Annotated in this window: 194 protein-coding genes and 3 tRNA genes (2 of these 197 running past the window's edge); 94 read left to right on the top strand and 103 right to left on the bottom strand. The window is 57.3% G+C overall.

What is annotated here, in order from left to right; all coding sequences use genetic code 11:
- The 6 genes in view from basC to WKI41_RS02510 are tightly spaced (at most 41 nt apart) and all read right to left on the bottom strand, a layout consistent with a single transcriptional unit that may run on beyond the window.
- A protein-coding gene (basC, locus tag WKI41_RS02535) for a putative histamine N-monooxygenase (RefSeq protein ID WP_340191951.1) crosses the window boundary here: on the bottom strand, positions 1 to 856 show its 5' portion. 509 nt of this gene lie to the left of the window's left edge; only the first 856 of its 1,365 coding nucleotides appear in the window; the start codon lies at positions 854 to 856; its stop codon lies off the left edge, out of view.
- A 2-nt stretch (positions 857 to 858) separates the two neighbouring features.
- Positions 859 to 1,449: a GNAT family N-acetyltransferase gene (locus tag WKI41_RS02530; RefSeq protein WP_340191950.1), complete on the bottom strand. Its 591-nt coding sequence runs from the start codon at positions 1,447 to 1,449 to the stop codon at positions 859 to 861.
- A complete protein-coding gene (locus WKI41_RS02525) occupies positions 1,442 to 3,196 on the bottom strand; it encodes an IucA/IucC family protein (RefSeq protein WP_340191949.1) in 1,755 nt (584 codons plus the stop codon). The genes WKI41_RS02530 and WKI41_RS02525 overlap by 8 nt, the downstream gene beginning before the upstream one ends.
- Complete coding sequence (locus WKI41_RS02520; protein WP_340191948.1) at positions 3,183 to 4,655, bottom strand: pyridoxal phosphate-dependent decarboxylase family protein; 1,473 nt, start codon at positions 4,653 to 4,655, stop codon at positions 3,183 to 3,185. Before WKI41_RS02520 ends, WKI41_RS02525 begins: the two co-directional genes overlap by 14 nt.
- A gap of 8 nt (positions 4,656 to 4,663) precedes the next feature.
- Entirely contained in the window at positions 4,664 to 6,019 is a 1,356-nt protein-coding gene (locus WKI41_RS02515; RefSeq protein WP_340191947.1) for a diaminobutyrate--2-oxoglutarate transaminase, read from the bottom strand.
- A 41-nt stretch (positions 6,020 to 6,060) separates the two neighbouring features.
- Positions 6,061 to 7,323 carry a RhtX/FptX family siderophore transporter gene (locus WKI41_RS02510; RefSeq protein WP_340191946.1) on the bottom strand — a complete coding sequence of 421 codons (1,263 nt, stop codon included), beginning with the start codon at positions 7,321 to 7,323 and terminating at the stop codon, positions 6,061 to 6,063.
- A 607-nt stretch (positions 7,324 to 7,930) separates the two neighbouring features.
- Between WKI41_RS02510 and WKI41_RS02505 the strand changes: the two genes are divergently transcribed.
- Both WKI41_RS02505 and WKI41_RS02500 read left to right on the top strand, forming a co-directional pair.
- Positions 7,931 to 8,812 carry a (2Fe-2S)-binding protein gene (locus tag WKI41_RS02505; protein WP_340191945.1) on the top strand — a complete coding sequence of 294 codons (882 nt, stop codon included), beginning with the start codon at positions 7,931 to 7,933 and terminating at the stop codon, positions 8,810 to 8,812.
- Between the two features lie 199 nt (positions 8,813 to 9,011).
- Positions 9,012 to 9,215, top strand: coding sequence for a cold-shock protein (locus tag WKI41_RS02500; protein ID WP_340191944.1), 204 nt, complete (start codon positions 9,012 to 9,014; stop codon positions 9,213 to 9,215).
- A gap of 181 nt (positions 9,216 to 9,396) precedes the next feature.
- Here the strand turns inward: WKI41_RS02500 and WKI41_RS02495 are convergent, their stop codons facing one another.
- The 6 genes from WKI41_RS02495 to WKI41_RS02470 all read right to left on the bottom strand — a co-directional run bounded on the left by WKI41_RS02495 (position 9,397) and on the right by WKI41_RS02470 (position 16,640).
- Entirely contained in the window at positions 9,397 to 10,368 is a 972-nt protein-coding gene (locus WKI41_RS02495; protein ID WP_340191943.1) for a YihY/virulence factor BrkB family protein, read from the bottom strand.
- Between the two features lie 370 nt (positions 10,369 to 10,738).
- Positions 10,739 to 11,995, bottom strand: a complete 1,257-nt coding sequence (locus WKI41_RS02490; RefSeq protein WP_340191942.1) for an arsenic transporter — start codon at positions 11,993 to 11,995, stop codon at positions 10,739 to 10,741.
- 544 nt (positions 11,996 to 12,539) lie between these two features.
- Complete coding sequence (locus WKI41_RS02485; protein WP_340191941.1) at positions 12,540 to 12,890, bottom strand: response regulator; 351 nt, start codon at positions 12,888 to 12,890, stop codon at positions 12,540 to 12,542.
- Positions 12,891 to 13,143: 253 nt separating this feature from the next.
- Positions 13,144 to 13,584 (bottom strand): DUF4142 domain-containing protein, encoded by a 441-nt coding sequence (locus tag WKI41_RS02480; RefSeq protein ID WP_340191940.1) that lies wholly within the window; start codon positions 13,582 to 13,584, stop codon positions 13,144 to 13,146.
- Between the two features lie 128 nt (positions 13,585 to 13,712).
- Entirely contained in the window at positions 13,713 to 14,807 is a 1,095-nt protein-coding gene (locus tag WKI41_RS02475; protein WP_340191939.1) for an alpha/beta hydrolase fold domain-containing protein, read from the bottom strand.
- 39 nt (positions 14,808 to 14,846) lie between these two features.
- Entirely contained in the window at positions 14,847 to 16,640 is a 1,794-nt protein-coding gene (locus tag WKI41_RS02470) for a YbhB/YbcL family Raf kinase inhibitor-like protein (protein WP_340191938.1), read from the bottom strand.
- Between the two features lie 428 nt (positions 16,641 to 17,068).
- Between WKI41_RS02470 and WKI41_RS02465 the strand changes: the two genes are divergently transcribed.
- Positions 17,069 to 17,968: a helix-turn-helix domain-containing protein gene (locus tag WKI41_RS02465; protein ID WP_340191937.1), complete on the top strand. Its 900-nt coding sequence runs from the start codon at positions 17,069 to 17,071 to the stop codon at positions 17,966 to 17,968.
- A 58-nt stretch (positions 17,969 to 18,026) separates the two neighbouring features.
- Here WKI41_RS02465 and WKI41_RS02460 read toward each other — a convergent pair whose 3' ends face one another.
- Positions 18,027 to 20,153: a TonB-dependent siderophore receptor gene (locus WKI41_RS02460; protein ID WP_340191936.1), complete on the bottom strand. Its 2,127-nt coding sequence runs from the start codon at positions 20,151 to 20,153 to the stop codon at positions 18,027 to 18,029.
- Between the two features lie 277 nt (positions 20,154 to 20,430).
- Here WKI41_RS02460 and WKI41_RS02455 point away from each other — a divergent pair, with 277 nt between their 5' ends.
- The 14 genes from WKI41_RS02455 to WKI41_RS02390 all read left to right on the top strand — a co-directional run bounded on the left by WKI41_RS02455 (position 20,431) and on the right by WKI41_RS02390 (position 37,180).
- Entirely contained in the window at positions 20,431 to 21,426 is a 996-nt protein-coding gene (locus tag WKI41_RS02455) for an iron-siderophore ABC transporter substrate-binding protein (protein WP_340191935.1), read from the top strand.
- Positions 21,423 to 22,466 (top strand): FecCD family ABC transporter permease, encoded by a 1,044-nt coding sequence (locus WKI41_RS02450; protein WP_425340968.1) that lies wholly within the window; start codon positions 21,423 to 21,425, stop codon positions 22,464 to 22,466. Before WKI41_RS02455 ends, WKI41_RS02450 begins: the two co-directional genes overlap by 4 nt.
- 89 nt (positions 22,467 to 22,555) lie before the next feature.
- Positions 22,556 to 23,512: a FecCD family ABC transporter permease gene (locus WKI41_RS02445; RefSeq protein WP_425340967.1), complete on the top strand. Its 957-nt coding sequence runs from the start codon at positions 22,556 to 22,558 to the stop codon at positions 23,510 to 23,512.
- Complete coding sequence (locus WKI41_RS02440) at positions 23,509 to 24,339, top strand: ABC transporter ATP-binding protein (RefSeq protein WP_340191934.1); 831 nt, start codon at positions 23,509 to 23,511, stop codon at positions 24,337 to 24,339. The genes WKI41_RS02445 and WKI41_RS02440 overlap by 4 nt, the downstream gene beginning before the upstream one ends.
- Positions 24,336 to 25,397 carry a DUF2218 domain-containing protein gene (locus tag WKI41_RS02435; RefSeq protein ID WP_340191933.1) on the top strand — a complete coding sequence of 354 codons (1,062 nt, stop codon included), beginning with the start codon at positions 24,336 to 24,338 and terminating at the stop codon, positions 25,395 to 25,397. Before WKI41_RS02440 ends, WKI41_RS02435 begins: the two co-directional genes overlap by 4 nt.
- 56 nt (positions 25,398 to 25,453) lie before the next feature.
- Entirely contained in the window at positions 25,454 to 26,131 is a 678-nt protein-coding gene (locus WKI41_RS02430) for a response regulator transcription factor (protein WP_340191932.1), read from the top strand.
- The gene (locus WKI41_RS02425) at positions 26,118 to 27,509 is read left to right on the top strand and encodes a sensor histidine kinase (RefSeq protein WP_340191931.1); all 1,392 of its coding nucleotides are present in this window, start codon (positions 26,118 to 26,120) and stop codon (positions 27,507 to 27,509) included. The genes WKI41_RS02430 and WKI41_RS02425 overlap by 14 nt, the downstream gene beginning before the upstream one ends.
- Positions 27,510 to 27,792: 283 nt before the next feature.
- On the top strand, positions 27,793 to 28,782 hold the full coding sequence (locus WKI41_RS02420; RefSeq protein ID WP_425340966.1) for an AAA family ATPase: 990 nt from the start codon (positions 27,793 to 27,795) through the stop codon (positions 28,780 to 28,782).
- A gap of 17 nt (positions 28,783 to 28,799) precedes the next feature.
- On the top strand, positions 28,800 to 29,720 hold the full coding sequence (locus WKI41_RS02415) for a DUF58 domain-containing protein (protein ID WP_340191930.1): 921 nt from the start codon (positions 28,800 to 28,802) through the stop codon (positions 29,718 to 29,720).
- Positions 29,717 to 30,181, top strand: coding sequence for a DUF4381 domain-containing protein (locus WKI41_RS02410; protein WP_340191929.1), 465 nt, complete (start codon positions 29,717 to 29,719; stop codon positions 30,179 to 30,181). The genes WKI41_RS02415 and WKI41_RS02410 overlap by 4 nt, the downstream gene beginning before the upstream one ends.
- Positions 30,178 to 31,209: a vWA domain-containing protein gene (locus WKI41_RS02405; RefSeq protein ID WP_340191928.1), complete on the top strand. Its 1,032-nt coding sequence runs from the start codon at positions 30,178 to 30,180 to the stop codon at positions 31,207 to 31,209. The genes WKI41_RS02410 and WKI41_RS02405 overlap by 4 nt, the downstream gene beginning before the upstream one ends.
- 1 nt (position 31,210) lies before the next feature.
- A complete protein-coding gene (locus WKI41_RS02400) occupies positions 31,211 to 33,706 on the top strand; it encodes a VWA domain-containing protein (RefSeq protein WP_340191927.1) in 2,496 nt (831 codons plus the stop codon).
- Positions 33,707 to 33,720: 14 nt separating this feature from the next.
- Positions 33,721 to 35,484: a BatD family protein gene (locus WKI41_RS02395; RefSeq protein ID WP_340191926.1), complete on the top strand. Its 1,764-nt coding sequence runs from the start codon at positions 33,721 to 33,723 to the stop codon at positions 35,482 to 35,484.
- Between the two features lie 226 nt (positions 35,485 to 35,710).
- The gene (locus WKI41_RS02390; protein ID WP_340191925.1) at positions 35,711 to 37,180 is read left to right on the top strand and encodes a sensor domain-containing diguanylate cyclase; all 1,470 of its coding nucleotides are present in this window, start codon (positions 35,711 to 35,713) and stop codon (positions 37,178 to 37,180) included.
- A 201-nt stretch (positions 37,181 to 37,381) separates the two neighbouring features.
- Here the strand turns inward: WKI41_RS02390 and WKI41_RS02385 are convergent, their stop codons facing one another.
- The 6 genes from WKI41_RS02385 to WKI41_RS02360 form a co-directional block, all read right to left on the bottom strand.
- Positions 37,382 to 38,788: an HD-GYP domain-containing protein gene (locus tag WKI41_RS02385; RefSeq protein ID WP_340191924.1), complete on the bottom strand. Its 1,407-nt coding sequence runs from the start codon at positions 38,786 to 38,788 to the stop codon at positions 37,382 to 37,384.
- A gap of 255 nt (positions 38,789 to 39,043) precedes the next feature.
- Positions 39,044 to 39,319 carry a helix-turn-helix domain-containing protein gene (locus WKI41_RS02380; protein ID WP_340191923.1) on the bottom strand — a complete coding sequence of 92 codons (276 nt, stop codon included), beginning with the start codon at positions 39,317 to 39,319 and terminating at the stop codon, positions 39,044 to 39,046.
- Positions 39,320 to 39,480: 161 nt separating this feature from the next.
- Positions 39,481 to 40,380 carry a glycine betaine ABC transporter substrate-binding protein gene (locus tag WKI41_RS02375; protein WP_340192297.1) on the bottom strand — a complete coding sequence of 300 codons (900 nt, stop codon included), beginning with the start codon at positions 40,378 to 40,380 and terminating at the stop codon, positions 39,481 to 39,483.
- Between the two features lie 66 nt (positions 40,381 to 40,446).
- The gene (locus tag WKI41_RS02370) at positions 40,447 to 41,331 is read right to left on the bottom strand and encodes an ABC transporter permease (RefSeq protein WP_425340965.1); all 885 of its coding nucleotides are present in this window, start codon (positions 41,329 to 41,331) and stop codon (positions 40,447 to 40,449) included.
- A gap of 43 nt (positions 41,332 to 41,374) precedes the next feature.
- Positions 41,375 to 42,607, bottom strand: coding sequence for a glycine betaine/L-proline ABC transporter ATP-binding protein ProV (gene proV / locus WKI41_RS02365; RefSeq protein ID WP_340191921.1), 1,233 nt, complete (start codon positions 42,605 to 42,607; stop codon positions 41,375 to 41,377).
- Positions 42,608 to 43,102: 495 nt separating this feature from the next.
- A complete protein-coding gene (locus WKI41_RS02360) occupies positions 43,103 to 43,918 on the bottom strand; it encodes an ATP-binding cassette domain-containing protein (protein ID WP_340191920.1) in 816 nt (271 codons plus the stop codon).
- A 183-nt stretch (positions 43,919 to 44,101) separates the two neighbouring features.
- On the opposite strand from WKI41_RS02360, the gene WKI41_RS02355 reads away from it, so the two are divergent.
- The 7 genes from WKI41_RS02355 to WKI41_RS02325 all read left to right on the top strand — a co-directional run bounded on the left by WKI41_RS02355 (position 44,102) and on the right by WKI41_RS02325 (position 52,918).
- A complete protein-coding gene (locus WKI41_RS02355; RefSeq protein WP_340191919.1) occupies positions 44,102 to 44,983 on the top strand; it encodes an AraC family transcriptional regulator in 882 nt (293 codons plus the stop codon).
- A gap of 10 nt (positions 44,984 to 44,993) precedes the next feature.
- A complete protein-coding gene (locus tag WKI41_RS02350) occupies positions 44,994 to 45,167 on the top strand; it encodes a hypothetical protein (RefSeq protein ID WP_340191918.1) in 174 nt (57 codons plus the stop codon).
- Between the two features lie 29 nt (positions 45,168 to 45,196).
- Positions 45,197 to 47,341: a TonB-dependent siderophore receptor gene (locus WKI41_RS02345; RefSeq protein WP_340191917.1), complete on the top strand. Its 2,145-nt coding sequence runs from the start codon at positions 45,197 to 45,199 to the stop codon at positions 47,339 to 47,341.
- Between the two features lie 121 nt (positions 47,342 to 47,462).
- Positions 47,463 to 48,341: an ABC transporter substrate-binding protein gene (locus WKI41_RS02340; RefSeq protein ID WP_340191916.1), complete on the top strand. Its 879-nt coding sequence runs from the start codon at positions 47,463 to 47,465 to the stop codon at positions 48,339 to 48,341.
- Complete coding sequence (gene fhuB / locus WKI41_RS02335) at positions 48,325 to 50,325, top strand: Fe(3+)-hydroxamate ABC transporter permease FhuB (RefSeq protein WP_340191915.1); 2,001 nt, start codon at positions 48,325 to 48,327, stop codon at positions 50,323 to 50,325. The genes WKI41_RS02340 and fhuB overlap by 17 nt, the downstream gene beginning before the upstream one ends.
- A 200-nt stretch (positions 50,326 to 50,525) precedes the next feature.
- Positions 50,526 to 51,020 (top strand): molybdopterin-dependent oxidoreductase, encoded by a 495-nt coding sequence (locus WKI41_RS02330; protein WP_340191914.1) that lies wholly within the window; start codon positions 50,526 to 50,528, stop codon positions 51,018 to 51,020.
- A gap of 362 nt (positions 51,021 to 51,382) precedes the next feature.
- Positions 51,383 to 52,918, top strand: coding sequence for a putative bifunctional diguanylate cyclase/phosphodiesterase (locus tag WKI41_RS02325; RefSeq protein ID WP_340191913.1), 1,536 nt, complete (start codon positions 51,383 to 51,385; stop codon positions 52,916 to 52,918).
- Positions 52,919 to 52,960: 42 nt separating this feature from the next.
- Here the strand turns inward: WKI41_RS02325 and WKI41_RS02320 are convergent, their stop codons facing one another.
- Complete coding sequence (locus tag WKI41_RS02320; protein ID WP_340191912.1) at positions 52,961 to 53,599, bottom strand: TetR/AcrR family transcriptional regulator; 639 nt, start codon at positions 53,597 to 53,599, stop codon at positions 52,961 to 52,963.
- Between the two features lie 142 nt (positions 53,600 to 53,741).
- On the opposite strand from WKI41_RS02320, the gene WKI41_RS02315 reads away from it, so the two are divergent.
- On the top strand, positions 53,742 to 55,778 hold the full coding sequence (locus tag WKI41_RS02315; protein WP_340191911.1) for an FAD-dependent oxidoreductase: 2,037 nt from the start codon (positions 53,742 to 53,744) through the stop codon (positions 55,776 to 55,778).
- Between the two features lie 467 nt (positions 55,779 to 56,245).
- Entirely contained in the window at positions 56,246 to 59,263 is a 3,018-nt protein-coding gene (locus WKI41_RS02310) for a DEAD/DEAH box helicase (RefSeq protein WP_340191910.1), read from the top strand.
- A gap of 119 nt (positions 59,264 to 59,382) precedes the next feature.
- Here WKI41_RS02310 and WKI41_RS02305 read toward each other — a convergent pair whose 3' ends face one another.
- The gene (locus WKI41_RS02305; RefSeq protein ID WP_340191909.1) at positions 59,383 to 60,408 is read right to left on the bottom strand and encodes a hydroxyacid dehydrogenase; all 1,026 of its coding nucleotides are present in this window, start codon (positions 60,406 to 60,408) and stop codon (positions 59,383 to 59,385) included.
- Between the two features lie 173 nt (positions 60,409 to 60,581).
- Positions 60,582 to 61,370, bottom strand: coding sequence for a DUF4394 domain-containing protein (locus WKI41_RS02300; RefSeq protein WP_340191908.1), 789 nt, complete (start codon positions 61,368 to 61,370; stop codon positions 60,582 to 60,584).
- A 205-nt stretch (positions 61,371 to 61,575) separates the two neighbouring features.
- Here WKI41_RS02300 and WKI41_RS02295 point away from each other — a divergent pair, with 205 nt between their 5' ends.
- The 4 genes from WKI41_RS02295 to WKI41_RS02280 all read left to right on the top strand — a co-directional run bounded on the left by WKI41_RS02295 (position 61,576) and on the right by WKI41_RS02280 (position 64,882).
- Positions 61,576 to 62,121 (top strand): sigma-70 family RNA polymerase sigma factor, encoded by a 546-nt coding sequence (locus WKI41_RS02295; RefSeq protein WP_340192296.1) that lies wholly within the window; start codon positions 61,576 to 61,578, stop codon positions 62,119 to 62,121.
- Complete coding sequence (locus WKI41_RS02290) at positions 62,118 to 62,816, top strand: anti-sigma factor (protein ID WP_340191907.1); 699 nt, start codon at positions 62,118 to 62,120, stop codon at positions 62,814 to 62,816. The genes WKI41_RS02295 and WKI41_RS02290 overlap by 4 nt, the downstream gene beginning before the upstream one ends.
- Before the next feature lie 205 nt (positions 62,817 to 63,021).
- Positions 63,022 to 63,927 carry a LysR family transcriptional regulator gene (locus tag WKI41_RS02285; RefSeq protein ID WP_340191906.1) on the top strand — a complete coding sequence of 302 codons (906 nt, stop codon included), beginning with the start codon at positions 63,022 to 63,024 and terminating at the stop codon, positions 63,925 to 63,927.
- Positions 63,928 to 64,126: 199 nt separating this feature from the next.
- Complete coding sequence (locus WKI41_RS02280; protein ID WP_340191905.1) at positions 64,127 to 64,882, top strand: SDR family NAD(P)-dependent oxidoreductase; 756 nt, start codon at positions 64,127 to 64,129, stop codon at positions 64,880 to 64,882.
- Positions 64,883 to 65,034: 152 nt separating this feature from the next.
- Here the strand turns inward: WKI41_RS02280 and WKI41_RS02275 are convergent, their stop codons facing one another.
- Positions 65,035 to 65,928 carry an NAD-dependent epimerase/dehydratase family protein gene (locus tag WKI41_RS02275; protein WP_340191904.1) on the bottom strand — a complete coding sequence of 298 codons (894 nt, stop codon included), beginning with the start codon at positions 65,926 to 65,928 and terminating at the stop codon, positions 65,035 to 65,037.
- Positions 65,929 to 66,105: 177 nt separating this feature from the next.
- Positions 66,106 to 67,017 carry a LysR family transcriptional regulator gene (locus WKI41_RS02270; RefSeq protein ID WP_340191903.1) on the bottom strand — a complete coding sequence of 304 codons (912 nt, stop codon included), beginning with the start codon at positions 67,015 to 67,017 and terminating at the stop codon, positions 66,106 to 66,108.
- Between the two features lie 139 nt (positions 67,018 to 67,156).
- Here WKI41_RS02270 and WKI41_RS02265 point away from each other — a divergent pair, with 139 nt between their 5' ends.
- The 7 genes from WKI41_RS02265 to WKI41_RS02235 all read left to right on the top strand — a co-directional run bounded on the left by WKI41_RS02265 (position 67,157) and on the right by WKI41_RS02235 (position 76,974).
- Positions 67,157 to 67,954: an alpha/beta hydrolase fold domain-containing protein gene (locus WKI41_RS02265; RefSeq protein WP_340191902.1), complete on the top strand. Its 798-nt coding sequence runs from the start codon at positions 67,157 to 67,159 to the stop codon at positions 67,952 to 67,954.
- Between the two features lie 50 nt (positions 67,955 to 68,004).
- Positions 68,005 to 69,195 (top strand): efflux RND transporter periplasmic adaptor subunit, encoded by a 1,191-nt coding sequence (locus tag WKI41_RS02260; protein ID WP_340191901.1) that lies wholly within the window; start codon positions 68,005 to 68,007, stop codon positions 69,193 to 69,195.
- A 120-nt stretch (positions 69,196 to 69,315) separates the two neighbouring features.
- Positions 69,316 to 72,507, top strand: coding sequence for a multidrug efflux RND transporter permease subunit (locus tag WKI41_RS02255; protein WP_340191900.1), 3,192 nt, complete (start codon positions 69,316 to 69,318; stop codon positions 72,505 to 72,507).
- A 300-nt stretch (positions 72,508 to 72,807) separates the two neighbouring features.
- Positions 72,808 to 74,106: a sn-glycerol-3-phosphate ABC transporter substrate-binding protein UgpB gene (gene ugpB / locus WKI41_RS02250; protein WP_425340983.1), complete on the top strand. Its 1,299-nt coding sequence runs from the start codon at positions 72,808 to 72,810 to the stop codon at positions 74,104 to 74,106.
- A gap of 79 nt (positions 74,107 to 74,185) precedes the next feature.
- Complete coding sequence (gene ugpA, locus WKI41_RS02245; RefSeq protein ID WP_340191898.1) at positions 74,186 to 75,067, top strand: sn-glycerol-3-phosphate ABC transporter permease UgpA; 882 nt, start codon at positions 74,186 to 74,188, stop codon at positions 75,065 to 75,067.
- Between the two features lie 9 nt (positions 75,068 to 75,076).
- Positions 75,077 to 75,925, top strand: coding sequence for a sn-glycerol-3-phosphate ABC transporter permease UgpE (gene ugpE / locus WKI41_RS02240; RefSeq protein WP_306927732.1), 849 nt, complete (start codon positions 75,077 to 75,079; stop codon positions 75,923 to 75,925).
- Positions 75,925 to 76,974, top strand: a complete 1,050-nt coding sequence (locus WKI41_RS02235; RefSeq protein WP_340191897.1) for a sn-glycerol-3-phosphate ABC transporter ATP-binding protein UgpC — start codon at positions 75,925 to 75,927, stop codon at positions 76,972 to 76,974. The genes ugpE and WKI41_RS02235 overlap by 1 nt, the downstream gene beginning before the upstream one ends.
- 64 nt (positions 76,975 to 77,038) lie before the next feature.
- On the opposite strand, the gene WKI41_RS02230 is transcribed toward WKI41_RS02235, so the two are convergent.
- Positions 77,039 to 78,022, bottom strand: a complete 984-nt coding sequence (locus WKI41_RS02230) for an asparaginase (RefSeq protein WP_340191896.1) — start codon at positions 78,020 to 78,022, stop codon at positions 77,039 to 77,041.
- Positions 78,023 to 78,198: 176 nt separating this feature from the next.
- Here WKI41_RS02230 and WKI41_RS02225 point away from each other — a divergent pair, with 176 nt between their 5' ends.
- From WKI41_RS02225 to WKI41_RS02210, 4 genes are read left to right on the top strand one after another with little or no spacing between them, the layout of a single operon-like run.
- Positions 78,199 to 78,909, top strand: coding sequence for a FadR/GntR family transcriptional regulator (locus WKI41_RS02225; RefSeq protein ID WP_340191895.1), 711 nt, complete (start codon positions 78,199 to 78,201; stop codon positions 78,907 to 78,909).
- Between the two features lie 41 nt (positions 78,910 to 78,950).
- Positions 78,951 to 79,850, top strand: a complete 900-nt coding sequence (locus tag WKI41_RS02220) for a polysaccharide deacetylase family protein (protein ID WP_340191894.1) — start codon at positions 78,951 to 78,953, stop codon at positions 79,848 to 79,850.
- Positions 79,851 to 79,862: 12 nt separating this feature from the next.
- Positions 79,863 to 80,162 (top strand): hypothetical protein, encoded by a 300-nt coding sequence (locus WKI41_RS02215; protein WP_340191893.1) that lies wholly within the window; start codon positions 79,863 to 79,865, stop codon positions 80,160 to 80,162.
- Complete coding sequence (locus WKI41_RS02210; RefSeq protein WP_340191892.1) at positions 80,162 to 81,223, top strand: CobW family GTP-binding protein; 1,062 nt, start codon at positions 80,162 to 80,164, stop codon at positions 81,221 to 81,223. The genes WKI41_RS02215 and WKI41_RS02210 overlap by 1 nt, the downstream gene beginning before the upstream one ends.
- Positions 81,224 to 81,288: 65 nt before the next feature.
- On the opposite strand, the gene WKI41_RS02205 is transcribed toward WKI41_RS02210, so the two are convergent.
- From WKI41_RS02205 to WKI41_RS02175, 7 genes are all read right to left on the bottom strand, one after another.
- A complete protein-coding gene (locus WKI41_RS02205; RefSeq protein ID WP_340191891.1) occupies positions 81,289 to 82,014 on the bottom strand; it encodes an SDR family oxidoreductase in 726 nt (241 codons plus the stop codon).
- 57 nt (positions 82,015 to 82,071) lie between these two features.
- Complete coding sequence (locus WKI41_RS02200) at positions 82,072 to 83,682, bottom strand: FGGY family pentulose kinase (protein WP_340191890.1); 1,611 nt, start codon at positions 83,680 to 83,682, stop codon at positions 82,072 to 82,074.
- An 80-nt stretch (positions 83,683 to 83,762) separates the two neighbouring features.
- Positions 83,763 to 84,494, bottom strand: coding sequence for an SDR family oxidoreductase (locus WKI41_RS02195; protein ID WP_340191889.1), 732 nt, complete (start codon positions 84,492 to 84,494; stop codon positions 83,763 to 83,765).
- Positions 84,495 to 84,531: 37 nt separating this feature from the next.
- On the bottom strand, positions 84,532 to 85,509 hold the full coding sequence (locus tag WKI41_RS02190; protein WP_340191888.1) for an ABC transporter permease: 978 nt from the start codon (positions 85,507 to 85,509) through the stop codon (positions 84,532 to 84,534).
- Positions 85,499 to 87,001: a sugar ABC transporter ATP-binding protein gene (locus WKI41_RS02185; RefSeq protein ID WP_340191887.1), complete on the bottom strand. Its 1,503-nt coding sequence runs from the start codon at positions 86,999 to 87,001 to the stop codon at positions 85,499 to 85,501. Before WKI41_RS02185 ends, WKI41_RS02190 begins: the two co-directional genes overlap by 11 nt.
- Before the next feature lie 128 nt (positions 87,002 to 87,129).
- Positions 87,130 to 88,041, bottom strand: coding sequence for an ABC transporter substrate-binding protein (locus tag WKI41_RS02180; RefSeq protein ID WP_082479273.1), 912 nt, complete (start codon positions 88,039 to 88,041; stop codon positions 87,130 to 87,132).
- A 93-nt stretch (positions 88,042 to 88,134) separates the two neighbouring features.
- Positions 88,135 to 89,019 carry an AraC family transcriptional regulator gene (locus WKI41_RS02175; protein WP_340192295.1) on the bottom strand — a complete coding sequence of 295 codons (885 nt, stop codon included), beginning with the start codon at positions 89,017 to 89,019 and terminating at the stop codon, positions 88,135 to 88,137.
- 551 nt (positions 89,020 to 89,570) lie between these two features.
- On the opposite strand from WKI41_RS02175, the gene ggt reads away from it, so the two are divergent.
- Positions 89,571 to 91,328 (top strand): gamma-glutamyltransferase, encoded by a 1,758-nt coding sequence (ggt, locus tag WKI41_RS02170; RefSeq protein ID WP_340191886.1) that lies wholly within the window; start codon positions 89,571 to 89,573, stop codon positions 91,326 to 91,328.
- Positions 91,329 to 91,467: 139 nt separating this feature from the next.
- Here the strand turns inward: ggt and WKI41_RS02165 are convergent, their stop codons facing one another.
- From WKI41_RS02165 to WKI41_RS02145, 5 genes are all read right to left on the bottom strand, one after another.
- Positions 91,468 to 93,471 carry a CocE/NonD family hydrolase gene (locus tag WKI41_RS02165; protein ID WP_340191885.1) on the bottom strand — a complete coding sequence of 668 codons (2,004 nt, stop codon included), beginning with the start codon at positions 93,469 to 93,471 and terminating at the stop codon, positions 91,468 to 91,470.
- A gap of 88 nt (positions 93,472 to 93,559) precedes the next feature.
- The gene (locus tag WKI41_RS02160; RefSeq protein WP_340191884.1) at positions 93,560 to 95,173 is read right to left on the bottom strand and encodes a nickel ABC transporter ATP-binding protein NikE; all 1,614 of its coding nucleotides are present in this window, start codon (positions 95,171 to 95,173) and stop codon (positions 93,560 to 93,562) included.
- On the bottom strand, positions 95,170 to 95,994 hold the full coding sequence (locus WKI41_RS02155; protein WP_340191883.1) for an ABC transporter permease: 825 nt from the start codon (positions 95,992 to 95,994) through the stop codon (positions 95,170 to 95,172). Before WKI41_RS02155 ends, WKI41_RS02160 begins: the two co-directional genes overlap by 4 nt.
- Positions 95,991 to 96,938 (bottom strand): ABC transporter permease, encoded by a 948-nt coding sequence (locus tag WKI41_RS02150; RefSeq protein ID WP_340191882.1) that lies wholly within the window; start codon positions 96,936 to 96,938, stop codon positions 95,991 to 95,993. The genes WKI41_RS02155 and WKI41_RS02150 overlap by 4 nt, the downstream gene beginning before the upstream one ends.
- Positions 96,938 to 98,500, bottom strand: a complete 1,563-nt coding sequence (locus WKI41_RS02145) for an ABC transporter substrate-binding protein (protein ID WP_340191881.1) — start codon at positions 98,498 to 98,500, stop codon at positions 96,938 to 96,940. Before WKI41_RS02145 ends, WKI41_RS02150 begins: the two co-directional genes overlap by 1 nt.
- Positions 98,501 to 98,735: 235 nt before the next feature.
- Here WKI41_RS02145 and WKI41_RS02140 point away from each other — a divergent pair, with 235 nt between their 5' ends.
- Positions 98,736 to 99,002 carry a CBU_0592 family membrane protein gene (locus WKI41_RS02140; RefSeq protein WP_062424346.1) on the top strand — a complete coding sequence of 89 codons (267 nt, stop codon included), beginning with the start codon at positions 98,736 to 98,738 and terminating at the stop codon, positions 99,000 to 99,002.
- Between the two features lie 6 nt (positions 99,003 to 99,008).
- On the opposite strand, the gene WKI41_RS02135 is transcribed toward WKI41_RS02140, so the two are convergent.
- Together WKI41_RS02135 and WKI41_RS02130 are read right to left on the bottom strand one after the other, a co-directional pair.
- On the bottom strand, positions 99,009 to 99,899 hold the full coding sequence (locus WKI41_RS02135; RefSeq protein ID WP_340191880.1) for a LysR substrate-binding domain-containing protein: 891 nt from the start codon (positions 99,897 to 99,899) through the stop codon (positions 99,009 to 99,011).
- Positions 99,900 to 100,023: 124 nt separating this feature from the next.
- A complete protein-coding gene (locus WKI41_RS02130; RefSeq protein WP_062441378.1) occupies positions 100,024 to 100,317 on the bottom strand; it encodes a hypothetical protein in 294 nt (97 codons plus the stop codon).
- A 150-nt stretch (positions 100,318 to 100,467) separates the two neighbouring features.
- On the opposite strand from WKI41_RS02130, the gene dinB reads away from it, so the two are divergent.
- The 9 genes from dinB (at position 100,468) to WKI41_RS02085 (ending at position 110,871) form a co-directional block, all read left to right on the top strand.
- The gene (gene dinB / locus WKI41_RS02125) at positions 100,468 to 101,565 is read left to right on the top strand and encodes a DNA polymerase IV (protein WP_340191879.1); all 1,098 of its coding nucleotides are present in this window, start codon (positions 100,468 to 100,470) and stop codon (positions 101,563 to 101,565) included.
- A 51-nt stretch (positions 101,566 to 101,616) separates the two neighbouring features.
- The gene (locus WKI41_RS02120; protein ID WP_340191878.1) at positions 101,617 to 102,345 is read left to right on the top strand and encodes a DNA polymerase III subunit epsilon; all 729 of its coding nucleotides are present in this window, start codon (positions 101,617 to 101,619) and stop codon (positions 102,343 to 102,345) included.
- Complete coding sequence (locus WKI41_RS02115) at positions 102,342 to 102,695, top strand: hypothetical protein (protein WP_340191877.1); 354 nt, start codon at positions 102,342 to 102,344, stop codon at positions 102,693 to 102,695. The genes WKI41_RS02120 and WKI41_RS02115 overlap by 4 nt, the downstream gene beginning before the upstream one ends.
- Before the next feature lie 214 nt (positions 102,696 to 102,909).
- Positions 102,910 to 103,542 carry a hypothetical protein gene (locus WKI41_RS02110; protein ID WP_340191876.1) on the top strand — a complete coding sequence of 211 codons (633 nt, stop codon included), beginning with the start codon at positions 102,910 to 102,912 and terminating at the stop codon, positions 103,540 to 103,542.
- A gap of 352 nt (positions 103,543 to 103,894) precedes the next feature.
- Positions 103,895 to 105,709: a dipeptide ABC transporter ATP-binding protein gene (locus WKI41_RS02105; protein WP_340191875.1), complete on the top strand. Its 1,815-nt coding sequence runs from the start codon at positions 103,895 to 103,897 to the stop codon at positions 105,707 to 105,709.
- Positions 105,710 to 105,744: 35 nt separating this feature from the next.
- Entirely contained in the window at positions 105,745 to 107,280 is a 1,536-nt protein-coding gene (locus WKI41_RS02100) for an ABC transporter substrate-binding protein (protein ID WP_340191874.1), read from the top strand.
- A gap of 74 nt (positions 107,281 to 107,354) precedes the next feature.
- A complete protein-coding gene (locus tag WKI41_RS02095; protein WP_340191873.1) occupies positions 107,355 to 108,278 on the top strand; it encodes an ABC transporter permease in 924 nt (307 codons plus the stop codon).
- A gap of 6 nt (positions 108,279 to 108,284) precedes the next feature.
- Positions 108,285 to 109,133 (top strand): ABC transporter permease, encoded by an 849-nt coding sequence (locus tag WKI41_RS02090; protein ID WP_340191872.1) that lies wholly within the window; start codon positions 108,285 to 108,287, stop codon positions 109,131 to 109,133.
- Positions 109,134 to 109,137: 4 nt separating this feature from the next.
- Positions 109,138 to 110,871 carry a M14 family metallopeptidase gene (locus WKI41_RS02085; RefSeq protein WP_340191871.1) on the top strand — a complete coding sequence of 578 codons (1,734 nt, stop codon included), beginning with the start codon at positions 109,138 to 109,140 and terminating at the stop codon, positions 110,869 to 110,871.
- A gap of 21 nt (positions 110,872 to 110,892) precedes the next feature.
- Here WKI41_RS02085 and WKI41_RS02080 read toward each other — a convergent pair whose 3' ends face one another.
- Positions 110,893 to 112,518 carry a sulfatase gene (locus tag WKI41_RS02080; protein ID WP_340191870.1) on the bottom strand — a complete coding sequence of 542 codons (1,626 nt, stop codon included), beginning with the start codon at positions 112,516 to 112,518 and terminating at the stop codon, positions 110,893 to 110,895.
- 70 nt (positions 112,519 to 112,588) lie between these two features.
- On the opposite strand from WKI41_RS02080, the gene WKI41_RS02075 reads away from it, so the two are divergent.
- Positions 112,589 to 113,506 (top strand): flippase-like domain-containing protein, encoded by a 918-nt coding sequence (locus WKI41_RS02075; RefSeq protein WP_340191869.1) that lies wholly within the window; start codon positions 112,589 to 112,591, stop codon positions 113,504 to 113,506.
- Positions 113,507 to 113,514: 8 nt separating this feature from the next.
- Here WKI41_RS02075 and WKI41_RS02070 read toward each other — a convergent pair whose 3' ends face one another.
- Genes WKI41_RS02070 through ribA form a run of 3 tightly spaced genes read right to left on the bottom strand, consistent with a single transcriptional unit; the run spans position 113,515 to position 116,162 of the window.
- Complete coding sequence (locus WKI41_RS02070; protein ID WP_340191868.1) at positions 113,515 to 114,270, bottom strand: FkbM family methyltransferase; 756 nt, start codon at positions 114,268 to 114,270, stop codon at positions 113,515 to 113,517.
- Positions 114,267 to 115,031: a CDP-alcohol phosphatidyltransferase family protein gene (locus tag WKI41_RS02065; protein ID WP_340191867.1), complete on the bottom strand. Its 765-nt coding sequence runs from the start codon at positions 115,029 to 115,031 to the stop codon at positions 114,267 to 114,269. The genes WKI41_RS02070 and WKI41_RS02065 overlap by 4 nt, the downstream gene beginning before the upstream one ends.
- Positions 115,032 to 115,055: 24 nt before the next feature.
- On the bottom strand, positions 115,056 to 116,162 hold the full coding sequence (gene ribA / locus WKI41_RS02060; protein WP_340191866.1) for a GTP cyclohydrolase II RibA: 1,107 nt from the start codon (positions 116,160 to 116,162) through the stop codon (positions 115,056 to 115,058).
- Positions 116,163 to 116,529: 367 nt separating this feature from the next.
- Between ribA and WKI41_RS02055 the strand changes: the two genes are divergently transcribed.
- The 4 genes from WKI41_RS02055 to WKI41_RS02040 are packed head-to-tail and all read left to right on the top strand — an operon-like array spanning position 116,530 to position 119,564.
- Positions 116,530 to 117,318, top strand: coding sequence for a zinc-binding alcohol dehydrogenase (locus WKI41_RS02055; RefSeq protein ID WP_340191865.1), 789 nt, complete (start codon positions 116,530 to 116,532; stop codon positions 117,316 to 117,318).
- 13 nt (positions 117,319 to 117,331) lie between these two features.
- Positions 117,332 to 117,730 carry a 6-pyruvoyl trahydropterin synthase family protein gene (locus tag WKI41_RS02050; protein WP_340191864.1) on the top strand — a complete coding sequence of 133 codons (399 nt, stop codon included), beginning with the start codon at positions 117,332 to 117,334 and terminating at the stop codon, positions 117,728 to 117,730.
- Positions 117,727 to 118,773, top strand: a complete 1,047-nt coding sequence (locus WKI41_RS02045) for a glycosyltransferase family 4 protein (protein ID WP_340191863.1) — start codon at positions 117,727 to 117,729, stop codon at positions 118,771 to 118,773. The genes WKI41_RS02050 and WKI41_RS02045 overlap by 4 nt, the downstream gene beginning before the upstream one ends.
- A complete protein-coding gene (locus WKI41_RS02040; RefSeq protein ID WP_340191862.1) occupies positions 118,770 to 119,564 on the top strand; it encodes a class I SAM-dependent methyltransferase in 795 nt (264 codons plus the stop codon). The genes WKI41_RS02045 and WKI41_RS02040 overlap by 4 nt, the downstream gene beginning before the upstream one ends.
- Here the strand turns inward: WKI41_RS02040 and WKI41_RS02035 are convergent.
- The 13 genes from WKI41_RS02035 to WKI41_RS01975 form a co-directional block, all read right to left on the bottom strand.
- On the bottom strand, positions 119,493 to 120,326 hold the full coding sequence (locus WKI41_RS02035; RefSeq protein WP_340191861.1) for a RibD family protein: 834 nt from the start codon (positions 120,324 to 120,326) through the stop codon (positions 119,493 to 119,495). The two genes, WKI41_RS02040 and WKI41_RS02035, sit on opposite strands and share 72 nt — an antisense overlap.
- A gap of 10 nt (positions 120,327 to 120,336) precedes the next feature.
- On the bottom strand, positions 120,337 to 120,870 hold the full coding sequence (locus WKI41_RS02030; protein ID WP_340191860.1) for a cytochrome b: 534 nt from the start codon (positions 120,868 to 120,870) through the stop codon (positions 120,337 to 120,339).
- 181 nt (positions 120,871 to 121,051) lie between these two features.
- Entirely contained in the window at positions 121,052 to 122,878 is a 1,827-nt protein-coding gene (locus WKI41_RS02025; RefSeq protein WP_340191859.1) for a dipeptide ABC transporter ATP-binding protein, read from the bottom strand.
- A 3-nt stretch (positions 122,879 to 122,881) separates the two neighbouring features.
- Positions 122,882 to 124,666: a gamma-glutamyltransferase family protein gene (locus tag WKI41_RS02020; protein WP_340191858.1), complete on the bottom strand. Its 1,785-nt coding sequence runs from the start codon at positions 124,664 to 124,666 to the stop codon at positions 122,882 to 122,884.
- A gap of 21 nt (positions 124,667 to 124,687) precedes the next feature.
- Positions 124,688 to 125,554, bottom strand: coding sequence for an ABC transporter permease (locus tag WKI41_RS02015; protein ID WP_425340982.1), 867 nt, complete (start codon positions 125,552 to 125,554; stop codon positions 124,688 to 124,690).
- Between the two features lie 2 nt (positions 125,555 to 125,556).
- Positions 125,557 to 126,504, bottom strand: coding sequence for an ABC transporter permease (locus tag WKI41_RS02010; RefSeq protein WP_340191856.1), 948 nt, complete (start codon positions 126,502 to 126,504; stop codon positions 125,557 to 125,559).
- An 81-nt stretch (positions 126,505 to 126,585) separates the two neighbouring features.
- Positions 126,586 to 128,097: an ABC transporter substrate-binding protein gene (locus WKI41_RS02005; protein ID WP_340191855.1), complete on the bottom strand. Its 1,512-nt coding sequence runs from the start codon at positions 128,095 to 128,097 to the stop codon at positions 126,586 to 126,588.
- A 64-nt stretch (positions 128,098 to 128,161) separates the two neighbouring features.
- A complete protein-coding gene (locus WKI41_RS02000; protein ID WP_340191854.1) occupies positions 128,162 to 128,899 on the bottom strand; it encodes a FadR/GntR family transcriptional regulator in 738 nt (245 codons plus the stop codon).
- Between the two features lie 203 nt (positions 128,900 to 129,102).
- Positions 129,103 to 129,912 carry an inositol monophosphatase family protein gene (locus tag WKI41_RS01995; RefSeq protein WP_340191853.1) on the bottom strand — a complete coding sequence of 270 codons (810 nt, stop codon included), beginning with the start codon at positions 129,910 to 129,912 and terminating at the stop codon, positions 129,103 to 129,105.
- A 29-nt stretch (positions 129,913 to 129,941) separates the two neighbouring features.
- On the bottom strand, positions 129,942 to 131,003 hold the full coding sequence (locus WKI41_RS01990) for an ABC transporter ATP-binding protein (RefSeq protein WP_340191852.1): 1,062 nt from the start codon (positions 131,001 to 131,003) through the stop codon (positions 129,942 to 129,944).
- The gene (locus tag WKI41_RS01985; protein ID WP_340191851.1) at positions 131,000 to 133,231 is read right to left on the bottom strand and encodes an ABC transporter permease; all 2,232 of its coding nucleotides are present in this window, start codon (positions 133,229 to 133,231) and stop codon (positions 131,000 to 131,002) included. Before WKI41_RS01985 ends, WKI41_RS01990 begins: the two co-directional genes overlap by 4 nt.
- A 90-nt stretch (positions 133,232 to 133,321) precedes the next feature.
- Positions 133,322 to 134,347 (bottom strand): ABC transporter substrate-binding protein, encoded by a 1,026-nt coding sequence (locus WKI41_RS01980; protein ID WP_340191850.1) that lies wholly within the window; start codon positions 134,345 to 134,347, stop codon positions 133,322 to 133,324.
- Between the two features lie 99 nt (positions 134,348 to 134,446).
- Entirely contained in the window at positions 134,447 to 135,505 is a 1,059-nt protein-coding gene (locus WKI41_RS01975; RefSeq protein ID WP_425340981.1) for an ABC transporter substrate-binding protein, read from the bottom strand.
- 185 nt (positions 135,506 to 135,690) lie between these two features.
- On the opposite strand from WKI41_RS01975, the gene WKI41_RS01970 reads away from it, so the two are divergent.
- From WKI41_RS01970 to WKI41_RS01960, 3 genes are all read left to right on the top strand, one after another.
- Positions 135,691 to 136,437 (top strand): response regulator transcription factor, encoded by a 747-nt coding sequence (locus tag WKI41_RS01970; protein WP_340191848.1) that lies wholly within the window; start codon positions 135,691 to 135,693, stop codon positions 136,435 to 136,437.
- Complete coding sequence (locus WKI41_RS01965) at positions 136,434 to 138,563, top strand: sensor histidine kinase (protein WP_340191847.1); 2,130 nt, start codon at positions 136,434 to 136,436, stop codon at positions 138,561 to 138,563. The genes WKI41_RS01970 and WKI41_RS01965 overlap by 4 nt, the downstream gene beginning before the upstream one ends.
- A gap of 132 nt (positions 138,564 to 138,695) precedes the next feature.
- Positions 138,696 to 140,699: a hypothetical protein gene (locus tag WKI41_RS01960; RefSeq protein WP_340191846.1), complete on the top strand. Its 2,004-nt coding sequence runs from the start codon at positions 138,696 to 138,698 to the stop codon at positions 140,697 to 140,699.
- A 129-nt stretch (positions 140,700 to 140,828) separates the two neighbouring features.
- Here WKI41_RS01960 and WKI41_RS01955 read toward each other — a convergent pair whose 3' ends face one another.
- From WKI41_RS01955 to WKI41_RS01945, 3 genes are all read right to left on the bottom strand, one after another.
- Positions 140,829 to 142,121: a diguanylate cyclase gene (locus tag WKI41_RS01955; RefSeq protein ID WP_340191845.1), complete on the bottom strand. Its 1,293-nt coding sequence runs from the start codon at positions 142,119 to 142,121 to the stop codon at positions 140,829 to 140,831.
- 161 nt (positions 142,122 to 142,282) lie between these two features.
- Entirely contained in the window at positions 142,283 to 143,440 is a 1,158-nt protein-coding gene (locus tag WKI41_RS01950; protein WP_340191844.1) for a CobW family GTP-binding protein, read from the bottom strand.
- 111 nt (positions 143,441 to 143,551) lie between these two features.
- Positions 143,552 to 144,586, bottom strand: coding sequence for a D-alanyl-D-alanine carboxypeptidase family protein (locus WKI41_RS01945; RefSeq protein ID WP_425340980.1), 1,035 nt, complete (start codon positions 144,584 to 144,586; stop codon positions 143,552 to 143,554).
- A 245-nt stretch (positions 144,587 to 144,831) separates the two neighbouring features.
- Between WKI41_RS01945 and WKI41_RS01940 the strand changes: the two genes are divergently transcribed.
- Positions 144,832 to 146,001, top strand: coding sequence for an amidohydrolase (locus tag WKI41_RS01940; protein WP_340191842.1), 1,170 nt, complete (start codon positions 144,832 to 144,834; stop codon positions 145,999 to 146,001).
- 502 nt (positions 146,002 to 146,503) lie between these two features.
- Here the strand turns inward: WKI41_RS01940 and WKI41_RS01935 are convergent.
- The 3 genes from WKI41_RS01935 to WKI41_RS01925 all read right to left on the bottom strand — a co-directional run bounded on the left by WKI41_RS01935 (position 146,504) and on the right by WKI41_RS01925 (position 147,735).
- Positions 146,504 to 146,580 (bottom strand) — tRNA-Arg (locus tag WKI41_RS01935).
- Between the two features lie 31 nt (positions 146,581 to 146,611).
- Entirely contained in the window at positions 146,612 to 146,917 is a 306-nt protein-coding gene (locus WKI41_RS01930; protein ID WP_062424309.1) for an ETC complex I subunit, read from the bottom strand.
- Positions 146,918 to 147,658: 741 nt separating this feature from the next.
- Positions 147,659 to 147,735: transfer RNA gene (locus WKI41_RS01925), tRNA-Pro, on the bottom strand.
- 264 nt (positions 147,736 to 147,999) lie between these two features.
- Between WKI41_RS01925 and WKI41_RS01920 the strand changes: the two genes are divergently transcribed.
- The 5 genes from WKI41_RS01920 (at position 148,000) to WKI41_RS01900 (ending at position 152,799) form a co-directional block, all read left to right on the top strand.
- Entirely contained in the window at positions 148,000 to 149,298 is a 1,299-nt protein-coding gene (locus tag WKI41_RS01920; RefSeq protein ID WP_340191841.1) for an efflux RND transporter periplasmic adaptor subunit, read from the top strand.
- Between the two features lie 14 nt (positions 149,299 to 149,312).
- Entirely contained in the window at positions 149,313 to 150,035 is a 723-nt protein-coding gene (locus WKI41_RS01915) for an ABC transporter ATP-binding protein (RefSeq protein WP_340191840.1), read from the top strand.
- A complete protein-coding gene (locus tag WKI41_RS01910) occupies positions 150,025 to 151,233 on the top strand; it encodes an ABC transporter permease (RefSeq protein WP_340191839.1) in 1,209 nt (402 codons plus the stop codon). Before WKI41_RS01915 ends, WKI41_RS01910 begins: the two co-directional genes overlap by 11 nt.
- A 73-nt stretch (positions 151,234 to 151,306) precedes the next feature.
- Positions 151,307 to 151,789: a transcription elongation factor GreA gene (gene greA, locus WKI41_RS01905; RefSeq protein ID WP_340191838.1), complete on the top strand. Its 483-nt coding sequence runs from the start codon at positions 151,307 to 151,309 to the stop codon at positions 151,787 to 151,789.
- A gap of 74 nt (positions 151,790 to 151,863) precedes the next feature.
- Positions 151,864 to 152,799 carry an MYG1 family protein gene (locus tag WKI41_RS01900; RefSeq protein WP_340191837.1) on the top strand — a complete coding sequence of 312 codons (936 nt, stop codon included), beginning with the start codon at positions 151,864 to 151,866 and terminating at the stop codon, positions 152,797 to 152,799.
- Positions 152,800 to 152,865: 66 nt separating this feature from the next.
- Here WKI41_RS01900 and sufA read toward each other — a convergent pair whose 3' ends face one another.
- From sufA to WKI41_RS01865, 7 genes are all read right to left on the bottom strand, one after another.
- On the bottom strand, positions 152,866 to 153,255 hold the full coding sequence (gene sufA, locus WKI41_RS01895) for a Fe-S cluster assembly scaffold SufA (RefSeq protein ID WP_340191836.1): 390 nt from the start codon (positions 153,253 to 153,255) through the stop codon (positions 152,866 to 152,868).
- Positions 153,256 to 153,365: 110 nt separating this feature from the next.
- A complete protein-coding gene (locus WKI41_RS01890) occupies positions 153,366 to 153,773 on the bottom strand; it encodes an SUF system Fe-S cluster assembly protein (protein WP_340191835.1) in 408 nt (135 codons plus the stop codon).
- Between the two features lie 23 nt (positions 153,774 to 153,796).
- Positions 153,797 to 155,050, bottom strand: coding sequence for a SufS family cysteine desulfurase (locus WKI41_RS01885; RefSeq protein ID WP_340191834.1), 1,254 nt, complete (start codon positions 155,048 to 155,050; stop codon positions 153,797 to 153,799).
- Positions 155,043 to 156,314, bottom strand: coding sequence for a Fe-S cluster assembly protein SufD (sufD, locus tag WKI41_RS01880; RefSeq protein WP_340191833.1), 1,272 nt, complete (start codon positions 156,312 to 156,314; stop codon positions 155,043 to 155,045). Before sufD ends, WKI41_RS01885 begins: the two co-directional genes overlap by 8 nt.
- A gap of 24 nt (positions 156,315 to 156,338) precedes the next feature.
- Positions 156,339 to 157,094, bottom strand: a complete 756-nt coding sequence (sufC, locus tag WKI41_RS01875; protein ID WP_340191832.1) for a Fe-S cluster assembly ATPase SufC — start codon at positions 157,092 to 157,094, stop codon at positions 156,339 to 156,341.
- A 178-nt stretch (positions 157,095 to 157,272) separates the two neighbouring features.
- Positions 157,273 to 158,742, bottom strand: coding sequence for a Fe-S cluster assembly protein SufB (sufB, locus tag WKI41_RS01870; protein ID WP_340191831.1), 1,470 nt, complete (start codon positions 158,740 to 158,742; stop codon positions 157,273 to 157,275).
- Positions 158,743 to 158,943: 201 nt separating this feature from the next.
- A complete protein-coding gene (locus tag WKI41_RS01865; RefSeq protein WP_340191830.1) occupies positions 158,944 to 160,113 on the bottom strand; it encodes a cysteine desulfurase family protein in 1,170 nt (389 codons plus the stop codon).
- 211 nt (positions 160,114 to 160,324) lie between these two features.
- On the opposite strand from WKI41_RS01865, the gene WKI41_RS01860 reads away from it, so the two are divergent.
- Positions 160,325 to 161,002, top strand: a complete 678-nt coding sequence (locus tag WKI41_RS01860; RefSeq protein WP_062441481.1) for an alpha/beta hydrolase — start codon at positions 160,325 to 160,327, stop codon at positions 161,000 to 161,002.
- Between the two features lie 181 nt (positions 161,003 to 161,183).
- Complete coding sequence (tyrS, locus tag WKI41_RS01855; RefSeq protein ID WP_340191829.1) at positions 161,184 to 162,437, top strand: tyrosine--tRNA ligase; 1,254 nt, start codon at positions 161,184 to 161,186, stop codon at positions 162,435 to 162,437.
- A gap of 86 nt (positions 162,438 to 162,523) precedes the next feature.
- Here the strand turns inward: tyrS and WKI41_RS01850 are convergent, their stop codons facing one another.
- From WKI41_RS01850 to WKI41_RS01830, 5 genes are all read right to left on the bottom strand, one after another.
- The gene (locus WKI41_RS01850) at positions 162,524 to 163,066 is read right to left on the bottom strand and encodes a lipocalin family protein (protein WP_425340964.1); all 543 of its coding nucleotides are present in this window, start codon (positions 163,064 to 163,066) and stop codon (positions 162,524 to 162,526) included.
- Between the two features lie 75 nt (positions 163,067 to 163,141).
- Positions 163,142 to 163,585 carry a VOC family protein gene (locus WKI41_RS01845; protein WP_340191828.1) on the bottom strand — a complete coding sequence of 148 codons (444 nt, stop codon included), beginning with the start codon at positions 163,583 to 163,585 and terminating at the stop codon, positions 163,142 to 163,144.
- A 68-nt stretch (positions 163,586 to 163,653) separates the two neighbouring features.
- A complete protein-coding gene (locus WKI41_RS01840; RefSeq protein ID WP_340191827.1) occupies positions 163,654 to 164,235 on the bottom strand; it encodes a hypothetical protein in 582 nt (193 codons plus the stop codon).
- A gap of 90 nt (positions 164,236 to 164,325) precedes the next feature.
- A tRNA-Glu gene (locus WKI41_RS01835) sits at positions 164,326 to 164,400 on the bottom strand.
- A 224-nt stretch (positions 164,401 to 164,624) separates the two neighbouring features.
- On the bottom strand, positions 164,625 to 164,918 hold the full coding sequence (locus WKI41_RS01830; protein WP_340191826.1) for a DUF1127 domain-containing protein: 294 nt from the start codon (positions 164,916 to 164,918) through the stop codon (positions 164,625 to 164,627).
- A gap of 93 nt (positions 164,919 to 165,011) precedes the next feature.
- Between WKI41_RS01830 and WKI41_RS01825 the strand changes: the two genes are divergently transcribed.
- From WKI41_RS01825 to WKI41_RS01815, 3 genes are all read left to right on the top strand, one after another.
- Entirely contained in the window at positions 165,012 to 166,424 is a 1,413-nt protein-coding gene (locus WKI41_RS01825) for a PLP-dependent aminotransferase family protein (RefSeq protein ID WP_340191825.1), read from the top strand.
- A 114-nt stretch (positions 166,425 to 166,538) separates the two neighbouring features.
- On the top strand, positions 166,539 to 168,773 hold the full coding sequence (purL, locus tag WKI41_RS01820) for a phosphoribosylformylglycinamidine synthase subunit PurL (protein ID WP_340191824.1): 2,235 nt from the start codon (positions 166,539 to 166,541) through the stop codon (positions 168,771 to 168,773).
- 19 nt (positions 168,774 to 168,792) lie between these two features.
- Positions 168,793 to 169,026 (top strand): BolA family protein, encoded by a 234-nt coding sequence (locus tag WKI41_RS01815; protein WP_003516012.1) that lies wholly within the window; start codon positions 168,793 to 168,795, stop codon positions 169,024 to 169,026.
- Between the two features lie 71 nt (positions 169,027 to 169,097).
- Here the strand turns inward: WKI41_RS01815 and WKI41_RS01810 are convergent, their stop codons facing one another.
- Positions 169,098 to 170,252, bottom strand: coding sequence for a hypothetical protein (locus WKI41_RS01810; RefSeq protein WP_340191823.1), 1,155 nt, complete (start codon positions 170,250 to 170,252; stop codon positions 169,098 to 169,100).
- 156 nt (positions 170,253 to 170,408) lie between these two features.
- Between WKI41_RS01810 and WKI41_RS01805 the strand changes: the two genes are divergently transcribed.
- On the top strand, positions 170,409 to 170,672 hold the full coding sequence (locus WKI41_RS01805) for a hypothetical protein (protein WP_340191822.1): 264 nt from the start codon (positions 170,409 to 170,411) through the stop codon (positions 170,670 to 170,672).
- A gap of 15 nt (positions 170,673 to 170,687) precedes the next feature.
- On the opposite strand, the gene WKI41_RS01800 is transcribed toward WKI41_RS01805, so the two are convergent.
- On the bottom strand, positions 170,688 to 171,404 hold the full coding sequence (locus WKI41_RS01800) for a polysaccharide deacetylase family protein (RefSeq protein WP_340191821.1): 717 nt from the start codon (positions 171,402 to 171,404) through the stop codon (positions 170,688 to 170,690).
- A 187-nt stretch (positions 171,405 to 171,591) separates the two neighbouring features.
- Here WKI41_RS01800 and grxD point away from each other — a divergent pair, with 187 nt between their 5' ends.
- Together grxD and WKI41_RS01790 are read left to right on the top strand one after the other, a co-directional pair.
- Entirely contained in the window at positions 171,592 to 171,927 is a 336-nt protein-coding gene (grxD, locus tag WKI41_RS01795; protein ID WP_340191820.1) for a Grx4 family monothiol glutaredoxin, read from the top strand.
- Positions 171,928 to 172,064: 137 nt separating this feature from the next.
- Entirely contained in the window at positions 172,065 to 173,273 is a 1,209-nt protein-coding gene (locus tag WKI41_RS01790) for a Bcr/CflA family efflux MFS transporter (RefSeq protein WP_340192294.1), read from the top strand.
- Between the two features lie 72 nt (positions 173,274 to 173,345).
- Here the strand turns inward: WKI41_RS01790 and WKI41_RS01785 are convergent, their stop codons facing one another.
- The 5 genes from WKI41_RS01785 to WKI41_RS01765 all read right to left on the bottom strand — a co-directional run bounded on the left by WKI41_RS01785 (position 173,346) and on the right by WKI41_RS01765 (position 178,872).
- Positions 173,346 to 174,170: an inositol monophosphatase family protein gene (locus WKI41_RS01785; RefSeq protein WP_340191819.1), complete on the bottom strand. Its 825-nt coding sequence runs from the start codon at positions 174,168 to 174,170 to the stop codon at positions 173,346 to 173,348.
- A 24-nt stretch (positions 174,171 to 174,194) separates the two neighbouring features.
- A complete protein-coding gene (locus tag WKI41_RS01780; protein WP_340191818.1) occupies positions 174,195 to 175,022 on the bottom strand; it encodes an inositol monophosphatase family protein in 828 nt (275 codons plus the stop codon).
- Positions 175,023 to 175,066: 44 nt separating this feature from the next.
- A complete protein-coding gene (gene ttcA, locus WKI41_RS01775) occupies positions 175,067 to 175,945 on the bottom strand; it encodes a tRNA 2-thiocytidine(32) synthetase TtcA (RefSeq protein WP_340192293.1) in 879 nt (292 codons plus the stop codon).
- 68 nt (positions 175,946 to 176,013) lie between these two features.
- On the bottom strand, positions 176,014 to 176,943 hold the full coding sequence (locus WKI41_RS01770; protein WP_340191817.1) for a glutaminase: 930 nt from the start codon (positions 176,941 to 176,943) through the stop codon (positions 176,014 to 176,016).
- Positions 176,944 to 177,003: 60 nt separating this feature from the next.
- Positions 177,004 to 178,872, bottom strand: coding sequence for a L,D-transpeptidase family protein (locus WKI41_RS01765; protein ID WP_425340979.1), 1,869 nt, complete (start codon positions 178,870 to 178,872; stop codon positions 177,004 to 177,006).
- A 440-nt stretch (positions 178,873 to 179,312) separates the two neighbouring features.
- On the opposite strand from WKI41_RS01765, the gene fumC reads away from it, so the two are divergent.
- Both fumC and WKI41_RS01755 read left to right on the top strand, forming a co-directional pair.
- On the top strand, positions 179,313 to 180,704 hold the full coding sequence (fumC, locus tag WKI41_RS01760; RefSeq protein WP_340191815.1) for a class II fumarate hydratase: 1,392 nt from the start codon (positions 179,313 to 179,315) through the stop codon (positions 180,702 to 180,704).
- A gap of 265 nt (positions 180,705 to 180,969) precedes the next feature.
- A complete protein-coding gene (locus WKI41_RS01755) occupies positions 180,970 to 182,040 on the top strand; it encodes a GGDEF domain-containing protein (RefSeq protein ID WP_340191814.1) in 1,071 nt (356 codons plus the stop codon).
- A 45-nt stretch (positions 182,041 to 182,085) separates the two neighbouring features.
- Here the strand turns inward: WKI41_RS01755 and WKI41_RS01750 are convergent, their stop codons facing one another.
- Genes WKI41_RS01750 through WKI41_RS01740 form a run of 3 tightly spaced genes read right to left on the bottom strand, consistent with a single transcriptional unit; the run spans position 182,086 to position 184,953 of the window.
- Positions 182,086 to 182,694, bottom strand: a complete 609-nt coding sequence (locus WKI41_RS01750; RefSeq protein WP_340191813.1) for a pyridoxamine 5'-phosphate oxidase family protein — start codon at positions 182,692 to 182,694, stop codon at positions 182,086 to 182,088.
- Positions 182,695 to 182,731: 37 nt separating this feature from the next.
- Positions 182,732 to 184,549 carry a monovalent cation:proton antiporter-2 (CPA2) family protein gene (locus WKI41_RS01745; protein WP_340191812.1) on the bottom strand — a complete coding sequence of 606 codons (1,818 nt, stop codon included), beginning with the start codon at positions 184,547 to 184,549 and terminating at the stop codon, positions 182,732 to 182,734.
- A 35-nt stretch (positions 184,550 to 184,584) separates the two neighbouring features.
- Positions 184,585 to 184,953 carry a gamma-butyrobetaine hydroxylase-like domain-containing protein gene (locus tag WKI41_RS01740; protein ID WP_340191811.1) on the bottom strand — a complete coding sequence of 123 codons (369 nt, stop codon included), beginning with the start codon at positions 184,951 to 184,953 and terminating at the stop codon, positions 184,585 to 184,587.
- Between the two features lie 190 nt (positions 184,954 to 185,143).
- Between WKI41_RS01740 and moaA the strand changes: the two genes are divergently transcribed.
- The 5 genes from moaA (at position 185,144) to mobB (ending at position 189,551) form a co-directional block, all read left to right on the top strand.
- The gene (moaA, locus tag WKI41_RS01735) at positions 185,144 to 186,133 is read left to right on the top strand and encodes a GTP 3',8-cyclase MoaA (RefSeq protein WP_340192292.1); all 990 of its coding nucleotides are present in this window, start codon (positions 185,144 to 185,146) and stop codon (positions 186,131 to 186,133) included.
- A gap of 145 nt (positions 186,134 to 186,278) precedes the next feature.
- A complete protein-coding gene (locus WKI41_RS01730) occupies positions 186,279 to 187,181 on the top strand; it encodes a DMT family transporter (RefSeq protein WP_340191810.1) in 903 nt (300 codons plus the stop codon).
- Complete coding sequence (locus WKI41_RS01725; protein WP_340191809.1) at positions 187,178 to 188,404, top strand: Bcr/CflA family efflux MFS transporter; 1,227 nt, start codon at positions 187,178 to 187,180, stop codon at positions 188,402 to 188,404. The genes WKI41_RS01730 and WKI41_RS01725 overlap by 4 nt, the downstream gene beginning before the upstream one ends.
- Positions 188,401 to 189,033: a molybdenum cofactor guanylyltransferase MobA gene (gene mobA, locus WKI41_RS01720; RefSeq protein ID WP_340191808.1), complete on the top strand. Its 633-nt coding sequence runs from the start codon at positions 188,401 to 188,403 to the stop codon at positions 189,031 to 189,033. The genes WKI41_RS01725 and mobA overlap by 4 nt, the downstream gene beginning before the upstream one ends.
- Positions 189,030 to 189,551, top strand: a complete 522-nt coding sequence (gene mobB / locus WKI41_RS01715) for a molybdopterin-guanine dinucleotide biosynthesis protein B (protein WP_340191807.1) — start codon at positions 189,030 to 189,032, stop codon at positions 189,549 to 189,551. Before mobA ends, mobB begins: the two co-directional genes overlap by 4 nt.
- A 52-nt stretch (positions 189,552 to 189,603) precedes the next feature.
- On the opposite strand, the gene WKI41_RS01710 is transcribed toward mobB, so the two are convergent.
- Positions 189,604 to 191,160, bottom strand: a complete 1,557-nt coding sequence (locus WKI41_RS01710; RefSeq protein WP_340191806.1) for a peptidoglycan DD-metalloendopeptidase family protein — start codon at positions 191,158 to 191,160, stop codon at positions 189,604 to 189,606.
- A gap of 346 nt (positions 191,161 to 191,506) precedes the next feature.
- Here WKI41_RS01710 and WKI41_RS01705 point away from each other — a divergent pair, with 346 nt between their 5' ends.
- The 7 genes from WKI41_RS01705 (at position 191,507) to WKI41_RS01675 (ending at position 200,487) form a co-directional block, all read left to right on the top strand.
- A complete protein-coding gene (locus WKI41_RS01705; protein WP_340191805.1) occupies positions 191,507 to 192,442 on the top strand; it encodes a LysR family transcriptional regulator in 936 nt (311 codons plus the stop codon).
- 127 nt (positions 192,443 to 192,569) lie between these two features.
- Complete coding sequence (locus WKI41_RS01700; RefSeq protein WP_340191804.1) at positions 192,570 to 193,049, top strand: formate dehydrogenase subunit gamma; 480 nt, start codon at positions 192,570 to 192,572, stop codon at positions 193,047 to 193,049.
- Positions 193,046 to 194,602: a formate dehydrogenase beta subunit gene (locus WKI41_RS01695; protein ID WP_340191803.1), complete on the top strand. Its 1,557-nt coding sequence runs from the start codon at positions 193,046 to 193,048 to the stop codon at positions 194,600 to 194,602. The genes WKI41_RS01700 and WKI41_RS01695 overlap by 4 nt, the downstream gene beginning before the upstream one ends.
- A 4-nt stretch (positions 194,603 to 194,606) precedes the next feature.
- Positions 194,607 to 197,489, top strand: a complete 2,883-nt coding sequence (gene fdhF, locus WKI41_RS01690; RefSeq protein ID WP_340191802.1) for a formate dehydrogenase subunit alpha — start codon at positions 194,607 to 194,609, stop codon at positions 197,487 to 197,489.
- A 9-nt stretch (positions 197,490 to 197,498) separates the two neighbouring features.
- On the top strand, positions 197,499 to 198,323 hold the full coding sequence (gene fdhD, locus WKI41_RS01685) for a formate dehydrogenase accessory sulfurtransferase FdhD (RefSeq protein ID WP_340191801.1): 825 nt from the start codon (positions 197,499 to 197,501) through the stop codon (positions 198,321 to 198,323).
- The gene (locus WKI41_RS01680; RefSeq protein WP_340191800.1) at positions 198,313 to 198,648 is read left to right on the top strand and encodes a formate dehydrogenase subunit delta; all 336 of its coding nucleotides are present in this window, start codon (positions 198,313 to 198,315) and stop codon (positions 198,646 to 198,648) included. Before fdhD ends, WKI41_RS01680 begins: the two co-directional genes overlap by 11 nt.
- 186 nt (positions 198,649 to 198,834) lie before the next feature.
- The gene (locus WKI41_RS01675; protein WP_340191799.1) at positions 198,835 to 200,487 is read left to right on the top strand and encodes an OFA family MFS transporter; all 1,653 of its coding nucleotides are present in this window, start codon (positions 198,835 to 198,837) and stop codon (positions 200,485 to 200,487) included.
- 76 nt (positions 200,488 to 200,563) lie between these two features.
- On the opposite strand, the gene WKI41_RS01670 is transcribed toward WKI41_RS01675, so the two are convergent.
- From WKI41_RS01670 to WKI41_RS01615, 12 genes are all read right to left on the bottom strand, one after another.
- A complete protein-coding gene (locus tag WKI41_RS01670) occupies positions 200,564 to 201,217 on the bottom strand; it encodes a protein-L-isoaspartate(D-aspartate) O-methyltransferase (RefSeq protein ID WP_340191798.1) in 654 nt (217 codons plus the stop codon).
- Positions 201,214 to 201,990 (bottom strand): 5'/3'-nucleotidase SurE, encoded by a 777-nt coding sequence (gene surE / locus WKI41_RS01665; protein ID WP_340191797.1) that lies wholly within the window; start codon positions 201,988 to 201,990, stop codon positions 201,214 to 201,216. The genes WKI41_RS01670 and surE overlap by 4 nt, the downstream gene beginning before the upstream one ends.
- A 139-nt stretch (positions 201,991 to 202,129) precedes the next feature.
- Positions 202,130 to 203,413: a serine--tRNA ligase gene (gene serS, locus WKI41_RS01660; RefSeq protein WP_340191796.1), complete on the bottom strand. Its 1,284-nt coding sequence runs from the start codon at positions 203,411 to 203,413 to the stop codon at positions 202,130 to 202,132.
- 95 nt (positions 203,414 to 203,508) lie between these two features.
- Entirely contained in the window at positions 203,509 to 204,321 is an 813-nt protein-coding gene (gene tatC, locus WKI41_RS01655; RefSeq protein ID WP_340191795.1) for a twin-arginine translocase subunit TatC, read from the bottom strand.
- Positions 204,318 to 205,142 carry a Sec-independent protein translocase protein TatB gene (gene tatB / locus WKI41_RS01650; RefSeq protein ID WP_340191794.1) on the bottom strand — a complete coding sequence of 275 codons (825 nt, stop codon included), beginning with the start codon at positions 205,140 to 205,142 and terminating at the stop codon, positions 204,318 to 204,320. The genes tatC and tatB overlap by 4 nt, the downstream gene beginning before the upstream one ends.
- Before the next feature lie 87 nt (positions 205,143 to 205,229).
- On the bottom strand, positions 205,230 to 205,442 hold the full coding sequence (locus tag WKI41_RS01645; protein WP_340191793.1) for a twin-arginine translocase TatA/TatE family subunit: 213 nt from the start codon (positions 205,440 to 205,442) through the stop codon (positions 205,230 to 205,232).
- Positions 205,443 to 205,601: 159 nt separating this feature from the next.
- On the bottom strand, positions 205,602 to 206,288 hold the full coding sequence (gene scpB / locus WKI41_RS01640; protein ID WP_340192291.1) for an SMC-Scp complex subunit ScpB: 687 nt from the start codon (positions 206,286 to 206,288) through the stop codon (positions 205,602 to 205,604).
- 34 nt (positions 206,289 to 206,322) lie between these two features.
- Complete coding sequence (locus WKI41_RS01635) at positions 206,323 to 207,168, bottom strand: segregation and condensation protein A (RefSeq protein ID WP_340191792.1); 846 nt, start codon at positions 207,166 to 207,168, stop codon at positions 206,323 to 206,325.
- 47 nt (positions 207,169 to 207,215) lie between these two features.
- On the bottom strand, positions 207,216 to 208,232 hold the full coding sequence (nagZ, locus tag WKI41_RS01630; protein WP_340191791.1) for a beta-N-acetylhexosaminidase: 1,017 nt from the start codon (positions 208,230 to 208,232) through the stop codon (positions 207,216 to 207,218).
- A 99-nt stretch (positions 208,233 to 208,331) separates the two neighbouring features.
- Positions 208,332 to 211,448 carry an SPOR domain-containing protein gene (locus WKI41_RS01625; protein ID WP_340191790.1) on the bottom strand — a complete coding sequence of 1,039 codons (3,117 nt, stop codon included), beginning with the start codon at positions 211,446 to 211,448 and terminating at the stop codon, positions 208,332 to 208,334.
- A 68-nt stretch (positions 211,449 to 211,516) separates the two neighbouring features.
- Entirely contained in the window at positions 211,517 to 213,274 is a 1,758-nt protein-coding gene (gene argS / locus WKI41_RS01620) for an arginine--tRNA ligase (protein WP_340191789.1), read from the bottom strand.
- A gap of 63 nt (positions 213,275 to 213,337) precedes the next feature.
- Positions 213,338 to 214,555, bottom strand: a complete 1,218-nt coding sequence (locus tag WKI41_RS01615) for a deoxyguanosinetriphosphate triphosphohydrolase (protein ID WP_340191788.1) — start codon at positions 214,553 to 214,555, stop codon at positions 213,338 to 213,340.
- Between the two features lie 176 nt (positions 214,556 to 214,731).
- On the opposite strand from WKI41_RS01615, the gene erpA reads away from it, so the two are divergent.
- Positions 214,732 to 215,061, top strand: coding sequence for an iron-sulfur cluster insertion protein ErpA (gene erpA / locus WKI41_RS01610; protein ID WP_340191787.1), 330 nt, complete (start codon positions 214,732 to 214,734; stop codon positions 215,059 to 215,061).
- Between the two features lie 81 nt (positions 215,062 to 215,142).
- A complete protein-coding gene (xth, locus tag WKI41_RS01605) occupies positions 215,143 to 215,937 on the top strand; it encodes an exodeoxyribonuclease III (RefSeq protein ID WP_340191786.1) in 795 nt (264 codons plus the stop codon).
- Positions 215,938 to 216,024: 87 nt separating this feature from the next.
- On the opposite strand, the gene WKI41_RS01600 is transcribed toward xth, so the two are convergent.
- The 6 genes from WKI41_RS01600 to WKI41_RS01575 form a co-directional block, all read right to left on the bottom strand.
- A complete protein-coding gene (locus WKI41_RS01600; protein ID WP_340191785.1) occupies positions 216,025 to 218,007 on the bottom strand; it encodes a methyl-accepting chemotaxis protein in 1,983 nt (660 codons plus the stop codon).
- A gap of 199 nt (positions 218,008 to 218,206) precedes the next feature.
- Positions 218,207 to 219,001, bottom strand: coding sequence for an exopolysaccharide production regulator ExoR (exoR, locus tag WKI41_RS01595; protein ID WP_340191784.1), 795 nt, complete (start codon positions 218,999 to 219,001; stop codon positions 218,207 to 218,209).
- Complete coding sequence (locus WKI41_RS01590) at positions 218,995 to 219,459, bottom strand: hypothetical protein (protein WP_340191783.1); 465 nt, start codon at positions 219,457 to 219,459, stop codon at positions 218,995 to 218,997. Before WKI41_RS01590 ends, exoR begins: the two co-directional genes overlap by 7 nt.
- Before the next feature lie 59 nt (positions 219,460 to 219,518).
- Positions 219,519 to 220,673, bottom strand: a complete 1,155-nt coding sequence (locus WKI41_RS01585) for an OmpP1/FadL family transporter (protein WP_340191782.1) — start codon at positions 220,671 to 220,673, stop codon at positions 219,519 to 219,521.
- Positions 220,674 to 221,077: 404 nt separating this feature from the next.
- The gene (locus tag WKI41_RS01580) at positions 221,078 to 224,005 is read right to left on the bottom strand and encodes a valine--tRNA ligase (protein WP_340191781.1); all 2,928 of its coding nucleotides are present in this window, start codon (positions 224,003 to 224,005) and stop codon (positions 221,078 to 221,080) included.
- A 106-nt stretch (positions 224,006 to 224,111) separates the two neighbouring features.
- Complete coding sequence (locus WKI41_RS01575; protein ID WP_340191780.1) at positions 224,112 to 227,513, bottom strand: DUF3971 domain-containing protein; 3,402 nt, start codon at positions 227,511 to 227,513, stop codon at positions 224,112 to 224,114.
- 175 nt (positions 227,514 to 227,688) lie between these two features.
- On the opposite strand from WKI41_RS01575, the gene bcp reads away from it, so the two are divergent.
- The 4 genes from bcp to WKI41_RS01555 form a co-directional block, all read left to right on the top strand.
- Complete coding sequence (gene bcp, locus WKI41_RS01570; RefSeq protein WP_340191779.1) at positions 227,689 to 228,156, top strand: thioredoxin-dependent thiol peroxidase; 468 nt, start codon at positions 227,689 to 227,691, stop codon at positions 228,154 to 228,156.
- Between the two features lie 24 nt (positions 228,157 to 228,180).
- A complete protein-coding gene (locus WKI41_RS01565) occupies positions 228,181 to 229,002 on the top strand; it encodes a ferritin-like domain-containing protein (RefSeq protein WP_340191778.1) in 822 nt (273 codons plus the stop codon).
- A 72-nt stretch (positions 229,003 to 229,074) separates the two neighbouring features.
- On the top strand, positions 229,075 to 230,337 hold the full coding sequence (locus WKI41_RS01560) for a peptidoglycan DD-metalloendopeptidase family protein (protein WP_340191777.1): 1,263 nt from the start codon (positions 229,075 to 229,077) through the stop codon (positions 230,335 to 230,337).
- 189 nt (positions 230,338 to 230,526) lie between these two features.
- Positions 230,527 to 230,686: the start of a DEAD/DEAH box helicase gene (locus tag WKI41_RS01555; protein WP_340191776.1), read on the top strand. It continues 1,343 nt past the right edge of the window; 160 of the gene's 1,503 nt are visible here — the first part of the coding sequence; it begins with the start codon at positions 230,527 to 230,529; its stop codon lies off the right edge, out of view.

Here is a 230,686-nt window from a genome sequence, read left to right as displayed (position 1 = left end):
AGAGTAGATCGAAGATGTCCCCGATCGTCGAAAAGCTGATACCCTTGTAGAGCAATCCCTGATCGGCAACGGTTTGCCGCCGTTTCACGCGCGGCAGCTTGTGGAATTCGCGCATATAATCGGGGGTGAAATATTCCAAACCGAGCTTGGAGTATTCCATGGGGAAGAAGCCCGAGGAGCGAGTGATCCAGCGAATGGATGCACCTGCCGCCACCTTTTGCGGTGTCAATTCGCTAAAGAGCGCAAGCACGCATTCAGCTGCACTCTGGCCGGACCCGATTACCGTTACACGACGGGCTTTCGTCAACTCCGCTTTGCGCTTGGCAAATTCGGCGGAGTGGAAGACAGGGGCATTGGTTTCTAAGCATTGCCATTTCGGCAGGTAGGGCGACGTTCCGATCCCCACCGCAATATTTCGGCTGCGATAGCTACGTGTGGCGCCGCTTGCAGAGCAGGTTTTGGTGAGAAAAGTGTCGGTCGCAGCATCATGCTCCACGTCCACAACGGTTTCGCCGAACCGGCAGCTCTCGAGCTGCTGCGAGGCCCAGCGGCAATAATCATCATATTCCTGGCGGGGGATCAGGAAATTCTCATAGAAATAGAATTTGTAGAGACGGTCGTGAGCGGCCAGATAATTGAGGAAGCTCAGGCGGTGCGTCGGATCCGCCATTGAAACGAGGTCAGCAAGAAACGGGACCTGCAGCGTCGTTCCCGGCAAGATGAGGCCTTCATGCCAACGGAATCCAGGTTTACGCTCCAGAAAAGCGGCGGAAACCTGGGGATGGGACGATAGAAGCGAGGCGAGGCCAAGATTGAATGGCCCGATACCGATTCCGGCGAGATCGAGTGTGGTCATGATCAAAGTCCAAATTGTTCGATGAAGCGCTGTCGATGGCAGAACATCAGTTTCGCGCGTTTGTCTGGCAGGTCTATTTCCCCCTGCTCCTCAAAGGCGCAGACCGGCGCATAACGCAGCAGGCGTCGCGCCTCGACACTTGGTTCACCCACCACCTTCTCCGTTGCGGGATCGTCGAGAAACAGAAAGCGGGTGAACGCCCTGATCACCGCTGGAGCGATCCCTTTGCCAAAGAACGACGGCTCGCCCACGAGCATATGCCAGCCGCGATCCTTGTCGGCAGCGGGATAATGGCGCCCAAGGATATCGTCCTTTGCCCAATAGGCCTCCCAGTAGCTCATCGGTGTGCCATCGATGAAGCCGATATACGGATCCTGATGTGGGTCAGCCAGATTGGCATCGATATAGGCGGCGATATGCTCTCTCGGCTTTGCCATCTTCCATTGCGGCACAACATGGGCCTGGTTCATCCAGCGCCACAGGAGATCGAGATCACGCTCTTTATCCAGCAGCCGGAAGCTGATCGTCTTGCCGATGTCCGGGTCGTAACGGGAATGGGCAAAATCGGTGCCGATCGTGGTCAGGTTATCCATGAGCCTGCGCCCGCGCATGCTGGAACAGTGGATTTTCGATCTGAAGATAGACCGATTGCGTTTCAAGCGGCCCGACCAGCTCGTCCATCTGTGCCAGTCGCGTTTTGAGGTTCGCCTTGCACCGCAGAACAGGACCGAGCATCTTCTCGACCAAAACCGATTGTCCACCCTCTTTTGCTTTGAGGTCGATAAGCGTTGCACGCAGCTGCGAAATCAACGTTTCTTCCGCTACAAGACCCTCGCGACCCAACGCACCGATCGTGCCCAGGACGGAGTTGATGAAAGCGTAATAGAGAACCCGCTCATCGACCGCCTCTTCACCGAAGACGGATTCGCTTCGGATGCCGATCCCGGGAACAGCTTTATTCAGGGCCGGATGACCACGCTCGTGGTGGAAGAAGCCCTGATTGTCACGATAGAAGGCAGCGACCGGATACCCATCGGCAAGTTCGATCAGGATATTCTGCTGGTGCGCTTCCATTGCGATGCCGTGCCGCAGGTAAAGAGCAAATACTGGGGTCACGAAAACCGTCAGGAATCGTGAGAACCAGTCCGCGGCGACGGCGTCGACCGAGCGGCCCTCTCTGTCAGCCTGCGCCCTGATCAGCGCGCCTAGCCTGCTGCCACGCTCCGGCAAGTGTTCGCAAAGGGCAGCGATGAGTGTGACGTTGCGGTCGGCGTCAGCCCCATGAAACGGGTTCTCGCGCATGGTAACGGAAAGACCGTCAATCACGTTGCCGCCGACCGCCACACCCATGTAGGCCGGGTCTGGCATCAATGTCAGGCCGGGGTATTCCCTACCGAGATCCTGCCATAAACGACTTGCCCGGAAGCGATACATGTCATCGCCCCGCAAGAGTTCGCGGGCAAGATTGATGCGAACGGAATTTGTGATGCCGATACCGAGCGATAGCTTCAGCATAAAGGGTGCATCTGGCCGGTAAAGCGTGCGCACGGAGGATGTGGGAAACCAAGGCTTGCCTGCTTCTCCGCAATCAACAATTTTCCCCGCAGCAACCAGATTTGCAATAACCGGCTGTCTCAGCACGGCATCCGCCTGCCAGGGGTGTACCGGGAGGAAGGCGAAGTCATTGTCGGGGAGCCCCTTGCGAAGGGCACGTAAGCTTTCGCTCTCCACGTCCTCAAGCCACTCCTCAGCAGCGGGAGAGCACTCGGAATGGCCTGTGTGGTAAATCTCTCGCGAGACGGCGAACCAGCGCAGCGGGAAACTTGCGGCAAATTCCGGCGAGTAACGTCTGCCCTCGTCTTCCGTCATGCCCTCCCGGCTTTTCGGGCAAGGGTGTATACCATGACCCGCAATCAGCCCTTGCTCCGCTTCAATGAAGGAAACTTCCTCACCAACCAGTGCCGGAAGATCGTTCTCGCGGGCCTGAAGGGCAGCCTCCACCAGGAGACGGCTCGAATGAGCGCGGGCTTGAAGATCATTGCGGCCATGGTTGGATGCGGCTGCCTCGACGCGCTGGATGATGAGGTCGATTGCATTTTCCGGGCTGATCGTATTGGTACCGGCGTCATCGCTCAGCACCAAGGGCTCACCGAACAGATGATGCCCGGTCGCGGACCGATAAAGCACCGGCACCCTCAGGCTGCCGCCATTTTCCGGAAAATTCAGCGTCAGTTTTTGCCGGCTGGCATCGTGCCCCCAGGCGCACAGCTCCGCATATTCGCGGGCCACGCAATTAAGCAGCGATCGAAGTGCAAGCGTTGCAGCTTTACGAGCGTACATGGTCGTCCTCCAGTTGACGTGCCATCTCTCCGACCGCATCAAGAACACGGTCGATGACGTCAGGTGTGGAATGAGGGTTGAGAAGCGTCAGTTTAAAGTGGAGCCGTCCGCCAAGGACGGTGGTTGCTAACGCGGCAATGCCGCGTCGGAAAAGTTCAGCGCGAATGGCAAGCGTCAGTTCGTCAGATCGTTCCGGTCCCTGTGGGGAAACATAGCGAAACAGAACCGTCGATAACTCCGGCACTTGCGCCAGATGCAGATAATCACGCCTCCGCACGGCCCCAGCCGCCGCCTTCGCATTCTCGAGTGTCCTGGAAATTAGGGCATCGAGACCGTCACGTCCGATCGCGCGTAACGTCATCAGCACTTTCAGCGCATCACTGCGTCGCGTCGTCTGGATCGATGATTCCACGTAGTTGGGTACATCACCGAAGATCGAAACTTCCGGATTGAGGTAATCCGCCTTCATCGCAAGCGGTGAGAAGTGGCTGCGATCACCAAGAAGCAAAGCGCCACAGCTGATCGGCTGGAACAGCATCTTGTGAAAATCGAGCGCTATGGAATCTGCTCGCTCTATTCCGCGCAGGCGATGACGATGCTTCGAAAACAACAGGCCGCCGCCATAGGCCGCATCCACGTGCAGCCACAATCCATGCAGCTTCGCCAGATCGGCGACATCCGTCAGTGGATCGATGGCGCCGAGGTCCGTAGTGCCGGCTGTAGCCACGACAGCGACGAGTGGCCGGTCCTTCGCCCTCGCGTCCGCAATCGCGTCTTGCAAGGCACATACAGACATGCGGCCTGCCTCATCCGTTGCGATTGTCACAACGGCATCCTTGGCGAAACCGAGGAAGGACGCACTTTTTTGGATACTGAAATGCGACTGCTCTGAGGTGAAGATGACGCCTTTTCCTCGCACCGAGAGGCCCGCTTTTTCGGCAGCGAGATAAAGAGCAGTCATATTCGACTGGCTGCCGCCACTGGTGAAACTGCCGCTCGCTGTGTCCGGCATTCCGGTAAAACCTGTCAGCCATGAGAGCACCCGTTCTTCGACCAGGGTCGCAAACGGCGATTGGTCCCAGGAATCGAGCGACTGGTTGGTGGCGGAAATCAGCACTTCCGCTGCAAGTGCCGGCACCGCCACCGGGCAATGAAGATGTGCCATGGTCGCGGGATTGCCAACGTCCAGCGCATGCTGCACCGCCGGAACGCCGACGTCCTCGAGCGCTGCCAATACGCCGGTTCCCTGCTCCGGGCAGACATCAAGCGCCGCCAGGAATTCGCGCATCCCATCAGCATCGACACCGGAGTGAATTTCGCTCCGGATCGCGTTATCGCCAACCATTGCCACTGCAGCCATCATCGCTTTCCGATAAGCCGCACGTGCGGTGATGCCCGGGCCAAGGATCGTAGCGGACAAAGCGTCGTCCGCCGCCTCGACCGATTTACTATGCAACAAGGTGAGATTCATGCCGCGTTGCGTCCAAGTCGCAGGAAGGCGTCGGACAGGATATTGGAGGCCTGATCGATCTGCGCGTCGGAAATGGTCAAGGGAGGCAGCAATCTGAGAACGCTTCCGTAACGACCACCGGTTTCCAGGATCAAACCATCACGGAATGCGGCGCTCTGAATCGCCTTGGCAGTATCGCCGCCATGCGATGGATAGCCGAAGCTGTCCCCTTTGCGGGTCGGGTCGATGACCTCGACGCCAAGCATCAGGCCTTCGCCACGAACATCGCCAATATAGGGCGTATGGCTCTGGATGCGTTCCAGGTTGGACCGCAGCCTGCGGCCTGCAATCGCTGCGCGTTCCACCAGCCCATCGCGCTTGATGATTTCCAGCGTTTTTGATCCCGCCGCCATGGCAAGTTGATTGCCACGGAATGTGCCGGCATGCGCACCCGGTTTCCACAGATCGAGCCCTTCGCGATAGATCATAACCGACATCGGCAGACCGCCGCCTATCGCCTTGGACAGGACGATGACATCGGGCACGATCCCCGCTTTCTGGAAGGCGTAGAATGTGCCGGTGCGCCCGACGCCACTCTGCACTTCGTCTAGAATGAGCGGAATGCCAAGTTCGCTCGTCACAGTGCGGATCCTGCTCAGCCATTCGGCAGGTGCCGGGATAACGCCGCCTTCGCCCTGAACGGCCTCGAGAATAACCGCTGCGGGAATATTTATGCCACCTTCGGGGTCGCGTAGCGCCTTCTCGAAGTAGTCCGCCGCAAGCGTCGCGGTCTCATCGCCGCCACGTCCAAAGGGGCATCGATAAGCATAGGGATAGGGAAAGAAGTGCGTTCCCGGCACCAGTTGGCCGACCGCGGCCTTTGGTCCAAGCGAGCCCATCAAGGAGAGCGACCCTTGGGACATACCGTGATAGGCGCCACGAAACGCTATGACATCCGTGCGCCCCGTCGCGGTCTTGGCAAGTTTGATCGCCGCTTCCACCGCATCTGTTCCGCTCGGTGAGCAGAACTGGATCTTTGCCTGTTCTCTAAGGCCGGACGGCAGGGTTTCGAAAATATCGGAAACGAACTTATCCTTGATAGGGGTCACGAGATCGAGCGTGTGGAGCGGTAGGCCGGAGGCCAGTACGTCCTGAAGGCTGGCAATGACTTCAGGATGGTTGTGTCCCAGCGCAAGCGTCCCGGCGCCGGCGAGGCAATCGAGATAGGTGCGCCCTTCCACATCGGTGACAAGGCACCCCGACGCTGATTTCAGCGCAAGAGGAAACCGTCTCGGATAGCTGCGCGCATTAGATTCACGACGGGCCTGACGCTTGAGGTAATAATCGTTATCGTGCCGTGGGAACGGGTCCATTTTATCAACTCCAATGGAATTGTTGTGGATTCGCGTCCGTATCAGGCACCTGCCGTAACAGGCGCCCTCGGACAGCGCCCGATCCTTCGAAGGAACCACACCGATAGCCCCATTCCGGCAAGCGAGAGCAACGTCGCCGTCGAAAACAGCGCCGAGTAGCCCATCCGGTCCGCGACAAAACCAGCGACCGAGGCTCCCGCCATGTAAACGATCAACTCAGCACAGGTGAGAATGGTGAAATCCGTCCCCGGTTGATCATCCGACGAGTTCTTCATGAAGAAGGAATAGATGGCCACCAGTTCCATGTAACGGATCAGCGTCTGGAATGCCGAGGCCGACATTGCCACCCACATACCAGGCCAAATGCTAAACGCATTCAAGGCAAAGGCGAAGAAGCAGAGGCTTCTAAGGCCACCCAGCATGATAAGCGTTGCGGTCAGTCCAGACTTGCGGATAATGAATGCAGCAATCGCCACCCCCACGAGACCAGCCGTCGCGGCCGCCCCGCCGGAAAGGTAACCGATCCAGTCGGTTGGGACCTGGCTGTCTACCAGATATGTACCTTCCATACCGCGAACGAGACCTTCACTCGCCCGGTATGTCAGCGCAAAACCGAGGATCAACCAGGCATTGGGGCGCCGGAAGAATCCGGCAAGGCTGGCGCGGGTTTTCTCTTTCCCCGTGGAGGCCTCCGGCTGCATCGCCAGCGCAGCTATCAGCGGCAATAACGATAGCGCGGCGACGAGCAGGATCATCGTGTGCCATCCCGCAACATGAAATACCACGAGCGCCGCCGTACCTCCGATGATGACGCCGAGCGCAACTGCCCCGGCCTGCACGGCGTTGCCCATCGAGCGCGTCCTGTCGGTCAGGCGTCTGACAGCGTAACCATCCGTTGCGATGTCCTGCACGGAAGACACAAGCGTAATCGATATGCAGATCGCAAACAGGACGGCGGCGTCGCTCGGCTCCACCAACGCCATCGAGGCAATCCCCGCGCTCACCAGAAGCTGTGTCGGGACCACCCAGCCGCGGCGATGGCCGAGTTTGGGAAAGGGAGACCATCGATCCACCAGGGGCGCGACCGCAAATTTTAGGATAAGCGGCAACATCAACAACGAAAACAGACCAATAGCCGTACGCGATGCCCCGCTTTCACGCATGATCGGAGGCAGTGCCACGAGGAGCAAATAGGTCGGAATGCCCTGAGCGAGGTAAAGCCCTCCCAGCACAACCATTAACCGCCGTTCGAAGGTCGAGGTCGGGGCGGCGTCTCCGGAGATCGCGTCGTCGATTTGGGCCATGCAAGAACCGCTCTGATGAGCCAGGAACGCCGCAAACAAGTTGAAGGTTTTCAGCGCTTCAAGCGCCGGTCTGTTCCGAAGCATTAAACAGGAGTATTCTTATCATCTTTATACCACCTACGAGGAAATGCTTGGAGATGAACGAACTTGTTTAGGACAATTACGAACGCGTCTCGCTGCGTCGGACCCAAGCACACGGTTCAAAACCCTCAGCTTATCACCAGATGAGCGCCGTCAGTCAGGCTCGTCTCCCGATTAAGTGAGGTCGTGCTTCACGGATTTCGCTGTGCGCTTCTCACTCGCGTCCGAGTTCATTGCAGGGCACCGTAGCCCGCCCCCACGAATTGGAGATTGCTGCAAAACCTAGAACTTGATACTACGGCACAAGTTTCATGCGGAGCGCAATCCGAGTGCTGAAAACAGAATCGAAGGTTTCTCTGACGTGGTGAACCGCGTTTTCGTTACTGCGGGGCTGGCATATGGTCCCAGTAGACCGGCTTGTGCGGGCCGATATCTATCCCCAATAGAGACAGCTTGATTTGTTTGCCGCGAATATCAAAAGAGTCTGTCTTCCCCGGCTATTTAGACGAAAGGGAACCTCCGTCTGATGGTGGACCGCTATGGACCGTCGAAGAAGATCACGCAGGCGTCGACCAACGACACAAGGGAAGCGTTGCTCCGCCGTGCGCTCGACGCGCAGGCGGCATATCTTCCCGAGGTCCGCGCCGACATCGGCTCGCAAAGCGCGGAATGGATCAGTGCCCAAACATTTTTCTCCGATCAGATAGCCATCGACGAGTTTATCTTTTTCGAGCAATCGCGATACGACGGTGTCGATCTCAAGACAGCCGGAGCGCTGATGATGAACGACTACAGCTATATAATAGCTGCTGCGACGGTTCCGCTGTTTACTGGTTTTGGCCTCATTGCCGACCTCTCACTCGCATCGGTCGGACTCCGTTTTTACACGACGAAAAAGCTGGTTGACGGGAAGATATATCGAGCTCGACGTGCCCATGTACATTTCGCCGAAAACCTCTTTGGGTATGGTCAGCTAGACAATCCCTCCGATGGCGAGTGGCTTAGAAGCCAGCTTGAAAAGCACTTCAGCCCCGTTGTCGAGCAGATCCACGCACGCACAAGCCTTTCGCGTGCCGCCCTTTGGCGTCTTGCAGGCGACGCGATTGCGTACCTCTTCCTGGACTCGGGACGCCGGTTTGACACCGCTGAGACAGCAAAAGCCGCGGCGATGCGGATTCTCAAAGTTCATGGCTCGCCGTTTGCTAATCGCGAGCTTCGTTACTTTGACCTCGCAGTCGCAGACAGGCATCATCATGAGAAGTGTGAAACCTTTGTCCAGCGTGGCGGCTGCTGCCGGTTTTACCACGTGGACGGTGGCGCATATTGCTCCACCTGTGTCTTGAAAGCGCCAGCGGATCGCGATGACGAACTTCGCCAGGCCATCCGCAACCGATTAGAGACAAACTAAGCAATAAGTTTTTCAAAGCTCAGGGTGAGTTGCCGAATCCCACGACGCACACCCGCATGACGTGACGAGCTGCCAGGAGAAAAACTACCCTTATTTCAATTGAACTGCACTTCGTTGGGACGATGGCACCCGAAAAAAAGTTGCAGTTCGGCCTAACAGACGATATTGCGATAACCTCCAATCTAAAAACGAGGACAACATGGCAACCGGTACAGTTAAATTTTTCGCACAGGATAAGGGCTTCGGCTTCATTACTCCGGATAACGGCGGCCCAGACGTCTTCGTTCATATCTCGGCCGTAGGCTTCGGCGGCTCGCTGACCGATGGACAGAAGGTCAGCTACGATGTTGGCCAGGACCGCAAGACTGGCAAGGCAAAGGCTGAGAACGTCACCGTTCTGTAATAGCATGATGGCCCTGCCACTATTGGCGGGGCCACTCAAGCCCTCCCCTATGAGCGGCTGACACGACCACTGAAGCGGAATGAGCCCCACTCTATAAGTGTCGGCGAGCTTATTTTCCCCATTGAACGAGATTTGCGCAGCTGCGCAAAGTTACCGCGCAACGTCGCAAAAAATCTTGTTTTCAACGGTCTTCCTTAACGGCTTCGCCAAGAGTGTCAGCAACGAAAGCGCCTCGTTGCCCCATCGGCCTTGGTGCGCCAGTCGTGGAATCCTTGCGCGTTTGATGTTCGAGCTCGGCATTGATTTCTGCACCGATGATCAGGATGATGACCGAAATCCAGACCCAGACCATCAATCCGATCAGAGCTCCCAGGGTGCCGTAGGTCGCGTTATAGTTGGCGAAGTTCTCAAGATAGAACGAGAACAACACGGATGCGAGCAGCCAAAGCGCTGTGCTGAATATCACACCCCAACTTAGCCACTTGATCTTTGCCTCTTCGCGGCTTGGCCCGTACCGGTAGATCATCGAGATTCCACACCCGAAGACAAGAATTATGAAGGGCCACCGCGCCAGACGGGCGAGAAGCTCCTGCCATTCATCAAGCCAGAGGTACTTTAAAACTGCTGGCAGAACGCCAATCGCTGCGATGAGGACGATCGCAACGACAAGGGCGCAAAAGGTGAAACCCAGCGACAGCAGGTTCAGTCGAACGAGACTACGCTTCTCGTCTTCGCGATATGCAACATTCATCGCATCGAATAAGGCCTTCATACCACTATTGGCACTCCAGATCGCGACGAGCAAACCACCAAAGAAAGCCAAACTTCTTGTCGACGTCGCCTGCTGCGTGAGAGACGTCAGCTGGTTCAAAATCAAATCGAACGATCCTGGCGGAAAGACACCAGCCAAGAAGCTGATGTGAGACATGATGGCGGTAGGATCGGCGACAAACCCATAGAGCGCCACCAACGCTCCGAGCGCTGGAAAAAGCGACAGCAACATGAAGTAGGTTACACCAGCAGCAATCAATGTCACGCGATCGGCAATTATTGCTCCAACGACGCGCCAGAATACATCTCTTAGACCCTTAGGCGGAATATCGCCTGGTGCATCGGCTTCCCGGCCTCGGTCGCCCTCAGTGTCGTCGTTCATCGATTTCTCCAGCATGCTCATTCGCAAACTGCATCATACGATCAAGAGCTAACGATTTATCTCTGCCAGCTACTTTTCCCCAACCCCTATTAAACGGCGCCGTGTTCTTTGCAGAAGCAGAAGATCTCATAAGAGCTAAGGATGTTTAACCTCGCGCAAGCCGCCTCAATGTTTCCCGGTGATCCGCTGGCACAGGGGCGTGAGCGGGATCTAGGGCGAGAAAGGTGTGAACGGTATAGACCTCAACGTCGTTCTCTGGACTTGGGCAGGATCTGTGCCGAACCGTCTTTCTCTGAAAGGCTATGAGCAACATTTGTCTTACTCAAAGTCAGATCGATTGATCACGACAGGCAATTTCAACGTAGTCCGATCAAACCAGAACTAGCGCCGCCAGTGACAGTAACAGCGCGGGAAACATCACGACTGCGCCGAGCTTCAGGAACCTCCAGCTGCTGATATCTAGCCCTTCCCGGCGCAGCGCCGACAGCCACAGGATCGTAGCCAGCGAGCCAGTAACAGATAGATTGGGGCCGAGATCGACGCCGATCAGAACGGCGCCTGCAACCTTATCCGAAACGTGCGCCGCCTGGACGACGCTCCCGGCGAGCAACCCAGCTGGAAGATTGTTCACGAGATTGCATATGAGAGCAACAAACGTCCCCGCGACACCAACAGCGTAACCTTCCGAAACCGAAGCCAACGAAACCAGTTGATGCGCCAGGATGGTTGTTACACCTGTCCGATCAAGCGCTTCTACAATAACGAACAATCCTGCAACCAACGGCAGAACGCTCCAGCTTATACCTTTTACAGTCTCAATAGGGCTCTGCCGCGTCAGCAAGAGGACAAGAATGGTCGTGATAGTTCCCGCAATGAACGTAGGAACTCCAAGATCAGCATGCAACGCGGACGCAACTATGAGAATGATCGCCGTGATCACAATGCCCCATCCCGCAAGGCTGGCGCTACGGCTAAGCACCGGTCGCTCCTCACCGGAAGCGAGGGTTTCTTCCGACAAGGCGCGCCGTTGCGTAAAGTACAGGCAGACGAATGTGACGATGATAGACACAATTGATGGCAGGAGGAACGTCCCAAGCCAACGGGATAGAGGCGGCATTTCGCCGCCTGCGAATATAACCAGGTTCGCAGGATTAGAGATCGGCAACACAAAGCTTGCAGCGTTTGCGATGAACGCGCAGATCAAAAGGTACGGCATCGGATCACGAACACGGCTGGCCCGGCAAGCTGCATAAACAGCAGGTGTCAAAACAACCGCGGTCGCGTCGTTTGATAGAAATACCGTCACGACAAGTCCAACCAGATAAACGAGCATGAAGAGGCGCTTGGGAGAACCCTTCGCATAAGACGTCGCGATGGCAGCTACCCAATCGAAGAGCCCCTCTCTGCGCGCAAGCTCAGACAGTAGCATCATACCAATAAGGAAGAGGTAGACGTCGATCCCCTTGGCAACCCCAGCCATCGCATCGGTCGGCGCGATCAGTTGGAATGCAAGAAGGAGAAGAGCTCCGACGACCGCCCAGACTGCTTCTGGCCACCGAAAAGGTCTGGTGATGACGCCAACGGCTGTCAAACCCGCGATACCCCACACGATCGCATTCTGGGTCATATGGCTTGTCCTTATTGTCGTGGGAGGCGTAGCCGCCTGGCGGAGTGGAGATCTGGATCGTTCGGCTGAACCGGATACATCACATCTTCGTCATCATCAACAGTCTCACGAGTTGACAAACCGCAAGCCTTTTACATTAGAAATTTTCGATATACTCACACCCGCAAAGTCGTCTCTCGCTTTTCAATACGTCGTCGCGCAGCGCTCCGTTTTGAGCTCCCTGCAATATCGTTGAAAGGGGAGCAGCCTTTTAGCCGATCTCTAGCAACCCAAACATCAATGAGACCTGTCTAACGAATTCGAGCCGTCCAAACGCACCCTCTCCTCGTGCCTTCACACGACGATAGTGAATGAGCGCCTCTAACTGCGTGAGACCGTGATCAGGATAGGAGCACAGGTTTCGAAGGCGGAAATAATTGAACTTCGTGGGAAGATTTACGACACTTGAAAGGTCGAAATCAAATGAGTCGGCAGTACAGCCGAGAAATGAAGTTCACAGCGCAGCCCATAAAACATATCAAACCGGCTACATCACCCGCACCAGCTAGCGAGCCAACGCCTGTGCTTTGCGCAACGCTTTGACCAATCGCTCACTCGCAAATGGTTTTGAAATAACGTCCAGTGCACCATCGAAGCCCGCTCCGATCGCCCCCGGGTTGCCGGTTACAATTATCACCTGCATTCCGTATCTGTCTATCAATCGACGAGCAAGTTGAGCGCCGCTCGCCCCGTCTGCGAGCTTTAGATCGACAAGAGCCACGGTCGCCCGAGGTGCATGGGCAAGCGCCTGCTCCAAAGAAGAGGCTATAGCAACGACCCTAAAACCAATATCTTCCACAATCCCTGCCAAATCGGCGGCTATCAACAGTTCGTCTTCAACAATCAGTACATTCATTCGCAGTATCCCGTTTAGCGCGGGCTGGTCTACGCTCTACGCGTGCCCGATACAATCAAATCATTTTTGAGCCGTAAGCCATGGAGATGGGACGCAAAGGCACCTCCGCCTGCAAGACTCAGCACTAAGCTGTAGATAGACGGCCTCCAGCAAAGATGCCGCACCCTACCTGACGGAAGCCGATTGTGAGACGCCGCTCATCAAATGGGTCGCCGCCACTTCAAGACGATTGAGGGTGACAGCTCGCCCGCCTTCACGGCTCGCCTTGGAGCGACTTCACGTGGGACAGGTGCGTCTCAAGATTAGGTAAGGTTTCTCGCGCGAAACCGACGATCGTCTGGTCGTCTCCGGACCCGGCATAGGTTCTGAACAACGCAACCGCCTCCGCATGGGCCTGCGCCTGTATGTCGACGTAGAGCGTGTCGAAGTCCTTGCCCTTTGCTCCTTCCAACTGATCCATCATTTTCTGGTGTTTGGGCGAAAGGACGATTGGTGACGACAAGGGCGCACCCTTCTTATCCAAAATGTTCTTCAGCTTCTCGTCAGCCTTCTGGTGGTCAGCGATGATCATCTTGGCGACATCCTTGAGCTTAGCTGACCCCGCATTCTGCAAAGCCATCTCGCTGGATTTGATCTCAAATTCATTTGAGCTCGACACCACGCTGACAAAAGTGGGTCGATCGATGACCATCATGGGTGCCGCATCGCCAGCAGGTTTAGGCTTCTGTTCCTGCGCGATGGCGGGTTGGGTAAGCAAAGCGACCGACAATGCCAGATAGGTTAAATTAGAATATTTCATGCTCTTGCTCCTCCAGGAGGCGATCACTTGGCGTTAGAGAATGCTTTAATCAGGTCAGCATTGGCAGCATTGACGGCATCCTTGGCCTTATCCACCACCTTGCCCATCCCAAAGAATTCGTGCGTAACGCCTTCGTAGTTGAGCGCATTCACTGTCACGCCTGCAGCCTTGAGCTTATCAGCATAGGCCTGACCTTCGGACCGCAGCGGATCGATCTGGGCGGTGATAACAGTTGCGGGCGGCAGTCCAGCCAGATCATCGCGTCCAACAAGGTTGATGCGCGCATCAGCCATCTGATCCTTCGACGTGAATACGTGAGACACGAACCACTCCATGTCGGCCTTACCAAGAGGTGCCGCATTTGCGTTTTCTTTATAAGACTGCATATCCATGTCGTTGCCGGCGATTGGGTAGACCAATAATTGATGCACCGGCATCGTTGTCTTTTTCTCCTTCGCCATCAAAGCAACGTTCGCAGCTAGGTTGCCACCGGCAGATTCACCTGCGACAGCGATCCGTTTAGCATCGCCATTCAGCGTGTGGATGTTTTCAACCGTCCAAATATAGGCAGCCCAGGCATCATCATGTTGAGCCGGAAACTCGCTTTCCGGTGCGTGATGATAGTCCGCAGACACGATTATGGCTTTGGCTCCAACCGCTAAGGCTCGCGGCGTCGCATCGTAGGTATTGATGTCCGCCACAACCCATCCGCCGCCATGGAAGTAGAGCACGACAGGGAATGGCCCTTTGCCCTCGGGAATGTAGACGCGCGCAGGCAGCGCGCCTCCAGCGGTCGGTATGGCAATATCTTTCGTTGCAATCCCGGCTTCGGGCATCGGCGAAATCTTCTTGTCCCTCTGGATCGTTCGTGCTGCGTCAGCGGCACTCGCCTGTGTCCTGGCCTGAGGAACGGCCAAGCTCGAAAACGGCTTGGCATCCAACGCTTTCAGAGCGTCAAGAACGGTCTGCATTTGGGGGTCGGGCTGAGCTTGCAGAGTCTCTTGCTTTTCTTGAGCCGATGCGGCCGGTGCTGGCTGTTGCGCCCATACACCTGCTGATGTCGAAAGGAACACGAAAGAAAGAGTGGCAGCGCCCACCATGTGACGTACAATTGGCATAAGGATTTCCTTTTAAAAAAAGACCGGCTTGCGATCGCATTATTGCTTCGGCAGCTCAGTCTTCTGCTGGTAGGTTCCCACGAGTTCCCCCTTCCCGATCACGTGACCGGAGATCGCTGCCAAGAGTGCATCGCGATCTGACGTCGGGGGCAGATCGATCATGGAATCGAGCGCCACGACCTGAATATGATAGCGATGCGGTTGGTCGCCTGGAGGTGGCTTGGGTCCGAAATACCCGTGTGTACCGGAGGTGTTGCGACCCTGGAGCACTCCCTCAGGCTCCACAAGACGAAGCTGCTCTTGCAGCCCTTCCGGCAGAGACGTAACGGTAGCTGGAATATTCCAGGCGAGCCAATGGACGAACGGCTTCAGCGGTGAGGAATCCGGATCTTCCATTATGATCGCATAAGATGCCGCGTCTGGTACGGCACTCCAGTTCAGCGCTGGTGAAACACCATCGGCGTATTCACTATGCTTTGCTGGAATGGTCTGATTGTTTGAGAATGCCTTGCTGGCAACGTTGATCTTGCCCTTGGTCTCCGTCTCCGGTCGCTTTAGCGCTAGAGGCACATCCGCACCCTTTTTTGCCTGCGCTTCCATCACCCCAGACGGCACGGTGGTCTTAACGTCCGATGCTTTCGTATCGCCTTTATAGGCGATGCGGTAAATGACGCCGTTGGCGTCATCCGCCATCAGCAACGACCCATCTTTGCCAACTGCAAGGCCAACTGGACGGGCAAAATGCGTCTTCCCCTCATCCGTCAGGAAGCCGGTCAAGAAAGGCTCGATCGATTTGGGCTTGCCGTCCTCGAAGTGAATGCGGACGATTTCGTAGCCGGAGGCCGGATTGCGGTTCCATGAGCCGCGCATCGTTGCAAAGGCGTCGCCCCGGTACTCGGTAGGGAAAGCGGAAGCTTGATAAAATTTCATCTGCATCGGGGCAGCATGGGCCGTATAACCGATCGTCATCGGTTGGCTCTGGTCGCGCCACTGCTCTTTCGTCACTCCTCCGACTGGGGTGGACTGAGGGTAGATGTCGCCAGCGCCGTAGACGTGCGGCCAACCGTACTGCTTGCCCTGCTCGATCTTGTTTAGCTCCTCAGCCTGCACCTCGTCTCCTAAGAGATCGATGCCATGATCCAGTCCCCATAGCTCTCCAGTCTGCGGCTGCCAGTCATATCCGATCGTGTTGCGCAGGCCAGAAGCAAAGATGGTGCGGCTCTTTCCATCTGGCGTTGCCCGAATGATGGTCGCATTTTCCGGATTGCTTTCGTTGCAAGCGTTGCAGGTGGAACCGACGCTGATGTAAAGCATCCCATCGGGGCCGAAGGCCAGAACACGGTTTGGATGCTGACCCGCATCGGGCAAATCGCCGATAATCATCTTCGGTTCGCCAAGCGTTCCATCTTTTCTGATGTCCGATACAAAGATTTCTTTCACGGTTGCGAGGTAGAGCTTGTTGCCCTTAATCGCCAATCCATGGGCCTGTGCTCTGGCCAGAACCTGTACGGGCGCGCCGTCGGCCTTGCCGTCCGCATTCTCATCCTTGAGAAGAAGCACGTCGCCTTCTTCCCGCCGGCTAACATAGATGAACCCTTCGTCAGACACAGCGATGATGCGGCTGTTGCCCAACCCTTGAGCAAAGGGTTGCACCGAAAAGCCTTCAGGCACTTTCAACTGCCCTACCCGCTCGCTCGTCGCCGCGACTTTGTTGGGTTTGAAGACATTTGTGGTAATTTGAACTTCAGTTCCATCACCCTGTTGGGCATAAGATATGCTGCAAGTAAATGAAGCAGCCACAACAGATGCGGCGCCGACAATACGGTAAAACATTGAGATCCTCCGAAGGCTTTGACCACCGAACATGGGATGCGCTTCAAAGTTCCTCTACTTCAGCCGTTGCTACAGTCTGCCTCTAAATTGATGATATCTAGCGATTTCGAAACGAATGGCGAAATTCTTACGGATGATCCTTCGTTCTACTACCGTCAGCAAGCCGACCATTCCTCGTGACAGTTAAACGGCCGCTAAAATGCGACGGATACCGTCGGAATTGGGAGGTATCGACTGGGATAGGAGGCACCCTAGCGATGCGTCCTGATCGGGCACACTCTTCGAGGACTGATCGTGAAATGCCGACCAACACGCTTCGATCAAATGATGACAATGATAATCATCTTTGTTGACCAATCGCACTTTTCCATACAGAAGTGACCACTTGTCCTGATCTGAGACGTTTGACAGGCTGAAAGGCGGACGTGGTGACATACCTTCACGCGATGCAAACCGAGATCCAGGGTATACAAGCCGTTTCACCTCCAACTTGGCGGTCGCTGGATGGCATTGTTGGGGTTCATTGGGAGGCGGAAGGTCACGCGGGCGCGAGTGGATACTATCTTTCACCCGATCCCCGCATCATGCTGTTTTTCAAAGATGTGAGCAGCCACATACGCGTTTCCGATCAACCATCGCGCTTTGATCGTTTCGAACGAGGTTTAGCGGCTGCAGTCTTTGTGCCTGCTGGCGTACCGTTATGGACAAAGTTTACGCGCCATCATCGCTTCGCACACCTTGATTTACACCTGCACCATGATCGATTGATGCGTTATATCTCGCCGATCGTTGGATCTTCTTTAGCTCGTACCGTCTCTAAGAAGCCGGTTGAGCTAAAGCAGCCCGGACCATTGATCAGTCTCGCCAATCTGGTTGTCGATGAGCTGAACGACAGTGCCAGACATCCCGCGTTCGCAGAAAACTTGGTCGGCAGCATCGTAACCGGCCTCCTCGATCTGAACGCGGCTGATGATGAAAAGGCCGTTACGAGCGGACGTCTGACCCAAGCTCAATTGAACCGCCTTTCAGCCTATTTCGAAAGTTGTGGTGGCCGACGTCTGAGCGTACGAGAAATGGCAGATGTTGTCGGGCTGTCCGAGAGCTGGTTTGCGACGGTTTTCAAGCAATCCACAGATATGACTCCTCTGCAGTGGCAGCTTTCTCGGCGTATCGATCGTGCCAGACATTTGTTGAGCGACACCAGCGTAAGCATCGCGGATATCAGCGCTCAACTTGGTTTTTCCGATCAGGCGCATCTGACCAAGGTCTTTCGCAGCCTGACCGGCGAGACGCCGGCCGCGTGGCGACGTAAAAATCCATCGGCGTGAAGATGTCCCGGTGATTTCCGCCGGGACGCTATACTTCTTACCAGGTCTGACGACGCGTCTACCAGGTCTGACGGAGCGTCGCATAGATCGCGCGTCCAGGATTATAGTAGAGTGCACCGCCATCGTTGTTGGCGATGTGCTTCTCATCAAAGACGTTGTTAACATTCAGCTGGAAGGTGGTGTTCTCCCGAATGTTGTAAGAGAAGGATGCGTCGAAAACGACCGCTCCCTTCGATTTGCGCGTATTGGCGTTTTCGAAGTAGTAGGAGCCTGTGAAGCGCGCTCCGGCTCCAAAGGTCATGTCACCGCGCTCGCCGCTTCCTTCCAGCGTGTACGTGGTCCATAGAGACGCCATGTGCTCCGGCACCTGAGCAAACCTCTTGCCGTTATAAGCCGGTGCAGTGTCCACAATCTTCGAGTCGATGTAGGAATAAGCACCGATTAAGTTGACGTTGGACGTAAGCTCAAGCTTGCCTTCGAGATCGAAGCCCCGATGACGGACCTCTTTCACGGTATTCGGCAGGTAGACGGGAGCCTCATAGGTGGTGATGTTCTCCAGCGTCAGATCATAGATGGAAGCCGTGATCAGGGCTGGAATTGCATCCGGCCGATACTTGATCCCCGCCTCATACTGCTTGCCATAGGTCGGTTCTTTTCCGGACGTCGGCGGTGCCACCGATTCTGCGTAGCTGACATAGGCAGCAAGCTCGTCTGTGAGCTTGTAGCTCAGTCCGAAGCGCTTGCTTAGTTCACTATATGTGCCGCTGGCAGTCGTGCCGGTGTTGAGGTTCTTATCCTCAAGATCCAGCCAATCATTTCGCAATCCGAGGCTAGCTGTGACGCGATCGCTGAAAACCAGGTCCTGCTGGAGGTAGATACCTCCGTTAATCTGATCCTTCTTCGAACTGCTATAGGGCGAAAGGGGACCCGGGCCGCCAGCAAAAACGGGATTTAAGAAATCAATCTGTGGCGCAGCGGTATAGTAGTTCGCGCCGTTGGAATTAAAGTTGCTGTAATCGGCGCCCACAAGAGTGCGGCTTTCGATCTGTTCGAACTCCGTTTCGTAAAGGAAATGGGCATCTGTAATGAAATGCTCGGCCGAACCCTTGCTACCAAAGTAGTTGCGATTCACCCGCGTATCTGCGGGATCTCCTGCACCGAGCGCATCATAGATGTAGGTATAGCCAAAGCCATTTCTCGACTTGCTGTAGCGAGTGTTGGAGCCGAACGACAGACCATTGCCGAAATCGTGCTCCAACATCACGGAGTAGGTGTTCCGGTTCATGGTATCGTAGTTATAAGAAGGCTCACCGAAGAAACGATCGCGGTTGAAGTCGGTGAAAAGTGGGTGACCGCCGCTGCTCGGAGTGCCATCACGATCCAGATGATCAAACACGAAGGTCAGTGATGTCACATCGCTCGGCCGCCATGTCAGGCCACCTTGGACAAAGTTTTCATCATTGTTCGAGAAGTCGAACTCACCGTCCGAGCGCTCAAATTTCCCCGTCAGGCGGTAGGAAAGCGTATCGTCTTCGGTCAGGTTGTCACCGAAATCGAAGCCTGCCTCCTTGTGGGCGTAAGAGCCCGTAGTACCGTATACTTCGCCAAAGCGCTCACTGCGCGGCTTCTTCGTCACATAGTTTATCGCACCACCCGGATCAGAAACGCCAAAGCCGGTGGAATTGGCACCCTTCAGCACCTCAACCCGCTCAAACCCATAAGGCTCTTCCTTCACGCCAGTCCAGGTGCGCCCCACCATCAAGCCATCGCGGTAAGTGAAGGGCGTAAAGCCGCGGATCTTGACGTAATCATAGCGCTCGTCGGAGCCGTAGTAGTCAGTGGTCACGCCGGCGGTGTACTGCACCACCTGCTCGATGCTGTCCGCCTTGCGCTGCTCGATTTCCTTAGACGTCACGACCGAGACAGTCGCGGGCGTCGTGAAGATTTCGCCCGGCATCTTGCCTACCGCGCTTGATCGTTCCGCCACGATTGACTTGGAGTCATTGTCCGACTGGCCACTTCCCTGAATGGTAATAGTCTCCAGTACTGTGGCGTCCCCGTTCGTATCCTGCGCTAAAGCGAATGCCGGCAGCAATGTGATGACTGCCGTGCAGCCAAGAAGGGTTCCGGTGCGATATCGCAGAAGGGCTCGGGTTTTGCTTGGGGCGGGAATGGCGCTGATCATGCTTTCATCCAGAAATTGGCGTTCGAACACTCCCGCCAATGACCTCGTCATCGTCTGGAGCCGACGGGCATAAGCTCCTCTCACTTCGAGTGCGAGGCGAGCTGTCACCGGTCAACGGCTCTTTAACTGGATAATTTAAATCCAGTATTGTATATATCTCTCTTTTGTAAAATTCCCCGGAAAATCAAGCATGCGGGCTCGCGTGAGGCTCTAAATTGCTTGACCTCCCGACTTTAAGCTGAGACTGACGGTCAACTTAATAAGGCAGGACAGGATCATGCGGATCAAGCTTCACCAACTCATGCCACTTGCGACCCTACTCCTGAGCATGACCGCATCGCAGACCGCAGCTGATGACGCAGCTCACTTTCCGCTGGACATCAAACACGCGCTTGGCACAACGACGATAGCGAAAAAACCGCTTCGCGTGGCGACCGTTGCTTGGGCCAATCACGAAGTTCCGCTCGCGCTGGGAATTGTCCCGGTCGGCATGGCAGCCGCCAATTTCGGCGATGACGACGGCGACGGCCTACTGCCCTGGGTTTCAGAGCGCCTTAAGGAACTTAATGGCGAACCACCCCGGTTATTCGATGAAGGCGATGGCATTGATTTCGAGGCGGTGGCAGAAACACAGCCAGACGTCATCCTGGCCGCCTACTCCGGTTTGAACAAGAGCGACTACGAGACACTCAGCCAGATCGCGCCCGTCGTCGCTTACCCCTTGGCCCCCTGGTCGACAGATTGGCGTGAGACAATCCGTTTCGATAGCGCCGGCCTGGGAATGGCCACTGAAGGCGAGACACTTATTTCCGACATTGAGAAGAAGATCGCCGCGGAGGTCGCGAAGTACCCGGAGTTGAAGGGCAAGTCCGCGATGTTTGTGACGCATCTCGACGCTAACGATCTCAGCATCGTCAATTTCTATACGGCACAGGATACCCGAGTTCGCTTCTTTAAGGATCTTGGTCTTTCCATGCCCAAGAGCGTGGTCGAAGCATCGTCCAATGGCAGCTTCGCCGGCTCGATCAGCGCTGAGCAGATCGACATGTTCGATGATGTCGACATAGTGGTCACCTACGGCAACAAACAACTTGTCGAAGCATTGAAGGCCAACCCTCTCTTCGCGCAAATGCCCGCTGTAAAACACGATGCCATCGTGACTTTGGGTCGCGATCCGGTCGGCACCGCTGCCAATCCAACGCCTCTTTCCATCGCCTGGGTGTTGCCAGCATATGTGGCCAAGCTGGCGGAAGCGGCGAGAAAAACGGAATGAATACGCGCCACGTGCCACATTTGGCACAGCGAACCAACTTCACCCTGGCTGCGCGCGCCAGGCTGCTATGTCTTGTCGCCGCTGTGGTGGTCGCAACCATTATTGCCATCCTTTCGCTTATGATAGGGACGCGCGATGTGGCGCCTTCGGAGGTGATGGCTACGGTTGCAGGCGACACATCCACTCTGGATCGGGCAGTCGTGGCAACGCGGATACCGCGAACAGTGCTGGCACTGATTGCCGGCGCCGCACTCGGGTTGGCCGGCGCTGCGATGCAGGGTATAACCCGCAACCCCTTGGCCGATCCCGGCATCCTGGGGATCAACACGGGCGCTTCTCTTGCTGTCGTCGTTGGGGTTGCTTGGTTCGGAATAAGCTCCGCGCAAAGTTTCATATGGCTGGCAATCTTCGGGGCAGCAGCAACCTCCATTTTCGTTTACACCATCGGCTCGATGGGGAGCGGAGGCGCCACGCCCTTGAAATTGGCACTGGCAGGCACGGCGACCGCCATCGCATTTTCTTCCCTCGTTATCGCCATTGTTCTCCCCCGGGCAGATATTGCGGGTGGGATTCGGTCTTGGCAAATCGGCGGGGTCGGCGGAGCCACCTTCGAGCGCATGGAACCGATTTACGGCTTTCTGATCGTGGGCTTCGCACTTTGCCTGCTCTCTGCGAGAAAACTGAACGTGCTAGCGCTTGGGGATGAACTTGCTGCTGGCCTCGGAGAAAACGTTGCCATTGCGCGAATTGTCACGACAATCGGCGCAGTGACACTTTGCGGCGCAACTACAGCCATATGTGGGCCTATAGGTTTTGTCGGCTTGGTAGTGCCACATGTCTGCCGGCTTTTGGTCGGAGTGGATCACCGCTGGCTCCTTCCCTTTTCCGCACTTGGCGGCGCGATCCTGCTGACGATCAGCGATATTGTGGGTCGTTTGGCTGCGCGTCCTTCAGAACTGGAAGTAGGGGTCGTAACCGCTTTGGTTGGCGCGCCGTTTTTTATCTTCATCGTCCGTCGGCAGAAGGTGAAGCAGCTATGAGCCATGTGTCGACCCAATCAACGTCCATGGGATCGGTCCGAAAGAGCAGGAACCGCCACCTTCAAAGTCGTCACACGCTGGTGGCAGTCATGGCGGTGGTCCTCCTCAGCGGGTTTTGCTGCTCCCTTGCCTTCGGCCAAACATATGTTCCTTTTTCGAATGTCATCCGCGTCCTAGTGGGCGAGAGTGTACGCGGTGCAGACTTCACTGTCGGCCAGTTGCGCCTGCCGCGCGCAGTGCTTGCTCTGGCAGCAGGTGCGAGTTTCGGGCTGGGCGGAGCGGCCTTCCAAACTCTATTGCGCAATCCGCTCGCAAGTCCGGACATCATCGGAATTACGTCTGGCGCAAGCGCGGCGGCTGTCTTCTGCATTATCATTATTGGCATCAGTGGCCCGGCCGCTTCTGTGTTTGCTGTGCTCGCAGGCCTCGCCGTGGCGTTGCTTGTTCATGGCCTCTCGAACCGCAATGGCGTCTCGGGAGCCCGGCTCATTCTCGTTGGTATCGGTGTCTCTGCCATGCTTGAGAGCATGATCGTCTATATGCTCTCGCGCGCGCCTGCCTTCAGCCTTCAAGAGGCCATGCGATGGCTTACCGGAAGCGTAAATGGCGCGAAGCTTGAAATGGCAGCTCCCCTGATTCTCGCCCTCCTCATTTGTGGCAGCGTTCTTCTGGTTAAGGCGCGTGATCTTGAGGTGATGCGGACGGGTGAAGACACGGCCACCGCACTTGGTGTCAATGTAGCATCGACCCGGCTTATCGTAATCGTTGCTGCGGTGGGACTAATTGCGACAGCGACCGCCATAACCGGACCGATCGCTTTCGTCGCCTTTCTCGCAGGTCCGATTGCTTCCGGCATATTTGGACGCCGCCATTCGATCCTCCTCCCTGCCGGACTGGTCGGCGCGACGCTGGTTCTGGCGGGAGACTTCGTCGGGCAGTTTCTTCTGCCCAGCCGCTATCCCGTCGGCGTGGTGACTGGAGCACTCGGCGCGCCCTACCTCATCATCCTGATCATTCGAAGCAACCGCCAAGGAAATGCCTCATGACTGATCCCCGCCTTGAGGCCAAAAACCTGTTCGCAGGTTACGACGAGAAGCAGATATTGAGGGATCTGGACCTCGTCATTCCTCCCGGCCAGATCACGGCGGTCGTTGGGGCCAACGCCTGCGGGAAGTCCACTCTGCTCAAGGCTCTTGCGCGCCTGATTGCGCCGCAAAAGGGCGATGTCCTTCTCGACGGGCGTGCCATTCACCGGCTGCCGACGAAAGAGCTTGCACGACGGCTAGGGCTTTTGCCGCAATCGCCCATTACTCCCGAAGGCATCACGGTCATGGATTTGGTCAGCCGGGGACGGCATCCCCATCACGGTCTTTTCGCGTCCTGGACCACGGAGGACGACCGCGCTGTCGCCGATGCGCTTGCGGCAACGCAAACCATGGATTTGGCTGAACGACCCGTCGATGAACTGTCCGGCGGCCAGAGGCAGCGTGTCTGGATAGCGATGGCACTCGCGCAGCAAACCGAAGTCCTGCTGCTTGATGAGCCGACCACATTTCTGGATGTGAGCCATCAGATCGACGTCCTTGACCTCTTGACCGACCTGAACCAGACGCGTTGCACAACCATTGTGATGGTCCTTCACGATCTGAACCTCGCTGCCCGTTACGCGGACCATCTCGTTGCCATGCTGGAAGGGCGGCCTTTTGTGGCAGGCCCGCCACAAACTGTGCTGACGCAGGATCTGGTTCGGAAGGTATTCGGACTAGAGAGCCAGATCCTTCTCGATCCAACATCAGGCCGCCCGATGATGCTCCCGATCGGCCGCCATCACATGCAAGCCCGCTACGCTCCACTTACAGAGGCAAGATCATGAACGCACCGCAGCTCTCCACCCTCTCCGGTGTCGCCTACCCGGCTGACGTGAACGCAATGCTTGCTGAAATTTGCGAGCACTTCGTTGAGCACTCTGACGTGATTTCATTGGAACGAGGTGCCTCCCTTAGATCAGAGGATTGGTCGATTGATGTAAGGACCGACAATGAGCGGCTGATGATCGAAATTCGGACCGATACCGAAAATATGCTCGCAACCACACGCATGATGTTTGCCGAGCATCTGTTCTATTTCGCAGGCGATGAACCATTTAGCCTTGAATGGTCAACACCTGCGCCGATGGTTCGCCCTCCAGGTTTTTACGAGGCGACAGTCGTCAGTTCCGCGAACGTGACACCGCGAATGCGTAGGGTCACCCTCGCCGTCGCAGATGTAAAGCCGTTTATCGGCGGCGACATGCACGTGCGTTTGCTTGTTCCGCCGCGCCATCGAACGCCTGTCTGGCCAAAGCTGAAGGAAAGCGGCCGTATTGGCTGGCCAGAAGGAGAGGACGAACTGCTCGTGCGCGCCTATACCATCCGTTCAGTGGATGAAAAGGCCAAGCTCGTCAGCATAGACTTTCTCCAGCATCCGAAACCCGGCACCGCGACCCCCGGCGCAGACTTCGCGCGGGACGCGCAAGCTGGGCAGCAAGTGGCGCTCATGGGTCCCGGGAGTGGCCATTTGCCTGAAGCAAAATCCATCCTGTTCGCAGGAGACGAAACGTCTTTACCGGCCATCGCGCGCATGGTGGAGGAAGCGCCGCCTGGCACCGCGATAAAAGCAATCATCGAAGTAGAGGATGCAGCGGAAGAGCAAGCGATCCACCACGATGAACTGGTTTCGGTTGAATGGCTGCATCGCTCCACCTATCCCCAGAGCAGCAGCAACCACCTTGTCGAGCGGTTGAAGGCAGAGATAGATGAAAGCCCTCGGGAGACATTCGTTTGGTTCGCGGCCGAAAAATCGGATGTCCGCGCTATAAAGCGTCATCTTGCTGATAAGGAGCGTGACCGGAAGCATCAATACGTCGCTTGGTATTGGAGCAAAGAGGATTGACGGGGAACTCGACCGGAAGGATGCTGTTTAAACGACGCAAACCGGAAGTTTAAGCAGTGAAGATTCTAGTCGCGGAAGACGATGAGACGATGGCGGGCTATATCCGCAAAGGTCTCATCGAACAGGGTTTCTCGGTCGACTGGGTGAGTGACGGTCGCGAAGCGCTGACCTATTGCCTATACAATACCTGCGATCTCGCCATCGTCGACAGAATGATGCCCGGTCTCGACGGCCTATCTCTCGTTAAGGCGCTGAGAGCGTCAAAAAGTTCACTGCCTGTCATCTTTCTGACAGCGGTCTCCGGCCTTGAGGACAAGGTAGAGGGGCTGATGGCGGGCGGCGACGACTACATCGTCAAGCCGTTTCACTTCTCTGAGTTGCTCGCCCGCATTCACGCCCTCTCGCGCCGCCCTAAAGAGAATATCCAGAAGACCGAGCTCATTTGCCACGATCTCAGACTTGACCTTCTCAAACGCGTTGCGGTTCGCCAGGGTCAAGTTATCGATCTGCAGAACAAGGAATTCGCACTGCTGGAACTGCTGATGGAAGCCGAGGGCCGGGTCGTGAGCAAGACGATGATCCTGGAGAAAATCTGGGACTTCTCCTTTGATCCAGGCACAACCGTCGTAGAGACGCATATCAGCAAGCTGCGCCAGAAGATCGACAAGCCATTCGATACAGCTTTGATTCAAACCGTCCGCAACATGGGATACCGGATTCGTGCGCCTCATTGATCTTATGTCGGGCAGCTCCTTTCGGACCTCGGCCAAGGTTGCGACAGGCGTTCTTGTTCTCATGAGCCTTGGCGGCACGCTCTTCATAGGGGCGGTTACCAAGACCCTTCGCAACACCACCGAGCAGCAGACGCTGGAGGAAGCTGTTCTGTTGAGCGACGTTTACGCCGCGGAAAGACGCGACGGTTTGGTGAAGGCAATCGGTACGCTGAGCAACCTCGTGAGTAGCCGGGACCGCATCTCCGCAGTCTACGACGAACATGGTGTCAACCTCGCGGGCGCCAACCTGACCATGCCGGACTTCATCGGTGTGCGCGACACCACACTGCAGTCCATCTCGGCGACGGGAAGCGATGGCCACTTTGTGCTATCGGTCCAGAAGTTTAGCGACGCAACACTTGTTGTCGGCCGAAACCTCAAGGCCGTCGACGAGATGCGAATCTACATGATTGCCGGCTTGGTGATCATGACCTTGCTGTTGACCTTCGGAACACTGGTTCTGGGTCTCTTGGCGAGTGGTAGGAGTTTTTCGAAATTGAGGGCGATCGAAGGCGTTCTTGGGCGCGTCGCAAGCGGCGAGTCCGATGCGCGCGTGCCGATCGTAGAAAGAAAAGATCAAATTGACCGCATCTCGATCCAGATCAACGCAAACCTTGATGTGCTCTCTCGCCTGATAGACAGCATGCGCGCAACAACGACTGCGATCGCACATGATCTGAAAACACCGCTCGCACGCGTTGGGCTCTTGCTGAACGATGCCCTAGACGCAATCGAGGCCGGACGCGATCCGCACCCACAAGTCGAGCGGGCACTTAACGAGACCGGCTCGCTCAACGACATTATCGACACCATTCTGCGCATCACCCGCATCCGCGCCGGCTCGCCGCGCAAGGACATGCAGGTGAACGACCTTGGAGGTCTGGTTGAGAATACGCTCGAATTCTTCGCACCACTCGCACAAGAGAACGGGCAAACGCTCGAATTTCGCTCTAAGAAGACCGAAGAATATCTGCTTTTGTGCGATAAGAGCATGGTGCAGCAGATGCTCGCCAACATCATCGGAAATGCCATCGTGCATGGAGGCTCCGGCATTTCGATAGACGTTCGTCTCCTCGACCATCCCGAGACGATCGACATCATCGTTGAGGATACCGGCGGCGGCATCCCCGACAGTCAACGCGATGAGGTCTTCGAGCTGTTCAAACGGCTCGACAACGCCCGTAGCAAGCCGGGGAGCGGTCTTGGCCTTGCGCTCGTCAAGGCGGTTGCCGACCACCATCAAGCCGTCATCACGCTTTCCGCGACCACTCCCGGCTCCGTGGAGCATCAGGGCTTGCGCGTCACCGTCTCCTTCCCCAAGCGCCAACTTCAACAATAATTAAAGAACGCGGCAAGCTGCCTCAAACTGCGTCGCCTAGTGTCGTAGCTGTTCATCGACTTCGGGAAATGAACCGTGAAAGCAAGAGCCGATCGGGGCCGTCCGTGCTGGAGGAACTGCTCCCTTTTCAGCATATGCCGCGGAGACTGCACTGCAAGCCGGAGCCGCCAAAGTGGCGGACCGACGCGTTGTGCCCCCCGCCGGTTTCTTGCTTCCATCGAAGTATTGACCCTGAAACCGCGGCGCCTCGGCAAAACGCCAGGCCCGATTGCGAGGCACTCTGATGACCATGAATACACTTCGAACCGCAGCCCGCTCGAACAACGCGCTTGTCGATGCGCTCCGCGATCATATGAATAAACGGATCGTCGGCCAGGAGACCTTCATCGACAGTTTGCTTCTCGGCCTGTTCGGTGATGGACACATTCTGCTGGAAGGCGCGCCGGGTCTTGCCAAGACCAAGGCGGTTAACACCTTGGCGGAGCTCATCGAGGGCGAGCCGTGCCGTGTCCAGTTTACCCCGGACCTGCTTCCAAGCGACCTGACCGGAACCGAGATCTATCGCCCGGAAAAGGCAACCTTCGAATTTCATCCCGGTCCTCTGTTTCACAATCTGATCCTTGCCGACGAGATCAACCGTGCGCCCGCCAAGGTGCAGTCGGCCCTCCTGGAGGCTATGGCCGAACGGCAAGTCACCGTCGCGGGGAAGACCTACCGGCTACCGGAACTCTTCATGGTTATGGCAACCCAGAATCCGATCGAACAGGAAGGCACATATCCGCTACCGGAAGCCCAGCTCGACCGTTTCATGCTGCATGTGAAGATCGACTTTCCTTCGCCTGAAGCCGAACGAGAAGTGCTGCGTATCGTACGCGGCGAGGCCATGGCCGAAACCGTGAAGTCTACCTTCCGGGTGTCCCAGCGTGACATCTTCGAGGCCCGGCAGGCGGCCCTGAGAACCCATGTCTCGGATGCGCTGACCGACTACATCATTCAGCTGATCCAGGCGACCCGCCGTCCCCAGATGTATGGCGCCGATCTCGCGCATCAGATTTCCTATGGCGCATCGCCGCGCTCGACCATCGCTCTGGACCGTTGCGCGCGGGTGCATGCCTGGATGAACGGTCAGGATTTTGCAACTCCGTCCGACGTGCAGGCCGTCCTGCATGACGTGCTTCGCCACCGTATCATCCTGAGTTTCGAAGCTGAAGCGGAAGGCAAAACCGCCGACGCCTTCATCGATGCCCTGATCGACAGGGTTCCTGTTGCTTAAACAGTCGGGAGACCGTCATGACAGACCAAGACCTCAAAGGCATTGTCGCGACCCTGCCCGAACTCGTTCGGGTGCGACCGCAACGCGGCTTGACCGGCTTTGCACCATCCGGCCGTGTCGCGACCCATCAATGGGGTGCCAACCGTTCCGTTTATCGCGGTCGCGGTATGGAATTTGCCGAAAGCCGTCTGTATCAGCCGGGCGACGACGTAAAATCCATCGACTGGCGGGTCACGGCCCGCACGGGCCAAACCCATACCAAGCTCTTCCAGGAGGAGCGGGAACGTCCCATCGTCATTCTGACCGACATGCGCGCGATGATGCAGTTCGGCACCAGAAACCGTTTCAAATCCAATCTGGCAGCCGAATTGGCTGCCATGATGGCCTGGACCGGACATGACGGTGGCGACCGTGTCGGCGGACTTGTCATGACGCGCGACGGTCTGCGGGACTTTCCTGCGGCCAGAACGCGGCGCTCGGTGCTTGGCCTTCTGGAAGCGCTTTCGGAAGAAACGCGGCTCGAACGGCCAATCGGCACGGAGGCGACGCTGGCGCACGCGCTGCGCCGCCTGCGTCACCGCAACCGGCCAGGAACTCTGGCCTTCGTTATCAGTGACTTCTACGATTTCGGTGACGAAGCGGAGAAAGAGCTTCGGCATCTGGCGGTGAACGCCCATGTCACCAACATCCAGGTCAGCGATCCCTTCGATGCAGCACTTCCGCCGCGCGGCGGACGCCTGACCGACGGCGAACATGCCTTGGCTGTCTCAGCCCTTGGCGGACGCAAACTCGAACGCTACGCGCGTGAATTCGAGGCGCGAAAGGAGCGGTTGGAGACGTTGAGCCGTCACCACGGAATGGTCTGCCACTTCTTGCAGACACCGGACGATCCCTCCTGGGTCCTCCATCCGCATCTCAACCGGAGTATGGCAGCATGAGCACGCAACTCACTCCACAAATGCAGACGCAGCTCGCCCAGCTTCGCGACATTCATCTGCCTCAGCCCATCGGCTGGTGGCCGCTTGCGCCGGGGTGGTGGGCTCTCATCGCCCTAATCTGCATCCTCAGCGTCGTCGGGTTCGTCTGGAGCCGGATGCGCCGCAGAAGTGCACGCTTTCTGGCGCTTCGAGAGCTTGAGGCGATCAAGCCGGAGAAGCCGGACGAATTTCTTGCGCAGATATCTTCCCTACTGCGACGGGTGGCCCGCCGCCGCTCGGCCGGAGCCGATGTTTTGACGGGCGAGGCGTGGAGCGCGTTTCTGATGGAAGGCAAAAACGGAATGAGCAGCAACAGTGCGACGCTTCTGGCCACCGGTCCCTATGGTCCACCGGCCAATGAGAATTTCGAACCGGAGGCGCTGCGCGCCGAGACCGCCACCTGGATCAGGAGGAACGGATGATTACCTTTCTCTGGGCATTTGCCTTTCTACTGCTGCCGCTGCCTTTTGTGCTGCGCTATTTCCTCAAACCCGCTGACAAGGGATTGGGCGGTGCATTGAAAGTGCCGTTCTTTGCCAGCCTGTCGCGGGACCTGGGAGGTCGGGCCGACCGCACTTCTACATCCTGGTGGAAGCTCGCTACTGCTTCGCTTATCTGGTTGCTGATGGTGACAGCGCTCGCCCGTCCAGCCTATGTCGGGCCGGAAGTGCCGCTGCCCGCCGAAGGACGCGACATCATGATGGCTATCGACCTTTCCGGTTCCATGGCCGAGCAGGATTTCGCCGTGGGCGGCAGACCGACCACCCGCCTCAACGTGGTCAAGGATGCGGCTGATGCTTTCATCAAAAGCCGCAAGGGTGACCGGGTTGGCCTCGTCCTCTTTTCGGATCGTGCCTATCTGCAAGCACCCCTGACCTTTGATCGGGAAGCCGTTCGCAAGCTTCTCAATGAGGCCCAAGTCGGGTTGACCGGTCAACAGACGGCAATTGGCGATGCCATCGCCGTATCATTGAACCGCCTGAAGGACAGGCCGGCCGAAGGACGTGTTCTCGTTCTCCTGACGGACGGCGCCAACAACAGAGGCGAGATGGACCCAATCCGGGCAGCTGAACTCGCCAAGAAACTGGGAATCCGCATCTACACGATCGGCGTTGGCGGAGCTCCGATGGCCGTTGACACCGCGATGGGTCGCCAGATGGTCACATCTTCTGACCTCGACGAAGGCGCTCTGCGCAAGATTGCCGACCTGACTGGCGGGCAATATTTCCGGGCGACAGACGTGAACGGGTTGGCTCAGGTCTACCGGTCCATCGACAAGCTTGAGCCCATCAGCGCCGACCCGGTGCATGTGCGCCCGGAAATCGCCCTCTATTTCTGGCCGGCGGGTCTAGCCCTGCTCATAGCCGCGCTTTCCGTACTAATCGCTACGGCTCCGGCCCTCATCACAAACCGCCCTTTGTACAAGGGTCCCGTAGACAAGGAAGCCTGACATGGAAACCAATCTGTTCCACTTCATGCGCCCGGAATGGTTCTGGGCATTGATCCCGGCGAGCCTTCTTCTATGGCTCGTCGTGCGGTCCCGCAAAAGCGTCACAGGCTGCAACTGGGGCAAGTATGTCGACGCGCATCTGCTGCGGCATCTGGCCATCAGCGGCGCAACAGCCCGCGCATCGCGCTTCCTGCCATCGGTGGTAGCCGCCACGCTGGTAGTCCTGGTGACGGCACTTGTTGGCCCCACATGGGAAAAGGCTGAGGTGCCCTCCTTTAATGGTGGAGAGCCCGTGGTTGCGGTTCTCAGTCTGGCACAATCGATGAATTCAGACGATTTGCAGCCAAGCCGCTTGCGCAGCGCAGTCCACAAGTTGCGCGACGTCCTTGACCGTACGGAAGGTGATGAGCGCGCACTGGTCATCTATTCGGATATCCCCTTTGTCGCCGCTCCTCTGACAAGCGACAACAAGGTGATCTCGCAGATGATTCCCGACCTTTCCGCCAAACTGATGCCCGTACTGGGCGATCGGCCTGATCTCGCCATATCCGAGGCGGTGTCTGTCTTGAAAGGCGCGAATGCGACGCGAGGCAAAATCGTATTGCTTGCCGACAGCGCCGGTGATGCGGTGGCAACGGAACAGGCAGCGGCAGATGCACGCAAAGCCGGTTATACCGTCTCGGTTCTCGGCGTCGGCACCGAAAAGGGAGCTACGTTGCAGACAGCAAGCGGTCAAGCCATTACCGATCGCTCCGGCGAAAAAGTGACGACATCGCTTGATACGCAAGCTCTTGGCGCGGTTGCCAAGGCCGGTGGCGGTACCTACTCCAGCGTAACCGCAAACAGCGCCGATCTGGACCGCATCCTGCCGAAGACCGACAAGGCCGAAACAGCAGGCAAGGCCCAGGACTTCAAAGCCGACAGCTGGGTCGATATGGGCTACTGGCTCCTGATCTTGCCTGTCCTGCTTCTGCCTTTCGCCTTCCGGCGCGGTCTGGTCTTCGCCACTGGACTGTTCGTGTGCATGAATTTCGTACCTGGCGTTGCGACGCGGCAAGCCCACGCGGGAACCTGGCAGGACCTGTGGTCGACCTCCGACCAGCAAGGCAAGAAGGCTTTCGCCTCTGGGGATTTCAACACGGCGTCCGGCAAATTCGAGACACCCTCATGGCGTGGCACTGCCGCCTACCGCGCGGGTAATTACGCGGCAGCAGCTCATGACTTTTCCGATAGTGCCTATAACCGCGGTAATGCGCTTGCGAAATCCGGCCAGCTGAAGGAGGCGCTCGGCGCATACGACCAGGCGCTGGCAGCCAACTCTCATGATGCGGACACGAAGCACAATCGAGATCTCGTCCAGAAACTGCTCGACGATCAGAAAAAGCAGGAACAGGAGAAAAACAAGCAGCAGCAACAGCAGCAGTCTGGCCAGAGCGATAAGAAGGACCAACAGCAGCAGTCCGGCAGCAACGGTCAAAAGCAGGACCAGCAGCAATCTCAGGGTCAGTCCGGCAAGCAGGATCAAAAAGATCAGCAGTCCGGTTCGCAGGGCCAGCAGAAGCAGCAGAATGCAGGTGGTCAACAGGACCAGAATCAGGCCTCCGAAAATTCGCAGAAGCAGAACGGCGGACAGTCGGGCCAGAACGATAAAAAGGACCAACAACAGCAAGCCGGTAGTTCCGGCAATAAGGACCAGCAACAGCAATCCGCTAGCAACGGTCAAAAGCAGGATCAGCAACAATCTCAAGGTCATTCCGGCAAGCAGGATCAGCAGAACCAGCAGTCTGGCTCTCAAGGCCAGCAGAAACAACAAAACGCAGGTGGCCAACAGGACCAGCAGCAGGCTTCTGACAATTCGCAGAAACAGAAAGGCGGACAATCCGGCCAATCGGGCGATCAACAGCAGTCTGCCCCTCAGCCGGGTCAGAAAAACAGCTCGCAGCAAGGTTCCGACCAGCAAAACGCGTCGAAAGGTGAAAAGTCCAAAGACCAAGCAACGGCCGAAACTTCAAAACCCTCCGATCAGGCAAAGGCCGGCCAGTCTCCGAAGGCGGAAGCAGAAAAGGCCAAGGATCAAAATGCCGGTGCTGGCGAGCAACAGATGCAGGATGCCTCTACAACCGAGCCGAAGGGTAAGGACGGTGGCAACGAGCAGGCAGGCCAGCAACAAGACAAGAGCGGTCTAGAAGGCCTCGCCCAGGCGGACAAAGCGGCACAGGAGGCTGCCAAGGCCCGTCAGCAGGCAAGTGCTGCGGGCAACGAAAGTGACCAGGCCGGTAAGAAGAGCGAAAACGCCCTGTCGAGAATGCTGTCCAGTGTTCTGGAAGGCAATGGCACAGACAAGGGCGGCGAGAAAGTGAAGGCCTCCGTCCCCGGCGCTCCGGTCGTCGATCAGGCAGTCGAGCAACAGTTGCGCGAAGTCCCTGACGATCCTTCCGGCCTGCTGCGTGCCCGTATTCGTCAACATTACGCCCAGCTTCGGTCTGGCTCTAACTGAGAGGAAGCAGAATCATGAATTTCAATAGCCTCAAGACCACAGTCAGCGCTGCTGCTCTTTCGATCGCGCTTGCCGTTCCGGCCTTCGCAGCGGGGCTTTCCGCCCGCGTGGATAGCGGCACGGTGGCGCAAGGGGAAGCATTTAAGTTGATCCTGACGACCAACGGCCATGCGGATGCAAACCCGGATCTCACGCCGCTGCAGAAGGATTTTGACGTTCTGGGCACGTCGCAGTCCTCTTCGACGCAAATCATCAACGGGAGACGGTCTCAAAGCGAGAGCTGGATCGTGTCCCTATCGCCGAAGTCAACTGGCACATTGGAAATACCCGCAATTACTGCGGGAAGCGCAAGCAGTTCGCCCATCGCCGTCAAGGTGGTGGATGCTGGCTCCATGCCCAAAGCCACCGGCACGTCGGCGATCGATCTTTCTGCGACCCTCAAGGACGGCAGCCCCTTTCTGTTTCAGGAAACGCCACTGACCGTGCGGATCGAGACGAGCGCGCCGATAAAGAGCGCCGAGTTGATCGCGCCGCAATCGAGCGCATTCGAACTCGTTCAACGTGGAGAGGACAAGGTGAGCCAGGCCACGCGAAATGGGCAGACGGTAAACGTCATCGAACGCACCTACATGCTCAAACCTCAGGAGAAGGGCCCAATCGAAATCCCGCCCTTCGTCCTGCGCGGCTCTGTCGCGGACCCTTCGGCCAGAGGCCAGGATCCCTTCGCGGATTTCCAGGGGTTCCCAGGCTTCCCGTCGTCAATGTTCAACGACATGTTCGATAGCGGCAAACCATTTGCCGTTCGCTCAGAACCGATCAAAGTGACAGTACGCGCCGATCCCAACGCCGGCTCTGGTCAGCACCAGTGGTTCCTGCCAGCCAAGAACGTCAGGCTGACCGCCAAATGGTCTCCCGAGCATCCGGTGTTCAAGGAAGGAGAAGCCGTGACCCGGCGCGTCAGCCTTCTGGCGCTCGGTGCCAGCACGGTTCAGCTTCCCGACCTGTCTTTCACAAACACCGATGGCGCGCGGATCTATCTTGATGACACCCAGACTGGTGAGGATCAAACCGCTGACGGCACCGTTGCCAGAAAGGATTTTCTCGTATCCGTGGTGCCCACACGTGGTGGCGAGATAACGCTTCCGGAAATAAAGGTGAACTGGACGGACAGTGTCTCGGGAGAGGCGAAGACTGCCAATTTGCCAAGCGAGGTCATCAAGGCAGAGGGTACGATGGCACCTGCCAACCCAACTGCAGCGACACCGAAAACCGCACCTGCCTCTTCGGTCAAGCCGCAAGGACATCAGGAGAATAGCAGTGAGGTATCACCCGCCTATATGATTGCCGGTCTGGGGGCCGCCGCAATTCTGGCCGCACTCGGCGGTGCGGCGCTCTATTTCAGACGAAAGCAGCGTGGCGATAATGCCCTGAGAAAACCCGTTGCGGCGAATACGTCCAAGCCGGAAGACCGTCCAGACACATCTTCAGAACGTCGTAAGCAGTTGGCTCAAGCAATCAGCAAGGGAAAATCAGGCGACCTGCGCGGCTCCTATGGCTGTGTTATCGCCTGGCGCCGGCTGGCCGGTGGTGAGCCGGCCATGACGGATGCGGCCAGAGAGGCAATTGCCACTTTAGAAAAAGCAGCCTTCGCGCCTGTGGCTCAAGCCTCAGAGGGCAAGGCCCATGACTGGCTCAACGTCCTTGCAAGGGAGGATCGAAAGATCGGCACGACGCAAAGCAACAAGCCATCGAAGCTACCGTCACTCTACCCTGCTTGAAACAGGACGACTGGGCGAGTGACCGTTACGGTCATCGCCCAGATTGCTTGAGAAGAGACACTTTCCCACGAGGCATCAAAGGTATTTCTTCTTTCGCGTTCAGACATCCGCCCCTTTTTTGATCGTGCATTTTCAGGACTATTAAAGCAGCGCTTACCTATTAATCATACTGTGCGGCCAAACCGGTCAATGCCATCACACAAACTTAACTACTCCAGGAAATCCTATGGTCGACGCTCTAGAGTCAGACATCTTCAACCTCGCGCCGATCGCAATGTGGATCGAAGATTTCAGCGGCGTACAAGCACTGTTCGATGACTGGCGTTCAGACGGAGTGACCGATATCAGGGCATTCCTGAGAGAGGATCGCAGTCGGGTCTACGCTTGCTCCACACGGATCCGGGTGTCGAGCGTCAACGCCAAGACGCTGGAGTTGTTTGAGGCTGAAAGCCTCGAGCATCTGATAGCCAATATCACGGCGGTCTTCCGTGACGACATGCTGGATACCCACATCAACGAGTTGTCGGCACTTTTCGATGGAGAGTCGTCGTTTTCCAGCACGACTGTCAACTACACGATCTCCGGACGCAGGCTCGATATCCGGCTGCGCGGAACCGTGCTACCGGGTCATGAAAAATCGCTGAGCAAGATTCTTTTGACGACCGAGGATATCACCGATCGCGAAGACGCTCGTCGAGCCGAAGCAGAACAGAGGCGTCAGGCTGAAGGCATTTTCGAGCATTCACCGGTGTCGCTGTGGATCGAGGATTTCAGTCGTATCCGGGTGCTGATCGAAGACATCCGGGGCCGCGGCATAACGGACTTCCGCACATTTATGGACGTTCACCCCGAATTTGTACGCCAGTGTATGAGCGAAATCAGGGTCATTGATGTCAACCAGGCCACACTTGATCTGTTCGGAGCGAAAGATCAGACCGATCTTTTGCAGCGACTGGGCGAAATTTTTCGTGACGACATGGAGAAGCCCTTCCGAGAACAGTTGATGGAACTGTGGAACGGCAATCTTTTCCATCACCGCGAAGTCGTAAACTACGCTCTGGATGGTTCAATGCGTCACATCCTTTTGCATTTCTCTGTATTTCCGGGCCACGAAAGCGATTGGTCTCGCGTACAGGTGGCGCTTGCCGACATCACGGCGCGGAAGAAAGCAGAGGCCTATCTCGAGTATCTTGGAAAGCATGACGTCCTCACCAAGCTTTATAATCGCGCCTTCTACGCCGATGAACTGAACCGTCTGGAGAGAAAATCGCTGCGCCCCGTCTCTGCCGTCATCATCGACCTCAATGGATTGAAAGAGGCGAATGACCAACTTGGACACGACGCTGGCGACGGTCTCTTGCGCCGCTTCGGTGAGATCCTCAATGGCGCAGTCTCGGCGCCGAACCATGCTTGCCGAATAGGTGGAGATGAATTTGCCGTTCTACTTCCAGGGGCGGACGCTAAATCTGCCTCGGCGATCATGGAAACCATCATAGAACTTTTGAGGATAAACAACCAGTTCTACTCAACGGCTCCGCTGAGCATGTCCTATGGCGTTGCAACCAGCGAAGCAGACGAGGCGATCGAGTCCGTCGTCAGGCGTGCGGATGCGTTGATGTATGCCGATAAGAAGGCACATTATGCAGCGATCAATCTGCCTAGCCACCCGCCGCGTGCGGAAGCTCGGCGGCGATAGAAAAAATGCCAACAAGCATGTCGTGCAAACGCCAATCTGAACTTTTGCGACGCGCTTTGATAGCGCCATAGATAAGAGCATACGCTTCAGGGTGGATCGATTGTCCGGATCGAATGGCCCGACAGGACTCTTTGGCGCCAAATCGCCGGCCCCAACTGGTTTGGGAAGGTCGATGCGACCAGCGTCCGGCTCTTAAGGCCTTCAGGCGACTTTCGCGGGCTGATCTGACGCGGCGATCGTGTCCTGGGACGTCACCTCGTCACCTTTGATGAGAGGAGTTCGTGCTATGGCACGTTCAAGCGCTCGGATGCAGATTGGATCATGCGAGAGACCAGCTCCTTCCCAAAGCATCGCGAATGCTTCACGCAGTGGCATCGCCTGCCTGTAGGGTCGATCGGCAGTGAGAGCGTCGAAAACATCTGCGGTGGAGACGATCCGTACCTCCATCGGTATCTGCTCTGCTCTCAGGCCCCTTGGGTAACCTTTCCCGTCGAGGCGCTCATGGTGAGCGCCGCCGATAAGTGCGGCGTTATCAAACGCTTCGATTGAAGACAGGATCTGCTCTGAGAACTCCGAATGTCGCTTCATTTGGCTCCACTCTTCTTCATCAAGTTTTCCAGCTTTGTCTAAAACGCTGTTACTGACACCCAGTTTTCCGATATCGTGCAGCAAAGCCGCTCTCTTCAAAACACGCCGCGTTTCGAAATCGATCGACATTTCTTCTGCTATCAGATCGGTGTAAAGCGCGACGCGTTCGCTATGTCCTGAAGTGTAAGGGCTCTTCGCATCGATGACCTTCGCAAAGCCAGCAGCGATATCGTCGAGGTAGTCGTCATCCGCCATAACCCGGTGCTGACCCGGCTCGTCATCCAGAACAATCCGTTCCAGGTCGGGAGACCAAAGCCTTTCCCAAAACTCCTGTTGGGATGCAAGTTTTGTGAACACATCGACAAGAGCAGGATCAAACCAATCGCCCTTGCGCTTGCCAATCTCCTCAAGAGCGGCTTGCGGGCTTCCGCTAGCCTGAAATACATCAATCACCTGCGATAGAAGCGCTATCCTCGAAAAAAGCGGAATGTCTTCTCCAGCAAACCCGCTTGGTTTGCCGCGCCCACTCCAATGCTCGTCCAAACCGATGATGCCCTGCGCAACTGTCTCTGAAAAACGCATCTGTCGAGCAATCTCAGCGCCGCGCTGACACCTCGTCTGAATAAGGGCGGTAGAGATCTCACCACCGTTTTTAAGGATATTGAGCAGGCTACGAAAACGTTCAGTAAGGCCGGCCTTCGTTCCAGTGTGACTGATGACGAACTTCAGCACCTGCCCCAAGCTTCCATCCACAACCTTGAAATCATTTTTGAAGCTGATGTCATCGGCCAGATAAAGCTCGCATATCCGCGCGGCGTTGCTGCTGCAACCGAGGTCTTTCAATAAAAGTGTGTAGTAAAGATCGTGAAGCTCTGATTCACCCAGGCCGATTTCTCGTCCAATGCGCGTTCCAATGTAACAGCAGCGAATACAATGGCCATCCGGCTGCCCCTCGGTCATATCGAGCGCCTTGCTAAGGGCTTCGATGATCTCAGCCAAACGGATTTGCACTTGCGTCATGAATGACCCCTCATTGGGTCATGACGATATCAACAGAACGTTTCAGAACACTTATGAGCCCAAACTTTTCATGACTGAAATTGGTTTGGAGCTGATTATCAGTCGCTGGCGAAGCCCGATTTTCTTAATCGGACCTGATCCGGCATCCATTCGACACTACTCATACCAATCCGCAGGTGCTGCACCGGTCGTGACGTGAGATTTCGCTAGCACAGAAAGTCAAAAGAACGGATTGTCAGACCTTGCATACCAAATCTAAAAAAGCGTCTCGTCGTTTGGCCATCTCGGCCCCAGGCCGAAACCTGTCGAAAGCCACACCCCGCTCACCCGAAGAGAAGCGCCGATCGCCTCTATGTAGTGAGTACCAGGATCGCTCCGGTCGTTTTCCCAAGCACTCCAAACCGAGCTCTCGACGCCAACCAATTTCGCAGCGTTTTCCAGCGACAGCGTCGATGCATCGCGCGCCAGTGAAATGCGTCCTCCGAGCGTATCTGCAGAGGTGAACGCCATATGGTCGGGTCGTCGATACACCCCTACCCTCCTTTGATAAGCTGACCTGCTTGAGCGCCGCACATCCATTCGGTGGCGCGGCGCTTTGTGTTCGTCTCAGTCTACGTGTCGCTCATCTCGGAAAATCGAGCCTGATTTTCGCGTCGATACTGTAGAGCATCACGTAAGAACGCTGGACAGCGTCAGCTATCTTCTCCGACCCAGGCCTTCACCTGATCCGGGTGGTCGTTGATGTATTTCTCGATGGCTGCCTCGTAGGACGTCTCCTGAGCTGTGAACATAGCAGCCTCCAAGTCGTTGAGCGGCACCTTCATGCGTGCAAGAAATTCGGCAGCTTTGGGGTTTTCTGCCTTAAATTTCTTCGAAGCAAGAACGTCGACATGCTCGGCCTGGCCCAAGGATTCCTTCGGATCGGTGAGGTAGCGGAGCTTGTACTTTCCAAACATCCAGTGCGGGCTCCATGATGTGGCGACGAACCACTTTTCACTCCGCATCGCCCTGTCGACTGTCGTCAACATGCCTGCTTCGCTGGAGATTTGGAGCTTGTATTGATCGAGGTCGTAATCCTTGACTGCCTGCTGGGACAGCCGGGTCAACCCGGCACCCGGATCGATCCCCTGTATCGTGGCGGACAGCTTTTTCTGCACCTCAGGTTTCTTCAGATCCTCGATGGAGGAAACCTCGTTTTCAGGAACATAGGCCGGCACCACCCAACCCAGCTTCGCGCCATCATACACCGTCCCTAGCGTCTCGACCTTGTCCTTTATCTTAGCGAAATAGTCCGCATGAGTGGCAGGCAACCAAGCCATCATCATCGCATCAATGTCACCGCGGCTTACTCCCTGGTAGAGCGGCGCGACATCTGTCTGCACGAGTTCCACGTTCTGCCCAAGCTTCTCTTTGATCAGCTTGGCAGCAAGTTTAGTGACAAACTCAGCGTCGGACCATGGGGCAAATCCGAGCTTCACGGTCTTGGTATCTTGCGCCATGCTCGGCGCTGCTGAACCGAAGATCAAAGCGACAGCAAAGCCGATACCGACACTAAGAGTAGCCCGGCGAGTGGTGGAAAGTATCTTTAACATATGTTCTCCTTTTGGGAGTTTTGAATTCGCGGATTCAGCATCCGCATGGTTGAGTGGCATAAGGGCTCAGGCGGTTACCGGCGATAATTCCTTTGGCTGGCTCTTTCTCGTGAAGAGCCCCGACCAAATGGCCGCATGAGGCTTTCCAAGACTTTGGGTAAGGCGATCGAGGATCACTGCAAGAATGACGACAGCGAGACCGCCTTCAAAACCGGTCCCTACATCGAGACGCTGTATCCCGGTAAGCACCGTGTTCCCAATGCCGCCTGCGCCAATCATGGATGCGATAACCACCATGGAAAGCGACAGCATAATCGTCTGGTTGATACCCGCCATAATCGAGGGCATCGCGTTTGGGAGCTGCACCTTGAATAGTAGCTGCGCGGAGGTGCAGCCGAAGGCATTTCCAGCTTCGATAAATTCGACGTGCACCTGACGAATGCCAAGGTTGGTGAGGCGAACCACCGGCGGCATGGCAAATATCACAGTCGCGATGGCACCCGGCACGGCTCCAAGACCAAAGAACATAGCCGCAGGAATGAGGTAGACGAATGCCGGCATGGTCTGCATGAGGTCGAGGACGGGTCTTACACCTCCAGCAACCGAATCCTTCCTCGCCATGGCGATCCCAAGAGGAAGACCGATAAGCATTGCCATGAGGGTTGAAGCGATGACGAGCGACAGCGTTTCCATCATCGCCGTCCACAGTCCCATATGATCAACGAGCCAAAGCGCAAGTCCTGCCAGCACTCCAAAACCAACACCGACCCGCCAAAACGACAGGACAACGAAAATGAGAACGCCGAGAGGCATCGGGATGGCGGTCAACGTGTCCTGGATCGTATTGGTCACGAACCCGATGACAGTGGCGACGAAGTCCAAGAATGGCGAAAAATTGTCCAGAACATAATTGACGACGGCATCGACGCCGTCCCCGATATCGAAATTCATAGTCAAACTCCGGTTGTTGGCCGGTTGGGGGAAATGCGAAAACTCAGCTAGCGCGATCGAGCGTTTCAAGCAGGGTGGATTTGCTGATGGAACCGAGGTAGCGCTTGGCGCTGTCGACGACCGGAACCGGCCACGGACTTGCGGCTACACGCCCGAGAACGTTCGAAAGAGGCTCATCAGCTGGGATGGGTTCGATCTCCGACAGAAAAGCCGCCCTGTAGGGGTCCGAATGTCCTGAGCGCATATTCTCGACAAGCGTGGTTTGGCTGACGACGCCGTGATAGGTTTTGTCACGACCTAAAATAATCGCGTATTCGCGATCGAACGTCTTCATGCGTTCAAGCGCAGCGACAGCGGTAACACCCTGCCGATCTATGATTGTCACTTGCGTCTTCCGCGCGACGTCGCCGGCTTTGAAAACGTGACTGACATCTACGTTTCGAAAGAACGAGCGAACGTAGTCGTTTGCCGGGTTCATGACTATCTCGTCAGGTGTGCCGACCTGAATGACATTTCCGTTCTGCATGATGCAGATTCGATCGCCGATGCGCATGGCTTCGTCGAGATCATGGCTGACAAACACGATAGTTCGGCTGTGCTCAGCCTGGAGGCGGACAAGCTCATCCTGCATTTCCGTGCGAATTAATGGATCGAGAGCGGAAAATGCCTCGTCCATGAGCAGGATTGTGGGTTCGCTTGCGAGCGCGCGAGCTAAACCAACACGCTGTTTCATTCCGCCTGAAAGCTGATCAGGCATACTGTCTTCGTAACCTGCAAGGCCGACCGCTTCTAGCGCCGAGAGCGCCTTTGCTTTACGCTCTGCCTCTCCCATACCAGCAACCTCGAGGCCAAACGCGGCATTGTTGATAACTGTTCGATTAGGCAGAAGAGCAAAGGACTGAAATACCATACTGATATCGCGCCGACGTACTTCTATCAGGTCGCGACGGGACATTTTTGTAATGTCGTCTCCATCGATTTTGATTGAACCTGCCGTAGGCTCGATCAACCGGTTGAGTAAGCGCAGAAGGGTGGATTTGCCCGAGCCTGAAAGGCCCATGATGACAAAAATCTCGCCGGATTTGATATCGAAGCTGGCGTTGTTGACGCCGACGGAACACCCCGTCTCCGTGTGAATTTCAGATTTCGTCTTACCGGCGCGAACCATATCCAGCGCCTTGTCGGTGTCCTCACCGAATATCTTGTAGACGTTATCGAGACTGATTTTGGTCGAAACCGGTAAAGCCGGTGCGTCATTTTCAGTTTGAGAATTCATAAATTCAAATCAGCCCAGCATAGAGCAAGGGCATCTCCTTCTTTCATTGCGGTAAACCCAAACAGCTCGCAGCTCTGCGTGGCCGGGCGGCCCGGGGTATGATTACATCTTGTTTGCGACATCGGCGCTGCGACAGCCTCAGGAATGAGGTTTAAGACTGCGTTGGCGTCTGCGCAGAGTGACCCTTTTGATAAGAGCCGAAATGTGTAACGCCGAGCATCGAACTCAACGATACGCGCCTTCTACGGCAATATTTTTCCAAAGTCCACAAAAAAACCTTAAATATTTTCTGCGATATGGTCACGGATGGGCTCTTAGGGTACAGACCGCATGGGCTTTTGCTGCAGTTTGGCGACCAAAATACGCGGGCATAACCTTCTCTGGTGATCTCCAGCGGCAACTAAGAAACCAGGATACATAGCCTTTTTGCGACATTACACCCTTGCCCACACGCGCGTCTTTAAGCGCCAGACGGCTGCGAACTGCTGCTTGACGTTATCGGGCAAAAGCTAACAATCGGCCGTTCGATGGCTGCCTCAGAATATCCATGCGAACATCAAAAATGCGGGCAAGCTGCTCGACAGTCATGATCTCATCGGGCGTACCTTGAGCGATGAGCTTGCCTGAGTGCAACGCGATCACTTGATCACAGTAGCGCGCCGCCATGTTGATATCGTGCAGGACCGTGATGATAGTGATGCCTTTCGATCGGCAAAGCTCCTGCGTGAGTGACAGGACTTCCAGTTGCTGGCCGATGTCGAGAGCCGAGATCGGCTCGTCGAGTAAGAGGCAGCTGGCATCCTGAGCCACAAGCATAGCGAGCCAGACCCGTTGGCGCTCACCGCCGGACAAACTATCAACCATGCGCTCAGCGAACGAGCCGATACCCGTAAGCGCGATCGCCTCATCGACTTTTGCTTGATCAGAAATTCCAAAACGTCCGAGTGCGCCGTGCCAGGGATAGCGACCAAGTGCGACTAATTCCTTCACGAGCATGCTAGGCGCAACAGGTATTTGCTGCGGGAGGTAAGCTAGTTTACGAGCAAATTCCCGCGAACCCCATTCCTCAATCTGCTTTCCGTGGAAGTAGATCGAACCTCCGCTCGGGGTTTGCTGTCGGCCGATCATCTTCAGGAGGGTCGACTTGCCAGAGCCATTGTGGCCTATCAGAGCGACGGAGATACCCGCGGGAATATCAAGCGTCAGCGCCTCTAGCAAAACGCGACCGTCAACAGCGAACGCGACATCCTTAAGAGAAAAGGCGGGCTGAACTGCCTCTACCGTGCGAGGAGTAAGAGCGATCATCGACATGTTAACTCACCCGTGTAGCAGTATCTCGGTTTAGCGCGTCTATGGCTTGTGCACTTCGCGACACCGGAACGCCTTGGTTCCCGCATCGTCCCGCTGGTATGATGCATGCTCGCCCAGTCTAGGATTGCCGCTAGTTAAAGAACTTGATAATTAGAAGCAAGTTTTACCTTGGGGCGTATTATCATGAACTTCCAGCCGCGAATGGCGAACAGGATCGAAGGTTTCTCGGTCATTGGTGGGCTGAGGCGGCGCTACTGGAATGGGATCACCGCCGATTTGTGGGATGTTGAGTGCGCCTCCTACGCGGGCGGCCACTACACGGCGCGCGATCCACGCCTCTTTATTCTGTTAGACCAACGGGGACGCGGACGCCCGAATGTAAAGTTGTCTCCAAAGTCCTCCGGCGCACCACAAGACCGTTACAGCCCGATCTCCTACATTCCCGCTGAGATGGATCTATGGGTCGATTTTGCCGATGTTCAATATGTTCGCCACCTCGACATCCATTTCGATGCCGATGTTCTGGTCCAGCGGCTTTCAGAAGAGATCGATCCGAAGAAGCTGCAGGATCCACAACTGCTCTTCTACGACCAACGTGCGATGTCGCTTGCAGGGCTGATCGCAACCGAATTGACAAGCAATACGCCGCTACACGATCTTTACGGAGATAGCCTTGCACTGGCGCTGCTGATTGACGTTCTGAAATTGGAAAAAGCCTCACCGCGTCAGCGCAGCACGCTTGCGGGATGGCAACTACGCCGAGCCACCGATTTCATCACTGAGAACTGCACACGCAATATTCGACTGCAGGAACTCGCTGAACTGACACGAATGTCGCAATCGCATTTCAGCCACTCATTCAAGGCATCGACTGGTCTTGCTCCCCATGATTGGCAGATGAAGACACGACTGGATAAGGCAAAAGAATTACTCTCGTTGAATACCTACGCTTTATCCGAGATAGCCGCGGAAACAGGTTTTTCCGACCAAGCGCATTTTACCAAAGTATTCCGCAAGCATCTGGGGACGACACCTGCTCGCTGGCGCAAAACTTGGCAATCATGACCAATCTCCAGTGACCAGCAAGCCGGCCCGGTTCGCAGTGACCAAGGTCAGCTTATTTTCGCAACTATTCGCCGGCTTGTTTTGGAAATCGCCCAAAAACATTCAATTGCTGCAGATCGAACCAATCCATCAGCTTAAAGATGAGTTAATTGCTCACCTATCGAAGAACCGCATCGAGCCGTGACGCGGAGAGCTGGTGTAGTGGGGCACAGAATGAACAAGACTGAAAGAGGGTTTGGTGCGAGACTTGGCCTGTGCGGGGTGGCGACAATCGCCATTTCAAGTACGTGGGCGCATGCGCAGGACGCAGCGACGACGCTCGCTCCCATCGTTATCAGCGGCGAACAAAGCGGGGAAGTCTCCGTCAAGGGTTACGTGGCGAAGCAATCCTCCACCGGTTCGAAGAGCGATACCCCCATTCAGGAGATCCCGCAGGCGGTTTCGGTTATTGGCCGCGAGGAACTAAATGATCGAGGCGTGGTCAACAAGGTGGATGAGGCGTTGCGCTACACGCCGGGCGTGACCACTCAGCCCTTCGGCAACGATCCGGACACGGATTGGTATTACATCCGCGGTTTTGATGCGAGCCAGACCGGCGTCTATCTCGATGGCCTCAGCCTGTTTTCCTATGGTTTCGGCAATTTCCAAATCGATGCATTCGCTCTTGATCGCGTCGAGGTTCTAAAGGGTCCCGCTTCAGTTCTCTACGGCGGCGCGAATGCCGGCGGCATCGTCAACATGACGAGCAAGCGACCAACCGATGCCCCCTACTACTACACGGAAGCCGGGATCAACAGTAACGGCAACGGCTATGGCGCCTTCGATATTTCCGACAAGGCCAATGCAGACGGCACAATGCGGTATCGTCTGACCGGTAAGCTCGGCGGCGGTGACGGTTATACGGATTACACGCACGACTTTCGCGGCTTTATCATGCCGCAGCTGACGATCTCGCCTGACGAGGATACGAAGCTGACCTTGTGGGCGTCCTATTCCGGTCTTGATCAATTGCATACCGGCAATGGTTTCTTGCCCTATGAAGGCACCGTCATAGATCGCCCAGGCGTCGGCAAGATTTCGCGCCGCTTCTTTCCCGGCGAGCCCGACATCGATACAGGCCGCTACAGCCAGACCATGGCCGGTTATGAACTGGAGCACACGTTCGATAATGGCTGGGAGTTAACCTCCAATCTCCGTTACGGCCACCTGAACAAGTACGAGCACTTCGTTTATCCATTCTTGTGGTCGGGGCAGACGTCTCTTCAGCGCATCAACTTCGAGGGTGATACCAGCGCGGACACTCTGGGATGGGATAATCGCATCGAGAACTCCTTCGACCTCGTGGGCGCTGAGCATAAGGTAATGGTCGGTGTAGATTACCGACTCTACCGCATTGATAATGTTCAAAACTCGATATTTGGATCCGGGTCGATTGACGTTAACTACCCTGTTTACGGGCAGCCCCAACTGTCGCCTGCGCCGCTTTACAACGAGACAGTGACGATGAATCAGCTTGGGCTCTACGCCCAGGATCAAATCCGCTTCGGTGGCGGCTGGCTAGTAACACTAAATGGCCGCTATGACTTTGTTCACACAGATTTCGACAACAAACTGACGCCGGCAGGCAGCTTTACCGACACGGACGACGCCTGGAGTGGTCGTGCAGGTCTCGCCTACGAGTTCGACAACGGAGTGACGCCCTACATAAGTGCCGCAACCTTCTTCAACCCGCTCGTCGGACGCGGCCTGCAAGGCCCGCTAAAACCGGAGGAAGGCGAGCAGTATGAAGCAGGGGTCAAGTATGTGCCGGAGTTTATGGACGCCTCGATCACTGCTTCCGTCTTCCACATCAACAAGCGCAATGCCACAGTTTCAGTCGCTTCAGCGCCATTTACAGATCAGCTGGGCGCGGCACAGTCGCGAGGTTTTGAAATCGAAGGCAGGGTCAACGTCGATGAAAATTGGAAGCTGCTTGCCTCCTATGCCTATACCGACACCGAAGTGACGAAAAATGATCCCAACCCAGGTCTCGTCGGCAAGTCGCTTTATGTTGTGCCGGACCATTCAGCTTCTCTTTGGGCTGACTACACCGTGACATCCGGACTGCTTGAGGGTGTCAGCATTGGTGCAGGCCTGCGCTACAAGGGCAGGTCCTGGGCAGACGAAGCCAATACGAAAAGGGTCCCTGAATCAACTGTCGTCGATGCGGCAATCCGTTACAAGAAGGACGATTGGACAGCCTCGCTGAACGTCACCAACCTCTTCGATAAGACCTATGTAGAGGCATGCCGCGGCGAAGGTGCCTGCGGATACGGCGATGCCCGTACGGTGATGTTTAAAATCAGCAAGGCCTGGTAAGTTGACACATTAACGCATGTTTTGCAGAAGGCTCCCGGCTTCGACAGCATCGAGCGTTTAAAAAGACGCGCGGCGCTCTCAGTCGAGGGCATTTGCGACAGGAGCCACATCGAACGTGCACATGACCCGCAGAACTTTGCTTTCCGGCGCAGCGGTACTTGCGGCGACAGGAAGCGTAGGAGCGACAACACCAACGTCAACGCGCACACCAAGAGTGGCAACACTCGATTGGGCCCTGCTGGAAACGCTCGTCGCTATCGGGGCCAATGTGGTCGCGGCAGCGGAGCTGCGCCAGTTCAAAGAGGTTGTAGTCGCACCAGCTCTGCCAAAAGGCGTGGCCGACATCGGATTGCGCGGCACGCCCAACTTCGAAGCACTACGATTTGCCCAGCCAGACCTAATCCTGAACTCGAACTTCTATGCCTGGGCTGACCCACTCATGAGCCGCATAGCGCCCGTCGAAAGTCATTCGATCTACATGGCCGGCGAAGACCCCTACACACTTGCGGAACGAGCAACGATCGCCATCGGCGCGCGGCTGGACCTGCCAGCCGCGAGCAAAATGGTGAACGCACTGGCTGTGCGCCTTGAGGCTCTAAAACGTACGATTACCGCGGATTACCGAAGCACCATCCTTCCGATCAATCTCGGTGATGCGCGCCACTACCGGGTCTTTGGTTCAGACAGCATGTTCGGAGAGGTACTGAAGCGGCTAGGACTGATCAGTGCATGGCAGGGCACAACAAGCTATTCCGCAACTGCGCCTTTAGGCATAGAAACGCTCACATCCATGCCCGATGCCACGATCGTTCTCATTCCGCCTCACCCGCAGGATACCTTTGAGGAGCTGATCAACAGCGCGTTTTGGAAGGCGCTACCCGCCGTGCGTCAGGGGCGAGTTCTAACGCTCGAGTCGATCAATCCCTATGGCGCCTTACCGGCAGCAAGTCGCTTCGCCGAACTTCTTGCGCAAGGTTTATCAAATGTCCAAAGCCCCTGAGATGTTCTCCCGGATGACGACCGCCGAGCGTCCGATCTGGTCCGGCCTTGGTTTGGGCCTTGCTTGCATCCTCTCGTTCCTGGCGCTTCTGGTGCTTCGCCCCCACATCCCAGGCGGTGGGCCTTTGACGGCGTCGCTGGATGAAATATTGTTGTGGCACAGTTTGTTACCACGTGCTGCGGTCGCGGTGATTGCTGGTGCCGCGCTTGGCCTTGCCGGGGCCCTTCTACAACGTGTCTTGCGCAACCCTATTGCCGACGCCTCAACACTCGGTATTGCGTCCGGTGCTCAATTGGCGCTGACCTTGGCGATAACCTTCTCGCCGTTCATGGCCGGAGTACCCCGCGAACTCCTGGCATTTGCCGGTGGCTTTGTTGCTGTGGCGATCGTATTGGCCTTAAGTTGGCGGCGCGGGCTTGATCCAGTCACGGTCGCCGTTTCCGGGATGATCGTCGGCCTCATCGCAGCTTCGCTGAGCGTGACGCTGATCCTTGCGCGTGGTGAATACGCGCTATCGATTCACATATGGGGCGCCGGCGCGCTTAATCAGCAGGATTGGAGCGTGGCGATGTCGCTTGCGCCGAGGCTTCTTGCGGGTGTCATAGTAGCTGCGCTTCTTACGAGGCCGCTGACTGTCCTTGCATTGGAAGATGCAAGCGCTCGAAGTCTTGGCATCGCCTTGCTATGGGTCCGCGTCTCAATCCTCCTCTTAAGCGTGTGGCTTTCCGCCTCCGTCACGGCCGCCGTTGGCATTATCGACTTTCTAGGTCTCGCAGCCCCCGCCGTCGCTAGAATCTGCGGTGCGCGCACCACCGGCCAGATCATGATGGCGGCTCCAGTCACGGGCGCCGCGGTTCTCTTGATCGGCGATTGCTTGACGCAAATTCTGGGGCCGGGCTTTTCCGATCTCGCACCGACCGGCGCGGCGATTGCTTTGCTTGGCGGACCGCTGCTGCTCGCTCTCCTGCCACGCGTTCAGGGCTTCTCGACGATGACCCAGAAAGCGGCGGCTGTTATTACACCTCTCCAAAACCCTATTATAAAGCTTTGGATGATCGCAGCCGGTCTCATGCTCGTCACCGGCCTCGCACTGACCGTCAGTCCATCAGGGAATGGATGGACCGTCGCGACTGGCGAAGTGCTCGCAGAGCTTCTACCTTTTCGCCTCCCGCGTATAGTGGTGGCGGGGGGTGCAGGCGCTATGCTTGGCGCAGCCGGCTTCATCATTCAGCGGATGACCGGCAATCCGATTGCCAGCCCAGAGGTACTAGGGGTCTCCAGCGGAGGTGGCGCTGGGTTGACGCTTGCACTCCTTTTTACCGGGACGCTATCGCCCTCCGCGATGCTCGTCAGCACCGCGTCGGGCTCTTTGCTCGCCTTCCTGTTAATGATGGCGATCGCAGGCAAAGCGGGTTTTTCGTCGGAACGACTATTGCTCGCAGGGATCGCTGTCAGCGCCTTTTGCATGGCGATCGTCAGCATCATGTTGGCCCAAGGAGACATGCGCAGCTATGTCTTGCTCAACTGGATGTCGGGATCGACCAGTGGTGCTGGATACGCCGAAGCCTGGGCGTCCCTTGTTTCGCTAACCGTCCTGACCGCGCCACTGTTATTTATGATGCGTTGGTTGGCGATACTGCCTTTGGGTATCGGATTGTCGCAAAGTCTCGGCCTCGGCATTCTCCGACCTCGTATCATCTTGGCGATCATTGCCGCATCGATGACTGCGGTTGCTTCCCTATGGGTCGGACCTTTGAGCCTGACGGGTCTTGTTGCACCACACCTCGCTCGGCTTCTGGGGTTCCGCACACCGCAACACCAACTGGTCGCGACAACAATGCTGGGGGCCGGTATTTTGGTGTCTGCCGACTGGCTGGCGCGGATCGTCATCTACCCGTACCAGGTTCCGGTTGGCCTTTTCGCCGCGTTGATTGGAGGGCCCTATCTCCTTTGGCTGCTGGGTCGGAAAGAAGCTGCGGTATGAAAGCAGCAAGCTGCAAGGCGGACGCCTCCCGAAGTCAATTTGAATTGAAAACATAAGCGCTTCGCCCGTAATCGTTAAAATGCGACCTTTCCTCGAAGCGGCATTAAATCATTATTACACATAACATAATACCGCAATCGAATAAGATTGATCACAACGATACTTAAGGTATGGCTTGGCGATCCAACTGGGGACGATCGATGCCAACTCGCCGACTATTCATGCGTTGTTTGACCGGACTTGCGCTCGCCGGTGTCGTCGCAAGCAGCAATGCACACTCATCCGAACCCATCTTGAAGGTCCAGGGTCTGTCCTCTGGACAGCAAACTTCGATCGCGCTTGATCTGCCCACAATGGACAAGATGCCCCAAACGACGTTCTCCACGAAAACGCCTTGGCACAACGGTGTCACGGAGTTCAGTGGTGTACTGTTGAAGGATTTTCTTACTGCAACACGGTTGAAGGGCACGAAACTACAAATCATCGCGCTGAACGATTATGAAGTGGAAGCGGACTTATCCGAACTGCTCGAAGCCGGCGCGCTTCTAGCGACCCGCCAGAACGGTGCCATTATGCCCGTTAGCGATAAAGGACCCGTCTTCCTCGTTTTCCCATTCGACAGTCGGCCAGAGTTGCAGCATCAAACCTACTATAGTCGTGCCGTGTGGCAAATTGCGGAAATAAACGTCCTGTGAGAGCGGTTGGAGACACGATCGACCTTCCAATTCGTTACCGGCGTCTCAAGCTCACCTTGACGCTGGTGACGGCCGTTCTTGCGCTGTTAGCTGTTGCGAGTTCTGTCCTCGCATTTAGCTACCAACGCCACATCGTGGAGGCGTCCCGCTACAATCGCACCTTCGATCTCGGTCAAACCGCGGTAGAGTTGCTGCGTCTCCAATTTGCCCTTCAGCAAAGCCAGACGTCAGGCGACATTACCGATGTCTCGTTTCGCCTCAGCATCATCAATAACCGTCTGAAAATTCTTTCATCCAGTTCGTCTACCACTGACCCCAAGCAAAAGGCGATGCTGGAGGACCTGAAGAAGGTCGTTTCTGCGTTGGCACCGCTCGTCACCGAGCCCCACTCACCGGTCGCAATGCGCGAAGGCGTATCGAAGCTTCAACCCTTCATCGCACCCGTACTAAGGCTCGGATCGCTTTCACACGCAAATGTCGGCGATGAGATCCAGCAAAACCAAAGCCAACTCAGTATCATCTTCGCCACGATCTGTTTCGTTACGATGACATTCGTAGCCTTCGGCGCGGTCCTGTTGGTTTTCGTCTTCCGCCAGAACGCGAAATTGGACCGCGTCGTAAGGATAGACTCCCTCACCGGTATCGCAAACCGTATCGGCTTCCACGCTTCGATTTCGGACAAACAGAACATCGAGCAGGCACTGATTATTCTGGATGTCGACCACTTCAAGATGATCAACGACACGCTGGGCCACGCCTCGGGGGATCAATTGCTTGTCGAACTTTCGAAGAGGTTGAGCTCGTCTTGCGCGGGCGCCAGCGTCATTGCACGCATTGGCGGTGACGAATTCGGGATCCTCTACACGGGTTCTGGCGCCGAGAATGACGCTGTCGAATGCAGCAAGCGCATCTTGCAGCAAGTGCGCGCACCATTTGAAATCGATGGAAGATTGGTTACCTCGAGCGTTAGTCTCGGCGTGAGTTCGAGCAACGTGAATTTCGATCAAGGATCCACCTTGTTCAGACACGCCGACATTGCGCTTTACGAAGCAAAGAAGGCCGGACGTGGTCGCTTCATCACGTTTCACTCCGACATGAACCAGCACCTCACCCGTCGGCAACTCCTGCGGAACGATTTGGCGGCGGCGATCGAAAGGCAGGAGCTTTTCCTGCTTTTTCAGCCGATCGTCGATCTCGCTACCAATACCACGCAGGGTTTCGAGGCTTTGTTGCGCTGGCAACATCGTGAACTTGGCCTCATCTCCCCTGCCGAGTTTATCCCGATCGCCGAGGAGAGCGGCCAGATCGGGCCAATCGGATCATGGGTCATCGAAGCCGCATGCCAGCATGCCGCCCAGCTTCCAACCAAAACGTTTATTGCGGTCAACGTCTCCGCAGCTCAGCTGACCAATCCGTCCCTTGTGCTCCACACGCGCGCCTGTTTGACCAAACACGGGGTGGCACCAGACCGCCTCGAAATCGAGATCACGGAAAGTACGTTGATCGAAAATGATGAGCGCGCGCTCGCCGTTCTTCATGAACTACGGCTGATGGGCTGCCGAATTTCCCTGGATGACTTCGGCACCGGTTACGCGTCCCTCTCCTATCTCCGTCGCTTCCCCTTCGATAAGATCAAGATCGACCAGTCATTCCTGCGCGGCGCATCTCACAGCGACGAAGCGGCTGCAATCATTGCCGGCACATGTGATCTTGCTCATCGGCTTAAATTGACGATCGTCGCCGAAGGCATCGAAACCGAGGAGCACCGCGAAATTGTGCGTGCCGCAGGAAGCCATTTAGGGCAAGGCTATCTATTCGACAGGCCTTTGACTGCCGAAGTTTCTGTATTGAGGCTCGCTCTCGAAGCAGAACCGACTTCTCTTAAGAGGTTTGGATAGTGAACGTGAACTTCCGATCGCGTCGCCGTGGAGGAATTAGCATCACTTGAATTCTGCAGCCTTAAAGCCATGACGGGCAAAAAAACGGTCGAGATCACGCTGCTGGGGGGCAATGCCTGTATAGACTTCGACGTAGTGAGGTATGCGTTTCATACGCAGCGCGATATCTTCTGTCGTGCGCATAGAAACGTAACCGATCTGGACGAGATAAGTCGTGCGAGCCCGAACATCCGCATCAAGCTTGGTATGGCCGAACCGCATGAACATGTGTTGTAGCGCAGAGAGCCTCACACGGTCCGCGGCCTCTATCTCTGCCGAAATGTCCTCCGATTGCAGTGCCCAACTGCGGACCGCGAATTCAAAGCGTGGATCGAACAGGTTAGGGTCGATCCAGCAATCAAAAACATTGAACATCGCCTCGACGAGGCCTTCCGCGTAAGCATCGCACTGCCTGACTAGATTGCCTGTGTTCTTGTCTCTCCAGCGAGCCAGCAGCGCAGCCAGAAGCTCTTCCCTGTCCCTGAAGAACCAGTAGAAGCTTGTCCGAGACAAGTTCAGCTTTTTCCCTAGCGGCAGGATTTTGACGGATTCCACGCCTGTCTCGAGTAAGGCTTCATAGGCAGCCTGCAGCCAAACCTCTTGCGATCCGCGCCAACCACTGTCGTTCGAATTTTCCGTCATTGTCGGTTCCTAGCAAACCAATGGCCCGCGAACAATCGCGTAAGTCGTCGCCGAACGCTTTATGTACTCCTATGTTCTTAATATTGACACTAATGTACATTTTTTCTAGCCTGCTCTACAACCCATCTTGCGGAGATAGCCGATGTCGAACGATCCCCTCCTCCAGCCTTTTCAACTCAAGCATCTGACGCTCCGCAATCGCATCATCGTCACTGCGCACGAACCCGCCTATCCAGAGGACGGCATGCCGAAGGAGCGATATCGGGCCTACACGGTCGAGCGGGCGAAGGGCGGCATTGCACTGACCATGACCGCCGGATCAGCGGCCGTATCGAAAGACAGCCCGCCGGTTTTCAACAACCTGCTGGCCTACAAGGACGAGATCGTTCCGTGGATCCGCGAAATGACGGACGCCGTGCATGAGCAAGGGGCGGCGATCATGGTGCAGCTGACGCATCTTGGCCGTCGCACTCGCTGGGACAAGGGCGACTGGCTTCCGGTCGTGGCCCCTTCGCATCATCGCGAGGTCGCGCATCGCGCTTTTCCCAAAAAGATTGAAGATTGGGATATCGAGCGGATCATCAAGGACTTTGCTGATGCCGCAGAGCGGATGAAGGCGGGCGGGATGGATGGCGTGGAGCTTGAGGCATATGGCCATCTCCTCGAGCAGTTCACCTCGCCGCGCACCAACGAACTGGAAGGGCCTTACGGCGGCTCGCTCGATAACCGCATGCGCTTCTGTCTTGACGTGCTAAGCGCCATCAGAGGGCGCGTGGGGGACGATTTCATCCTGGGCATTCGGTATACTGCGGATGAACGGCTCTCAGGCGGCACGGGCTCGCAAGAGGGTCTTGAGATATCCCGGCGTCTCAAGGACAGCGGCCTCATCGACTATCTCAATGTCATCCGAGGTCATATCGATACCGACCCGGGACTGACCGATGTCATTCCCATTCAAGGCATGGCCAACTCGCCGCACCTCGATTTTGCCGGAGAGATAAGAGCCGCGACCAATTTCCCCACATTCCACGCCGCGAAGATTCCCGACGTTGCTACCGCTCGCCACGCGATCGCATCCGGCAAGGTCGATATGGTCGGCATGACCCGAGCCCATATGACAGACCCTCACATCGTCCGTAAGATTATGGAAAAACGCGAGGACGACATCAGACCCTGCGTCGGGGCAAACTATTGTCTCGATCGCATCTATCAGGGCGGTATGGCCTTCTGTATTCATAACGCTGCAACCGGACGAGAAATCGAGATTCCTCATACCATACCGAAGGCCACGCAACGTAAAAAAGTGGTTATCGTCGGTGCGGGACCGGCAGGGCTTGAAGCTGCTCGCGTGTCTGCCGAACGTGGACATTCGGTCGTCGTCTTCGAGGCCGCTAACAATGCTGGCGGGCAGATTCGTCTGACCGCTCAAAGCGAACGCCGCCGGGAGATGATCAGCATTATCGACTGGCGAATGAGCCAGTGTGAAAAGCTCGGTGTCCAGTTCCACTTCAACACTTGGGCGGATATCGAGACCGTAGAGGCTGAAAAGCCGAACGTGGTGATTATCGCCACAGGCGGACTTCCCCATACCGATGTCTTGGCAACTGGCAACGACCTCGTGGTTTCCTCATGGGACATCATATCGGGCGACGTCAAACCCGGCACGAATGTCCTCATCTATGACGATGCTGGCGACCATGCAGCCCTTCAGGCTGCCGAGATTGCCGCAAAGGCCGGAGCGAAGGTCGAGATCATGACACGCGACCGCGCTTTTGCGCCTGAAGTCATGGGAATGAATCTCGTGCCTTACATCAGAGCACTGCAGAAGCTCGAAACCACGTTCACCGTGACCTACACGCTGACTGCAGTGGAGCGAAGCGGAAACCAGTTGCTGGCCCACATCGGCAGCGACTATGGCGGCGTCGACAAACGCAAGCTTTTCGACCAGGTGGTGGTCAACCACGGGACACGGCCGCTGGATGAACTCTACTTTGAACTCAAGCCTCGATCGATCAACGGCGGTGAAGTCTCCCACGATCAGCTGATTGCAGGCGAGGCCCAATCCGTGACGCGAAACGAGAATGGCACGTTCCAGCTTTTCAGGATTGGCGATGCGGTCGCAGCGCGTAACACCCACGCCGCAATCTACGACGGTCTGCGTATTGCAAAGGATCTCTGATCATTCAATTCCAACCAAATCGAACAAGCACGCATCCTCGACGGCTCACTAAGGAGCCGTCGCGATCGTGCATCGCAAGGCCTCACGCGCTGCATAGATGACACTGGCAAGGAACAAGCTGCTGGAAACTTTGTTTTCGGTGGCTGGTGAAATTGCTGATGAAAGAAATGCGAATGGATGTGAGCGCGTCTAGACCCAAAGACAAAAGTGCCGCCGCATCTACCAGCTCCCCTCTCCCGATCGAGACACCAAGGCTTCCGCCGGGATTCGTTGCAACGAGGCTTGCCGCTTTGCTCGCCCGATCCGAAACGTCGCTCTGCTATGTTGCACCAAGTGAGGGAGAAGCTGACCGGATAGCGGAGGCCATCACTGCTCTTTTCCCAGAGATAAACCACATTGTATTTCCTCCTTGGGATTGCCTTCCATACGATCGCGTTCTTCCGTCCCGCCACTGCATGGGCAGGAGAATGGACGCGCTGCGACTATGGCTTGATGGACGGTATAGCCGCCGCCTGATGCTAACGTCATTGGAAGCAATCCTTCAACGTGTCCCGCCAGCAGACGTGATCACGAAGAGCGTTTTCGAACTGGGTGTCGGCATATCACTCAACCGTCAAGCCTTCATGGATTTCATTCGACGCACAGGATACACAGAAGAAGGCGTTGCCGACGATCCGGGCGAATTGGCTGTCCGTGACGGTGTCATCGACATCTACCCCGCCGGTGCTCCGGGGCCAATGCGGATTGTCCTCGATGAGGATGACAAGGTTCTGGAGTTGCACGGCTTCGACCGCCTGTCGCAGCGCACGGAAAGCTCGTTGCAGAACGTGTCGATTGGTCCGGCTTCGGAGGTTATATGGGATGATGAAACATCTCATGACGACGGTCCATCTCCTGGTACCATCGAAACCTCGCTCGTTCGCCAATACCACCTCACCCCGAGCCTGTTTGATCTCCTAGGTGACACGACCGTGGTCCTGGGACAGGGCATTAATCAGCGGCTCCAACACTATCTGGATATCATCGAAGACGCGCAGCAGGCCCATCTTGATTTCGGCGCTGCGGATGCACCGGCGCGGCAGTCGCTCTATCTCGACCTCGGCGAATGGGACGAGCAGGCAGGTCGTATGCGGTTGGAGACCCTGCACCTCGATGATGGTGACCATCTGCCGACGAAGCCATATGACGCTGATTACCGAAAGGCGGTGACGAAGTTCGCCCAAGACTCTCTCAAAGAGCATAGGAAGGTTCTGATCGCGGGCAACGGCAAGCGCGCCGAAGCCCTTTATCGGCGACTGGAAAAGGGAGCGGATGCTTCCAGCGGTACCGTTGCCCGATGGGATGACGTTTTGAGAGCCAAGCGTGGCAGTCTCATGAAGATTGCCTGTAACCTCCAGGAGGGCTTTGTCGATACGAGTGAGGGTATCATCGTCGTTGCTGTCCCCGATGGACCGGTAGCCGACACCCACTCTCATCAACTGCTAACCGAACCTGAGCTTCGGATCGGTGATGTGGTTGTGCACGAAGATCACGGCGTTGGGGTTCTCAAGGACCTGGAGACAATCATTGTTGAAAACGTCGCGCGTGCCGCGGCACGATTGCAGTATCGTGATGGAGATTCGATCCTCGTTCCGATGCAAGAATTCGACAAGCTCTGGCGCTATGGTTCAGAACCCGATGCTGTTTCGCTTGATCGTCTCCATACGGAGGCTTGGAGCAAAAAGAGGCAAAAGATCGCGGAAGACATTGTTTCTACCGCCCGTCATCTTTCGAAAATCGCCAAGCAACGGCAATCCGCAAAGGCGCTTGTATTTGTCCCTCCTCGTGCTCAATTCTCGGCCTTTACCCGTCGGTTCCCTTTTGCCGAAACCCGCGATCAAGCAAACGCGATCAATGACGTTTTATCCGATCTCGCATCTGGAAAGGTGATGAACCGTCTCGTCTGCGGAGATGTCGGCTTTGGCAAGACGGAAGTCGCTCTGCGCGCTGCAGCGGCCGTGGCCCTCGCCGGCGGACAGGTTGCTGTCATCGCTCCCACAACCGTTTTGGCTCGACAGCACTTTGAAACCTTCAAGCAACGCTTTGAGGGGACAGGCATTTCGATCGGGATGTTGTCGCGGCTCGTCAAGCCAGCCGAAGCCAAGCAGACGAAAGAAGCACTTGAGGATGGCACGATTGGTGTTGTCGTGGCGACGCAGGCGATCTTTGCGAAGGATGTGCGCTTTGCTGGCCTCGGCTTACTGATCGTGGACGAGGAACATCGCTTCGGATTGAAGGAAAAGAGTGCGATGAGCAGGCTCGCTCCGTCTCTTCACACTCTCACGATGTCGGCAACGCCGATCCCGCGAACGCTTCAATCGGCGATGGCTGGCGTTCAGGAGGTCAGCCTTCTCACAACCGCGCCATCGCGCAGACGGCCGGTGCGTACCTCACTTGCCACTCTTGATCGCACCTCGATGAGAACCGGCCTGATGCGCGAATATCGCCGAGGCGGACAGAGTTTCGTCGTCGTCCCTCGTATCGAGGACATTGAGGGTGTCGAAAAGATACTCGAGACGATCGTTCCAGAACTGTCTGTCAGAGTGGCGCATGGCAAGATGCCGGCAGCAACGATTGATGAGACGATCGTAGGTTTTGCAGCCGGTGATGGAGATATCCTGCTTGCTACCAACATTATCGAGAATGGGCTCGACGTTCCGCGCGCCAACACCATGTTCATTTGGCACCCAGAGCGTTTTGGGCTTGCCCAACTTCACCAACTGCGAGGACGGGTTGGTCGTTCTGGCTCGCAGGGTAGAGTGACCCTTATATTGGAAGAAGGTGCGGATCTCGGCGACGAGACGTTGTCGAGACTTTCAACTCTTGTTGAGAGCGACAGGCTCGGATCAGGCTTGACGATCAGTATGCGAGACCTCGACCTGCGCGGCGGAGGGGACATAACCGGCGACGATCAGGCTGGCCATATGAGTGTGATCGGCGTTGGACTGTATCAAAAGCTCTTGGCTGGGGCCGTAGCAGAGCTGGCCAAGAAGCCTTCGCCGTTCCCCCCACGGACGGTCCTGCAACTCGACGAATTGGGCACGATACCCGCCACCTATGTGTCCGATCCTGCCACCAGGCTGAACCTCTACGCCAAGCTTTATCGAGCCTCCGATCGATCTGCCATAAACGATCTTGAAGAAGAGTTCGAGGACAGGTTCGGCGACGTTCCGCAAGAGGTGCTGACATTGTTACGGACTAGCCGCCTTCAGGTGAGCGCAGCGAGGCTCGGCATTTCGAAGATTGAAGCGGGACCGAAAGCTCTTGCGCTTACCTTTACAGCAAAGACGCCAGCAAAACTTCTCTCCTATCTGACAAAGACCGGCGGAGGGGCCCGCCGAGACGATAGGTTGATCTTCCAGTGTTCAAGCGACAAACCTGGTGAGCGCTTGAATGAGTTCGAGCAGATTCTTGCGGAGGCGAAAAAAAAGTTGAGCAAGAGCTAAGCGCATGCTGCTCAACGACTGAAACACGTCGCACAACGGTGTGTGGCCGTTTCGCGAGAACGACATTCGATAACGAGGACCTAAAGCGTACGAGCAAGTCTGAAAGATCGCGACGCTTTTTAGGATACCGACACCGGCTTCGACCTCATCATGCTGGCAGTCGCCGGATCTGCGCGACGGCAGAGCCTGGGCGGTAGCCCCTTCATAATGAGCTCAGCATCCGCCACGGCCATCGAACCCAAGGCATAAAAGGCATCGCGCGTGCCGCCGGTCCTGTGAGCAGAAAGAAGAATGCCCGGCGCTTGGCGAACAGGATCGCTAGCCGGGACCGGCTCTTCCGGAAACACGTCTGTCGCGACCTTTATATGCCCGGACGCTGCGGCCTCAATCATAGCGGAGAAGTCGACGACGGCGGCGCGGCTCATCAACAGAAACGCTGAGCCCGTCTTCATCAAGGCGAATTCCTTCTTGCCGAGAAACCCTTCGTTTTCGCTTGTAACGCTGGCGAAGACGAAAACGACCTGACTTTCGCGCAGGACCTCATCAAGTGTCGATGGTACACAGTCGAGCCGCTCGATGATCTCCTTTGGCAGCCAGGGATCGAACACGCGAACAGTGTTTCTGAACGGACGGATGAGTTCGCGCAGTTCACGGCCGAGATCGCCAAAACCAATAATGCCGACCGGAGCTCCAGCAAAGCGGAATGTCTCCGTGTTACCCTCCAGGCCATAACGCTCGGTGCCTTGCCTGAACGCGTGATCGGCGACAGTGATACCTCGGGCCAAATCCAGCGCCATGGCAAGCGACGCCTCCGCAACCGGCGACGCGAAGGCAGACGCCGGTGTGATCACCCAGATGCCTCTCTCGACACAGGCCTGATAGTCGATATTGGGCAGAAAATTCGATTCAACATTAATGATCGCCTTCAATCGCGGCGCGCGATCCAAGCGTTCTCTGGGCATGTCGGTCTGCCCGAAAATTAATACCGTATCGGGCAGGTAGCGCTCCACCTCCTCGGCGGACATCTGGCGGTCCTCGGACACGATCACCTCGCCAAGCGCCTCAAGACGGGCGCGGACGGCGGGCTCCATGATCAGGTCCAGCGTTCTCGGGAGCGGATCGACCAGAATGATGTTGCGGCTCATCGTTTCCTCCTGCCAGAATCGCCTTGAGCAGCAGATTAGCGTGAACACCCCCTCATCGGGCAAGCTCAATCGGCAGCGGATTTTAGTCGACGCTCAGCAGTGTCTCGCGTGAAGCAACCACTTTACGAGAAGGAAGGAGGCAGTCGACTTTGGCCAACCACCTCCTCTTTTGCTTACATTGCGGGCGTGACGGCAATGTCTCTTACATCATTGTCGAGGCCGGTGATTACGCCGACTTCAGTGGCTTTGCCGGTTTCGAGATTGACAGTGTAGAGCATCTTGTTTGCAACGAGATAGGCGGCATTCTTGCCGCCTTCCATGCCCTGAATATCAAACGCGTACGTCGCGGGCTTATCCTTGAGGCCAAGCTTACCGATCGCCTTCAGCGTCCCATCATTGGGCTTCGTTTGCTGGATCAATGCGCCGATGGTGGCGTCGATATTGTACATCGCCGTCTTTTCCGGTTTTCCAATCGAGTTCGTGTAGGCTGCTGCGACGATGTTCGGCGTCTCTCCCTTGTGCATATCGCTTTCTTCGAAGGCGAGCTTGCCATCGACCGTCACTGCACCCGTGTCCGGGTGAACGCGATGGTTGGTGGTGCCGGTCATAAAGCGCAGACGATCCGCCATCGGGTTGAAATCGACCACCACCGGAGCGTCGGTGATCGTCAGCATCTTATCCATTTTCGCGACGTCGGTTGCGGCGCCCGTTTCCAGATTAATGCTGACGATGCGATGATCGGGCGTAACACCTACAACGGTCTTGTTGCCTGGGCGGTAATCGATGCCGACAAGCTTATCGACGCCTGTGATCTCCATCGTCTTCGACACCGTGGGCTTTTCCGTGTCAAACATGACGAGCGTCTTGTCGCCGCTTAAGCCCAATACTGGCGCCGCGAGCGCGGATGTTGCAGTCGCGATAACGGATATGGAGGCTGCCAAAGCAAAACGAATGGTCTGCATATTCTTCTCCCGTGCGTTTAAAATCAAAGAAGGTTTCGCCACATGGCTTTCAACCTTCCATCTTGAAGACACCACGGGTGATGCGATTGGATGCAGGAGGTGAAAATTTTTTTTTGAAACTTGCATCTAAGGACCATCGACCCGGGTATAGATGTCAAAGACACCGGATTTAACTTTTCGATCCGAGGAGATGAGTTTGACGATGATGGGCTCTTTGCCAGTTGATCTAGAAAAGGCGCTCGATGGCTGCGCCAATGGCGACCGGCTGGCATTGCGTCAGATATTCGATCAAGAGGCGGGCAGGCTTATCGCCGTCGCCCAGCGCATCGTCCGGCGTCGTGAGCTTGCAGAAGAGGTGGTGCAGGACGCCTTCATCCGCATCTGGACGCACGCCCACCAGTATCGCTCCGATAGCGGTTCGGCGCGCGGCTGGATCTATGCCATCGTCCGCAATAGAGCGCTTAATCTGCTTCGTGACGGCAAACGGGAACATGCAGTGGAAGACGTTGAAACACTGCGCGATGATCAGCAATCGGACGAGATCATGGCAGCCTGGCATCGCCTGGATCGCAATTCACGCCTTTATGCGTGTCTTGGCTCGCTGGACGATACAAAGCGGCAAGGCATCCTGATGGCCTATGTCGGTGGTTACTCACATGGAGAAATAGCAGGAAGGCTGCGGATACCGCTCGGCACCACCAAATCATGGATCAGACGTGGACTGTCGGCGCTGCGGGAGTGCCTGGCATGAACTATGACCCCAAGGACGTGCCAAATCTCGCCGACGAGTATGTGTTGGGCTTGCTTGACCCGGTTGAGGCCAGAGAGATTGAGGATGCGATGAAGCGTGATCCTGAACTCAAGGCTGCGGTCGCGGCGAGCAGGGATCGGTTCCTGCCACTAGACACGAGCTTGGCCCCTCAATCGGTCAGTCAAGACCTCTGGCGGCGCATCGAGTCTGCCCTCCCCCAGCAAGAGAAGCCCACCATGGCTCTGCCAGTCGCAAACGACAATGGCGTACGGCGCTGGAAATTCGCCGCGCTTACCTCGCTTGCGGCCTCGCTGCTTCTCGCAATTGGCCTCGTCTACAGCCTCACCCGCACGGTAGAACCACTGGTCATCGCGGTGCTGGTCAATGACGCGGGCGAAGTCCAGGCGGTCGTCGAGGATTTCGGCAATGACGAAGCGTCTGTTCGGCTACTGGCCGATTTCGCCGTCCCACGCGACAAGACGATTCAGGTTTGGACCCTGCCTTCCCGTGACGTGGGGCCCGTCTCGCTTGGGCTAATTGAGGGGGTCCGTTCGGCTCGCCTGCAGGGACCAGCCCTCCCAAAACCCCGTGCCGATCAACTCTATGAGTTGACGCTTGAACAGGCAGGTGGATCGCCGACAGGGCGGCCGACGGGACCGATCTTGGCGAAAGGATTTGCGCGGATGCCGCGGTAAAGTTACACAAAGCCAAGACTGACGGGCATCTTGATGGAGAGCCTTGCTGCCGGCACGCCTGCTTGCGTTTTCTGAACGCCCGCTTGGCCTTCGGAAAACAATTCAGATTCCGGGGCTGGTACTATAAACTTGCGTAGAGAGGTGGCGGTCTCAGTGATTGACCACTCACCCCCTTCGCGACCGTTTACCCAGACGCAGGCACCCCTTGGATCAACTCCTCGCAATCAGAACTTTTGTCCGCGTTGTCGAAGCGGGGTCTTTCGCCAAAGCGGCAGACCAAATGAATCTGCCGCGATCCTCTGTTAGTAAGATGGTCCAGGATCTGGAGTCGCATCTCGGCTCGAAGCTTGTTGAACGCACCACCCGCTCACTCACAATGACAGCAGAGGGACTGGCCTACCGCGACAAAGCGCTTCGGCTACTCGCCGATCTTGATGAGATGGACGGGACGGTTGGAGGTGCGCGCCGGTCCCCCAAAGGCCGACTGCGGGTGGACATTGGCTCCGTCATGGCCAATCAGATCATCATACCGCGCCTCCCGGAATTTCAAAGCCAGTATCCAGATATCGACCTCCATCTAGGCGTAAATGACCGCTCTGCGGATTTGGTAGGTGAAGGAATTGACTGCGTCATTCGCGGCGGCCCACTGGCGGACTCGTCTCTGAAAGCTCGCAAGCTGTGCGAACTGGATTTCGTTGTCTGCGCTGCCCCCTCTTATCTTGCAGACAGAGAGCGACCGGAGCATCCAGACGATCTTCGGCAACACAGGATCGCCAGCTATTTTTCTGCTTCTTCGGGAAAACCATTTCCTCTTTTGCTCAAACGGGGCGCGGAGCACTATGAATACGCGCCAGGCGTCTCTGGAATTTCTGTCAACGAGAGCACTGCTCACCTCAATGCGATCATCGCGGGTCTTGGGATCGGCCAGACCTTTGGCTTTCTGACAAGGCCGCATTTTGAAAACGGCTCGTTGGTGGAACTTCTTCCGGAATGGAAGCCTGCGCTGCGCCCGCTTCACCTTGTCTACCCGTCCGATCGGTTTCCAAATGCGCGATTGCGTGCCTTCATCGACTGGGTGACAGACGTCTTCCAGCAGGTCGACGCCCGTTGACGGCGGAGGCACTATCCATAGAGATGGATAATCCTTCCATTGCGGGCGACTTCTCGATCTCCTGCTGACAAATTACCTTCTGCTCATCGGACGGCGACGACGGGCTTCGAGCCTCGCCTCCTCCCGAAAATTCGACGTTTAAACAGGCCGTCGGCGCTCTCGCTGAGCGACTGCGCACGGCTGACGACAGGAGATCAAAATGTCAAACAGACTTCATAACAAGGTTGCCCTCGTAACAGGCGCCACAAGCGGTATTGGCCTAGCAACGGCAAAGCTTTTCGCCAGCGAAGGCGCTCGCCTTTACATAACGGGACGCCGTCAGGATGCACTTGATAGCGCAATCGTTGAAATCGGTCATGACGCTATTGGCGTTCAGGCTGACTCGGGACGCAATACAGACCTTGACTCACTCTTTGCGAAAATCAAAAGCGAACAGGGCCATTTGGACGTCCTGGTTGTCAATGCAGGCGGAGGCAGCATGCTCCCTCTGGGCCAGATCACCGAGGAGCAGATCGACGATACATTCAATCGCAACGTCAAATCCGTCATCTTCACGGTGCAGAAGGCTTTGCCCCTGATGTCCAAGGTGTCATCGATTGTCCTAACGGGCTCGACCGCCGGGATAGAGGGGACGGCAGCATTTTCGGTCTATTCCGCATCCAAGGCAGCAGTGCGCAACCTTGCACGATCGTGGGCTCTTGATCTCAAGGGCACCGGTATCCGCGTCAATGTCGTCTCGCCAGGGGCTACCCACACACCCGGGCTGGTTGAACTGGCCGGCGATGACAAGGACCAACAGCAGGGGCTTCTCGATTTTCTGGCCACCCGCATCCCGCTCGGCCGCGTTGGCAATCCTGAAGAGATTGCGAAAGCCAGCCTCTTTCTTGCTTCCGATGACGCCAGCTTTGTAAACGGTGCAGAACTCTTTGCCGATGGCGGCCAGGCCCAGGTGTGAGGTGACAACGATGTGCCTGCGAGGATGAGAAGCGGAACCTAACTCCGAGCTCAAAGCTCGGCCTTCGAACCGCAGAGTAAGTGGCGACGGCGGATCCGTGCGAATCCGCCGTCTTTCCTCATTGCGGTGTGAAACGCTGAAACGAGCGCAACTTATCTCTCGACGTAACGCTTCCAGGGGTGCTCTTCTCTGAACCCCAGAACCTCTCGCGCCTTGCGATTGGAAAGGGGCGCCTCATCCTTCCCCATCTCACGGGTAATCGGGGTGTTGGGTGCGTACTTCGCGAGAAACTCTGCCGTCGGCAGATCGGCCGTGATCGTGTCGTTCACCGCGTTGAACACCTGGAAGCCCAAGCCGTCTTTCTCGATACAGAGATGAACAATCTCCCCGAGATCCCGTGCGTCGATATAGCTCCAGGCGTTGCGTTTGCGAGACATCGGGTTGTCGATGAAGGCTGGGAAGTTGCTGTATTCATGCGGTTCAATCACATTGCCAATGCGCAGAGCGTAGATATCAGCTTTGTATCGCATGGCGAAGGCGCGGGCAGTTTTCTCATTCACGAGCTTTGAAAGGCCGTAGCTGTCCATCGGATCGATGTCGTAATCCTCTTCCAGAGGAAAGGAATGGAAGTCCTTGTCACCTTCGGCAAAACACACCCCGTAGGTCGTCTCACTAGAGGCGATGATGACTTTTCGGACGCCTAGTTTCATCGCAGCTTCGATGACGTTGTAGGTTCCGACAACGTTGGCCTGGAATGTGTTGTTATCCGGCTCGATCAACACGCGCGGGATCGCCGCGAAGTGAACGACGGCATCGGGCGGCGAAGGCGGGGCGCCGTTTTCGAAACCGGCGAAACCGAAATGTGTTGTCAACGCATTGAAGACCTGGCCGCTATCGGTGATATCCGCAATCAGCGTATTCACTCCTGGCAGGTCCAGAGGCTTCAGATCGATGTTCAGGACGGAGTATCCCTTTTCCAGAAGCTTAAGGACAGCGTGACGCCCAGCCTTGCCTGTGCCACCTGTGAAAACGATACGTTTTGTCATGTCTTGCCTCCTCATAAGACCTTCGTGCGTCACGATCGACGGCCATGACGAAGATAATCGCGATCGCCTTTGTGAACGCCGTTATACGACAGTAAATTGCCCCTTCAAGCAACGAAGGAATGCAGGCTACACAAGTCGCATAGATTTCAGGACGTTGTCATATTTTTCAGAAGTAGATCAAAGAGCTCCTAAAGCGCTTCTGTTCAACAGCTTTGCCACCCAATCTACGAAAACGCGAACCTTGTTTGTCACGTGCCTTGTCTGCGGATAGACAATGTAGATCGGCATGGGCTCGCTCTTCCATTCGGGCAGAACGCGAACCAGCCTTCCCTCATTCATCTCGTCTCTGATCGAGAACGGCACCAATTGTCCGACACCCATTCCGGCAACGACGGCATGCTGGTAGGTTCTCGCATCGTTTGCCGACACGATATAGCGCGGGCTAATCTCGACTGAACGGGTGCCATTGTCGAAAGCCATGCTCATCACCTGGCCTGCATTGGCATTCAAATAGCCGACACAGTGATGGTCGATCTCAAGATCTTCCGGCGTCTTCGGCATACCAAAGCGCTCGATGTAAGCTGGAGAGGCAACGGTAAGAAAATCAAGCTCCGAGACTTTGCGGGCGATCAGCGACTGGTCGCGCAGCGTTCCCACCCGCAAAGCGCAATCCACGTTCTCGGCGATATAGTCGACAAGACGGTCTCCGACCCCGATGTCCAGGCGTATCTGCGGAAAGCGTTGGTGGAAATCGCAAAGGTTGGGAATAATAATCTCGTCAGCGAACATCCCGGCCATTTCCACACGCAGGCGACCGGAAGGCTGGACGTTCGCACTCGAAACACTCCCATCCAGCTCATCTATTTCCGCCAGGATTTGCGTTGCACGCTCATAGTAAAGAGCGCCGTCTGTGGTCACCATTACGCGGCGCGTTGTCCGGTTGAGTAAGGTCGTGCGCAGATGTGCCTCAAGCCCTTGCACCATGTTCGTCACGGTTGTCTTGGGAATGTTCAAGGCGTTTGCAGCCTTGGTGAAGTTCCCGGTCTCAACAACCCGTGCGAATACCCGCATCGCTGCCAACTGGTCCATTGGTTCGCCTCGCTCGATTGTCCACCAATTTGGAATAGTGTTTTCGAATTTCGAAACTTGTGGAACTTATCCCGAACAATATATCCATATTAGAAACCACTACAAGAGACACATTCTGTGGTCTCGCAAGGAAACGAAGATGGACACCCTGTGGCACACATTAGAGACCAGCGGCACGACGTGCACGCCTCTCTCCGTGCGTGTCTATAGCGCCGAAAAACAAAGCCGTACGCCGCCGCTTGTCCTCTATTTAAGAGGTGGCTCTTTTCTAGAAGAGGGAGCGCAATGTGCGCAACTTCCAGTCGCGAAGGCGCTCGCCGAAAGCGGAGCGGTGGTCGTTGAAACGGATTACAGCACAGGCTCGTGCAATGAGTTTCCGGCAGTGATTGATAGGGCTTTCGATGCGCTCGATTGCCTCAGCAATAGTCGCAAGCAGTACGGGAGCGCAAAGTCCCTGCTGTTTGTGGCGGGCGAAGAGGCTGGCGGTAATGTCGCCGCTGGCCTCGCATTAAAGGCGCGCGACAGGATGCCGGGCAAACTGGCGGGACAGATTTTGCTTTCGCCAATGATTGATCCGTTGATGGCGTCGATGTCTTTCCGCGATGCCGACAAGATCGGCATGCGACAACGTTGGGCCGAAGGTTGGAGCCGGTACTTGGCCAAGGCCTGTGGGGTCGCGCACCCTTATGCGGCACCGTGCCAGTGCACAAGGCTCGACCGTGTGGCTCCGGCTTTGATTTTTACCGCCGAGGACGATCCTCTGCGTGACGAAACAGTGAGTTATGCCGAGCGCCTGCGCGATGCTGGAATACAGGTTCGGCTGCATGTTTTCCCTGCTGGCTCCGGCTGGACGGGACTTTATCGAGGCGAAGGTGGCAAATGGCTTCCAACCGTTTGCAATGAATTTTCGGGTTTTGTTCAAGACCTCAAGCATTAGCATTTAAGACAATCAATGATCGGCTTCCTCACGAAGCCAAGGAGTATCCCATGACGCTCAAGAACAAGCGCCGTGCCCTTGCGGGTGTCGGCATAGGCCTTGCCATGTCCGTTGCAGCCGGAGCGCTGCTATTTGATCTTCCCATCACGACGGGTGCCGTCGCTGCGGCCCCACAAGCGGAAGCGCCTGCAATTCCAGTGACGGTCGCGCCCGTTGAGAGCCGAGACGTCACGCACTGGGAGCAATTTTCCGGCCGGCTCGAAGCTGTCGAGCGTGTCCAGGTCCGTTCTCGCGTTGCGGGCCAGATCCAAGCGGTTCACTTTCGTGAAGGCGCACTGGTGAAAGCTGGCGATCCGCTCTTCACCATCGATCCAGCCCCGTATCAAGCAACCGTTGCCGGCGCGGAAGCACAGGTGGCTTCAGCGCAGGCGAAGGTCGGTCTGGCCAAAACCGAGCTGGAACGGGGCCGGCGACTTTCCGACAACCGCACCATCTCGCAAAGCGATCTCGATCAACGCCAGAGCAATGTTGCGGAGGCTGAAGCACAACTGCGGGCGGCGCGTGCAGCCTTGACCACCGCACAGCTCGATCTCAGCTACACGGAACTGCGCGCACCGATTTCCGGGCGGGTCGGCAAGCTTGATGTGACGGTTGGCAATCTGGTTGCCGCCGGATCCGCGTCCCCTGCTCTCACCACGCTCGTGTCGGTCGATCCGATCTATGCAAGCTTCAATGCAAGCGAGGAGATCGTTACCAAAGCACTGTCGCAGCTTCCAAACTCGAATGGAGCGCTTCAGGCGCTGGAGCAAATCCCTGTCGAAGTCGGCACGCTTGCCGATGAAGGCACTCCGATCAAGGGAACGCTGCATTTGATCGACAATCAGGTGGACGGCGCAAGCGGCACCATTGGTGTGCGCGCGGTATTCGCCAACACCAATGGGCACCTAATTCCCGGTCAGTTCGTTCGTGTCCGTCTGGGTGAGCCGAAGTCTGAAAAGCGCATTGTTATTTCGGACCGCGCAATCGGCACTGATCAGGACAAAAAGTTTGTCTTCGTTGTCGATAAAGACAACAAAGTGAACTACCGCCAGATTAAGCCTGGTCCATCCGCTGAAGGAATGCGCGTCGTCGAAAGCGGCCTTTCCGTCGGAGACAAGATCGTCGTCAACGGCCTGCAGCGCATCCGCCCAGGCGCGATCGTCGCTCCGCAGACCGAAGACAAGGTCGCAGCAGCACAATAACAATTCCGACGGGCTCACCCGGCCCGTCTTCCGCAATCCAAGCAGAGATCCTCCTGCCGGTGGCAACACGCCACCGGTGCGATTCCTTGCGTTCTGAATTCACCCGGAGAGGGCTAACCCATGAACATCTCCCGATTTTTCGTAGACCGGCCAGTCTTTGCTGGCGTCCTATCGGTCCTCATCGTCGTAGCAGGGCTAATTGGCATGCGCGCCTTGCCGATTTCCGAGTATCCGGAAGTCGTGCCACCCTCCATCGTCGTTCGTGCCACTTATCCAGGCGCTAACCCGAAGGTCATTGCCGAGACAGTGGCGACACCGCTTGAAGAGCAGATTAATGGTGTCGAGGACATGCTCTACATGTCCAGCCAGGCGACCTCCGACGGCGTCATGACGCTGACGGTTACCTTTAAGCTGGGGACGGATCCGGACAAGGCGCAGCAGCTCGTGCAGAACCGCGTGTCGCAGGCCGAGCCGCGCCTTCCCGCCGAAGTCCGGAGCCTTGGCGTTTCCACCGTCAAGAGTTCTCCTGACCTGATGATGGTCGTGCATCTCGTCTCTCCCGGCAATCGGTATGACCTCACCTACCTGCGCAATTACGCCGTCCTTAACATCAAGGACCGGCTGGCGCGCATCGAGGGCGTTGGCCAAGTGCAGATCTTCGGCGCCGGGGACTACTCCATGCGCGTGTGGATCGATCCGCAGAAGGCCGCCGAACACGACCTTGCGGCCAGCGATATCAGTAACGCCATTCGCGAACAGAATGTGCAGGCCGCAGCGGGCACGATCGGTGCTTCGCCAAGCCCGAACGGCGTCGATCTTCAGCTCAACGTCAATGCACAGGGTCGCCTTTCTACCCCGGAAGAATTCGGCAACATCATCGTGAAGAGCGGTTCGAATGGCGAGATTACGCGCTTGCGTGATGTCGCGCGGGTCGAACTCGGTGCGGCAGACTACGCCTTGCGCTCGCTGCTCGATGGCGAATCCGCCGTGGCTATTCCTGTCTTTCAGGCTCCCGGCTCCAACGCCATCACCATCTCCGACCAGGTTACGGCGACCATGCAGGACCTGCAAAAAGCGATGCCGGATGGCGTCAAATACGAAATCGTCTATGACACGACCGAGTTTGTCCGCGCCTCGATTGACAAGGTCATCGACACGCTGCTGGAGGCCATCGCTCTCGTCGTGATCGTCGTCATCCTGTTCCTGCAGACATGGCGTGCATCCATTATCCCGCTGATCGCCGTCCCGGTGTCGATCATCGGCACGTTCGCCGTCATGTATATCTTCGGCTTCTCGATCAACGCGCTCAGCCTGTTCGGCCTTGTGCTCGCCATTGGTATCGTGGTGGACGACGCCATCGTCGTGGTTGAAAACGTCGAGCGCAATATCGAGAACGGCTTGTCTCCGCGTGATGCGACCTACCGCGCCATGAAAGAAGTGTCCGGTCCGATCATCGCGATCGCGCTGGTCCTCGTGGCCGTCTTTGTACCACTGGCCTTCATTTCCGGCCTCTCGGGGCAGTTTTACCGCCAGTTCGCGTTAACGATCGCGATCTCGACCGTCATCTCTGCCATCAACTCATTGACGTTGTCACCAGCCCTCGCGGCTCTGCTTCTCAAGGACCACCATGCGCCGAAGGATTGGCTCACTCGCGGCATGGACAAGGTGTTGGGCGGCTTCTTCCGGGGCTTCAACCGGGCCTTTGGCGCAGCATCGAATGGCTACGGCAAAAGCGTTGGCGGATTGCTCAATCGCAAGAGCATCGTGATGTTCGTGTACATGCTGCTCGCTGGTGCGACCTATGGCATGTTCAATGCCGTGCCCGGCGGCTTCGTGCCTGCGCAGGACAAGCAATATCTGATCGGCTTTGCCCAGTTGCCGGATGCAGCAAGTCTTGACCGGACAGAAGACGTCATCAAGCGCATGAGCGATATCGCCATGCAGCAGCCAGGTGTCGAACATGCGATCGCGTTTCCCGGCCTCTCCATCAATGGCTTTACCAACAGTTCGAATGCAGGCGTCGTCTTCGTTGGCTTGAGCCCGTTCGAAGAGCGGACCACGCCGGAGCTCTCAGGCGGCGCTATTGCCATGGCGCTCAACCAGAAATTCGGTGCGGTTCAGGATGCCTTTATAGCTATGTTCCCGCCACCGCCCGTCAACGGCCTTGGCACCACCGGCGGCTTCAAGATGCAGATCGAAGACCGTGCAGGCTTCGGTTACCAGACACTCGATGAGGTCACCAAGGCATTTCTCGGCAAGGCCTACCAGACGCCTGAACTGGCAGGCCTGTTTTCAAGCTTCCAGATCAATGTGCCTCAGCTCTACGCCGATCTCGATCGTGCCAAGGCGGAGCAACTGGGTGTCTCGGTGACGGACGTGTTCGAGACGCTGCAGATCTATCTTGGCTCTCTCTACGTCAACGACTTCAACGCCTTCGGTCGTACGTACAGCGTGCGTGTGCAGGCCGATGCCAAGTTCCGCTCACAGGCTGAAGACATCGGTCAGTTGAAGGTGAGGTCATCGAAGGGCCAGATGATCCCGCTCTCCGCACTGTTGAAGGTGGATGCAACGACAGGCCCAGAACGCACGACGAGGTATAATGGCTTCCTCGCGGCTGATATCAATGGCGGCCCTGCGCCCGGCTTCTCATCTGGGGAAGCTCAGGCAGCCATCGAACGCATCGCCAATGAGACATTACCTGCGGGGATATCCTTCGAGTGGACCGATCTGACCTATCAGCAGATTCTTGCCGGAAGCTCAGGCTTCCTGGTCTTCCCGCTGGCTCTGCTGCTGGTCTATCTCGTCCTTGCGGCGCAGTATGAAAGCCTCACACTGCCGCTCGCGATCATCATGATCGTGCCTATGGGTGTGCTTGCGGCCATGACCGGCGTCTGGTTGACGGGTGGAGATAACAACATCTTCACCCAGATCGGCCTCATCGTCCTTGTCGGGCTCTCGGCGAAAAATGCCATCCTGATCGTGGAGTTCGCACGTGAACTGGAGTTCGAAGGACGCTCCCCCATCGCTGCAGCCATCGAAGCCAGTCGTCTTCGCCTGCGACCCATCCTGATGACGTCACTGGCCTTCATCATGGGCGTCGTGCCGCTCGTCATCTCCACCGGCGCCGGAGCCGAGATGCGTGCCGCGATGGGCGTCGCCGTCTTCTCCGGCATGATCGGGGTCACGATCTTCGGCATCTTCATGACGCCGGTCTTCTACGTACTCGTGCGCAAACTCTCCGGCAACCGTCCGCTTGTTCAGCATAAGCAGGAGCCTGCCAATACGGACTACAAGATGAGTGAAGCCGTGTGACGGCAATCACTTTGTCATGCAACCGAAAGCCTCGGGAGCTCTTGCTCCCGGGGCTTCTTTTTACGTTCTGGCGTGTCCCGGCATATCCGCTGAGTGCCGTTCAACGTGTTGGTCCTGCGGTTTTACACAACCCGGACAACCGACTGTCATAATTTCGTTGCACGTTCACTTGTTTTCGTTTTGAATATGACATGCTTCGAATGAAGCACGCTGACGCTGGTTCTGGGAGGTTCCAGCGCAAAAAATCCTGGGCAGCTTGTTGCTGGACCATGCGTAAATTTTTAGGGAGGCATCATGTCCATGAAACGTCTCGCTGCATCCGCGGCGGCACTTGCTATTTCGCTTTCTTTCGGCACCTCGGCCTTTGCAGCGACGGAACTGCAATGGTGGCATGCCATGACCGGTGCCAACAACGAGGTGGTCGATCAACTGGCGAAGGAGTTCAACGAAAGCCAGAGCGAATATAAGATCACCCCGGTGTTCAAGGGCACATATCCTGAAACACTCAATGCCGGTATCGCCGCATTTCGCTCTAAGCAGCCACCAGCAATCATTCAGGTGTTCGATGCCGGTTCTGGCGTCATGATGGGTGCAGAAGGTGCCATCATGCCGGTCGCCGACGTTCTCAAGAAAGGCGGCTTTGAGTTTAACAAAGCTGACTATCTTGCGGGGATCGTTGCCTATTACTCAAAGCCGGACGGCACGATGCTGTCCTTCCCATACAACTCGTCTTCGCCGATCCTCTATTACAACAAGGACGCATTCAAGAAGGCAGGTCTCGACACGGAAAACCCGCCGAAGACCTGGCCGGCTGTGTTCGAAGCCGCTCGTAAGATCAAGGAAAGCGGTGCTGCACCCTGCGGCTTCACCTCGACCTGGCTCACCTGGATCCAGACCGAAAACTTCGCCGCCTGGAACAATGTCTCCTACGGTACGAATGAAAACGGCCTTGGTGGCGGCAAGGTGGAATTGAAGATCAATGCACCGCTCTTCGTCGAACATTTCCAGTCGATCGCCGATATGGCGAAAGATGGGACCTTCCGTTATGGCGGCCGCACATCCGAAGCGAAACAGCTTTTCCTATCTGGTGAATGCGCGATCTTGACGGAATCGTCCGGTGGTCTCGGCGACATCGTAAAGTCGGGCATGAATTACGGTATCGGCCAGCTTCCTTATTACGAAGGTCATGGGCCACAGAACACCATTCCAGGCGGCGCAAGCCTTTGGGTGTTCGGCGGCAAGAGCGACGAGGAGTATAAGGGCATCGCTCAGTTCTTCCACTTCCTCTCGCAAACCCCGATCCAGGCACGCCTGCATCAGGTTTCCGGATATCTGCCTGTGACCAATGCCGCTTACGAAGCCACGAAGGCTTCTGGCTTCTACGAGAAGAACCCGGCGCGCGAGACGCCGATCCTCCAGATGATGGGCAAGGCACCGACCGAAAACTCCAAGGGTGTTCGCCTGCCAAACCTTCCACAGGTCCGCGACATCATGAACGAGCAGTTCGAAGCCATGCTGGCTGGTAAGCAGGATGCCAAGACGACGCTCAATCAGATCGTCGAACGCGGCAATGCGGCTATTGCGGCAGCATCCAAGTAATCATCGTAAGCTGAAATCATTGCCCGTATCCTATGATGCGGGCAATGCTTTTTCCCCGGCCGGCTGAGGAGCATCACTCTTGCACACGGTTCACTTCCCGAACAAAATCCTGCCCTACCTCCTGTTGGCACCCCAGATTATTCTGACGGCTATTTTCTTCTTCTGGCCCGCGAGCCAGGCGATTTATCAGTCGGTGCTGCAAGAGGATGCTTTTGGCCTGAAGACGACGTTCGTCGGTCTTGCCAATTTCTCCGAGACACTGTCGGACCCCAATTATCTCCACGCGCTTCAGGTCACGATCGTCTTCAGCGCGTTGACAGCCTTAGTGTCGATGGCAGTGGCATTGCTTTTGGCAACGGCGGCCGACAAGGTCGTGCGTGGAAAGACCTTCTACCGCACCCTGCTCATCTGGCCTTATGCCGTGGCACCAGCGGTCGCAGGCATGCTGTGGCTCTTCATGTTCAACCCGGCGATGGGGACGCTCGCCTATCTGCTGCGCTCCACAGGCTTCCAGTGGGACCCGCTGCTGAAGGGCGATCAAGCCATGGCGCTGATCGTCTTCGCTGCTGCCTGGAAGCAGATCAGCTACAACTTCCTCTTTTTCGTGGCCGGTCTTCAGGCCATCCCGAAATCGCTCATTGAGGCCGCGTCTATTGATGGCGCTCGGGGGAGCCGGCGTTTCTGGACGATCATCTTCCCGCTTCTGGCGCCAACCACGTTCTTCCTGCTCGTGGTCAATACGGTCTACGCCTTCTTCGACACGTTCGGTATCATTCACGCCGTCACCGGCGGTGGACCTGCCAAGGCTACGGAAACGCTGGTCTACAAGGTCTACAATGATGGCTTCGTCAACCTGAACCTCGGCTCATCCGCGGCACAGTCCGTGATCCTGATGATCATCGTGATCGCCCTGACTGCATTCCAGTTCCGCTTCGTTGAGAAGCGGGTTCATTACGGGTGAGGACCAGACATGATTGAAAAACGCCCAATAGCGAATGGCATCGGCCATCTCATCCTCATCATCGGCATTATTATCGTCGCCTTCCCGATCTATTACACGTTCATCGCCTCCTCGATGACATCGCAAGACATCATCCGCCCGCCCATGTCGCTGCTTCCGGGCGGGCACTTAGTCGAAAATTACCGGGAAGCCTTGTCGGGCGGTGTTGAACGGGTCGTCGGTGTCAGTCTTGAGCGCTTGCTCTTCAACTCCTTCGTCGTGGCGATGGCGATTGCAGTCGGCAAGATCATCATCTCTTTCCTTTCCGCCTTTGCGATCGTCTTCTTTCGCTTCCGCTTTCGGATGTTTTTCTTCTGGATGATCTTCATCACCTTGATGCTGCCGGTCGAGGTACGCATCCTGCCAACTTACAAGGTGATCGTTGATCTCGGTTTGATCGACACATACGCGGGCTTGACGTTGCCGTTGATGGCGTCGGCTACGGCCACCTTCCTGTTTCGGCAGTTCTTCTTGACGATACCGGGAGAACTGGTCGAAGCGGCACGCATCGACAATGCCGGGCCGTTCCGCTTCATGAAAGATATCCTTCTGCCGCTGTCGAGCACCAATATCGCGGCTCTCTTCGTGATCCTGTTCATCTACGGTTGGACACAATATCTCTGGCCTCTCCTGGTCACGAACGACGCCAAGATGAACACGATCATCATTGGCCTGCGCCGCATGGTCGACTTCACTGACGCCTCCACCCCTTGGAACTACGTCATGGTCACAGCGATCCTCGCTATCATCCCACCCATCATCGTTGTCGTTGTGATGCAGCGGTGGTTCGTTAAAGGTCTTGTGGAGACAGAAAAGTAATGGCCCAGATTGTTTTGAACGATGTCCGCAAGATGTATGGCAATGTCGAAGCCATCAAAGGCGTGTCGCTGCAAATCGCCGATGGAGAACTGGTTGTCCTCGTCGGCCCATCCGGCTGCGGCAAATCTACCCTGCTGCGCATGATTGCTGGCCTCGAAAGTATTTCAGGCGGGGAAATTTCAATCGGCAACCGGGTCGTCAATGACTTGGAACCATCCGAGCGCGATATTGCCATGGTGTTCCAGAACTACGCGCTCTATCCGCACATGACGGTGCGACAGAACCTTGCTTACGGACTCAAAAACCGCAACACGCCGAAAGACGAGATTGATCGCCGTATCGAGCAGGCGGCAAAGGCGCTGGAAATCGAACAGTTCCTCGAGCGCAAACCGCGGCAGCTCTCCGGCGGCCAGCGTCAACGCGTTGCGATGGGCCGCGCGATCGTGCGCGAACCTGCCGCCTATCTTTTCGACGAACCTCTATCGAACCTTGATGCCAAGCTTCGCGTCCAGATGCGTGTCGAAATCAAGCGGCTCCAGCGTTCGCTCGCCACGACAAGCGTCTATGTCACGCATGATCAGATGGAAGCGATGACGCTGGCCGATAGGCTGGTGGTCCTGAATGCAGGACGTATCGAGCAGGTCGGCACGCCGATCGAACTCTATGAGCGTCCGGCGACGACCTTTGTCGCCACCTTTATCGGCTCTCCCTCGATGAACCTGCTGGCGATCCCGACGGCGTCCGGCAATTGGTCGATGGCGCAAACTGCAGCAACTCCTGCCGCGGCAGCGACTTTGGGTATTCGTCCCGAAGACCTTCATCTGACGAGCGACGGTTCCGAAAGTGAGGCTTTTAGCGCCTCCGTCAAGGTGGCTGCTGTGGAGCTTGTGGGCGCCGAAAGCTACGTCCACGGAATTCTGGCAGATGGAAGCGATATCGTGTTCCGCGTGGCGGGACGCTCGCGTATCGAGATGGATGACGTTGTTCAGATCGGCGCAAAGGCTGCGGACCTGCACTTCTTCAATGCCAGCGGCGCTCGTATCGACTGACTGCAAAAATGAAGCGGGACCTCCGAATGTCCCGCTTCACCTATTTGAAACGCCGAAACACCGCTTAAAGACCGAAGCGCTCAACCTCGCGGCGTATCTCTTCGATCCCCAAACCGAATCCGAGAAGCATCGCAAGAAGAACGCGCGCCTTCTGCGAACTGAGATCGCCTGCAAAGATAACGCCGCCTTCGGCAAGGGTCTTGCCGCCGCCATTTCCGTAGATCGGTTTGACGCGACCCCGTTGGCATCGGCTCGTCATGATGACGGGAACGCCACTCTTGACGAGATCGATAGCAGCAGCCGTCACGGCCGGCGTCGCATTGCCGCGACCAAAGCCCTCGATGACGACGCCCCGCATTCCCTCGGAAGCGGCGAAGCGGAGGAACCGATCGCTTGTGCCGATTCCGAGTTTGACGATCTCGATATCCGTCTCGACGCGCGCTGGGGAAATCTTGCCCGAGCTGATCGGACGCCTGTGCACGATGACCAAGTCGCCATCGACTTCGCCTAGTTTGCCATGTTCGCCGGAGATGAACGTATCGGTACGGGAGGTATGTGACTTCGTCACGTCGCGGGCCGCATGAAACTCCTGCTCGAAACAAAGCAGCACACCCAAGCCTCGGGCGGTCTCACATGCGGCGATACGAGCCGCGTCCGCAATGTTGCGGGGACCATCTCCATCCGGCTCATCGGCTGCGCGCTGCGCACCTGTAAAGACGACCGGTTTTTCGCAGTCTATGAGAAGATCGGCCATATAGGCGCTCTCCTCCATCGTGTCGGTTCCATGAGTTACAACCACGCCGTCGATCTTGGGGTCTGCAAGGCGGTCCCTTATCCTGCAAGCGAGATTGAAGGCGTCCTCGAGCGAGAGCGCGAAACTCCCGACAGTCATGAATTCATCGACCTCCAGCTCAACGCCGTTGAGACGGCTTCCCAACGATGCCCGAAGGTCGTTTCCACTGACCTTCGCCGTCACATGGCCTGTGCTCGCATTTTTCTGTGAGGCTATCGTTCCGCCCGTCGTGATGAGGCAAACGGTTTTCGTCATGGCTTTCCCTCGGGTCTTTGTGGCAGCTAACTTGGTCTGACCAAAAATGTCAAATGGCGAGAAATAGGGCAGATAGTGCCTATTCTTTGACGTTGACGGCCTGACCGAAATCCGTTCTTCTGGCTCAACGAAGCTCTTGGTCAGGCCAGGACGGAGTAACGAACTTGGTTGAAACGATGATCAAGAACACAGCCGACGTGAGGACTAGGGGTGGAGCTGTCGCGGCCACCGTCAAAACCTTGGCTTCGATGATTGCCGAGGGCCGGTGGCCGCAGGGTGCTGCGCTACCGCCGCAGCGCGAACTCGCAAGGCTGCTCGACATCAGCCGGGCGACGCTCCGCGAGGCCACCTCCGTTCTGTTGACCACCGGCAAAATCAAAGCTCAAGACAATGGTCGCGGCTTCGTTATCACCGATGGCAGCGATGAGAGAAACGGTGCCTGGCCGCAAGCCGCCCCCTACTCTCTCCGCGAGGTTTACCAGTTGCGGCATGTCGTCGAAAGCTACGCTGCGCAACTTGCTGCGATGTCGCGCACGGAGGACGATCTTGCCGGCCTGCGAAGCGCCATGGTCGCCTTCCGCCGCGCGGCACAGGAAGCAGATCTGGGCGGTTACGTGGAGGCAGATGCCGAGTTTCACCGCCAGATCCTGGCCATCTCCGGCAACCGCCTTCTCGTCGATATGCATCGAACATTCGCTGGCGTCATGCAGGAGAGCCAGCGCATGCCGGTCCTGTACCCTGGCGATCTCTGGCCTGCGGTCAAGGAGCATGAGTTGATCCTGGAGGCCATCGAACGCGGCGATCCGGATGGCGCCCACTATTACATGCGCAAACATATCAGCATGGGAGGCAGCCGCTCGGGCCTCTCCCCAACCGAACTGCCTTGAATTCAATCAGGCCTATCCGGCCATTACAGAAGGAAGCGATCATGGCGAAGGAAATATTGGTGTCCTATGGTATCGACGTCGATGCCGTCGCGGGCTGGCTTGGCTCTTACGGTGGTGAAGACAGCCCTTGCGATATTTCCCGTGGTGTCTTTGCAGGCAAGGTCGGTTCTGTCCGTCTGCTCCGTCTTTTCGAAAAGTGGGGCATCAAGACCACCTGGTTCATCCCCGGACATTCGATCGAGACATTCTGGGATGAGATGAAGCAGGTTGCCGACGCCGGTCACGAAATCGGCATGCATGGCTACAGCCATGAAAACCCGATTGCCATGACGCCCGAACAGGAAGAAGCGATCTTCGACAAATGCGTCGATCTCATCACCAAGCTTTCCGGCAAACCGCCGCGCGGTTATGTGGCCCCCTGGTGGGAATTTGGCTCCAAGACCAACGAGTTGCTGAAGCAAAAGGGTATTCTTTACGATCACTCCCTGATGCACAATGACCACCACCCATATTACGTCACCGTCGGTGACGAATGGACGAAGATCGATTATTCCAAGCATCCGTCGCATTGGATGAAACCCTTTATCCAAGGTCCCGAAACCGACCTGATCGAAATCCCTGCCTCCTGGAACCTCGACGACCTCCCGCCGATGATGTTCATCAAGGCCGCGCCGAATAGCCACGGCTTCGTCAACCCCCGCGACCTCGAGCAAATGTGGATCGACCAGTTCGAGTGGGTCTATGAAAATTATGATTATGCCGTCTTCCCGCTCACCATCCACCCGGATGTTTCCGGCAAACCCCACGTCCTCAAGATGCACGAGCGCATCTTCGACCACATCCGTCAGTTTGAGGGCGTGAAGTTCGTCACCATGGAAGAGATTGCCGCTGACTTTGCCAAGCGTTACCCGCGCAGCGGCACGGCGCGTCCACAGTCGTAAGGGAGAAGGCGGATGTGCGGCCTGTGCGGTGCGCTTGGCGCGGCAGATCATTGGAGCAGCGGCGGCAAAGGCGTTGCGTCGATGACGCCAGCCGCCGAGCGCTACCGCCAGGCCAGTGCCGTCAATGCTGTCCTCAGCCATTATGGCCTGCGGTTGAAGGTCTGGAATGATCGATATGTTCTCACCGGCCGCACGGGAAAGAGTGCGGTCGTAGACCATCTGGGCCAATTGTGGCCATTGGCAGAGGCTTTTGCCGGCGCGGCGATCGACCCTCTCGATCCAATGCTCCTGTCGAAGATGCGAGAGGCGTGATGGCATCGGGCGCTCAACCAGCCATCATCGTCAACGTCCTCACCGGCTTCCTGGGCTCAGGCAAGACGACCCTGCTTAATGCCTTGCTGTCGGGGCCTGATCTTTCCAATACCGCCGTGATCATCAACGAATTCGGCAGCATCGGTCTCGATCATCTGCTGGTTGAGACAATCGAAGAGGATACGGTCCTTCTGCAGAGTGGGTGCATCTGCTGCACCATCCGCGGCGATCTGAAGCAGGCGATCCTGTCGCTCTTCGAAAAGCGCAAGGCGGGTCGTATAGGGTCTTTCAACCGGCTCATCATCGAGACCACAGGACTTGCCGATCCAGCACCGATCGTCTCCACGCTGACGGCTGATCTGATGTTGAAATATCATTTTTCGATGGGCAACATCGTCACCGTTGTCGAGGTCCCCAATGGCCAACATAACATTGAAACTTACACCGAGAGCGCGCGGCAGGTCGCCGTCGCCGATCGCTTGATCATCACCAAAACGGACCTTGCAGAGCCCGGCTCGATAGCAGCGCTCATCGCCAAACTATCGACCATGAATCCGACAGCCAGCATCGAAGTATCTGGCCCTGCCAATCCTGCTGCCAGCCTGATCCTGACGGAGGATATCCACGACCTGTCCGCCCGACCGGCCGAGGCTCGGCGCTGGGTCGCAGCGGAACGTTACCATGATCACGCACATGCGCAGCTGCAAGACGTCAATGCGCATGGCGCGATCCGCGCCATATCCGTGACCACGTCCAACACGATCTCGTGGCCCAGGTTTTCCACCTGGCTCTCCCTACTGGTCAACAGGCATGGTGAAAAGCTCCTGCGCATAAAGGGCATCATCGGCGTGGACGGATATGATACGCCCGTTGTCATCCACGGCGTTCAACATCTAATCCATCAACCCGTGCACATGGCCGCCTGGCCCGCAGGCGACCGCACAAGCGTTCTCGTCTTTATTGTCGATGGCGACATCGGGGACATCGCTCAATCCTTCGCCACATTCGTCGAAGCCGAACCGCTAGCGATACCGGTCTCGCCGAAGCAGGCGGAGCGATAGCCACGCCTTATTCGCCAAGGGCCGAGCAGGGAGTTCCCCCTGGATCGGTGCCGCAGAACCGCTGGTCAAACAGCGAGGAAGCCGCCGTCGATCGGCAATATCGCTCCGGTAATCATCTTGCTGTCGTCAGACAAGAGCAGCGCGATGCTCTCCGCCACTTCCTCCGCTTCCGCGAAACGATTGAGCGGATGGCGAACCATCATCGGCTGACTTTTGACAGGGTCGTTCCAGGCTTCCGCAGCAAGTTCGGTCAGCGTGATGGTGGGTGCGACCGCATTGACGCGGATGCCATGAGGACCAAGCTCCTTGGCGAGCACCCGTGTCGCGCCCTCAAGCCCCGCCTTGGACGCGGCGTAACACAGATGATCCTGAAACCCCCGATGACCGGCAATCGACGTGATATTGACGATCGCGCCGCCTCCGCCGTTTGCCACACGTACCCGCGCAAACTCCTGGCAGGTAATGATGGCGGCGCGCAGATTGATGCCGAGCACGGCGTCATAGCCTGCATCGGTCATGTCCAACACGCTTTCCAGCACGTTTATCCCGGCACTATTGATCAGAAAATCGCAGGTGCCTGCCTGCGCCATCGCAGCCCGCGTAGCAGCGGCATCTGCAAGATCGGCGCGGATCGAGCGACCGCCGATTTCTTCTTTCAGGCTATCGAGATCGGACTGAGTACGGCTTATCGCCACGACTTCCGCGCCACGGGCTGCCATGAGGCGGGCGCAGGCGCGTCCAATTCCCTTGCCGGCGCCGGTGATGATGACGGACTTTCCAGAAAACTGCATCGTATCCTCGTAAAATGGCGGCCGCGCAGGCCTGGTAATCTTTGCGTCTAGCGGTGTTCAAGAACGGCTGTTGGACCGAATGGCGCGAGCTGCATTCTGCAGCGCCAGGAACGCCTCGTAGCGCGCATCATGCACCTTTTCAAAAGCAGGTTCGGGAGAGGCAAGGCTCGCTACCCTCGACATTGCCGGCATGGCGGACGACAGATCCGGGAACACCCCTGCGGCAACTGCGCCTAGCATGGCAGACCCAAGAAGAACGGGTTCTTCACATTCGGTCAACTCGACAGGCATGCCTGCGGCATCTGCCAGCAATTGCCGGGCAAGCGGATGGGCACCTGCCCCGCCGCTGACGCTGATGGTTTCTACCGGCGCACCGTGCTTGGCCTGTGTTTCGATGATCTGGCGAAGGCCGTAGCCAAGGCCAAGAAGCCCGGCAACATAGAGCGCGACGAGTGAATCGACGCCTATCTCCATGCCGTAACCGGCAATTACAGCGCGGGCATGCGGATCGGCAAATGGAGCGCGATTGCCGAGAAATTCCGGCACCACATGGAAATCCTTCGCGATATTCGCAGCAGCAGATGCCGACGCGGCGAGGCTCATAGCGCGATCGGCGAGCCAGACCGGCAAGCCCTTACCTTCCCTGTCGGCCATCGTCTTTGCCTCGGCAAACGCCGGGTGCAATTGCACGAGATAATCGATAGCGGCACCGGCAGCGGATTGACCACCCTCATTCAGCCAGGCCCCAGGAACCATGACGGAGTAGTATGGACCCCAAACACCCGGCACGAAGGCGGGCTCGGCAGTGGTGGTCATGGTGCAGGATGACGTGCCGAAAACGTAGCCGAGGCACCGGGAGGCGTCACCGCCTGCCGCTACCGTCCCCACGCCGCCTGCGTGCGCGTCGATCAGGCCGGCCGCAACCGCGGTGCCCGCACGCAATCCCATAGCTTCGGCCGCACCCTGAGTCAGGCCAGAGCCGAGCGCCGTTCCCGGATGAACGACGCTTTTGCCGATGCGGCGAAAGCCCTGCTCCGCCAGATCACCAAGGCCGATGGCATTGAAATACTGCGCGTCCCATCGGTCCTCATGAGCCAGATAGGTCCATTTGCACGTTACCGTGCAGGCGGAACGATCAAGCGCCCCTGAGGCCTTCCAAGTCAGAAAGTCCGTCAGATCGAAGAAATGGTCCGCCCGTGCGTAGACGTCCGGCCTGTTCTCCTTCAGCCATAGAAGCTTCGGTGTCTGCATCTCCGGCGAGATGCGCCCGCCGACATACTGCAAGACGGCGTGACCGCCAGCATTGATACGCTCAGCCTGCGAAACTGCCCGGTGATCCATCCAGACGATAATATCGCGCTCCGGATGATCGGAGGCACCAACTGGCAAAGTCTCATCGCCCGAGCCGCGCACGACGAGCGAACACGTGGCATCAAAACCGACGCCCATCACGTCGGCTGGAACGATGTCGGCGCTTGTGACGCTCTCTCGCACGCTCTCGCAGACCGCCTGCCAGACTTCAGCGCTCGACTGTTCCGCGATGCCACCGTCTTCCCGGTGCATCGTGATCGATCGCTTGGCCGTGGCAAGGAGTTTGCCCGCGACATCGAACACGCCAGCACGAGCAGATCCGGTGCCGACATCGACACCAATCAGGTAGGAAGCCATTCGCAATACTCCTCGAGCGCGTGAATCGATGCTTTAATAGGAGCGTCTGAAGTCCTTGATTTCAAACGCTCCTCGATGTCTTAGACGCGATCGAAGTTTGTCGGCAAAACCAGCATATCGCGGATGGTAACGGTGCGCTTGCGTGTCAGCATGTACACGATCGCATCGGCCACTTCGCTCGCGTCGATGAGGCTACCCGATTCTTTGGCCTTGCGGAGGTTTTCCTCCGGCCAGTCTGCCAGAAGCGCCGAAACTACGGGGCCTGGCGAGACCTGAGCAACACGCACGCCGTGTGGGATCATCTGGCGGCGCATCCCCTGTACGAAGCTGGTGATCGCCCACTTCGAGCCCGAATAGACAGGCTCCCAGTAGGTCGGGAAGTGGCCGGCAATCGAGCAGGTGACGATGATGTCGCCGGTCTTGCGCTCAGACATGTGCGGAACCACGGCGTGGACATTCTTCATGACGGCATTGACGTTGAGGTTCAACATCTTGTCGATGGCTTCAGGCGTCGTCTCCGTCAGATCGCCGCCGATATAGGTGCCGGCGTTGCAATAGAGAATGTCGATGTGATCGACCTTTTCCAGGATTTCGGGGATCATGGCGTTACAGCTGTCGGTATCCAGAAGGTTGGTGACCTGCGCAATGGCGCGGTCTCCAAGCTTTGCGACAAGCTCATTCAAGGCCTTCTCGTTCCAGTCAACCATGACCACGGTGGCGCCCTGCTCCAAGAGCGCCTCGGTGGTGGCAAGCCCGATACCGGAGGCGGCACCGGTGATGACCGCGATCTTGCCTTGCAGCGATTCAGACATTTAGTTCTCCTGCGTTATGGAAAAGTTGTCGGCTGACCTAGCGCCACTCGCGCCCGATATAGATGGCCAGCAGAATGATGAAGCCCTTGATGACGTCCTGCAGATAGGGGTTGATGCCCATCAGGTTGAGGCCGTTATTGAGAATGCCAAGCAGCACGGCGCCGATCAGAGTGCCGAGGATAAGTCCGCGGCCGCCGGCAATCGCCGTACCACCAAGCACCACCGCAGCGATCGCATCCAGCTCGAAGCCGACACCGGCATTGGGCTGACCGCTCATCAGGCGACCGGTCAAGATGAGCGCCGCAAGCGCCGCTGTAACCCCCGAGATGCCGTAGACGGCAAGCTTGACGCGCTGCGTCTTCACTCCCGAAAGCCGGGCTGCGAGTTCGTTGCCGCCAAGGGCATAGACGTGACGCCCGAAGGCGGTTCGTTGCAGAAGGACCCAGGCGATGGCGTAGATGACGACCATGATGACAACGGGGACTGGAACGACACCAATGCGGCCGACGCCAAACCAGGAAATCCAGCTTGGAATACCGCTTACCGGATAGCCACCTGAGTAGATAAGACCAAGACCGCGTGCCATTCCCATTGTCGCAAGTGTGACGATAATGGCTGGCATCTTTCCCCAGGCGACAAGCGCGCCATTGAAGATGCCGATACCAAGCCCGATGAAGAGTCCCGCGGGCAGTGCCACCGAAGCCGGCAACCCCGTATTGACCATCAATCCGGCCGACAGCGTTCCGACGAGCGCCATGACCGCGCCGACAGACAAGTCGATGCCACCCGTCAGGATTACGAATGTCATGCCGACCGCAAGAATACCAACGACCGATACCTGCCGAAGCACGTTCATGATGTTGTTGAGGCTGAAGAAGTTGTCGCTCGCAAGACCCATCAGGATCGAGACGACGATCAGACCTGCGAGCGGCAATGCCAGGGGTGAATGCAGCAGGCCGCTCAGTTTGAAGCCGCCCGTCTCCGCGGCAACGCCGGTGTTAGCATCAAGCGACATGTTCAACTCTCCCGGTGGTAGCGTTTGTCATTATTGTTTCGGAATTGATATATTCGCCCTCAAGCGTGGCGACGATGCCGCCGGAGCGGAAGACGCAGACCCTGTCGGACATGCCGATCACCTCAGGCAGTTCCGACGAGATCATGATGATCGAGTGGCCGCTTGCCGCGAACGCCCGCATCAGCGCGTAGATTTCCGCCTTAGCGCCGACGTCGATGCCGCGCGTTGGCTCATCGAAGATTAGCACCCGCATGTCATGGTTCAGCCAGCGGGCAATCACGATCTTCTGCTGGTTGCCACCGGATAGCGTGTCAACGCGGGCATAGGGTCCTTGCGCCTTGACCTGCACCTGCGCCATGGCCTTCGTCGTGTGCTCCAGTTCCTTCTTGAGGTCGAGGAACCAATGGGCCTTGCGGTATTTGCGGTAATTGTTCAGCGAAATGTTTTGCAGGATGGAGAAGCTGGTGATCAGCCCTTCTTCCTTCCGGCTTTCCGGTAGCAGGCCGATGCCGCGGATCAGCGCATCGTCAGGACCGGAGAACCGCGTCTCTGAGCCATCGAGCTTTATCTTGCGTCGGGAAGCAGAGTGCGCGCCAAGCATCGCAAGAACCGTTTCCGATCGGCCCGAGCCGACCAGTCCGGCGAAGCCGAGAATCTCGCCCTTGCGCAACGAAAAGCGAGAGACGGGCCCGCCCTTCTTCAGCTGAAGCTCTTCGACATCGATGACCACGTCTGCCGATGGATCAAGCTTCGGTTTCAGCGGGAAGCTCGCCTCTATGCGCCGGCCCACCATCATTTCTACCAACCGATCGTTATCCACCTCGGATGTCAGGCAAGAGCCGATGAGCTCGCCGTCACGAAGAACGGTGATGCGGTCACAGATTTCGAAAATTTCCTCGAGATGATGCGAAATGAAGATAATCGCCACACCCTGACGACGCAGTTCCCGCATGACGTTGAACAGGTGTTCGGTCTCGGACGGTGTCAGGGTCGCCGTTGGCTCGTCGAGCACAAGAATACGCGCATCCAGCGATAGCGCCTTGGCGATTTCGACGAACTGTTGTTGCGCAACCGAAAGCCGTTTGATCGGCACGTCGAGCGGAACATCCACCGCCAGACGGCTCATGATCTCGGCTGCCCGCTTGCGCATGGCGCTCTTATTCAACAGGCGAAACGGCCCGCGGATCTCGCGGGCGAGGAACATGTTCTCGACAGCGTTGAGATAGGGGATCAGGCTGAATTCCTGAAAGACGATGCCAATCCCGGCGGCAATCGCCTCATCGTAATTGGCGAATTGCCGCTCCGTTCCATGGATGCGGATCGTCCCTTCGGAGGGCTGCAAAATGCCGCAAAGAATTTTCATCAAGGTCGACTTGCCGGCGCCGTTTTCGCCGAGAAGCGCGTGCACCTCACCGGGGCGTGCCTGAAGGTCGACGCCGCGCAGGACCTCGATCTTGCCGAAGCTTTTTCTTATTCCGTTCAGTTCCAGCATCTTAACCCTCCTCAATGGTCGGGATTTGGAGCGCCGTGCGGTCGCTTCGGACGCGCGAAGGACGCTCCAATTTCTTTCAATCCAGGTCCCGCCCCCGCCTAAGCGGGGACGCGGCCTGGGAGGAGTTATTACCAGCTGAATTCGCCAGCGTTCTTGCTGTCCACGACCATGACGTCGATCGGGACTTCCTTCGGCACAACGCGAGCGCCCCACTTCTGGGCAAGAGCCATGGCAAGTCCGACACGGACCTGGTCACGCGGGAACTGCGCCGTGGTCTCGATGAACGGTGTGCCGTCGGCGATGGCCTTCACCGCTTCTGGAGCGCCGTCTACGGAAGTCAGCTTGATGTCCTTGCCGGAACCTTGGATTGCCGAAAGCGCACCCATCGCACCGCCGTCATTCACGGAGAAGATACCCACGAGGTTCGGGTGCGACTGGATCATGTTCTCGACGACGCCAAGAGCCACGGAGCGATCCTGACGACCGTTCTGCGTGTCGACGAGCTTGATGTCCTTGAATTCCGCCAGTGCGGCCTTGCAGCCTTCGACGCGTTGCAGGATCGGCACAACCGGAATACCGTCGAGGATCGCGACCTCGCCCTTGCCGCCAACGGCTTCACCGAGATGCTTGCAAGACATGTAGCCCGCATCGCGGTTCTTCGAACCCACGAAGGTGTCAACCGGGCCATTCGCATTGGCATCCACGGCGACAACGATAACGCCTGCGGCCTTGGCCGCATGAACGGCGGCTTCGATGCCCGCGCTGTCGGTCGGGTTCAAAAGCAGGATGTCGATCTTCTGCTGGAGCATATCTTCCACGTCGGAGATTTGCTTTGCAACATCATGGCCGGCATCGGTCACGACGACATCTGCACCAATGCTCGCTGCGGCTTCCTTCAGCGCTTCCTGCATGGACACGAAGTAAGGGTTGTTCAACTCCTGAAACGTCATGCCGATCTTCAGCTTTTCCTGTGCCAGAGCCGGAGCGGCCATGAGTGCAAGCGCGGCTGTCGCCATCAGAAACTTTGACTTCATTTTCATATTACTCTTCCTCCCGTTGGAATTTGGGCAGCAACTACCCGTTTCCGGACAGTCGTCTGTCCGAATTCATGAAATCTGTGATGTGTCGGTGGCTTAATCCGCCATGACCGCTGCCTTCTGGGCTGCAAATATGGTTCGGAACCTCGAGGGCGACATTCCCTTCAGTTTCAGAAAATGCCGGTTGAAATTCGACAGGTTGGAGAAGCCGACGTCGTAGCAGACTTCGGCGACCTTAACGTCCTGATCCGCCAGCAGCATCTGGCAGGCGAGATCGATCTTTAACTGATTGCGATAACGGACAAGCGTCGTTCCTGTATGGCGCTTGAAAGCTCGTGAAAATGTGCTCGGGCTCTGACCTACGATCTCGGCCAGATCGATTTCATCCACCTGCGCCGTAAGGTGCTGGCGCAGATGCGACAGCGCGCGATTAATGCCACTCTCTCCAGTTCCTGCCAAATCCAACTCATAGCTCAGGCTGGCCAGAACCTCCGGCGATGGCGCCTTGACCAGAAGGTCGAGAATTTCCCAGAAGAGCGCGAGGCGCGTAAGTCCCTGTGCTTCTATCAACCTTTCAATCAGAGGCTGGACGCTGTTGCTCGTTTCATCGTCGAACAGAATACCGCGACGGCTGCGTTCCAAGAGGCTGCGAACCGGCGCCATCTCCGACATGCAGGTGCTAGCTTCTTCTATGAACGCTTCCGGAAACTGGATCACGAGAGAGCGCGTCGGAACGATTTCCTCGGGCTCTATCTCGCTGATCCAGTTCTGGGGGAGGTTAGGTCCGGTCATGATCAGCTGACCGGGGTCGAAGCGTCCAACGAAGTCGCCGATATAGAAAGTGCCAGAGGTGGCTACGACCAGATGAATCTCATATTCAGGGTGGTAGTGCCAGCGGACCGTGCGGAACGGGTAACCATGCCGCCAAGCGGCGAAGGACTCGCCCTTGCGAATATGCACCAGTTCCAGATCGGGCTGCATCATGGTTCCTCCCTCACGCACGTCCGCCTCAAGTCGGAGCGAGACCATTCCTCGTATGGCTCGTCCCAGGCGTTGATGTGGAGCATAGGCGCGACATACGTGCTTGCTCCACATCACGCCGTCGAAATTGCTGATACTTTTTTGACGTGTGTATGCGGAAATCGTAATAGAAGCACATTGGGTTTGACGATCAACATCGATCACCTACTGATTTTGATCAACAACTTTGCGTGATATGCTGGAAATCAGGGCGGCAGCATGCCTTACGCCGAGAAGTCTTGAGCTTCATGAGGCAACCGCAATGGTCTCTGGCTTATACTTTTTCACACATCCGGTGGTGGTTATTCATCGGAAAATCATCAGCTGCTAAATGGTGAACTATCATCGCAAGCTCCTGTCTGAATGTCGCGCATCTGTCATCAGTCGTAGTGGACAGGCTGTGAGGCAGCCCTCATAGTGCCACCAAACCGCTTCGCGCTGCACCCGCTTGAGGCCTGCGGATAAGCGCCCCGCTGCCGTTGGTCGTTATGCCACCTGAAAGGATTGGACGAATGCGATTGAAACTTCTTAGCCGCACTTTTCTCGCCCTGACGCTCTCCGCGTCCGTGACTTCGGCACAGCAGGCGTCCGACACCGTCGCCCCGGAAAAAGCAACTGCGGTTGCGACAGCTCAACGCGTGGAAGCCAAAAACTTCATGGTGGCGGCGGCCAATCCGCTCGCGGCTGAGGCGGGGCGTGATGTGATTGCCAATGGCGGGAACGCGATTGATGCGATGGTTACGGTGCAGACCGTACTTGGTCTCGTCGAACCGCAAAGTTCCGGTCTCGGTGGTGGATCGTTTCTCGTCTATTACGATGGAAAGAGCGGAAAGCTGACCACCTTCGATGGCCGGGAGACGGCGCCCATGGAGGCCATCCCGACACTCTTTCTCGACGCCAAAGGTCAACCGTTGAAGTTTATGGACGCTGTGGTTGGCGGTCGCTCCGTTGGAACGCCGGGAACGGTCCGCCTGCTTGAGGACGTCCACAAACGCTTCGGCAAAGCCGAATGGGCAAGTCTGCTGAAGCCGGCTCAGACTTTGGCAACGCAAGGATTTCAGGTTTCGCCGCGCCTCGCCTCCCTCGTTGCTTCCGAGGGTGACCGGTTGAAGACGTACAAGGAAACCACGTCCTATTTCTTCGCTAGCGCAGGCGCGGCCTTGAAAGCAGGCACCCTCTTAAAAAACCAGCCTTATGCAGACACGCTTGCGGTGCTTGCGAAAGATGGTGCAGATGCGTTCTACAAAGGAAAAATAGCTGAGGACATCGTCAAGACCGTGCGGGAAGCCGCCGGCAATCCTGGCGTTCTTTCGCTCGCCGATCTTTCCAGTTATCGGATCATCGAGCGAGCGCCGGTCTGTTTCACCTACCGCGCTCTCGATGTGTGCGGTATGGGGCCACCATCGTCAGGGGCCGTTGCCGTCGGCCAAATCCTTGGCCTCTCGGAACACTTCGATTTGAAGGCTTTGGGACCAAAGAATGTGGAAAGCTGGCGCATCATCGGCGATGCCCAACGTCTTGCCTTCGCCGACCGTGAACGCTACGTGGCCGATCCGAACTTCGTGCCATTGCCGATCAAGGGATTGCTTGACAAGTCCTACCTGAGTGATCGGTCGAGGCTGCTGGATGGCGATAAGGCGTTGACCAAAGATGCGGTCCAAGCTGGTGAACCGGGTTGGGATCACGCGCTCCTCTTCGGCCGGGATGCGGCACTGGAGTTGCCCTCCACCAGCCACTTCGTCATCGTCGACAAGGAAGGCAACGTCGTTTCAATGACGACAACGATCGAAAATGGCTTTGGCTCACGTCTGATGACAAACGGCTTTCTCCTCAACAACGAGTTGACGGACTTTTCCTTCAAGACTCATGACGGCGGCCTGCCGATTGCCAATCGGGTCGAGCCTGGAAAGCGGCCTCGCTCCTCGATGGCGCCGACCATCGTGATGAAGGACGGCAAACCACTGCTCGCCATCGGCTCGCCAGGTGGCAGCCAGATCATCGGGTATGTGGCGCAGGCGCTGATCGCCTATATCGACTGGGGCATGCCCGTGGAGCAGATCGTGGCCCAGCCGCATCTCATCAATCGCTTCGGGACCTACGATATCGAGGCAGGCACCAAGGCGGAAGAGATGGCAGAACCTCTTAAATCACTCGGGTACGACGTCAAGTCGGGCGAGATGAATTCCGGCCTGCACGCCATCGAGATCACCGACAAGGGCTTGGCCGGGAGCGCCGATCCGCGTCGCGAAGGCATTGCCGTAGGAGAATAGGAGCGACCTCGAAGGCTCATTTCGCTTGGCCAAAAGCACCAATGGGAAACTGAGACGCACTTTTTCTGCCATGCCTCAAGCGATTGAGCGAAGGGTGCACTCAGCACCATTCGCTCTTGCTGGTCATCCGATATGGGGCTCAGATCAGATCGCGCTCAAAGCGCTCGTCCCATTGGCGCGTCTTGACCAGCGTTCCATTCTCGAATGCTGACAACGCTCCGGCCAGGTAGAATTTGTTCTCGTCCGAGCGCATTTCTGTTCGGCTTTCGATTTTTATCCGCCAGCCGTCACGCCCCATTTCATAGCTCTGGGTCAGCACGTATTTCGCCGAGAGCGGGTCGTCGTCCTTGATGGTCAACTCACGGCGAAGACTGTGACTAAGTTGAGTATCGATCTCGTCGAAGCGGATGACGCCCTCTCCGAACAAGCCGCCCACGCCTTCCGTGATGTAGGTATTGATTCCCGTCTCATGGTCCTGTTCGGTCCAGCGCCTGACCGTGCCAGCATCGACCTGCGTCATCGGAGTCGACGGCCCGTGAGCGGGTGCATCGAAACGCACTTTCGTCTCCTGTGATGGCGCACGAACAGGGAGCTCAAGTCTGCTCTCCGCTACGGAGATGCTGAGCGTCGCATTGTATGGAGACGTCCAAACCATTGGCCAATAGGCAGTAGCTATGGCGATTTGAACGCGATGACCTCTGGCAAAGCGATAGCCGCAATCGTTGAGCTTGATCGCTACATCGTAGAATTTGCCCTCCTCCAGTGCTTCCGGCTCTTCATGGCTATCACGATGGGTCAGGTTGAAGACCTGATAGCTCACCCGCGTCACGCGGCCATCCGGCAGAACATCGTTCAACCGCAGCGAGATTTGCGCTACCGGGCAATCTGCAGCGACGCGAAGGCGAACCGAAGGTGCACCCAACACATCGAGATCCTGTTCCAGTATCTCCGTTTCGAAAACGAGCGCGCCCCCATTATCAAGCCGCTGGTCTGTCGGGTGTTCGCCTGGGCAACCCGTTGCCATCCATTCGCCACCTGCTTTTCCGTGGCTTTGCGGAGAACGGATTTGCAGGATTGCTGCCTGCGATGCGATTCCGCCAAGGCGACGATCAGCGCCAAGATCGAACTGCTTTACAGTTATCTCAGGCGATGGCCACTTTGCTTCACCAACCCACCGGCCTTGAGTTGCCGTGCGCGTGCCCGTGGGTTCGATCGTGTCACAGACAAAGGCACGCAGCATGGGCTCGTCCATGACGCCTGTCTCTTCACCTTTCAGCCACTGATCCCACCAGCGGGTTGCCTCCTGAAGGAAGCCGATGGCAGGACCTGGAACACCATCCTGAGGGTAAATGTGCCCCCAGGGGCCTATGATCCCGCGACGTGGAACTTGAAGGTTTTCCAGTAGTCGGGACACCGGATTGGTATAGCTGTCGGCCCATGCCCCGATTGCCAGCACCGGGCACTCAATGGCGCTCCAGTCTTCACAAACGGATCCGTGTTTCCAATAGTCGTCATAACGCTGATGTTCGAGCCAAAGAGCGGGGAAGAAAGGGATCTTGTCGAGCCGTTCCAGCCACTGCTCTCTCCACACGTCGCCGACGATCTTTGGATCAAGAGGCCGGCTCTGGTAAGCCAGCATGATTGTGCCCCACCACAAATTATCATTGAGCAGCAAACCGCCCATGTAATGGATGTCGTCCGTATAACGATTATCTGTCGAGTAGGCGGTGATGATCGCCTTCAGCGCGGGAGGTCTGCGCGCCGCCACCTGCAAACTGTTGAAGCCGCCCCAGCTTTTTCCCATCATCCCAACATTGCCGCTGCACCAGGCTTGGCGGGAAATCCAGTCAATCACTTCAAGCGCGTCATCCTGCTCCTGCTTCAGATATTCATCCGCCATATGTCCATCGGACTCGCCCGTCCCACGCATATCGACGCGAATGGCCGCGTAGCCCTGGCTTGCGAAATAGCCGTGCATCGGCTCGTCGCGCCCACGCGTACCGTCGCGCTTGCGGTAGGGGATATATTCAAGGATTGCCGGGACCGGCGATTGTTCTGCGTCTTCCGGCAACCAGAGACGCGCCCCAAGGCGCGTACCATCGCTCAACGGTATCCAGATGTGTTCTTGGACATGCACTGTCATTTCAACTATTCCAGTCAGATCATGCGCCCTGCAGGTCTCAGCGGCGACAATAAAATTTTTAAACGGCGATCCGAGATCGCCATTGTTCTCACGCAGCGGGAATTCTGCGTTTTGCCAGCACCCCATCGAGCCAGTCTCGTCGCAGTTCCGGCACTGAAGTGATGAGCTGCTCGGTGTAGGGCTTGTAAGGCGGGGCAAAAACATCTGCGGTTATGCCCGTTTCAACGATCACGCCATGCTGCATCACCATCGTCCGGTCCGCCAGTCGGCGAACGACACCCAGATCATGGGTTATGAACAGATAGGAGACAGACAATTCATCCTGCAACGAGCGCAGCAATCGCAAGATTTCTTCCGCCACGAGGGGGTCGAGCGCAGACGTGACTTCATCACAGATGATGAGATCGGGACGCGCTGCAAGAGCGCGGGCAATACAGACGCGCTGCTTCTGACCGCCCGAAAGCGCTTTTGGAAGTCGCTCGGCGAAGTCTCGCGGTAGTCCGACAAGATCGAGCAACCGTCCAACCTCGGAAACGCGCTGATCCTCTTTCATATTGAAATAAAACGACATAGGACGACCGATGATGTCGCCTATTGTCTGTCGCGGATTGAGGGCCACATCTGGTAGCTGATAGACGAGTTGGATACGGCGCAACTCTTCCCTGCTGCGGTTCTTGTAGCTATCTGCCAGCCTGTGTCCGGCAAGTGAGATCACTCCCGAAGAATGAGGCGGCAGACCCGCGATAACGCGTGCGAGCGTGGACTTGCCCGACCCGGATTCCCCGACGATGGCCAGCGTTTCACCGCGGCGCAGCGTTAGATGGACATTGTCCAATACGTTTTTGCGCCCGTAATGAGCCGTCACGTCACGCACATCCAGCAAGACCTCGCCACTCTCGTGGTGAACGCCTTGCCCCGCCATGCTCGTTTCGCGTTCCGAGACAAGACGCTTAGTGTACTCTTCTTGAGGATGCTCGAGGATCTGCTCGGCGCTCCCCTCCTCTACCCGCTTTCCATGACGCAAGACCGTGATGCTATCGGCCACCTGCGCCACCACCGCCAGGTCGTGCGTGATATAGAGTGCTGCAGTCTTGTACCGCTGGATAAGATCGCGCAACAGCGCGAGAACTTCGATCTGCGTCGTGACGTCCAGAGCCGTGGTCGGCTCATCCAGCACGAGGATGTCTGGGCGGCATGACATCGCCATGGCAACCATGGCGCGCTGCAACTGACCACCGGAAACCTGATGCGGGTAGCGATTGCCGAAATTGCAAAAATCCGGCAGTTGCAGCGCCTCAAGCAGCTCCAGCATCCAGGCTTGCGCCTCTTGCCGGTTCATGATGCCGTGATAGAGAGGCCCCTCGATGATCTGATGGCCTATTTTCATCGCGGGATTAAAGGCCGCAGCAGCACTCTGTGCGACATAGGCGATACGCGCGCCACGCACCGCCTCGCGTCCCGTACGGCCGATCTTCATCAAAGAGATTCCATCAACGACGATCTCGCCGTCAACGATGCGGCAGCCATTTCGACCGTAGCCCATGGCGGCGAGGCCTATCGTGGATTTCCCCGCCCCCGATTCACCAATAAGGCCTTTGACCTCACCGCGTGCCAGGTCGAGATCGATGCCATCGACCAGAATGGTGCCGTTGGGGGCTGCAACCTTCAGGCCACGGATTTGAAGGACCTTGTCTTCGCTCATCGATCCGCTCCTTGAATAGCACTACGTCCCGCCAGCAACCAGTCGACCACAAGATTGATGCCGATGGTCAGGATGGCGATTGCGGCAGCGGGATAAAGCGGCGCATAAAGGCCGTAGAGAATAGCCTGCTGATTATCTTTCACCATACCGCCCCAGTCTGCGAAAGGCGGCTGAATACCGAGGCCAAGAAACGACAGGCCGGCAACGAAGAGAAAGGTGAAGCAGAAACGCAGACCGAATTCCGCAATCAGCGGCGGCAGCGCATTCGGCAGGATTTCCCTGAAAACCAGCCACAACAGACCTTCTCCCCGCAGACGCGCCGTTTCGGCATATTCGAGAACATTGATCCCTTGCGCAATGATACGTGCCAGACGAAACACGCGGGTCGAGTCCAGCAGCGCAATGGTGACGATGAGAACTGGGATTGACGATCCCAACGCTTGCAAGACGACCAAGGCCGAGATCAACACCGGAATGCACATGACGGTATCGACGATGCGCGAGAGGATGGTGTCGAGCCAGCCGCCGAAAATAGCGGCGATGAAACCAAGCGTGATGCCGATTGTAAAAGACAACAAAGATGCGGCGAGCGAAACGCCAATGGACATCTGCGCGCCAGCGAGAATGCGCGACAGCATGTCCCGACCATTCTGATCGAGACCGAACCAGTGGGCAGCCGAAGGCGGATCGAATGGCGATCCAACGATCTCCTCCTGCCCGAAAGGCGCGATATGGGGGCCGGCCAAGAACAGGATAATGTTGAGTGAAATGATGAACAGACCGATCCATGCCGTCGGTGAAATAGTACGCAGGAATTTCATCGGGCGTGCCTCAGGCGCGGATTGAGCGCGATGGCCGTAACGTCGGCAATAATGTTCAAGATGACGTAGGCGGTGCCAAACACGAGCGCCGCCGCTTGCACCAGCGGTAGATCGCGTTTCGAAACAGCATCGACCATGAAGCGACCAAGCCCGTTGTAATTAAACACAGCCTCGACCAGAACGACGCCGGTGATGAGATAGGCGATATTGAAGGATACGACATTGACGATCGGGGCCGCGGCATTGGGAAGCGCGTGGCGGAGAACCGCACGCTTCGTGCGTAGACCCTTCAGATAAGCGGTCTCCACATAGGCCTGATCCATGACGGCCAAGACCGCCGTCCGGGTCATTCGCAGCATTTGGGCAACCGTTACCAGAACAAGGGTCAGAGCGGGAAGCGTCGTCGCCTTCAGCCAGTCTCCCATGCTCATTCCCGGATAGGTATCCGCAAGGCTCGGCAGGAGATTATATTGCACGGAAACGAACAGGATCAGTAGCAGGCCGAGGAAGTACTCGGGAAGCGACACAAAGGCGAGGGCAACGATATTGACGGCGCGGTCAAAGAGAGTGCCTCTCCAGATCGCGCTCAGCAGCCCCAGAAGAACGGCGACCGGCACGGAGATCACGGCAGCGTAGAACGCAAGTGCCATGGTGTTCCAGAACCGTGGCCACAAAAGATCCGCGACGGGCTGCCGGTTGGCGAGAGAATTGCCCAGGTCACCGGTTACAAACCCGCCGAGCCAGGCAAAATATCTATGCAGCAGCGGTTGGTCGAGACCGAGGTCCGTACGCAGCACAGCGAGAGACTCGGGCGTTGCATTCTGTCCGAGTATTGCCGACGCCACGTCACCAGGAAGAAGCTGCGTGCCGGCGAAAATAAGCGCCGACACGAGCAGTAGCGTCAGAATACCCAAAGCGATGCGCTTTAGGATAAGAATAGTCATTACGCGTCCAACCATACCTTTTCAGCAAGACGAGCACCCATGAAGTTGAACATCGGGTGCGTGGTGACGCCCTTGAGCTTCTTGGACGTAGCGTCGAGATAATCGCCGAACATCGGGATCATCGCGCCGCCCTCGTTCGAGATCAGCGCCTGAAGCTCGACATAGATTTCCTTGCGCTTGGCATCGTCCAGAAGTGCGCGGGCTTCAATCAGCTTCTTGTCGAAGGTCTCGTTTTTCCAGTGCGTATCGTTTTGTGCCGAGGTGGACTGGTATGCAATGGTAAGCATCTGGTCGGCAGTCGGACGTCCGCCCCAATAGGACACGCAGAACGGCGCCTTCATCCAGACGTTGTCCCAGTAGCCATCCGCAGGCTCACGCTTGATCGAAACGTCGATTCCGCTCTTGGCAGCGCTGGTGCGGAAAATCGCTGCTGCATCGACCGCGCCGGAGAAAGCCGCGTCCGAGGCCGATATCTCGACCTTCAACGTATTGAGCCCAGCCTGCTTCAAATAGAACTTGGACTTCTCGGGGTCGTAAGGGCGCTGCGGCAGATCGGCTGCATAAAAGCGATCGGAACTCGGGATCGGATGATCGTTGCCGAGGCGGCCATAGCCACGCAGGGCGGTCTTCAAAAGCTGCTCGCGATCGATTGCGTGCTTGATGGCGAGGCGGACATTGTTGTCCTTATAAGGAGCCTGCGTGCAATCCATCAGGAATGTGAAATGCTGGCCACCCGCCGACTGGACGATGTTGAGGTTAGGGTTGCGACGCAGGAGATCGACCGTCTTGAAGTCGAGCTGGTTGATCGCATGAACCTGGCCGGACATCATGGCGTTGGTGCGCGCAGCGATATCATTGATGACGATCACTTCTACGGCGTCGACATGCGCGGCGTTCGGCTTCCAATAGTTGGGGTTACGCGTGAAACGCGACCGGACGCCGGGGTCGTAGCTTTCGAACACGAACGGCCCGGTCCCGACGGGTTTGTTGAAATCCGTCCATCCTTCGGGAACGACAAGGAAGTGGTAGTCGGAGAGAATGTAAGGAAGGTCGGCGTTGCCGCTTTCAAGGACGATCTTGATTTCGCTGTCTGAGACTTTCTCGACGCTTTTCAGCGCAGACGCGATCGAACGGGCTGCAGAGGTGGTCTCGCCGCGGTGGAGATTGATCGAGTAAATCACATCTTCGACCGTCAGCGCCTTGCCGTTATGGAAGGTCACCCCTTGGCGCAGCTTGAACACCCACTCCTTGGCACCCGGCTGCGCTTCCCAGCTTTCGAGCAATTCTGGAACCGCGTGATTGTTGGCGTCAATCTCGACAAGACCATTCATGATCATGAAGGCCTGATTGACGGGAACCCAGTCCTTCAAGATGCGGGGATCGAGATTGTCTGTCGTGCTACCGCCGCCGATACCAAGTTTCAGCACGCCCCCTTTTTTCGGAGTTTGAGCGTCTTGCGCGCTGGCATGCGTGATGAAGCCAGCAGAAAGCGCCGTCAGACCGGCAGCGCCGATGAGGAAGCTACGTCGGTCGAGCGAAAAGGAAGATGGGGAGTGTGTCATTGTGCAGTTCCCTGTTTTTATCATCGCCGTTCATGGGACGGCTCTCGGGGGCTTGGCCTATCGTACTCAGCGGTTCGGCACTAGAGACGGAGCCATAAGCTGGGGTATGATTTTTGCGCATGGGGTCATGAAATCAAAGCGTATCCGCTTGTTTGCGAAGCGGAGTACACGAGCGTCGCCGGAATGAGCCGGCGTGGCCAGGCGTCTATACTAGGCGGTTACGGAGTGCGTATAAATGGGGCTTGCGGACATTGTTGGCCTTGCAGGAGCAATTTTCTATCTCATTGCATATGCCCTGCTGCAATTGCGCATTCTGAGCGTTGAAGACGGTCGCTACACCATTCTCAACATCCTAGGCGGAGTTCTCCTGATCTATTCGCTGATATGGAATTTCAATCTTGGCTCCCTGATTTCGCAGGTGGCTTGGCTGATATTCACTTTGATCGGTTACGCACGTTTCATGCTGGATCGTCGGCGCAGAGCGCGTCTGGTGCAAGCGTAACGATGATCAGCGCGCGGTTTGCTTGTTGTTTGCAATCAGCCAGTCCGCCACTTCGCGCACGATCTTTCGCTGATGTCGGTCAGCAGGCCGCATGAGATAAAATCGTCCTTCGGATCGCATCGTGTGGCTATGCACCGGAACGAGGACACCGCTGTCCAGTTGATCGCGTATGAGCCATGTCCAGCCCAGCGTCGTGCCGAGACTCTGGGAGGCAGCCGCGACGCACAGACCGTAATCTCCGAGTTTCCAGTGCACTGCATCCTGCGGCGGGGACATCTTTGATGATCGCAACCAATCTCCCCAATCCTGCCACTCGCGCATGGAGTCTTCAATGGAAATGAGGACCGGCGCCTTCTGCTCTTCCAGCAACAATGCGCCAGCGCCAGAGACCGGGACCACCTCTTCCTGGCCAAGCTCAGAGAGCCAAACCCCGATCGGTCTTTCCTTGCGGTAGAAGATTGCAAGATCGAATTCGTCGAGCCGCAAATGTGCAACATCGTCGGTAACGCGCAGCCTGAGTTCAAGCCCTGCAATATCGTTCTTCAGTTTCTTGAGGCGAGGCATAAACCACTGATCGGCGATGCCTCTGGAACAGGCAATCGTGATCTGGCTGGCACCCGTCCACGAGCGAACACCATCCGTAACACTCGCGATATCGAGGATCAGGCGGGAAACATCGATCGAATAATTCTCGCCCACCGTCGTCAACCGCACGCCTGTCGGGACACGTTCAAACAGTTTAGAGCCGATGAATGCTTCCAGCTTGCCGATCTGGCGGCTGACCGCGCTTTGGGTCAGGCCGAGTTCGACGCCTGCACGGGAAAAGCTACCGAGACGCGATGCCGCTTCGAAAACAACGAGCGCTTCAAGCGGCGGCAATCTAGAAAAGGTCTGCATTTTGATCCTGACGTTGCCGGATCAAATACATCCACAACGCAGGATCATCAACGTCGTTATTGACTTAGGCGGCAAGCTCACTTGCAAGAACCCACCGGTCGCCACCTAAGCTTGACGGTTTGCTTCAACGGCCTGAAACGCGGATCGCTCCGGCATCACCAAAACTGCGCTGAACTGCCTGCAGCTGGTCGGCTGCAATATCGACGGACACTTCGATCTCACCTTCGTGGGGAGCGTCGGCGCGCTTCACGTCGCCGCGTGACGATTCCGTTCCTGTGGTGTTTTCGTCGGAAGCCGACTGAATGAAGATATCCGGGCGAGCAATGCCGTGCTGCTGCACCAAATGTTCCACCGCTAGGTCGGCCGCCTCGCGGGTTTCGAATGTGGCGCGAATGGTGCTGGTGGCGTTGTCAGCCATAATGGATCTCCTCAGACATGTTGAGGAGATCAAACTCCCCATGGGTCCGCTGGTTTCATCAGCACAGCAAACTTCCAGTCACGATGTCTTGGCGCAAGCCGTCGCCCATGTTGTGTTCTTCTTTTGTTCGAAACCGCTATTCTGGCCATTATGAACTCTCTCGACCCCTCACCGCTTCGCAAGATCATCCATGTGGACATGGATGCATTCTACGCGTCTGTCGAGCAGCGGGATAATCCAGATCTCCGCGGAAAGCCCCTCGCCGTTGGTGGCGCTGCTGCGCGTGGCGTCGTTGCGGCCGCGAGCTATGAGGCGCGCGCCTTCGGCGTGCATTCGGCCATGCCCTCGGTAACCGCGGCACGAAAGTGCCCCGATCTCATCTTCGTCAGACCACGCTTTGAAGTCTACCGCGCCGTGTCGCAGCAAATCCGAGAGATATTTGCCGAATACACGCCACTGATCGAACCGCTATCGCTTGATGAAGCCTATCTGGATGTCACTGAAAATTTGAAGGATATGCCGATCGCGACGGAGATTGCGCTGGAAATCCGCGAAAAGATAAAAAAGGTGACTGGCCTCAATGCATCCGCCGGGATTTCCTATAACAAGTTCCTTGCGAAGATGGCGTCGGACCTCAACAAACCTAACGGTCAGGCGGTGATCACGCCCAAGCGCGGGCCTGCATTCGTTGAGGCACTCGCGGTGAAGAAGTTTCACGGCGTGGGACCGGCGACCGCTGAGAAGATGCGTCGATTGGGAATCGAGACTGGTGCTGATCTCAAGGCCCAAACACTACAATTTCTCACGCAGCATTTTGGGAAGTCCGGGCCATACTTCCATGGTATCGCGCGCGGCATCGACGAACGCCAAGTCCGGCCCGATCGCGTACGAAAATCAGTCGGTGCGGAAGACACTTTCATGAAGGATATCGATGACCTCGACTTGGCCACCGACGAGTTGAAGCCACTTGCCGAGAAGGTCTGGAGCTACTGCCAAGCCGAGGGTTTCAGCGGCAAAACCGTCACCGTAAAGATCAAGTATTCCGACTTCACGCAAGCGACCCGTAGCAGGAGTAGCGCGGTCCCTTTCGCCAACGGCAACGCGATACTCGAAACCGCCGCAGGGCTGCTCGCGACCGTCTATCCGTTCAAACGCTCCGTTCGCTTGCTCGGTGTCACTCTTTCCTCTCTTACCAACGAAAGCCTGGCAGAAGATGGGGAACAACCTCAGCTTGGCTTCGATTTATGATCGATGAAAGAGGCTGGAGAGGAACTGAGGGTGTCGCCAAATCGCATACGCGTGATTGATCTGGAAACCGCTGGCAACGGTGCGAGTGACGTCTGTGAGATTGGCTGGCAGGATGTCGCGCTGACGAACGAAGGGTGCTGGGCGCTAACGAGCGAGCGCGGCGCGCTCTTCGTCAACCCTGGTCGCCCTATTACAGCCGACACCATGGCTATCCATCACATTCTAGATGAGCAAGTGGCGGGTGCCCCCTTCTGGAAAGATGTGGCACCAAGTGTTCTGCGTCCTGACGGCGGAGTAGCGGCACTGGCCGCCCACCGCGCAGCTTTCGAACAAAGATATTGCACTACCCGGCTTACAGGAGGATTGCCCTGGATATGTACTTGGAAATGCGCGTTGAGGATTTGGCCCGAGCTTCCGCGCTTTTCCAATCAGATGTTGCGATATTTGCGCATGCCGGAAGGTTTGGTGCATGAGATCGGCTTACCAGCACATCGCGCTATGCCAGACGCCTATGTCACCGCTCATCATCTGCGTGACATGCTGAATGCTGCATCGCTAGAAGACTTACTCGCATGGAGTGCTGAGCCGGGATTGCTACCGCGCGTGCCCGCCGGACCAGATCGCGGCAAAGGTTGGGATCGGCTGTCCACAGAAGCACTGATCGGATATCTGCAAGATCGCGACAGCGATGTCCGGTTCAGCGCCCAAACCGAGTTGAACAAGCGCGGAGAAACTGAGGTTCATCAGGATATCGAGCCGGCACAGGGGTCGTTGTTGTGAGCACTCGCGCGAAGTCCTCCTCTTATCCCGACACCCCGGACGGTCGATACTTTGTGGTTCGTGGACGCCTCTGGCGCAAAAGCGACCCTGCGTTGGACGAGGACACCAGGATACGGTTGGTCAAGGAACTGATGGCTGCGAGGCGCGCTGTTCGGCAAGCGAAGGGCGATCAAGCGGCATTGGCGCAGGCACGGGCGCGGGTCGATGACGCCAAGATCGCCCTTGGTGAGAGGGGCAAGGTGTGGTGGGATGATGGGGAGCCGGATCTCAATCGGCACCTTGTGAAGAGCACCGTCTACGCGACTTGGTTTTCGCAGCTTTCTAGAGGCAAGCCAGTCAGTGGCAACTAGAGCGACTTGCGTCCCCGGTATCGATTTCTGATCGAAGCGGCGCGTCTCCCGAAAATCGGGCCCGATGTCGCAGCCGTATGTCGTGCTCCCATTATCGTTTCTCGGAACATGGTTCGGACGGCTTTGTTAGGGGCGCATTCTGAGCTTGTCATAGCGTATAGCTGACGCCGCCATTGCTCATATAACCAGGTGGCGATGAACAACACACGAGATCATGCTGGCATTTCTTCAAGACAACGCTCCTATTGTGTCAGCAGCTGCAAGCATTGGCACGTTGTGCATCTGGGCCGTCTATCTTCATATTTTTGTTGGCGGGCATCAGCGGCAGATCAAGCCGATGCTCGTCATCAATCGCAGTGAAAGCAGAACGCTTGACGCGAGGTGCCTCGTGACAAACATGAGCCGTGAACCGGTCCACGTGCAAAGTGTCGTCGCAACCGTCAGAACTGCCAGCGACACACATGCCGCTCACATTACCGACGCGGAAGACATTCGAAGTTCCGGCACGACGACCGGCTGGCAGCGCATGACAAGACAAGGACCGTTGGCCGCTGGGACAATGGTTGACATGGGGACCTTCGCCTGCATCCTCGACTACGCGACCCGGTCATGCTCTGAAGACGATCGCTTTCTGGGTTCAAAGCTGGAAACTCAGGCTCTCTCACTTGAGATCACCATCCTTGGGATTTACGGCACGGAAGATCTATTAGTCGGAGCCTCACGGGTGTTTGAGTTCGACCACACGAAGACGCCCGTCGAGATCAGGGCCACAACGGCATTGACGCGGCAAATCACAAAAAAAAGAGAGCGAAAGCGGTTGCTGAGGGAGCTCGATCAGCAGCTTTGACTTGAACGGAATTCCGGGCTGACGCTCAGTCACAACGCGATCGACACCTCAATTTGAGCGTATAAGGCTCCCTTGGTGGACCGGCTCAAAACAAAAGCATGTGACTATTTGTAGGGCAATATGCAAAAATTGTTCAACACGATGGACAGGATTGTTCGCCTTTGTTAGCGTCACTTCGTATTGTGGAGGAAAACAGTACGATGCTCATCATCGGCCCCAATAGCGACCTTTTGGACAATCTATGCGTCTGCGCCACAAGCAGGCTCACCAGTTTTGTCCTTAAGTTGGACGCCCCTGGCACGGTCCTTGCTACATGAGCGCTTATACGACCATTGCAAAGGAAACTACCCACATGGGCGATAGCACACCGCTTCTTTCCGTCGAAGGTCTGAGCGTTGAGTTTGGTGACAGCCGCGTCGTGGACGATCTGTCTTTCACGGTGGAAGCGGGCCGGACGGTGGCAGTCGTCGGAGAATCTGGATCGGGCAAGTCGGTCACGTCCCTTTCGACAATGCGTCTCGCAGACATGATGGGCGCGACTTATCCAACAGGAAAAATCCTGTTCGAAAACAGGGATTTGTTAAAAACCTCTCAGAAAGAGATGCGGTCCATTCGCGGCAAGGAGATCGCCATGATCTTCCAAGAGCCGATGACGTCTCTAAACCCGGTGTTCACGATAGGCGATCAGATCTGCGAAGTGCTGATTTTGCATGAAAAGGTCAGCAAGCAGGCGGCGATGGCGCAAGCCAAATCGCTTCTTGACATGGTGCGCCTGCCGGATGCGGCCGAACTTGTCACTCGCTATCCCCATCAGCTTTCAGGGGGCATGCGCCAGCGCGTGATGATCGCCATGGCGCTCGCTTGCCGGCCGAAGCTGCTGATTGCCGACGAGCCGACAACAGCGCTCGACGTCACCATACAGGCGCAGATCCTTAACATCATGCGTGACCTGCAGAAGAAGCTCGGCATGGGCATGGTGTTTATCACCCACGACATGGGCGTGGTGGCAGAAATGGCCGATGACGTCGTGGTGATGTGGAAGGGTAAAAAAGTGGAGGAAGGTTCGGTCAAAGACGTCTTTGCCAATCCAAAACATCCTTATACGCGCGCGCTTCTTTCTGCTGTTCCTCGCCTCGGCAGCATGCACGGCGAAGACTATCCCAAACGCCTGCCACTGACGGTCTTGCAGAATGGTGAGCCGGTAACCGTGGGTGAAGAGCGCATTCAGGATACGGCGAAATACGATGAGAAGCCGCTTCTTTCCGTCAAAGATCTTTTCGTTCGCTTCGACATCCGTAAGAACCTCTTCGGCAAGCCCACGCATCGCTTGAGCGCGGTGCAGAAGGTGAGCTTCGACATTCATCCGGGTGAAACGCTTGCGCTGGTCGGGGAGTCCGGCTCCGGGAAGTCCACCATCGGCCGCACCATCCAGCAATTGCAGAACGCCGTCTCGGGCGAGATATCATTCAATGGGCGCAGCTTTTCGCAGATGTCCGCCTCCGAGCGCTTCCGCATGCGCCAGGAAGTTCAGTACATATTTCAGGATCCTTTCGCCTCGCTCGATCCACGCAAGACAATCGGATTCTCGATCGCCGAGCCGATCAACACTCATGGATTGATCAACGATAACAAAGCCGTCAAACGACGTGTTGATGAATTGCTGGAACGCGTTGGTTTAATGTCCGAACATGCTTCCCGCTATCCGCACGAGTTTTCCGGGGGGCAGCGGCAGCGTGTGTGTATCGCCCGCGCCCTCGCGTCCGACCCCAAGCTTATCATTGCTGACGAGGCATTGTCAGCGCTCGACGTTTCCATTCAAGCCCAGATCATCAATCTGTTCATGGATCTGCAGGCCGAACGTGGCCTCGCCTATCTTTTCATCAGCCATGACATGGCCGTGGTCGAAAAGATGAGCCACCGTGTGGCGGTTCTCTATCTCGGTCAGATCATGGAGATGGGAAGCCGTCGTCAGGTGTTCGAGACACCGACGCATGATTACACCCGCCGCCTGCTCTCCGCCGTGCCGGTCGCCGACCCGACGATAGAGCGTCGCATCGCCATGATTGAGGGCGAGATCCCCAATCCGGTGCGCCGCGTTGGCGACGAGCCACCAATTCTTGCCCATCGGGAAATCAATCCAGGTCACTTCATCGCTCAAAGTGCCTGACCGATCCAACACACCATCTGAAGAGGAAACAGAAGATGAGAAAAATCAAAAGGGGAATATCCGCTGCTCTGACATCACTGGCCTTGGCCAGCGTTGCATTCGCCGCGTCACCCGCGCTTGCCGCTGGCAAAATGACCATTTCCAGCCCGCAGGACCCGGGTAGCTGGGACCCGATCGACACCTTTCTGGTTCAGTGGGCGGCGGTTGCTACCAACATCTTTGACGGTCTGACCTATCGCGGCCCGGATTTGAAACTGGTGCCGGGCCTCGCTGAGTCCTGGGAAGAGCTGGATGATGGCAAGCGCATCCGCTTCAAGCTGCGCCAGAACGTCAAGTTCCATAATGGCGAGCCCTTCAACGCGGCCGCAGTCAAGTTCACCTTCGAGCGCCTTCTCGGCGAGCAGGGTGCAAAGGGCCCACAGCGGTCCAACTACGTGTCGATCGAAAGCGTCGAGGTTATCGACGACTATACGGTCGATATGAAGCTGAAGGCACCCGATCCCGTGCTTCTGACAAAGTTGGCCGGCTACGGTGCAATGATTGTTCCGCCGAAGTACATTCAGGAAAAGGGCGAGGACAACTTCAACCTTAATCCTGTCGGGACCGGCGCGTTCAAGTTCGTGTCCTATGCTCCGAAAAACAACATCAAGCTGGAAGCCAACCCGGATTACTGGGGCGGGGCTCCGAAGCTTTCCGAACTGGAATACCGCTTTATCGCCGAGCCTGCCACCGCAGTGGCGGAACTTCAGGCAGGCCGGGTCGATCTGGTCATTCCGCCGACTATTCCAATCGGCATGATCCCTGTGATCGAAGGCGACTCCAAACTTGAGATCGTCAGCGTTCCAGGCCCAACCGTGGACGCACTGCGCTTCAACACGCGTGATGGCATCACTGCCGATCCGAAGGTGCGTAAGGCGATCATCATGGCCGTCGACCGCGGCACGATCGTAAAGTCGATCCTCGCGGGGCAGGCGTCGGAAATCGCAAGCTTCCAGAGCGCCCTGTCCTTTGGCTACGATCCTGAACTGAAGCCCCTGCCCTACGATCCGGAAGCTGCCAAGAAGCTGTTGGCCGAAGCCGGTGTGAAGCCGGGCACGACGCTCCAGATCGACATTCGCGGCAATGACGCAACGATGAACGAAGTGGCTCAGGTCATTTCCAGCTACCTGTCCATGGTCGGCATCACCGCCACGATCAAGCCCTATGAAACAAACGTGCTGCTGAACGACATCATCCCACAGGGCAAGACCGGTGCGATGTTCCAGCAGAAGTGGGGCGGCTGGACGTTCGACTACGACAATACGGCCTATTCCATGTACCACTCCGGTGAGAAGTGGAACCCTTATGACAAGGACGAGAAGCTGGACAAGATGCTGGAATCCCAGCGTCCGCTGACCGACCGTGCCGAGCGGGAGAAGATCCTGAAGGAAATCGGCAGCTATACCGCCGATCGTGCACTCGAACTTCCGCTTTACAACACCAATGCCATCTACGGCATGAACAAGCGGGTAAAGGGCTTTGTCGCACCGCCTGACAACCGTCTGAAGCTGACCGACGTCACCGTCGAATAAGCTTCCCGACCATTTGACACACCGTCTTGCCCGCTTCTCGCGGGCAAGGCAGGACATTTCTCAAGGAAAAGTACGTGGCCGGTTTTCTCATCAAGCGATTGCTGCAGGCGATTTTCGTCGTCATTGCCATCACCCTTCTCGTCTCCTTCGCAATCCGCCTGACGGGCGATCCCGCAGTCACCATGTTCCAGGGCGGCGGCAGCATGACGGAGGAAGATCTTGCGCGCATCCGTGCAGCGCTTGGCACCGATCAACCCTTCTTCGTTCAATATCTCAACTTTCTGAAGGGCCTCGTGACGCTCGATTTTGGGCGCAGCTTCACGGGCAGCACTCCGGTTTCCCGACTGATTGCGGACGCACTTCCAGCCACACTGCTCCTCGCTTTCATCTCGATGGCCGTATCGATCGCGCTTTCCATTCCACTTGGGATCAAGGCCGCCACGTCACGCGGCAAGACGGCGGATCAGGTGATCCGCATCTTCTCGCTCATCGGCCTGTCGTTTCCAAATTTCTGGCTCGCCACCATGCTGGTGCTGCTATTTTCGATCACGCTCGGCTGGTTGCCGCCAAGCGGCATGGGCGGATTCGCAAGCTATATCATGCCGGCCGTTACAATGGGCGTCATCCTGACAGCCACCAATGTCCGTCTGGTTCGCACGGCCATGCTCGACACCTTGCGCTCGCAATATGTAATGGTGGCGCGCGCCAAAGGCTTGAGCGAAAACAAGGTGCTCTACAAGCACGCATTGCGCAACTGCGCCATTCCTCTCATAACCTATTTCGGCCTTCAATTTGGTGGCCTGCTCGGAGGCATCGTCGTCATCGAGCGTGTCTTCAACTGGCCAGGGCTCGGCACGCTTGCCTTCGATGCAGTGGGCGCGCGTGATTATCCCGTTCTCCAGGCCGTTATCACTGTTCTGTCGCTGATGATCGTCGGCATCAACCTTTTGGTCGATATTGCCTATGGGCTTGTCGATCCGCGCATCCGCACGGAGTAAGAGACGATGGCTGCAAAAACCTCGCGCCTCTCGCGCTTCAACAGTCTTGAGTTCATCCTTGGCGCAACGCTTACGGTCGTCATCTGCCTTGCCGTCGTTTTTTCCGATTTCCTCTTTCCAGGTGGCGCGGAAAAAATCGATCTGATGGCGCGGCTGGCGAAGCCGTTTGCGAATGCAGCCCATCCATTCGGCACTGACCCGCTCGGCCGTGACGTGCTGGCCCGCGTTGTCGCCGGCGGCAAAATTTCGCTTCTCGTTGGCTTCACCTCTGTCATCGGTGCAGTGATCTTCGGCGTCGCGGTCGGGCTGGTAGCGGGTTACTACCGCGGTTTCTGGGACATGCTGGTAATGCGCTTTGCCGACATCCAGCTTGCCATGCCATTCATCCTGCTGGCGATCACCTTTATCGCGATCGTCGGCGGTAGCCTGACGAACACAATCATCTTGCTGATCGTATCGCAGTGGGTGCAATATGCGCGTCTCGTGCGCGGCTCGGTACTGACACTGAGGGAGCGCGAATTCATCCTGTCCGCCCGCGCCATCGGCGTAAAGGACTGGCGCATCATTCTCCAGCACCTTCTACCGAACCTCATTGGTCCCGTCATCGTGCTGATGACACTGAACATTGCTACCAACATCCTGCTCGAAAGCAGCCTCACCTTCCTCGGCCTTGGCGTCGATCCGACGATCCCAAGCTGGGGCGGTATGCTGGCAGACGGGCGGACTTATCTGCAGACGGCTTGGTGGGTCAGCGTCTTTCCCGGCCTTGCCATCCTTCTGACCGTTCTTGGTCTCAACCTCCTCGGCGACTGGCTGCGCGATAGCCTCGATCCGACCGGCAGAACATCGAGGTAAGCGGATGACCCAATTCTTCAAACAGACTTTCACTCGAACACTGGACGCTATTGTCGAGCTCGCCATTGCGGGCCAGCCGCTGGAAGCCTGGACCTTCGACGACACGGAAAGCCGGAGAGAGGCCGAACGACGGTTGCAGGAGAAGGGCGTGACTGCCCGCATTCGCAGCGCTTACAAACCTCTTCTCTTCGCCTTCCTGGAAGAGATTGACCTCGATGGTGTCGACGCGATCGAAGTGCACTATCCGGTCCATGCCAACGCCCCGGCAAACCGCTTCCGCCTGGAGGCCTATCCGCTCGCAGCTCTGGTTGGTGAGGCGAAGATTGACTTCGTCGCCCGTAACGATGGTGACTTTCGCTATGATGTCTCGCTGAAGCGCGGGCAGCAGATCGAGAGCGTGACCGTTCTTGCGCCGAACCGGGTGCATACGGAGATCGTCGGCGAAATCAATGTCTCGCCCACAGGCTGGTTGAAGCTTGGCGAGCAGCCGGGCGAGCGACTGGCGACGGATTACGAGAAGCTATTCGACGCAGGTATCAAAGCCATAGCCGATCATCCCTGGGGTGATCAGGAGCCCTATTTCGAAGAGCTGAACATCCACGCTGTTCACCCCGCACAAGACATCTCGTTGCCGGTTGGCGATGAGGTCGTTAGCCTCCGCGAGGCGCTGCACGAGGATTTTTATTTTTCACTTCTCGAATTTTTCCAGAAGAAGTCAGGCCGCCCACTGGGTGATCGAGGTCTGAGACCCGGACAGATCGTGCCGGAGATCGTTAAGAGCGGCGGCGAGATTTCGATCGTCATCGAGACGCGCGCGCTCACTACAGGTTTTTATGACGGACATGAGCAGACGATCGACACCGCCCGCGAGCCGATCGCGGAAAGCCAGGTGAGGAAGCTCCTGACCGAAGTCGGCGGAGACGTTTTCGAAGCACGGTCCCGTTCAGGACGCGTCCTTTCCGCCCGCTACAAGTCCGGCGACGATGCCGCCGTGATGATCAGCGGCGGGCAACATCCGAATGAAACGACCGGCATTGTCGGCGCACTTCGTGCGGCCCAAAAGCTTGGCCAGAGAAAGCAGTCTCACTTTACGATATCGCCGCTGGAGAACCCAGATGGCTATGCCATCCACCAGCGACTTCGCCTCGACAACCCGCGCCACATGCACCATGCCGCCCGTTATACCGCGCTTGGCGACGACCTCGAATATCGGACCTCCGAGAATGCGGGTACCAACCTGTTCGAGAAGGAAATCCGTTTCAAGGCTGAAGACAAAAGCAACGCGAAGCTGCACGTGAACCTGCACGGCTACCCATCGCATGAATGGACGAGACCGCTTTCCGGTTATGTCCCACGCAACTTCGCCATGTGGACATTGCCGAAGGGCTTTTTCCTCATCATCCGCCATCACCCGGATTGGGAACACGAAGCTCACGCGCTGCTGGACAAAGTCACCCGTCATCTCGGGGCGATCCCTGGGCTTCTCGATTACAACAATCGCCAAATCGCGCTTTATGAAATCCACGCTGGCGAAACCGGCTTTCAGATCATCAACGGCTTCCCCTGCCTTTCATCCGTCGATGATCGACACACGGTTCCAATGACCTTGATTACCGAATATCCGGACGAAACGATCTACGGCGACGATTTCATCACGGGCCATACGGCGCAGATGGAAACGGTTCTATCGGCCTATGATGCCTGGCAAGACATCATGCGCGGACGCGCATCTGCCTGATACGGGCAGGCGCGCCTTGCCTCAAGGCGCGCCACTGAAGGCATCGATCAGAGTTTGGCGAAGCTCGCTCATCGGTCGCTCTCGCCTCGTATCGGCAGGCATCATGCCGCCAGCAAACCCCTTGGCCTCGAAGTAAGCAACAAGGCCTGCATCATCGCTGACGATATGCACCGGTACAACACGTGAAGCACCCTGTCCTGTGATGATAGACGCCGGCTGGTGATCGCCGAGAATGATATAGACCACATCCCGGCGCTGCCTTGCCATGAACTCCCCAAGCGTCGCCAGTGAATAATCGATCGTCTGAATATATTGGCGACGAACGCGGTTGGGATCAGCCCAGACGACGGACGGCGGATCACCGGCGACAGCCTGATCGTTAAAGGCTGAACCATCGCCGACCTTGTCCCAATCGATGAGGGTCGGCACGGGTGTCCAAGGAGCGTGGCTGGATATGAGTGCGATCTCGGCCATGATGTTTTGTCCTCGATCATGGGCAGGCCTCAGCGCCAAGCGATCGAAAGCAGACAGGGTGTACTGATCCGGCATCGTGACCCAGTTGAAAGGTTTGCCACGATATTCAAGGCCGGATGCCGACAGAATCTGGTCGTAGCCGAAATAGTCCGCTTCCGGCCAAGCCATGGTGATCGCCGGCATCACAGCTACGCTGTGCCATCCAGCTTCAGAAAATAGCCGGTTCAAGCTTGGTTGGCGACTGATCATCAGCCGATCGTAGCGCGCCTGACTATCGACCCAGAGCCCGGACAGCAAGGTGCCGTGAGCAAGCCAGCTCAGGCCGCCAACCGTCGGAGACGTGACCCAGCCACTGGCCGCGTGTAAGCCTGCGGCTTCAATCTGATTGTCGATCGCGACGAGCCGCGGCCGTGTTGTACCGGCATATTGGGGGTCTTCAACTGCGGACAGCCCGTAGGATTCCACGAAGATCACAACAACGTCCTTACCCTTGATCCTCTGGAAAAGATCGTGTCCATCCGTTGGGCCAACTCCGGTCGCAAGTTCCTTTTCGAAAGCTTGCATGTCCTCCGCTGAGCGGACAACAAGGCTCAGTCTGTTCGCCAAATAGGCCGGCGTCCGGAAATCTATCCACGGCAAGCCCAGCCACATCAGCCCTGCCCCGATGACCGCAAGTGCCGCGAACGCCGTGGTCAGAACCCGTCGCGTCGAGCCGTCAGCCTTCCCCATCCACGTCAGCGCCCTCAGAAAGACGCTTGCGACAAGGAGAAAGAACAGACAACCGCCGATCAGCGCTGCAAGTGCTGCTGGCGTTCCGATCGTACCTGAAATCAGGTTCCAGCCGTCCTTAAGCATTTTCAGATCAAGATACGGATTGAATGGACGTTGAAAGGCGGACTGGACGCCGATATCCGCAAGCTTCAAGAAAAGCACGAGGAAGACGATCAAGCCGCATAAGAAAATCACGATGCGCCTAAGCCAGCCTCTCGTGAGAAGAGTTAGAAGGCCGATGAACACCCACTCGAGCGGTAGCCTCGCAAATGTATCGACGCTGAACGCGCCGGGATGGTCAGGCAGATTGAACGCGAACAGCGCTGCAAGAGAGAAAAGCACTGCGCCGATCGTGGCTTTCAAGTTAATGTGTTTGCGGCTGAGCCCGATTTTCCCGTTCACTTCAATCCACTTTCACTTCAGCGCGTATCAATGAGCTGGAAAAGCAGTCAAATTGCAGAGGTCTTCCCGCTTGAATAAACTGCGAATCGTCGTCTCCTTCATCACGCTTGCCTTTCTGGCCGTGATCCTCTTGAGGACGGATCTGAGTGCTTTGGGACAATCGCTCTCTCGAACCTCGTGGATTGTTGTCGCAGCGTGCCTTGGGCTGGTCCAGGTGCAAATCGTTCTCTCCGCGCTTCGCTGGCGTTTCACATCCCGCCGTCTCGGCCAGGACATCGCGCCGCTCAAGGCAATAGCTGAATATTATGTCGCGAGTTTTCTCAACCAGACACTCCCCGGCGGCGTGGGGGGAGATGCGATCAGGGCGTGGAGAATGCGCGTGGACGAGCCCGGCGGCTGGCGGCAACCTGCAAAGGCGGTGATATTCGAAAGATTGTCGGGACAGATCGCCTTCTTCATTCTGGCGCTCGTCGGACTGAGTATCTGGCCTCTGATCACGCAGTCGGATTTGGGGCAACAACTCCGACACTATTTTTTGGTCGTTGCGGCTTTGATCCTGACTGCGGTGGTCGCGCTTTATCTCTTCAAGCCCAAGTGGGCCGAAGAAAGTACGTTGCGGCACAGCCTCGCTGAGGCGTTCGTGCGACGAGGCGCATGGGTCGTTCAATCCACCACGAGTGCCGGTGTGGTCTCGACTTATGTGATTATATTCTTCATAGCCGCTGTCGCGACGGGCTCGCAGCTGCCATGGGTCGCCTGTTTGACGATCATCCCATTCTGTCTCGTGGCAATGCTCATTCCGACAGGCTTCGGCGGCTGGGGCACTCGTGAGGCCGCTGCCATGGCGCTCTGGCCCTTGTTGGGAGCTGCACCACTCGATGGACTGGCGGCGAGCATTACGTATGGATGGCTGTCGCTCCTTGGCACTGCGCCGGGCGCCATCTTTCTTGTCGTCGGCGCACTGAAGAGACAACCGCGTCACGCCTGACACTTGTTTCACCGACGGTCGATCCGCGCATAGACGTCGCCTGATTTTGCATCGGCCGGCATGGCCGCGAGATCCGTCAGCATCTGGCTTGCCGTTTTCCACCCTTGCGACACGAAACGATGCGTTTCGCCTTCGACGCGATTGAAACGGTAGTCACCGAGGGAGGCAAGTTTTGCGATCGCATCATTGGCAACCGACGGCATGGCAGGAATGTACTCAAACGCAATGAGGTCGATGGGCTGGCTCAGGCCTGCCAGGACAGCAGCTTCGGCCCCTTCCACATCGATCTTGATGAAAGCCGGAAGCCCGTACTTTTCGATAAGATCATCCAGTCTGACCATAGGGACAGTGACTTTCCCGTCCCACTGAACGTGTGAGAACCCCGCATTTTTCTTCACCGATTCGACAAAGCTGGACGAGACACTGGTGACTGTTGGGTGGCGGCTGGAGATAAGCAGTTCGACACTTCCGGGAGCAGCACCCACAGCCACCCTCTCGAAGCCTTCAAGCTGCGTTCCAAGATGCTTTTCCACAAAGTCTGCGAAAAGGGGCTGAGGCTCGATCGCAACGACTTGGGCTCCGATCTGGATCAAAGTTCGACTGCGGCTTCCGACGTGCGCGCCTATGTCGAAAACAAGCTGTCCGGGAGAAATGAGCGAGCGATAAAAGCGCTTCAACCCAAGACGTCGCCACGGCTGACCGTAATAGACGATGAGCGACCGAGCAAGACCGAGCGATGACGACAGCGTCCTGGCCACCGTCATGCGCTTACCCGCTTGCGCACAAGATAGAAGATGTCTGCGGCAAACGAGTAGAGGAGCGCCGAAAGCGCCGCCGCGGCCAGGTAGTTCGAAAAGGGCGCGATGACTGCCGGCACGAGGATAAGGCACAGGATTGACACCTGTACCACACATACGAATTTGCGCCTCATCGATGACGGAAGATCCGCTGCGAGAGCAGGAGCGATCCAGCCCGCCGCCACAAAGAAATATCGCATCAGCCCGATCAGCAGTACCCACGCACCCGCCTTGTCCAGCAGAGCCGCCGCGACGGAAAGGATGAGGATCAGGAAGGCGTCGACCTCCATGTCGAACCGCGCACCAAGCTCGGACTCCTGCCGATAACGCCGCGCGAGATAGCCATCTATTCCGTCGAGCGCCAGCGCCACCAGCACAACGCCTACGAGGATCCACAAGACCGTGTCTGCCTGCTGAAGACTTTCGAAACAGAGCACGGTCGCTGCGGTCAAGCTCACAAGCGACGCCCGGACGGCCGTCACCGTATTGGCGTAACCAAACTGCCGATGGGGATATTGTGGAAGGAGATACAGCACAAAGGCGAATATTGCTGAGAGGGACAGCGTTGCCGCAACGACAAAATCCCAACCCAGCGACATTTCAACGCGCACTAGCACAGCGACGGCGATTGTAGCGAACAACAGGCAGGCGAGGTTTGCCAACGTGTTTTGCAAGAGAGGCTTTCGGTCTCTCAAGATTGCAAGCGACTCGCCCTGTATCAATGCCATGTCTATCCTCCCGGGATCCTGGACTTATTCGGCTGCGACCAGCGTTTCAAGGTCCATCAGATGCCCGGCGCGGACGGTCTTGGTGCGAAGGTAGTTCTGGTTCTCGGCGGTGACCGTACCCGTGACCGGAGCGCGTGCCTCCACCTCGATACCTCCGGCACGAAGGCCGTTGATCTTGGTCGGATTGTTCGTATAGACGGCGACTTTCTTGATGTTCATATGACCCAGCATCGCGACAGCCGCTTCGTAGCGGCGGTGGTCCTCCGAAAGGCCAAGTTCGGCATCGGCGTCGATCGTGTCGAGGCCAAGATGCTGGTACCCATAGGCGCGCATTTTCGCGCCAATGCCGGTACCGCGACCTTCTTGATCGAGATAAAGGAGGACGCCACCGCCGGCCTGTTTCAATAAAGCGAGACCATTGCGCAGCTGATCGCCACAGTCACATTTCAGGGAACTGCAGAGGTCACCCGTGATGCAGGACGAATGGATGCGGATCGGAACGGTGCGCGACACATCCGGATTGCCGACGACAATCGCAACCTGGTCCTTCTGCGCAAGGCCACCACGGAACACGACGAATTCGGAATCGCCGAGGTCTTTGAGTGGTACGCGCGTTCTCACCACTTTTTCGAAGCGCTGAAGCGCCATTTCCGTATTCAGCAAGCGCGACGCAGAAAGCTCGCAGCATCCGGCAAAACGTTCAGGTGACGACGAGACATCGGCCATGACCATCGCGGGTAGGAGCAGAGCCACACGAGCCAGTTCCGCCGTCTGCGATGCAAGCTCGTCGGCTTTCGTCCAATGCTGTGGCCGCTCGGCGCCCAAAACGTAGGAGAACTTCGACGCTTCTTCGAAGCTGACACCTGAGAGCGGTGTCAGCACGTCTCCATTCCCAAAGATTCCCAGACGCGTTGCACGTGGTGCGGTGAGAAGCAGCGAATGGGCGTTCTCAGTCGCCATGGCAAATTGGTCATAGATCGAAGGTGCTACGGCATCGAGTGCGAGCACCGCGAGACGTCGCTCGTTCGAGGAGAAGAGGATGGGACGACCGTAGCGAAGCTCGGAGACGGCGCGCTCGACCTCGATCTCAGGAGTGGAAAACTGAAAAGCAGCGTGGGTGGCAGACGACATGTGACATACTCTCCCTAGATGTTTTTGTTCTCTACGGAGAAGATCATGGTCGGATTTCTCGCAGACACGGAATTTATTTTAGCAACCGGTACGGAACAAAACGCGCGTCCCGGCAATACGCTCCATTGAATTCGCATTTATTAGGATCACCCTTTTGGCATCAGCATCGGCCGAGTCTTTGAGTAGCGGAAACACAACTTGCCGAGCGCTGTGGATCGAAATCGCTAATAGTTGCTCCATCAGGCAAGAGAGCATCGGACCCATCCAAGCGGATCAGGTTCTTGTTCGCACGCTCTACAGTGGGATCAGCCGTGGAACCGAATCTTTGGTGCTTGCGGGCAAAGTCCCGCAGAGCGAGTTTGGGAGAATGCGTGGGCCCCACATGGAGGGCAGCTTCTCTTTCCCGGTGAAGTATGGCTACTCGACAGTCGGGACGGTTGAAGCGGGCCCGGATGATCTGATCGGCAAGAGGGTATTTTGCCTCCATCCGCATCAGGACTGTTTCGTAACCACCAAGGACATGATTGCCCTACTGCCGGAAGGCCTTCCCCCTGAGCGAGGTGTTCTCGCCGCCAACATGGAAACCGCCCTCAACATCGTCTGGGATGCGATGATCCAACCTGGTGACCGAGTTGCTGTCTTCGGCGCCGGGGTTGTCGGTACATTGATCGCAAATCTTTCTACCCGAATCGCAAGCACAGAGACGGTTTTGGTGGACACCAACGCCGAGCGCCGCGCCCATGCAGCCGCCATGGGCATCTCCTTCACAGAGTCTGGCACGCTCAAGGGCGAATTTGACGTATTGATCAACGCATCGGCAGCAGGGGCTGCGCTCTGTGAGGCCATCGAACATGCTGGCACCGAAGCGCGCATCATCGAGGCAAGCTGGTATGGCGACAAGAGCATTTCCATCCAGCTCGGTGGCGCCTTCCACTCCAAGCGCCTGCGTCTCATCAGTTCACAGGTTGGCGCCGTTCCTGCCTGCCGCAGAGCGCGCTGGAGTTTTGGCCGACGCATGGCGAAAGCCCTGGAATTGCTGCAAGACGATAGCCTCGATCACCTGATTTCCGGCGAGACAGGTTTCGCTGATCTGGCCGACGATTACCCACGTATCCTTTCATCGCAGACCACGCTCTGCCACCGCATCCGCTACTAACGAAAGAGAGACCATGTTCGCAGTCGAAGTCAGAGACCACATCATGATCGCCCACAGCCTAGCCCGTCCTGTATTCGGACCGGCACAGGGCATGCATGGCGCTACCTTCGTCGTCGATGCGGCATTCTTCACGAAAGATGTGGACGATGACGGTCTTGCAGTCGACATCGGTGCCGCGACGAGTGTCCTCTCCGAGACGCTAAAGCCTCTGAATTACAAGAACCTCGACGAGCTCGATGTCTTCAAGGGTAAGGTCAGCACCACCGAAGTCATCGCAAAACACATTTTCGATCAGTTGGCACAGGCAGTTGCCGCCAAGCGGCTTGGTCCCGGCAGTCATCGGATTTGCCGCATTCGGGTATTGCTGCATGAATCGCACGCCGCGCGCGGCTGGTACGAGGCCGACCTTTGACCCCACGGCTGGCTTTTGCCTACCCCGGCAATCTTGAGCTGAAGACCGGGGGGTATGGCTATGACCGCGAAATAATCGCTGGTCTGAAGCAGCTTGGATGGGTCACTGATCTCATCCCACTTGGAGAGGGCTTCCCCTCTCCTTCCCCAACAACTCTCGAAGAGGCTGAAACACGGCTTTCGGCGCTTCCCGACGGCATGCTTGTGATAATCGACGGGCTTGCTTTCGGTGTGATGGATAAGTGGGCAAAGCGGGAGGAAAAGCGCCTCAAGATCGTGGCACTCGTTCATCATCCCCTGGCGCTCGAAACCGGCGTCAGCGAGAACGATCAAATTCGCTTGCGACACACCGAAACAAACGCACTTGCCGCCACGCGGCATGTCTTCGTCACCTCGCCGATGACGGCACGCGAACTGACAGAGAACTTTGCTGTTCCAAAAGCCAAGATCAGCATCGCTGTACCCGGCACAGCAAAACCACCTAACAGCGATAAAGCTCAAAATGAGATCCCGCACATCCTTTCCGTTGGCTCGCTGACGAGACGAAAAGGCCACGATGTTCTCATCGCCTCACTTGCGAAGATCGTCGACCTCTCGTGGACGGCCACGATTGTTGGCAGTCCGCATCTCGACCCTTCTGTCGCCGCAGCTCTGGAGGATCAGATAAAGGCGCTTGACCTCAGCGACCGCGTAACACTTGCGGGTGAATGCGAGGATCTCACCGCTGCCTACACCAGCGCCGATATCTTCGCTCTCGCCAGCCGGTACGAGGGCTACGGCATGGTATTTGCAGAAGCCCTTTCTTACGGCCTGCCGATAGTCGCATGCCGTTCCGGTGCGGTGCCGGAGGTTGTACCGAGCGATGCCGGTTACCTCGTCGCGGTGGATGATCACGAGGCTGTGGCCTCAGCGCTTAGAATGCTGCTGACCGATCCCGGCCAACGCGCTCGTCGCGCCGAGGCTGCCGCCTCTGCGGGTGCGAAGCTTCCGACTTGGACTGAAACGTCCACCATCCTTTCCAACGGATTGAAAGAATTGATATGAGCGGCTTTGACAAGGAATGGCTTCGCCTTCGGGAACCGGCAGATCGTGCGGCACGATCATCCGCTCTCGTTGACACAGTGAAAGCATACATAGGGTCCCACTCCCAGCACGTCGTCATGGATATCGGCTGCGGCACCGGATCGACTTTCCGGACCCTCTCACCGCTTTTGCCCGATGTGGAGTGGAAGCTACTCGATTATGAGACTGTGTTGCTTGACGAAGCAAAACGCCAGATCGGACCGCGGGACGACGTGTCGTTTCATTGCGCCGACCTAAACACGCTGGACGAGACTTTGCTCGACAATGTTGCGGTCGTCACCGCGTCTGCTCTCTTCGACCTTTGTTCGGAGGATTTCTGCAGCCGATTTGTCGAGCGACTGGCCCGCAAAAAGATCGGGCTTTATGCAGCGCTGAATTATGATGGCGTTATGGAATGGTCGATAAAGCATCCTCTGGATGGCGCTGTTGTTGCCAGTTTTAACGAACATCAACGCACGGACAAAGGCTTTGGACACGCTCTCGGACCAGATGCCTCCGACTATTTATCAAAGTTGTGCGAAGACGCGGGATTTGCGGTGGCGACGGCCTCCAGCCCATGGGAGCTTGGACCGGAGTCCGAGGCGCTTCAGATCGAGTTCCTCTCCGGGCTTGCCGCGCCCATCGAGGAAATCGGAAAGCTCGATCTCACAGAGTTCAAGCAGTGGCTGGAGTTTCGGCTGTCACGCGTGAGCGTAGATGGAAGCCGGTGCACCGTCGGCCACACGGACTTCCTGGCCCTTCCGAACGCTTGAATCTGTTTGCGGCTTAAGGCAGCAATCGAAAAGCACATCGCTCCCGAGGCCGTAAATATCGGCCTGAGGGCGGTGAGCATTGCAAAGCTGTGCGATCGGCGGTAGCGAAATGCCGCACGGGCCAGAACCGATGATCAAAGGCGCAATTGCCACATGCAGACGGTCCACCAGTCCCGCATCGATAAAGCGGGCAATCGTGCGCGCGCCGCCTTCGACCAGAACGCGCTTGAGGCCACGCTCTGCAAGACAATCGAGAATATCGCGCGCCTCAAGACCGCCGACGCCGCGCTCTAGCTTTACCACCTCGGCGCAATGAGACGGCGAAGGGGCATCATGCCCTTGAATGACGATCACGGGAGCGCCGTCATCATTGAAAAGGACTTCGTCGCCGGTGAGCTCGCCCTTGCAATCGATTATGACACGCGTGGGGCTCGGTCCTTTGACTTCGCGAACCGATAGGCGCGGATTGTCGTTTTGAACCGTGCCGACGCCAACGATGACCGCGTCCACAAGGGCACGACACCGATGGAGATGCGCCAGACCGTCGGGCCCTGAGATGTCGCGGGCATCGCCAGTGGGCGTTGCGACGCGCCCGTCAAGCGACTGCCCCACCTGCGCGATGACGAAACCGTCCCTCCCTGCCGCGATCGGGCCATAGAGCATCAGCGCCGGATCGGCTTCCTTTCGGCGAAGCATATCCTTCCCATCGCGAATGGAAAGAAGCTTGGTCCAGAGCCTGTCGGTCATGTGAAGGTTGCGCATCGACGTCCCTTTAAAGAATGCGGTAAAGCGTGGCGTCCCGGCGGATCAGGTGGTGAAAGATCACAGCCAGCATGTGTAACGCTAGCAACGCCAAAATGATCCACGCGCTCCACTCGTGGATTGCCGAAAATGTCGGCGCGACGTCTGGAGATTTTCCAATCGGGCTCCAGACCGGCACCAGTCCGAACCACTGCAGGGGAAAGCCATGGGCATTCGTGGCAAGAAAACCCGACACCGGCATGATGATGAGGAAAAGATAGAGCAGACCATGGACCGAGTGGGCCGCTATCCGCTCCAACGCCGGTCCTTCTATCTTCGGCGCCGGTTTGTATAGCCTCACGCCAACCCTCAACAACATCACCCAAAGCACAAGAAATCCAAGGCTTTCATGGATGAGGTAAAAGTCGAGCTTCACCTCGTCCTTGACGAAGCCGATCATCAATCCCAGCGGCCATGTGAGGAAGACCAGGATGGCAACGACCCAGTGCAGAATTCTTGCAGCGGGGCTGTAACTTAGGAAATCCGGTAGCGATCGATCACTCATCCCTGAAACTCCTCCGAGGTTGAGCAGCATAATGCCACAACGGAGTCAGCCAAGGATAGTTCTCGCTGTGGCAGGAGGTGATGCCGGCGTCAGCCCGACAACTGTCCCTTCACAAATCATCAAAAGTGCAAGCGTGACCCCTCGTCATGTCACGCTCATTCTCTTGTTCATCATAGCCAGGTCAAGCGAGCACGAGATGCCCTGGCGAAACTTCACGATACTCTCGCGTCGGTGCGACATAACCGACATTGCGAACCGGGCTTTTCAGCTCTTCGACACCGGCATTGCGCCGAATGCCGCGGCGGGCTGGGTCTGGCACGGGCACCGCTGCCATCAGCTTCTTGGTGTAGGCGTGTTGTGGGTTGGCAAAGATTTCCGTGCGCGGGCCAATTTCGACGATCTCTCCAAGATACATCACCGCCACCCGGTGGCTGACGCGTTCAACAACCGCCATGTCATGGCTGATGAAGAGGAAGGCGATTTTGAACTGCTCCTGCAGATCCATCAGCAGATTGCAGACCTGCGCCTTGATCGAAACATCAAGGGCGGAAACGCTTTCGTCGGCAACGATGACCTTTGGATTGAGCGCCAGAGCGCGGGCAATGGCCACCCGCTGACGCTGCCCTCCTGAAAATTCGTGCGGGTAGCGATCCATCATCGTTGATGACAACCCGACCCGCTCCAGAAGATCGGCGGCCTTTCGACGCGCATCTGATGGCGATGCGATGCCGTGCTTGATCATCGGCTCTGCCACGGCCGAACCCACCGTCATGCGCGGATTGAGACTCGAGAATGGGTCCTGGAAGATCATCTGCACGCTTCGACGTAAAGCACGCAGGTCCGTCGGACCGAGCTTCAGCACATCGTAACCGTCGAGAGAGACCTGACCGGAGTAGGGCTCCACCAAACGTGTGATTGAGCGACCCGTCGTGGACTTGCCACAGCCAGACTCGCCCACCAAGGACAGCGTCTCTCCTTGAAAAAGGTCGAAGCTGATATTCTCTACAGCGTGCACCGCGCCCGTCACGCGTCCAAAAAGACCGGAGCGAATGGCAAAGCGCGTGACAAGGTTCTTGACCGAGAGAACCGGCGTGAGACCACCCTCTACAGTGTCCGCGACCTCGACGCTCTCGCCTACGTCCCCCGTTTGCATATCGACCTTGGGGAAGCGTAAAGGTCTGCCATGCCCATCCATCGAACCAAGTTTCGGCACTGCGGCCAACAGCGCGCGTGTGTAGGGATGCTGTCCGCGGTGGAAGATATCAGCAGTGTCGCCGGTCTCAACCTGATCGCCACGGAACATCACGATGGTGCGATCGGCAATTTCGGCGACGACGCCCATATCATGCGTGATAAAGAGGACCGCCATGCCCTCCTCTTCCTGCAAGGTCTTGATCAGATCGAGGATTTGGCCTTGGATCGTCACGTCGAGAGCGGTTGTCGGCTCGTCGGCGATGAGAAGCTTCGGTTTCGACGCGAGCGCCATGGCGATCATCACGCGCTGACGCATACCGCCGGAGAACTGGTGCGGATACTCGTCGAAACGGCCCGCAGCATTGGGAATGCGCACCTTTTCCAAAAGCCGTATCGTCTCTTGCCTAGCCTGCCCCTTGGTCATCCCTTTATGCCGGATCAGCACCTCAGAAATTTGCCGCCCGATGGTGAAGACCGGATTGAGCGAGGTCATCGGCTCCTGGAAGATCATCGCGACATCGTTGCCGCGCACATGACGCATCTCCTGCTCGGAAAGCGAAAGAATGGCCTTGCCGTTAAGTTCCACCTCACCTTCGATCCGGCTCACCAAGGGATCGAGTAGCCGCATCAGCGACAGCGAGGTAACGCTTTTGCCCGAACCACTTTCTCCGACAATGGCGACCGTCTCACCCGCTTTCACTTCGAAGGAAAGTCCGCGGACCACTGTCTTCCATTCGTCATCGACCTTAAACGAGGTCGTCAGATTTTTGACCCGCAGTACTGTTTCTTTAGAGATCTGCCCATTGATACTCATGGCTCATCTCCCCACAGCATAGGCCTGCATCAGGCGTGGTGTTGCCGCCGCGCGCAGCAGCCCATCCTGATCGCGTCGCGCTGCCGTCAGACGACCAACGGTCCAGGGCTGGGCAGGCGTCACGTCATGGCCGCGGCTGCGCAACTCGCGCAGCGCGTCTTCACCGACGCTGGTCTCGATCATCACGTTGCCCGGCTGGCGAGTGCGTGGATAGAAAGATCCCGGGAAGTGCGATGTATGGAAGAGCGGTAGATCGATCGCTTCCTGCAGGTTCAAACCGAAATGGGCATAGCGAAGGAAGAAGGAAAGCTGCCACTGGTCCTGCTGGTCGCCACCGGGCGTTCCGAATGCGAGCGTCGGGCGACCCTCGAAGAGGGCGAGCGACGGCGTCAACGTCGTGCGGGGGCGCTTGCCGGGCGCAAGTGACGTCGGAAGACCCGGCTTCAGCCAGAACATCTGCGCGCGTGAATTCAGGCAGAAGCCGAGTCCCGGAACGATGGGCGAGCTTTGCAGCCAGCCGCCGGACGGTGTGACCGAGACCATGTTGCCCTCACGGTCGATGACATCGATATGAACCGTATCACCACGCTTTTCTGTCAGATGCGACATGGTCGGTTCATAGACCGCACCGATCCCTTGCATGGAGTTGAGCATCGAAAGCGTCAGATCGCGCTGGTTCTCAAATCCCGGCACCAGTCCCGGACGCAAGTCCATAGATGCTGCGTCCGAGATGAGTTTTCGGCGCTCATCATTGTAAGCGTCCGACAGCAAGGTCTGCACCGGCACCTGCGCAAAGTCCGGGTCTCCGTAGTAAACCTCGCGGTCGGCATAGGCGAGTTTCATTGCCTCGACGACGGTGTGGACGAAATCCGGACCAGCCGGGTCCATCTTGCCGATATCGAGGCCTTTCAACAGCGCAAGCGATTGCAACAGGACCGGACCCTGCCCCCACGCGCCGGTCTTGGCAATCGTCCAGCCATGATAATCATAGGTCGTCGGCGCATCGATGGTCGCCTGGTAGCCCGCCATGTCATCGGCGGTCAAAACACCCTTGTGTCTAGATCCGCTCGCATCCATCACCTCGGCGTCAGCCAGGTAATCGGCAATCTTCTCGGCAACAAAGCCGCGATAGAATGCATCGCGCGCCGCCTCGATACCGGCTTCACGGTCACCTTTGGCTTCAGACTCCTTGACGATCCGCTTCCAAGTTTCGGCAAGCACCGGATTCTTGAAGCTCGACAGCGGCTGCGGCACGGCACCTCCAGGCACCCATGTCTCGTAAGACGTTGGCCATTCGGTTTCGAAGAAATGCGCCAGGCCTGCAATCGAGGCAGAGACACGCGGCAGAAGTGGATGGCCGTTTTCCAGATAGTGAATGGCAGGCTCCAGCACCTCGCGAACACTCATCGTGCCGTAATCGCGAAGCATCAGCATCCAGCCGTCGAAGGCACCGGGAATGACGGTTGCCAGTAGGCCATCGCCAGGGATGATGTCGATGCCCTCTCCCTTGTAGTGCTCGATGGTTGCGCCGGCAGGTGCCGGGCCCTGCGCACAGATGACCTCGACCTTGTCCTTCTTCTTCGAATAGATCACCGCGGGCATATCGCCGCCGGGACCGTTCAGATGTGGCTCGAGAACCTGGAGTACGAAGCCCGTTGCCACGGCAGCGTCGAAAGCGTTTCCGCCCTTTTCGAGAATGCTCATGCCGACAGACGACGCAATCCAGTGCGTCGAGGTGACGACACCGAAGGTACCGAGAATTTCTGGGCGAGTTGTGAATGCAGTCATGAGATCAGTCCTTCGGGAATGTCAGTGTTCGCGCGGATCGAGCGCATCCCGCAGGCCATCGCCCAGGAGATTGAAACCGATCACAACGAGGAAGATTGCAGCACCGGGCCACATGGCCATCCATGGTGCTTGCGAAAGATAGTTTTTCGCAACGTTCAGCATTGAGCCCCAGCTAGCCGCTGGCGCCTGCTGCCCAAGGCCGAGGAAAGACAGGCTGGCCTCCGCAATGATCGCGGTGGCCACCGTCAATGTCGCCTGGACGATGATGGGCGGCACGATGTTGGGCAGGATGTAGCGCAGCATGATATCATGGTGACCGAGCCCGATGGAGCGCGCTCCTTCGATGTAGTCCTCGGTCTTGACCGCCAACACCTGAGCGCGCGTCAGTCGGATGAAGATCGGCATGGCAGAGAGACCAATGGCAATCATCGCGTTGGTCAGGCTTGGGCCGAGGAAGGCAGCAAGCGCGATCGCCGTGATCAGGAACGGCATCGCCAGAAAAGCTTCGGTGATGCGCGAGATTATCTGATCGAGCCAGCCGCCGAAATAGCCGGAAACCAAGCCGAGCGGCACGCCCGTGATGACGGCGATGAAGACAGAGACGACGCCCGCCATCAGCGAGGCCTGCGCGCCCCAGATCATCCGCGAGAGTATGTCGCGGCCAATATCGTCTGTGCCAAGCCAATGAGCCGCGGACGGCGCCTTTCGGATGGCGCTCCAACTCGTCGCGTAAGGATCTGCGATCGGCAGAATGGGTGCAAGCAGGGCCACCAGTCCGAAGAACACGATGATGACGAGACCGGCGATGGCGCTTTTGTTGCGCTTCATCTTTTTCCAGGCGCGGTTTTGGGAGCGCTGGGCAACTGGGGCAGTTGTCTGGGCCGTCATACTCATATCGCAGTCCTCATGCGTGGATTGAGGAGAACCGTGACGACATCCGCCAGAAGGTTCATGAGGATAAAGCCGATCGCAGTGCACAGCACTACGCCCTGCACCACGGCATAGTCTCGGGTGAAGACAGCATCGACGATGAGCTTTCCGAAGCCAGGAATTGTAAATATCTGCTCGGTCAGGACCGCACCCGCTAGCAATTCACCGAACAGCAGCGCTGCAAGAGTGATGATGGGCAGAAGCGCATTCCTAAAAGAGTGGCTGAGAACCACCTGCCAGTTTGAAAGGCCCTTGGCTCTGGCGGTGCGGATATAGTCCGATTTCATCACCGAAAGCATCGCCGAGCGCGTGTGGCGCATGAGTGTTGCGGCCAGCGCATTGCCGAGAACGAAGGAAGGCATGATCATGGTCTGGATCGAGCGCAGGGGATCAACGAAGATCGACTCATATCCCGATGCCGGGAGCCAGCCAAGTTGCACTGACACGAGAAGGATCAGCATGATGCCGAGCCAGAAATTCGGAATGGAGAGACCGGAGAGCGCGACGATGTTCGATACGTAGTCGATCCACGTGTTCTGCTTGACCGCCGCAAGAATGCCGATCGGAACGCCGATGATCAGGGCAAAGAACATAGACATGACAGCAAGCTGGATCGTCACTGGAAGCTTTTGTCCAATAAGCTCAAGAACGGGCTGATTGGTCCTGAGCGAAACGCCGAAATCGCCCTGAACGACGGAGCCCAGCCAATAAAAATACTGGTACACGACAGGATCGTTCATCCGATATCGTTCACGCAGCAACTCAATGACCGCCGGGTCACGTTCTTCACCCGCCATCGCCAGAATTGGATCACCCGGCAAAAGCTTTTGCAGCGAAAAGACAAAAATCGAAATGATCAATAGTGTCGGTATCGCAACCAACAGCCGCTTGCCGATATAAATGTGCATGGTGAAAATCCTCGAAAGCCGGGAAGACCGGAGAGTGGTGCAGCCACAACGCGCGGTGCCTGCACCCGAATTATCAAGGGCTTAAGAGCCTTTCTTCACGCCTGTCAGACGGATCATGCCGTCAGACGATGGTGTGAAGCCAGTCACAGCTTTCGATGTGGCGTAGAGATAGGCCTGGTGGCCCAGATAGATGATCGGCAGATCATCATCGAGGATCTTGGTGGCCGCATCGTACTTCTGCTTGCGGACCGCGTCGTCAGTGGAGGCGCGCGCTTCGTCCAAAAGCTTGTCGACTTCAGGATTGCAGTATTTGGTATCGTTGATGCCGCCCTTGCAGGTGACGAACTGATGGATATTGCCATCCGGATCGGAGCGACCCGACCAGTCGGAACGCGACAGCACGTAGTTGCCCGCCGTCTGTTCCGAAAGCAGCGTCGCGAACTCGGTCGCTTTGAGCTTCACATCGAAGCCTGCTTCCGCCACCATGGCCTGGATGACCTGCATCATCTGCGTCTGGGTGGTGTTGTTGGCGTGCTGCAATTCGATTTCATAGCGCTCGAAGCCAGCTTCCTTTATCAAGGCCTTGGCCTTCTCCACGTCGCGCGCCGGCACCGGAACATCCTTGTTGTACCAAGGGCTCGTCGGCGGCCATGCCTGATTGCCGGCCATGGCGGTGCCTTCGAAGACGACCTGGTTGATCGCCTCGCGATCGATGGCAAGCGAGAAGGCCTGGCGAAGACGCTTGTCTTTGCCAAACGGGTTATCAGCACGCGCACCGTTGGCGATGTTGGCGTAGAGAGCAAGATAGCCGGGGCCAACGACTTCGCCATAGGTCAGCTTCGGATCTTCCTTCACCGAGGCGGCGTCGGAGGCGGAGATACGTTCTGCGAGGTCGAGATCGCCAGCGCGAAGATTTGCCAGGCGAACCGTCGTGTCTGGGATCGGCAGGAACGTCACCTTGTCAAGAAAGATGTTATCCTTGTTCCAGTAGTCAGCGAATTTTTCCAGCACGATACGATCCTGCTGAACGCGCTCAACGAACTTGAAAGGTCCGGCGCATACCGGCTTGGATCCGAAGTTTGCGCCAAGCTCCTTGCCGGCCTTGGGCGAAATCATCATCCCCGCGCGGTCAGAGAGCTGGGCCAGCAGGCTGGCATCAGGCTTCTTCAATGTGAACTTGATCTGATACTCGCCGGTGGCTTCAACCTTGGCAACGGACGCGAGCTCGCTTTTGCGCCGCGATTCCGGCATCGTCATGTTGCGTTCGATCGTATAGACGGCTGCCTCGGCGTTAAATGGCGTGCCGTCGTGGAAAACGACGCCTTCACGCAGATCCATTGAGAGCGTGCCGCCATTGTCGCCCCATGCCCATTTCGTAGCAAGCTGCGGCACCACGGCAAGGTTGTTGTCGAGATCTACCAGCTTATCGCACATGCTGGTATAGACGAGGCGGCCGACAAAGGTGCGCGACTGGGCTGGATCGAGCACGTCGGCATCGTCCTGCAAGCCAATTCGAATATCCGCGGCGAAAGCCGACGTGGAGAGCAACGCTGCGGTCAGCAAAGCGGCGGAGAATTTGGTGATCTGTCTCATGTCGTTCTTCCTCTGGATGGTGTTCAGGCAGCCGGTGTTCCGGTTCATGCCCCGGTGATTGGTGTCAGATCTCTCCCTTTGATCCGTGATCGAGATGATCCATCGATGTCTGGCGAATAAGGCGCTCCTGCAGTGTCAGGAGGTGATTACGCATGGCTTCACCAGCCCTGGACGGATCGCGAGCCGCGATCGAGTCGATGATTTCGTCATGCTGGTCGCGCGATTCCATCAGCGTGTCATCAAGTCGGCGTGCACGGTCGCGCACAGCCTGCCACGACGGATCTTGGCGCACGCGATTGACGACATCGAACAGTGACAGAAAAAGCTGATTGCCCGCGCTTTGCGCGATCAGGCGATGGAGGGAGCCGTCCCAAAGCTCTCGCCAATCGGCATCGGTGCGCTCGTAGATCTTGGCGGAGGTCTCTCGCATGCGAAGGATGTCGGAGGGTTTGGCACGCATGGCTGCAAGCTGCGCCAGTTGCGGTTCGATGCGAAGCCGTACCTCCATGATCTCCATGAAGTTGGTCCCTGGAACGAGGCTTGCAGCATGATCGCCCCAGCTATCAGGCTTCTGTCCGAGAAAGGTACCAGCACCCTGCCGACGCCAGATCAAACCTTCCGCTTCGAGCACTTCCAACGCCCGCCGAATTTCTCGGCGGCCCGCACCAAGGCGCTCGCTCAGCGTACGCTCTGTTGGCAATTTTCCATCGCGTCCGAAGGCACTTACCGCAATAAGCTCACGTAGCCGTTCAAGCGCATAATTGGCATTGTCGGGGGCTGCAATGTGAGATTTCTCGTTCATTGGTTCGTACCAATTGCATATTGGTTCAATGAATGCGCAACCCGGCCTTTCGTCAAGCTCAAAATTTGCTCACGCGAAAATTTTATGCAGAAAAGATGACGTGCTAGCGGATTTCCCGAAGACGGGAAAGTAAAAAGCAGCGCCGTCGTGATGACGATCGCTGCTTCCTTTAGACTCCGAACAACTATCACGCCGAAGCGATATCAAACCGTCAAACTGGATTGATGAACGTCGACAAGCTCTTGGAAACATGAGATATTACCGGCAAGAACCGGCTGGCCTTCGAAGAGCTTTTCGCCCACCAAAGAGAAAGGCATGAACTGGCCACCCGCCTCTTTCACCAGGCAAAAACCCGCCATGCAATCCCAAGCCCTCATGTGAGGCTCGTAATAGCCAACCAGGCGACCAGCAGCCACATAGGCCAGCATCAGTGCACCGGAGCCGTTGCGGATGAAATTGCCGCCCCGCGCCATGACGTCGGCAATGATGCGACCAACTCGCTCTGGCGTCACGTAGTTATTGCAGCCGATACCGGTCAGAGCGTTCTGGATGTTCCTGGACGGGTCGAGCGTTAATTGCTTGCCGTTCAAGGTCGCGCCATGTCCTTGAGCGGACGCATATGTCTCGTCGGCACACGGGACCCGGATAACGCCAATGACCGGCTCACCGTCCCGAACCACGGCAATCGAAACACACCAGCTTGGCATGCCATTGACGAACGGAGCGGTCCCATCGATCGGGTCAACCACCCAGGTGTAGCCAGAGACGCCATCGTCGTATCCATGCTCTTCGCCAAGAAAACCGTCTCCGGAGAAGGCGGCAGCTACACGGTCCCGCAACATGGTTTCAACATTGCGATCTGCGATTGACACCACGTCCTGCAGGTCCCTTTTGGTCTCGATCACCAGGCTGTCGCGCTTGTTAAAATAGTCGAGTGCCATTGCGCCAGCCTCGGCCGCCAATTCTTTTGCCAACGCAAAGCGCTCTTCGAGGCCATCATTCCGTTCTGTCATTTCCAGTGTCCTTGATCAATCTGCGATGTTTACGCGTCTATGAGCGCTATGCCACGGTTTTTAAAACTCAGTGTGACGTCGCTGGTTTCGTTCACCATCTGGTTCATCTCGTGATCGACGATGAAAAGAGTGCCAACTTCCGTTTCGACTTCATATTCCAAGTGCCCGCCAAGATAAGCAGTGTGCAACACGCGTCCCGGCATCCCGGCCTCGCCCGGCCCACCGATCCGGATAGCCCCTGGACGAACGGCAAGCTTTGCTGCGCCCGCCCGCGGCTGCCTGCTTGGAATGCGATGTTCCGTCTTGCCAATCCGAACGATCGCTTCCTCGCCCGCTTGTGAAACCACTTCGCAGGGCACAACATTCGCCTCACCCATGAAATCTGCAATGAAGGATGATGCTGGCGCTTCGTAAAGCTCGCGCGGTGCTCCTGATTGGGCGATCTGACCCTCCTTCATGACGATGATGCGATCGGAGACCGCCAGTGCCTCATCCTGATCGTGCGTGACATAGACTGCGGTAAAGCCGATACGCTGTTGCAGCTCGCGAATATCGGTACGGACCCGTCGGCGCAGGCGCGCGTCAAGGTTGGACAATGGCTCGTCGAGCAGAAGCACCTGTGGCTCCAACACAAGTGCTCGCGCAACCGCCACGCGCTGCTGCTGACCGCCAGAAAGTTCTGCCGGCAACCGGTGTCCCATGCCCGCGAGTCCGACGAGGCGTAGCCCTTCTTCCGCCTTGTCGCGCGCCTCCTTCTTTTTCAGCCCGGACGACTGCAGGCCGTAGGCGACGTTGTCCAGCGCGCTCATATGAGGAAACAGTGCGTAGGACTGGAACACCATCGACACATCACGCTCATTGGCGGGCAGCATGGTGACATCCTTGCCGCCGATCAGGATACGGCCGGAGTTCGGATGTTCGAGGCCAGCAAGCATTCGAAGCGTCGTCGTTTTCCCGCAACCGGACGGACCGAGAAGCGTGACGAGCGTGCCCGGCTCGATGGTTAGAGATAGATCCGGTATGGCAGTAAAAGCGCCGAAGGTCTTGCGAACATTCTGAAAAACGACTGAGCCGGGTTTGACGGTGATCATGCGGCTTTCTCCTGAGGATTGGGTAGGGATGGTGCTTGGGGAACGCCAGCCACGCGGTTTTCACGGCGAAGGCGTCTTTCCCCAACGGCAAGTTGGAAACCAGCGATGACGGTGATCATGACCACAATCAGCATGGACGAGTAGGCAATCGCCACGCCGTACTCCCCGTTTTCGACAAGGCCGACGATGTAGGATGTCGCCATGTTGTACTGGGCGCTGACAAGGAAGATCACAGCGCTGATGGAGGTGATGGCGCGCACGAAGGAATAGACGAGTGCTGCCCGTATGGCCGGACGAAGCAGCGGCAACACCACGAGCCGTATGGTGCGGAAGCTGTTTGCGCGCAGCGTCATCGAGGCTTCATCCAGGCTCTTATCCAACTGGCTCATGGCCGCGATGCCACCGCGCACGCCAACCGGCATGTTGCGGAAGACGAAGCACATGATCAGGATCAGTGCCGAGCCCGTCATTTCGAGCGGCGGCAGGTTGAACGCCATGATGTAGCTGACGCCGATGACCGTTCCGGGAATGGCAAAGCTCATCATCAAGGCAAATTCGAAGAGATTGCGCCCAGCAAATTTCTGCCTGACGATGATATAGGCTGTCAGCAAGCCGACCGCTGCTGTCAGGGGTGCGGCAATGAGTGCGATTTCCATCGTCGTCCAGAAGGAGTTCCAGGCAACGCCCGTCCACGCGATCGAGCCGTTGCTGATGCTGACGGAAAAAGCGCGAACATAGTGATCGATCGTCAGCGTGTTATCCAAGCCCCAGGTTTTCACGAAACCACCGACGAGGATCATGCCGTAGATGACGACAGTAAAGATCATCCATGGAACGACGAGTGCATGAACCGCAATCGACATCGACTTCGGCAAAGCGACATGCGCACCACTATCTCCCTTGCCCGTCACCGTGGCAAAGTTCTTGCCGGATAGCCAGAGACGCTGCGCCAGGAAGGCGGAGAGCGTGAAGCAGAGCAGCACGATCGCAAGCACGGCTGCGCGCGATGGATCGTTTTGTGACCCAACCACTGCAAAGAAGATTTCGGTCGAGAGAACGCCATGGCTCCCACCCAGAACCAGCGGGTTGCCGAAATCGGCCATGCTTTCGATGAAGCCGATCAGAAACGCATTGGCGAGGCCAGGTTTCATCAGCGGCAGCGACACCCGCCAGAAGGTCCGCCAACGGTCGGCGCGGAGCGTCTGAGACGCCTCTTCCATGGAAGGGCTTACCCCTTCGACAACGCCAATGAGGACGAGGAAGGAGATGGGCGTGAACGAGAGCACCTGGGCGATCCAGATCCCCGTCATACCATAGAGCCATCGACCAGGCTCCACCCCGAAGACGCTGGACATGAATTCCGTGACCACACCGGCACGCCCGAAAAGCAACGTCAGTGCAAGACCGATGACGAAGGGCGGCGTGATGATTGGCAACACCGTCAGAAGACGCAAACCCTTCTTGAAAGGAAAGCGTGTTCTTGTCGCTACCAGCGCGAAGGCAAGACCGAGTACGGTGGAGCCAGCTGCCGTCATGATCGCCAGAAACAGGGTTCTCCATGCCACACCGCAACGATTGCCGCCCATGACGCAGTCCAGGCTCCAAATCCCCGGATCGCGCATGTTGCGGATGAAGCCGTCCGGATTGAAGGAGCCGTCAAAGTCCTGAAGGGCACCGACCATCATACTGCCGATGGGATAGAAGACGAAAACGCCGACGAGAAAAATCAGCAGCGAGATGCAGGAAACGATGAAGGCATCGCCCTTCATGAATCCCCGCTCGGCAAGCCCGAAGGAAATAAACAGGACGAAGACGAAAGCCATCGTCACAGCACCTGCGCCCATGGAAGGCTGGCCGTCCGATAGAGCGCCGAAGACACCTTCAGTCGCTTGCCACGTCCAGCCGGAGAACCCGATTGCCAGGCCCTGAAGAATAAGAAAACCAAGCCCGAGGTTGCCCGCGATCACCAACAAGGCGCCGCGCTTTTCGATGTCTGGGATGGCCCGTGCTGTTGCTCCCAAAAGGAAAAACGCAAGCACGCCGAACAACCAGACGCGACCTTCCGAAATCATCTGCAGAATGCCAGGGGCAACCGCGCTGGACAGCGGGAAGTCCGCCAGCCAACCGAGGCCGAAGAAGCCGCTTTCGATGCGGTACCAGGGAACAAGCACAAGCGCCGCCAGTCCCAAGACCAGAACAATGTCCAGCCTGCGATTGCCATGGGTCATGGTCAACCTCACAAATTTGAGTGTGTCGGAAAGTGGCCGCCTTCATCTACCGATTATCGGAGACGAGATGAAGGCGGCAAGAGGGAATGATCAGTTGGCGGCTGCGCCGACCTCCTTGTCCCAGCGTTCCAGCAAGGCCTTGCGCTTTGCAGGATCGCCATAGGTCTTGAAGTCGTAGTTGATCAGCTTGATATCTTCAAAGCGCGGAGCTTCCTTCGGAATTTCAGCATTCTTGTTGGATGGTAGCTGGAATGACTTGGCATCCTTCATTCGAGACTGCACATCGGCCTGCAGCGCCCAGTCGTACCAAATCTTGGCATTCTCCATATTACGCGCGCCCTTGACGATCGACATCGAGCCGATCTCGTAGCCGGTGCCTTCGCAAGGAGCGATTGACTTGACTGGGAAACCTTCCGCCGTTTGCGCAACAGCATCATGCATGAAGACGATACCAAGCGCTGTCTCACCGCGTGCAGCAGCCTTCACCGGCGCCGAACCGGACTTGGTGTACTGGGAGATGTTGCCGTTCAGCTTCTTCAGGTAATCGAAAGCCTGATCTTCTCCCATGATCTGCACGAGCGAAGCGAGTGCCGTGTAAGCCGTTCCTGAAGAGTTCGGGTTCGCGATCTGGATTTCACCCTTCAGCTGTGGATCGAGCAGGTCTGCCCAGCACTTCGGCTCCTTGAAACCCTTCTTCTTGAAGATGTCGGTGTTGTAACCCCAGCCGAGAGCACCGGCATAGACGCCGACCGTCTTGAAGCCGGCGCTTTCTGCTTGGTTCTTTGCCCAATCCTGGAGTTGGTCCAACATCTTTGATTTGTATTCAAGCGTCAGGTTTTCCGATGCTGCCTGCAAATGCGGATCGCCGGTACCGGCCCACCAGACATCAGTCTTCGGATTGCGCGCCTCGGCACGGATTTTGGCGTATGCTTCGCCAGATGACATGCGTACCATGTTGACCTTGATGTCGTGGCTCTTTTCGAAGTCGCCTTTCATCTGCTCACAGATGACCACATCTGCAGCGCAAATGAGGTTGAGGTCACCGGCCGCATGGGCGGGCACGCTCATCAGAGTGGTTCCTGCCAGAAGCAGGCTTGAAATAAGAGTCAGTCGCATGTTTTCCTCCATGATTTGCGTCTGAATTCCGATCTATTGGACAAGGCTTCGCCGTTCGGCGTGCTGTCGCTGCCGTCTGTCCCTATTAAATTCGCTCGGTTATTGGCTGGGCGGATGGACTTCCGTATCGAACCTCGAAAGAAGCCTGCCTCTTTCCTCCACAGTGCCAAATGTCGCAAAGTCGTAATCGACCATCTTGATGAGCGAGAGGTCGGGTGCTCCCGGCGGCAAGACGGCCTTTGCGTTGGAGGGCACCTGGTTTTGTCCGGCAGCAGCACCCGTCGCCTGCCCTTCTGGGCTCAGTGCGAAATCCACGAAACGCCTTGCCGCGTCCCTGTTCTTCGCACCACGAACAATGCTGACTGCGCCGATCTCATATCCTGTGCCCTCGCAAGGGGCGACAATGACGAGCGGGGCGCCTGCTTCCTTCTGTGTCACTGCATCGTGCATGAAGGATATCCCGATCAATGCCTCTCCACGTGCAGCGGCCTTTACCGGTGCGGATCCGGCCCTGGTATAATCGATGACATTGCGATTAAGCGCCGCCATGTAGCTGAACGCCTCGTCCTCACCGAAGAGTTGCACGAGCGTGGCAAGCATGGTGAAGGCCGTTCCCGAATAGTTGGGATTGGGCATGACGACCTTACCGCGATAAGCCTCGCTGATTAGGTCCTTCCAGCAGGTTGGTGCCGGAAGCCCCTGCTTCTGTAAGAGTTCACCATTGTAGGCAAAGCCGAGCGCGCCGGCATAAATTCCCGCTGCCTGTCCTCCCGACATGGCAAAGAAGTTCTGAGCCCAGGGTAGCACCTCCCTCTCATTTGCCGATGCATAAGCCTCAAGCAGATTCTCGGACGCTGCCTGCAGATGCGTGTCTCCGGTGCCGCCCCACCACACATCAACTGTCGGCGCATCCTTTTCTCTTCTGATCTGATCGAGAACTTCGCCCGTGCTCTTGCGCACCATGACGGTCTGCACGCCACTTTTAAGCTCGTAGGCGCCCTGCATTGCAGCACACCAAGCTTCGTCGGCGGCGCAAAGGACGCTCAGCTTTTCGCCGTCCTGTGCCAAGGCAGCGCCGCCAACCCAAAGGATCAGCCCGGCGCTAAGTGCCGCAAGCAGTGATTTCAATTGATCCTCCCTGGAACCTCCCCGTTCCATTCTTGCCGACAAGAATGGCACAACCGGGCGCCTGCGCAATCGCAGAATGGTTACCGATTTTTCAACGATCGGACCCTTCCGGGAAATTCCGTTACGAATGTTACAAATCTGACAGGCTCGGTCATCATCGACCTTTTGAATAATCCTGCGCTCTTGCCTATGATCGGTGCCGGGAGGACTTCAATTTGCAAAACAATCGGATCAAGATTCTGATCGTCGAGGACGATCCGGATATGGCAGAATTGATTGAGGATCTTATCGAAGCCGAGGGGTGGTTACCGACCGTCGTCCATTCTGCCGAAGACGCAACCACAACCATAGAGCACGGGCAGTTTCATATCGTTCTGCTCGACCACAATTTGCCCGGCATTTCCGGAAGGACATTTGCACAACGCATCCGCACGACCCTGGGGCTCAATGTCGGCATCCTCATGGTAACCGCAGCCGGCAGCGCCACCGAACGGGTTCTCGGGCTCGAGACAGCGGCTGACGATTATGTCGTCAAACCCTTTGAGCCGATCGAACTGACCGCCCGCATCAAGGCAGTCCTTCGCCGCATCGCACCATCGCTAAAGGTGGAACGGGAACCGGAGCGCGAACATGAGGCAAGTTCTTTGCGCCTTGGTGACTGGGCGATCGATCTGGCGGCGCGACGCGCGCTCTGCCTTGCCGATCGCAGCAAGACGTTAACCAGCGCTGAATTCGCTCTTCTGGAAATATTGGCACAGACGCCGAACAAACCGGTAAGCCGGTCGCAGATTCTGGATCGTCTCGGTGCGGAAAGTGATCGCTTTATCGATCGCAATGTCGATGTGCTCGTGCTACGCCTGCGCCGCAAGATCGAACGCAACCCAGACCTGCCCCAGCATATTCAGACACGGCGGGGGAAGGGATATGTCCTGCACACCGAAACCGCAGAGCCACCATTGTGATCGACCGGCGCTTCCTCCAGTCCATTGCGTTCCGGCTACCCTTCGCCATCGTCTTCATTTGTTCATCGGTCTTCCTTCTCTCGGCCGTGGCGATTTACGGTCTGCATAAAGCCAAGACTGAGATGGCGGCCTATAGCCTGCAGGCTTTTTCCAGTCTCGCCAGAGCATCGCTGGTTTCTCGCCAGGTTGCCGATCTGGTGTCCAGTGCACCTCTCCTGATGAACGCCACGTCCCCATACCGGGTCTCCAGCGAGAGCCGAGCGGTCGTAGCACAAGTCGATGCGCTTCTTCAGACGATTGCGCAGTACAAGCACGGAGAAAGCCAGAACAGTCTTCCCAATAACGACATCGTCAACCTCCTGCAGTCCATTCGCCAACAGACCATGTCGATTGCAGCGGATGCCGACGCTGCACAACAACACAAGGCGGAGGCGGCTGCAGCGCTTGGCCAGATTGCGACCCGGCAAACGGTTAGCGAAGACGCGCTTCGCCAGCGCCTTAACGCCCTGGTGCAGGCCGCTGCGAACTCTGCGAGCCTGTTCCAATTGGGCGAATTGCAGCGCCGTTTCACAGCAGAAACCGGCTATTTTATCAATGATCCGGCAGCGGCTCAGCAGGTCGGCAATGAAGGACTTGCGCCTTACAAAAGCGTCTTCGACGCGCAGACGCAGTATCTTCTGGAGATGTTCTCCATTCAGTCGTCCGTGTCAAAACTCCACACAGTGTCCCGTAAACTGTCTCACGCGACCGAAACGCAAAGCGGCGCGGTCGCCCAGAGACTGACCGATGGGCTTGCTTCCGCATCGGCGGCGCTGACGCGGTTGATCATCATGGTCGCGATCGCGTTTCTCATCGTCGTCATTCTCTCCACCTTATCGATCCGATCTGTCATGCGGGTATCGAGCGGCATTACCGCACTCTCAACCGGCATGAACTCGCTTGCCAAAGGTGAGCAGGATGTCGCCCTTCCCGCTTATAGAGGCTCGGAAACCGAGCTAGTGCGTCTGTCGGATGCATTCCACGCCTTCAAGGACAGTGTCGATCGCGTCTCGCGTCTGCGCCGCACGGCTGAAGCGGCTGCTAGAACGATCCGCTCGACGTTCCGCACGATGAATGAGGGTATCGCGCTCTTCGACCCGACAGGGCAACCCATCACCATGAACAGGCGCGTCATTGAGCTTGTCGGCAGACGGGGTGGATCGTCACGAAGGTTGTCGCTGCGCAGATTTGTCGACACGATCCCCTCGATAGATCCGCAACTGTTGCCACATGGTTCGGATCCTGGAACGCTTGCAAATCGGATCATCGCGCGTCATCGCACCGATGATCAGCAGGTCACGGAAATTGCCCTCTCCCGCCAGCCAGATGGTGGCATTGTCATCCTGGCGCGTGATGTCACAGCATTTGATCGGCAGGAGGCTGAAGCAGCGAAGGCGCAAAGGCTTGATGGCATCATGCGTATGACCCATCAACTGAGCCATGAAGTCGGCAACATGATCGGCATCATTACCGGAAGCCTTGGACTTCTGGAGCGCGAAACGGGGTTTAGCGAGCGTCAACAGCGCAACATCAACCGGATCCGCAAGGCAGCCAATCGTGGGCGTGAACTTGCCAGCAGCATGCTCTCAATCGGCAGTCAGCAACCCATTCGTCCAGCCTCGGTCGACATTGGTGCTCTTCTGCGCGCCATGATGGATGTGCTTGAAATTGCTGTTGGCCCCAACAACGAGATTACGCTTGAAATCGAAGACGGTTTGCCCAAGCTCGCACTGGACGCCGCCCTCTTCGAACAATCCATTCTCAACCTCTGCCTTAACGCGGCTGCCGCTTTGCCCAATGGCGGCTCGATCCTCATCTCGGCGCGGATGTTGGATCAAGACTTGGAAGTGTCGGTCGAAGACAATGGCCACGGCATGGATCAGGACGCGATCGATAGGGCTTTCGAACCTTACTTCACAACGCGCACCCAGCAGGGCGGTACAGGCCTTGGTCTGGCTATGGTTTACGGCTTCATGCGCCAGAGCGGCGGCGATGCGAAGATCACCTCAAAGCCTGAGCAAGGTGTTCGCGTGGCGCTCACATTTCCAATCCGCCTCAGCGATCAAAACAGCGACCACGCGCTTTGATCCGAAGCTACCGCCAACGACACTGGCACTCGCGCAATATGTTGTCACAGCAAGGCTTTTGCCCCTTGCCTCGCTACTTTGACGTACCTAAGAAGTCGTGGATCGCAATTTACGCCGGAGAGGACAGGCAACGTGGAAGAAGCAAACACCAAGACCGGCAGCGGAATGAAAAAAGCTCTGTGGGCGGCAACAGCGATCATCGTCATCATTGGCGCGGGCGCGGTCGGTGCCAAGATGTACTACCAGAAGCAGGTCGAAAAGATGATCGCCGAAAGAGGCGCGACGGCATCCTCCGTCGAGGTCGATTTTCTAGGTAAGCTGCACATTCGGGAGTTGGCTCTACCTTTGGAGACGGGTGACAAAATCCGGGTCGCTGCGGTGGACGGACGACCGAAGCTACCCTTCTTGGACGGCGTGTTGGAACTGAGCAATATTTCTCTTGATTTTCCGAAGACCAACATTGTCATCCCCAACGCTCGCATCGAGAATGCGGAAATCCAACGCCCTTCATCGGAAGAAGGAAAAGTTGCCGATATTTCGCTATCAAAGCGCATCGAACGCCTCTCAGCAAAGCGCATCTCCATCCCTGAGTTGACGCTCTCGCAATCCATCGCAAACATTGAGCAGAAGATCGTTTACACCAACGCCGTCCTTTCGGATGTCGCTCAGGGGCGGATCGCTCAATACACCATCGACAAGTCAAATATCGATACTAGTTTAGCTGCAAGCGGCAGCAACGGCGCGTCTCAACCAAAGCCAATGACGATGTCGACCGGCGCGATAAAAGGCCAGGACATCGACGTCGCTTACGCCGCAAGGCTCTACACGGATGTAGCTGGTCCGAACGAAACGGAGGCGAAACAGGTCTACGGCCCTCTCTCCGTTAGTAAGGTGTCTATATCGGATCGCTCAGGCGGATTTAGCTATGAGGAACTGCGAAGCGACGGTTTCAGCGCTAAAATGCCGGCTCAACCACTTGTCGAAACGCTTGCGGCAATCACGGCAGTACAAAACATCGACGATCTCACACCGCAGCAACGCCAGGAATATTTCGGCAAGGTCCTTTCGATCTTTGGTATGATCGGTAAGAGCAACATCCAGTTGATTGGTCTCAAGATCGACACGCCGGAGAAGGTTGAAGGAAAGCCAGACAAGCCATCGATCTCGACTATTGATCGCATTGAGATGCAGATCGAGGGCTACAAGACAGATTTTGGCCTGCACGGACTGTCGATCGTCAATGGTGAAGACAAGGTCTTGATGGAAGAGGCGAGCATCAAGGGATTTGATTGGACCTTACCCGCAGAGGGACTTTCTAAAGCCGCTGCGCTTGAACCTGACGAGTTAGCGACTTTCCCGTACAGACAGTTCCTGCCGACATTCGAACGGCTCCGCATTGGCGGTTTGGATATCGATACCTCGGCACCCGAGAAGACCGACGAGCCCGCGACCGGCAATCCCGAGCGGATCAAGTTCACGCTCAAGAACTTTGAAACAGTGTTGAAGAATCCGATCAACGGCATCCCGACCGATTTCGAAAACAAGATGGAAGATCTGGTTATCCCGATCCCGGAAGGTTCCTCGGAATTTGTCGAGGCGCGCGCTCTCGGCTTGAAGGAATTGACACTCTCCTATGCGCTTTCAAGCGCATGGGATGAAAAAAACAGCAGCCTGGCAATTCGTCAAATCTCTGTCAGCGGCAAGGATTTTGGCCGAATCGAACTCTCAGGCCTGTTGAGCGGGATCACCAAAAACTTCTTCTCATATGACGTCGCCAATGCTTACGCAGCGCTTTTCAGCGTGATGGGTCGTGAGATCAAGTTCACCTGGAAGGATGAAGGTGGGGTAGCACTCCTGACCAAGCTCTACGCCTTGGAAAATGATATCAGCGAAGCACAAGCGCGCACGACCTTGACGCTGGGTGCAAGCTTCTTGCTGCAACAGGTTGCCGCCGAGCGACCACAGTTAAGAGGCGCGACCGATGCACTTGCCGCCTTCGTCCTCAAGCCAGGCACCCTCACCGTCACCGTCAAGGCGAAGAACCCGAACGGACTGGGAATTTTCGATCTCGCCGCAGCATCGCAGGATCCTCTCGTTCTCCTCGACAAGGTCGATATCCAGGCTAAAGCGGAATAATTGAAAAGCGGATCATGAAGGGCGCGTCTGCTACGGCGCGCTCTTGCTTCCTGCAACCGTATGCAACGGCTTTTCAAAAAGAGGCAGAACTCGCTCAATCGAGCTATTTCCACTCACAGACGTCGCAGGTCATTGCGTGGCGGCAAGAAGACTCTTAGCTTGCAAGTTCCACTGGTCTTTGCCGGCAGCTTTTGCCTTGTAAAGCAGAGCATCGGCATCGGCTAGCAGTTCGTCGAGGGATATCTTGGCGGGTGTCCAGACGCCACCGATCGTGGCGCGAACGTCGACAGTTGCTCCACCGATCGCGACTGGTGCGCGCATTCCTTCTACGACACGGGCTGCGACTTGATCCGCGACGCTGAGATCTCCCGCAACGACGATCACAAACTCATCGCCGCCCGTTCGACAGACCAAATCGTCGGCGCGAACGTCCTGCTCCAGGCGTTTAGCGGTTTCCAGCAGCACCTTGTCGCCCGCGGAGTGACCGTGGACGTCGTTCACGGTCTTGAAGCCGTCAAGGTCCATTAGCAACACCGTCCATCCAGATGACGATGGGAGCAGCGGATAGCGCATGGCAAGACCACGACGATTGAGAAGACCGGTAAGGGCGTCAGTTTCCGAGCGGCGCTCGAATTCCTTGAGCCGCAGGTGCTCGTCGGTAAAATCGATGGCGACACCGACAATCCTTCGGGGCGTGCCATCCGGGTTGCGCAGGAGACGGCGGTCGCAGCGCATCCATCTCTCGCCAGAGACCGTGTTGAGACGATACTCCGCACAGGAGTGATCGACTTCGCCAGACAGGAGAGGCGTCAGATCGGCGGAAGCCATGTCGTTTGGATTGACCCGAGCCAGATAAAGCTCAAGATCGAGCCGTGCCGCCTCCGGTCCACCAATAAACTGGGCCAACCGTTCGGAAGTTTCGAAACGGCCAGCTGACACATCCATGTGCCAGAACCCGCCGCGCACCGCTTCCATGGCAAGTTCCAGTTGGGCCGCCTTTTCGGCCAATTGGCGCTCACTTTCCTTCTGCGCTGAGATATCCTGCACCTGGGACAATAGCTGCACGACGTTTCCAGCCGCATCCCGCATTGCCGTCAGATGGATCACCACATGGACGACCGTGCCGCCTTGATTGATGTAGCGCTTTTCGATGGAGTAGCCATCTTGCGCACCGGCGATGACAGCGTTGAACAGCGTCTCGTCTGCGTCGATGTCGTCAGGATGAGCAAAATCCGTAAAGGACATGCCCGGAAGCATCTCGAGAGGAATTCCGACAAGTCTGGAGAAAGCTTGGTTCGCCCGGCGAATGCGGCCGGTGACATCGTGAAAGACAATGCCCACGGGGGCGTGTTCGAAAGCGAAGTCGAAAAGCGCCAAGCGGGCTTGCGCATTCTCTCTCAGCCACTGCGCTCCTCTGTGCAAAATCTTCTCCTAGAACCAAGTCAACTGCCTATTAATTAGTAGGCACGAATGTATTTGATTCAAGCACAAGAAATCATGGTCTAGTCTCATCACCATTCATGGGACGAGATACAATACGCTGCACGATGCGTGAAATGCTCGTGAGCTCGTCGGTTTCGGCGCTAGAACGTCATGCCCGGGACGGCGAGTGGATTATCTGTCATCGCCTGGCGATCCGGCCTGTCGATTGTTGCCGCGCCCGTAAAGGCCGCAAACAGATCCTTGACGAACTCCTCACTCAAGTCCTTGGTGATGAGCACCATGCGCGTGCGGCGATCTTGAGGGTCGGGCCAGGCTTGCAGGCGCTGCGGCGGATGGAAGATCGACTGCACGCCATGCAGAACGAGCGGTCGATCCGGATTGTCCGACAGCGCAACGATCGCCTTCATGCGCAGGAGCTTTTCCCCATGAGCAGAGCGCAACAAATCCACAAACATCTCGATCGCCATCGGATCGATGGGCCGATCATGCATGATCGAGAAAGACCGGATCGAAGCGCTGTGCCGGTTTACATCGTGGTGGTGATGATGGTGGCCGTGATGATGATCATGGTGCGCATGATCGTGGTTGTGGTTGTGGTCATCGTGATGATGATGGTCTTCGTCAAGCGCTGCCTCTTCACCCAGCCAACGGCTGACGTCGGCGCTCTTGCTGGCGAAGTCGTAAAAACCATTGTCCAAAAGAACGGCTGCGCTCCAATTTTCCTGATCGCCATCTTCAATCGCCGCACGGGGATTGAGATCGGTCAGACGAGCAACGAGTGTGCCAACCGCATCCGCAGAGCCAAGCTTTCGCTTCGTCAGTACCAGACGATCGGCAACGGCCACCTGCTTCACGGCCTCCTCGTGATGATCAAGCGTCGAGGCACCGTTGACCCCATCGACCACCGTGATCACGCCGTTCAACATGAAGTTCTGCGCAATGACTGGATTTCCCATGATCGACTGCATCACTGGCGCCGGATCGGCAAGCCCAGTGGTTTCGATCACCACCCGCTTGACCGGCTTCAACCGTCCCGTCTGGATGCCATCCATCAACTCGGCCAGCGTATCGACCAATTCCCCGCGCACCGTGCAGCAAAGGCAGCCCTCGGCAAGCTCGATGATGCCATCGCCCGAACGCTCCACCAGCAGGTGATCGATGCTGACATCGCCGAACTCGTTGATGATGATCGCCGCATCCGCCATGTCCGGGTCCTTCAACAACCGGTTCAGCAAGGTCGATTTGCCGGCACCAAGAAAGCCGGTGAGAATGGACACGGGGATCCGTTCGAATGCCATAAGGCACCTTTTCGTTATAATGTTACGATGAGCACTTATAGCACCAAACGCAGGTTGGGAAAGCCGGGTATAGCCTCAACGGCTTTGCCGTTTCCAGACAGATCCAAAGCGTTAGAAAGCTGGACGCGGGGTGGGAATTGGCACATTGGCCATTTCGCTTGTGCCTTTGCCCTTGGTATCAGCCACCGCCACGGGTTCCGTGCCGGGAATTAATCCCGCGAAAGAGTAGACAGGCGGGCGCGTCATTTCGCGAACATAGGGCGACTTGATGATCATACGGCCTGCCTCATCGCGGCTTTCGCTGCGAACTTTGGCGGCCTTCGGGTTGCAGATTTCCTTGCTGATGTCGTTCACCGCAAGTGTATCGCCGTAAGGGGCGAGAGAGGCAAGAGACACGCCCTGCCCCGCTGGCGACGTCAGGCCAAGCTGCAGCAACTCGGCGGATTCATCGGTCCGACCGGCAAGGCTGTCGGAGCCGAGAACCACGGAAATGACCTGCCGTCCGTCCCGCTTGGCGGAAGATACCTGATTAAAGCCGGACGCACAGATAAAGCCGGTCTTCATGCCATCTGCACCCTCGAAGCGACCAACCAACATGTTGTAATTGGCGTAGTTCTTCTTGCCTGTCGTCACACCTTCCAGCGAGAAATACCCCGCATAATCAGGAAACTCCCGCTTGATGATGAGCGCCAAGAGCGCCAGATCGCGCGCCGTCGTGTATTGTCCAGCGCCGGGAAGGCCGTTCGGATTGATGAAATGCGTCGACGACATGCCCAGACGCGCGGCTTGAGCATTCATTTGCGCGACAAAATTGCCTTCGGTACCGCCGACGGTTTCGGCAATTGCGACAGCGACATCGTTGGCCGATTTGATCAGCAGCAGCTTCAGCGCGCTATCGAGCGTAAGCTTCGAACCCGGCTTGAAATACATCTTGCTGGCCGGCTGATCGGAGGCATGCTTGCTGAAAACAACGGGCGTATCGGGGCTGAGCTTTCCGGACTTCATGGCGCTGAAAGCAATATAGGCCGTCATCAGCTTGGTCAGCGATGCCGGGTACCATTTGCGAAAAGCCTCCTGATGCGCGATCACCCGACCGGTTTTGACATCCACCACCATCTTGGGATTGGCCTCAGCCAATGATGTCATTGCCAGTATACCGGCAGCCGCGGCGGCAACGGTTTTCGAAAGCCGCCCGGCGGCGCGGCGTGTTCTGCGATCGTCTTGCAAGGCTTGTCCTCAAATTCCCGTCTTCTTTGCGGGAATGGCAATATTCACCATATATGGCCTAGCAATGGCAAACTAGATTGATTGCGTCAATTATGCGGCGCAATATCGAGACAAGCCGCAGCACGATTCATGCATGCCCTTTTGTAAAGTCAGGACCCAAGAGAATGCCCATCTTGAATAGAGCCGCCGAGTTGCAGGAAGAAGCGACGCAATGGCGCCGCCATCTTCATCAGAACCCGGAAATTCTCTATGACGTGGAAGAGACCGCGCGCTTCGTTACCGAGAAGCTGACGGCGTTCGGTGTCGACGAGATCGTCAATGGTATCGGTAGAACGGGTGTCGTTGGCGTTATCCACGGGCGCAGCAAGAACGGCCGAACGATCGGCCTTCGCTCCGATATGGATGCCCTGCCGATCGTTGAGGAAACCGGCAAACCCTGGACCTCGCTCACTCCCGGCAATATGCATGCCTGCGGCCATGATGGACACATGGCCATGCTGCTGGGTGCCGCCAAATATCTTTGTGAAACGCGCAACTTCGATGGCTCGGTTGTGGTCATTTTCCAGCCCGCCGAAGAAGGCGGTGCTGGTGCGCTCGCCATGGTGGAAGACCGGCTGATGGATCGTTTCAGTGTGGACGAGGTCTATGGCATGCACAACATGCCGGGCATTCCGCTTGGCCAATTCGCCATTCGCAAGGGCGGCATCATGGCCGCCCCTGACAAGTTCACCATTACCGTTAAGGGCCGCGGCGGCCATGCCGCTCAGCCGCACCGCACAGTAGATCCCATCGCCATCGGGGCACAGATCGTTACCAATCTACAATTGATCGCATCCCGCAATGCCGACCCGGTGCGTTCGGTGGTGGTATCGGTTACCCGCTTCCAGGCTGGGACCAGCCACAACATCATCCCCAACGAGGCGCTGATCGCCGGTACAGTACGGACGCTGGATGAGGACGTGCGCGACATGGCGGAGGTGCGGATCCGCCAAATTGCAGAGGGCATCGCTCTTGCGAACGGTGCAGAAGCGGAAGCGGATTATCACCGCTACTGTCCCGTAACTGTCAACCATCCAGCCGAAACCGACTATGCGGCGCAAACCGCCCGCGACGTCGTCGGCGCGAACAATGTCGACGCAGATGTCGACCCATCCATGGCGGGCGAGGATTTCTCCTACATGCTGAAGGAACGCCCAGGCGCGTTCATCTTCATCGGCAATGGCGATACGGCCGGGCTTCATAATCCAAGCTACGACTTCAACGACGAGGCGCTTGCCTACGGCATTTCCTACTGGGTGAAGCTCGCCGAGCAGCGGCTGCAAGCCGGAGGCTAGAAAATTTCTGGGCACAGCGCGGTGCGTTCTCAGAACGCGGTTGATCCCAAAACTCCAGTGGTTTAAAAACGTCAATGTGTGTCCACGTAGCTCAGTAGGATAGAGCACAGGATTCCTAAATGAAATTGGGGGTCGCGCCCGGAAACGACGCGATCGATCTGCTCAAAGTCGGGGAACGCTTCGCTGGACTTCCAGCATGCCAATCCCGAGCCAAGCTTCGGAGAAATCCGTTGAAGGTGTAGAGACTGGATGGGCAGCACCTAAAGGCTTCCAAGCCCATGGTGAAGGGACAGTCCAGACCACGAACGCTTTCGAGCGGCGGCTAAAGCCGAAGTGGTATGAATCCTGGGGTCGGAGGTTCGAATCCTCTCGTGGACACCAAAAGCCTGCAGATTTAATAGCTTAATATAACCCGAATAGGCTCTCTATATCGTCTTATTGATCGACGACTATGATGTGGGTGTCAGAGTGCTACATGTATGCAGTTTGCAAAGTAGCAAAATGGCGACCCCTGCAGGACTCGAACCTGCGACCTACTGCTTAGAAGGCAGTTGCTCTATCCAGTTGAGCTAAGGGGCCACTCGCGGCGCCGTGGAGGCGCCGAAAACGGTTAGTGCGTCCAAGGCTGCGTGCGCGTATAGCGGAAGTTGTCCGTGTAGGAAACCGTCTGGCGCTCTGCTTCCTTCGGCTGAATGACGCGGTACTCGATGCCCTTGCGCTGCGCGTAGGCTTCGGCCTGTTCCTGCGTGTCGAAATTGAGCTTGACCTGCTGCTTCATATCAGACGAGGACGTGTAGCCCATGATAGGGTCAATCTTGCGCGGAACCTCGGCGTCGAATTCCAGCACCCAGATATTCGTCTTGGCTTTGCCAGACTGCATGGCGGTCTTTGCCGGACGATAAATTTTTGCAGACATTTCAACTGCTCCAGTCTTGCGCTCAAGCGCGATGACGCTCTTTCTACGCGGCCTCCCGTAACCATTTTATTACGGTCGGCATCAGATTTTCACTTGGACCGACTCATGCGCGAAGTCAAGCCGCTTGCTCGCTAGATGCTATAGCATAGGTTCGAAAATCGTAACCGATTTTCGAAAAGCACGATGTCGAGGTTCAAGGGACATGGGTATCCTTTCTGCATCTGAAAGAACGCGTGCCGCTCGCCTGGAACATGATGCCCTTCACCAACATAAAAAGCTATCAGACCGCTTGAATGGGACGCACGAAGCATATTCTATCGCGGCATCGATGAGGAGACACACATAGTGAACGACAACGTCATCAAATTCCGCAAGCCACAACCGCCTAAGAAGCCACGTCCGGGCCAGAGCAAGCTCGTGGCGGTCATTATCGGCGGTATCGCGCTCTGCGCTTTAATCTGGGTACACTTTCAATACGGAGTGTAAAACACGAGAGTTTGCGGATCGGAGGCGGAAGCAAATCGTTCTGGAGCCGGACACCGTTAGAGGCAGTTGACCCCACAAATGCTTAAGCTCGCGACCCAAAAGCGCAGTCGATGAACTCGTTCCAAGCTGCAGAGCAGTGGATTGAAGGTGGTGGAAAACAGTGAGCATGACCAACGCAGCTCGGCTCTCACAACACTGATTTTCGGTGAACTTGAGGAAAACGACAATATCGAGACAAATCAAGAATTTGTCGAATGGTCGGAGTGGAGAGATTCGAACTCCCGACCCTCTGGTCCCAAACCAGATGCGCTACCAGACTGCGCTACACTCCGCCGATGTCGTGAGCGGGGAGATACACGGTTACCGCACACCCTGCAACAGCTAAAATCACCTTTTCGTTTGTTTTTTCTCAATCGGCTTCGGTATCCCTGACTGTAATGCGGAATGCGCGTGGCAGGAAGATTACGAAGTTTTCACTTCACCCACCCCGCCGGCTGTGCCAAGCGGTCAGGCAGGCGTATTTTAGCAGTTGCAGTAGCTTCCTCAGATAGCCACCTATCAGGGCAAAGACTTCTGCAATCGCTCACACGATGGGAATGAACGACTTGGACACCAACACCGACAAACAGGCCAGGCAGGATGCGAAGCCCGATCTTCGCGATATTCTGGCGTCTTCGAAAACCGGGAAGAAGAAATCCAGGCGTTCGCTCTATGTCATCCTCGTGCTGTTGATGATTGCTGGCGCAGCGACATACTATTTTGCCTTCGCTGGTGCGCGGGTCGCCTATAGCTACACAACTCAGGAAGCAAAGCGCGGCGATCTCTCCGTCATCGTCACCTCCACCGGCTCGGTACAGCCCACCGACCAGGTGGATATATCAAGCGAGCTCTCGGGCACGATCCGCAAGGTCAATGTGACTTACAATAGTCCCGTCAAAGCGGGAGACGTTCTGGCTGAACTCGACACAAACAAACTCGAAGCGGATGTGCAGAGTGCGCGTGCCAAGCTTGCATCGGCCAAGGCCAATGTCGCAAAAGCAAAGGCTGATCTCGGCTCGACCAATACATCGCTGGAGCGGCTGAGATCGCTGGTTCAGAACCGCGTCTCCAGCCAGCAGGATCTCGATGCGGCGCAGTTCAACCGCGATGCGGCTGCGGCGACGCTGGAAGTTAACGAAGCAACGGTCCTCTCCTCTGAGGCGGATCTGCGGCTTGCGGAGGTCAATCTCAGCAAGGCGAAGATCGTGTCTCCCATCGATGGCGTGATCCTGACGCGCGATGTCGATCCGGGGGCGACCGTGGCGTCCTCGTTGAATGCGCCGGTGCTTTTCACCATCGCCGGGGATTTGCGCCGCATGGAGCTGCAGGTGTCGATCGATGAGGCGGATGTCGGCAAAGTGGAGGCCAATCAAGAGGCGACCTTCAATGTGGATGCTTATCCAGAGCGACGTTTCCCAGCGAAAATCGAGACCGTGCGCTTTGCTTCAGAAACCGTCTCTAACGTCGTGACCTATAAGGGTATTCTCACCGTCGATAATGCCGAACTTTTGCTTCGACCTGGCATGACGGCGACAGCAAATATCGTAGTCGAACATGTGAAGGACGCGCTGCTGGTGCCCAACGCTGCGCTGCGTTACACGCCCCCGCGAGAGAACGCGTCGCGCGGCGGCGGGCTGATGGGCCTTTTCCGTCCTCCGCGCATGAACCGCTCACGCGGCAGCGGTGCCGAGCAGGCAGCAGCGGGCAAGCGTCAGGTTTGGGTTCTGCGCAACGGCACGCCAGTCAGCGTCTCGGTCCAGACAGGCTCCACCGACGGCCAGTTCACCGCCGTGACCTCTGACGACCTGAAGCCTGGCGATCAGGTGATTACCGACGCAACGCAACGCAGCAGCTAGGCGGGAGTGGAAGCATGAGCACACCGCCTCTGATCGAATTCCGCGATGTCGTGAAGCAATATGGCAAAGGGGAAGCGGCCATTCGGGCGCTGGACGGCGTCAGCCTGTCGATCAATGAACACGACTTCGTTGCCATAATGGGACCGTCCGGTTCCGGCAAGTCGACCTCGATGAACATTATCGGCTGTCTGGATACGCCGACATCGGGCGAATATCTTTTTCAAGGCGTGCCCACCAGCGGCTTTGACAATGAGCACCTGACACTGCTTCGCCGCCACATGCTGGGCTTTGTGTTTCAGGGCTTCAACCTGCTATCGCGCACCTCGGCCGTCGAAAATGTCGAGTTGCCTTTAATCTATCGCGGCATGAAGTCCGGTGAACGGCGCGCACTTGCCATGGAGGCCTTGGCGCAGGTCGGGCTGAAGGGGCGAGAGCACCATACGACGCAGGAGCTTTCCGGCGGCCAGCAACAGCGTGTGGCGATTGCGCGCGCCATCGTCACCAAGCCTGCCTTGCTTCTTGCGGACGAGCCGACGGGCAATCTGGATACCAGAACCAGTATCGAGATCATGGACCTGATCACCTCGCTCAATCGCGATCGCGGCATCACCGTCGTGATGGTGACGCATGAAGAGGATATCGCCGCCCACGCCAAACGTTTGTTGCGCTTCGTCGATGGCCATCTGGATGCGGACAGCGCCTCCGGGCACGCAAGGGAGGGCGCTGATGTTCTTTGAGACCGTAAGGCTTGCCATGCGCGCCATCAGCCGCAACATGCTGCGCTCCTTCCTCACCGTGCTTGGCGTAGTCATCGGCGTGGCGGCAGTCATCGCCATGGTGACCATCGGCAATGGCACGACGGCACAGGTGAAGTCCGAGCTTTCGCGCCTCGGCACCAACATGCTTTTCGTAAGGCCCGGGCAATTCGGCCCCGGGCGCGCAAGCGTCGATGCCAAACGCTTCACCGATAGCGACGTGCAGGCAATCCGCGACCAGATCAGCGGAGTGCGGGCTGTGGCGCCATTGAACCGGTCCTCGGCAGCAACGGTCATCTATGGCGGCAAGAACCACCAGACAAGCGTCGTGGGAACCACCAACGACTATCTGATCGCGCAGGACTGGACGATCGCGCTTGGGCGGGAGTTTCTGCCGGCAGAAGATCGCGGCGGGCAAATCGGCTGCATCATCGGCGAAACCGTCCGGCAGGAGCTGTTTGGATCATCCGATCCGGTAGGCCAGACAATCCGCGTCAGCAACATATCTTGCCCGGTCATTGCGGTTCTGGGGCGAAAGGGTCAATCAGGTCTCGGCGATGATCAGGATGACACCGTCATCATGCCGCTTAAAATTCACCAGCGCCGCATTGGCGGCACGACCACCATTTCCTCCATCATGGTCTCCGCTCAGGATGGAGTCTCGACCGCGAAGGTGCAGTCAGACCTGGAAAATCTGCTGCGCGAACGCCGACGCATTGGGCTCGGCCGGCAGGACGATTTCACCGTCAACGACATGGCGCAGATCGCTTCTGCCATGACCGGCACCACGACGCTACTGACCGGCTTGCTTGGCGCTGTTGCGGCCGTCAGTCTTCTGGTGGGGGGCATCGGCATCATGAACATCATGCTGGTTTCGGTCACAGAACGAACGCGCGAGATCGGCATCCGGCTGGCCATCGGCGCTCTGGAAAAACAGGTCCTGACACAGTTCCTCGTCGAGGCCGTCATGCTTTCGGCTTTTGGTGGGACTGCGGGTATCTTGACGGGGCTTGCACTGGCTTATGCGGTCGTCAGCTTCCTCGGCGTTCCCTTCGTCACCAGCCCGGCGATCATCGCGATTGCCTTCGCCTTCTCAGCCGCTATCGGCGTGGTATTCGGCTATTTCCCCGCTCGCCGCGCAGCAAGCCTTAGCCCAATCGAGGCATTGCGCCACGAGTAACCCATCTGCCGAACTTGCTAAAGCGCCCGGCGCTCTCCATATGAAAAAGAGCGTTATTTGAGGGAGTTGGGCCGTGAGCGTCGCGTTTGTGAAGGAAGAAAGTGCGGAAACCGCAGCGGAAACCCAGTTGCCAGACCGCCCCGTATCTCAACATCCCAATCTCGTCACCGAAGCGGGTCTCAAGGCTCTTGAAGAGCAGATGAAGGCTGCCCGTACCGCACACGAGCTTGCCAGCGCAGTCGAGGATGTGAACGAACGCAGACGCCAAACCGCCCCACATCTGCGCGATATCCGTTATCTAGCAGAACGCTTGCGCACGGCGCAGTTGATTCCAGCACCCGAGACGAATGACATTGTATCGTTCGGAAGCACCGTTACATTTACCCGTGAAGATGGCCGTGTGCAATCTTACCGCATCGTCGGCGAAGATGAGGCCGACCCAAAGGCCGGGTCTATTTCCTATGTGTCGCCTGTCGCACGTGCTCTAAACGGCAAGGCCGTTGGTGATGTCGCTATGGTTGGCGGGCAAGAGTTGGAAATTACCGACATTCAGTAGGCCGCCAGTTGCAGCAGGTTGAAATAACGGGTAACTGCCCGCTAACTTGACTTTTAGCAAAAGGCTTATTGCGCATGGCGGTGGAATTCCTCGTCACTCACTCCGGCGGCTTCCATGCCGATGAATTGCTCTCCAGCGTCATTCTCACCCGGCTTTACCCGACGGCCAAGATCGTTCGCAGCCGCGCGCCGGAGTGGATCACCCCTGCACAAGACCGTATCATCTATGATGTCGGCGGCGCCTATGATGCCGAGGCGCAGATATTCGATCACCACCAGCGCGGCGCGCCGCTGCGCGAGGACGGCCAGCCCTACAGTTCATTCGGACTTGTGTGGAAACATTACGGCCATGAATATCTCGCCGCGCTAGCGCTTCCTGCAGCCGATGTCGAAGCCGTTCACGCGTCCTTCGACAAAAGCTTCGTGCTGCCGATCGACCTCACGGATAATGGCGCGCTGAGCCCGGCAATTGCTGGAGAGCTCGCGGGCCTGACGCTGCCGTCGCTCTTGGAAACGCTGAAACCGTCGTTCGACAATCGTCAACAAGGGGCCGACGACGCCGCCTTCCATGGTGCGCTCGCGATTGCTCGCGCCTTTGTAGAAGCGGGGATCGAGAAGAAGGCCGCAAAGCTCAGGGCGGAAACGCTTGTTCTGAAAGCCATAGAACAAACCGGTGAGAGCCGCATTCTTGAGTTGCCGATAGGGATGCCCTTCCGCCCCGCAATCGTAAAGGCCGGCGCCGACCATCTGCTCTTCGTCGTGCATCCGCGGGACAAGGATTGGTGCGTCACAGGCATCCGCCGTGCCGAAGAAGGCTTCGAACTTCGCGCCGACCTGCCTGTTTCCTGGGCCGGTTTGACCAATAGTGACCTGGAGCGGGCAAGCGGTGTCGAAGGCGCAACCTTCTGTCACAATGGCCGCTTCATCGCTGCTGCAAAGACACGAGAGGCCGCAATGACAATGGCTCAGATTGCCACGCAGGAAGCGCTCTTAGAGCGGCAATCCGCCTAAATACTTTTCCGGACAATGAATAACGCGGTGCTTGATGGCAAGCACCGCAACGCCATTAAGCGGTAATCAGGCGCTTGCTGCTGCCTCACGCTGCTTGGCCAGTGCTGTGAGGTCTGCCGCCTTCAACTCGACAGATTCGCCGCAGCCGCACGCCGAGGTCTGGTTCGGATTGTTGAACGTGAAGCCGGAGCGCATCTTGGTCACTTCAAAATCCATCTGCGTGCCAAGCAGATAGAGCACTGCGGATGGCTGCACCCAGACCTTCGCGCCGTCATGCTCAATTAGATCGTCCTTCGCATCAGGCTCCGTCACCAGATCGATGGTGTACTCCATTCCGGCGCAGCCGCCCTTCTTGATACCGACGCGCACGCCCTTGGCATCGGCACCCGAATTTTCGACGATTGCCTTGACGCGAGAGGCTGCAGCCTCCGTCATTGTCATCACTGCAAAGCCCATGGGCTTGTTACTCCTTCGACAGTCGGGTTCAAGGCCCGATGTTTATGGACTCAAATCTAGTCTTGCGTGGAGATGGTATCAAGTCTCGTCGATTGTCTAATCGATCGCCCTTAGTACCAGCCGACTGCGACCTGTGCTTCTTCCGACATGCGATCCGGCGTCCATGGCGGATCGAAGGTCATTTCGACGGTTACGCCAGACACGCCTTCGACGGCGCCAACGGCATTTTCTACCCAGCCAGGCATCTCGCCGGCCACGGGGCAGCCAGGTGCTGTCAGCGTCATGACGATCTTGACCATACGGTCATCTTCGATGTCGATCTTGTAGACCAGACCGAGTTCAAAAATATCGGCGGGGATCTCCGGGTCGTAGACCGTCTTCAGCGCGGCGACGACGTCGTCACTGAGCCGTGCCAGCTCATCGGGTGAGATGCTGGAGGTTTTGGCCGCGGCAGGTGCTGCCTCTTCGTCCGGCGATTGTGCCAGATCCTGCATCTGTTCAGTCATATCGGTGCTCATGGTCCTGATCCTCAATTCCGATGTCAGGCGAAAAATTTGCGGGCGTAATCGAGGGCTTCGGCTAGTGCGTCCACTTCCGCGCGGGTATTGTATAGCCCGAATGATGCCCGGCATGTGGAGGTCACGCCGAAGCGTTTCAAGAGTGGCATGGCGCAATGTGTGCCTGCGCGCACGGCGACACCCCGGCGGTCGATGACCATCGAGACGTCATGGGCATGAATGCCTTCAAGCTCGAAGGAGAAGATGCCACCCTTGCCCGGCGCGTTGCCGATGATACGCAGTGAGTTGATGTCACGCAGACGCTCAGTGGCGTAGGCGGCAAGATCCGCCTCATGCGCAGCGATCGCCGCACGTCCGAGATTGTCCATATAGTCCAGCGCGTAGCCAAGGCCGATGGCCTGAACGATAGGCGGTGTACCTGCCTCGAAGCGATGCGGCGGCTCGTTATAGGTGATCTCGTCCTCGGAGACATCAAGGATCATTTCGCCGCCGCCCTGGAAGGGACGCATCTCTTTCAAGCGATCGGCCTTACCATAAAGAACGCCGATGCCCGACGGACCGTAGAGCTTATGGCCCGTCATCACGTACCAATCGCAATCGATGTCGCGGACATCGACCGGCATATGGACGGCGCCCTGGCTGCCGTCGATCAATACGGGAATGCCGCGCTCATGGGCAATGCGGCAAATTTCCTTTACCGGTACGATGGTGCCAAGCGCATTGGACATATGGGTGATGGCAACGAGTTTGGTGCGCTCCGTCAGGCTTTTTTCGAAAGCCTCAATGTGGAAAGCGCCCTCGTCATCCACCGGCACCCAGACAAGCTTGGCACCCTGCCGCTCTCGAATAAAATGCCAAGGCACGATGTTGGAATGGTGCTCCATGATCGAGATGACGATCTCATCGCCCTCGCCAATCTTCGGCATGCCATAGCCATAGGCGACCGTATTGATCGCCTCGGTGGAAGACTTGGTGAAGATGATTTCGTCCACCGAGCCAGCATTCAGAAAACGCCGCACCTTCTCGCGCGATGCTTCATAGGCATCCGTCGCCGCATTGGAGAGAAAATGCAAGCCACGATGCACATTGGCATATTCGTTGGCATAGGCATGCGACACCGCATCGATGACCACCTGCGGCTTCTGCGCGGACGCGCCATTGTCCAGATAGACAAGCGGCTTGCCATAGACCTCGCGCGAAAGGATGGGGAAATCCTTGCGCACGGCTTCAACGTCGTAGGGGGCTGCCGCGATGGCGCGTTCGCTATTATCAGGCATGAGCGTCCAGCCAACTGGAAATGATACCTTCCAACGCCTCTACCAGATTGTCGTATTCGAGTTCTTCGACAATTTCCGCAACGAACGCGTTGACCAGCATGGCACGCGCCTTCGCCCGCGGCACGCCACGCGCCATCAGGTAATAGAGGTGTACGTCGCTGATATCGGCAACCGTTGCACCATGGCCGCACTGAACGTCGTCTGCGAAGATCTCGAGTTCAGGCTTTGCCGAAAACTCGCCATCGTCGGACATCAACAGCGTGTTGCACGCCATCTTGGCGTCGGTCTTCTGGGCATCGGGCGCAACCCGGATCATGCCCTGGAAGATGCCTTTGGCGCGATCGAAGACGACGTTGCGGAAGATTTCCGTCGAGGTGGTGTTCGGCACATTGTGACCGAGAACCATCGTCACGTCCGTATGGGTTTCACCACCCAGCAGGTTGACGCCACGTACCGAGAGATCGGTGCCCTCACCTTCCACATCGATGCGCAATTCCTGGCGCACCAGCTTACCACCCGCATTGATGATGAAGAGCCGAAGATTTGCCTCCGCACCAAGCTTGATGCGCAACTGAGCGAGATGCGTATCGGCTGCACCTTGCTGCTGCAGAAGAATGTAAGTGGCTTGCGCACCGTCCTGAACCTCAAGATCGGTGACATGCGAAACGAGAGCCGCTTCCGTCGCAACCGACAGATGACGCTCGATAATCGTCGCCTTCGAGCCCTTGCCGAAGCGGACCGGCGCACGGGTGTGAACCTGACCGGCGCCATGGATGACCTGAAGCTCGAGCGGACGCTCGATATCAGCCTCATCCGGTACGGTCACAGAATAACCGTCCCGTACGAAGCTGCCGTTCAAGCGACCGATCATGTCGTCCTTGTCGGCGGCCACGAGTGCTGGAGCGGCCGTGCCGTCCAGCAGGCTCTCGGCATAATTGCCGATTTCGAAATCGACGATATCGGCGTCCACGGACTTGCCGTGGAGCAAGTAGACCGCCTGAGAACCGGCAACAGCTGGATCACGCTTTTCGATGAGCGGCGCAGAAGCATCCTCAGGAATGCTGCGCAGCAGGCTCTTCATATCGGTGTAGTGCCAGGCTTCGATGCGGCGCGTCGGAAGACCGGCTGTCTTCAAGTCGTCGAACAGCACGTCGCGTGCAGCAACCACATCGCCATTGCCGGGAAGCTCGCTGAACTTGGCCGTGAAGGCTTCCACCAGCGCGGTCTCCGCAGGTGTCAGCCGGTTTGTCGTTTGAATATTCATGGACATGGTCTCCTGGCCCGTTGATTAGGCCGCTTCACCGATGATGTCGGCGTAACCATTGTTTTCCAGTTCGAGCGCAAGCGACTTGTCGCCCGAACGGATGATCTTGCCCTTGTAAAGAACGTGGACGCTGTCCGGAACGATGTAATCGAGGAGGCGCTGATAATGGGTGATGACGACGGTGGCACGGTCCGGAGACTTCAGCGCGTTGACGCCATCAGCAACGATCTTCAGTGCATCGATGTCGAGACCGGAGTCGGTTTCGTCCAGAACGCAAAGCTTCGGCTCAAGCAGCGCCATCTGCAGGATTTCGGCGCGCTTCTTCTCACCGCCGGAGAAACCGACATTGAGCGGACGCTTCAGCATGTCCATGTCAATCTTCAGGTCGCCAGCCGCTTCCTTCACCTTCTTGATGAAGTCGGGAGTGGTGAGTTCAGCTTCGCCACGTGCCTTGCGCTGCTCGTTCATGGCAACCTTCAGGAACTGCATGGTCGCAACGCCTGGAATTTCGACCGGGTACTGGAAGGCCAGAAAGACGCCCTTGGCAGCGCGTTCGGCAGCGTCCAGCTCCAGAATGCTCTCACCATTGTAGAGAATGTCGCCAGAGGTCACTTCATAGTCTTCGCGGCCTGACAGGATGTAGGAGAGCGTGGACTTACCGGAGCCGTTGGGACCCATGATCGCCGCGACTTCGCCAGCGGCAACCTTCAGGTTCAGACCCTTGATGATCTCGGTTTCGGTATCGGCGATCTTTGCGTGCAGGTCGATGATTTCAAGCATGTTTCAATTCCTGTTCGTAGTGCGGCTTCAAGGGCCGCCTCTGAGGCCGGTGCAGGCCGTTCTCAATTCTCACATCCGTCATCCCCGGGCTTGCCGAGGATCCAACCGGTCAATTCGATATGCGACGCCGCGTCGTTGGATCCTCGGGTCAAGCCCGAGGATGACGCGGAGCGAGGCCTTAGCCCACTGAGCCTTCCAGCGAGATGCCGATCAGCTTTTGCGCTTCGACAGCAAATTCCATCGGCAATTCCTGAATGACTTCCCTGACGAAGCCATTGACGATCAGAGCGATCGCGGCTTCTTCCGGAATGCCGCGCTGCAAGCAATAGAACAGCTGATCCTCGGAGATTTTGGATGTCGTTGCTTCATGCTCGAAATGCGCAGAGGCATTCTTTGCCTCGATGTAAGGCACGGTGTGCGCGCCGCACTTGTCGCCAATCAGAAGGCTGTCGCACTGCGTGAAGTTGCGCGCATTGGTCGCCTTGCGATGGGCCGAGACCTGACCGCGATAGACGTTTTCCGAGAAGCCTGCTGCGATACCCTTGGCGATGATGCGGCTCGACGTGTTCTTGCCGAGATGGATCATCTTGGTGCCGGAATCGACCTGCTGGTAACCGTTGGAGACGGCGATCGAGTAGAACTCGCCGCGGCTGTCATCCCCGCGCAGAATGCAGGATGGATACTTCCAGGTAATGGCAGAACCGGTTTCGACCTGCGTCCAGGAGATCTTTGAGCGATGGCCACGGCAATCGCCGCGCTTGGTCACGAAGTTGTAGATGCCGCCCTTGCCTTCCTTGTCGCCAGGATACCAGTTCTGAACGGTGGAATATTTGATTTCGGCATCGTCGAGCGCAACGAGCTCAACAACAGCGGCGTGAAGCTGGTTTTCATCGCGCTGCGGTGCTGTGCAGCCTTCCAGATAGGACACATAAGCGCCTTCTTCCGCAATGATCAGCGTGCGCTCGAACTGGCCCGTGTTCTTCTCATTGATACGGAAATAGGTGGAAAGCTCCATCGGGCAACGCACGCCCTTCGGAATGAAGACGAAGGAACCGTCGGTGAAGACAGCAGAGTTTAGCGTCGCATAGAAGTTGTCGGTCGTCGGCACGACGGAGCCGAGATACTTCTTCACCAGTTCAGGATGCTCGCGCACGGCTTCCGAGATGGACATGAAGATCACGCCCGCCTTCTTCAGTTCTTCCTTGAAGGTCGTGACGACGGAAACGGAATCGAAGACTGCGTCGACAGCCACGCGACGGTTTTCGACACCCGCCAAGATTTCCTGTTCCTTTAGCGGAATGCCAAGCTTTTCATAGACCTTCAGGAGCTCCGGATCGACTTCGTCCAGGGACTTAGGGCCAGGCGTGCTCTTAGGCGCTGCATAGTAATAGAGATCGTTAAAGTCGATCTTGGGATAATTGACGCGCGCCCATGTGGGCTCTTCCATCGTCAGCCAGCGCTGGTAGGCGTCAAGACGCCATTGAAGCAGCCACTCGGGCTCCTGCTTCTTGGCGGAGATGAAACGGATAACCTCTTCCGACAGGCCTTTCGGCGCCTTGTCGACTTCGATCTCAGTTTCAAAACCGTATTTGTACTGGTCCACATCGATCTGGCGAACCTGATCGATTGTTTCCTGAACCGCTGCCATTGTCGTTCTCCAATCTCGCCGGATACAAGGTCCGGTGGCTTGTCAACGTATCAAGACGGAACCCCCGCCTTCATTCGCGCTTCACATAAATGCGGGAGCCATCTGAGGCCAGCGCTTTCATGCGTTTATTTAAGAGCGGGTTGGCGTTTTTCCCACCGCACCGCAAGCGAAATTTTGACATTTCGCAGTTTATTCCAGCCCTCAGGCTGCCTGACTGGGCAGCTTGCGTCGCCCTGCTATCTTGCCAAAGGCATTGATCGCCTTTTCGATATCATCTTCTGTCGTCGCATGCCCAAGCGAGATGCGCAGCGCGCCAAGTTTCGGGTCTTGTCCCATAGCGGTCAGCACGTGGCTCTCTCCGACTTTACCGGAAGAGCAGGCGGAACCTGCGGAGAGAGCAACACCTTCGATATCAAAGGCAATCTGCCCGGTTTCCGACTTCAAGCCGGGAAGCGTGAAGAAGGTCGTGTTGCTGACCCGTGCAACATCGGCACCGTGAATGATCACGTCCGGCGCGCTGGTCCGCATCCCATCTTCAAGCCGGGCGCGCAGGGCTCCTAAACGCGGGCTTTGCGTCTCCAGCAATCGAGCAGCCTCTTTGGCCGCAACGCCGAAGCCGATGATAGCCAGCGTATTTTCCGTCCCGGACCGATGTCCCTTTTCCTGCCCACCACCATGAATGAGCGGCAAAGGCATCATCACTTCGCCGCGAGAAATCAAAGCGCCGACACCCTTAGGACCGCCAATCTTGTGCGACGACACGATGACAAAATCTGCATCCAGCGACCTAATATCGACAGCAATACGCCCTACGGCCTGAACGGCATCGACCACCAAAAGGCCCCCAGCAGCATGAACCAGCCGCGCGGCTTCCGCCACAGGCTGGACGATACCGGTCTCGTTGTTCACCAGCATCAGCGCTACCATCGGCAGGCCCGAGGCACGGTCATGCTGTGACAGCAGCTTGCCCAAAGCTTCTATATCGAGCAGCCCCTGCTCCGTCACAGGAACCTCCATCACCGCAGATCGGCTAAACCGTCCGCCTTCGCGGATAGCTGGATGCTCGATAGCAGATGCGTAGAGATGGCTTATATTTAGGGGCGCGCGGCCCATTTTAAAGTGCGGGCACAGCACGAGATTTGCAGCTTCCGTCGCGCCGCTGGTAAAAACGACATGCGACGGCTCAGCGCCAACCAGCGCGGCCACATCACGCCGCGCAGCCTCGACTGCAGCGCGAACGGCCCGACCTTCCTTGTGAACGGAGGATGGATTGCCGGAGAGATCGAGAGCAGAAACAAGCGCATCACGGACGGCCGGCAGCAAAGGAGCTGTCGCATTCCAGTCCAGATATGTGCGCTCCGCTGTGCCCATGGCGCAAATCGTGCCTTTATCCCGATCATTCGCGCCTTAGAGCGCATTTTCCTTGAAATTTCCGTCACCCTTGCCTTATGACACCACCAACAGCGCCACGGAACGCAAGTTTCGAACAGTTCTAAACTAGGTTTTAGAAAAGCTGACCATCCACGTCAAGTCTTCTTGCGCGGGGAAAGAGTCAGAAACATAAAAACCGACCGGAGTACCTATGCCCGAAGTCATTTTCAACGGCCCTGCAGGTCGTCTCGAAGGCCGCTACCAGCCGTCCAAGGAAAAAAGCGCACCGATCGCCATCATTCTTCATCCGCATCCGCAATTCGGCGGCACGATGAACAATCAGATCGTCTACCAGCTCTTCTACATGTTCCAGAAGCGCGGTTTTACGACACTGCGTTTCAATTTCCGCTCCATCGGCCGCAGCCAAGGCGAGTTCGATCATGGCGCCGGCGAGTTGTCGGACGCAGCATCCGCACTCGACTGGGTGCAGAGCCTGCACCCCGATTCTAAAAGCTGTTGGGTCGCTGGCTACTCTTTCGGATCCTGGATCGGCATGCAGCTTCTGATGCGCCGTCCGGAGATCGAAGGTTTCATGTCGATTGCACCGCAGCCCAACACCTACGACTTCTCCTTCCTGGCCCCCTGCCCGTCGTCTGGCCTGATCATCAATGGCGATGCGGACAAGGTTGCGCCGGAAAAGGACGTCAACGGCCTGGTGGAAAAGCTGAAGACACAGAAGGGTATTCTCATCACCCACCGCACCGTACCAGGCGCAAACCACTTCTTCAGCGGCAAGGTGGACGAGTTGATGAGCGAATGCGGCGACTATCTCGACCGCCGCCTGAATGGCGAGCTGGTCCCGGAGCCAGCGGCCAAGCGAATCCGCTGAAAGATCCAAAGAACCTTCAGAGCCGCCGGTCACTCCGGCGGTTTTTTGCTTTTTGCGGCTCTATACTCCATGCCAACATTCATGGCCGAAACGGGTGTAATTTCCAAAAAACAATGATAAAGCCGCTGCCATTCACTGAAATGCAGTGAAGGTCACGACTAATCCCAGAAAGAAAAAGGTTATGTCCAGGTTCAAGTCCGATTTCCTCCGCACACTCGATGAGCGCGGCTTCATTCACCAGATCTCCGATGAGGCAGGTCTCGACGAACTGTTCGCCAAGGAAACCGTGACTGCCTATATCGGCTATGACCCGACGGCATCGAGCTTACATGTCGGCCACCTGACGCAGATCATGATGTTGCATTGGCTACAAGCGACCGGCCATCAGCCGATCTCGCTGATGGGTGGCGGCACCGGCATGGTGGGTGACCCTTCCTTCAAGGAGGAAGCGCGCAAGCTGATGACCATCGACATGATCGAAGACAACATCACCTCGCTGAAGCACGTCTTCGCCAATTACCTCGATTACGACCGGGTCACCAACCCCGCCTTGATGATCAACAATGCTGATTGGCTGCGCGGCTTGAACTATCTCGAATTCCTGCGCGATGTGGGTCGGCATTTCTCTGTCAACCGCATGCTCTCCTTCGATAGCGTCAAGACGCGTCTCGATCGCGAGCAGTCTTTGTCCTTCCTCGAGTTCAACTACATGATCCTTCAGGCCTACGACTATGTAGAGCTGAACAGGCGCACCGGATGCCGCCTGCAGATGGGCGGTTCGGATCAGTGGGGCAACATCATCAACGGGATCGATCTTGGGCACCGTATGGGGACGCCGCAGCTCTACGCCCTCACATCGCCGCTTCTAACCACATCTTCCGGCGCGAAGATGGGCAAATCGGCATCGGGTGCCGTCTGGCTGAACAAGGATCTGCTGCCCGTCTACGACTTCTGGCAGTACTGGCGTAACACCGAAGACGCGGACGTTATTCGTTTCGCCAAGCTCTTCACCACACTACCGATGGACGAGATCGATCGTCTTGCAAAGCTTGGTGGGTCGGAAATCAATGACGCCAAGAAAATCCTTGCGACGGAAGTGACCGCCATCCTGCATGGCCGCGCTGCGGCGGAGGAAGCTGCCGAAACCGCCCGCAAGACTTTTGAGGAAGGTGCGCTTTCCGACAACTTGCCGTCGATCGAAGTGCCGAAGACGGACTTGGAAGCAGGCATCGGTCTTCTCTCGCTGATCGTGCGCGCCGGTCTTGCCGCGTCCAACGGCGAAGCCCGCCGCCACGTTCAAGGCGGCGCTGTGCGCATCAACGACGAGAGCATTTCGGATGAGCGCAAACTCATCGGCGGTGGCGAAGTGACGGCAGATGGCGTCATCAAGCTTTCGCTTGGCAAGAAGAAGCACATTCTCGTGCGCCCAGCCTGATCCAAGTTTCCAAAGTTCGAGGGCCGCGAAAGCGGCCCTCGTATTCTCTCAAATCGCAATGAAAAGCGGCCCCACAGTTTTCAACATCAAAACTCGGGAAACTCGAGCTTCGAGGTATCGTAGCCGAGTTCCTTTGCCTTCCTGACCATCACAGCCAGCTTGGCTTTGGACGGTACGGAGCGAGAATAGATCCACAGATTCTCCATATCCGGCGTGGCACTGATGAACCACGTCTTGTCCGGCGAATTGTAGAGCACCCAGTAATTGAAGGTGATGAAGAGCGGATAGCGAACCCGCATCTTTGCCTTGGTCGTTTTCGCGTCTGTTATCGTCCCAATGCCCTCGACGGTCTTCAGCTTACCAGTCGGTGAGCCTTCGCGGCATCCATCCTCAACCAGCACCTGGCCCGGCGAAGAACCGGGTTTGTAGATCGAATAACCAGCAACGCAGCCATCGGTGAGCCACATGGGCGTTCTGCCGATTTCCAGCCACTTCCCACGATAATGCGACATGTCGGTCTGCGCCACCGCTGGCGCTTTTGCCTTTTGAGCTTGCGCAGGGGAAACGAAACTGATGCCAAGCGCGCATGAGACGAGGCCTGCGCTGGCCCATCGAAGCAATATGTTCATGCTGGTTCTCCGCAAAGGTGTCGCGGGAAACGCTCGGCTTTCAGAGCGGTTGCATCAACAAGATGGTAAAGAAGATCAGGATGCAGCCGCGCGCCCATCCGGGTATTCCGCCGGTCCTTTTACCTCCAGCAGGTTGCCAAAGGGATCGTGGATGTAGAACGAATGTCCCATGCCACGCGCGCCGCCATGCATTGCCTCACGCTGGATGGTCACGCCATGATGTTCGAGATGCGCTCTCAGGGCATCATGTTCGAACGGTCCGGTCGCAATGCAGATATGGTCGACGTTGCGCCCCCCGGCCACCGGTGGCGCGGCCTTCTGGCCGCCTGGATGGGTGGTGTCCCAGAGCACGATAAGCGACGCACCGCACCATACCTGCTCCATGCCAAGTGCAGGGTAGGAATAACCCGGTCGGCAACCCAGCACCTCGTGGTAAAAGGTCAGCGCCTTTTCCATGTCGTCTACCAACAGCACGACGTGATCTATCCCCACGAGCGAAAACGGTACATTCACTGTCACGAACAATCCTCCCAGAATGACGGTCACAACCATCATGCATTTGCCGACGGGGTCAACTGCAAAACCCATTAGGCCTGTTGTGAAAGAAGATGCCGCACAAGATCGTCGGTCGGGACTTCGCAATCAATCTTCGTTGTCAGTAGACTAAGGCGCGCGACCTCTCGATCTATAAAGCGATTAAACGCCACGGCACGCTGGGCGAACTTGTCGATCAGAAACCGCGCGGCGGCATCGCGGGACTCATAAGCACTCTCGGCTCTGATCCGGCGATCTAACAAGCCATGGGAAGCGACTAGCCATGTCGCTTGCACATTCTGCAAATCCAACTGAACGACGAGTTCAGGCAAAAGCGCAGAGCCTTCCAGAACAAGACGTTCACCACTCTCGACAAGGGGGAGCACCAGCGGCCTCCACATGGAGCGATAATGGACGAGGACAGATTGCATCATCTCATCCACCGGTAGATCGCGATAATGGTCTACGACATGCGGCGGCGGCTGCTCCGGCGGATCACGCCAAGGCCGTCCGGGATGCCTTGCAAGACTATCGGTCGAGATGCAACGACAAGCGAGGCGTTCCGCAACAGCGGCCGCCAGTGTCGACTTTCCGGCGTGGGATGGTCCACCGATGAGAAACAAGCGGGCAGTCATAGGCGTCCCCGTACTATTGTTGCAGGCAGCAAAAAGCGCGAGGCATAGACATGATGAAAGGCATTTTTAAGGGGGAACCACAAAGCCAAGTGGCACGCCCTAGGGGAGTCGAACCCCTCTTTTCAGAATGAAAATCTGACGTCCTAACCGATAGACGAAGGGCGCGTGCGCTTGGTTTGTGGCGCCCTTATAGTCAGAGGTTTTCGATACCGCAAGCGATAAAATGCGTGATTTGACAAAAAAATGACATCTCGTCTCGAAAGCCCTGAAAAACAAGGATTACCTATTCAAAACAAAAGCTTGTTCGATAGCAAAAAGCCCGCCGCACCGGTTGGGACGGGCGCTGCGGGCCTCTCATCTCAATGCTAATCTACATCGAGAAGCGGTACTCAGAGAGAGCGTGTCCAGCTTGAGAGAAGCGCCTTGCGCGACTCCTGATCGGCTTCTGCGCGCGATAGACCGATATCGGCGAGTTGGTCAGCAGAAAGATCGTAAAGACTGAGGCGACTTTGTCGCTTGGCATGCCATACCGTCATGCGCTGCAACCCGCTGGTGAGAAAGCTCCTCGCCTCGATTGGCGCAAATGGCTTGGCGGGCACCATTCGATCACGGACGAAGACTGCTTGTTCCTGCCCACTATCACCTAGTTCCGTTGCCGCTAGATATTCTTCCATCCTGCGCATGATTGTACCCGTCCGTTGTCCAGCTCTTCCGTTTAACTTCGAGACAATGAATACAATTGACACATACAGGGATACAATTCATAAATTGTCACCATGACAAGTTGGCTTCCCAGTATCGCCGAGGGCTCAGGCCCGATCTACATCCGCCTCGCTGATCACATCGAGACGGCTATTGCCAACGGTGTGCTAGCACCTGGCACCAAATTGCCACCCCAACGAAATCTTGCCTACGATCTTGGTGTGACGATCGGCACGATCAGCCGTGCCTACGCGCTCATCCACGAACGTGGTCTCGTCAGCGGCGAGGTTGGGCGCGGAACCTATGTCAATGATCGTGAAGCTGGAGAAGCGACACAGAGAGCTGTCGAAAGTCCGTTTGGCGGAACGAGGGTTTCGATGGCAGCCCCCGGTCAGATTTCCTTCAATGGCACTGCTGCACCAGACAATGGCCAGCAAGGCATCATCGCCGCCCATGTGACAGAGATCGTCAAGGACAACCCTTCGGAAATCATGGACTACACGCGCACCTTTCCGTCGTTCTGGACGGAAGCGGGTGCAAGATGGCTTGCTCATCAAGGCTGGTCTCCGAAGCCTGAGAACGTCGTCACGACGCTTGGTGCCCATGCGGGTGTAATGAGCATCATTACTGCGATGACCGCGCCCGGAGATCGCATCGTCTTCGAACCCGTCACTTATTCGCAGATCAGCCGAGCCGCGTCCTTGTCCGGTCGCCGCATCTCGATTGTGGATATCGATGCTGACGGCATCATCCCGGACGACTTTGAGCGCATCTGCGCCCAACAGCACCCAAAGATCGTCTTTCTGATGCCCGCCGGTCAAAATCCGACCTGCTCGACACTGCAGCTTGAGCGCCGCAAAGCCATCGTCGAGATCGCACACCGATACAATGTCTGGATCGTGGAGGACAATCTGTACGGCGCGATGACCGGTAACGATCTGCCTTTGATCGCGGAGCTTGCACCCGACAGGACATTCCTGGTCAACGGGCTCTCCAAATCGGTCAGCGCCGGCTTACGTGGCGGCTGGCTCGCCTGCCCGCCAGCCTTCGTCACGCGCATTCGCGTGGCACACAAAATGCTGACCGGCGGCATTCCCTTCCTGATGGCGGAGCTTTCGGCGCGGCTTGTGATCAGCGGCGATGCAGATGCCATCCGAAAAGGATGTATCGCCGAGATCGATGCGCGGCGAGGAATCGTCAGAGAAACCTTGCAGGGCGTGGATTTCAACAGCGCGCCAGGCATTGCTTTCGTCTGGGTGAAACTTCCCGAGCCTTGGCTTTCCGGCACGTTTCGCAATGCGGCGATGAGCGAAAATGTTTTGATCGATGACGAAGACGAGTTCAAGCCAGCCAGAACCGACCGGATCTTCCATCGGGTGCGCGTGAGCTTTTCGCTGCCCAAGACCCACGACGAATTAAAACGCGGTCTCGGCGTCCTCAGAAGGCTGCTCGACAATGGTTCTGCGGGCTACGACAGCATTGAATAGAGGCGACGAAGACGCTGAATTGAAGCCCTGCCGAGGCATTTTCCTATCGCAAGAATTCATGTCTTAGGGTAAAGAACCGGAAATTCCCGTACCGGCTCGAACCCCGTGAGACCTATGACACTTCCAAATCATATTCAGATCACCCCGGAACTCGTTGCATCCCACGGGCTGAAGCCCGATGAATATCAGCGCATTCTCGACCTGATCGGACGCGAGCCGACCTTCACCGAACTTGGCATCTTTTCGGCCATGTGGAATGAGCACTGCTCCTACAAGTCGTCGAAGAAGTGGCTGAAGACGCTGCCGACCAAAGGTCCGCGCGTCATCCAGGGGCCGGGCGAGAATGCTGGCGTGGTGGACATCGACGATGGCGACTGCGTCGTCTTCAAAATGGAGAGCCACAACCACCCGTCCTATATCGAGCCCTACCAGGGTGCGGCGACCGGCGTCGGCGGCATTCTGCGTGACGTCTTCACCATGGGTGCGCGTCCGATTGCTGCCATGAATGCGCTGCGTTTCGGCGCTCCCGATCATCCAAAGACGCGCCACCTCGTGGCCGGCGTCGTTGCCGGTGTTGGCGGTTACGGCAATTCCTTCGGTGTCCCGACAGTTGGCGGCGAAGTCGAATTCGATGCGCGCTACAATGGCAATATTCTCGTCAACGCGTTTGCGGCGGGTCTGGCGAAGTCCGATGCCATCTTCCTGTCAGAAGCTAAGGGCGTTGGCCTTCCTGTGGTCTATCTGGGCGCCAAGACCGGCCGTGATGGCGTCGGTGGTGCAACCATGGCCTCGGCTGAATTTGACGAGTCCATCGAAGAGAAGCGCCCGACCGTTCAGGTTGGCGACCCCTTTACCGAAAAGTGCCTGCTAGAAGCCTGCCTGGAACTGATGAAGACGGGCGCTGTCATCGCCATTCAGGACATGGGTGCCGCCGGTCTCACCTGCTCGGCCGTCGAAATGGGCGCAAAGGGCGATCTTGGCATTGAGCTGAACCTCGATCAGGTTCCGGTGCGCGAAGAGCGGATGACCGCCTATGAGATGATGCTGTCCGAAAGCCAGGAGCGTATGCTCATGGTTCTGGAGCCCTCCAAGGAAGAAGTTGCCAAAGCGATCTTCGTCAAGTGGGGCCTGGATTTCGCCATCGTCGGCAAGACCACCGACGATCTGCGCTTCCGCGTTCTTCACAATGGCGAGGAAGTCGCCAATCTGCCGATCAAGGAACTGGGCGATCAGGCACCAGAATATGACCGCCCATGGACACCAGCACGAGTTTCGGCTCCGCTCGCTGAAAACGACGTTCCGGAAACCGACATTGCTGACGCGCTGGTGAAGCTCGTCGGCTCTGCCAACAATTCGTCGCGCCGCTGGGTTTACGAACAATACGACACGCTGATCCAGGGCAACTCGCTGCAGATGCCAGGCGGCGACGCAGGCGTTGTGCGCGTCGAGGGCCATGAGACCAAGGCGCTTGCCTTCTCCTCCGACGTCACTCCGCGCTACGTGGAGGCCGACGCCTTTGAGGGCGGCAAGCAGGCCGTGGCCGAGTGCTGGCGCAACATCACCGCCACCGGCGCACTGCCATTGGCGGCAACCGACAACCTGAACTTCGGCAATCCCGAAAAGCCGGAGATCATGAGCCAGTTGGTTCATGCCATCAAGGGCATCGGCGAGGCCTGCAAGGTTCTGGAATTCCCGATCGTGTCGGGTAACGTCTCGCTCTACAACGAGACCAATGGTCAGGCTATCCTCCCGACCCCGACCATCGGCGGCGTGGGCCTGTTGAAGGACTGGTCCAAGATGGCGCGTATTCGCTTTGCTGCAGCTGACGACGTTATCCTGCTCGCTGGCGCGCCTGAGGGACTTGGGACCCATATCGCCCAGTCTGTTTATATGCGTGACATCCACGGCCGCATCGATGGCCCTGCCCCGCATGTCGACCTGGAGAACGAAAAGAAGACCGGCGATTTCGTCCGCACTATCATCACGCAAGGCCTGACGAGCGCGGTTCACGATTGTTCATCGGGTGGCCTAGCGCTCGCCGTTGCAGAAATGGCGATCGCATCCGGCATTGGGGCGACGATCGATGCGGTCTCCGGCAACAACCCGATCCTGGCTTTCTATGGTGAAGATCAGGGCCGTTATGTGCTGACCGTCAAGCAGTCCGATCTCGAAACCGTCAAGGCGCAGGCTGCTTCGGCGGGCGTGTCGCTCGCTGTTATTGGCAAGACCGGTGGCTCCTCAGTAAAGCTGGGTACGGCGCGCGCGGTCGAGATTAAAGAATTGCGCAATGCCCATGAATCGTGGTTCCCTCAGTTCATGGACGGCGAGACACTCGTCGCAGCAGAATAAGAATTGAGGAGTAGACACCATGCCCATGAAGCCCGGCGACATTGAAGACATGATTAAAGCTGGAATTCCCGGAGCAAAGGTCACCATCCGCGATCTCGCCGGTGACGGCGATCACTACGCGGCTGAAGTCGTGGCAGACGCCTTCAAGGGCAAGACACGCGTGCAGCAGCACCAGATGGTCTATGATGCGCTGAAAGGCAATATGGGCGGCGTTCTGCACGCTTTGGCGCTACAGACCTCCGCGCCCGAGTAAGCCGCTTTCGTTCAGCAACAAAAGGCCCGCGTGATGCTCATCACGCGGGCCTTTTTGTTACGGCATTGCGTTTACTGAAACGCCGGCGGCGGCACGTCGGACTTCAAGCCGACAAAGGACGCAGCCGGCAGCGGACCGGCGGTCAGTAGGGTAAAATCAAAGCCGGACTTGCGATCCGACCCCAGCACGTATTGACGATGCATGCGCAGGAAATTCAGCTTGTTCTTGCGGTAGCGCTCACCCGAAAGCGAATGCTTGAACTTGATGCGCACGATCTTCGGCTGCGTGGCATCCGCATGTCCGGTCAGATGCGCTGTATTGCATTTGTAAAGATGGATGGGATCGGACAGACACTGGATATCGAACCACGTGACCTCTGCATGGCGCGCGAGCGTCTCGATACTCTTACGCAGGCGTGCGGCTTTGGCAATGAAGGCGCATTGAAGTGCGGCACCGCCTAAGGTGACGAAAGAGACGTTGCGTCCATCAAACGCATCCGGTTTCAATTCGAGCACACGACCAACCACCGCCAGCGCCAGGCTGGCACCCATGCTGTGCGATACGAAAAGCACCTCGTCCGAGGATGTTTGCAGAGCGAGCAAAACCTTCTTCGCCTTGCTCTCGATCCAGGCGCGTGCGACCGGCTCGTCGCGCCCCACCATCAGCGCAAACCGCCAATCGGCAAAGAGATGCAAGGTATGAAACCGTTCGGAAAAGGGGATAACGCCCTTGTAGAAAAACAGCCATGCCACCGGAACGCTCAGAAGACAGAGGAACGGCGAGATATGCAGCATCAGAGGTGACACGGCAATCAACGCTGCTAGGACGAGACCCGTTATGATCAGGAGATAAGGAAAGAGGAAAAACAAGCCAAAGCGCCAGGCATGGCGAAAGTATCGAAAGGCTGCGCCGCTGGTAATGATCTCGGCCCCGGCTTTGAAGCCGAGCAGGATTTGCTTCCAGATGGGAGGCGCTCTTAAGTCCGAAATGATGCTGTTATGGTCATGAACAAAGATGGTGCTTTTCGTCTCCTGGCCAGCAGAGATCGAGACCACCTCCATCCGACTTCCAGCTTCCACCTGCTCGATCGGGCTTACGGTGTAGTCAAGCCCGAAGGTATTGCCCGATTGAGCAGCACTGCGCTCATAGCGGCGGTGATGGGCGGCAGCATCCAGAGGATCGAAGCCAGGAAAATAGAACACGAGACGTGAGGAAACAGACGCCATGTAACCGAGCCTAAGGGGTTCAAAACCTGAAGGTTGCGAAGAGCCCAAAAGGATCGCTTGATACAATGGGTGTCGCCCATATAGTAAACTCCGTGGCTTAATTATGTTTTATATCATATGCGGCCGAGTGGATTTTGTTTCTGAGCGGAGAAGACCTTGTCGAAAATCGTTGATCAGATCATCGGGAGTGTCGTGAAAGGTGCCATGTCGGAGATCCTGTCGAAGACGGGTATTCGCAAGACTCGGCGCGCGCGCGGCAAGGCAAAAGCTGGAACGTCCCTCGGCGGCGGCATTCTTGGTGGTATTCTCGAGGCGGCACTCGGCGAGAAGCCAGCGCGAAAGACCAAGCGAACGCCCGCAAAGAAGCAGGTTAGCAAGCGTAGGACCGCCGCTACTCGCAGCAAGCAGCGCACACGATAGGAAGCAACGCGGCCTTTAGGTCTGCTGATGCTTCATCAGTTCCGACACCGTCACGAACTGGAACCCACGCTCCCGCAGCCCGTCGATGATCTTGGGTAGGGCCTGACGAGACGCTTCGCGGCTTCGATACATGACATGCAGCAGAATGATCGAGCCATTCTTGGCATTCTGGATCACATACTCGGCAATTGCATCGGCATCCTCGGCAATGTCTGGATAGGATTCCGGCTCCACATCCCAGGTGATCGAAGTCCTTCCGGTCTGCGACAAATACCAAGGCAAGGTCAAAAGCTTCTTGCCGTAAGGCGGCCGGAAATAGATCTCGCCCTGATAACCTGCCGCACGAATGGCACGATCAGTACGCTCGATTTCCTCTTTTATCTTTGCAAGACCCATCAGGCTCATATTGGAGTGAGAAAAGGAGTGGTTGGCGATCTGGTGTCCACGCCGAACGATATCGGCCGCAAGCGCCGGCGTTTCCTCCATCTCTCGGCCTGTAAGGAAAAATGTCGCCTTGACGTTCTTCTCATCCAGCAGGTTCAAGACGTCGCGCGTATATCGAAGCGTCGGACCATCATCCAGAGTGAGAGCCACGAGGGGCTCGCTGGTCTCCACCCGCGGAACGATCGTTCCAAAGAGCTGATAGCCACGTGCCTTGCTCAAGTGGAACAGGCCAAAGACCATGAGCAGGATCACCGCAATTGCGATAATCCAGACACCAAATCTGCGCATGTCGAGCCTCGACGTCGGTTCAGTAGAGCATCACGGCACCACACCTTCGAGGCGCCATGATGACTGTTTGTTCCAATTCCGACGGCGTTTCGTTTTTTCGCCTTTGCGACTGGAAATAACGACATTCCATGTTATTTAAGAACGAACGAAGCAGCGGCCTTGACCCGCATGTGAAAGGAATTCAGCCATGAGCGGCATTCACGACCTGATCGACAACGAAGTGAAGAGCAACGACATCGTTCTTTTCATGAAGGGCACGCCCCAGTTTCCGCAGTGTGGTTTCTCCGGGCAGGTGGTCCAGATCCTCGATTATCTCGGTGTGGACTATAAGGGCGTCAACGTCCTGGCTGATGCTGACATTCGTCAGGGCATCAAGGACTACTCCAACTGGCCGACGATCCCCCAGCTTTACGTCAAGGGTGAATTCATCGGCGGCTGCGACATCGTAAGAGAGATGTTCCAGTCCGGCGAACTTCAAAGCCAATTCCAAGAACAGGGTATCAGCGTCCGCGGCGCGGCCTGATTTCGGCCGGTTCATCCGGCCCACCCTGATTGTCAGAAAACTATGCCAGGCGTTGCGTCATGCAACGCCTTTGCCGTTCTTTTTGAGGCAATCCTGTGACACATCCACCACAAACGACCGCTTCGCCCGCAGGCACCATGGGGCGCACGGAATTCATTGGGCTGGCCGCCATGCTGATGGCGCTCAATGCTCTTGCCATCGACATTATGCTGCCGGGCCTGCAGGAGATTGGTGCCTCGCTCGGCGTCGATAACGAGAACCATCGCCAATATGTCGTCTCGGCTTACCTGCTCGGCTTCGGCATCGCCCAGCTCTTCTACGGCCCGCTCGCGGATCGCTTTGGTCGCCGCAAGCCGATGCTGCTCGGCCTCGGCATCTATATCCTCTCGTCCATCGCCGTGATCTTTGTGCCGAGCTTTGCCGGCCTTCTGGCGCTGCGTTTCATCCAGGGCATCGGCTCGGCCGCGACACGCGTCATCACCGTCTCTATCGTTCGCGATATCTATGGGGGGCGTCAGATGGCTGAAGTCATGTCGCTGATCATGATGGTGTTCATGGTTGTTCCGGTCATCGCACCGGGAACAGGCCAGATCGTCCTGTTCTTCGGCGACTGGCACCTGATCTTCGGTTTCATGGCAGCGATCGCCGCTATTGTGACGGTCTGGATGTATACACGACTTCCTGAAACGCTACGTCCGGAAGACGTGCGTCCGCTGACGGTTTCATCCGTGCTGGCGGGCTTCAAGATCGTTCTGACCAACCGGGTGGCGCTCTGTTACACGATTGCCAGCATGATCATCTTCGGCGCGCTGTTCGGCTTCATCAACTCCGCTGAACAGGTCTATAAAGGTATCTACGATCTCGGCGCCTGGTTTGCCGCCGCCTTTGCTGCCGTCGCATTGTTCATGTCGCTGTCGTCCTTCCTGAATTCGAAGCTGGTCGGGCGCTTTGGCATGCGCAAGCTGTCGCATGGTTCGCTGCTGGGCTTCATCGCCATCAATTTCGTCTGGTTGATGATGATGATCTTCGGTCCCCACCCGTTGCCCTTCGCGCTGTTTATCGTGATGTTCGGTCTCTCGATGTTCCAGTTCGGTCTCATCGGCTCGAACTTCAACTCACTGGCCATGGAGCCTCTCGGTCATGTTGCCGGAACGGCATCGTCCGTCATCGGCTTTCTTGGCACAGTGGGCGGTTCGCTAATCGGCGCCGGCATCGGTCAGGCTTTCAATGGAACGGCACTACCGATGGTCAGCGGTTTCTTCATCGTCTCTATCGTCGGTCTCGTCTTTGTTTTGATCGGCGAAAAGGGCAAGTTGTTTCAGGCTCACAACAAGCCAACGCACTGAATTGAAATTGCAAAGAAAAAGGGCGCGGTTGCCACAGCAGCCGCGCCCTTCTTCGTGCTATCGTTCAGCCGGTCACACCGTGAAGATCTTCTCGCGCAGCAAAGTCCACGTCTCCTTGTCAGGGGCCAGCAGCAAGCCGCCGCTCACGTGATTTGGCAGATAAGGAGATCCGTCGAAACGGGCCGCGTAGGCGCCTGCCTCTTGCGAGATCAGCGTGCCTGCCAAGTGATCCCAAGGCATCAACTTGTTGTACATCAGGAAGTGCATGTGCCCGCCGCAGAAGATGCGGTATTCGTGCGCTGCGCAACGATAACTGGTGAAAAGCCGCACATCGGCGAGATTGTTCAAGAGGCGACGGCGGGTCTCGACCTCAAAGTAGCCGGTATTGGCTATACCGACCATCTGCGAAAGATCAGGAGCCGGAACCACTTGCAACTGCGCCTGGGAGCCATCCGCGCTGCAAAGCCAGGCACCGGATCCCTTCTCCGCAATCACCCAGTCGTTTCCCATAGGATCGAAGATGATGCCCGCAACCGTCTCGCCCTTGGAGACGACGCTCAGCATCACACCGAACAGCGGCAATCCGGCAGCGAAGTTATAGGTGCCGTCGATTGGATCGACGACCACCGCGAGGTCCGCATCACCGAGCTTCTCAAGCAGCGATGGGTCTGCTGCGACCGCCTCCTCACCAACGAAAAGAGCATCCGGTATGAACTCGGCGACACGTGTGCGGATCAACCTTTCCGCTGCCTCGTCAGCCTCGGTCACCAGATCAATTGCCTCGGTTTTAACCCGTACGTCACCCTCGCCGAGATTGCGAAACCGCGGCAAAATTTCCACCGCCGCTGCCTCTTGTAGGGCATTGGCGAGCGAGGCGATGTCAAGTTCCACGGACATGGGAGGTTCCTTTACATGTTCAGATCAAAGACCGAGAATTTCCCGGCGCAGCATCTTCCAGCTTTCCTTGTCAGGCGCGGAGAGAATGCTACCCTCGGTGTCTCCCGGGCGGTAAGGGGTGCCATCGAGCTTTGCCGTGTAGCCGCCCGCTTCCTGATGGGTTAGCACGCCTGCCAAATGGTCCCAAGGCATAAGCTTCTCATGACCGATGAAATGCAGCTTACCGGTCGCGACCAGCCAATATTCATGCGCCGAGCAATTCAAAGACAGCGCCATCTTCGTCTTTGCCATATTGGCCGCAATCATCGGGCGGCGGTCGGGATGGCTGTGCCCCCATGAGAAAATGCCGACCATGTCCGCGAGACTAGCTGGCGCGGCCACTTGCAATTTCGCTTCGCTGCCATTGCGGCGCTTCAGCACGGCGCCAGCGCCTCTGACCGAGACGACGCTGTCGCCCATCACCGGATCATGGATGATGCCTGCGACCGTTTCTCCTTTGATGGTCACGGCAAGCAGTGTTCCGAAGGCAGGAAAACCTGAGGCAAAGTTAAACGTGCCGTCGACCGGATCGATCACGAAGGCAAGCGGCGCATCGCGCAGCGCCGGGATGACAGAGCGGTCGGCATCATAAGCTTCCTCGCCAACGACATGCGCGGTCGGAAAACGCTGCAACAACGCTGCCGTGATGCGCTTTTCAGCAAGAAGGTCCGCTTCTGTGACCAGATCGACAGCCGATGTCTTCTCGGAAATTGCAGATGCGCTGAGATTGCGAAAGCGCGGCATGATTTCGTTGGTACCAGCGTCGGCGACGGTCGCAACGAGGAAATCGATATCGGAATCGGAAAATGTCATGAAAATCAATCTGAGTTGGTGAGGAATGCGCCTCCCCTATTCCTCTAGGATGACGGATCAGTGACAGTCAGACCTGAAAAATCGAAGAGCTTTGTATCCAGCAAGTGCGACGGATTGACGTGAGCGAGTGCCCGCAACATGACGTCCTTGCGGCCCGGCATGCGCCGCTCGATGTCGGCCAGCATGTCCTTCATCGCGTTTCTCTGCAGACCGTCCTGAGAGCCGCAAAGATCGCAAGGAATGATGGGAAACTCCATTGCCGCAGCAAATTTGGCAAGATCATCCTCGGCGCAATAGGCAAGCGGGCGCAGCACCATCAGGTCGCCTTCATCGTTCATCAGCTTCGCCGGCATGCCCGCAAGCCGTCCGCCGTGGAAGAAATTCATGAAGAAGGTCTCCAGAATGTCTTCGCGGTGATGACCGAGCAGCAGCGCGTCGCAGCCCTCTTCGCGCGCTATGCGATAGAGATTGCCGCGGCGCAAACGCGAACAGAGAGAGCAGTAGGTTGCGCCCTCTGGCACCTTTTCCTTCACGATCGAATAGGTATCGCGGTATTCGATGCGATGCGGCATGCCGATCTTCGTCAAATAGTCCGGCAGGATGTGTTTGGGAAAGTTCGGTTGGCCCTGGTCGAGATTGCAGGCAATCAGTTCGACCGGCAATAGACCGCGCCATTTGAGGTCAAGCAGGAGCGCCAGAAGCCCATAGCTGTCCTTGCCCCCGGAAAGACCGACCAGCCAGCGCTTTTGTCCATTCAACATGCCGAAATCATCGAAGGCTTGCCGCACGTGTCGCAACAGGCGCTTGCGCAGCTTATTGAAAGAGACCGAGCGCGGCGCATCGGCAAAGAGCGGATGCGAACCGCCAGCCTCTTCGACCTCACCGGCGTCCTGAATGTCATCGATCTGTGCGGCAATGGTCATGGTCATCTCGCTGTCTCACCCGCTTGAACGCGGTTAACGACAGGCAATGCCCTCATATAAGCGCAAGATCAAGCCCCGAATACCGACCAGCCCATGCGGTTTGCCAGCAGTTCGAGCGCGTCGGAACCGAGAGCGGAATTGCCGACCTTGTTGAGGCCCGGCGACCAGACGGCGATCGAGGCCTTTCCAGGTGCCACCGCCAGAATGCCACCGCCAACGCCGCTCTTGCCGGGAAGACCGACGTGATAGGCGAAGTCGCCCGAGCCATCATAGTGGCCACAGGTCAGCATCAGCGCGTTGATACGGCGCGCTCGGCGATCCGAAACCACAGTATGTCCCGTCAGTGGATTGCGTCCCCGATTGGCGAGAAAGAGCCCTGCCCGCGCCAATTGAACGCAGTTCATCGATAGCGCGCACTGGTGAAAATAGACGCCCAGCGTATGGTCGACAGGATGATGAATATTGCCGAAGCTGCGCATGAAGTTCGCGAGCGCGAAATTGCGAAAACCGGTCGCCTGCTCTGACTTGGCAACGGTGTTGTCGATCGAAATCGTATCGTCATTGGCGAGATAACGCACGAAACGCAGTAACTCGCCAATGGCCTCTCGCGGTTGGTGTCCGGCGAGAACCATGTCGGTTACGACGATTGCACCAGCATTAACGAAGGGGTTGCGCGGGATACCGTGTTCATGCTCGAGCTGAACGATGGAGTTGAAGGATGAGCCGGAAGGCTCGCGCCCGACACGCTTCCAGACGGATTCTCCGGCCTTGCCGAGCGCAAGCGTCAGCATAAAGACCTTGGAAATGCTCTGGATCGAGAAAGGGACGACAGCATCGCCCGCGACGAATGTTTCGCCCTCGACCGTGGTGACAGCGATACCGAACTGTTTGGGATCGATCTTGGCGAGCTCGGGAATATAATCCGCCACCTTCCCCTCGCCGAGCCGGTTTTTGATCTCTTCATAGATGGAATCGATGACCGTCTGAATATTCTGCATGCCCTGCCCCGATACAGAAAAAGCGCCCAGAGGGCGCTTTTGCCAGATGTTTCAACCGCCTTAGATGGAGGTTGAGCGCGCCTTTGTGGTGGTGGCAAACGCCTTCATCACATAGCTGTCGCGATCATAAACGTCGTCGAAATACTGCACCCTGCCGTCCTTGTCTGGCCATGCGGTGAAGTAGGAGACATAGACCGGAATCTTCACCGGCACAGACACTGCGCGGTTTTCACCAGCAGCAATCTGCTTGTTGACGTTGTCGATCGTGGTGCCGAGAACGGCCGCTGCCATGCGACGCGGATCGACAAGGCGGATGCAGCCATGGCTCAGCGCCCGCATATCGCGGTTGAAGAAGCTCTTCGATGGCGTGTCGTGCATGTAGATTGCGTGGCTGTTCGGGAAGAGGATCTTCAGATCGCCCAGTGCATTGTCGCTGCTCGGCGGCTGGCGAACCGAGATTGCATTGGTCGAGCCATACCAGTTGACGCTCGACGACGACACCGCACGGCCATTGACCGAGACTTCATAGCCGAGGCGATCGAGGTAGGACGGATCGTTTCGAAGCTTCGGCAGCATTTCATTGACAATGATGGACTGCGGAACACCCCAGTAAGGGTTGAATTCCACGGTCTGGATTTCATCCTGAAAGAAGTAAGTCTGGTTGGTCTTCGAGCCGACGACAACCTTCATGCCGAACTGCTCTTTGCCCTGGTCATGGTAGTACGCCATGAAAGCCGGCTGGTTGATGAAGACGTAACGGTCGCCGAGATCGGCCGGAAGCCAGCGAACCTGTTCCATGGCCACTTCGAGCTTGGCGATCTTCGCCTCGTTGCTGTCACCCGTCATCGCGCGGACCGTCGCACGACCGATCACGCCATCAGCCTTGAGACCGTTTTCGCTCTGGAAGGCTTTGACCAGATCAACCAATTCGGGCGTGTATTGCGTCGTCTGCTGATAGGCCGTCAGCGCTGATGCATGCTGGGACTTCAGAGTTTCGGACGAGCGATGCTTGATCGCCCCCACTACATTGGCGAGTTCAGCGTTATCCTCGCCCGGCTTCAGTACTAGGTCGGAACGGACAGCGATCTTGCTTTCGCCGGACTTGTCCTCGTCGCGGAGCTTGACCAGTTCCGCCTTCAGCGCCTGATATTCAGGGTTGGAAGGCTCACGGGACTTCAGGTATGCCGTCACATCCGGGCTCAGCGCCGCGAGTTTTAGAACTGGCGGCAGGTTTACCGTCTTGCGCTTGAAATCGTGATAGCCGGAGAGCTTGTTCGGATCGACGCGGCCACGCGTGGTATCCTGGACATAGCCGAGAACCTTCGCCGACAATGCCAGTTCAAACTGCATCATTGCGCGGTTCACTGGTTTGACCTCGGCCTCCGTGGCGCTGACCGTTTGAACTTCCGCCTGAGGCTCTTCGGCGATGCTCGCCGTTACATCGGAAGACGGAGCCGAGATGCTGTAATCGGCTGGCTCGAGGCCGCTATCGCCTACCGTTTCGAAGAATGCGAGAACGGCAGAAGCGCGCTCGTTAATATCGCCATTGGAAACCCAGATCGGCTTGGCACCGCCCGAGTAATAGGTCTCAAGCGCTTTTGCGATCTCAGGTGTTGCCGAGACTTTCACGCCAGCAAAATCCGGACCGAACTTCGAGGTATCGACCGCGCGCGTACCATCCGCCTTGTAGGTGTAATAGCGCGGACCGGAAATACGTGGTGTGGGCTCGGGATCGATGTCGCGGCCGGCAGGCGCACTTTGCTGGACGACGCCCGGAAGGCCACGATCCTGGCGTTCGCGCTCGATCTTACCGGGACCGCCACGAAGCAGATCCATGAGGGTGATGGCGCTGGCTGGGGCGGGAATGCCCGCAGAAACGGAAACACCGAGAGCCAGTATGAACGCCGCCGATTTTTTTCCTGAAGTGATCTGCAATTTAGTCCTCATTGCGTCCAGCGCCGTGATCCATCGAAGCGCGCGTAAAAACATTGTCTGTCTAGCCGATTGGCCTTCGCTTGAAAAGAAAACGCGCGAAGTCCGATGTCGTGCCAGAATCGTCCTGCCGTGCGTCAAAAAATCTCCGGCAATCTTCTTAATTTTTGGCAGGAATAGTTAAATTTCTCTTTAATTTCGAAGCATTGCAGCAAGATGTTTTTTCATCTGACAAGCCCGCAGCGCCATGGAATTGTCGGTTTTTGCGACGTTACCCAAAAGTCACGCCAATCGACTTTCGAATCTGCAGCAAAAAGCTGGTGCCCCGCGGTGAGTGAGGCTTTCCAGAGTTGCAGGATGGCTCTATATGTCGGCCCGCGCGCAAGACGAGCATAAATGCCACCTTGTCACCGGAACACTATGGAGAGGCACCCACGATGACAGCCACACGCACGGAAACCGATACTTTTGGCCCGATCGAAGTCGCCAGCGATCGCTACTGGGGCGCGCAGGCCCAGCGCTCGCTCGGCAATTTCAAGATTGGTTGGGAGAAGCAGCCGACCTCCGTCATTCGTGCGCTCGGCATCGTCAAGCAGGCAGCGGCACGCGCCAATATGGCGCTGGGCGGTCTCGACGCGCAACTCGCCGAAACGATCATCAAGGCGGCTCAGGAAGTCATCGAGGGCAAGCTGAACGAGCATTTCCCCCTTGTCGTCTGGCAGACGGGTTCCGGCACCCAGTCCAACATGAATGCCAATGAAGTGATCTCCAACCGCGCCATCGAAATGCTCGGCGGCGTCATGGGCTCGAAAAAGCCGGTTCACCCGAACGATCACGTCAACATGAGCCAGTCGTCCAACGACACCTACCCAACGGCCATGCATATCGCCTGCGCCGAGCAGATCGTTCATCACCTGCTTCCGAGCCTGAAGCATCTGCATGCCGCGCTCGACAAGAAGGCGAAAGACTTCGCCCACATCATCAAGATCGGCCGCACGCACACGCAGGATGCGACGCCGTTGACGCTCGGCCAGGAGTTTTCTGGCTATGCTGCTCAGGTTGCATCAGCAATCAAGCGCATTGAACTGACGCTGCCAGGCCTATGCGAACTGGCACAGGGCGGTACCGCCGTCGGCACTGGCCTCAATGCCCCTGTCGGCTTTGCCGAAAAGGTTGCCGAAGAGATTGCCACCATCACCGGTTTGCCTTTTGTCACCGCGCCGAACAAGTTCGAAGCACTGGCCGCCCATGACTCGATGGTTTTCGCTCATGGGGCGATCAACGCGGCTGCTGCCGCCCTCTTCAAGATCGCCAACGACATTCGCTTCCTAGGCTCCGGCCCGCGCGCTGGTCTTGGCGAACTGTCGCTGCCGGAAAACGAGCCCGGCTCGTCGATCATGCCGGGTAAGGTCAACCCGACGCAGTCCGAGGCACTTACTCAGGTTTGCGCACACATCTTCGGCAACCAGGCCGCGATCACCTTTGCGGGATCGCAGGGCCACTTCGAGCTCAACGTCTACAATCCGATGATGGCCTACAACTTCCTGCAGTCCGTTCAGCTTCTCGGCGATGCAGCCGTTTCCTTCACCGACAACTGCGTTGTCGGTATCGAAGCGCGCGAAGACAACATCCGTAAGGGCGTGGAGAACTCGCTGATGCTGGTGACCGCACTCAACACCAAGCTCGGCTACGATGCCTGCGCCAAGATTGCGAAGACGGCGCACAAGAACGGTACGACGCTGCGTGAAGAAGCGGTTGGCGGCGGATATCTGACGAATGAAGAGTTCGATCAATACGTCCGTCCGGAGAACATGATCGGCCCGAAGTAACGACAAGGGTCCGACACCGGAACTCGCCCGTTGTCGGACCCGCTGCCCTATTTCTGTTTATTCTGAAATGCTGTTTGCAGACATTAATTTTCGTAGATAAAATCTTTGGCAGACGGTAACTGGATTCCGAGTTCTCGCGCGATTCTCGGAGAAGGCTACGCCGGAGAACATGCCGACTTTTTCATGCAGCATCGACAATTGGTTGGGGAACTATTGTTGAGGCGCGTCGGCCACAGCAAAGAATGGGACGATCTGGGGACACATCATGAGTACGGGACCAACACAAACCATGCCCGGCGCCGACGTGGCGAGCCAGATTATGCACGCCATGCGCAACATGGGTATCTCGCCCATTCCACGCAATTACAATCTGTTTTACGAAGCCTTCATCGGATCCAATCCTGCGCTGTCCAAAGAGTTGCTGCAGCTTGGTAGCAAGGTGACCCAGGAAGAGCTGGACGAACTCGGCGCCCGCTACTTCAACCACAGTCACAGCAAGATCATCGAGACGGTTCATGAGAAGCTGCATCTTGAGTTGGAGGCCTTGCTCACCGTCCTGAAGCATGAGCAGTCAAGCCTTGAAAAGTACAATCGGGTGCTCGACGAAACGCGCGAGCGCATCTCGGTCAAAAGCGCGACAAGCACCTCGCTTGTCGGGGCAGCTATCGCGATCCTGTCTGAGGCCACCGGAAACAAGATCGCCCAGGGTGAGAACAGTTCCAAAGACTTGGACCGACATGCTCAAGAGATGCAACAGGTTCGTCTGGAATTGGATGAATACAAGCGCATCGCCAATACGGATTCATTGACCCGTCTGTCGAACCGCCGAGCTTTCGACGAAAAGCTCGCTTCGACCTATGATACCAGCTTCGGACTTCACCTTTCGTCCTTGATCCTGCTGGACATCGATAACTTCAAGCGTGTCAACGATACCTATGGCCATCCCGTCGGAGACAAGATTCTCGCAAGCGTGGCTTCGGTTATCCGCAAGTCGGTTCGAAAAGATATCTTCGTGGCTAGAAACGGCGGCGAGGAATTCGCCATCATCGTCGATAACATGAATGCCGACGAAGTGCGGGACATGTGTGAGCGTATCCGCATCTCGCTGGAAAAGACCCCATTCAGAAACTCGAAGACCGGCGTGGATTACGGCCAGATCACCGTTTCCGTTGGTTATGCCATGGCCTCTCAGGCGCAGAACCCCGTGGAACTCTACGCGCATTCGGACGTCGCGCTCTACACTGCGAAGACGTCCGGAAGAAACCGTACGGTCATTTTCGAAGACGGCATGCAGAAGAACGCCTCATCCAAAAGCTGGCTGATCTACCGCACTTAACCGCAGCACTTGGCAGAACAGCACGCGCCTCAAAGGCATGCGCCTTCACCACATGGTTTTTGCCGCCCGCTCGGGCCACTCCTTGTCATAGGTTTCCTTGTCGAAATCCGCTTTCGCGGCCTTCAACAGCGTACCGGGTGTCGGCAGCGACGCTGGATCGACATAGTTTTCAGGATTCCACAGCTCAGAACGAATCAACGCGCGGGCGCATTGGAAGTAAACTTCGTCGATAGTGACGACCGTCACCGTGCGCGGGTTTTTCCCGTCCATCACGAAGCTCTCCAGCAGCGCCGGTTCTGCCGAGACCACCGCCTTGCCATTGATGCGCATCGTGGTTGTTGAGCCGGGCACAAGGAACATCAGCGCCACGCGCGGATCGCGCACGATGTTCATGAGTGAGTCGACGCGATTGTTACCTCGCCAGTCCGGCAGCAACACGGTTTTCTCATCTTGAACCCGAACAACACCGCCCTTATCGCCGCGCGGCGAACAGTCCATTCCCTCTGGCCCGACCGTCGCCAGTGCCAGGAACGGCGCGGCTTCGATCATCTTGCGGTACTCGGGCGTGAGAGATGACGTGACCTTGACGAGCGACGCTTCGGAGCAACCGTCGTAAATTGCCTGCAATTCCTCAACGGATCGAATAATTCCCATGGACACTCCCTCCCCTAGCCTATCTTTCCAGAATCCGTCAGCCGCTGGCCTCTGCCACTTCACGTGCTTCGCGATCCGCGCGCTCGCGCGCTGTTCTCGCAGCCACGAGATCGGCAGGGGAAGCATTGCCGCGTATGAGCGACCGGCCCGCGTAAATGCCACCCACAACTTCGATGGCAAAGCGTTCGACATCCACATCTCGAAACTCTTCCACAAGCCGCTCGGCAGTGTCCCGTTCTTCGCCAACCGAGGTCAGAGCCTTTTGCGAGAAATCCAGTGCCGATTCATAGGTCTCGCGGATCTGATAATCGACGCCCGCCTTGACCAGATCGATCGCGTGACCGCGGTCAAAGGCGCGTGCCAGAACCGGCACCAGCGGAAACTCATGCTTGACGATCTCGGCGATGCGGATCGCAGCCTCCTTGTCATCGACACAGATCAGCACGGCGCGTGCGGTCCCTGCCCCGGCAGCGTGCAGGATCTCGGAACGTGCACCGTCGCCGTAATAGACCTTGAAGCCGAACTCGGCGGCATCGCGGACGAAGTCCGCGTCCTTGTCGATCAAAGACAGTGTATAACCACGCGCGAGTAGCGGCTGGCTGACGATCTGACCGAAGCGGCCGAAACCGATGATGAGGATGCTGCCCTCGACATTTTCAGGAAGCTCCAGACCATCTGTATTGGGCTTTGCCGCTGGCATGATCCGGTCATGAGCAATGACCATCAAAGGCGTCAGGATCATCGAGATGATGATCATCGCCGTCAGCACCGCATTGGTTTCAGCATCCAGAATCCCGGCAGCGGACGCAGCGGAATAGAGTACGAAGGCAAATTCGCCGCCCTGCGCCATCAGCACGGCGCGTTCGATCGCCTCGCGCTGACAGGTGCCGACGAGTCGGGCCACACTGTAAATCAACAGCGCCTTGACGAACATGTAGGCAATGACGCCGATGACGACGATCTTCCAGTTGGCGGCAATCACCGAAAGATCGATGGCCATTCCGACGCCGAGGAAAAAGAGCCCCAGCAGGATGCCGCGAAACGGCTCGATATCGGCTTCCAACTGATGACGAAACGAGGATTCTGAAAGCAGGACACCCGCAAGAAAAGCGCCCATTGCCATAGAGAGCCCACTGACCTGCATCAGCAGCGCCGATCCGAGAACAACAAGCAGGGCTGCTGCCGTCATCACCTCACGCGCGCCGGAAGAGGCCAGTAACCGGAACAGAGGATTGAGCAGGTAGCGACCGGCAAAGATGAGCGCGACGGTAGCCGCCAGAGCGATACCGATCGAGGAGAGACGCTCCGTCATGGTCACTTCTTCGCCGCCGCTGCCTAAGAAGGTCACAAGCACCAGAAGTGGAACGATAGCCAGATCCTCAAACAGAAGGATGGCGATGATCCGCTGCCCTTTCAGCGTCGAGAGGCTATTGCGCTCCTGAAGCATCTGCATGACGATAGCGGTGGATGTCAGCACGAAACCCGTGCCCGCGACAAAGGACGGGATGACGGGATAGCCGAACGCCACACCGATCATCGTCAGTCCGCCTATACAGACCATCACCTGAAGCGCGCCAAGACCGAATATGTCCTTACGCATCGACCACAGTCTCGACGGCTGCATTTCAAGACCGATGATGAAGAGAAACATCACCACGCCGAGTTCTGCTATGTGGATGATGGCCTGCGGGTCTGAAAAAGCGCCTAGGCCGAAGGGGCCGATAACGAGGCCTGCTGCGAGATATCCAAGAACCGAGCCGAGACCGATGCGCTTGAAGATGGGTGCGGCCACTACGCCGGCGGCCAGCAGGACGACCACCTGGGCCAGATCATTCGCATTTCCCTCGACGGCCAAGTGTCACCTCTATGTTCAAATCATATGCAACTTCCCTAACGGAACCGCGGCTCCCTGCTCAAGCCTTTTTCCGCAAGTTCCTGTTCGTAAGCGTGGAACAGTGCGTCGCCCTTTTCGCCCAATTCCTGAAGGTAGCGCCATGTGAAGATGCCACTATCATGCCCGTCATCGAAAGCGATGCGCACCGCATAGTTGCCCGTCGCAACCACGTTACGGATCGCCACATCTCGCTTTCCCGGCACAGTGACCTTCTGCCCCGGGCCATGGCCCTGAACTTCCGCAGACGGAGATAGGACCCGCAGCATTTCGGCGGCGAGCGTGTAAGAAGCACCATTGTCGAACACGACGGTCAGGTACTTGCGATCCGTAGAAATCCGTAACTCAGTGGGCCAGGCTTCACTCATGTTGATTTCCGTCGCGTTAGAGGCAAGGAACAACTATGGCCTTGTCGGTTTAGAGGCAAGACATTACATGTTGTGACAGAACGATCCCCAGATCCAACCGCGCAAATTACATGAACATGGAGAGATCGGCTTGAACAGCGTTCTAACGCATCTCGGGCAAACCCAAGCAATCGCTCAAGCTGATGGGCCCATGATCGACCCCTTCGGTCGGGCAGTCACCTATTTGCGTGTTTCGGTAACCGATCGGTGTGATTTTCGCTGTACTTATTGCATGTCGGAGCACATGACCTTCTTGCCGAAGAAGGACCTGCTCTCGCTCGAGGAACTGGACCGTCTCTGTTCCGCCTTCATCGCCAAGGGTGTGCGCAAGCTGCGCCTGACAGGTGGTGAACCTCTTGTGCGCAAGAACATCATGCATCTCATCCGCAATCTCGGTCGCCATGTCAAAGCGGGCCGGCTGGATGAGCTGACGCTGACCACCAATGGGTCGCAGCTCGCCGCTCATGCGACTGAACTTTACGATTGCGGCGTACGCCGCATCAATGTGTCGCTGGATACGCTGGATGCCGAGAAATTCCGTCAGATCACGCGGTGGGGTGATTTTTCCAAGGTAATCGCAGGCATTGACGCCGCTCTTGCAGCGGGCATCAAGATCAAGCTCAATGCCGTAGCGTTGAAGGACTTCAACGAGCACGAGATCCCCGAGCTGATGGGTTTCGCCCACGCGCGCGGCATGGATTTGACCGTTATCGAAACCATGCCGATGGGCGAGATCGAGGAAGATCGCACCGACCGCTACTTGCCGCTTTCTGAGCTTCGTTCTTCGCTTGAAGAGCGCTTCACGCTGACCGACATTCCCTTCAAGACCGGTGGCCCCGCCCGCTACGTCGGGGTGAAGGAAACCGGTGGACGGCTGGGCTTCATCACACCGATGACGCATAATTTCTGCGAAAGTTGCAATCGCGTGCGCGTAACCTGCACCGGCACGCTCTACATGTGTCTAGGTCAGGACGATGCGGCGGATCTGAGAACGCCGTTGCGAGCCTCGGATGGCGACGCGCTTCTGTCGCAAGCGATCGACGATGCAATCTTGCGCAAACCCAAGGGCCACGACTTCATCATAGATCGGGATCGCAAGCGGCCTGCTGTCGCCCGGCATATGAGCGTCACCGGCGGCTGATCTTTCTCTCAGCTTATTATTTGATACCCTTACATTAAATGGATTGAATTCGATCGCTGCCCATGTCACGACTTGATATGGGAGGAGTGAACGGAGTCGCTCGCTGCGGAAGATCACTTAGCGACGTCGTTCTTGGGATCACATCATGGCATTGACGGACAATACGCGCGGAGCGCTGCTCATGGCTCTCGCGATGGCAAGCTTCACGATCAACGACGCTTTTACCAAGTCCGTCACACCCTACATCAATACCGGACAAATCCTCTTCGTTCGCGGCGTGATGACTTGCGTGCTGGTTTATGTGATCGCGCGCCACATGGGCGCGCTGCGCCCTCTGAAAACCATGCTACGGCCCATCATTCTCCTGCGTTGCCTTTGCGAGGTCGCTGCTTCCATTCTCTATCTCAAGGCACTCAGCCTGATGGAATTTGCCAATGTGGCGGCCATCATGCAGTCGCTGCCGCTTGCGGTGACCCTTGGTGCGGCGCTCTTCTTGAAAGAGCCTGTGGGTTGGCGGCGCTGGACGGCCATTCTCGTGGGCTTCCTTGGCGTCCTTGTCATTTTGAGGCCCGGTCCGGAGGGTTTCACCTCGGGTGCACTTCTGGTGTTGGCGGCGATGTTTGTTACTGCAGGACGCGATCTTTTGACCAGGCGCATGTACACGGATGTCCCCTCTATGGCCGTGACCATGACGACAACCGTCGTCAATACCCTGTTCGGTGCAGCTCTGATCATGCCATTCGGTGGCTGGCAACCGATGAACGCCTATGTCTGGTCGCATCTCATCGCGGCCGCCTTCCTCGTTGTCATCGGCTATCAGGCAGTGATCACGGCGATGCGCAGCGGCGACATCTCCTTCGTCGCACCGTTTCGCTATACCAGCATGATTTGGGCCTTTTCGATCGGCCTTTTCTTCTTCGGTGAGCATCTGGACGTATGGACATTGGCAGGCACGGCCATCATCGTCGCCTCCGGTCTCTACACGTTCTATCGCGAAAGCAGGCGTCACCGTGCACCGATCGCCAAACAGGCAGTGGGTATCGAATGAACAAGGCGCGTTTTCTTGATCGCTCGACCCCGCCGCATGTGATGACGCTTGTCCTAGTGGCAGGCGTCGCCGCGCTCAGCATGAACGTGTTCCTGCCCTCGCTTGCGGCCATGTCGATCTATTTCGGCACCGACTACGCCGTGATGCAATTCGCCGTCTCAGGCTACCTTGCCGCCACCGCCTTGCTCCAGCTTGTAATCGGACCGCTTTCCGATCTCTTCGGGCGTAGGCCCGTGATGCTCGTCAGTATCCTGCTGATGATCGTTGCCACACTGATCTGCACCTTCGCGCCCAACATCACCGTCTTCATGATCGGCCGCGTTCTGCAGGCGGCGATCGCATCGGGCTTCGTGCTGGCGAGAGCTATCGTCCGCGATATGGTACCCGCCGAACAGGCTGCATCGATGATCGGCTACGTTACCATGGGCATGTCGGTGGTTCCGATGATCGGTCCTACGGTCGGCGGCTTTCTCAATGATCTCGCTGGCTGGCAGGCCAGCTTCGCCTTTGTCGGCCTGTCGGCAGTTACGGTTCTGCTGCTGGTCTTTTTCGATATGGGCGAAACAAACCAGCAAAAGTCGGCAAGTTTTGCCGCACAGTTCAAAGCCTGGCCACAGCTTCTCCGCTCCACCCGCTTCTGGGGATACGCACTGACCTGCACGCTATCGTCAGGCCTGTTTTTCTCCTTCCTTGGCGGCGCGCCTTTCGTCGGCAGCGTGCTTTATGGTTTGATGCCGGCAGTGCTAGGCATGCAGTTCTTCTTCATGGCGACAGGCTACATGTTGGGCAACTTCGTCTCTGGTCGCTATGCCAGCCGGATCGGCATTCCGGTGATGATGCTGGCCGGAAACGTCATCGCCCTGGCCGGGATCGTCATTGCCTACCTGCTGCTCCATCTCGAGCTAGATAGTCACTACGAGTTCTTCATCCCGCTTGCCCTCATCGGCGTCGGCAACGGCGTAACGCTGCCAAGCGCCAATGCGGGCATGGTCAGCGTCCAGCCGCATCTGGCAGGTTCGGCCTCTGGTCTCGGCGGGGCGCTGACGATCGGCGGTGGGGCAGCGCTTTCCGTGATCGCCTCCTCTCTGCTCTCAGAGGAAGCTGGCACGACGCATCTCCTCCTCGTCATGCTGGTCAACGGCGTGCTGGCCGTGGCGACAAGCGCCTACGCAGGCAGACAGGAACGCCGTCACGCGCAGCATCTGCTAAGAGGCAAGGCATGACCGACACGGCACGCAAGCTCCCCGGCCTCATCCTGGCAGGCGGTCTTTCCCGGCGTATGGGTACGAACAAATCCCTGTGCCCCTTTGGTGAAAGGCAACTTCTCCACCACGTTATCGAAAAGCTTGCACCGCAGGTGTCGGCGCTGGCGCTCAACGCGGGCGGCGAGTGGGGCAAAGCTTTCGATCTACCTCTTGTGCCCGACACCAAGATTGGTCACGCAGGACCGCTTGCCGGCATTCTCGCTGGTCTGCAGCACTTTAGAGCTCACTCATCAGGCATAAGCCACATGCTGACAGCGCCCTCAGACAGTCCGTTTTTTCCAGATGATCTTGCCTTGAGGCTCATGGATCATGTGCCGGACGAGAACACCATCGTCATCGCAGCATCGAAGGGTCAGGTTCATCCGGTCTTTGCTCTCTGGCCGCTCGCGCTTGTGGAGGATCTGGAGCGATGGCTGGCAGATGATGATAACCGTCGAATCCGCAGCTTTCTGGCACGCCACCCCACCATCGGCGTCTCCTTTCCGCCAGTGGAAAGCGCCACAAGTTCAATCGATCCGTTCTTCAATATCAACACCCCGGAAGAGCTTTCGCAGGCGCAAACCTTTCTGAAGAGCCTTGTCCCATGACGCATCAAAAGGTCTTCGGCATTTCCGGCTGGAAAAACTCTGGCAAGACCGGGCTTGCCGTCCGCATCGTCACAGAGTTGACCGCGCGCGGCTACCGGGTGTCCACCATCAAGCACGCGCATCATGATTTCGATATCGACAAGGTGGGGGCGGATAGCTGGCGTCATAGACAAGCCGGTGCGCATGAAGTCACGATCGTGTCCGGTACGCGCTTTGCCATCATGCATGAGTTGCGCGGCGCATCCGAACCCTCTTTCGAGGAGATCCTCACGCGGATTGCACCGTGCGATCTGGTTCTGATTGAAGGTTACAAGTACGAACCCGTGCCAAAGATGGAGGCTCGCCGGAGGGAAGCAGCAAAGACCGAACCACTGGCGCCAAGCGATCCACACATCATCGCGATTGCTGCGGATCACGAAATCCCGGACAGCACCCTTCCCGTCTTCAATCTCGATGATACGGCCCGCATCGCCGACTTCATCGAGGCGACTGTTGGCCTAGAACGTCCATCAAAATGAAAAAGCCGGGCGTTGCGACCCGGCTTTTCCTTTTACCTTGATACGCAAAACACTATTCAAGGAAAGAAGATGGGTTCACCGGCGTTGCATCCTTGCGGACTTCGAAGTGAACCTGTGGACGCTTTGCACTGCCGGTCATGCCCGATGTTGCAATCGTCTGACCGCGCTGAACCTTCTGACCGCGCTGGACATCCAGATTTGCAGCGTTGCCGTATACGGTCACCTTGCCGTCGTCGTGGCGGACGAGAACCGTGTTGCCGAGCTGCTTCAGGCCGTTGCCAGCATAGATGACCACACCGTTTTCAGCAGCCTTGATCGGCGTGCCTTCCGGAACGGAGATGTTGATGCCGTCATTGCGGTTGCCATCGACATTCTCGCCAAAGCCGGAGATGACGGCACCGCGGACCGGCCAGCGATACTTGCCGATGCCGGTGGATTCCGGTGCGATAGACGCGACGTCAGACTTCTTCTCGACATCGCTGACACTGGCTTCGGCAGCAGGTGCTTTCGGCACCTCTGTCTTGGCGACTGGTGTCTCGACAGCCTTCGCAGCAGCGGCAGGTGCAGCAGTCTCATGTGGCTTGACCGAAGCGGTCTTGATGCCGTCCGTCGCGGCGGCCGGAATGGTCAGCGTCTGACCAATTCGGATATTGCCGTCTGGAATGTTGTTGGCGGCCTTCAGGTCGGCAACGGAAACACCGTTCTCGCGGGCAATCTTGGCAACGCTGTCACCCGGCTTGACCTTGTAGCCGCCGGTTGGCGGCAGCGGCTTGCCGCCTGGAGGCGTCAACTTGCCGGTCTCGGACGAAGCCTTGTCGCGAGCAGCACCATCGGCGGGTAGAACCGCAACATTCTGCTCCTGACCACGGGTGGGAGCCGGGGCGTTGTTTTTGCTCAGATCGATATTGTCGGACGCCGCACGGGCGGCGTTGCGTGTCTGACCGAAGCGCGGAATGACGATCGACTGGCCAGGACGCGCAGCAGATGCAGTCTTCAGGCCGTTCGCCTCAAGCAGTGCCTTTTCCGGCACGCCGTAGCGCCTGGAGAGCGTGGCGATAGTCTCACCGGAATTCAGCGTGACCGAGGAGGCACCTTCCGTGTGCCAGCCGTTATTGTCACGCTTCACTGAGCCCGTCGACAGCGTATCGGCGCTATTGCTTGCAGGCACCCGCGCCGAAGCCATGGAAGGCGCGCGGTTTGCGGTTGCAGACGGGAATGGCTGCGCCATGGCGTCGCTTCTCGTCGCGGGATCGCGGCTTGCGGATGGCGACGGAGCGGAGAGTTCGGCGCGTTGAACAGGGGCAGAAGACGATGCAGCACGAGCCATCGATGGCTGGACCGAACCATAGCCACCATTCGAAGCCGGATAAGGCTGGTTCATGGCGGTATTCTGGTTTCCATAGCCGCCCTGCGGAGCGGCTGCGTAACCGCCACCATTCATATCAGCCTGGGGAACGGGCGCCTGACCGTAGGCACCGGCGCCGTTGCGCTGAGGAATGGACGCAGTCGTCATCTGGTCCGTATTGTTGCTGGAAAAGAGTCCGGAGAAGCGTGTCGCGTCCGAGCTGCAACCCGTTGCGACGCTTGCCAGCAATGCCGCTGCGAACATCTTTGCGATTGATTTTCCGATTTTAGGCGAATGACTCATACGCATGACTCGATCTACACTGACGCAAACGCCGCATCGGAACCGATCCGGCTGAACAAACACTTGCAAGGCCCCTCTTCCGAAACGGAAAAACCATGCGTCGATGAGATGATTAAAGCGCGTTAGTGTTACCACGCCGTTAAAACGTTAAGCTCTTCGGATATTTTTTGACAATTCGATAACCATGCCGATCTTGGCGATGTCTGGTGAGGAACCCGTGCGCGCGTCCCGCACTGGTTTGGCCGGCCTCTATGAGTTGACCGCGACCCCTGATCCGCGTCAAACGGAAATGGAGGGGAGAACCATCATGATCGACAAGCTGGAATTTTTCATCGCTCTGGCCCGCGCCGAACATTTCGGTCGGGCGGCCGAAGAGTGCGGCATCTCTCAGCCGACGCTCTCGGCAGCCATCCGCCAGCTTGAGGATCAATTGGGCGTCGTGTTGGTGGTGCGCGGATCTCGGTATCAGGGGCTGACACCGGAAGGCCAACGCGTTCTCGAGTGGGCAAGGCGGATCGTCGGTGATGCCCGCACCATGCGCGAAGAAATGCGAGCCGCACGGAAGGGTCTCGCCGGGCACATCAGAATTGCGGTCATCCCCACGGCACTCGCCATGGTGCCGAGGCTGACCGAGCCGTTCCAGGCACGCCATCCGGACGTCACGTTCTCGGTTACGTCACGTACCTCATTGCAGGTTCTGAGCCAGTTGGAAAATCTCGAGATCGACGCAGGAATCACCTATCTCGACAATGAGCCGCTCGGTCGTGTCACGACCGTTCCTCTCTATTCGGAGCGCTATCACCTGATAGCAGCGGCTGGAACGCCACTTGCGGATCGCGAAATCGTGACGTGGAAAGAGGTCTCCGGTCTTCGGCTTTGTCTATTAACTCCCGACATGCAAAACCGCCGCATTATCAATACGCATATGGCGGAGGCTGGCGTGCAGGCCAAGCCCACCCTCGAATCGAATTCGATGATCGTCTTGTTTTCCCACATACGGACTGGTCAATGGGCGTCGATTATGCCGCGTAACGTTGCGGAATCCTTCGGTTTTCCGGAGCAAATTCGGATGATACCAATCTCCGAACCGGATGCCGAACACCTTGTCGGCCTTGTGGCTACCCACCGGGAGCCTCACACGCCTCTCGTTTCAGCGCTTCTGCATGAAGCAAGATCCCGTGCTGCAGCATCCGTTTTTGATAGAAATTTTCTATCGCACAACGGGACGTCTTTATTGACCTGACGGATGCATTCTCGCCATCCTCTTTAAAAGCCAGATTGAGACACACGTAATTTCCAAGCGGGGCTTCTTGGAGTCGCAGGGTCTGCAGAGAAATCCTCTGTCTGGCGTCGGTTTGGGAGGACTGACCATGAACATTCGAGCGGTTGCCAATACCGAGGCAAGCCGGATATCCGAGATTATCGATCACTGTCGCAGCTTGGAAGGGCCGATGCTGCCTATCCTGCACCAGGTGCAGGAGGAATTTGGATATATTCCGGAGAGTGCCAAACAACTGATCGCCTCTGCGCTCAATGTTTCGCGAGCCGAAGTACATGGCGTCATCACCTTCTATCACGATTTTCGCGACCACCCCGCCGGTCGCCACACTTTGAAGCTCTGTCGCGCCGAGGCCTGTCAGTCGGTGGGCGGCGATAGGCTTGCCGAGCGCGCGAAAGCAAGGCTCGGCCTCGACTGGCACGAAACCGCGCCCGATGGCTCGGTCACGCTGGAGCCCGTCTTCTGTCTTGGCCTCTGCGCTTCTGCGCCGGCTGCGATGCTGGATGGTGAGCTTTATGGGCGCGTCGATGAGCACAGTCTGAACGACATCGTGGCGGAGGTGAGCAAATGACGATCACCGTCTTCGTTCCCCGGGACGCGGCAGCACTTGCCGTGGGTGCCGACAAGGTGGCAGCAGCCATTGAGCGCGAAGCCGCTTCCCGCAGTCTCGATGTCCATGTTGTTCGTAACGGCTCGCGCGGCATGCTCTGGCTGGAAGTTCTGGTCGAGGTGCGCACCGATGAGGGCCGCTTCGCCTATGGCCCTGTCAGGCCATCGGACGTCCCATCGCTATTCGATGCCAATTTTCTAACCGGCGGCTCGCATCCGCTCGGGCATGGCCTGACGCAGGATATCCCGTTCCTTAAAAGCCAGACACGCCTCACCTTTTCCCGCTGCGGCGTCACCGATCCGCTGTCGCTCGATGACTACCGCCAGTATCAGGGCCTGACCGGCCTCGAAAAGGCGGTCACCATGGCACCTGCAGACATCGTCCGACAGGTCACCGATAGCGGTCTTCGCGGGCGTGGTGGTGCTGGTTTTCCGACCGGCATCAAATGGAAGACGGTCGCAGACGCTGTGGCAGATCAGAAATACATCGTCTGTAATGCCGATGAAGGCGATAGTGGTACCTTTGCCGACCGCATGATCATGGAGGGTGATCCCTTCGTCCTGATCGAAGGCATGGCGATCGCCGCAATTGCGGTCGGTGCCACCAAAGGCTACATCTACACCCGCTCCGAATATCCGCACGCCATTGCCATCATGGACGAGGCGATTAAGATCGCCCGCGCTGCTGGTATCCTCGGCCCCTCGGTGATGGGCTCGACTTACGCCTTCGACATGGAAGTGCGCATGGGTGCGGGTGCCTATGTCTGCGGCGAGGAGACCTCGCTTTTGAATAGCCTGGAAGGCAAGCGCGGGATCGTTCGCGCCAAGCCGCCGCTGCCTGCACTTCAGGGATTGTTCGGCAAGCCGACCGTCGTCAACAATGTCATGTCGCTGGCCTCCATTCCGGTAATCATGGATCGCGGCGCGCAGTTCTATCGTGATTACGGCGTTGGCCGTTCAAATGGCACGATCCCAATCCAGCTCGCCGGCAACTTGAAATATGGCGGCCTTTACGAAACCGCCTTCGGCATGACGCTTGGACAACTCGTCAATGATATTGGCGGTGGCACTATCTCCGGCCGTCAGGTCAAGGCGGTGCAGGTTGGTGGGCCACTCGGCGCCTATTTCCCGCCGTCGCTTTTCGACACGGTTTTCGACTACGAGGCTTTCACGGCCGCCGGCGGCCTGATCGGGCACGCGGGGATCGTCGTTTTCGACGACACCGTCGACATGCTGAACCAGGCGCGGTTCGCGATGGAATTCTGTGCGGTCGAGAGCTGCGGGAAATGCACACCTTGCCGAATCGGCTCAACGCGCGGTGTTGAGACTGCCGATAAGATCGCGCAAGGGATCGAGCCTGAAAAGAACCGACAGCTTCTGGCTGATCTCTGCAATACCATGAAGTTCGGCTCGCTCTGCGCGCTGGGCGGCTTCACCCCCTATCCGGTGATGAGTGCGATGACGCACTTCCCGGAGGATTTTGCACCCACCCCACTTGTTGAAGCGGCGGAGTGATACCATGACCCTTGTTCACGAAATCGACTACGGTACTCCGGCTTCCAAATCTACCGACATGGTGACCCTCACCATTGATGGTCGCGAGATCACCGTGCCCGCCGGCACCTCCATCATGCGCGCCTCCATGGAAGCGGGCATCCAGGTGCCCAAACTCTGCGCCACCGATATGGTGGATGCTTTTGGCTCCTGTCGTCTGTGTCTGATCGAGGTGGAGGGTCGAAACGGCACCCCCGCCTCTTGCACCACGCCGGTTGCCCCAGGCCTCGTCGTCCATACACAGACGGAACGGTTGAAGCAGATCCGAAAAGGGGTGATGGAGCTCTATATCTCCGACCACCCGCTCGACTGCCTCACCTGCGCCGCCAATGGCGACTGCGAGCTGCAGGACATGGCAGGCGCAGTGGGCCTTCGCGATGTGCGCTACGGCTATGAGGGCGACAACCATGTGAAGGCGCGCTCTTCCGACGGCGGCCTCAACGCGCAGTGGATGCCGAAGGACGAATCCAATCCGTACTTCACCTATGATCCGTCGAAGTGCATCGTCTGCTCGCGCTGCGTGCGCGCCTGCGAAGATGTGCAAGGTACGTTCGCGCTGACCATCGAAGGCCGCGGCTTTGACAGCCGCGTCTCGCCGGGCGCGCATGAAGCCTTCCTCGATTCCGAATGCGTCTCCTGCGGCGCCTGCGTGCAGGCCTGTCCAACCGCGACCTTGACGGAAAAATCCGTCATCGCCATTGGCCAGCCGGAACATTCAATGGTCACCACGTGTGCCTATTGCGGTGTCGGCTGTTCCTTCAAGGCCGAGATGCGCGGCGAAGAACTCGTTCGCATGGTGCCGTGGAAGGATGGACAGGCAAACCGCGGCCACTCTTGCGTCAAGGGTCGCTTTGCCTATGGCTACGCCAGCCACAAGGACCGAATCCTCAATCCGATGATCCGCGAGAAGATCACCGATCCCTGGTGCGAAGTGACGTGGGAAGAAGCCTACGCCCACGTCGCTTCCGAATTCCGTCGAATCCAGACTCAATATGGACGGGAATCCATCGGAGGCATCACCTCCTCGCGTTGCACCAATGAAGAAACCTATCTGGTGCAGAAGCTGATCCGCGCTGGCTTCGGCAACAATAACGTCGATACCTGCGCACGCGTCTGCCATTCGCCAACCGGCTATGGTCTCGGTCAGGCCTTCGGCACCTCTGCAGGCACGCAGAACTTCGACAGCGTCGAGCATTCCGATGTGGTGCTCGTCATCGGCGCCAACCCCACAGACGGCCACCCGGTCTTCGGCTCTCGCCTGAAGAAGCGGCTGCGCCAAGGTGCCAAACTCATCGTCATCGACCCGCGCCGTATCGATCTGGTTCGCACACCGCATGTGGAAGCGGCCTTCCATCTGCCGCTGAAGCCGGGGACCAACGTCGCCGTGCTGACGTCGCTCGCGCATGTCATCGTCACCGAAGGCCTGTTCGATGAAGCCTTCATTCGCGAACGCTGCGACTGGTCCGAATTCGAAGACTGGGCGTCTTTCGTTTCAGAAGACGAGCATAGTCCGGAAGAAACTGAAAAGTTCACTGGCGTTCCGGCAGCAGAGTTGCGCGGCGCGGCTCGTCTTTTCGCACGCGGCGGCAATGGCGCCATCTACTATGGCCTCGGCGTCACCGAACACAGCCAGGGCTCGACAACCGTCATGGCAATTGCCAACCTCGCCATGGCAACCGGCAATATCGGTCGGCCAGGCGTCGGCGTGAACCCGCTGCGCGGCCAGAACAACGTGCAGGGCTCATGCGATATGGGCTCCTTCCCGCACGAGTTGCCTGGCTACCGTCATATCTCTGACGATGCGACGCGTGAAACCTTCGAGAAGCTCTGGGGCGTGACACTCAACAATGAGCCGGGTCTGCGCATCCCCAACATGCTGGATGCCGCCGTCGAAGGCTCGTTCAAGGGCATTTACATCCAGGGCGAAGACATTCTGCAATCCGATCCCGATACCAAGCACGTGTCTGCCGGTCTGGCTGCGATGGAATGCGTCGTGGTCCACGACCTCTTCCTCAATGAGACGGCAAACTACGCCCATGTCTTCCTGCCGGGATCGACCTTCCTCGAAAAAGACGGCACCTTCACCAACGCAGAGCGCCGCATCAACCGCGTGCGCAAGGTGATGAGCCCGAAAAACGGGTATGCCGATTGGGAGGTGACTCAGAAGCTCGCCCAGGCAATGGGGCTTGATTGGAACTACGGCCATCCGTCGCAGATCATGGATGAGATTGCCGCGACCACGCCAAGCTTTGCCAGCGTCTCTTATGACTATCTGGAGAAGAATGGTTCTGTTCAGTGGCCTTGCAACGAAAAATTCCCGTTGGGCTCGCCGATCATGCATGTCGACGGTTTTGTCCGCGGCAAGGGTAAGTTCATCCGCACCGAATATGTGGCAACCGATGAACGAACCGGTCCACGCTTCCCGCTGCTGCTGACGACAGGTCGTATCCTCTCGCAGTACAATGTTGGCGCGCAAACCCGACGCACCGAGAACGTCGTCTGGCATGAAGAAGACCGGCTTGAAATTCATCCACATGACGCCGAACAACGCGGCATCAAGGAGGGTGACTGGATCAAGCTTGCCAGCCGTTCGGGTGACACGACGCTTCGGGCGCTGATCACCGATCGTGTGGCACCGGGCGTCGTCTACACGACGTTTCATCACCCGGACACCCAGGCCAATGTCATCACCACCGACTTTTCCGACTGGGCGACCAATTGCCCGGAATACAAGGTGACGGCGGTTCAGGTCTCACCGTCCAATGGTCCTACGCAATGGCAGGAAGAGTATGAAGAACTTTCCCGCCAGTCGCGCCGAATCGTGGCAAAACTCGACGCGGCGGAATAGGATCGGAGGATGGAGCAGAAACCCAGCCGAACGATCGATGAATGGCGCTTCCGACAGGGTCTTATGGAGACAGGCCGCCGCATCGTTCCGGAAGAGGTGCCCGTTGCTTTTTCCTATGGCGGCTCGACGCATGCCGTGATGATGGCAACGCCGGTGGATCTTGTCGACTTCGCCTACGGTTTTTCGCTGGCGGAGGAGATCGTGACTTCAGCGGATGACATTCTCGATGTCGATCTGGTTGAGGCCGGTCGCGGGATCGATGTTCAAATCACGCTGAAGGACACGACGGCTGATGCTCTTGTGGCGCGCCGCCGCCGCATGGCAGGACCGGTCGGCTGTGGTCTTTGCGGGATCGAATCGATCGAGCAGGCAACCCGCACCGTCGCCAAGGTTAAGAACCCCTCCGTCCGACTGATGCCTCGGCAGATCAGCGAAGCTATCCGTCTGCTCGGCGAAGGCCAAAGCCTGAACCGCGAAACGAGAGCCGTCCATGGCGCGGGATTCTACAGGCCCGAGAGCGGCATCGTCGCGGTGCGAGAGGATGTGGGGCGCCACAATGCTTTGGACAAGCTGGCAGGCGCAATCCTTCGTTCCGGGCGACCGGCAGCAGATGGGGTCGTGGTGGTGACAAGCCGTCTGTCCGTTGAGATGGTGCAAAAGACTGCGCTGCTTGGATGTCCGGTTCTTGTTGCGATTTCTGCACCGACGGCGCTGGCCATCGAGACGGCAGAAGACGCCGGCATCAGCTTGATCGGCATTGCCCGCGGTGATGAATTTGAAGTGTTTACCAGACCGGACCGTCTGGCCTCGGGGGAGAACAGCCATGTCGCTTAGTCACACAGATGAGAAGCTGGTTCGCATGGCAAACCAGATCGCGACTTTCTTCATCTCGCAGCCGAAGGACGTGCAGGTGGAAGGCGTGGCGACGCATATCAATAAGTTCTGGGAGCCGCGCATGCGGCGACGCTTCTTCGAGATGATCGACAATGGCGCAGACGGCTTCCTGCCGCTCGTCATCGACGCCTCCACGAAAATCAAACGACCCGACGACCCCACGACGCAGGCGGTTGGTCTGGGCGCGGATGCGGCGAGAGGTGCACCGGGAGGCAAAGGTCCGATAGCCGGGGAGTCTCTGTCGGAACCCAGCGTTCCTTCTTGAGCGGCGTGATCTTACGCTGAGGGCATACCCTGTTCGGTACGCCTAACGCGATGAGGTCGAAACATCTCTTCGGAAGACCGGTCAATGATCAGCCCGGCCTTCCATCCTTCTCTTCGGTGCCCCTCATCGCATTGTGAGTGGATGCACTCGAAATAATCATGACATTCCAAGAGGGAGGTATTGTCGATGGCAGTTGCAGGCGTAAGCGGGGGAGGCATGGCGGGGGCCGGTCTTCTTGATCGAGAACGAATTATCGCCAAACCCGGTTTCAATCGCTGGCTGGTTCCGCCAGCGGCACTGGCAATCCATCTGTGCATTGGCATGGCCTATGGCTTCAGCGTCTTTTGGCTGCCCTTGTCGCGAGCCCTTCCTGCAACCGATCCGAGCTGCTCGAGCCTGACGCTTGTCGGCGCACTCTTCACCACCGCCTGCAACTGGCGCGTGGCGGACCTTGGGTGGATATACACGCTCTTCTTCGTTCTCCTTGGCTGCTCGGCTGCGATCTGGGGCGGATGGCTGGAACGCGTGGGTCCGCGTAAAGCCGGGTTCGTCTCCGCCTGCTGCTGGTGTGGCGGCATCCTGGTCGCGGCAATCGGCGTCATGACCCACCAGTTGTGGCTCATGTGGCTCGGTGCGGGCGTCATTGGCGGCGTAGGCCTTGGCCTGGGTTACATTTCGCCTGTCTCAACGCTGATCAAGTGGTTCCCGGACCGCCGCGGCATGGCAACCGGCATGGCCATCATGGGCTTTGGTGGCGGCGCGATGATTGGCGCTCCGCTTGCCAATCTTTTGATGGGTTACTTCAAGACCGATACCACCGTCGGCGTCTGGCAGACCTTCGTCGTCATGGCGCTGATCTACTTCGTTTTCATGATGGCTGGTGCTTTCGGCTACCGCATCCCGCCCGCCGGTTGGCGCCCGGAAGGCTGGACGCCGCCCGCTGCAAAAAGTGCGATGATCACCACACGCCATGTGCATCTGCGTGACGCGCACAAGACGAAACAGTTCTGGCTGATCTGGGCGGTTCTTTGCCTTAACGTCTCTGCGGGTATTGGCGTGATTGGCATGGCCTCGCCGATGCTGCAAGAGATCTTCGCTGGATCTCTGATCGGTGCGCCCGGTGTTGCCTTCGCGGAACTCGACGCCGCACAGAAGGCGCAGATTGCGGCGATCGCTGCTGGTTTCACCGGGCTTCTGTCGCTCTTCAACATCGGTGGCCGCTTCTTCTGGGCGTCGATGTCGGACAAGATCGGCAGAAAGAACACGTATTTCTGCTTCTTCATTCTCGGCATCGTGCTCTATGCGCTGGCACCGACACTTGCTCTGATGGGCTCCAAGGCTCTCTTCGTCCTTGCCTTTGGCATCATCCTGTCCATGTATGGCGGCGGTTTCGCTACCATTCCGGCCTATCTCGCCGACATCTTCGGCACGCAGTTCGTCGGCGCGATCCATGGTCGTCTGCTGACGGCCTGGGCAACGGCCGGCATCGTCGGTCCCGTCGTCGTCAACTACATCCGCGAAGCGCAGATCGCCGCTGGCGTTGCGCCTGGTCCGGCGCTCTACACCAGCACGATGTATATTCTTGCCGGAATGCTGGCGCTCGGCCTCATCGCCAACGCCTTCGTCAAACCGCTCTCCGACAAGTGGTTCATGTCGGATGAGGAAGTCGCTTCCCTTCAGGCCAAAACCGCTGCTGCCAATGCCGGGCCAACGGGTTCCTTCGGCATCGGCAAGGGTGGCCTCGATGGCAAGGCAGCCCTCGCATGGGCCGCAGTCGGCCTGCCGCTACTGTGGGGCGTGTGGGTGACGCTGAAGAGCAGCTTCGCGCTGTTTGGGTAATTCGCCAAGGACGTCAAAGACTATAAGAGCTGGCGCAAGTCGGCTCTTTTTTTGTGCGGTCAATGCAATGGACATTTTAGAGATAAGTCGCGATGTGCGATTCGATCGGCAGATACGGCGTCTCGAAGAGTTCTTCGCGCTCGAAGCGGCTGCCAGTCTTGGAGAAACGGGTCATGACGCAACGACCATCCTCGAGAATGATCGGCGCAATCATCATGCCACCTGAGACGATCTGCTCGGTGAAGAAGCGCGGCATGGCAGAAAAAGCAGCGGTAGAGACGATACGGTCGAAGGTGCCCTCGCCGACGAGGCCGTTGGAGCCGTCAGCCTGGCGGATCACCACATTGCGGATGCTGAGATCATCCATGCGGTTCTGTGCAGCTTGAACCAGCGTCTTGTAGCGCTCAACCGAGAGCACGCGCTCTGCCCGTCGTCCAAGTACAGCCGTCATGAAGCCGCTGCCGGTGCCGATTTCAAGCACGCGCTGGCCGGGCTTGACCTGAAGCCTCGAGATGATCTTCACCGCCATGTCGGCGCCTTCCATGAAGGCCCCGCACTCGATCGGAATGGTGCGGCTGGAATAGGCGTCCGCTGCAAGCGGTGCCGGCACGAAGAGGGAGCGCGGCGTCTGCTCCACGGCGGTCAGGAGATCGAGATCGGAAATACCTTCGGCCCGCAACCTCAAAACGAGAGCGGCAAAGCCTTCTTTCTCCACCATGGGGGATTTCAATCGTTCACTCCGAATCCAAGTGCCTTGGCGATCCGATCCTTGACCGTGTAGTCGGTCAGGTCAAGCTTGAGCGGCGTCACTGAAATCTTGTTGTGCTTGACGGCATGAATATCGGTGCCTTCCATGAAAGTACCGAGACGCTCACCGAAGCGCAGCCAGTAATAGGGAAGGCCGCGGCCATCCTGGCGCTGCTCCACCATCATCCCGAAATCGAGCTTGCCCTGCCCAGTGACGCTGACGCCCTGCACATCTTTCGGTGCGCAATTGGGGAAGTTGAGATTGAGGAATGTGCCGTCGGGCAGGTCGATCTCGCTCAGCTTGCGGATGAGATCCGGCGCGTAGGATTCGGCAACCTCCCAAGGCACGACCCGCTCGGCAGTGCCGGTATAGGCGTAAGCCTGGCTCAGCGCAAAAGAACGCACGCCCTGCAGTGTGCCTTCAATAGCGCCGGCGATCGTACCCGAATAGGTCACGTCATCGGCCATGTTGGCTCCGGAATTGACGCCGGAGAGAACGAGATCGGGCTTACCAGGCAGAACTTCGCGGATACCCATGATCACGCAATCGGTCGGCGTGCCGCGAAGCGCATAGTGTTTGTCAGAGATTTTGCGCAGACGAAGCGGCTCGGAAAGCGTCAGCGAGTGGGCAAGGCCGCTCTGGTCGGTTTCCGGTGCAACGATCCAAACGTCGTCGGAGAGCGTGCGGGCGATGCGCTCAAGCGCGGCCAGCCCCTCCGCGTGAATGCCATCATCGTTGGTCAGCAAAATCCGCATGGTCTTCTCCCTCATCCGTCCATTCTACAGCGCACTTCACCTGTCCCCGTCCAGCAGGAAGGCCGGCGGGACACACGTTCTCCTCCCGGAGCAAAGCTGATGTCCCCCGTGCCAGAGGCGCGGGAGGAGATGCTGTGGCTCAGGCTGCCTTTTCGATCCGCTTCAGGCCACCCATGTAAGGCAGCAGCACGTCCGGGATGGTCACCGAGCCATCGTCATTCAGATAGTTTTCCAGAACCGCAATCAGGCAGCGCCCGACGGCCGTGCCAGAGCCGTTCAGCGTGTGAACGAACTTCGTCGCCTTATCACCCTTGCCGCGATAGCGCGCATCCATGCGCCGTGCCTGGAAGTCGCCGCAGACGGAGCAGGACGAGATTTCGCGATAGGTGTTCTGGCCGGGCAACCAGACCTCGAGGTCGTAGGTCTTGCGCGCACCAAAACCCATGTCGCCGGTGCACAGCGTCATGGTGCGGAAATGCAGGCCAAGACGCTTCAGCACTTCTTCGGCGCAGGCCGTCATGCGTTCATGTTCGGCGATGGAGCTTTCCGCGTCGGTGATCGATACGAGCTCGCACTTCCAGAACTGGTGCTGGCGCAACATCCCGCGCGTATCACGACCGGCAGAGCCCGCCTCGGAACGGAAAGACGGGGTAAGCGCAGTGAAGCGAAGCGGCAGCTTCTCCTGTTCCAGGATTTCACCGGCGACCAGGTTGGTCAGCGTCACTTCGGCCGTCGGAATAAGGTACCGACCATCCGTCGTCTTGAAGAGATCTTCTTCGAACTTTGGAAGATTGCCCGTGCCGTAGAGCGTTTCGGCGCGCACCATCAGCGGCGAGGACACTTCCGTATAGCCATGCTCGCTGGTGTGCAGGTCGATCATGAACTGTCCGAGTGCACGTTCCAACCTTGCGATCTGACTGGTTAGCACCGTAAAGCGCGAACCCGAAAGCTTCGCCGCACGGTCGAAATCCATGTAGCCAAGCGCTTCGCCAATTTCGAAATGCTCCTTGGCTTCGTGGTTCCAGCCAGGCTTCTGGCCGACGACGCGGGTCACGACGTTGTCGTTCTCATCCTTGCCGACCGGCACATCGTCCAGCGGGATATTGGGAATGCGAGACAGGGCATCGTTCAACTGGGTGGTGACCTGACGGTCTTCCTCTTCCAGCTTGGGCATGCTGTCCTTGATGTCGGCAACTTCTGCCTTCAGCTTCTCCGCAAGCTCAGCATTCTTCTGCGCCATCGCCGCACCGATTTCCTTGGAGGCTGTGTTGCGGCGGGATTGCATGTCCTGCAGGGTCTGGATAACGGAGCGGCGCTTCTCGTCGAGCGCTATCAGGCTCGCGGACTGAGGTTCGGCTCCGCGCTTGGCCAGCGCCGCATCGAAAGCTTCAGGGTTATCGCGTATCCGTTTAATATCGTGCATCGTGGTTCCAGACCGTGGTTTTACGTCTTTGCTTGTTGAAAAACAAAACGCCGGGGCAAATGACCCGGCGTCTGAAGAAAGAACTCAAGAAGCCTTCACGCCTCTTCGGGACCGTCAAGCTCCCGGCCAGCGTTTTCGGCAGCGCGTTTCTTCTCCACGAGTCGAGCCATATAGATGGAAACCTCGTAGAGAAGGATCGCAGGCAAGGCAAGACCGATCTGGGACATCGGATCGGGAGGTGTCAGAACGGCGGCTACGACGAAGGCGGCAACGATTGCGAATTTGCGCTTCTCTCTCAGCCAGTCACTGGTGAGCAGTCCAACGCGCGCCAGAAGCGTGGTGACCACTGGCAACTGGAACACCAGGCCAAAGGAGAGAACGAGCGTCATGATGAGGCTCAGATACTCCGACACCTTCGGCATCAGCGAGATCGCCACCTCGCCGTTCTCCGGCAGCTGCTGCATGGCGAGGAAGAACCACATGACCATGGGCGTGAAGAAGAAGTAGACCAGCGCGCCGCCAAGCAGGAACAGCAGCGGAGATGCGATCAGGAACGGCAGGAAAGCAGCGCGCTCGTTCTTGTAGAGGCCTGGCGCGACGAATTTGTAAAGCTGCGACGCAACCACGGGAAACGAAATCACCATGGCGCCAAACATGGCGACCTTGATCTGTGTAAAGAAGAACTCCTGCGGAGCCGTGTAGATTAGCGAGGATTTGGAAACGTCCAGCCCTGCCCAGATCACCGCCCATTTGTAGGGAATGACGAGAAGGTTGAACAGGTGCTTAGCCATGGCGAAGCAAGCCAGAAAGGCCACGAAGAACGCACCGAGCGACCAGATAAGCCGCGTACGCAGTTCCATGAGGTGTTCGATAAGCGGCTGTGGCTTATCCTCAATATCCTCACTCATGCTTCATCCTTCTTGGCCTTGGCCGTTCTTGCAGTCTTCGCAGGCTCAGCACTAACAGCAGCATCAGGCTTCCTGCGCGTCGCCTTTGGATTTGCCACGGTTGCCGATGCAACCTTCTTGTCTGCAACCTTGACCGTACGCCGGGTCGCAGCCTTCGCCGCAACATCCGTCAGCGCAGGCGAAATCGCGGGCTCGGATTCCATCGCGGCAATGGACGAGACTTTCGGCTTCTTCGCATCGGCCTTGGCAGAAATCGTGCGCGGGGCACGCTTCGGCTTGGCAGCGACGGCCTCCGCCTCAACTTCCTGAGTGGATTTCGCGGTAGTCTTGCGGCTGCGCTTAGGCTTCTCGCCGACAGGCTCCGAGGTCGGCACCGTCTGCGTAACGACAGGTGTAGCGGCTACTACCGAAGGCGCAGAGGACAACGCAGCCGGCGGCGCGTCGGGCAGTTTCATTTCGGGGTCCGACAGGCTGATATCCGGCGCATCGACAGGGGCACTGGTTGCGGGCCCGGAAGGCGTCGCTGCCTTTTGCAGATCGGAGCGGATGTCATTACCGAGCTGACGCAGCGGGTTCATTGCGTCACGCAGGGAATTGGTCGGGTTGAGATTGCGGACATCGGCGATCGTCTGCCGCACGTCGTCCATGTCGGCCTCTTTCATGGCCTCATCGAACTGGGCACGAAAATCACCGGCCATCTTGCGGAAGCCAGCCATCGTCTTGCCGAAGGCGCGGATCATGGGCGGCAAGTCTTTGGGCCCAACAACCACGATCAGCACGATCGCAATTATCAGAAGCTCGCTCCAGCCGATATCAAACATCAAAAAGCTCCCGACACGCGCGGCAACGCGCCATGATCCTCAAGGCTAAAGACCAGGTGAAGACGGTCTCGTCCCACCTCGGATCAATTACTTGATCTCGTCAGCCTTATGATCGACGGTTCTGGTATTAACGTTGGTGTCGGCAGGCGGCGGCGTAGCGTCGTCATCGGCCATGCCCTTCTTGAAGCTCTTGATGCCCTTTGCGACATCGCCCATCAATTCGGGAATTTTACCCCGGCCGAACAGAACAAGCACGATCACCAGAACGATCAGCCAATGCCAAACACTAAAAGAACCCATGACGCAAACTCCCTGAATTTTGCTTTGAACCGATGTAAGCCGTTTGAATGGCTTTTTCAAACAACAAAATGGCTATTCAACAATGTAAGGGCGCCACTTTCGCTGTGATGCACCGGCATGCCGACACATCTGCGTGATTGCTATGCTGTTGCAACAAAATCAATCATCTGCATCCCCACCGCGCGGCGCGAGCAGCCCAAGTTCCTCTAGATCGAGCTGCGTGATTGGGTCTTCGTCCTCGGTTAACTCGTCGCTCATCGATGGCACGGGGATGCCGAAATTGGGCGGAATGCGGCCCGAAAGCAGCCCTGCCCCCTTAAGTTCGTCCAGGCCCGGAAGATCGCGCAATTCCTCAAGTCCGAAGTGGTCCAGAAACTCGACGGTCGTTCCCATGGTTACCGGACGTCCAGGGGTACGACGGCGTCCCCGAAAACGGACCCAACCCGCCTCCATCAGCACATCCAGCGTGCCGCGCGACGTTTGGACGCCGCGGATATCCTCGATCTCGGCGCGGGTGACGGGCTGGTGATAAGCGATAATCGCCAAAACTTCGAGTGCAGCACGCGAAAGCTTCTTAGGCTCCTTTTCGTCGACATGGATGACGAAGGAGAGATCGCCCGCAGTCCGGAACGCCCAGTTTCCGCCGACTTGCACCAAATTGACGCCGCGCGTCGCATAGACCTGTTTCAGCCGGTTCATCAAAGGTGGAACATCGACGCCGCGCGGGATCCGCTCGGCGATGAAGGCTTCCGAGACCGGCTGCGCCGAGGCAAAAACGAGCGCCTCGGCAATACGCTCCGCCTCTTTCTCAAGACGTTGCCCGACTGAAGTACCCTCAATCTCCATACCCTGTTGAGCACCGTCGTTTTCCATATCGACTTCATTCGCCATCGTCGGCCCCTTCAGAACGTTGCTGCGCTTTCCGCGAGCCTTTACGCATGAAAATCGGCTGGAACGCGCCGTCCTGGCGGATCTCAAGCGATCCCTCGCGCACCAGTTCCAACGACGCGGCAAAGGCGCTGGCGATTGCAGTGGCGCGCATCGAAGGATCCGGGACATATTGCAGGAGATACCTATCGAGTTCCGTCCACTCGCCGATTTCGCCCAGCATCGAGGTGAGTAACTCCCGGGCTTCCACCAGCGACCAAACCTGGCGCTTCTCGATTGTCACCTGGGTAATGGCCTGGCGCTGGCGAAGCGTGGCGTACGCGCTCAGGAGGTCGTAGAGGCTTGCTTCGAATGCGGAACGACTGCGGTGGGGAATATGCTCCGGCGCACCACGCGCGAAGATGTCGCGGCCGAGCTGGTTGCGGTTCACCAGCCTCTCGGCAGCCTCGCGCATGGCCTCCAGACGCTTGAGGCGAAAGGCCAGCGTTGCAGCCATTTCCTCACCCGTAGGGCCCTCATCCTTGCTCTGCTGTGGGATAAGCAGCTTGGATTTGAGGAAGGCAAGCCACGCTGCCATCACCAGGTAATCGGCCGCAAGCTCGATGCGAACCCGTCGCGCCGTTTCAACGAATTGTAGATATTGCTCCGCCAGCGCAAGAACTGAAATGCGAGAGAGATCGACCTTCTGGACACGCGCCAGATGGAGCAACAAGTCGAGCGGGCCTTCGAAGCCCGCCACGTCGATCATCAATGCTTTCTCGCCCGTTGCTCGCTCCGGCGTAACATCTTGCCAAAGCTTGTCCATCGGCGTGCTGCCGCGCGATTTCTCTGCTGCCATCGTCTCGCCTGCCGGGCCTTTCGCTGGCGCTCTGCCCGGCGTCCGGATCAGGCAACCGCCAGCATGGCGTTGAATTCATCTCTCAAGCTCGCCTCGTCGGCACCGTCGGCAACGGGGAAGCCCGCTTCGACCGCCTTGGTGCGTTCCAGGGACCGGCCGGAAAGAACAGGAACTTCCTTCACAACCTCAAGCATTTCACTCATCACACCGTTGCAATGCAAGACGATATCGCAACCGCCCGCAACAATATTGGCAGCGCGCTCGCCAAGCGTCCCCTTCAAAGCGTTCATCGAACTATCATCGGACATCAGCAGACCGTCAAAGCCGATGCGACCGCGAATGATCTCCTCGATCACTTTGCGCGACGTCGTGGCAGGCCGCTCTGGATCGATCGCTTTGAAAACCAGATGCGCGCTCATGCCCATCAACTCCTTGTTCAAAGCACGGAACGGCACGAAGTCATGCGCATCTAGGTCGTCCAGCGGAACATCCACAACCGGCAATTCATGATGCGAATCCACCATGCCGCGTCCGTGGCCCGGGATATGCTTCATCACTGGCAGCATGCCACCGGCCTTCAAGCCGTCGGCCGCCGCCTGCCCCATTTGCGACACCAGTTTCGGGTCGAACCCATAGGCGCGGTTGCCGATAACGTTACTCGCACCTTCCACCGGCACGTCGAGAACGGGCAAGCAGTCCACATTGATGCCGAACCGCATGAGGTCGAAGGCATGAAGGCGAGACATCAGCCACGCCGCTCGCAACCCCTTTTCCCGATCGCGCACATAGATCTCACCCAACGCCTGCGCATTTGGATAGGACTGCAGGATCGGCGGGCGGATCCGCTGAACGCGTCCACCCTCCTGATCGATCAAGACCGGAGCATGAGGACGACCGACAGCGTTGCGCATCGAGGCCACCAGATCGGTAATCTGCTGAGCGTCACCGATATTGCGACCAAAGAGAATGAAGCCCCAGGGCCGCTCCGCTTTGTAGAGAGCAATCTCGTCATCCGTTAGCGTCAAGCCGCTGCAGCCGAGAATCATAGCTTTGGATTCAGTCATGGTCGTGGTCCTGTCGATGAGGCGAGTGCGATGGATATTTGTTACGAAAAAAGCCGGGACGGCGTGACCATCCCGGCTTTTTCAATTTAAGCTTCCCAATCAGCGAGCGACGAGGCAGCTTCCGCCCGCGGAGCGGAAGCGTTCGCACAATGCAGCGGCTTCGTTCTTGTCGCCTGCGGGAATACGAACACGGTAGAACGTTCCCTTGCCGGCAATTTCCGCAGCCTTGATGTCGACGCCGCGTCCACCGATGACCGAGCCGAACTTAGCCGACATGTTCTGGTAGGACTTCTGCGCTTCTGCCTGGCTCGGAAGAGATGCGATCTGGATGTAGTATCCACCCGAAGATGGTGTGCTCGCGGTCGCAGCAGGAGCAGCGGCAGGCGTGGAAGCCGTCTGCTGAGCAGGCTGAGCTGCAGCAGCCGGGCGGACGTTGCCCTGATTGGTGACTGTGGCAACCACATTGGCTGGCTGGCTGGCCGGACGCGCCGCCGGAAGCGGTGCAGCCGTCTGCGTCTGTGCCGGCTGGGCAGCGGCAGGCGCTGGACGAGCACCCGTCTGCGATGCCTGAGCAGGCTGCTCGGGCGTGACCGGCACGCGAGAGGTGGCGAGCACCGACGGTGCTTTTTCCGTCGTTGCGGGAGCCGCCAGTTCCTCGACCTTATCCTGCTTCGGTGTCTCGACCGTAGGTGCCGGCACTTCCTGCGCGACAAGCGTGCCGTCCGGCTTGACGATCATGGTGCGCACCTTGCGGGGCGACACATTCACACCGGACTGGCCACTATGCTCAGCCGTCTGCGTGTTCTCGCCACGCGAGAGCAAACGCGGATCTTCTGTTTCGCCGACTGGCGTGGAGGTACCGCCCTGCATCTGGTCGGCTTCGTCTTCCATCGGAAGCTGCTCGGGGATGAGCGTGCGCTGTACGACATCCACAGGCTCTTCATTGGTGGAGATCAGCGATGGCTGTTTTGGATCCGACGGTGCGGCACCGGCCACGCGGTCGTAAACCGCCTTGTCCTGGTTCGGCACGACGCGACCGCCGGGATTTTCCGGCACGACCTTCGTCGGTTCGCTATCGGCAGAAATGATAACCGGCGCGCCGTTCGAACCCGAGTGGGAGGAACCGCCACCGATCAGGGCGTAGGTGCCACCACCGACGAGAAGCAAACCGACAGCCGCTGCCACAGGTACGAACCAACGGCGGGCACCGCCCTCACGCTCGTCGTCGGCATAACGAACCTGCTGCTCCGGGGCAGCATCGTCGCGCGTCTGCGAAGCAAAACGACCTTCTGCGGCCTCCTGCATGCTGCGGCGGAAGTCCTGTTCCAGGGCACGCTCAAACTCGTCCACCTCTTCCTGTGTCGGCTGAGGCTGCGCCTGACGCGGCGCGGCATTCTTGTGGCGATCAAGACCACCGGAAGCAGGCGACGCGAAGAGCGAGGCAAGCTCGGTATCGAGATCCAGATCTTCTTCCTGGCGGCGTGCAACCGGCTTCGGTTCGAAAACGCCGACGGGCAGTTCTGGAACGTCCAGCTCGGTAATGGCCTCTGGAGCATCCTCCGTCTCGCCGATTTGGCTTGGGTCGAAGGGCAGGCTTTCCAGAGAGGCTTGAGGCGTAACCGGCGCCTGGACTGCAGGACGACGCTCTTCGTAACGCGCACGCTCGACAACCGGCTGAGCCTGAGGCTGTGGGCGGGAAGCGACTGGTGCAGCAGCGACAATAGGGGGCGAGGCTGGCTTCGGCGGTGCGATCGGCGCCGACTTTGCAACAGGCGCGGGCTGAGCGACGGGTGCGGGTGCCACATCGATATTGGCGATCTCGGAGAGATCGATGTCAAAATCGATATCCTCGAGCGCAAGCTCGAAGTCGGTGTCATTGAAAGCGTCAAAATCATCGGCAGCACTAGGGGCTGCGACGGATGCCTGAGCCTGAGCGCGAGGCGCGGGCGCTATCGGAGCCGATACACGCCGAGCTGAAGCAGCAGCCGCAACCGCCGCAGAAGCAGCGGGAGCCGACACCACGGGCTGCGCCGCGACTGGTTTTGGCGCCGCAGCGGGCGCTTCAAACACAGGCTCTGCCCGAGCAGGTGTTGGCGCCGGCTTGGCGGCCTGGGCTTTGATTACCGGATCGACGGCTGGCAGAACCGGGGAAGCCGTGACAACCGGCTCCATTCTGGCGACAGGCGCGGCGGCATCAACGCTCTTGTTGCTGATCTCGTAGCGCGCAACGTCATAGATCAGTTCATCCATCGCGGACATCTTCTGTCCAGCGACCACATCACCGGTCAGTTCCGCGGCAGCAGGCGCGCGTACTTCTACGGCAGGACCCGCTGCGGGAGCAGGCTGCGGCTGAGCCTTCGGAGCGACAGGTGTCGCGCGGGTCGTGCCGAAATTGGCCAACGGCAAACGCAGGCTGGAGAAATCGAGCGAAGACTTGCGCAGCGAGGGTGCGTTCGGTTGAAGAGATACCGGTGCCTCATCGGCAACCGACATTTCCAGCTCGCTCGCCAGATCAATCGCCGTCTCGCCGGATGTTTCTGCCATGCGCTCCCAATCAGGCTGCTGGACAGAGGCTGGCTGGTATTGAGCGGTTGGCTGCTGTGGGGCAGCCGGCTGCGGCACCTGGACCGGCTGGTCGTAAGCGTGGGGCTCAGGTGCGAAAACAGCGGGAGCCGGGGTTTCTGCGACGGCGTCAGGCGCAGAAGCGTAGCTCGGCTCGCGCTGTTCTGCTGCGTGGTCACGGTGATTGACATCGAACACAGCCGCGACCGAATGCGGATCATCGCTGAAATCGTCTCTGAGATCGGAGCGCGGGGCTGGTGCAGCGTGCTCCGCCACCAGATATTCTTCATGGCTTGCAGGGACCTGCGGCGCTACCGGCTCAAGCTCGGGCTCGCGACGGGAAAACACCGATTCCACCCGCTGCATGAATTCGTTGACCGGAACGGGTGCCCGTACGTCGTTGGCGGGATCTAGCGCGATCGGCTCGTGGCGCGGCGCGTCATAGACGGCGAACTCGCGCAGCAGCTCATCTTCAAGGTTGAATTCCGGCTCCCGTCGCGCGAGCGGCGGCGCAGCGCTCTGCGCAGCCGGCGGAGCGACATGGGGAGGACGATCCTCTTGCGCGACGAGACGCGCCAATTGAGCCAGGGGATCGTTGTCAGCGAATTCCTGCGACCGAGAGTCTCGGTTATACGCGACATTTTTTTCGACCATTACGTGTTCCACCATCTACGCATCACAGCACTTGCCAGCGTATTGTGAGCAAATAATGGTGAGGGATGTCATCGCATCTCGTCAGGCGCGTCCGCTCCCAAAAGCGTCAATCCGGACTTCAGCACATTAGCGACAGCACTCACCAGCCCTAGTCTGGCAACGCTCAATTCTCGGTTTTTATCGTTAACAAAACGTAATTCCGGCTGATCTTTACCTTTGTTCCAGTGTCCGTGGAACGAACTGGCCAGATCATAGAGGTAAAATGCCAAGCGATGCGGCTCGTGATTCTGTGCCGCAGACTCGATCAGACGCGGATACTCCGCCAGTTTTGCGATCAGTTGCAACTCATTGACATCGTTAATCAAAACCGATCCGGAAGAGAGCGTGGAAGCATCCACATCCAACCCCGGAAATGCCTCGTTTGCTTGCCGGAACACCGACTTGCAACGCGCATGTGCATATTGCACATAAAATACCGGATTGTCTTTAGATTGCTCGGTCACCTTGGCGAAATCGAAGTCCAAAGGCTCCGAATTCTTCCGGTAGAGCATCATGAATCGCACAGGATCGCGTCCGACTTCATCGACGACGTCCCGCAATGTGACAAAATCCCCAGAACGCTTCGACATCTTCACCGGCTCGCCATCGCGGAAAAGCTTGACCAACTGGCACAGCAGCACAGTCAGTTTCGACTTACCTTCGGAGACGGCGCGCGCAACGGCCTCCAGACGCTTGACGTAACCACCATGGTCGGCGCCGAGCACGTAGATCATCTCGGAGAAGCCACGATCATACTTGTCCTTGAAGTAGGCAACATCGGCAGCAAAGTAGGTGTAAGTGCCGTCCGACTTCATCAGCGGACGATCCATGTCGTCACCGACTTCGGTCGAGCGGAAGAGCGTCTGTTCGCGGTCCTCCCAGTCTTCAGACACTTCGCCCTTTGGCGGCGGCAGCGTGCCCTTGTAAACATGTCCCTTGAAGGTCAGATCGTTAATGGCAGATAGGATGGGACCGGCATTGCCGGCATGCAGCGTGCGCTCAGAGTAGAACACATCGTGCTTGACGTTGAGTGCCGCCAGATCCTCGCGGATCATCGCCATCATCGCATCGATGGCCTTGTCCTTGACGATTGGCAGCCACTGTTCTTCAGGCATGGCGCGCAGCTTGATGCCGAACTCATCCGCAAGTGCCTGGCCGACAGGAACGAGATAATCGCCCGGATAAAGCCCCGGCGGAATGGTGCCGACATCTTCACCCAGCGCTTCGCGGTAGCGCAGGAAAACCGACTTCGCCAGCACATCGATCTGCGAACCGGCATCGTTGATGTAATATTCCTTGGTCACATCATAGCCGGCGAAAGCCAGTACATTCGCAAGTGTATCGCCAACGACGGCACCGCGGCAGTGACCGACATGCATAGGCCCTGTCGGATTGGCGGACACATATTCGACGTTGATCTTCTTGCCCGTTCCGACGCTGGAACGGCCAAAATCCAGGCCCTGCGAAATCATACCGGCCAGCAGGCGCTGCCAGTAACCGACGGAGACGCGGATATTAATGAAGCCGGGCCCAGCGACGTTGACGCTATCGACGTCAGCATCCTGTTCAAGTGCCGGAACGATGAGCTCAGCCAGTGCGCGTGGATTGGTACCGAGCGGCTTGGCCAGCACCATTGCCGCGTTGGTTGCGACATCGCCATGGCTTGGATCGCGCGGCGCTTCCACAGTGATACGGCCAAAATCGACAGCATCGCGATTGGCTTTGACGAGATCGATCGTCTCGAGAGCTTTTTTGATTCGTGCGTCAAAATCGGCAAAAAGGTTCATGGTCATCTACCTGCGCGAAGGGCTTTCAGTCATCCGGGTATCGGCTTCGCAGTTGCGCGCTGCCTATCGCAAATCCGGTGTATGGTCAAACAGCCGCTGGTGCGTTCTCAAGGCGTAGCTGTCTGTCATGCCGGCCAGATAATCCCCCACATGGCGCGCCCTCGCAGCCTCGGTCATGCCGGGAATGCTATCCACCCAATAGTGGCTTTGCATCTCGGCCGGCGTCTCCATGTAGCGGTGGAACAGATCGGTGACGATCTGCGTCGCGCCCGCACGAATACGCATGATCTCCGGGTGGCGGTAGATATGCGCAAAGAGCAGTTTCTTGATCTGCTTATCTGTATCGGCCATTGCCGACGAGAACGTCGCAATCGTCCGGTCCGCGGCGCGAACGTCGGCCGCACTCTTTGGCTTTAAGAGCCCAAGATTTTGCTGTGCCACGCCAATCACATCTTCAACCATTCGGGTGATCTGACGGCGCATGATCTCATGCGCGAAGCGCTCGTCGTCCAGCGATGGATACTTTGCCCGAACCTCAGCCATGAGATTTGAAAGGAACGGTACTTCCTCCAACATGTCGAATGTCAGATAGCCTGCCCGCAGGCCGTCATCGATGTCATGGGTATTATAGGCAATGTCGTCGGCAATCGCGGCGACCTGCGCCTCCAGGCTGGCAAAAGTACCAATCTCCAAATCCTGCACCTGACAATATTCCAGAATCGGCAGCGGCACCGGACCATGCGTCCCCTCACCTGCCGTATTCAGCAGCGGGCCATTATGCTTCACCAGACCTTCCAGCGTCTCCCAGGTCAGGTTGATGCCGTCATATTCGGCATAGCGCCGCTCGAGCTTGGTGACGATGCGTAGCGACTGGGCGTTGTGATCAAAGCCGCCATAGGGTTTCAACACCGCGTCCAAAGCATCTTCACCAGTGTGACCGAAAGGTGTGTGGCCGAAGTCATGCACCAGTGCCACGCCTTCCGCCAAATCCTCATCCAGCTTGAGAGCGCGGGCAAGGGCGCGAGCAATCTGTGCCACCTCAATCGTGTGGGTCAGACGAGTGCGGTAATGATCACCATCCGGGCTGATAAAGACCTGCGTCTTGTGCTTCAGCCGCCGAAAGGCGGTGGTATGGACGATGCGGTCGCGATCACGCTGGAATTCGGAGCGCGTCAGGCTTGAGGCCTCGGGGAACAGGCGTCCGCGCGTCGTCCACGGATCGGCGGCATAGACCGCCCGCTCGCCGCTACCAAAACCCAACGCACGCTGATCGATTATCATACTCTGTCCTGTCATCGGCCCATTGACCTTTTACACTGCCCTTCATACCTATCGCGAAGGTTGCCGCAAAGCGCGTTTGCGGGTGGCAACGCTATAGACGGTGAATTTGACTGGTTTATAATCGGTCTCACACAGAACTTTGCTCGCCGGTTCTTGACCCCGGTTGGAGAAACAACATGACCACAGACGTTACACTCTCTGAATCCGCCGCAAAGCGAATCGCCCAGATCGTCTCCGCCGAGGCTGGTAAGGAAGCGCTCCGCGTTTCCGTCGAGGGCGGCGGCTGTTCGGGCTTTTCCTACAAGTTCGATCTCGATGGCGCACCGACTGACGACGATATCGTCATCTCACGCGGCGAGGCAAAAGTGCTGATCGACAGCATGTCTCTCGTCTACATGGCAGGCTCGGAAATCGATTTCGTCGATAACCTGCTGGGTCAATCCTTCCAGATCAAGAACCCCAACGCTGTCGCAAGCTGCGGCTGCGGCACCAGCTTCTCGATTTAAGCTAGCTGTTGAAACAGTGAAAACCGGTGGCTTTCGGCGCCTCATCGGTTAAAACAGGTCCCAAAGAGAATGGGACCTGCGATGAAGATTGCCACCTGGAACATCAACGGCGTCAAGGCGCGCCTCGAGAATCTCTGCGAATGGCTGAAAGATTCCAGCCCGGATATTGCCTGCCTTCAGGAAATCAAATCCGTCGACGAGAACTTTCCGCGTCTTGAGATCGAAGCGCTTGGTTACCACGTGGAGACCCACGGCCAAAAGGGCTTCAACGGTGTTGCCCTTCTATCGAAAATGCGGCCGGACGAAGTCAATCGTGGCCTGCCGGGTGATGACGGCGATGAGCAGGCGCGCTTCATCGAAGGCGTCTTTTCCGTCCAGGGCGGCGTCATCCGCGTCTGCTCGCTCTATCTACCGAACGGCAACCCACCGGACGATCCGATTAAATATCCTTACAAGCTCGCATGGATGGAAAGGCTGCGCCGCTTTGCCGAAGAGCGGCTGCAATTGGAAGAACCGTTGATCCTGGCTGGCGACTACAACGTCATCCCGGAACCTTTCGACTGCCACGACCCGCGGGTCTGGGCTGGCGACGCCCTGTTCCTGCCGCAGACGCGCGCTGCCTTCCGCAGGCTTGAAAATCTTGGCCTCACAGATGCCAGCCGCGCTACGTCCGACGAGGCCGGGCTTTATACCTTCTGGGATTATCAGGCAGGCGCCTGGCAAAAAAACAATGGTATTCGCATCGATCACCTGATGCTGTCATCGGAGGCGGCAGACAGGCTGCACTCCGTCTCCATTGAAAAACACGTCCGCGCCTGGGAAAAGCCTTCCGACCACGTACCAGTCTCCGGCTACTTTGATTTTCAGGCCGCCTGAGATCGAGGCTTAGAGTGTGATGAGGCCGGACAAGATCATCTCTCGTCCGGCCTCACGCTCATCCGCTCACTTCATCACGTCTGTTGATCAGAACTCTTCCCAATCGCTTCTCATCGCAATCGCTGCATTACCGCGATAGTGCGAGACGGACGGTCTCCTGACTGGTGCATGTGGCTGCGAATTCGCTGCCTTGGCCGGAGCGCTTTGGCTGCTTCCCGTTTTGAAACGAGCGACGAGGTTGCTGAGATTGACTGCTTCGTCGGCAAGCTTGCTGGTCGCGGCTGTCGACTGCTCCACCATCGCGGCGTTCTGCTGCGTCGTTTGGTCCATCTGGTTGACGGCACCATTCACTTCACTTAGGCCAGTGGACTGCTCTTTCGAGGCAGTCGCGATCGAGTGAACATGTTCATCGATTTTACCCACATGTTCCCGGATCGCTTCCAGCGCCCCGCCGGTCTCGGTTACAAGCGACACACCTGCAGTCACCTCGTTGCGGGATCTTACGATCAAGGTCTTGATGTCCTTTGCCGCTGTTGCCGAGCGTTGTGCGAGCTCCCGCACTTCCTGCGCCACCACAGCAAAACCCTTACCAGCCTCGCCGGCACGCGCTGCTTCCACTCCAGCATTCAAGGCCAAGAGGTTCGTCTGGAAGGCAATCTCGTCGATGACGTTGATGATATTGCCGATCTCGTTGGATGCTTGTTCGATGCGGCCCATCGCCAACACAGCGTTTCTGACTACATTGCTAGACTGATCCGTGCTCTGCCGCGCTTGCGCCACCATATCGGACGCCTCGGCAGAGCGGGCCGTAGAGTTCTTTACTGCAGAGGTGATTTCTTCCAACGCAGCGGCGGTTTCTTCGAGAGAAGCCGCCTGTTGTTCGGTGCGCTTTGACAGATCATCAGAGGCGATTCGCAACTCGCCCGCTCCGCTCTTGATCATGTCAATTGCGGAGCGAACTTCCATCATCACGGAGCGCAGGCTATCCATCGTCGCGTTGACGTTGCGCTGTAGTTCGAGGAACACACCGCGGAAATCGCCCTGCATCGATTCTGTCAGATCACCCTCTGCAAGCGCGGCAACCACTCTGTTGGTTTCAGCAACACCACGATCCACCGAGGTGACAAGTTCGTTGACGCTCATCGCAAAACGATTGAGGTCTGGGTTTTCATAGTGCTTGCCGATGCGGGCAGAAAAATCGCCCGCGACCGCAGAGGAGACGACTTGCGCGATATTGCTCTGTAGATCCGCATTCTGTTCCTGGAGTGCCGCCTCTTGCGCGGCCAGATCACGAACCCGCACTGCGTTCTCTTTGAACACTAGAACGGCTCTCGCCATATCACCCACCTCGTCCTTATTATTGGTGTAGGGGATAACAACGGACAAATCGCCGTCGGCCAGTGTCTTCATGCAATCCGTGGTTCTCGTAATCGGCGTCGCAATAGCCCTGCGGCCGAAGAAGGCGGAAACGATCATCAGCAGAACCATCAGAGCCGAGAGAATGATCGTAATCGTGGACGCGAGTGCCTGAAGCTGCCGGCGTTCTTCATTTGCTGCCTCTGATTTCGCCTTCGCGTCATTGACGATTTCATCAGCCAGCGACGCCAGTTCAGCGCTCGAATTTTTCAATGGAGCAAGCTGCTGAGCGATATCGGCGTTTGCCGCGCGATCGGTCGCTAGCTTCGTGACGTCAGCGTTGTACTTTACCAGCACATCTGCGATTTTCTGAGCGCGCTCTCGGTTGCTCGGATCCGTCATGGCGACTGCTCCAAGCTGAAGATATTTGGCAGCCGATTCATGGCGCTTTACCGTGTAGGTCTGCGCGTCTTTCAGTTCCGCAGGGGTAGACGCAAGCCGAATCTCGCCAACGCCGATTTCCATGCCTCGCAGCGAAGCCTTCATGTCCACCATGTTGCGGGCAATGTCAGCCTGGACGCGCCCCCTGGAGACAGCGGCGTCCACGGCTTGAGAGAGAAACCAGCCTGTCACCGAGGCAGTCAAAACAAGAACAACGCCGGCTCCGGACATGAGGGCGAGTTTGGTACGAATGCGGGAAACGTCAAACGCCATAGCAGCATCCCATTGAAAAAAATGCACAATGAAAAGGGACATGCTTTGTGGAGCGACGCAGGCGCGATTCATTCGGCCAGCAAGAGGGTACGAAGACACGAAAGCAACTTATGGTCGCTTTTGATGTTTAATATAACGTTATTGTGAACACGCAAGATCTTGCTCAGAGCGCTGCTCAGGCGATCTCGTGAAAGGGTTTTTAATCGGCGTCGCCTGAAGAAATGTTCCGTGCGAGCTGGATCGCGACGCGGCGATCATCCTCGGCTGCAACCGAGAACGCCTGCTCCTGAAGGTTTTGGATCCACACACAGTTGGCTGCAGCACATTTGTCGAGTGCCGCAGTCATGAAGGCTAGGCCGCGGACGGTCTGACCTTCCTGAAATAGCAGGTTGCCAAAGATCGACATCGCGCCAGCATGACCGTGCTTGCGCGCCTGGTTCAGCCACTTCTTGGCTTGCTGCGCGTCGGCGCGACCACCCTCGCCTGCGAGGATCATCTGCGCGAGTTGAAACTGCGCTTCCGCGACGCCAAAGGTAGACGCGACCTGGAAGTAGAGCTGGCGGGCCTGACCGAGGTCCATCTTCACCGGACTGCCCGGAATACCGTGACGATAATAGTCGGCAAGAGAGAGCAATGCGTTGACGAAGAAGCCGGTATCTTCCGAGCCGGGCTCCACGCCCTGGCTGGCAATCTCGCTGTAAATCTTGAAAGCTTCGAAATCGTTTTTGGCGACACCGTCACCGAAGGCGTACATGTTGGCAAGCGCCCAGCGAGAGCCGGTATGGCCTTTTTCGGCCGCGTAGCGGTACGCTTCGACCGCATCTTCCTTCTTGCCATTCTTGTAGGATTTGAAGCCGAACTTGAAGAGATCGAAGGGACCGGATTCCTTGGTGACGCCGGAATTGATATCGAAAGCCAGAACCGGCACTGACAGCGATGCAAGCATCAGCCCCAGGCATAGCGGTTTCAAAACGTTGATGTCACATCTCAGCATTTCAACGAACTTCTCTCACTCGTCCCACATACGGCGAAGGCGAACCTTGCGTCCGTCGCGGGCTGCGATCTCTCAACACACTGCGTCGTTCCGGCAACAGCTTTCAATGTGCTGCCGGTGGTCCTAGGCGGTAATAAATCAGCAATCTCATGATCACAGGTATAAGTACCGTTTCCGGCAATATCACGACGTCTGATCGCCGTCGGGATCCCACCAAACAAGCCCTGACGGAAAGACTCCGTCTTTACTTGCTTAAAGCCTGAATCCGCACCTGTTTTCACTTCCACCACTTCCGCAGCACCACTTTCGATGTCTGCATATTCTTCCATTCCCGCGCCGTCGAAAGCATTCAAGCACATGCTTTGTGGCGGGAAATGGACAAATACGACCACATTCTTACGCCACGTGAAGGTTGCATAAATTTGTTGCCAAATCGTCACAATATGGCTGATCCGCAACAAAAAACCCGGCCGTAGGGGCCGGGTCTTCACAAAACAGGTACTCGATAGACGACTTATCAGAAAGCAATTTTGTAGGATGCGCTCACTGCATACGCCCAGTCACCGCCAGCCGTCGCATTGAAATCCGCACCCTTTGAAGTAGATTGGCTTCCAGAGGTAAGGTAGGAAAGACCAGCACCAACACGGAGCACGCCCGGACCGCCCTTGATCTGTGCGCCTGCGCCAAGCGTCCAAGTATCAGTGAAAATATCTGCTCCCGAGCCGACGCCTTTATCCCAGGTTAATGTCACTGCCCCGGAAACGTTGTCGTTGAAACTGTGACCAACGCCGCCCGTGATCGTCCAGCCATCTTGCCAGAAGAAATTTTTCCGCTGATTCACGATTGCGGGGTTAACCACTGCAAGGCCGGGAATCTGATAGTTAAGTGTTTGCAGCACGCTCCAGTCAGTCCATTTGACTGAGCCGAAAACAAGCCAACCAGGAGCTATGCCACTCTGTAGATTAAGTTCAACGGACTGAGGCAGCGAGCCATATCCTGTCGAAGCAAGCTCCGCAGGCAGCGCCGCAAACGGGCCAGCTGGATTACGGCGAAATGTTCCCGACGCTTCATGATCAACTTGCGAACGATACATAAGCTCCGCACGCAGTGCATATTCTTTAATCTCGTACGCGGTGCCGATACGATACCCGCCCGCTGCGGAATCCTCAAGATGAAGCGTACCGAAATTCTTCTCTTCTGTGTAGTCGAAAGACTCAACGAAGCCGCCTCCCAGGAAGTAAAGCTGGCCGGGACCTACATCGAAATTGACAGCGCAAGTGCCACCATATTCATTCGTATCAAATTTCGAGTTCCGAACGGCATTCGCCGAGGTTGCTCGTGCTTGCGGGCCATAATCAGACTTAGCGCCGAAGGGCTGGGTGTAGGTAAAGGCACAGGAAAGATTTTCAGAAATCCGAGCCTTTGCCGAGAACGATGGTACCGCATAATTCTTGGAGTATTCATCATCGGTCGCGTTCGCGCCGTTGATGGTCTCGAAGCTCCGTTTTGGAATGACATAAATCACGCCGCCACGTGCTGCCACTGTGCCGTCTTCATACAGAATTTCGGTGTCAGCATCACCACGCGTGAAGCCACCAGCCTGTGCACCACCAACAGCCATGCAGGCGCCGACAAGACCTAGAGTCCCTCTTTTGATCCAAGTAGTTGCCATCTCTCTCCCCAATCAAGGCAATGTGATGATTGGAAACTGAAGCCGTTTGAAGAAAATGACAATGCACCCTGATCGATGACGGGATGGGTAATAAAGATCAAGATTTTACGTGAAAAATCATGTTCAACGCGGCATCAGCGATTAAATAGAATAAATTTCTATAAATAAGATTTTATTTTTAGAAACGTAGGACAAATTCGCACAATAGGCGCCAAGTGTGTCTATGAGACAACATTCAAAGTTTTCACTCAAAAAAGTCGGATTTCTGTCATGTTCTGAGGAACTTGGCGGAGTGTGTCGCCGCGTTTCGGTTCTTGATCGAATCGGATAAGTTTCCCAACGAAGGTGAAATGAAAAAAGCGCCTCCTATGCGAAGGCGCCTTTCTTGTTTAGTGCTGATTGTATCAACCGGCCTCGTTGACCCGCTGTAGCGCGATCTTCAGGCTCTTGATTTGAAGCTCAAGTTCAGCCTTACGGTCACGGTCTGCTGCGACCACTTCCGGGTCTGCATTGGCGACAAACTTCTCGTTCGAAAGCTTCTTGTCGATCCGCTCCAGTTCCACCTCAGCCTTACCGATCGCCTTTTCCAGACGTGTTCTTTCAGCGGAAACATCGATCAGATTACCAAGCGGGATGCACACGGTCGCTTCGCCCACTACGATCTGTGCAGAACCCTTTGGCGCTGTATCGGCCGCCAGAATCTCATCCGCACGGGCCAAACGACGGATTGCCGCGGAGTGGCGATCGAGGCGCATCTCGGTTGTCGGATTTGCGGCAACAACGACCAGCGGCGCCATGGCACCTGGCGGTACGTTCATTTCCGAACGGGTGGAACGAATGCCGGACACCAGATCGATCAACCAGTTGATCTCAGCAGCTGCCGCCTCATCCGTGAACCCGGGCGCCGGCCAGTCGGCGTGGCAAAGCAGTTGCTCGCGGTTTGCGCCTTCACCAGCCGTGTGTGCCCACAACTCTTCGGTCATGAACGGCATAAAGGGATGCAGCAGCTTGTAGATTTCTTCCAGAACGTAAGCAGCGCAGGCCTGCGCTTCGGCCTTGGCTGATTCGTCCTCTCCGCTGAACACCGGCTTCAGGAGCTCGAGATACCAATCGCAGAACTGGTTCCAGACGAACCGATAAATCGTGCTGGACGCATCGTTGAAGCGATAGTTCTCGATTGCGCTCGTGACGTCCTTTGCCGTATTGGCAAGTTCGGTCAGGATCCAGCGGTTGATCGTCTGCGTCGCCGCTTCCGGCAAGAAATGCGGATCGCGCTTCACGCCATTCATTTCGGCAAAGCGCGTGGCGTTCCAAAGCTTGGTGCCGAAGTTGCGATAGCCGGCAATACGCGCGGGATCGAGCTTAACGTCGCGGCCCTGCGCCGCCATGATGGCAAGCGTAAAGCGCAGCGCGTCCGCGCCGTATTGGTCGATCAGCTCCAGCGGATCGATGACGTTGCCCTTGGACTTCGACATCTTCTGGCCGTTCTTGTCGCGAACCAGCGCGTGGACATAGACCGTATTGAACGGCTCGACTGCGTGACCGGCATCGTCCTTCATGAAATGAAGACCCATCATCATCATTCGGGCAACCCAGAAGAAGATGATGTCGAAGCCGGTAACGAGAACGTTGGTCGGATAATAGCGCGCAAGCTCGGGCGTCTTGTCCGGCCAGCCGAGGGTGGAGAAGGGCCAAAGAGCTGAGGAGAACCATGTGTCGAGAACGTCTTCGTCGCGCGTGAGGATCTCACCCGGCTTGAAGTTCTCAAGCTTCTCCTGCACCCAGGCCTTCCAAGGGCCTTCGTGGGCAAGATAATGCTGAACTGCGGCGTCGAGCGCCTCTTCCTCGGTCTTTTCGACGAAGACCTGGCCATCCGGGCCGTACCAGGCCGGGATCTGGTGCCCCCACCAGAGCTGACGCGAAATGCACCAGGGCTGGATATTTTCCATCCATTCGAAGTAGGTCTTGTCCCAGTTCTTTGGAACGAAGTTCGTGCGTCCTTCGCGAACGGACGCCATAGCCGGCTCGGCGAGCGTCTTGGCATCGACGAACCACTGGTCGGTCAGCATCGGCTCGATGACGACGTTGGAACGGTCGCCGAATGGCTGCATGATCTTCTTGTTTTCAACGTAAGGAACGTCGTTGCCTTCAGCATCCTTGACGGTGACGGCAAGACCATCGGCGTTGATCGCCGCGACCACGCGCTTGCGTGCCTCGTAACGGTCGAGACCACGATACTCGTCCGGAACGAGGTTGATGGCATCGACATCGGCTTCGGACGGCAATTTGCCAGAGCGGGTGATTTCGCCTGCAAGTTCTGCGCAGCGGGCATAGGGTTCGCCATCATCGCGCATCTGTGCCTGCGTATCCATCAGGCGATAGAGTGGAATGTTGTTGCGACGGGCGACCTGATAATCGTTGAAATCATGCGCGCCGGTGATCTTGACGGCACCGGAGCCAAATGTCGGATCCGGATATTCGTCGGTGATGATGGGGATCAGGCGGCGGCTTTCCTTCGGACCAACAGGAATTTCGCAGAGCTTACCAACGATTGGCGCATAGCGTTCGTCCGACGGATGAACGGCAACAGCACCGTCGCCGAGCATGGTTTCCGGGCGAGTGGTCGCGATCGCGATATAATCGCGCTCTTCCTGGAAGACGATATTGCCGTCGGCGTCCTTCTCGACATAGGTGTAAGTCTCGCCGCCAGCGAGTGGGTATTTGAAGTGCCACATATGGCCGTCGGCTTCGCGGTTCTCGACCTCGATGTCGGAAATGGCCGTCTCAAAGTGCGGATCCCAATTCACCAGACGCTTGCCACGATAGATCAGGTCCTGCTTGTAAAGCGTGACGAAGACTTCAAGAACGGCCTTCGATAGACCCTCATCCATCGTGAAACGTTCGCGCGACCAGTCACAGGAGGCACCAAGGCGCTTCAACTGGTTGAAAATCAAACCACCCGATTCGCCCTTCCACTCCCAGACCTTATCGATGAAGGCTTCGCGACCCATGGCGCGACGGCCGGGCAGCTGATTTTCCATCAGCTTGCGCTCGACAACCATCTGCGTTGCAATGCCCGCATGGTCCATGCCCGGCTGCCAAAGAACATCCTTGCCCCGCATGCGCTCGAAGCGGACGAGAATGTCTTGGAGCGTGTTATTCAGCGCATGGCCCATATGCAGCGAGCCAGTCACATTCGGCGGCGGAATGACGATCGTGAACGTGTCGGCGTTCGGCTTGGCATTCGCGCCGGCACGAAATGCATCGGCCTCATCCCAGGCCTTGGCAATTTTGGGTTCTACGGATGCGGAATCGTAGGTTTTATCGAGCATTTCCTGGCCTGAAATCTGGAGTTCTATTTTTGGTTTTTAAATAAGGATGGCAGGTTGAGAGTCAACAGCAACCGAAGCGGCATCGGGCTTATGCGTTACCGCTTCCTCACTGGAATTCGAATATCTGGCGGAAAACTCCGGGAGCGATCAATGACAGAGGGTTGATCTGCAGCCGCGGCGTGGCCGTCGGACCCGTCAGTTTGAAGGTGATGCCGAGAAGACCACGGTCACGACCATTACCCAAAAAGATGCCGATGAACGGCAACTCGCCGAAGAGACGGTTGAGGCCGTAGGCAGGCATGAAGGTGCCGGTCATATCGATATTGCCGTTCTGGTCCTTCAAAACGCCCTGGAAGGTGGCCCCGATTTGCTCGCCACGCACCACGCCGTTCTCCAATGCCACAACGCCGTTGACAACGACGACGCGAGCAAAGCCGCGCTGAAATTTTTCCGAGCTGACATCGATGTTGCGCCGAACAGCCGCATTCAGGCTGCGACCGTCCTGCCCCGATGGGGTGGCGACAATATCCTGCAGCTTGGCCTCATTGAGAACAGCGAAGTTGCGCAGGTCTAGCGAACCGCTCCAGGATGTGCCGTTGGAGGTGGTCATGACGAGGTTCAGTAGCCCCCCTCGTATACGCGTGTAGAGATTGGTAAACCGCGCGAAAGAACCGGCATCGCTGCTGGTCAGATTGATGGTGCCGCCGTCGCCCTGGTTGGTCGTCTGCGCCACCACAGCCTGCCCGCGACCGGATACTCCCTTGAAATCGACGGTGCGCACCTTGCCATCCCTGACACCGATACTCGCGGTCACATTGGAAAGGGCCTCATCGTTGAAGCCATAGACTTTGTCGAGATCCGCCTTGATGTTGAGCGAACCGAGATCACCACTCGGCGCCGCACCGGACGAGGCGCTTGAGGCAGCGCTTTCGGAATTGCGAAGTTTGGCGATGATGGGTCTGAGATCAGCAGATTTACCGCTGATGTTGACGGTGTAGCTCCGTTTAGCCGCCGATACGAAGACCGCATAGTCGTCTTGCGGGAACAACTGAAAACGGGAGAAATTGGCCGAGATCAAGCCGCTTTTATCAAAGGCGAGATCGCCGGCGGCACCGAAACCATCACCTTTCAGCGCCAGGTCATGAATGTTGGTGCGGCCATTGACTGTTTCCATGCTGAAGGACGCGTTCGCCTTCACGCCTACACCTTTGGTCCAGCCTATGCCGGGTAACGTCATGGAAGCGTTGGAAAGATCAAGTTTCACGTCCTGTCGCTCTGGATCCATGCTGTCGATTTCAAGCAGCGTCGTTCCACCCAGAACGCTGGAAAGCTCCGGGGCCAATTTGGCGATTTGACCGGGCTCCAGCACCGCATTCAACACAAGCTTTCGCCCTGTCGTGCTGGTCTTGCGAATGGGCTGAGTGAAATCGATGTTCATCGCGACATCATCGATCCGCCCCTTGCCGAGAAGATGCAGCGTCTCGTTGTTGAGTTTCAGGCTGCCATTGACAGAAGAAACCTTGCGGTTGGAGATCGGTCGCGCCAACGAAACGTCGTTGAGCGCCAGATCTGCCGTCCATACGGGATCGGGCGGAGACTGACTCTTCAACAGGCCGACACGCAGCTTGGCGTGAGCCGTCACATTGCCGGAAAAATCGCCAGGCTGAAATTCCGTGTCCTTTAACGCGTTGATCGGCTGGAAGGTGGCAAGCTCGGCAATGCTGTCGGCCGATCCTTTGACATTCAAATCGAGGTCGGCCATCAGCGGCTTGTCGTAGACATCGGCAATCGAGAAGTGGCTATTTTCCAGTTCGAGACTACGGTTGGATGGGAAAAAAGACGTGGCTTTCGACACGGTTACATCGATCTTCTCGCCCACCAGTTCGAAATGCGCATAGGCATCGCGAAGCGGCGGGATGTCGCCAGCAACGTTCAAACGCGTGTTGTCGACGTCGAATTTGATCTGCAATTCGCTTGCGGACAATTCCAGCGGGCAGTTCGGCCCGCACATGCGGCCAGCCGGGATGAAGACGGCAATGGAGCCGTTTCGCACAGTGCCACCAAAGAGATTGGCGATCACCCAGGGCCGCGCTTTGTGCGCCATCCAGAACGGCCAGAGCTGCTTGACAGCAGTCGCCTCCATCTTGGGAATTTGCCCGCCAAAGCTGATCTCTGGAGACCCCTGCCCGAACCGGACCTTGAGCGAGCCTGCCATGTTGCCGAGCTGGCTTGAAACATAGAGCGCCGGCACATTGATCTCACGCGTTGCACGATCGAAGGTACCATCCGCCTTGAGATCGAAGGCCACAGGTTCCTCGCCGCCTGCATCGGCAACGGCAGCCGCATTGGGCATGTGTACCGAGAGATCGAACCCGGTGTCATTGTCAAAAATTTTGGCCTGGACTGGCAGTGTGGTGCGGCCAAATTGCAGGTTCGAATTGTCGACCAGAACGGCCTTGCCATCGAAATCATAATGCGCGTTGAGCACGCCTCCTGTCACTGGCTGTGCTTCCCCGCCGATATAAAGCTCGCCGTTTCCAAGCGCGAAAGACAGATCGAGGGCAGGCTTCTGGTCGGCAGCACCGCGCGCTGCGGAAACATTGATGCCGGTCTTGACGTTGAGACCCTGATGCATCAGGCCTTCATTATCATATTGCTCCAGCAGCGGACCGATATCGAATCCGTCGAGCCGGGCCGAAAAATTGTTGATGCGGCCGTCTACGGCGGTGGCTGCAAGCGCCAGTTCCGCGACCTGTCCGTTGAACCCCACATCACCATCCAGCGTATAGCCGCCCTCGCCATCGGGAACGAGAGACAACTCGCTGAGATTGATCGTGCGGGGCTTACCGTCTTCACGTGGAGGAAGACGGATGGCGATATCGGAGAGATCGATTTCTTCCGTGCCGCTGCGCTGAAAGCCCTGCGACAGTCGATCGAGATCGCCGAAAGCGTTTTCTAGAAGCGCGGGTATGGCATCGATACGAAGCTGTGCGATATCGAAGGCCTGCCCCTTCGGCAGCAGCGCCGTGTCGAGTTCCATGCCGTTGGCTTCCAGCGTCGCGATCGACACACGACCAGTGAGCAAAGCGAGAGGATCGAGCGCCATGCCAATGGACCGCGCCCGGCTGAGATGCTGCCCCGATTCGCTATCGGTGATATCGACATCTTGAGCGACCAGCGCGAGCCGTAGCCCGGAGGAAAACCGAATGGCGGTGGAGCCAATGCGCGCTTGGTAGCGGGGCCCAAGTGCACGTTCCAGCGCCTGCTGCGCCTGGCTTGAAAGAGCGGTGTCCACCGACCCTGTCTCGACAGAGAGAATGATGCCACCGATGGAGAGGAAGGCGAGGATGAAGAGAGCGACGAAGACCTTGGTAAAGGCACGCAGCATGGAGCGCGGCGGCGGGCAGTGAACGATGATCGGATCTTCGGCTTGCGCAGACGGCAAAGCATGCAGCGGCACGATGTCTCGCTTGCTGAAACTGACCTTCTCACCGCGAATTTCCGCCATCCGTCCCCTGCCCGCTCCCGGAAATATCCTGAACCCCAAGCTAGGGCCTTTTCAGTTTGGCGGCTTCACCCTGCCATCCCGCTTGACTCGCCACAAGACTGGACGAAGCTATTATTCGCACTATATCGATTACCCGCCCCCATGCTCAACAATCCGGGCAAAAGAAAGGTGAACCATGGCAGAACTGACGATTGGCGACGAAGCGCCGGATTTCCGTCTTCCTAGAAACGGCGGTGGCGATATTTCTCTTTCGGAGTTGAAGGGCAAAGCGGTCGTTCTCTACTTTTACCCGAAGGATGACACGTCCGGCTGCACGACAGAGGCCATCGACTTCAGCGCACTGGGCGCGGAGTTCGAAGCGGCCAATGCGGTCGTCATCGGCATCTCGCCGGATTCGGTGAAGAGCCACGACAAGTTCGCTGCCAAGCATTCCCTCACTGTCATGCTCGCCGCCGACGAAGACAAAAGCGCACTGGAAGCTTATGGCGTCTGGAAGGAAAAGAGCATGTACGGCAAGAAGTACATGGGCGTTGAACGCACCACCTTCCTGATTGCCCCAGACGGCAAGATCGCAAAGATCTGGAGCAAGGTGAAGGTCCCAGGTCACGCGCAGGCGGTTCTTGACGAGGCGAAGGCTCTTTGATTAGGGACACCTGGTCCGACGACCATGACACTCACGCTGACATCTCTGAGAGGCGGCGCCACCGAGGCCATTGCCTCAGCCGATCTCGACCGAAAGACGGCATTGGCGCAAGAAGCGGCAGTTCGATGGTTCGAGCGGCGTATCTCCCTACGCTCGCCGCTTGACCCAAAATTGCCTGATCGTCCCGGGCGACCGGAGAGGCCGGAACTCGTTCCGCCGACCGCCGTCAAGCGGCGGTCTCTTCACAGCGTGAAGGGTCGGATCGCTCTCCTGCATGCCATTGCCCATATCGAACTTAACGCGGTGGACCTCGCACTCGATATCGTTGCCCGTTATGCCAGCGAGCCAGTCCCCCATTCCTTTTTCGACGGGTGGATGCAGGTCGCATTCGAAGAGGCCAAGCACTTCCGACTGGTCCGAGATCGGCTACGGGCGATGGGGGCCGATTACGGCGATCTGCCAGCGCATGACGGTCTCTGGCAGGCAGCGCACCAGACGCGCAACGACCTGACCGCAAGACTTGCAGTCGTGCCGCTTATTCTCGAAGCACGCGGTCTCGACGTTACACCTTCCCTCCAAGCCAAGATGCGCGAAACAGGCGATCTCGAAAGCGCTGCCGTTCTCGATGTCATCTATAATGACGAGAAAGGTCACGTCGCCATCGGTGCCAAATGGTTTCGGTTCCTGTGCGCACGGGAAAGAAAGGACCCAGCAGAAACCTTCAAGCGATTGGTCAGGGTCAACTTCCGTGGTCCACTGAAGCCGCCTTTCAACGATCTTGCGCGGGCGGAAGCGGGTTTGACGCCGTCCTTCTACCGTTCGCTCACCGCCGTCAGCCAAAGCTGATTACGTTTGTAAAAGCTTCGTTAACCTTAACAAATTATCTTTTTCAGTGGACGACGAACCGCTGGAGCTGAGATGACGGAAGCGAGGACAAACCTGGCCTTTGGCAAGAAGCGCAAGCAGCACGTCCTCATTCTGGCAAGCGGCGAGAAGGTTCGCCATGTCACCATCAGACCTTTGCTCGTCATCCCCACACTGCTGATCGTCCTCGTCATGAGCCTCGGCTTTATCGGCTCGACGGCTTATCTCGTTTTTCGCGACGATATGCTGGGGGCGATGATTGCGCGGCAATCACGCATGCAAAAAGATTATGAAGACCGTATCGCGGCGTTGCGCTCGCAGGTAGATCAGATCACCTCGCGTCAACTTCTGGACCAGCAAGCCGTTGAAAAGAAAGTCGAGACACTTCTTGCGCAGCAGAATGCCCTGTCCTCCCGTCACGGACGGGCCAACGATCTCCTGAACGAGGACGGCACCGTATCGGCACCGGAAGAAGATAACGTCGCACCGTCGGCAAACGCATTCGCTCCGCAAAAGAAGGCAAGCCTCTCCGGTGGCGCTTCCGCCATCGACCGCGCACTTCGTGGTCCGGACAAAGCATCGACGCTTAAAGGCAGCCTGACCTACAGCGACAACAAGGATGCGGTATCCGGGCGCGCGCTGACGCGGATGCTCGTCTCGCTCAACCGCATCGAATCGGACCAGTTGGGGCGAATCGCTTCGCTCACCATCGGCGCGAAGAGCCGGGCCGATGCCATGGCCGATATCATCCGCAGTACCGGCCTGAAGATCGATGATAAAGCTGACGATGCCGTGGGCGGTCCCTTTGTCGAAGCGTCCACAAACCCGTTTCAGGCATCGCTGGCAGATCTCGACAACGCCTTGGACCGTCTGGAAACCGTTCGTGGCACGGTAGAACGCATGCCGCTCGGCAATCCGGCACCCGGTCGCGACATCACCAGCCGCTTCGGCAATCGCATGGACCCCTTTCTCGGCCGGCCTGCGTTACATACCGGGATAGATTTCCGCGCCGAAACAGGCGCCAATGTGCGTGCCACCGGTGCAGGGACTGTCTCTTTTGCAGGCTATTCAGGTGGTTACGGCAACATGGTGGAAGTCGATCACGGCAAAGGCGTCACGACGCGCTACGGCCACCTGTCGCAAATCCTGGTTCGTACCGGCGAGAAAATCGAGCTTTCCGATATCGTCGGCAAGGCGGGCAGCACCGGACGATCCACCGGGCCTCACGTTCATTATGAAGTCCGGCTGAATGATGAGCCCGTCGACCCCATGCGGTTCCTCGTCGCGGGCACAGAATTGAAGACCTATCTTCAGTAAAAGACCGCTCACATATTTGAATCCCAGCCTGATTTTCTTCAAACCGGTGGTTTTCATGTGCCATTTTGGGACGAATCCCTGTTTCCTTGACTTTTCGGCGATTTAAGCCTATGTCGCGGACCACGATCTGCGGCACTAACGCTACGACAGTCGCTTGTTCTTCGAACCAGAACGGAAACAGTTTTTCCTTTGACAACATTCTCTGATCTTGGCCTGAGCCAAAAAGTCCTTTCCGCTATTGCCGATGCTGGCTACAACACGCCTACACCAATTCAGGCGGGCGCCATTCCTCCGGCGCTGGAAAGACGCGACATTTGCGGCATTGCACAGACGGGAACCGGCAAAACGG

Origin of the sequence: Agrobacterium larrymoorei (genome assembly GCF_037722385.1) — a bacterium.
GTDB classification, from domain to species: Bacteria; Pseudomonadota; Alphaproteobacteria; order Rhizobiales; family Rhizobiaceae; genus Agrobacterium; species Agrobacterium larrymoorei_C.
The sequence above is the reverse complement of the archived record's forward strand: the minus strand, read 5'-3'. Positions and strand labels throughout refer to the sequence as shown.

What these genes read in the sequence shown, in the direction of transcription:
- WKI41_RS02530 (WP_340191950.1), bottom strand. Translation starts at nt 1,449, where the DNA reads ATGGATAACCTGACCACGATCGGCACCGATTTTGCCCATTCCCGTTAC.
- WKI41_RS02525 (WP_340191949.1), bottom strand. Translation starts at nt 3,196, where the DNA reads ATGTACGCTCGTAAAGCTGCAACGCTTGCACTTCGATCGCTGCTTAAT.
- WKI41_RS02515 (WP_340191947.1), bottom strand. Translation starts at nt 6,019, where the DNA reads ATGGACCCGTTCCCACGGCACGATAACGATTATTACCTCAAGCGTCAG.
- WKI41_RS02510 (WP_340191946.1), bottom strand. Translation starts at nt 7,323, where the DNA reads ATGGCCCAAATCGACGACGCGATCTCCGGAGACGCCGCCCCGACCTCG.
- WKI41_RS02505 (WP_340191945.1), top strand. Translation starts at nt 7,931, where the DNA reads ATGGTGGACCGCTATGGACCGTCGAAGAAGATCACGCAGGCGTCGACC.
- WKI41_RS02500 (WP_340191944.1), top strand. Translation starts at nt 9,012, where the DNA reads ATGGCAACCGGTACAGTTAAATTTTTCGCACAGGATAAGGGCTTCGGC.
- WKI41_RS02495 (WP_340191943.1), bottom strand. Translation starts at nt 10,368, where the DNA reads ATGAACGACGACACTGAGGGCGACCGAGGCCGGGAAGCCGATGCACCA.
- WKI41_RS02490 (WP_340191942.1), bottom strand. Translation starts at nt 11,995, where the DNA reads ATGACCCAGAATGCGATCGTGTGGGGTATCGCGGGTTTGACAGCCGTT.
- WKI41_RS02485 (WP_340191941.1), bottom strand. Translation starts at nt 12,890, where the DNA reads ATGAATGTACTGATTGTTGAAGACGAACTGTTGATAGCCGCCGATTTG.
- WKI41_RS02480 (WP_340191940.1), bottom strand. Translation starts at nt 13,584, where the DNA reads ATGATGGTCATCGATCGACCCACTTTTGTCAGCGTGGTGTCGAGCTCA.
- WKI41_RS02475 (WP_340191939.1), bottom strand. Translation starts at nt 14,807, where the DNA reads ATGCCAATTGTACGTCACATGGTGGGCGCTGCCACTCTTTCTTTCGTG.
- WKI41_RS02470 (WP_340191938.1), bottom strand. Translation starts at nt 16,640, where the DNA reads ATGTTTTACCGTATTGTCGGCGCCGCATCTGTTGTGGCTGCTTCATTT.
- WKI41_RS02460 (WP_340191936.1), bottom strand. Translation starts at nt 20,153, where the DNA reads ATGATCAGCGCCATTCCCGCCCCAAGCAAAACCCGAGCCCTTCTGCGA.
- WKI41_RS02455 (WP_340191935.1), top strand. Translation starts at nt 20,431, where the DNA reads ATGCGGATCAAGCTTCACCAACTCATGCCACTTGCGACCCTACTCCTG.
- WKI41_RS02450 (WP_425340968.1), top strand. Translation starts at nt 21,423, where the DNA reads ATGAATACGCGCCACGTGCCACATTTGGCACAGCGAACCAACTTCACC.
- WKI41_RS02445 (WP_425340967.1), top strand. Translation starts at nt 22,556, where the DNA reads ATGGCGGTGGTCCTCCTCAGCGGGTTTTGCTGCTCCCTTGCCTTCGGC.
- WKI41_RS02440 (WP_340191934.1), top strand. Translation starts at nt 23,509, where the DNA reads ATGACTGATCCCCGCCTTGAGGCCAAAAACCTGTTCGCAGGTTACGAC.
- WKI41_RS02435 (WP_340191933.1), top strand. Translation starts at nt 24,336, where the DNA reads ATGAACGCACCGCAGCTCTCCACCCTCTCCGGTGTCGCCTACCCGGCT.
- WKI41_RS02420 (WP_425340966.1), top strand. Translation starts at nt 27,793, where the DNA reads ATGACCATGAATACACTTCGAACCGCAGCCCGCTCGAACAACGCGCTT.
- WKI41_RS02415 (WP_340191930.1), top strand. Translation starts at nt 28,800, where the DNA reads ATGACAGACCAAGACCTCAAAGGCATTGTCGCGACCCTGCCCGAACTC.
- WKI41_RS02410 (WP_340191929.1), top strand. Translation starts at nt 29,717, where the DNA reads ATGAGCACGCAACTCACTCCACAAATGCAGACGCAGCTCGCCCAGCTT.
- WKI41_RS02405 (WP_340191928.1), top strand. Translation starts at nt 30,178, where the DNA reads ATGATTACCTTTCTCTGGGCATTTGCCTTTCTACTGCTGCCGCTGCCT.
- WKI41_RS02400 (WP_340191927.1), top strand. Translation starts at nt 31,211, where the DNA reads ATGGAAACCAATCTGTTCCACTTCATGCGCCCGGAATGGTTCTGGGCA.
- WKI41_RS02395 (WP_340191926.1), top strand. Translation starts at nt 33,721, where the DNA reads ATGAATTTCAATAGCCTCAAGACCACAGTCAGCGCTGCTGCTCTTTCG.
- WKI41_RS02390 (WP_340191925.1), top strand. Translation starts at nt 35,711, where the DNA reads ATGGTCGACGCTCTAGAGTCAGACATCTTCAACCTCGCGCCGATCGCA.
- WKI41_RS02385 (WP_340191924.1), bottom strand. Translation starts at nt 38,788, where the DNA reads ATGACGCAAGTGCAAATCCGTTTGGCTGAGATCATCGAAGCCCTTAGC.
- WKI41_RS02375 (WP_340192297.1), bottom strand. Translation starts at nt 40,380, where the DNA reads ATGTTAAAGATACTTTCCACCACTCGCCGGGCTACTCTTAGTGTCGGT.
- WKI41_RS02370 (WP_425340965.1), bottom strand. Translation starts at nt 41,331, where the DNA reads ATGAATTTCGATATCGGGGACGGCGTCGATGCCGTCGTCAATTATGTT.
- proV (WP_340191921.1), bottom strand. Translation starts at nt 42,607, where the DNA reads ATGAATTCTCAAACTGAAAATGACGCACCGGCTTTACCGGTTTCGACC.
- WKI41_RS02360 (WP_340191920.1), bottom strand. Translation starts at nt 43,918, where the DNA reads ATGTCGATGATCGCTCTTACTCCTCGCACGGTAGAGGCAGTTCAGCCC.
- WKI41_RS02355 (WP_340191919.1), top strand. Translation starts at nt 44,102, where the DNA reads ATGAACTTCCAGCCGCGAATGGCGAACAGGATCGAAGGTTTCTCGGTC.
- WKI41_RS02345 (WP_340191917.1), top strand. Translation starts at nt 45,197, where the DNA reads ATGAACAAGACTGAAAGAGGGTTTGGTGCGAGACTTGGCCTGTGCGGG.
- WKI41_RS02340 (WP_340191916.1), top strand. Translation starts at nt 47,463, where the DNA reads ATGACCCGCAGAACTTTGCTTTCCGGCGCAGCGGTACTTGCGGCGACA.
- fhuB (WP_340191915.1), top strand. Translation starts at nt 48,325, where the DNA reads ATGTCCAAAGCCCCTGAGATGTTCTCCCGGATGACGACCGCCGAGCGT.
- WKI41_RS02330 (WP_340191914.1), top strand. Translation starts at nt 50,526, where the DNA reads ATGCCAACTCGCCGACTATTCATGCGTTGTTTGACCGGACTTGCGCTC.
- WKI41_RS02320 (WP_340191912.1), bottom strand. Translation starts at nt 53,599, where the DNA reads ATGACGGAAAATTCGAACGACAGTGGTTGGCGCGGATCGCAAGAGGTT.
- WKI41_RS02315 (WP_340191911.1), top strand. Translation starts at nt 53,742, where the DNA reads ATGTCGAACGATCCCCTCCTCCAGCCTTTTCAACTCAAGCATCTGACG.
- WKI41_RS02310 (WP_340191910.1), top strand. Translation starts at nt 56,246, where the DNA reads ATGGACGCGCTGCGACTATGGCTTGATGGACGGTATAGCCGCCGCCTG.
- WKI41_RS02305 (WP_340191909.1), bottom strand. Translation starts at nt 60,408, where the DNA reads ATGAGCCGCAACATCATTCTGGTCGATCCGCTCCCGAGAACGCTGGAC.
- WKI41_RS02300 (WP_340191908.1), bottom strand. Translation starts at nt 61,370, where the DNA reads ATGCAGACCATTCGTTTTGCTTTGGCAGCCTCCATATCCGTTATCGCG.
- WKI41_RS02295 (WP_340192296.1), top strand. Translation starts at nt 61,576, where the DNA reads ATGGGCTCTTTGCCAGTTGATCTAGAAAAGGCGCTCGATGGCTGCGCC.
- WKI41_RS02290 (WP_340191907.1), top strand. Translation starts at nt 62,118, where the DNA reads ATGAACTATGACCCCAAGGACGTGCCAAATCTCGCCGACGAGTATGTG.
- WKI41_RS02280 (WP_340191905.1), top strand. Translation starts at nt 64,127, where the DNA reads ATGTCAAACAGACTTCATAACAAGGTTGCCCTCGTAACAGGCGCCACA.
- WKI41_RS02275 (WP_340191904.1), bottom strand. Translation starts at nt 65,928, where the DNA reads ATGACAAAACGTATCGTTTTCACAGGTGGCACAGGCAAGGCTGGGCGT.
- WKI41_RS02270 (WP_340191903.1), bottom strand. Translation starts at nt 67,017, where the DNA reads ATGGACCAGTTGGCAGCGATGCGGGTATTCGCACGGGTTGTTGAGACC.
- WKI41_RS02265 (WP_340191902.1), top strand. Translation starts at nt 67,157, where the DNA reads ATGGACACCCTGTGGCACACATTAGAGACCAGCGGCACGACGTGCACG.
- WKI41_RS02260 (WP_340191901.1), top strand. Translation starts at nt 68,005, where the DNA reads ATGACGCTCAAGAACAAGCGCCGTGCCCTTGCGGGTGTCGGCATAGGC.
- WKI41_RS02255 (WP_340191900.1), top strand. Translation starts at nt 69,316, where the DNA reads ATGAACATCTCCCGATTTTTCGTAGACCGGCCAGTCTTTGCTGGCGTC.
- ugpB (WP_425340983.1), top strand. Translation starts at nt 72,808, where the DNA reads ATGAAACGTCTCGCTGCATCCGCGGCGGCACTTGCTATTTCGCTTTCT.
- ugpE (WP_306927732.1), top strand. Translation starts at nt 75,077, where the DNA reads ATGATTGAAAAACGCCCAATAGCGAATGGCATCGGCCATCTCATCCTC.
- WKI41_RS02235 (WP_340191897.1), top strand. Translation starts at nt 75,925, where the DNA reads ATGGCCCAGATTGTTTTGAACGATGTCCGCAAGATGTATGGCAATGTC.
- WKI41_RS02230 (WP_340191896.1), bottom strand. Translation starts at nt 78,022, where the DNA reads ATGACGAAAACCGTTTGCCTCATCACGACGGGCGGAACGATAGCCTCA.
- WKI41_RS02225 (WP_340191895.1), top strand. Translation starts at nt 78,199, where the DNA reads ATGATCAAGAACACAGCCGACGTGAGGACTAGGGGTGGAGCTGTCGCG.
- WKI41_RS02220 (WP_340191894.1), top strand. Translation starts at nt 78,951, where the DNA reads ATGGCGAAGGAAATATTGGTGTCCTATGGTATCGACGTCGATGCCGTC.
- WKI41_RS02215 (WP_340191893.1), top strand. Translation starts at nt 79,863, where the DNA reads ATGTGCGGCCTGTGCGGTGCGCTTGGCGCGGCAGATCATTGGAGCAGC.
- WKI41_RS02210 (WP_340191892.1), top strand. Translation starts at nt 80,162, where the DNA reads ATGGCATCGGGCGCTCAACCAGCCATCATCGTCAACGTCCTCACCGGC.
- WKI41_RS02205 (WP_340191891.1), bottom strand. Translation starts at nt 82,014, where the DNA reads ATGCAGTTTTCTGGAAAGTCCGTCATCATCACCGGCGCCGGCAAGGGA.
- WKI41_RS02200 (WP_340191890.1), bottom strand. Translation starts at nt 83,682, where the DNA reads ATGGCTTCCTACCTGATTGGTGTCGATGTCGGCACCGGATCTGCTCGT.
- WKI41_RS02195 (WP_340191889.1), bottom strand. Translation starts at nt 84,494, where the DNA reads ATGTCTGAATCGCTGCAAGGCAAGATCGCGGTCATCACCGGTGCCGCC.
- WKI41_RS02190 (WP_340191888.1), bottom strand. Translation starts at nt 85,509, where the DNA reads ATGTCGCTTGATGCTAACACCGGCGTTGCCGCGGAGACGGGCGGCTTC.
- WKI41_RS02185 (WP_340191887.1), bottom strand. Translation starts at nt 87,001, where the DNA reads ATGCTGGAACTGAACGGAATAAGAAAAAGCTTCGGCAAGATCGAGGTC.
- WKI41_RS02180 (WP_082479273.1), bottom strand. Translation starts at nt 88,041, where the DNA reads ATGAAAATGAAGTCAAAGTTTCTGATGGCGACAGCCGCGCTTGCACTC.
- WKI41_RS02175 (WP_340192295.1), bottom strand. Translation starts at nt 89,019, where the DNA reads ATGCAGCCCGATCTGGAACTGGTGCATATTCGCAAGGGCGAGTCCTTC.
- ggt (WP_340191886.1), top strand. Translation starts at nt 89,571, where the DNA reads ATGCGATTGAAACTTCTTAGCCGCACTTTTCTCGCCCTGACGCTCTCC.
- WKI41_RS02165 (WP_340191885.1), bottom strand. Translation starts at nt 93,471, where the DNA reads ATGACAGTGCATGTCCAAGAACACATCTGGATACCGTTGAGCGATGGT.
- WKI41_RS02160 (WP_340191884.1), bottom strand. Translation starts at nt 95,173, where the DNA reads ATGAGCGAAGACAAGGTCCTTCAAATCCGTGGCCTGAAGGTTGCAGCC.
- WKI41_RS02155 (WP_340191883.1), bottom strand. Translation starts at nt 95,994, where the DNA reads ATGAAATTCCTGCGTACTATTTCACCGACGGCATGGATCGGTCTGTTC.
- WKI41_RS02150 (WP_340191882.1), bottom strand. Translation starts at nt 96,938, where the DNA reads ATGACTATTCTTATCCTAAAGCGCATCGCTTTGGGTATTCTGACGCTA.
- WKI41_RS02145 (WP_340191881.1), bottom strand. Translation starts at nt 98,500, where the DNA reads ATGACACACTCCCCATCTTCCTTTTCGCTCGACCGACGTAGCTTCCTC.
- WKI41_RS02140 (WP_062424346.1), top strand. Translation starts at nt 98,736, where the DNA reads ATGGGGCTTGCGGACATTGTTGGCCTTGCAGGAGCAATTTTCTATCTC.
- WKI41_RS02135 (WP_340191880.1), bottom strand. Translation starts at nt 99,899, where the DNA reads ATGCAGACCTTTTCTAGATTGCCGCCGCTTGAAGCGCTCGTTGTTTTC.
- WKI41_RS02130 (WP_062441378.1), bottom strand. Translation starts at nt 100,317, where the DNA reads ATGGCTGACAACGCCACCAGCACCATTCGCGCCACATTCGAAACCCGC.
- dinB (WP_340191879.1), top strand. Translation starts at nt 100,468, where the DNA reads ATGAACTCTCTCGACCCCTCACCGCTTCGCAAGATCATCCATGTGGAC.
- WKI41_RS02110 (WP_340191876.1), top strand. Translation starts at nt 102,910, where the DNA reads ATGCTGGCATTTCTTCAAGACAACGCTCCTATTGTGTCAGCAGCTGCA.
- WKI41_RS02105 (WP_340191875.1), top strand. Translation starts at nt 103,895, where the DNA reads ATGGGCGATAGCACACCGCTTCTTTCCGTCGAAGGTCTGAGCGTTGAG.
- WKI41_RS02100 (WP_340191874.1), top strand. Translation starts at nt 105,745, where the DNA reads ATGAGAAAAATCAAAAGGGGAATATCCGCTGCTCTGACATCACTGGCC.
- WKI41_RS02090 (WP_340191872.1), top strand. Translation starts at nt 108,285, where the DNA reads ATGGCTGCAAAAACCTCGCGCCTCTCGCGCTTCAACAGTCTTGAGTTC.
- WKI41_RS02085 (WP_340191871.1), top strand. Translation starts at nt 109,138, where the DNA reads ATGACCCAATTCTTCAAACAGACTTTCACTCGAACACTGGACGCTATT.
- WKI41_RS02070 (WP_340191868.1), bottom strand. Translation starts at nt 114,270, where the DNA reads ATGACGGTGGCCAGGACGCTGTCGTCATCGCTCGGTCTTGCTCGGTCG.
- WKI41_RS02065 (WP_340191867.1), bottom strand. Translation starts at nt 115,031, where the DNA reads ATGGCATTGATACAGGGCGAGTCGCTTGCAATCTTGAGAGACCGAAAG.
- ribA (WP_340191866.1), bottom strand. Translation starts at nt 116,162, where the DNA reads ATGTCGTCTGCCACCCACGCTGCTTTTCAGTTTTCCACTCCTGAGATC.
- WKI41_RS02055 (WP_340191865.1), top strand. Translation starts at nt 116,530, where the DNA reads ATGCGTGGGCCCCACATGGAGGGCAGCTTCTCTTTCCCGGTGAAGTAT.
- WKI41_RS02050 (WP_340191864.1), top strand. Translation starts at nt 117,332, where the DNA reads ATGTTCGCAGTCGAAGTCAGAGACCACATCATGATCGCCCACAGCCTA.
- WKI41_RS02040 (WP_340191862.1), top strand. Translation starts at nt 118,770, where the DNA reads ATGAGCGGCTTTGACAAGGAATGGCTTCGCCTTCGGGAACCGGCAGAT.
- WKI41_RS02035 (WP_340191861.1), bottom strand. Translation starts at nt 120,326, where the DNA reads ATGCGCAACCTTCACATGACCGACAGGCTCTGGACCAAGCTTCTTTCC.
- WKI41_RS02030 (WP_340191860.1), bottom strand. Translation starts at nt 120,870, where the DNA reads ATGAGTGATCGATCGCTACCGGATTTCCTAAGTTACAGCCCCGCTGCA.
- WKI41_RS02025 (WP_340191859.1), bottom strand. Translation starts at nt 122,878, where the DNA reads ATGAGTATCAATGGGCAGATCTCTAAAGAAACAGTACTGCGGGTCAAA.
- WKI41_RS02020 (WP_340191858.1), bottom strand. Translation starts at nt 124,666, where the DNA reads ATGACTGCATTCACAACTCGCCCAGAAATTCTCGGTACCTTCGGTGTC.
- WKI41_RS02015 (WP_425340982.1), bottom strand. Translation starts at nt 125,554, where the DNA reads ATGACGGCCCAGACAACTGCCCCAGTTGCCCAGCGCTCCCAAAACCGC.
- WKI41_RS02010 (WP_340191856.1), bottom strand. Translation starts at nt 126,504, where the DNA reads ATGCACATTTATATCGGCAAGCGGCTGTTGGTTGCGATACCGACACTA.
- WKI41_RS02005 (WP_340191855.1), bottom strand. Translation starts at nt 128,097, where the DNA reads ATGAGACAGATCACCAAATTCTCCGCCGCTTTGCTGACCGCAGCGTTG.
- WKI41_RS02000 (WP_340191854.1), bottom strand. Translation starts at nt 128,899, where the DNA reads ATGAACGAGAAATCTCACATTGCAGCCCCCGACAATGCCAATTATGCG.
- WKI41_RS01995 (WP_340191853.1), bottom strand. Translation starts at nt 129,912, where the DNA reads ATGACAGAACGGAATGATGGCCTCGAAGAGCGCTTTGCGTTGGCAAAA.
- WKI41_RS01990 (WP_340191852.1), bottom strand. Translation starts at nt 131,003, where the DNA reads ATGATCACCGTCAAACCCGGCTCAGTCGTTTTTCAGAATGTTCGCAAG.
- WKI41_RS01985 (WP_340191851.1), bottom strand. Translation starts at nt 133,231, where the DNA reads ATGACCCATGGCAATCGCAGGCTGGACATTGTTCTGGTCTTGGGACTG.
- WKI41_RS01980 (WP_340191850.1), bottom strand. Translation starts at nt 134,347, where the DNA reads ATGCGACTGACTCTTATTTCAAGCCTGCTTCTGGCAGGAACCACTCTG.
- WKI41_RS01975 (WP_425340981.1), bottom strand. Translation starts at nt 135,505, where the DNA reads ATGGAACGGGGAGGTTCCAGGGAGGATCAATTGAAATCACTGCTTGCG.
- WKI41_RS01950 (WP_340191844.1), bottom strand. Translation starts at nt 143,440, where the DNA reads ATGGCATTCGAACGGATCCCCGTGTCCATTCTCACCGGCTTTCTTGGT.
- WKI41_RS01945 (WP_425340980.1), bottom strand. Translation starts at nt 144,586, where the DNA reads ATGACATCATTGGCTGAGGCCAATCCCAAGATGGTGGTGGATGTCAAA.
- WKI41_RS01940 (WP_340191842.1), top strand. Translation starts at nt 144,832, where the DNA reads ATGCCCATCTTGAATAGAGCCGCCGAGTTGCAGGAAGAAGCGACGCAA.
- WKI41_RS01930 (WP_062424309.1), bottom strand. Translation starts at nt 146,917, where the DNA reads ATGTCTGCAAAAATTTATCGTCCGGCAAAGACCGCCATGCAGTCTGGC.
- WKI41_RS01920 (WP_340191841.1), top strand. Translation starts at nt 148,000, where the DNA reads ATGAACGACTTGGACACCAACACCGACAAACAGGCCAGGCAGGATGCG.
- WKI41_RS01915 (WP_340191840.1), top strand. Translation starts at nt 149,313, where the DNA reads ATGAGCACACCGCCTCTGATCGAATTCCGCGATGTCGTGAAGCAATAT.
- WKI41_RS01910 (WP_340191839.1), top strand. Translation starts at nt 150,025, where the DNA reads ATGTTCTTTGAGACCGTAAGGCTTGCCATGCGCGCCATCAGCCGCAAC.
- WKI41_RS01900 (WP_340191837.1), top strand. Translation starts at nt 151,864, where the DNA reads ATGGCGGTGGAATTCCTCGTCACTCACTCCGGCGGCTTCCATGCCGAT.
- sufA (WP_340191836.1), bottom strand. Translation starts at nt 153,255, where the DNA reads ATGGGCTTTGCAGTGATGACAATGACGGAGGCTGCAGCCTCTCGCGTC.
- WKI41_RS01890 (WP_340191835.1), bottom strand. Translation starts at nt 153,773, where the DNA reads ATGAGCACCGATATGACTGAACAGATGCAGGATCTGGCACAATCGCCG.
- WKI41_RS01885 (WP_340191834.1), bottom strand. Translation starts at nt 155,050, where the DNA reads ATGCCTGATAATAGCGAACGCGCCATCGCGGCAGCCCCCTACGACGTT.
- sufD (WP_340191833.1), bottom strand. Translation starts at nt 156,314, where the DNA reads ATGAATATTCAAACGACAAACCGGCTGACACCTGCGGAGACCGCGCTG.
- sufC (WP_340191832.1), bottom strand. Translation starts at nt 157,094, where the DNA reads ATGCTTGAAATCATCGACCTGCACGCAAAGATCGCCGATACCGAAACC.
- sufB (WP_340191831.1), bottom strand. Translation starts at nt 158,742, where the DNA reads ATGGCAGCGGTTCAGGAAACAATCGATCAGGTTCGCCAGATCGATGTG.
- WKI41_RS01865 (WP_340191830.1), bottom strand. Translation starts at nt 160,113, where the DNA reads ATGGGCACAGCGGAGCGCACATATCTGGACTGGAATGCGACAGCTCCT.
- WKI41_RS01860 (WP_062441481.1), top strand. Translation starts at nt 160,325, where the DNA reads ATGCCCGAAGTCATTTTCAACGGCCCTGCAGGTCGTCTCGAAGGCCGC.
- tyrS (WP_340191829.1), top strand. Translation starts at nt 161,184, where the DNA reads ATGTCCAGGTTCAAGTCCGATTTCCTCCGCACACTCGATGAGCGCGGC.
- WKI41_RS01850 (WP_425340964.1), bottom strand. Translation starts at nt 163,066, where the DNA reads ATGAACATATTGCTTCGATGGGCCAGCGCAGGCCTCGTCTCATGCGCG.
- WKI41_RS01840 (WP_340191827.1), bottom strand. Translation starts at nt 164,235, where the DNA reads ATGACTGCCCGCTTGTTTCTCATCGGTGGACCATCCCACGCCGGAAAG.
- WKI41_RS01830 (WP_340191826.1), bottom strand. Translation starts at nt 164,918, where the DNA reads ATGCGCAGGATGGAAGAATATCTAGCGGCAACGGAACTAGGTGATAGT.
- WKI41_RS01825 (WP_340191825.1), top strand. Translation starts at nt 165,012, where the DNA reads ATGACAAGTTGGCTTCCCAGTATCGCCGAGGGCTCAGGCCCGATCTAC.
- purL (WP_340191824.1), top strand. Translation starts at nt 166,539, where the DNA reads ATGACACTTCCAAATCATATTCAGATCACCCCGGAACTCGTTGCATCC.
- WKI41_RS01815 (WP_003516012.1), top strand. Translation starts at nt 168,793, where the DNA reads ATGCCCATGAAGCCCGGCGACATTGAAGACATGATTAAAGCTGGAATT.
- WKI41_RS01810 (WP_340191823.1), bottom strand. Translation starts at nt 170,252, where the DNA reads ATGGCGTCTGTTTCCTCACGTCTCGTGTTCTATTTTCCTGGCTTCGAT.
- WKI41_RS01800 (WP_340191821.1), bottom strand. Translation starts at nt 171,404, where the DNA reads ATGCGCAGATTTGGTGTCTGGATTATCGCAATTGCGGTGATCCTGCTC.
- grxD (WP_340191820.1), top strand. Translation starts at nt 171,592, where the DNA reads ATGAGCGGCATTCACGACCTGATCGACAACGAAGTGAAGAGCAACGAC.
- WKI41_RS01790 (WP_340192294.1), top strand. Translation starts at nt 172,065, where the DNA reads ATGGGGCGCACGGAATTCATTGGGCTGGCCGCCATGCTGATGGCGCTC.
- WKI41_RS01785 (WP_340191819.1), bottom strand. Translation starts at nt 174,170, where the DNA reads ATGTCCGTGGAACTTGACATCGCCTCGCTCGCCAATGCCCTACAAGAG.
- WKI41_RS01780 (WP_340191818.1), bottom strand. Translation starts at nt 175,022, where the DNA reads ATGACATTTTCCGATTCCGATATCGATTTCCTCGTTGCGACCGTCGCC.
- ttcA (WP_340192293.1), bottom strand. Translation starts at nt 175,945, where the DNA reads ATGACCATTGCCGCACAGATCGATGACATTCAGGACGCCGGTGAGGTC.
- WKI41_RS01770 (WP_340191817.1), bottom strand. Translation starts at nt 176,943, where the DNA reads ATGCAGAATATTCAGACGGTCATCGATTCCATCTATGAAGAGATCAAA.
- fumC (WP_340191815.1), top strand. Translation starts at nt 179,313, where the DNA reads ATGACAGCCACACGCACGGAAACCGATACTTTTGGCCCGATCGAAGTC.
- WKI41_RS01755 (WP_340191814.1), top strand. Translation starts at nt 180,970, where the DNA reads ATGAGTACGGGACCAACACAAACCATGCCCGGCGCCGACGTGGCGAGC.
- WKI41_RS01750 (WP_340191813.1), bottom strand. Translation starts at nt 182,694, where the DNA reads ATGGGAATTATTCGATCCGTTGAGGAATTGCAGGCAATTTACGACGGT.
- WKI41_RS01740 (WP_340191811.1), bottom strand. Translation starts at nt 184,953, where the DNA reads ATGAGTGAAGCCTGGCCCACTGAGTTACGGATTTCTACGGATCGCAAG.
- moaA (WP_340192292.1), top strand. Translation starts at nt 185,144, where the DNA reads ATGATCGACCCCTTCGGTCGGGCAGTCACCTATTTGCGTGTTTCGGTA.
- WKI41_RS01730 (WP_340191810.1), top strand. Translation starts at nt 186,279, where the DNA reads ATGGCATTGACGGACAATACGCGCGGAGCGCTGCTCATGGCTCTCGCG.
- WKI41_RS01725 (WP_340191809.1), top strand. Translation starts at nt 187,178, where the DNA reads ATGAACAAGGCGCGTTTTCTTGATCGCTCGACCCCGCCGCATGTGATG.
- mobA (WP_340191808.1), top strand. Translation starts at nt 188,401, where the DNA reads ATGACCGACACGGCACGCAAGCTCCCCGGCCTCATCCTGGCAGGCGGT.
- mobB (WP_340191807.1), top strand. Translation starts at nt 189,030, where the DNA reads ATGACGCATCAAAAGGTCTTCGGCATTTCCGGCTGGAAAAACTCTGGC.
- WKI41_RS01710 (WP_340191806.1), bottom strand. Translation starts at nt 191,160, where the DNA reads ATGTTCGCAGCGGCATTGCTGGCAAGCGTCGCAACGGGTTGCAGCTCG.
- WKI41_RS01705 (WP_340191805.1), top strand. Translation starts at nt 191,507, where the DNA reads ATGATCGACAAGCTGGAATTTTTCATCGCTCTGGCCCGCGCCGAACAT.
- WKI41_RS01700 (WP_340191804.1), top strand. Translation starts at nt 192,570, where the DNA reads ATGAACATTCGAGCGGTTGCCAATACCGAGGCAAGCCGGATATCCGAG.
- WKI41_RS01695 (WP_340191803.1), top strand. Translation starts at nt 193,046, where the DNA reads ATGACGATCACCGTCTTCGTTCCCCGGGACGCGGCAGCACTTGCCGTG.
- fdhF (WP_340191802.1), top strand. Translation starts at nt 194,607, where the DNA reads ATGACCCTTGTTCACGAAATCGACTACGGTACTCCGGCTTCCAAATCT.
- fdhD (WP_340191801.1), top strand. Translation starts at nt 197,499, where the DNA reads ATGGAGCAGAAACCCAGCCGAACGATCGATGAATGGCGCTTCCGACAG.
- WKI41_RS01680 (WP_340191800.1), top strand. Translation starts at nt 198,313, where the DNA reads ATGTCGCTTAGTCACACAGATGAGAAGCTGGTTCGCATGGCAAACCAG.
- WKI41_RS01675 (WP_340191799.1), top strand. Translation starts at nt 198,835, where the DNA reads ATGGCAGTTGCAGGCGTAAGCGGGGGAGGCATGGCGGGGGCCGGTCTT.
- surE (WP_340191797.1), bottom strand. Translation starts at nt 201,990, where the DNA reads ATGCGGATTTTGCTGACCAACGATGATGGCATTCACGCGGAGGGGCTG.
- serS (WP_340191796.1), bottom strand. Translation starts at nt 203,413, where the DNA reads ATGCACGATATTAAACGGATACGCGATAACCCTGAAGCTTTCGATGCG.
- tatC (WP_340191795.1), bottom strand. Translation starts at nt 204,321, where the DNA reads ATGAGTGAGGATATTGAGGATAAGCCACAGCCGCTTATCGAACACCTC.
- tatB (WP_340191794.1), bottom strand. Translation starts at nt 205,142, where the DNA reads ATGTTTGATATCGGCTGGAGCGAGCTTCTGATAATTGCGATCGTGCTG.
- WKI41_RS01645 (WP_340191793.1), bottom strand. Translation starts at nt 205,442, where the DNA reads ATGGGTTCTTTTAGTGTTTGGCATTGGCTGATCGTTCTGGTGATCGTG.
- scpB (WP_340192291.1), bottom strand. Translation starts at nt 206,288, where the DNA reads ATGGAGATTGAGGGTACTTCAGTCGGGCAACGTCTTGAGAAAGAGGCG.
- WKI41_RS01635 (WP_340191792.1), bottom strand. Translation starts at nt 207,168, where the DNA reads ATGGCAGCAGAGAAATCGCGCGGCAGCACGCCGATGGACAAGCTTTGG.
- nagZ (WP_340191791.1), bottom strand. Translation starts at nt 208,232, where the DNA reads ATGACTGAATCCAAAGCTATGATTCTCGGCTGCAGCGGCTTGACGCTA.
- WKI41_RS01625 (WP_340191790.1), bottom strand. Translation starts at nt 211,448, where the DNA reads ATGGTCGAAAAAAATGTCGCGTATAACCGAGACTCTCGGTCGCAGGAA.
- argS (WP_340191789.1), bottom strand. Translation starts at nt 213,274, where the DNA reads ATGAACCTTTTTGCCGATTTTGACGCACGAATCAAAAAAGCTCTCGAG.
- WKI41_RS01615 (WP_340191788.1), bottom strand. Translation starts at nt 214,555, where the DNA reads ATGATAATCGATCAGCGTGCGTTGGGTTTTGGTAGCGGCGAGCGGGCG.
- erpA (WP_340191787.1), top strand. Translation starts at nt 214,732, where the DNA reads ATGACCACAGACGTTACACTCTCTGAATCCGCCGCAAAGCGAATCGCC.
- xth (WP_340191786.1), top strand. Translation starts at nt 215,143, where the DNA reads ATGAAGATTGCCACCTGGAACATCAACGGCGTCAAGGCGCGCCTCGAG.
- WKI41_RS01600 (WP_340191785.1), bottom strand. Translation starts at nt 218,007, where the DNA reads ATGGCGTTTGACGTTTCCCGCATTCGTACCAAACTCGCCCTCATGTCC.
- exoR (WP_340191784.1), bottom strand. Translation starts at nt 219,001, where the DNA reads ATGCTGAGATGTGACATCAACGTTTTGAAACCGCTATGCCTGGGGCTG.
- WKI41_RS01585 (WP_340191782.1), bottom strand. Translation starts at nt 220,673, where the DNA reads ATGGCAACTACTTGGATCAAAAGAGGGACTCTAGGTCTTGTCGGCGCC.
- WKI41_RS01580 (WP_340191781.1), bottom strand. Translation starts at nt 224,005, where the DNA reads ATGCTCGATAAAACCTACGATTCCGCATCCGTAGAACCCAAAATTGCC.
- WKI41_RS01575 (WP_340191780.1), bottom strand. Translation starts at nt 227,513, where the DNA reads ATGGCGGAAATTCGCGGTGAGAAGGTCAGTTTCAGCAAGCGAGACATC.
- bcp (WP_340191779.1), top strand. Translation starts at nt 227,689, where the DNA reads ATGGCAGAACTGACGATTGGCGACGAAGCGCCGGATTTCCGTCTTCCT.
- WKI41_RS01565 (WP_340191778.1), top strand. Translation starts at nt 228,181, where the DNA reads ATGACACTCACGCTGACATCTCTGAGAGGCGGCGCCACCGAGGCCATT.
- WKI41_RS01560 (WP_340191777.1), top strand. Translation starts at nt 229,075, where the DNA reads ATGACGGAAGCGAGGACAAACCTGGCCTTTGGCAAGAAGCGCAAGCAG.